This window comes from Streptomyces sp. BI87, assembly GCF_025957665.1.
GTDB classification, from domain to species: domain Bacteria; phylum Actinomycetota; class Actinomycetes; order Streptomycetales; family Streptomycetaceae; genus Streptomyces; species Streptomyces albidoflavus.
The window spans coordinates 5,592,501-5,818,874 of the sequence record NZ_CP110079.1 but is presented as its reverse complement, the minus strand read 5'-3'; the positions used below and the strand labels follow the sequence as shown (position 1 = coordinate 5,818,874).

Annotated in this window: 200 protein-coding genes, 1 tRNA gene, 2 rRNA genes and 3 pseudogenes (2 of these 206 running past the window's edge); 72 read left to right on the top strand and 134 right to left on the bottom strand. The window is 73.6% G+C overall.

Annotated features, from left to right (window positions below; genetic code table 11):
* From pheS to infC, 7 genes are all read right to left on the bottom strand, one after another.
* Positions 1–917 carry the 5' portion of a phenylalanine--tRNA ligase subunit alpha gene (gene pheS / locus OIM89_RS25960; protein WP_030696466.1) on the bottom strand. The gene continues 220 nt to the left of window position 1, outside the view, so 917 of the gene's 1,137 nt are visible here — the first part of the coding sequence; the start codon lies at positions 915–917; the stop codon falls past the left edge of the window.
* A 226-nt stretch (positions 918–1,143) separates the two neighbouring features.
* Entirely contained in the window at positions 1,144–2,259 is a 1,116-nt protein-coding gene (locus OIM89_RS25955) for an ATP-binding protein (RefSeq protein ID WP_030696467.1), read from the bottom strand.
* A gap of 196 nt (positions 2,260–2,455) precedes the next feature.
* On the bottom strand, positions 2,456–2,821 hold the full coding sequence (locus OIM89_RS25950) for a hypothetical protein (RefSeq protein WP_047471519.1): 366 nt from the start codon (positions 2,819–2,821) through the stop codon (positions 2,456–2,458).
* Positions 2,822–2,856: 35 nt separating this feature from the next.
* Entirely contained in the window at positions 2,857–3,684 is an 828-nt protein-coding gene (locus OIM89_RS25945) for a TrmH family RNA methyltransferase (protein ID WP_030696469.1), read from the bottom strand.
* Positions 3,685–3,800: 116 nt separating this feature from the next.
* Entirely contained in the window at positions 3,801–4,187 is a 387-nt protein-coding gene (gene rplT, locus OIM89_RS25940; RefSeq protein WP_003947155.1) for a 50S ribosomal protein L20, read from the bottom strand.
* 101 nt (positions 4,188–4,288) lie between these two features.
* The gene (gene rpmI, locus OIM89_RS25935) at positions 4,289–4,483 is read right to left on the bottom strand and encodes a 50S ribosomal protein L35 (RefSeq protein WP_003947156.1); all 195 of its coding nucleotides are present in this window, start codon (positions 4,481–4,483) and stop codon (positions 4,289–4,291) included.
* A 106-nt stretch (positions 4,484–4,589) separates the two neighbouring features.
* The gene (infC, locus tag OIM89_RS25930; protein ID WP_003947157.1) at positions 4,590–5,258 is read right to left on the bottom strand and encodes a translation initiation factor IF-3; all 669 of its coding nucleotides are present in this window, start codon (positions 5,256–5,258) and stop codon (positions 4,590–4,592) included.
* Positions 5,259–5,702: 444 nt separating this feature from the next.
* On the opposite strand from infC, the gene OIM89_RS25925 reads away from it, so the two are divergent.
* Entirely contained in the window at positions 5,703–6,065 is a 363-nt protein-coding gene (locus OIM89_RS25925) for a DUF1844 domain-containing protein (RefSeq protein ID WP_003947158.1), read from the top strand.
* Positions 6,066–6,142: 77 nt separating this feature from the next.
* Here the strand turns inward: OIM89_RS25925 and OIM89_RS25920 are convergent, their stop codons facing one another.
* From OIM89_RS25920 to OIM89_RS25905, 4 genes are all read right to left on the bottom strand, one after another.
* The gene (locus OIM89_RS25920; RefSeq protein WP_030696470.1) at positions 6,143–6,853 is read right to left on the bottom strand and encodes an MIP family channel protein; all 711 of its coding nucleotides are present in this window, start codon (positions 6,851–6,853) and stop codon (positions 6,143–6,145) included.
* A 117-nt stretch (positions 6,854–6,970) separates the two neighbouring features.
* Entirely contained in the window at positions 6,971–7,708 is a 738-nt protein-coding gene (locus OIM89_RS25915; RefSeq protein WP_030696471.1) for an SseB family protein, read from the bottom strand.
* 60 nt (positions 7,709–7,768) lie between these two features.
* Complete coding sequence (gene mycP, locus OIM89_RS25910; protein WP_030696472.1) at positions 7,769–8,938, bottom strand: type VII secretion-associated serine protease mycosin; 1,170 nt, start codon at positions 8,936–8,938, stop codon at positions 7,769–7,771.
* The gene (locus OIM89_RS25905) at positions 8,935–10,047 is read right to left on the bottom strand and encodes a hypothetical protein (RefSeq protein WP_030696473.1); all 1,113 of its coding nucleotides are present in this window, start codon (positions 10,045–10,047) and stop codon (positions 8,935–8,937) included. The genes mycP and OIM89_RS25905 overlap by 4 nt, the downstream gene beginning before the upstream one ends.
* Before the next feature lie 208 nt (positions 10,048–10,255).
* Between OIM89_RS25905 and OIM89_RS25900 the strand changes: the two genes are divergently transcribed.
* Positions 10,256–11,458, top strand: a complete 1,203-nt coding sequence (locus OIM89_RS25900; protein WP_226965048.1) for an alanine racemase — start codon at positions 10,256–10,258, stop codon at positions 11,456–11,458.
* Between the two features lie 15 nt (positions 11,459–11,473).
* Here OIM89_RS25900 and OIM89_RS25895 read toward each other — a convergent pair whose 3' ends face one another.
* Genes OIM89_RS25895 through OIM89_RS25880 form a run of 4 tightly spaced genes read right to left on the bottom strand, consistent with a single transcriptional unit; the run spans position 11,474 to position 16,160 of the window.
* Entirely contained in the window at positions 11,474–12,520 is a 1,047-nt protein-coding gene (locus tag OIM89_RS25895; RefSeq protein ID WP_226965049.1) for a DUF2510 domain-containing protein, read from the bottom strand.
* Positions 12,521–12,580: 60 nt separating this feature from the next.
* Complete coding sequence (locus tag OIM89_RS25890; RefSeq protein ID WP_030696476.1) at positions 12,581–13,393, bottom strand: 3-oxoacyl-ACP reductase; 813 nt, start codon at positions 13,391–13,393, stop codon at positions 12,581–12,583.
* Complete coding sequence (locus OIM89_RS25885; RefSeq protein ID WP_047471510.1) at positions 13,390–14,787, bottom strand: aldehyde dehydrogenase family protein; 1,398 nt, start codon at positions 14,785–14,787, stop codon at positions 13,390–13,392. The genes OIM89_RS25890 and OIM89_RS25885 overlap by 4 nt, the downstream gene beginning before the upstream one ends.
* An 8-nt stretch (positions 14,788–14,795) precedes the next feature.
* Entirely contained in the window at positions 14,796–16,160 is a 1,365-nt protein-coding gene (locus tag OIM89_RS25880) for a glutamine synthetase family protein (RefSeq protein WP_030696478.1), read from the bottom strand.
* Positions 16,161–16,234: 74 nt separating this feature from the next.
* Here OIM89_RS25880 and OIM89_RS25875 point away from each other — a divergent pair, with 74 nt between their 5' ends.
* From OIM89_RS25875 to OIM89_RS25865, 3 genes are all read left to right on the top strand, one after another.
* On the top strand, positions 16,235–16,996 hold the full coding sequence (locus OIM89_RS25875; RefSeq protein WP_264491658.1) for a FadR/GntR family transcriptional regulator: 762 nt from the start codon (positions 16,235–16,237) through the stop codon (positions 16,994–16,996).
* Positions 16,997–17,128: 132 nt separating this feature from the next.
* Positions 17,129–18,604 (top strand): ethanolamine permease, encoded by a 1,476-nt coding sequence (gene eat / locus OIM89_RS25870; protein WP_264491657.1) that lies wholly within the window; start codon positions 17,129–17,131, stop codon positions 18,602–18,604.
* Positions 18,605–18,651: 47 nt separating this feature from the next.
* Complete coding sequence (locus OIM89_RS25865) at positions 18,652–19,359, top strand: gamma-glutamyl-gamma-aminobutyrate hydrolase family protein (protein ID WP_195731224.1); 708 nt, start codon at positions 18,652–18,654, stop codon at positions 19,357–19,359.
* 8 nt (positions 19,360–19,367) lie between these two features.
* Here the strand turns inward: OIM89_RS25865 and OIM89_RS25860 are convergent, their stop codons facing one another.
* A complete protein-coding gene (locus tag OIM89_RS25860) occupies positions 19,368–20,321 on the bottom strand; it encodes a LysR family transcriptional regulator (protein ID WP_047471502.1) in 954 nt (317 codons plus the stop codon).
* A 71-nt stretch (positions 20,322–20,392) separates the two neighbouring features.
* Between OIM89_RS25860 and OIM89_RS25855 the strand changes: the two genes are divergently transcribed.
* Entirely contained in the window at positions 20,393–21,526 is a 1,134-nt protein-coding gene (locus OIM89_RS25855) for a TDT family transporter (RefSeq protein ID WP_264491656.1), read from the top strand.
* A gap of 21 nt (positions 21,527–21,547) precedes the next feature.
* Here OIM89_RS25855 and OIM89_RS25850 read toward each other — a convergent pair whose 3' ends face one another.
* The 3 genes from OIM89_RS25850 to OIM89_RS25840 all read right to left on the bottom strand — a co-directional run bounded on the left by OIM89_RS25850 (position 21,548) and on the right by OIM89_RS25840 (position 27,021).
* Positions 21,548–22,105 carry a helix-turn-helix domain-containing protein gene (locus tag OIM89_RS25850; RefSeq protein ID WP_030696484.1) on the bottom strand — a complete coding sequence of 186 codons (558 nt, stop codon included), beginning with the start codon at positions 22,103–22,105 and terminating at the stop codon, positions 21,548–21,550.
* 328 nt (positions 22,106–22,433) lie between these two features.
* Positions 22,434–25,880: an ABC transporter permease/substrate binding protein gene (locus OIM89_RS25845; RefSeq protein ID WP_264491655.1), complete on the bottom strand. Its 3,447-nt coding sequence runs from the start codon at positions 25,878–25,880 to the stop codon at positions 22,434–22,436.
* Positions 25,873–27,021, bottom strand: a complete 1,149-nt coding sequence (locus OIM89_RS25840) for a quaternary amine ABC transporter ATP-binding protein (protein WP_030696486.1) — start codon at positions 27,019–27,021, stop codon at positions 25,873–25,875. The genes OIM89_RS25845 and OIM89_RS25840 overlap by 8 nt, the downstream gene beginning before the upstream one ends.
* A 362-nt stretch (positions 27,022–27,383) precedes the next feature.
* On the opposite strand from OIM89_RS25840, the gene OIM89_RS25835 reads away from it, so the two are divergent.
* The 7 genes from OIM89_RS25835 to OIM89_RS25805 all read left to right on the top strand — a co-directional run bounded on the left by OIM89_RS25835 (position 27,384) and on the right by OIM89_RS25805 (position 34,465).
* Positions 27,384–28,289, top strand: a complete 906-nt coding sequence (locus OIM89_RS25835) for a 5'-3' exonuclease (protein ID WP_030696487.1) — start codon at positions 27,384–27,386, stop codon at positions 28,287–28,289.
* 95 nt (positions 28,290–28,384) lie between these two features.
* Entirely contained in the window at positions 28,385–29,242 is an 858-nt protein-coding gene (locus OIM89_RS25830; protein WP_030696488.1) for a siderophore-interacting protein, read from the top strand.
* Positions 29,243–29,509: 267 nt separating this feature from the next.
* Positions 29,510–30,094 carry a sigma-70 family RNA polymerase sigma factor gene (locus OIM89_RS25825; RefSeq protein ID WP_030696489.1) on the top strand — a complete coding sequence of 195 codons (585 nt, stop codon included), beginning with the start codon at positions 29,510–29,512 and terminating at the stop codon, positions 30,092–30,094.
* Positions 30,091–30,846: an anti-sigma factor gene (locus tag OIM89_RS25820; RefSeq protein WP_257380618.1), complete on the top strand. Its 756-nt coding sequence runs from the start codon at positions 30,091–30,093 to the stop codon at positions 30,844–30,846. Before OIM89_RS25825 ends, OIM89_RS25820 begins: the two co-directional genes overlap by 4 nt.
* Positions 30,847–31,043: 197 nt before the next feature.
* Positions 31,044–32,669, top strand: coding sequence for a molybdopterin-dependent oxidoreductase (locus OIM89_RS25815; protein WP_264491654.1), 1,626 nt, complete (start codon positions 31,044–31,046; stop codon positions 32,667–32,669).
* 94 nt (positions 32,670–32,763) lie between these two features.
* Positions 32,764–33,420 (top strand): fasciclin domain-containing protein, encoded by a 657-nt coding sequence (locus OIM89_RS25810; RefSeq protein ID WP_030696492.1) that lies wholly within the window; start codon positions 32,764–32,766, stop codon positions 33,418–33,420.
* 88 nt (positions 33,421–33,508) lie between these two features.
* Complete coding sequence (locus OIM89_RS25805) at positions 33,509–34,465, top strand: RluA family pseudouridine synthase (RefSeq protein ID WP_264491653.1); 957 nt, start codon at positions 33,509–33,511, stop codon at positions 34,463–34,465.
* A gap of 75 nt (positions 34,466–34,540) precedes the next feature.
* Here the strand turns inward: OIM89_RS25805 and OIM89_RS25800 are convergent, their stop codons facing one another.
* From OIM89_RS25800 to OIM89_RS25715, 18 genes are all read right to left on the bottom strand, one after another.
* On the bottom strand, positions 34,541–36,052 hold the full coding sequence (locus tag OIM89_RS25800; RefSeq protein WP_238469200.1) for a cytochrome P450: 1,512 nt from the start codon (positions 36,050–36,052) through the stop codon (positions 34,541–34,543).
* Positions 36,053–36,180: 128 nt separating this feature from the next.
* Positions 36,181–36,795 carry a GTP-binding protein gene (locus OIM89_RS25795; protein WP_030696495.1) on the bottom strand — a complete coding sequence of 205 codons (615 nt, stop codon included), beginning with the start codon at positions 36,793–36,795 and terminating at the stop codon, positions 36,181–36,183.
* Entirely contained in the window at positions 36,776–37,150 is a 375-nt protein-coding gene (locus tag OIM89_RS25790; protein WP_257380615.1) for a DUF742 domain-containing protein, read from the bottom strand. Before OIM89_RS25790 ends, OIM89_RS25795 begins: the two co-directional genes overlap by 20 nt.
* Positions 37,147–37,554, bottom strand: coding sequence for a roadblock/LC7 domain-containing protein (locus OIM89_RS25785; RefSeq protein ID WP_003947186.1), 408 nt, complete (start codon positions 37,552–37,554; stop codon positions 37,147–37,149). The genes OIM89_RS25790 and OIM89_RS25785 overlap by 4 nt, the downstream gene beginning before the upstream one ends.
* Complete coding sequence (locus OIM89_RS25780) at positions 37,551–39,137, bottom strand: sensor histidine kinase (protein WP_078858197.1); 1,587 nt, start codon at positions 39,135–39,137, stop codon at positions 37,551–37,553. The genes OIM89_RS25785 and OIM89_RS25780 overlap by 4 nt, the downstream gene beginning before the upstream one ends.
* A gap of 485 nt (positions 39,138–39,622) precedes the next feature.
* On the bottom strand, positions 39,623–41,002 hold the full coding sequence (locus OIM89_RS25775; protein WP_257203773.1) for a cytochrome P450: 1,380 nt from the start codon (positions 41,000–41,002) through the stop codon (positions 39,623–39,625).
* Between the two features lie 240 nt (positions 41,003–41,242).
* Positions 41,243–44,050: a DEAD/DEAH box helicase gene (locus tag OIM89_RS25770; protein ID WP_175457676.1), complete on the bottom strand. Its 2,808-nt coding sequence runs from the start codon at positions 44,048–44,050 to the stop codon at positions 41,243–41,245.
* A gap of 75 nt (positions 44,051–44,125) precedes the next feature.
* On the bottom strand, positions 44,126–45,016 hold the full coding sequence (locus OIM89_RS25765; RefSeq protein WP_264491652.1) for a diacylglycerol kinase: 891 nt from the start codon (positions 45,014–45,016) through the stop codon (positions 44,126–44,128).
* 16 nt (positions 45,017–45,032) lie between these two features.
* A complete protein-coding gene (gene tatC, locus OIM89_RS25760; RefSeq protein WP_030696501.1) occupies positions 45,033–46,007 on the bottom strand; it encodes a twin-arginine translocase subunit TatC in 975 nt (324 codons plus the stop codon).
* A 59-nt stretch (positions 46,008–46,066) separates the two neighbouring features.
* Complete coding sequence (gene tatA, locus OIM89_RS25755; protein ID WP_030696502.1) at positions 46,067–46,360, bottom strand: Sec-independent protein translocase subunit TatA; 294 nt, start codon at positions 46,358–46,360, stop codon at positions 46,067–46,069.
* A 226-nt stretch (positions 46,361–46,586) separates the two neighbouring features.
* Positions 46,587–46,772, bottom strand: a complete 186-nt coding sequence (locus tag OIM89_RS25750; protein WP_030696503.1) for a hypothetical protein — start codon at positions 46,770–46,772, stop codon at positions 46,587–46,589.
* Between the two features lie 16 nt (positions 46,773–46,788).
* Positions 46,789–47,040 carry a hypothetical protein gene (locus OIM89_RS25745; RefSeq protein ID WP_003947194.1) on the bottom strand — a complete coding sequence of 84 codons (252 nt, stop codon included), beginning with the start codon at positions 47,038–47,040 and terminating at the stop codon, positions 46,789–46,791.
* Entirely contained in the window at positions 47,037–47,999 is a 963-nt protein-coding gene (locus OIM89_RS25740; protein ID WP_008408824.1) for a helix-turn-helix transcriptional regulator, read from the bottom strand. The genes OIM89_RS25745 and OIM89_RS25740 overlap by 4 nt, the downstream gene beginning before the upstream one ends.
* A gap of 10 nt (positions 48,000–48,009) precedes the next feature.
* Positions 48,010–48,963 carry a helix-turn-helix transcriptional regulator gene (locus tag OIM89_RS25735; protein ID WP_030696504.1) on the bottom strand — a complete coding sequence of 318 codons (954 nt, stop codon included), beginning with the start codon at positions 48,961–48,963 and terminating at the stop codon, positions 48,010–48,012.
* A gap of 112 nt (positions 48,964–49,075) precedes the next feature.
* The gene (locus OIM89_RS25730; RefSeq protein ID WP_003947197.1) at positions 49,076–49,450 is read right to left on the bottom strand and encodes an FKBP-type peptidyl-prolyl cis-trans isomerase; all 375 of its coding nucleotides are present in this window, start codon (positions 49,448–49,450) and stop codon (positions 49,076–49,078) included.
* A gap of 90 nt (positions 49,451–49,540) precedes the next feature.
* Positions 49,541–50,521, bottom strand: a complete 981-nt coding sequence (locus OIM89_RS25725; protein WP_217685433.1) for an FKBP-type peptidyl-prolyl cis-trans isomerase — start codon at positions 50,519–50,521, stop codon at positions 49,541–49,543.
* A 193-nt stretch (positions 50,522–50,714) separates the two neighbouring features.
* Positions 50,715–52,076: a Pup--protein ligase gene (gene pafA, locus OIM89_RS25720; RefSeq protein ID WP_030696506.1), complete on the bottom strand. Its 1,362-nt coding sequence runs from the start codon at positions 52,074–52,076 to the stop codon at positions 50,715–50,717.
* A 9-nt stretch (positions 52,077–52,085) separates the two neighbouring features.
* Positions 52,086–53,345: an MFS transporter gene (locus OIM89_RS25715; RefSeq protein ID WP_175457677.1), complete on the bottom strand. Its 1,260-nt coding sequence runs from the start codon at positions 53,343–53,345 to the stop codon at positions 52,086–52,088.
* 191 nt (positions 53,346–53,536) lie between these two features.
* Between OIM89_RS25715 and OIM89_RS25710 the strand changes: the two genes are divergently transcribed.
* The gene (locus OIM89_RS25710) at positions 53,537–54,553 is read left to right on the top strand and encodes a LacI family DNA-binding transcriptional regulator (protein ID WP_264491651.1); all 1,017 of its coding nucleotides are present in this window, start codon (positions 53,537–53,539) and stop codon (positions 54,551–54,553) included.
* Between the two features lie 51 nt (positions 54,554–54,604).
* On the opposite strand, the gene prcA is transcribed toward OIM89_RS25710, so the two are convergent.
* From prcA to arc, 5 genes are all read right to left on the bottom strand, one after another.
* Positions 54,605–55,417 carry a proteasome subunit alpha gene (prcA, locus tag OIM89_RS25705; RefSeq protein ID WP_030696509.1) on the bottom strand — a complete coding sequence of 271 codons (813 nt, stop codon included), beginning with the start codon at positions 55,415–55,417 and terminating at the stop codon, positions 54,605–54,607.
* A gap of 58 nt (positions 55,418–55,475) precedes the next feature.
* Positions 55,476–56,321: a proteasome subunit beta gene (gene prcB / locus OIM89_RS25700; protein WP_003947203.1), complete on the bottom strand. Its 846-nt coding sequence runs from the start codon at positions 56,319–56,321 to the stop codon at positions 55,476–55,478.
* Between the two features lie 234 nt (positions 56,322–56,555).
* Entirely contained in the window at positions 56,556–56,774 is a 219-nt protein-coding gene (locus OIM89_RS25695) for a ubiquitin-like protein Pup (RefSeq protein ID WP_003947204.1), read from the bottom strand.
* 143 nt (positions 56,775–56,917) lie between these two features.
* Positions 56,918–58,429 (bottom strand): depupylase/deamidase Dop, encoded by a 1,512-nt coding sequence (gene dop / locus OIM89_RS25690; RefSeq protein ID WP_030696510.1) that lies wholly within the window; start codon positions 58,427–58,429, stop codon positions 56,918–56,920.
* 431 nt (positions 58,430–58,860) lie between these two features.
* Positions 58,861–60,627, bottom strand: a complete 1,767-nt coding sequence (gene arc, locus OIM89_RS25685) for a proteasome ATPase (protein ID WP_003947206.1) — start codon at positions 60,625–60,627, stop codon at positions 58,861–58,863.
* Between the two features lie 254 nt (positions 60,628–60,881).
* Here arc and OIM89_RS25680 point away from each other — a divergent pair, with 254 nt between their 5' ends.
* Positions 60,882–61,190 carry a ferredoxin gene (locus OIM89_RS25680; RefSeq protein ID WP_010636670.1) on the top strand — a complete coding sequence of 103 codons (309 nt, stop codon included), beginning with the start codon at positions 60,882–60,884 and terminating at the stop codon, positions 61,188–61,190.
* A 76-nt stretch (positions 61,191–61,266) separates the two neighbouring features.
* On the opposite strand, the gene OIM89_RS25675 is transcribed toward OIM89_RS25680, so the two are convergent.
* The 3 genes from OIM89_RS25675 to OIM89_RS25665 form a co-directional block, all read right to left on the bottom strand.
* Positions 61,267–61,872 carry a hypothetical protein gene (locus OIM89_RS25675; RefSeq protein WP_030696511.1) on the bottom strand — a complete coding sequence of 202 codons (606 nt, stop codon included), beginning with the start codon at positions 61,870–61,872 and terminating at the stop codon, positions 61,267–61,269.
* A gap of 235 nt (positions 61,873–62,107) precedes the next feature.
* The gene (locus OIM89_RS25670) at positions 62,108–63,010 is read right to left on the bottom strand and encodes a tRNA (adenine-N1)-methyltransferase (RefSeq protein WP_151169972.1); all 903 of its coding nucleotides are present in this window, start codon (positions 63,008–63,010) and stop codon (positions 62,108–62,110) included.
* Between the two features lie 64 nt (positions 63,011–63,074).
* Positions 63,075–64,319 (bottom strand): site-2 protease family protein, encoded by a 1,245-nt coding sequence (locus OIM89_RS25665; protein ID WP_047470025.1) that lies wholly within the window; start codon positions 64,317–64,319, stop codon positions 63,075–63,077.
* A gap of 200 nt (positions 64,320–64,519) precedes the next feature.
* Between OIM89_RS25665 and OIM89_RS25660 the strand changes: the two genes are divergently transcribed.
* Entirely contained in the window at positions 64,520–65,500 is a 981-nt protein-coding gene (locus tag OIM89_RS25660) for a RecB family exonuclease (RefSeq protein WP_107049078.1), read from the top strand.
* 16 nt (positions 65,501–65,516) lie between these two features.
* Complete coding sequence (locus OIM89_RS25655) at positions 65,517–66,194, top strand: response regulator (protein ID WP_030696514.1); 678 nt, start codon at positions 65,517–65,519, stop codon at positions 66,192–66,194.
* A gap of 80 nt (positions 66,195–66,274) precedes the next feature.
* Here the strand turns inward: OIM89_RS25655 and OIM89_RS25650 are convergent, their stop codons facing one another.
* The 3 genes from OIM89_RS25650 to metH all read right to left on the bottom strand — a co-directional run bounded on the left by OIM89_RS25650 (position 66,275) and on the right by metH (position 72,775).
* Positions 66,275–67,879, bottom strand: a complete 1,605-nt coding sequence (locus OIM89_RS25650; protein ID WP_030696515.1) for an ABC transporter substrate-binding protein — start codon at positions 67,877–67,879, stop codon at positions 66,275–66,277.
* A gap of 502 nt (positions 67,880–68,381) precedes the next feature.
* Positions 68,382–69,083, bottom strand: a complete 702-nt coding sequence (locus OIM89_RS25645) for an HAD family hydrolase (RefSeq protein ID WP_238469915.1) — start codon at positions 69,081–69,083, stop codon at positions 68,382–68,384.
* Between the two features lie 167 nt (positions 69,084–69,250).
* Positions 69,251–72,775, bottom strand: coding sequence for a methionine synthase (gene metH, locus OIM89_RS25640; protein WP_264491650.1), 3,525 nt, complete (start codon positions 72,773–72,775; stop codon positions 69,251–69,253).
* A gap of 321 nt (positions 72,776–73,096) precedes the next feature.
* On the opposite strand from metH, the gene OIM89_RS25635 reads away from it, so the two are divergent.
* The 6 genes and pseudogenes from OIM89_RS25635 to OIM89_RS25610 all read left to right on the top strand — a co-directional run bounded on the left by OIM89_RS25635 (position 73,097) and on the right by OIM89_RS25610 (position 80,120).
* On the top strand, positions 73,097–73,861 hold the full coding sequence (locus tag OIM89_RS25635; RefSeq protein WP_030696518.1) for an IclR family transcriptional regulator: 765 nt from the start codon (positions 73,097–73,099) through the stop codon (positions 73,859–73,861).
* Between the two features lie 356 nt (positions 73,862–74,217).
* Positions 74,218–74,988, top strand: coding sequence for an MIP/aquaporin family protein (locus OIM89_RS25630; RefSeq protein WP_047470019.1), 771 nt, complete (start codon positions 74,218–74,220; stop codon positions 74,986–74,988).
* Between the two features lie 80 nt (positions 74,989–75,068).
* On the top strand, positions 75,069–76,610 hold the full coding sequence (gene glpK, locus OIM89_RS25625) for a glycerol kinase GlpK (RefSeq protein WP_030696520.1): 1,542 nt from the start codon (positions 75,069–75,071) through the stop codon (positions 76,608–76,610).
* A 63-nt stretch (positions 76,611–76,673) separates the two neighbouring features.
* Positions 76,674–78,284, top strand: a complete 1,611-nt coding sequence (locus OIM89_RS25620; RefSeq protein WP_195731216.1) for a glycerol-3-phosphate dehydrogenase/oxidase — start codon at positions 76,674–76,676, stop codon at positions 78,282–78,284.
* A gap of 157 nt (positions 78,285–78,441) precedes the next feature.
* Positions 78,442–78,845: pseudogene (locus OIM89_RS25615) on the top strand (LLM class flavin-dependent oxidoreductase); the annotation flags it as partial.
* A gap of 156 nt (positions 78,846–79,001) precedes the next feature.
* The gene (locus tag OIM89_RS25610; protein ID WP_078858195.1) at positions 79,002–80,120 is read left to right on the top strand and encodes a PAC2 family protein; all 1,119 of its coding nucleotides are present in this window, start codon (positions 79,002–79,004) and stop codon (positions 80,118–80,120) included.
* Positions 80,121–80,188: 68 nt separating this feature from the next.
* Here the strand turns inward: OIM89_RS25610 and mshC are convergent, their stop codons facing one another.
* The 4 genes from mshC to OIM89_RS25590 form a co-directional block, all read right to left on the bottom strand.
* The gene (mshC, locus tag OIM89_RS25605; protein ID WP_030696523.1) at positions 80,189–81,418 is read right to left on the bottom strand and encodes a cysteine--1-D-myo-inosityl 2-amino-2-deoxy-alpha-D-glucopyranoside ligase; all 1,230 of its coding nucleotides are present in this window, start codon (positions 81,416–81,418) and stop codon (positions 80,189–80,191) included.
* A 108-nt stretch (positions 81,419–81,526) separates the two neighbouring features.
* Entirely contained in the window at positions 81,527–82,441 is a 915-nt protein-coding gene (locus OIM89_RS25600) for an SCO1664 family protein (protein WP_047470017.1), read from the bottom strand.
* Positions 82,405–82,995, bottom strand: coding sequence for a DUF3090 domain-containing protein (locus OIM89_RS25595; RefSeq protein ID WP_008409519.1), 591 nt, complete (start codon positions 82,993–82,995; stop codon positions 82,405–82,407). The genes OIM89_RS25600 and OIM89_RS25595 overlap by 37 nt, the downstream gene beginning before the upstream one ends.
* Before the next feature lie 85 nt (positions 82,996–83,080).
* Positions 83,081–83,773: a histidine phosphatase family protein gene (locus OIM89_RS25590; RefSeq protein WP_047470012.1), complete on the bottom strand. Its 693-nt coding sequence runs from the start codon at positions 83,771–83,773 to the stop codon at positions 83,081–83,083.
* Positions 83,774–83,861: 88 nt separating this feature from the next.
* On the opposite strand from OIM89_RS25590, the gene OIM89_RS25585 reads away from it, so the two are divergent.
* Entirely contained in the window at positions 83,862–84,860 is a 999-nt protein-coding gene (locus tag OIM89_RS25585) for a magnesium and cobalt transport protein CorA (protein ID WP_030696526.1), read from the top strand.
* A gap of 12 nt (positions 84,861–84,872) precedes the next feature.
* Here OIM89_RS25585 and OIM89_RS25580 read toward each other — a convergent pair whose 3' ends face one another.
* Both OIM89_RS25580 and OIM89_RS25575 read right to left on the bottom strand, forming a co-directional pair.
* Entirely contained in the window at positions 84,873–85,661 is a 789-nt protein-coding gene (locus OIM89_RS25580; RefSeq protein ID WP_151169962.1) for a ferritin-like domain-containing protein, read from the bottom strand.
* 276 nt (positions 85,662–85,937) lie between these two features.
* Complete coding sequence (locus OIM89_RS25575; protein ID WP_010636681.1) at positions 85,938–86,987, bottom strand: LLM class F420-dependent oxidoreductase; 1,050 nt, start codon at positions 86,985–86,987, stop codon at positions 85,938–85,940.
* Between the two features lie 178 nt (positions 86,988–87,165).
* On the opposite strand from OIM89_RS25575, the gene OIM89_RS25570 reads away from it, so the two are divergent.
* On the top strand, positions 87,166–88,158 hold the full coding sequence (locus tag OIM89_RS25570; protein ID WP_264491649.1) for an aldo/keto reductase: 993 nt from the start codon (positions 87,166–87,168) through the stop codon (positions 88,156–88,158).
* Positions 88,155–90,356, top strand: coding sequence for a helix-hairpin-helix domain-containing protein (locus tag OIM89_RS25565; RefSeq protein WP_264491648.1), 2,202 nt, complete (start codon positions 88,155–88,157; stop codon positions 90,354–90,356). The genes OIM89_RS25570 and OIM89_RS25565 overlap by 4 nt, the downstream gene beginning before the upstream one ends.
* Positions 90,357–90,564: 208 nt before the next feature.
* Here the strand turns inward: OIM89_RS25565 and OIM89_RS25560 are convergent, their stop codons facing one another.
* A complete protein-coding gene (locus OIM89_RS25560; RefSeq protein ID WP_030696530.1) occupies positions 90,565–91,302 on the bottom strand; it encodes a hypothetical protein in 738 nt (245 codons plus the stop codon).
* Between the two features lie 47 nt (positions 91,303–91,349).
* On the opposite strand from OIM89_RS25560, the gene OIM89_RS25555 reads away from it, so the two are divergent.
* Complete coding sequence (locus OIM89_RS25555) at positions 91,350–91,538, top strand: DUF5703 family protein (RefSeq protein WP_003947232.1); 189 nt, start codon at positions 91,350–91,352, stop codon at positions 91,536–91,538.
* 105 nt (positions 91,539–91,643) lie between these two features.
* Here the strand turns inward: OIM89_RS25555 and OIM89_RS29920 are convergent, their stop codons facing one another.
* The 3 genes from OIM89_RS29920 to OIM89_RS25535 all read right to left on the bottom strand — a co-directional run bounded on the left by OIM89_RS29920 (position 91,644) and on the right by OIM89_RS25535 (position 94,351).
* Complete coding sequence (locus tag OIM89_RS29920; RefSeq protein ID WP_047470006.1) at positions 91,644–92,402, bottom strand: chaplin; 759 nt, start codon at positions 92,400–92,402, stop codon at positions 91,644–91,646.
* 143 nt (positions 92,403–92,545) lie between these two features.
* A complete protein-coding gene (gene chpH, locus OIM89_RS25540; RefSeq protein WP_030696532.1) occupies positions 92,546–92,779 on the bottom strand; it encodes a chaplin ChpH in 234 nt (77 codons plus the stop codon).
* A gap of 237 nt (positions 92,780–93,016) precedes the next feature.
* On the bottom strand, positions 93,017–94,351 hold the full coding sequence (locus OIM89_RS25535; protein WP_047470000.1) for a M20/M25/M40 family metallo-hydrolase: 1,335 nt from the start codon (positions 94,349–94,351) through the stop codon (positions 93,017–93,019).
* Between the two features lie 207 nt (positions 94,352–94,558).
* Between OIM89_RS25535 and OIM89_RS25530 the strand changes: the two genes are divergently transcribed.
* Positions 94,559–94,646: transfer RNA gene (locus tag OIM89_RS25530), tRNA-Leu, on the top strand.
* Positions 94,647–94,660: 14 nt separating this feature from the next.
* Here OIM89_RS25530 and OIM89_RS25525 read toward each other — a convergent pair.
* Positions 94,661–95,059: a DUF488 domain-containing protein gene (locus tag OIM89_RS25525; protein ID WP_047469991.1), complete on the bottom strand. Its 399-nt coding sequence runs from the start codon at positions 95,057–95,059 to the stop codon at positions 94,661–94,663.
* 107 nt (positions 95,060–95,166) lie between these two features.
* Between OIM89_RS25525 and OIM89_RS25520 the strand changes: the two genes are divergently transcribed.
* The gene (locus OIM89_RS25520; RefSeq protein WP_047469988.1) at positions 95,167–95,619 is read left to right on the top strand and encodes a YchJ family protein; all 453 of its coding nucleotides are present in this window, start codon (positions 95,167–95,169) and stop codon (positions 95,617–95,619) included.
* A gap of 25 nt (positions 95,620–95,644) precedes the next feature.
* Here OIM89_RS25520 and OIM89_RS25515 read toward each other — a convergent pair whose 3' ends face one another.
* Positions 95,645–96,376 (bottom strand): FadR/GntR family transcriptional regulator, encoded by a 732-nt coding sequence (locus OIM89_RS25515; protein ID WP_047469986.1) that lies wholly within the window; start codon positions 96,374–96,376, stop codon positions 95,645–95,647.
* Positions 96,377–96,529: 153 nt separating this feature from the next.
* Here OIM89_RS25515 and OIM89_RS25510 point away from each other — a divergent pair, with 153 nt between their 5' ends.
* Complete coding sequence (locus OIM89_RS25510; protein ID WP_030696537.1) at positions 96,530–97,057, top strand: gluconokinase; 528 nt, start codon at positions 96,530–96,532, stop codon at positions 97,055–97,057.
* 106 nt (positions 97,058–97,163) lie between these two features.
* On the top strand, positions 97,164–98,561 hold the full coding sequence (locus tag OIM89_RS25505) for a gluconate:H+ symporter (protein ID WP_030696538.1): 1,398 nt from the start codon (positions 97,164–97,166) through the stop codon (positions 98,559–98,561).
* A gap of 99 nt (positions 98,562–98,660) precedes the next feature.
* Here OIM89_RS25505 and OIM89_RS25500 read toward each other — a convergent pair whose 3' ends face one another.
* The 4 genes from OIM89_RS25500 to OIM89_RS25485 all read right to left on the bottom strand — a co-directional run bounded on the left by OIM89_RS25500 (position 98,661) and on the right by OIM89_RS25485 (position 103,827).
* Positions 98,661–100,217 carry an APC family permease gene (locus OIM89_RS25500; protein WP_238469923.1) on the bottom strand — a complete coding sequence of 519 codons (1,557 nt, stop codon included), beginning with the start codon at positions 100,215–100,217 and terminating at the stop codon, positions 98,661–98,663.
* Between the two features lie 56 nt (positions 100,218–100,273).
* The gene (locus tag OIM89_RS25495) at positions 100,274–101,227 is read right to left on the bottom strand and encodes a hypothetical protein (RefSeq protein ID WP_175458320.1); all 954 of its coding nucleotides are present in this window, start codon (positions 101,225–101,227) and stop codon (positions 100,274–100,276) included.
* Between the two features lie 200 nt (positions 101,228–101,427).
* Positions 101,428–102,090 (bottom strand): type A chloramphenicol O-acetyltransferase, encoded by a 663-nt coding sequence (gene catA / locus OIM89_RS25490; RefSeq protein ID WP_195731211.1) that lies wholly within the window; start codon positions 102,088–102,090, stop codon positions 101,428–101,430.
* Between the two features lie 81 nt (positions 102,091–102,171).
* On the bottom strand, positions 102,172–103,827 hold the full coding sequence (locus OIM89_RS25485) for an FAD-binding dehydrogenase (protein ID WP_030696541.1): 1,656 nt from the start codon (positions 103,825–103,827) through the stop codon (positions 102,172–102,174).
* A 132-nt stretch (positions 103,828–103,959) separates the two neighbouring features.
* Between OIM89_RS25485 and OIM89_RS25480 the strand changes: the two genes are divergently transcribed.
* From OIM89_RS25480 to OIM89_RS25460, 5 genes are all read left to right on the top strand, one after another.
* Positions 103,960–104,634, top strand: a complete 675-nt coding sequence (locus OIM89_RS25480) for a TetR/AcrR family transcriptional regulator (RefSeq protein WP_030696542.1) — start codon at positions 103,960–103,962, stop codon at positions 104,632–104,634.
* Positions 104,631–105,395: an SDR family oxidoreductase gene (locus tag OIM89_RS25475; RefSeq protein ID WP_030696543.1), complete on the top strand. Its 765-nt coding sequence runs from the start codon at positions 104,631–104,633 to the stop codon at positions 105,393–105,395. Before OIM89_RS25480 ends, OIM89_RS25475 begins: the two co-directional genes overlap by 4 nt.
* A 70-nt stretch (positions 105,396–105,465) precedes the next feature.
* The gene (locus OIM89_RS25470; RefSeq protein ID WP_264491647.1) at positions 105,466–105,999 is read left to right on the top strand and encodes an NUDIX domain-containing protein; all 534 of its coding nucleotides are present in this window, start codon (positions 105,466–105,468) and stop codon (positions 105,997–105,999) included.
* Complete coding sequence (locus tag OIM89_RS25465; RefSeq protein WP_023420178.1) at positions 105,996–106,385, top strand: YidH family protein; 390 nt, start codon at positions 105,996–105,998, stop codon at positions 106,383–106,385. The genes OIM89_RS25470 and OIM89_RS25465 overlap by 4 nt, the downstream gene beginning before the upstream one ends.
* Complete coding sequence (locus tag OIM89_RS25460; protein WP_264491646.1) at positions 106,382–106,705, top strand: DUF202 domain-containing protein; 324 nt, start codon at positions 106,382–106,384, stop codon at positions 106,703–106,705. The genes OIM89_RS25465 and OIM89_RS25460 overlap by 4 nt, the downstream gene beginning before the upstream one ends.
* 12 nt (positions 106,706–106,717) lie before the next feature.
* On the opposite strand, the gene OIM89_RS25455 is transcribed toward OIM89_RS25460, so the two are convergent.
* A complete protein-coding gene (locus OIM89_RS25455; RefSeq protein WP_264491645.1) occupies positions 106,718–107,653 on the bottom strand; it encodes an NADP-dependent oxidoreductase in 936 nt (311 codons plus the stop codon).
* Positions 107,654–107,842: 189 nt separating this feature from the next.
* On the opposite strand from OIM89_RS25455, the gene OIM89_RS25450 reads away from it, so the two are divergent.
* Positions 107,843–108,910 (top strand): phosphotransferase family protein, encoded by a 1,068-nt coding sequence (locus OIM89_RS25450; protein WP_078858194.1) that lies wholly within the window; start codon positions 107,843–107,845, stop codon positions 108,908–108,910.
* Between the two features lie 2 nt (positions 108,911–108,912).
* Positions 108,913–110,127: an acyl-CoA dehydrogenase family protein gene (locus tag OIM89_RS25445; RefSeq protein WP_257203769.1), complete on the top strand. Its 1,215-nt coding sequence runs from the start codon at positions 108,913–108,915 to the stop codon at positions 110,125–110,127.
* 65 nt (positions 110,128–110,192) lie between these two features.
* On the opposite strand, the gene OIM89_RS25440 is transcribed toward OIM89_RS25445, so the two are convergent.
* From OIM89_RS25440 to abc-f, 5 genes are all read right to left on the bottom strand, one after another.
* A complete protein-coding gene (locus OIM89_RS25440; RefSeq protein WP_030696549.1) occupies positions 110,193–110,807 on the bottom strand; it encodes a TetR/AcrR family transcriptional regulator in 615 nt (204 codons plus the stop codon).
* Between the two features lie 30 nt (positions 110,808–110,837).
* Complete coding sequence (locus OIM89_RS25435) at positions 110,838–112,535, bottom strand: class I adenylate-forming enzyme family protein (protein ID WP_264491644.1); 1,698 nt, start codon at positions 112,533–112,535, stop codon at positions 110,838–110,840.
* The gene (locus OIM89_RS25430; protein WP_030696551.1) at positions 112,532–113,302 is read right to left on the bottom strand and encodes an SDR family oxidoreductase; all 771 of its coding nucleotides are present in this window, start codon (positions 113,300–113,302) and stop codon (positions 112,532–112,534) included. Before OIM89_RS25430 ends, OIM89_RS25435 begins: the two co-directional genes overlap by 4 nt.
* Positions 113,303–113,551: 249 nt before the next feature.
* A complete protein-coding gene (locus tag OIM89_RS25425) occupies positions 113,552–114,154 on the bottom strand; it encodes a CatB-related O-acetyltransferase (protein ID WP_217685829.1) in 603 nt (200 codons plus the stop codon).
* A gap of 92 nt (positions 114,155–114,246) precedes the next feature.
* Positions 114,247–115,866, bottom strand: coding sequence for a ribosomal protection-like ABC-F family protein (abc-f, locus tag OIM89_RS25420; protein ID WP_264491643.1), 1,620 nt, complete (start codon positions 115,864–115,866; stop codon positions 114,247–114,249).
* 167 nt (positions 115,867–116,033) lie between these two features.
* On the opposite strand from abc-f, the gene OIM89_RS25415 reads away from it, so the two are divergent.
* Positions 116,034–116,681: a TetR/AcrR family transcriptional regulator gene (locus tag OIM89_RS25415; protein ID WP_047469960.1), complete on the top strand. Its 648-nt coding sequence runs from the start codon at positions 116,034–116,036 to the stop codon at positions 116,679–116,681.
* Between the two features lie 114 nt (positions 116,682–116,795).
* The gene (locus tag OIM89_RS25410; RefSeq protein WP_047469957.1) at positions 116,796–118,055 is read left to right on the top strand and encodes an exo-beta-N-acetylmuramidase NamZ domain-containing protein; all 1,260 of its coding nucleotides are present in this window, start codon (positions 116,796–116,798) and stop codon (positions 118,053–118,055) included.
* Between the two features lie 40 nt (positions 118,056–118,095).
* On the opposite strand, the gene OIM89_RS25405 is transcribed toward OIM89_RS25410, so the two are convergent.
* A complete protein-coding gene (locus OIM89_RS25405; protein ID WP_264491642.1) occupies positions 118,096–120,930 on the bottom strand; it encodes a penicillin acylase family protein in 2,835 nt (944 codons plus the stop codon).
* A gap of 293 nt (positions 120,931–121,223) precedes the next feature.
* Between OIM89_RS25405 and OIM89_RS25400 the strand changes: the two genes are divergently transcribed.
* On the top strand, positions 121,224–121,802 hold the full coding sequence (locus OIM89_RS25400) for a hypothetical protein (protein WP_047469950.1): 579 nt from the start codon (positions 121,224–121,226) through the stop codon (positions 121,800–121,802).
* A gap of 59 nt (positions 121,803–121,861) precedes the next feature.
* Here the strand turns inward: OIM89_RS25400 and OIM89_RS25395 are convergent, their stop codons facing one another.
* The gene (locus tag OIM89_RS25395) at positions 121,862–122,365 is read right to left on the bottom strand and encodes a hypothetical protein (protein WP_030696557.1); all 504 of its coding nucleotides are present in this window, start codon (positions 122,363–122,365) and stop codon (positions 121,862–121,864) included.
* A gap of 249 nt (positions 122,366–122,614) precedes the next feature.
* On the opposite strand from OIM89_RS25395, the gene OIM89_RS25390 reads away from it, so the two are divergent.
* Together OIM89_RS25390 and OIM89_RS25385 are read left to right on the top strand one after the other, a co-directional pair.
* Positions 122,615–122,917, top strand: coding sequence for a hypothetical protein (locus OIM89_RS25390; protein ID WP_195731206.1), 303 nt, complete (start codon positions 122,615–122,617; stop codon positions 122,915–122,917).
* Positions 122,918–123,038: 121 nt separating this feature from the next.
* Positions 123,039–123,185 carry a hypothetical protein gene (locus OIM89_RS25385; RefSeq protein WP_157877568.1) on the top strand — a complete coding sequence of 49 codons (147 nt, stop codon included), beginning with the start codon at positions 123,039–123,041 and terminating at the stop codon, positions 123,183–123,185.
* Positions 123,186–123,190: 5 nt separating this feature from the next.
* On the opposite strand, the gene soxR is transcribed toward OIM89_RS25385, so the two are convergent.
* Positions 123,191–123,655 carry a redox-sensitive transcriptional activator SoxR gene (gene soxR, locus OIM89_RS25380; RefSeq protein WP_030696558.1) on the bottom strand — a complete coding sequence of 155 codons (465 nt, stop codon included), beginning with the start codon at positions 123,653–123,655 and terminating at the stop codon, positions 123,191–123,193.
* A gap of 160 nt (positions 123,656–123,815) precedes the next feature.
* Here soxR and OIM89_RS25375 point away from each other — a divergent pair, with 160 nt between their 5' ends.
* Complete coding sequence (locus tag OIM89_RS25375; protein WP_003947265.1) at positions 123,816–124,277, top strand: MaoC family dehydratase; 462 nt, start codon at positions 123,816–123,818, stop codon at positions 124,275–124,277.
* A 52-nt stretch (positions 124,278–124,329) separates the two neighbouring features.
* Here the strand turns inward: OIM89_RS25375 and OIM89_RS25370 are convergent, their stop codons facing one another.
* The 4 genes and pseudogenes from OIM89_RS25370 to OIM89_RS25355 all read right to left on the bottom strand — a co-directional run.
* Positions 124,330–125,007: a TetR/AcrR family transcriptional regulator gene (locus OIM89_RS25370; RefSeq protein WP_047469944.1), complete on the bottom strand. Its 678-nt coding sequence runs from the start codon at positions 125,005–125,007 to the stop codon at positions 124,330–124,332.
* A 116-nt stretch (positions 125,008–125,123) separates the two neighbouring features.
* Entirely contained in the window at positions 125,124–126,218 is a 1,095-nt protein-coding gene (locus tag OIM89_RS25365; RefSeq protein WP_030696560.1) for a zinc-binding dehydrogenase, read from the bottom strand.
* A gap of 82 nt (positions 126,219–126,300) precedes the next feature.
* Entirely contained in the window at positions 126,301–126,942 is a 642-nt protein-coding gene (locus tag OIM89_RS25360; RefSeq protein ID WP_030696561.1) for a TetR/AcrR family transcriptional regulator, read from the bottom strand.
* Positions 126,943–127,001: 59 nt separating this feature from the next.
* A pseudogene (locus tag OIM89_RS25355) lies at positions 127,002–127,529 on the bottom strand (hypothetical protein); the annotation flags it as partial.
* 86 nt (positions 127,530–127,615) lie between these two features.
* Here OIM89_RS25355 and hmgA point away from each other — a divergent pair.
* The 4 genes from hmgA to OIM89_RS25335 all read left to right on the top strand — a co-directional run bounded on the left by hmgA (position 127,616) and on the right by OIM89_RS25335 (position 133,365).
* On the top strand, positions 127,616–128,938 hold the full coding sequence (gene hmgA, locus OIM89_RS25350) for a homogentisate 1,2-dioxygenase (protein WP_030696565.1): 1,323 nt from the start codon (positions 127,616–127,618) through the stop codon (positions 128,936–128,938).
* A 73-nt stretch (positions 128,939–129,011) separates the two neighbouring features.
* Entirely contained in the window at positions 129,012–129,758 is a 747-nt protein-coding gene (locus OIM89_RS25345) for a GntR family transcriptional regulator (protein WP_030696566.1), read from the top strand.
* Between the two features lie 171 nt (positions 129,759–129,929).
* Positions 129,930–132,107 carry an RNA polymerase recycling motor ATPase HelR gene (gene helR / locus OIM89_RS25340; RefSeq protein ID WP_175458837.1) on the top strand — a complete coding sequence of 726 codons (2,178 nt, stop codon included), beginning with the start codon at positions 129,930–129,932 and terminating at the stop codon, positions 132,105–132,107.
* Positions 132,108–132,213: 106 nt separating this feature from the next.
* The gene (locus tag OIM89_RS25335; protein WP_195731523.1) at positions 132,214–133,365 is read left to right on the top strand and encodes a type ISP restriction/modification enzyme; all 1,152 of its coding nucleotides are present in this window, start codon (positions 132,214–132,216) and stop codon (positions 133,363–133,365) included.
* Positions 133,366–133,508: 143 nt separating this feature from the next.
* On the opposite strand, the gene OIM89_RS25330 is transcribed toward OIM89_RS25335, so the two are convergent.
* Positions 133,509–133,778: a hypothetical protein gene (locus tag OIM89_RS25330; protein WP_030696569.1), complete on the bottom strand. Its 270-nt coding sequence runs from the start codon at positions 133,776–133,778 to the stop codon at positions 133,509–133,511.
* Between the two features lie 311 nt (positions 133,779–134,089).
* Here OIM89_RS25330 and OIM89_RS25325 point away from each other — a divergent pair, with 311 nt between their 5' ends.
* Positions 134,090–135,205 carry a serine/threonine-protein kinase gene (locus OIM89_RS25325; RefSeq protein ID WP_078858193.1) on the top strand — a complete coding sequence of 372 codons (1,116 nt, stop codon included), beginning with the start codon at positions 134,090–134,092 and terminating at the stop codon, positions 135,203–135,205.
* A gap of 99 nt (positions 135,206–135,304) precedes the next feature.
* Here the strand turns inward: OIM89_RS25325 and OIM89_RS25320 are convergent, their stop codons facing one another.
* Positions 135,305–136,114: an SGNH/GDSL hydrolase family protein gene (locus tag OIM89_RS25320; RefSeq protein WP_030696571.1), complete on the bottom strand. Its 810-nt coding sequence runs from the start codon at positions 136,112–136,114 to the stop codon at positions 135,305–135,307.
* A 325-nt stretch (positions 136,115–136,439) separates the two neighbouring features.
* On the opposite strand from OIM89_RS25320, the gene OIM89_RS25315 reads away from it, so the two are divergent.
* The 7 genes from OIM89_RS25315 to OIM89_RS29910 all read left to right on the top strand — a co-directional run bounded on the left by OIM89_RS25315 (position 136,440) and on the right by OIM89_RS29910 (position 144,670).
* On the top strand, positions 136,440–136,856 hold the full coding sequence (locus tag OIM89_RS25315; protein WP_229360136.1) for a hypothetical protein: 417 nt from the start codon (positions 136,440–136,442) through the stop codon (positions 136,854–136,856).
* A 1-nt stretch (position 136,857) separates the two neighbouring features.
* Entirely contained in the window at positions 136,858–137,952 is a 1,095-nt protein-coding gene (locus OIM89_RS25310; RefSeq protein WP_030696573.1) for a GNAT family N-acetyltransferase, read from the top strand.
* A gap of 543 nt (positions 137,953–138,495) precedes the next feature.
* A complete protein-coding gene (locus OIM89_RS25305; RefSeq protein WP_051727125.1) occupies positions 138,496–139,263 on the top strand; it encodes a glycosyltransferase family 2 protein in 768 nt (255 codons plus the stop codon).
* The gene (locus OIM89_RS25300; protein WP_030696576.1) at positions 139,260–140,297 is read left to right on the top strand and encodes a glycosyltransferase family 2 protein; all 1,038 of its coding nucleotides are present in this window, start codon (positions 139,260–139,262) and stop codon (positions 140,295–140,297) included. Before OIM89_RS25305 ends, OIM89_RS25300 begins: the two co-directional genes overlap by 4 nt.
* The gene (locus OIM89_RS25295) at positions 140,294–141,196 is read left to right on the top strand and encodes a polysaccharide deacetylase family protein (protein WP_047469911.1); all 903 of its coding nucleotides are present in this window, start codon (positions 140,294–140,296) and stop codon (positions 141,194–141,196) included. Before OIM89_RS25300 ends, OIM89_RS25295 begins: the two co-directional genes overlap by 4 nt.
* The gene (locus OIM89_RS29915) at positions 141,189–142,526 is read left to right on the top strand and encodes a lipopolysaccharide biosynthesis protein (RefSeq protein WP_030696578.1); all 1,338 of its coding nucleotides are present in this window, start codon (positions 141,189–141,191) and stop codon (positions 142,524–142,526) included. The genes OIM89_RS25295 and OIM89_RS29915 overlap by 8 nt, the downstream gene beginning before the upstream one ends.
* Positions 142,523–144,670: a hypothetical protein gene (locus tag OIM89_RS29910; protein WP_316251040.1), complete on the top strand. Its 2,148-nt coding sequence runs from the start codon at positions 142,523–142,525 to the stop codon at positions 144,668–144,670. The genes OIM89_RS29915 and OIM89_RS29910 overlap by 4 nt, the downstream gene beginning before the upstream one ends.
* 15 nt (positions 144,671–144,685) lie before the next feature.
* Here the strand turns inward: OIM89_RS29910 and OIM89_RS25285 are convergent, their stop codons facing one another.
* From OIM89_RS25285 to OIM89_RS25265, 5 genes are all read right to left on the bottom strand, one after another.
* Entirely contained in the window at positions 144,686–145,132 is a 447-nt protein-coding gene (locus tag OIM89_RS25285; protein ID WP_030696580.1) for a cytidine deaminase, read from the bottom strand.
* Between the two features lie 83 nt (positions 145,133–145,215).
* Entirely contained in the window at positions 145,216–145,806 is a 591-nt protein-coding gene (locus OIM89_RS25280) for a hypothetical protein (RefSeq protein ID WP_175458184.1), read from the bottom strand.
* A gap of 26 nt (positions 145,807–145,832) precedes the next feature.
* Positions 145,833–147,047 carry a hypothetical protein gene (locus OIM89_RS25275; protein ID WP_030696582.1) on the bottom strand — a complete coding sequence of 405 codons (1,215 nt, stop codon included), beginning with the start codon at positions 147,045–147,047 and terminating at the stop codon, positions 145,833–145,835.
* Complete coding sequence (locus tag OIM89_RS25270) at positions 147,044–147,862, bottom strand: hypothetical protein (protein WP_047469898.1); 819 nt, start codon at positions 147,860–147,862, stop codon at positions 147,044–147,046. The genes OIM89_RS25275 and OIM89_RS25270 overlap by 4 nt, the downstream gene beginning before the upstream one ends.
* A gap of 271 nt (positions 147,863–148,133) precedes the next feature.
* Positions 148,134–149,477 carry a GH39 family glycosyl hydrolase gene (locus OIM89_RS25265; RefSeq protein ID WP_264491641.1) on the bottom strand — a complete coding sequence of 448 codons (1,344 nt, stop codon included), beginning with the start codon at positions 149,475–149,477 and terminating at the stop codon, positions 148,134–148,136.
* Between the two features lie 135 nt (positions 149,478–149,612).
* On the opposite strand from OIM89_RS25265, the gene OIM89_RS25260 reads away from it, so the two are divergent.
* Positions 149,613–150,782, top strand: coding sequence for a DUF5925 domain-containing protein (locus tag OIM89_RS25260; protein ID WP_030696585.1), 1,170 nt, complete (start codon positions 149,613–149,615; stop codon positions 150,780–150,782).
* A 63-nt stretch (positions 150,783–150,845) separates the two neighbouring features.
* Here the strand turns inward: OIM89_RS25260 and OIM89_RS25255 are convergent, their stop codons facing one another.
* On the bottom strand, positions 150,846–151,232 hold the full coding sequence (locus OIM89_RS25255) for a GntR family transcriptional regulator (protein WP_030696586.1): 387 nt from the start codon (positions 151,230–151,232) through the stop codon (positions 150,846–150,848).
* 175 nt (positions 151,233–151,407) lie between these two features.
* On the opposite strand from OIM89_RS25255, the gene OIM89_RS25250 reads away from it, so the two are divergent.
* The 3 genes from OIM89_RS25250 (at position 151,408) to OIM89_RS25240 (ending at position 153,993) form a co-directional block, all read left to right on the top strand.
* On the top strand, positions 151,408–152,325 hold the full coding sequence (locus OIM89_RS25250) for a GNAT family N-acetyltransferase (protein ID WP_030696587.1): 918 nt from the start codon (positions 151,408–151,410) through the stop codon (positions 152,323–152,325).
* Positions 152,306–152,815: a DUF402 domain-containing protein gene (locus tag OIM89_RS25245; protein WP_030696588.1), complete on the top strand. Its 510-nt coding sequence runs from the start codon at positions 152,306–152,308 to the stop codon at positions 152,813–152,815. The genes OIM89_RS25250 and OIM89_RS25245 overlap by 20 nt, the downstream gene beginning before the upstream one ends.
* A 179-nt stretch (positions 152,816–152,994) precedes the next feature.
* Complete coding sequence (locus tag OIM89_RS25240; protein WP_030696589.1) at positions 152,995–153,993, top strand: lytic polysaccharide monooxygenase; 999 nt, start codon at positions 152,995–152,997, stop codon at positions 153,991–153,993.
* A gap of 102 nt (positions 153,994–154,095) precedes the next feature.
* On the opposite strand, the gene OIM89_RS25235 is transcribed toward OIM89_RS25240, so the two are convergent.
* The 3 genes from OIM89_RS25235 to OIM89_RS25225 all read right to left on the bottom strand — a co-directional run bounded on the left by OIM89_RS25235 (position 154,096) and on the right by OIM89_RS25225 (position 160,352).
* Complete coding sequence (locus OIM89_RS25235) at positions 154,096–154,968, bottom strand: esterase/lipase family protein (protein ID WP_030696590.1); 873 nt, start codon at positions 154,966–154,968, stop codon at positions 154,096–154,098.
* 897 nt (positions 154,969–155,865) lie between these two features.
* Positions 155,866–156,837, bottom strand: a complete 972-nt coding sequence (locus OIM89_RS25230; protein ID WP_030696592.1) for a DNA polymerase thumb domain-containing protein — start codon at positions 156,835–156,837, stop codon at positions 155,866–155,868.
* Complete coding sequence (locus OIM89_RS25225) at positions 156,834–160,352, bottom strand: DNA polymerase III subunit alpha (RefSeq protein ID WP_264491640.1); 3,519 nt, start codon at positions 160,350–160,352, stop codon at positions 156,834–156,836. The genes OIM89_RS25230 and OIM89_RS25225 overlap by 4 nt, the downstream gene beginning before the upstream one ends.
* Before the next feature lie 189 nt (positions 160,353–160,541).
* Between OIM89_RS25225 and OIM89_RS25220 the strand changes: the two genes are divergently transcribed.
* Complete coding sequence (locus OIM89_RS25220; protein WP_264491639.1) at positions 160,542–161,600, top strand: DUF3533 domain-containing protein; 1,059 nt, start codon at positions 160,542–160,544, stop codon at positions 161,598–161,600.
* 69 nt (positions 161,601–161,669) lie between these two features.
* Here the strand turns inward: OIM89_RS25220 and OIM89_RS25215 are convergent, their stop codons facing one another.
* The 9 genes and pseudogenes from OIM89_RS25215 to OIM89_RS25175 all read right to left on the bottom strand — a co-directional run bounded on the left by OIM89_RS25215 (position 161,670) and on the right by OIM89_RS25175 (position 172,844).
* Positions 161,670–162,752: a S1 family peptidase gene (locus OIM89_RS25215; RefSeq protein WP_151169915.1), complete on the bottom strand. Its 1,083-nt coding sequence runs from the start codon at positions 162,750–162,752 to the stop codon at positions 161,670–161,672.
* 468 nt (positions 162,753–163,220) lie between these two features.
* Positions 163,221–164,336, bottom strand: a complete 1,116-nt coding sequence (locus OIM89_RS25210; protein ID WP_047469881.1) for a slipin family protein — start codon at positions 164,334–164,336, stop codon at positions 163,221–163,223.
* Between the two features lie 217 nt (positions 164,337–164,553).
* Positions 164,554–165,453, bottom strand: coding sequence for a S1 family peptidase (locus tag OIM89_RS25205; RefSeq protein ID WP_030696597.1), 900 nt, complete (start codon positions 165,451–165,453; stop codon positions 164,554–164,556).
* 232 nt (positions 165,454–165,685) lie between these two features.
* Positions 165,686–166,277, bottom strand: a pseudogene (locus tag OIM89_RS25200) (hypothetical protein).
* Positions 166,270–167,607, bottom strand: coding sequence for an NtaA/DmoA family FMN-dependent monooxygenase (locus OIM89_RS25195; protein WP_030696599.1), 1,338 nt, complete (start codon positions 167,605–167,607; stop codon positions 166,270–166,272). Before OIM89_RS25195 ends, OIM89_RS25200 begins: the two are co-directional and overlap by 8 nt.
* Complete coding sequence (locus OIM89_RS25190) at positions 167,604–168,728, bottom strand: LLM class flavin-dependent oxidoreductase (protein ID WP_047469878.1); 1,125 nt, start codon at positions 168,726–168,728, stop codon at positions 167,604–167,606. Before OIM89_RS25190 ends, OIM89_RS25195 begins: the two co-directional genes overlap by 4 nt.
* A 201-nt stretch (positions 168,729–168,929) precedes the next feature.
* The gene (locus OIM89_RS25185; RefSeq protein ID WP_030696601.1) at positions 168,930–169,682 is read right to left on the bottom strand and encodes an amino acid ABC transporter ATP-binding protein; all 753 of its coding nucleotides are present in this window, start codon (positions 169,680–169,682) and stop codon (positions 168,930–168,932) included.
* A gap of 349 nt (positions 169,683–170,031) precedes the next feature.
* Entirely contained in the window at positions 170,032–171,933 is a 1,902-nt protein-coding gene (locus OIM89_RS25180; protein WP_264491638.1) for an FAD/NAD(P)-binding protein, read from the bottom strand.
* Positions 171,930–172,844 carry an amino acid ABC transporter permease gene (locus OIM89_RS25175; RefSeq protein WP_226965074.1) on the bottom strand — a complete coding sequence of 305 codons (915 nt, stop codon included), beginning with the start codon at positions 172,842–172,844 and terminating at the stop codon, positions 171,930–171,932. Before OIM89_RS25175 ends, OIM89_RS25180 begins: the two co-directional genes overlap by 4 nt.
* A gap of 603 nt (positions 172,845–173,447) precedes the next feature.
* On the opposite strand from OIM89_RS25175, the gene OIM89_RS25170 reads away from it, so the two are divergent.
* The gene (locus tag OIM89_RS25170) at positions 173,448–174,434 is read left to right on the top strand and encodes an ABC transporter substrate-binding protein (protein WP_047469869.1); all 987 of its coding nucleotides are present in this window, start codon (positions 173,448–173,450) and stop codon (positions 174,432–174,434) included.
* Between the two features lie 14 nt (positions 174,435–174,448).
* On the opposite strand, the gene OIM89_RS25165 is transcribed toward OIM89_RS25170, so the two are convergent.
* On the bottom strand, positions 174,449–175,633 hold the full coding sequence (locus tag OIM89_RS25165) for a DUF5685 family protein (RefSeq protein WP_047469866.1): 1,185 nt from the start codon (positions 175,631–175,633) through the stop codon (positions 174,449–174,451).
* A gap of 292 nt (positions 175,634–175,925) precedes the next feature.
* Here OIM89_RS25165 and OIM89_RS25160 point away from each other — a divergent pair, with 292 nt between their 5' ends.
* Positions 175,926–176,369, top strand: coding sequence for a cell division protein SepF (locus OIM89_RS25160; RefSeq protein WP_008409578.1), 444 nt, complete (start codon positions 175,926–175,928; stop codon positions 176,367–176,369).
* 9 nt (positions 176,370–176,378) lie between these two features.
* Here OIM89_RS25160 and OIM89_RS25155 read toward each other — a convergent pair whose 3' ends face one another.
* Positions 176,379–178,100: an MFS transporter gene (locus OIM89_RS25155; protein WP_030696606.1), complete on the bottom strand. Its 1,722-nt coding sequence runs from the start codon at positions 178,098–178,100 to the stop codon at positions 176,379–176,381.
* A gap of 334 nt (positions 178,101–178,434) precedes the next feature.
* Between OIM89_RS25155 and OIM89_RS25150 the strand changes: the two genes are divergently transcribed.
* A complete protein-coding gene (locus tag OIM89_RS25150; protein ID WP_037665182.1) occupies positions 178,435–179,493 on the top strand; it encodes a glycosyltransferase family 39 protein in 1,059 nt (352 codons plus the stop codon).
* Between the two features lie 252 nt (positions 179,494–179,745).
* Positions 179,746–180,801, top strand: a complete 1,056-nt coding sequence (locus tag OIM89_RS25145; RefSeq protein WP_030696608.1) for a phosphatase PAP2 family protein — start codon at positions 179,746–179,748, stop codon at positions 180,799–180,801.
* 84 nt (positions 180,802–180,885) lie between these two features.
* On the opposite strand, the gene OIM89_RS25140 is transcribed toward OIM89_RS25145, so the two are convergent.
* The 5 genes from OIM89_RS25140 to OIM89_RS25120 form a co-directional block, all read right to left on the bottom strand.
* Positions 180,886–181,101, bottom strand: coding sequence for an I78 family peptidase inhibitor (locus tag OIM89_RS25140; protein ID WP_030696609.1), 216 nt, complete (start codon positions 181,099–181,101; stop codon positions 180,886–180,888).
* A 252-nt stretch (positions 181,102–181,353) separates the two neighbouring features.
* Positions 181,354–182,376, bottom strand: a complete 1,023-nt coding sequence (locus OIM89_RS25135; protein ID WP_030696610.1) for a helix-turn-helix transcriptional regulator — start codon at positions 182,374–182,376, stop codon at positions 181,354–181,356.
* 201 nt (positions 182,377–182,577) lie between these two features.
* Positions 182,578–183,489, bottom strand: coding sequence for a hypothetical protein (locus OIM89_RS25130; RefSeq protein WP_264491637.1), 912 nt, complete (start codon positions 183,487–183,489; stop codon positions 182,578–182,580).
* Positions 183,486–184,766 (bottom strand): glycosyltransferase, encoded by a 1,281-nt coding sequence (locus OIM89_RS25125; RefSeq protein ID WP_030699044.1) that lies wholly within the window; start codon positions 184,764–184,766, stop codon positions 183,486–183,488. Before OIM89_RS25125 ends, OIM89_RS25130 begins: the two co-directional genes overlap by 4 nt.
* 161 nt (positions 184,767–184,927) lie before the next feature.
* The gene (locus tag OIM89_RS25120; RefSeq protein WP_151169907.1) at positions 184,928–185,461 is read right to left on the bottom strand and encodes a transglycosylase family protein; all 534 of its coding nucleotides are present in this window, start codon (positions 185,459–185,461) and stop codon (positions 184,928–184,930) included.
* 209 nt (positions 185,462–185,670) lie between these two features.
* Here OIM89_RS25120 and OIM89_RS25115 point away from each other — a divergent pair, with 209 nt between their 5' ends.
* Positions 185,671–186,441 carry a hypothetical protein gene (locus OIM89_RS25115; protein ID WP_030699046.1) on the top strand — a complete coding sequence of 257 codons (771 nt, stop codon included), beginning with the start codon at positions 185,671–185,673 and terminating at the stop codon, positions 186,439–186,441.
* 110 nt (positions 186,442–186,551) lie between these two features.
* On the top strand, positions 186,552–186,893 hold the full coding sequence (locus OIM89_RS25110; RefSeq protein WP_047142617.1) for a hypothetical protein: 342 nt from the start codon (positions 186,552–186,554) through the stop codon (positions 186,891–186,893).
* Positions 186,894–186,998: 105 nt separating this feature from the next.
* On the opposite strand, the gene der is transcribed toward OIM89_RS25110, so the two are convergent.
* From der to OIM89_RS25090, 4 genes are all read right to left on the bottom strand, one after another.
* Positions 186,999–188,462: a ribosome biogenesis GTPase Der gene (der, locus tag OIM89_RS25105; protein WP_030699048.1), complete on the bottom strand. Its 1,464-nt coding sequence runs from the start codon at positions 188,460–188,462 to the stop codon at positions 186,999–187,001.
* Between the two features lie 244 nt (positions 188,463–188,706).
* Entirely contained in the window at positions 188,707–189,375 is a 669-nt protein-coding gene (locus tag OIM89_RS25100; RefSeq protein WP_030699049.1) for a lysophospholipid acyltransferase family protein, read from the bottom strand.
* Positions 189,372–190,073, bottom strand: coding sequence for a (d)CMP kinase (cmk, locus tag OIM89_RS25095; protein ID WP_030699050.1), 702 nt, complete (start codon positions 190,071–190,073; stop codon positions 189,372–189,374). The genes OIM89_RS25100 and cmk overlap by 4 nt, the downstream gene beginning before the upstream one ends.
* Positions 190,074–190,210: 137 nt before the next feature.
* On the bottom strand, positions 190,211–191,296 hold the full coding sequence (locus OIM89_RS25090) for a prephenate dehydrogenase (RefSeq protein WP_030699051.1): 1,086 nt from the start codon (positions 191,294–191,296) through the stop codon (positions 190,211–190,213).
* Between the two features lie 106 nt (positions 191,297–191,402).
* On the opposite strand from OIM89_RS25090, the gene OIM89_RS25085 reads away from it, so the two are divergent.
* A complete protein-coding gene (locus tag OIM89_RS25085) occupies positions 191,403–192,134 on the top strand; it encodes a nucleotidyltransferase domain-containing protein (protein WP_264491809.1) in 732 nt (243 codons plus the stop codon).
* 10 nt (positions 192,135–192,144) lie between these two features.
* Here OIM89_RS25085 and OIM89_RS25080 read toward each other — a convergent pair whose 3' ends face one another.
* The 12 genes from OIM89_RS25080 to OIM89_RS25025 form a co-directional block, all read right to left on the bottom strand.
* Entirely contained in the window at positions 192,145–192,927 is a 783-nt protein-coding gene (locus OIM89_RS25080; RefSeq protein WP_047469847.1) for a DNA polymerase beta superfamily protein, read from the bottom strand.
* Positions 192,924–193,934, bottom strand: a complete 1,011-nt coding sequence (locus OIM89_RS25075) for an ADP-ribosylglycohydrolase family protein (RefSeq protein ID WP_030699054.1) — start codon at positions 193,932–193,934, stop codon at positions 192,924–192,926. Before OIM89_RS25075 ends, OIM89_RS25080 begins: the two co-directional genes overlap by 4 nt.
* Complete coding sequence (locus OIM89_RS25070; RefSeq protein ID WP_151169901.1) at positions 193,931–194,635, bottom strand: NUDIX hydrolase; 705 nt, start codon at positions 194,633–194,635, stop codon at positions 193,931–193,933. The genes OIM89_RS25075 and OIM89_RS25070 overlap by 4 nt, the downstream gene beginning before the upstream one ends.
* Positions 194,636–194,803: 168 nt before the next feature.
* The gene (locus tag OIM89_RS25065) at positions 194,804–195,859 is read right to left on the bottom strand and encodes a pseudouridine synthase (RefSeq protein WP_030699056.1); all 1,056 of its coding nucleotides are present in this window, start codon (positions 195,857–195,859) and stop codon (positions 194,804–194,806) included.
* Complete coding sequence (gene scpB, locus OIM89_RS25060; RefSeq protein WP_030699057.1) at positions 195,859–196,518, bottom strand: SMC-Scp complex subunit ScpB; 660 nt, start codon at positions 196,516–196,518, stop codon at positions 195,859–195,861. The genes OIM89_RS25065 and scpB overlap by 1 nt, the downstream gene beginning before the upstream one ends.
* A complete protein-coding gene (locus tag OIM89_RS25055; RefSeq protein WP_047469844.1) occupies positions 196,515–197,564 on the bottom strand; it encodes a segregation and condensation protein A in 1,050 nt (349 codons plus the stop codon). The genes scpB and OIM89_RS25055 overlap by 4 nt, the downstream gene beginning before the upstream one ends.
* Positions 197,565–197,659: 95 nt before the next feature.
* Positions 197,660–198,226 (bottom strand): hypothetical protein, encoded by a 567-nt coding sequence (locus OIM89_RS25050; protein ID WP_015508091.1) that lies wholly within the window; start codon positions 198,224–198,226, stop codon positions 197,660–197,662.
* Positions 198,211–199,338, bottom strand: a complete 1,128-nt coding sequence (locus tag OIM89_RS25045) for a ParA family protein (protein WP_078858191.1) — start codon at positions 199,336–199,338, stop codon at positions 198,211–198,213. Before OIM89_RS25045 ends, OIM89_RS25050 begins: the two co-directional genes overlap by 16 nt.
* A gap of 403 nt (positions 199,339–199,741) precedes the next feature.
* Positions 199,742–200,857, bottom strand: a complete 1,116-nt coding sequence (ald, locus tag OIM89_RS25040; protein ID WP_087776730.1) for an alanine dehydrogenase — start codon at positions 200,855–200,857, stop codon at positions 199,742–199,744.
* A 168-nt stretch (positions 200,858–201,025) separates the two neighbouring features.
* Positions 201,026–203,296 (bottom strand): tetratricopeptide repeat protein, encoded by a 2,271-nt coding sequence (locus tag OIM89_RS25035; RefSeq protein ID WP_264491636.1) that lies wholly within the window; start codon positions 203,294–203,296, stop codon positions 201,026–201,028.
* A 184-nt stretch (positions 203,297–203,480) separates the two neighbouring features.
* Entirely contained in the window at positions 203,481–204,164 is a 684-nt protein-coding gene (locus OIM89_RS25030) for an NUDIX domain-containing protein (protein WP_030699062.1), read from the bottom strand.
* 117 nt (positions 204,165–204,281) lie between these two features.
* Positions 204,282–205,952 carry a CTP synthase gene (locus tag OIM89_RS25025; protein WP_030699063.1) on the bottom strand — a complete coding sequence of 557 codons (1,671 nt, stop codon included), beginning with the start codon at positions 205,950–205,952 and terminating at the stop codon, positions 204,282–204,284.
* A 573-nt stretch (positions 205,953–206,525) separates the two neighbouring features.
* Between OIM89_RS25025 and OIM89_RS25020 the strand changes: the two genes are divergently transcribed.
* Positions 206,526–208,355, top strand: coding sequence for a glycoside hydrolase family 15 protein (locus OIM89_RS25020; RefSeq protein ID WP_030699064.1), 1,830 nt, complete (start codon positions 206,526–206,528; stop codon positions 208,353–208,355).
* Positions 208,356–208,428: 73 nt separating this feature from the next.
* On the opposite strand, the gene OIM89_RS25015 is transcribed toward OIM89_RS25020, so the two are convergent.
* Positions 208,429–208,800: a hypothetical protein gene (locus tag OIM89_RS25015; RefSeq protein ID WP_217466619.1), complete on the bottom strand. Its 372-nt coding sequence runs from the start codon at positions 208,798–208,800 to the stop codon at positions 208,429–208,431.
* A 331-nt stretch (positions 208,801–209,131) separates the two neighbouring features.
* Here OIM89_RS25015 and OIM89_RS25010 point away from each other — a divergent pair, with 331 nt between their 5' ends.
* Positions 209,132–210,793, top strand: a complete 1,662-nt coding sequence (locus OIM89_RS25010) for a PucR family transcriptional regulator (RefSeq protein WP_264491635.1) — start codon at positions 209,132–209,134, stop codon at positions 210,791–210,793.
* Positions 210,794–210,954: 161 nt separating this feature from the next.
* On the opposite strand, the gene OIM89_RS25005 is transcribed toward OIM89_RS25010, so the two are convergent.
* The 8 genes from OIM89_RS25005 to OIM89_RS24970 form a co-directional block, all read right to left on the bottom strand.
* Positions 210,955–211,176 carry a hypothetical protein gene (locus OIM89_RS25005; RefSeq protein ID WP_264491808.1) on the bottom strand — a complete coding sequence of 74 codons (222 nt, stop codon included), beginning with the start codon at positions 211,174–211,176 and terminating at the stop codon, positions 210,955–210,957.
* Between the two features lie 83 nt (positions 211,177–211,259).
* Positions 211,260–212,309, bottom strand: a complete 1,050-nt coding sequence (locus OIM89_RS25000; RefSeq protein WP_372587989.1) for a glycosyltransferase family 4 protein — start codon at positions 212,307–212,309, stop codon at positions 211,260–211,262.
* 241 nt (positions 212,310–212,550) lie between these two features.
* Positions 212,551–213,102: a hypothetical protein gene (locus tag OIM89_RS24995; protein WP_264491634.1), complete on the bottom strand. Its 552-nt coding sequence runs from the start codon at positions 213,100–213,102 to the stop codon at positions 212,551–212,553.
* Positions 213,103–213,188: 86 nt separating this feature from the next.
* Positions 213,189–213,674 carry a GNAT family N-acetyltransferase gene (locus OIM89_RS24990; protein ID WP_030699068.1) on the bottom strand — a complete coding sequence of 162 codons (486 nt, stop codon included), beginning with the start codon at positions 213,672–213,674 and terminating at the stop codon, positions 213,189–213,191.
* Between the two features lie 117 nt (positions 213,675–213,791).
* Positions 213,792–215,549, bottom strand: a complete 1,758-nt coding sequence (gene recN / locus OIM89_RS24985) for a DNA repair protein RecN (protein ID WP_030699069.1) — start codon at positions 215,547–215,549, stop codon at positions 213,792–213,794.
* A 97-nt stretch (positions 215,550–215,646) separates the two neighbouring features.
* Positions 215,647–216,612 (bottom strand): NAD kinase, encoded by a 966-nt coding sequence (locus tag OIM89_RS24980; protein WP_030699070.1) that lies wholly within the window; start codon positions 216,610–216,612, stop codon positions 215,647–215,649.
* Complete coding sequence (locus OIM89_RS24975) at positions 216,609–217,424, bottom strand: TlyA family RNA methyltransferase (protein ID WP_030699071.1); 816 nt, start codon at positions 217,422–217,424, stop codon at positions 216,609–216,611. Before OIM89_RS24975 ends, OIM89_RS24980 begins: the two co-directional genes overlap by 4 nt.
* A gap of 30 nt (positions 217,425–217,454) precedes the next feature.
* On the bottom strand, positions 217,455–217,799 hold the full coding sequence (locus tag OIM89_RS24970) for a hypothetical protein (RefSeq protein ID WP_030699072.1): 345 nt from the start codon (positions 217,797–217,799) through the stop codon (positions 217,455–217,457).
* Between the two features lie 42 nt (positions 217,800–217,841).
* Here OIM89_RS24970 and OIM89_RS24965 point away from each other — a divergent pair, with 42 nt between their 5' ends.
* A complete protein-coding gene (locus OIM89_RS24965; RefSeq protein ID WP_175457770.1) occupies positions 217,842–218,216 on the top strand; it encodes a sterol-binding protein in 375 nt (124 codons plus the stop codon).
* A gap of 45 nt (positions 218,217–218,261) precedes the next feature.
* On the opposite strand, the gene OIM89_RS24960 is transcribed toward OIM89_RS24965, so the two are convergent.
* Entirely contained in the window at positions 218,262–219,290 is a 1,029-nt protein-coding gene (locus OIM89_RS24960) for an HAD hydrolase-like protein (protein ID WP_175457769.1), read from the bottom strand.
* 72 nt (positions 219,291–219,362) lie between these two features.
* Between OIM89_RS24960 and OIM89_RS24955 the strand changes: the two genes are divergently transcribed.
* Positions 219,363–220,634, top strand: a complete 1,272-nt coding sequence (locus tag OIM89_RS24955; RefSeq protein WP_151169889.1) for a DUF1015 family protein — start codon at positions 219,363–219,365, stop codon at positions 220,632–220,634.
* A 128-nt stretch (positions 220,635–220,762) separates the two neighbouring features.
* Here the strand turns inward: OIM89_RS24955 and OIM89_RS24950 are convergent, their stop codons facing one another.
* The 4 genes from OIM89_RS24950 to OIM89_RS24935 form a co-directional block, all read right to left on the bottom strand.
* Positions 220,763–221,605: a tetratricopeptide repeat protein gene (locus OIM89_RS24950; RefSeq protein WP_195731186.1), complete on the bottom strand. Its 843-nt coding sequence runs from the start codon at positions 221,603–221,605 to the stop codon at positions 220,763–220,765.
* Positions 221,587–222,783, bottom strand: coding sequence for a hypothetical protein (locus tag OIM89_RS24945; protein ID WP_264491633.1), 1,197 nt, complete (start codon positions 222,781–222,783; stop codon positions 221,587–221,589). The genes OIM89_RS24950 and OIM89_RS24945 overlap by 19 nt, the downstream gene beginning before the upstream one ends.
* Before the next feature lie 257 nt (positions 222,784–223,040).
* Positions 223,041–223,157: ribosomal RNA gene (gene rrf / locus OIM89_RS24940) — 5S ribosomal RNA — on the bottom strand.
* A gap of 135 nt (positions 223,158–223,292) precedes the next feature.
* Positions 223,293–226,374 (bottom strand): 23S ribosomal RNA (locus tag OIM89_RS24935); it runs 37 nt beyond the window's last position.

Sequence of the window (226,374 nt, the reverse complement as noted above, 5' to 3'; positions counted from 1 at the left end):
CAGGGCCGCTCCGGGTTGCCGACGGAGGCGCCACGGCAGACGTAGCAGACCATGTCCATCTCGGCGGACGGCTCGGTGAAGGGGAAGAAGTTGGGGCGCAGCCGGGTCTTCATGTCCGGGCCGAAGAGCGCCTGGACCATGTGGTCGAGGGTGCCCTTTAGGTCGGCCATGGTCAGGCCCTCGTCGACGGCGAGCAGCTCGATCTGGTGGAAGACCGGGGTGTGCGTGGCGTCCAGCTCGTCGGTCCGGTAGACCCGGCCGGGGCAGACGACGTACACGGGCGGCTCGCGGTCGAGCAGAGTGCGGGCCTGCACGGGCGAGGTGTGGGTGCGCAGCACGATGCCGGACTCGTCCTCGCGCGAGCCGGGCTGCTGCCCCTCGCCGCGCACGAAGAAGGTGTCCTGCATCTGCCGGGCCGGGTGGTCCGGGGTGAAGTTGAGCGCGTCGAAGTTGAACCACTCGGCCTCGGCCTCGGGCCCCTCGGCGATCTCGTACCCCATGCCGACGAAGACGTCGGAGACCCGCTCCATCATGGTGGTCAGCGGGTGGCGCGCGCCGGCCGGGACGCGGTCGTAGGGCAGGGTGACGTCCACCGCCTCCTCGACCAGGACCCGCTCGTCGCGCTCGGCCTCCAGGACGGCCTGCCGGGCGGCCAGGGCCTTGTTGACCTGGCCGCGCGCCATGCCGACGCGCTTGCCCGCCTCGGCCTTGGCCTGCGGGGGCAGGGCGCCGATCTCCCGGTTGGCCAGCGACAGCGGCGAGGTGCCGCCGGCGTGCGCGGTCTTGGCCTGCGCGAGGGCGTCGAGGTCCGCCGCGGCCTCGAAGGCGGCGAGCGCCTCGTCCCGCATGCGCTCGATGTTTTCCGGTTTCAGTGCCTCGACCTCTACTGGGTCGTACGACTTGTTCGGTGCCGACATCTCTTCCCGTGCTTCCGATTGCTCCGCCCCACGCCCGGTACGTGTCGCGGGCGCGGGGTACCGGATGGTGGGGCCTGGCTGTGGGTCCCCGCAGAGGCCAAGGGCGCAAAAATGTGCCGGAGACCGAGTCTAACGGGGGTGAGCTGGAGGTCCTTCCCCCGGACCCGGGGCGTCCGCGAGGGGCGCGGCCGGTGCGGGGGCGGACCGCGGGGCGCCCGGGGCGGGGTCAGGCCAGATAGGCCGGGGCCGCCTCGGGCAACGTAAATCGGAACCGGGCGCCGCCGCCGCGGGCGCGCTCCACGCTGATGGTTCCGCCGTGGGCCTCGACGATGCCCTTGACGATGTACAGGCCGAGCCCGGTGCCGCCGCGCTTGCTGCCGCGCCAGAAGCGGGTGAAGACACGGTTCACCGATTCCTCGGGGATGCCGGGTCCTTCGTCGCTCACGGTGACAGCAGTTCCTTCGGTGTCGTTCTTCAGGGGCGCGGGTGCCACGTCGATGGTGACAGTACCTTCCCCGTGGCGCACCGCGTTTTCCAGGAGGTTGCTGAGGATCTGGTCGATCTTGTCGGGGTCGGCCCACAGGGCGGGCAGCGGCCGGTGCAGCCGGACGAGGAAACGCTCCGGCGGCTGGCCTGCGGCGACCAGGGCGTGGACGTGGCGGCCGACGGCGGCGGCGAGGTCGACGGGCTGGCGGCGGACCTCCAGGCGCCCGGAGTCGATGCGGGAGATGTCGAGCAGCTCGGCGATGAGCCGGGTCACCCGGCCCGCGTCGGCGTCGACGGTCTCCAGCATGAGCCGCTTCTGGTCGTCGGTGAAACGGTCCCACTTGGCCAGCAGGGTGGCGGTGAACCCCTTGACGCTGGTCAGCGGCGAGCGCAGCTCGTGGGCGACGGTGGCGATCAGCTCGGCGTGGCTGCGCTCGGTACGCCGCCGGGCCTCGGTGTCGCGGAGGCTGACGACGACCTGGCGGACCGGGCCGAGCGGCTCCTCGCGCACGTAGCGGGCGCTGACCAGGACCTCGCGGCCGCCGGGGAGCAGGAGGTTCCGCTCGGGCTGTCCGGCGCGGATGGCCAGGCCCCCGAAGGGGTCGGTCAGCTCCCACCAGCGGCGGCCCTTGAGGTCCTCCAGCGGCAGGGCCTTCTCCAGCGGGAGGCCGAGGACGTCGCCGGTGCGGACGGCGCAGATCCGGGCGGCGGCACGGTTGAAGGTGACGACGCGGCCGCGGTGGTCGGCCACGACCAGGCCGTCGGGCAGGTCGTCGGGCACGAGCGCCGGTCCGCCGGTGCCGTGGTCGCGCGTCGTGCCGCGCGGCGCGGGCGGTTCACTCGAACCGGCTGCCATCCCCGTATCCCACCTCTCAGGCCTCTCGGGGCCTGCCGGACCGAACCGCTCGGGGTTGTCGAACCCGTGCTGTGGGCCCCCGAGTTGGCCACTCTACTGTTCCCGCTCGGGACATCCACTCCGCGCAGGGGCGCACCAGGGGCGCAGATCGGCGCACACCATGGGCGCGCGGCGGGCGCGGGTACGGGTGCCCGGGTCAGGGCCGGTGGTAGGCGTCGGTCACGCAGTCCCGGTCGCACCCGGCCCGCTCGTACCGCTCGCGGAGCGCGGCGGCGGCCTCCTGGTGGCTGACGGACCGGTGCCCGAAGTGGCCGGTGGCCAGCTCGCGCACGGCGGCGACCCGCACCACGGCGGGCTCACCGGGGCCACCGGCCCGGCGGGCGGCGGCGATGGCCATGTCGGCGGCGCGCCGCAGCTCCCGGGGGCGGCGGGCCCGGGCGGAACGTTCAGCGCGCGCCCGCCACCAGGGGCGGGTGGGCCGGCCGCGCAGCAGGAGGGCGAGCAGGACGACCAGGGCTCCGGCCGCCAGGGCGAAGCCGCCGTCCGCCAGTGCGTCGCGCACGGGCCACTCCCCCCTGGATGCCCGCCCGGTTCCGGTCAGCCGTGGCGCTGGGCGCGCGCCGATCCGTAGAGACAGACGGCGGCGGCGGTCGCGAGGTTGAGCGACTCGGCGCGGCCGTGGATGGGGACGCGGACGACGGCGTCGGCCAGCGCCCGGGTCTCCTCGGGCAGGCCCCACGCCTCGTTGCCGAAGATCCAGGCGGTGGGGCCGCCCATGGTGCCGCGGTCCAGTTCGGTGTCGAGGTCGTCCTCGCCCGCGCCGTCGGCGGCGAGGATGCGCACCCCCGCCTCGCGCAGGCCCGTGACGGCGGTCTCGACGGGGACGCCGACGGCGACCGGCAGGTGGAAGAGGGAGCCGACAGAGGCGCGGACGGCCTTCGGGTTGTAGACGTCCACCGAGGCGTCGGTGAGCACCACGGCGTCGGCGCCCGCGGCGTCGGCGCAGCGCAGCACCGTGCCGGCGTTGCCGGGGTCGCGGACGTTGGAGAGGACCGCGACGAGCCGGGGCCGGGCGGCGGTGATCCGGGGGAAGGGGGTGTCGAGGAAGCGGCAGACGCCGACCAGCCCCTGCGGGGTGACGGTGGTGGCGATCTCCGCGATGGTGGCCTCGTCGGCGAGGTGGACGCGGGCGCCCTCGTCGCGGGCGGCGCCGATGATCTCCGCGTACCGCTCGGCGGCCTCGACCGTGGTGAAGAGCTCCACCAGGGTCGGCTCGTCGCCGCTGCGGTGACCGAGTGCCTCCCGGACCGCCTGGGGCCCCTCGGCGAGGAATCGGCGCTCCTTGCCGCGGACGTTGCGGCGGACCAGCCGCTTGGCGGCCGTGACCCGCGTGGAGCGCGGGGAGATCAGCTCGGGGGTGCCCATGGATCGGGGTCCAGCTTCTGTGGGTGCGGTCAGGACGGGGAGACGCACCGGACCCGCAGGCGGCTGGCGCCTGCGGGTCCGGGTGAAGACGGGTGTGCCTGTTCCTGGGAAGGAGATCAGGCGGCGGTCTTCGGGGCGTTGACGTCGCTCGGCAGCGCCTTCTGGGCAGCCTCGACGAGCGCGGCGAAGGCCGGGGCGTCGTTGACGGCGAGGTCCGCGAGGATCTTGCGGTCGACCTCGATGTTGGCGGCCTTCAGACCCTGGATGAAGCGGTTGTAGGTGACGCCGTTGGCGCGGGCAGCGGCGTTGATCCGCTGGATCCACAGCTGACGGAAGTCGCCCTTGCGCTTCTTGCGGTCGTTGTAGTTGTAGACGAGGGAGTGGGTGACCTGCTCCTTCGCCTTGCGGTACAGGCGCGACCGCTGGCCGCGGTAGCCGCTGGCCTGCTCGAGGATCGCCCGGCGCTTCTTGTGGGCGTTGACTGCCCGCTTGACGCGTGCCACTTGTTGACTCCTTGTAGCGGGGCCGTGGTGGTGTTCACACGGCCCGGTTCGAATTGGTCCCGGTCCCGGCGTCCGGCCTCCGTGGTGGCGGAGGCCGGACGTCACTTGCCGAGAAGCTTCTTGATCTTCTTGGCGTCGCCCGGGGCCATCTCGGCGTTGCCGGTGAGGCGACGCGTCAGACGGGACGACTTGTGCTCGAGCAGGTGGCGCTTGCCGGCGCGCTCACGGAGCACCTTGCCGGAGCCGGTGATCTTGAAGCGCTTGCTGGCACCGCTGTGCGACTTGTTCTTCGGCATAGCGCCGTTCTCTCCTCGTCAGTGGCGTCCTGGGGCCCGTCCTCGCGAACGGGCGGCCCGGAACGTCATATGTGTCGGTTGACGATCGCGGAACTCGCGTTCCGGATCATGCCTCGGCAGGGGCCTGCTCGGCGCCGTCGGCGTCAGCTTCGGCGGCCTCGTCGTCCTGGGCCGTACGGCCCTGACGCTCGGCCTTGCGGGCGGCCTGCGCCTCGCGTGCCTCGGCCATTGCCTCGGTCTTCTTCTTGTGCGGACCGAGAACCATGATCATGTTGCGGCCGTCCTGCTTCGGGTTCGACTCGATGAACCCGAGGTCCTGGACGTCCTCCGCCAGCCGCTGGAGCAGCCGGAAGCCGAGCTCCGGCCGCGACTGCTCACGGCCGCGGAACATGATCGTGATCTTGACCTTGTCGCCCTGCTTGAGGAACCGGACGACATGACCCTTCTTGGTGTCATAGTCGTGCGGGTCGATCTTCGGCCGGAGCTTCATCTCCTTGATGACCGTGTGCGCCTGGTTCTTGCGCGCCTCACGGGCCTTCATGGCCGACTCGTACTTGAACTTTCCGTAGTCCATGAGCTTGCACACGGGCGGACGGGCGGTCGCCGCGACCTCGACGAGGTCGAGGTCGTACTCCTGCGCAAGCTCCAGGGCCTTGGCAAGCGGCACAATGCCGACCTGCTCGCCGCTGGGACCGACAAGTCGGACCTCGGGAACGCGAATCCGGTCGTTGATGCGGGGCTCGGCGCTGATGGATCCTCCTCGGTAGCACCACACGACAGCCTGGCGGGCTGCCGCGTTACGTCTGTGTCAATCAGACCAACCGAGCCGGAACGTGAAAAATGCCCCGGACGATCACACGCGGGGCTCCTGGACTACCGGAACACCGCCGCGTGAACGCGGGGCGTACATCGGGCCTGCCACACTCGGGGTGCGGCGGCCTGACCGGTGACCCGCCGTCCAGGGGACGGCCAGGTGGGAGATCGGAGCCTCCACTTGTGGCCGGACACAGGTGCCCGGCCGGTCGACTCCCAAGCATACCAGCGTCGGCACCGTCCGCCGCCCGGGCCGCCGCGGGGTCCGGGGCAGGCCCGGAGGGCCGGTTGCCACCCCATTAGGCTGGACGGCGCCGGGCGCATCCGAGGGCGCGCCGGAGAGGATTCCGCCCAGGCCACGGGCCGGGCGGGCACCCCCAGGAACAAGGGAAGAAGACTAGCTGCCATGAGCGACGCCACCCCCGCGGGCGAGGCCCCCGGCTTCGACGAGATGACCCGCGACATCGCCGACGTCCCCGCGGTCGAGGTGATCACCACGGTCGGCGTGCACCTGATGAGCGCCGCCGCCGTCAACCTGGGGCTGGCCGAGGGCGGCGAGGACCACAAGGACCTCGACGAGGCCCGCAAGCTCATCCACTCCCTGGCCGGGCTGCTGGACGCCGGTGCCACCGAGATCAGCTCCTTCCACGCGGCTCCGCTGCGGGACGGCCTGAAGTCCCTCCAGCTCGCCTTCCGCGAGGCGTCCGCCGTGCCGGACGAGCCGGGCAAGGGCCCGGGCGAGAAGTACACCGGGCCGGTCTTCGGCTGACCGGAGAGCCGCAGGGCGGCACAGGAGAGGGCGGGCACCGCGGGTGCCCGCCCTCTCCGTCGTCCGGGGCCGTACGGTCACTCGACCGCGTCGGCCTCCACCGGACGCCCGCCCGGCGGATGGGTGAAGCGGTGGGCCAGGGCGGCGAGGCCGCCGCCGATCAGGGGCGCCAGGATGAAGAGCCAGAGCTGGGTGATGGCCGCGCCGCCCGCGAAAAGGGCGGGGCCGAGGCTGCGCGCCGGGTTGACGGAGGTGCCGGTCAGCGGGATGCCGACGATGTGGATCGCGGCGAGCGCCAGCCCGATGGGCAGGCCGTCGAAGCCGATCACCGCGAGCCGGTTGGTGACCGCGAGGACGATGAAGACCAGCAGGAAGGTCAGCACCACCTCGGCGAGGAAGGCACCGCCCATCCCCAGTTCCACCGCCGAGCGGTCGGCGAAGCCGTTGGTGCCGAACTGGGCGTGGGTCTCCAGCCCCGGCACCTGCTTGGCCAGCAGGAAGAGCACGGCCGCGCCGACGATGCAGCCGAGCACCTGCGCCACCCAGTAGCCCACGGCCGAGCGCAGGTCGATGCGGCCTGCGGTGTACATGCCGAGGGTGACCGCCGGGTTGACGTGGCAGCCGGAGACGGGGCCGAGCGCGTAGCAGAGGGCGAGCAGGACGAAGCCGAAGGCCAGGGCGATACCGACGGTGCCGATGAAGTCCCCGGCGAGGACCGCCGCCCCGACGGCGAAGAACACCAGCAGCGCGGTGCCGGTGAACTCCGCTATGAGCGCGCGCGTAGACATGGACACACCTCGCGATTACTTCCGGTTCGGGATGGTTCGTTCCGGTTTCTTCGCCGATTGTCCCCTCGGTTCCCCCGCGCTGCCTGTCGGCGCGGAAGCGGTCCGCCGCGGGCCCCTTCAGCGCTGGTAGACGGGCTCCTCGGCCGGCCCGTCGGCGGTGGCGGGCAGTACCGCCAGGTCGAGTCCGCGGACCAGGCGGGCGCGGAGCGGCTCGGCGGCGGCCAGCGCTCTGGCGACCCGGTTCAGGGTGGCGGCCGGGTCGGCGCCGGGGGCCAGCACCACGGCGAGCACGCCGTCGGTGGCGCCGGTGGAGCGGGCCAGATGGGCGCGGACCACCTCGGGCTCGGCCGCCAGCACCTCGCGGACCGCCCCGGTGACGGCCGGGTCGGCGAGCGGGTCGGGGTCGGTGCGGCCCTCGGCGAGGGCGCGCAGCGCGGCGCCCGTCAGCTCGTACGGCACGGGTCCGGCCAGGTCGAGGACGAGGGTGTCCGCCCGTTCGTGCGCGGCGGCCTCCAGGGCCTGGTGGAGGGCGACGGCGACGGGGCGCGCACCGGGGTCCCAGCGGGCGAGGGACTCCGTGGAGGTGAAGGCGGGCAGGGCGGTGCGCTCGCCGGCCTTGAGGGTGGGGACCGCCATGTCGCTGGTCTTCTCGCGGCGCAGCCCGTTCTCGTCCACCTCGCTCTCACCGAGGACGGCGACGACCGGGACCAGCAGCCGGGCGGTGCGCAGCGCCTCCAGCACGGGCCGGTGCCGGGTGCGGTCCTCGGCCCACGCGGCCAGCGCGGCGCTCAGCGCGGGGTCGGCGGTGCCGTCGTCGTCGGAGAAGGGGGAGTCGGGAATGTTCTTGTTCGCCACGCCGTGAGCCTATCGAGGCGGCCTCGGCGGAGGGGCCCGGGGCGGCCGGGGCCGGGCGGCTCAGCGCAGCGGCGCGCGGCCGCGCCAGAGGAGGACGGCGGCGGCCAGCAGCAGCACCCCGAGGCCGCCCGCGGCGGGCCCGGCCCAGCCGGCACCGGAGCCGCTGTCGTGCGGGCCGGGCCCGGGGCCGAAGTGGGTGGAGGAGTGGGCGGCGGGCTTCAGCTTCTCGGGGCCGAGCCGTCCCCCGGCCTCGACGGCGGCGGCGGCGTCGACCAGGCCGCGCCCCCGGGAGTCGTCCCGGCCGCCGCCGGGGCTGTCCCGGGCGGTGTCCTCCAGGAGGCGCTTGACCTGGACGGGGCTGAGTTCCGGGTGGGCGGCGCGGACCAGGGCGACGGTGCCGGAGACGGCGGCCGCGGCGGCGCTGGTGCCCCACCCCTCGTAGTAGCGGCGGTCGGGGTCGGCGAGGACGATGTCGTCGCCGGGGGCGCTGACCGTGGCGTACCAGCGGCGGGTGGAGAAGGCGGCGCGTTCGCCGAAGCGGTCGACGGCGGTGACGGCGATGACGCCCGGGTAGGCCGCCGGGTAGGAGACGTGGTCGCCCTTCTCACCGCCGTTCCCTGCGGAGGCGACGACCACGGCGCCCTTCTTCAGGGCGTACTGGACGGCGGCGTCCTCGGCGGCCTCGGGGTGGGCGGACTCGCTGTCGTCGCCGAGGGAGAGGTTGATGACGTCGGCGCCCTGGTCGGCGGCCCAGCGGATGCCCTCGGCCAGCGCGCCGCCCCGGGTGGAGCGAGCCTTCTTGCGGGCGGGGTCGCCGTCCTCCAGGATCACGCGGACCGGGAGGATCTTGGCCTCCGGGGCCACGCCCATCACGCCGTCGCCGTCGTCGGGCCCGTGGCCGTGCCCGGCGATGACCGAGGCCATGGCGGTGCCGTGGCGGGCCCAGGGCCGGTCGCCGGGACCGGCGCCGAACCCTACGAGGTCCTTGCCGTCCAGGACGTTGCGCTCCAGGTCGGGGTGGTCGGCGTCGACGCCGGTGTCGAGGACGGCGACGGTGACGCCCTCGCCCTGGGTGGTCCGCCAGGCGTCCTCGGCGTGGAGCGCCTCCAGGCCCCACTGCTGGGCGCGGATGCCGTCGGCGTGCGCGACGGTGGGCAGCAGGGCGAGGCAGGTGGCGACGGCCGGTACGCAGAGGGCGCGGCGGGTGCGGCGGGCTCGGGGCACGGTCACCGTTCCTCGGTGTCGGGGCGGGCCAGGGAGCGCAGGCGGGCGGTGGCGCGCTCGGTGTGGGCGAGCGCGGTGTGGCCGAGGCCCGCCTGGGCCGGAGCGGTGGTGGCGCCGTCGGCGGTGGCGGAGGCGGCCGGCTGGGGTTCGGTGATCTCCCGCCCGTCGGCGAAGCCGCTGACCGCGTAGACGACGGCGGGCAGGTCGTCCAGGACCGTCAGGGACCAGGAGGCGCGCTGGTCGTCGCCGAAGCCTTCGGCGGGGGTGCCCTTGGCCGCGTAGGGGCGGGGCATGAGGTCGCGTCGCTGGTCGAGGTTCTCGGTGCGGAAGCGGGTCCGCAGGTCGGTCATGGTCTGCTCGCCGGCGCGGGTGAAGAGGAGGCCGACGGTGACGAGCTCGCTGCGGGTGGCGTCGGTGTAGGTGGCGCGGAGCAGGCGGGCGCAGCCGGCCGGTTCGAGGACGGTGGCGAGGAGCGGGTCGAGGCCCTTGGCGCAGCCGCTGTCGGGGGCGACCGCGATCCGGGTCCAGGTCCGGTCGGCACCGCCGGGTCCGGCCTTCTTCCCCTGGACCGTCGGCGGGAAGAGGCGGTCGACGGGGGCGTCGTGCCACAGGGCGGCGCCCGCCGTGAAGCGGTCGGCGGCGCCCGCGGAGTCCCCGCCGGTGAGCCAGGTGCCGGCGGCGCCGCCCGCGACCAGGCCGAGGCCGAGCACGAGGCAGACGGCGGCGGCCGCGGTACGGCGCGGGGAGCGGGGTACGGGGCGCAGCCGCGTGGTGGCCTCGTCGCGTGCGGGGCCCCGGGGGGTGGCGGCGAACGGGGCTCCGGCGCCGGGGCGGGGGTTGAGGTCGACGGCGCCGGTGTGCCGCCGGTCGCGGAGCCGGGGCGGCTCGGCCGGGCGAGGCGCGGGGAAGGCCGGGAAGGTGCGGCGGGGGCTCTTGGGCGGGGCGGCGCCGTCGGCCGGGGGCTGCGCGGGTGGCGTGACGGGTCTGGGCGGGGCCGCGGGCCGGGGCGGGGTGGTGGGACGCGGCGGGGTGGGGCCGGTGTCGGCCGGCGCGGGCTCCTCCGGGCGGCGGGCCGGGGGCGGTGGTACGTCCGGGCGGCGTGCCTGCGTACTCATGCGCCCCCCGTTTTCCCTCACGCGGCCCGGCAGGGGCATCTCGCGCGCCCTCCGTGCGCGTCACTCTACGGGTTGGCGCGGCCGGGGCGGGAACGGCCGGGGCGGTGGGGCCTGTTCTGCCCGGATGATCCCCGACGGGCTCGCGCCGGGCGGGGAGATCCCTGGTCACCCCCTACCCCCGGGTAGGGCTCTCTGGCAGGCTGCGGGCATGACGCCCCTCGCCAACGCCCGTGCCCGGTACGACCGGGCGACGGCGCATCTCGACGCCCCGCTGGCCCTGGTGGACCTGGACGCCTTCGACGCCAACGCCGACGATCTCGTACGCCGGGCCGCGGGCAAGCCGGTCCGGGTGGCGAGCAAGTCGGTGCGCTGCCGCGCGCTGCTGGAGCGGGTGCTCGCCCGCGAGGGGTTCGCCGGGGTGATGTCGTACACGCTGGCCGAGTCCTTGTGGCTGGCCCGCTCCGGGGTCGAGGACGTGCTGCTGGCCTATCCCTCGGCGGACCGGGACGGGTACGCGGAGCTGGCGGCCGATCCGAAGCTGGCGGCCTCGGTCACGGTCATGGTCGACGACCCGGCGCAGCTCCGGCTGATCGAGGAGGCGCGCGGTTCGGGCGCGGAGGAGATCCGGGTCTGCCTGGAGCTGGACACCTCGCTGCTCCTGCTGGGCGGCCGGGTGCGGGTGGGCGCGCGCCGCTCGCCCCTGCACTCCCCCGCCGACGTGGCCGACCTGGCCCGGCTGGTGGGCCGCCGGCCCGGGTTCCGGGTGGTGGGACTGATGGCGTACGAGGGTCACGTGGCCGGTGTCGGGGACGATGTGGCGGGCAGTCCGCTGCGGTCCCGGGCGATCCGGCTGATGCAGCGGGCGGCGCGGCGGGAGCTGGCGGCGCGCCGGGAGGCGGTGGTGCGGGCGGTACGCGCGGTGGTGCCGGAGCTGGAGTTCGTCAACGGCGGTGGCACCGGCAGCGTGCAGCACACCGTGGCCGAGCCGGCGGTGACGGAGGTGGCGGCGGGCTCGGGCCTCTTCGTGCCCCGGCTCTTCGACAACTACACGTCGTTCACCGGGCGTCCGGCGGCGCTCTTCGCCCAGCCTGTGGTGCGCCGGCCCGGGGTGGGCGTGGTGACGGTGCTCGGCGGCGGCTACCCGGCCTCCGGGGTCGCCGGGCCGGACCGCTCGCCGGTGCCGTACCTGCCCGAGGGGCTGCGGTACGACCCGCAGGAGGGGGCGGGCGAGGTGCAGACTCCGCTGCTCGGCCCGCCCGCCGACGATCTGCTGATCGGCGACAAGGTGTGGTTCCGGCACGCGAAGGCGGGCGAGTTGTGCGAGCGGTTCGCCGCGCTCCACCTGGTCTCCGGGGACGCCGTGGTGGACACGGTGCCGACGTACCGGGGTGAGGGGCGGACCTTCCTCTGACTCCCCGGGCACCGGTCAGCCGCCCGGCGCGGGGGTGAGCCCTTCGCCGACGCCGCCCGTGCCTCCGGAGCCGCCGATCGGTTCGATCCCCTTGACGACGGTGTCGATGAGGCTGAGCGGCGGCCCCTGGGAGCCGGCGTCGAAGGCGAAGCGGACGACGACCATCGCCTCGCTGCCGACCGAGGAGCGGAAGGCGAGCGACTGCACCCAGCCGCCCTCGCCCGCACCGGTGGTGACCCGCCAGCGGACGTAGTACCCGGCGCGGCCGGCCACCGCGACCTGCCCGGCGGCCACCTTCTTCTTGGCGGTGACGCCGTCGTAGGGGCGGCGGTCGAGGGTGTCGCGGTCGTAGAGGTCGTCCGCGGCCTCGGAGATGTCGGCCTCGGCGACGGCCTTGGGGTCGGTCTCGTCGCTGCCGGTGAGGGTGGCCGAGGTGATCCGGCCGCGGTAGCAGAAGCCGGAGTTGCCGCCGCCGGGGCAGTCGTAGGACGGGTCGGTCACCATGGCGACGTCGCCGACGCTCCTGGTGTTGGCGGTCGTCCAGCCGTTGGGCACCGGCAGGGTGATGCCGTTGAGGTCGTCGGTGAGGACCCGGGGGTCGGGGTCGCCGGTGGGGCCCTGGGTCGGGGTGGGCGTGGGGGTGACGACCGCCTCGGAGGCGGCGCTGGTCGGCGCGGCCGTGGGCCGGGCGTCGTCCGGGGTGTCGCCGCCGCCCAGCAGCACGACGCCGCCGACGACGCAGGCGGTCACCACGACCGCCCCGGCGATCAGCGCGGCGGCGGTGCCGCGCCGGCGGGCGGTGCCCGGCTCGGGCACGGGGGCGGGCGGTCCGAAGCCGGCGGGGCCGAAGGCACCCTGGGAGCCGTGGGCGGGCGGCGGGCCGAAACCGCCGTCGGGGGCCATGGGCGAGCCGGGCGGCGGGGCGGCAGGGCCGGGGGCTCCCCCGGCAGCGGGGGCGCGGGTGTGCGCGGTCCAGCCGGTCCCGTCCCACCAGCGTTCGACGGCGGGCGGGGGCGCGGCCGGGTCCACGTACCAACCGGGTGGGGGGAGCGGCGTGTTCATGCGGTCACCCTAGAGCGTTTCCGGCGGGCCCCGTCGGGGCCCGCCGGAAGGAGCCCCGCTCTAGAGCGGCGTCACGTACGCTCCCGCGATGCCGCCGTCGACGAGGAAGTCGGTGGCGTTGACGAAGGAGGCGTCGTCGCTGGCGAGGAAGGCGACGGCGGCGGCGATCTCGTCGGCGTCGGCGAACCGGCCGGCGGGGATGTGGACGAGGCGGCGGGCGGCGCGCTCCGGGTCCTTGGCGAACAGCTCCTGGAGGAGCGGGGTGTTGACCGGGCCGGGGCAGAGGGCGTTGACGCGAATGCCCTCGCGGGCGAACTGGACGCCGAGTTCGCGCGACATGGCGAGGACGCCCCCCTTGGAGGCGGTGTAGGAGATCTGCGAGGTGGCGGCGCCCATGACGGCGACGAAGGAGGCGGTGTTGATGATCGACCCACGGCCCTGGCGCCGCATGTACGGCAGGGCGGCCTTGCAGCAGAGGTAGACGGAGGTGAGGTTGACCTCCTGGACGCGCTTCCACGCCTCCAGGCCGGTCTCCAGGATGGAGTCGTCCTCGGGCGGGGAGATCCCGGCGTTGTTGAAGGCGATGTCGACCGAGCCGTACGTGTCGTGGGCGGCCCGGAAGAGGGCGTCGACCTGGTCGGGGTCGGTGACGTCGACCCGGACGAAGAGGCCGCCGGCGGCCTCGGCGGCGGCCTTGCCCGCGGTCTCGTCGATGTCGCCGCAGACCACGTGGGCCCCTTCGGCGGCGAGGCGGCGGGCGGTGGCGAGGCCGATGCCGCTGCCCGCGCCGGTGACGACGGCGGTACGGCCGACGAGGCGGCGGCAGACGGGCTGTTCGGCGGCGTCGGGGCGCGGGGTGCTGGGCTGCGTCACTGGGCGGGACCTTCCGTGCTGAGGAAGACGTTCTTGGTCTCGGTGAAGGCGGTGAGGGCGTCGGGGCCGAGTTCCCGGCCGAGCCCGGAGCGGCCGTAGCCGCCGAAGGGGGTGGCGTAGCGGACGGCGGAGTGCGAGTTGACGGAGAGGTTGCCGGCCCGCACGGCGCGGGAGACGCGCAGGGCGCGGCCGACGTCGCGGGTCCACAGGGAGGCGGCGAGGCCGTACTCGGTGTCGTTGGCGAGGCGGACGGCGTCCTCCTCGTCGCGGAAGGGCAGGACGACGGCGACCGGCCCGAAGACCTCCTCGACGGCGACCGGGTCGCGCTCGCCGGCCTGGGTCAGCACGGTCGGCGGGAACCAGAAGCCGGGCCCGTCGGGGGCGGTGCCGCGCAGACCGGGGGCGTCGTCGGGGACGTAGCCGCGGACCCGGTCCAGCTGGACGCGGGAGATCAGCGGGCCCATGTCGGTGGACTCGTCGGCCGGGTCGCCGACGGTGACGGCGGAGAGGGCGGGGGCGAGCAGGTCGAGGAAGCGGTCGAGGACGGAGTCCTGGACGAGGACGCGGGTGCGGGCGCAGCAGTCCTGGCCGGAGTTGTCGAGGAAGGACATGGGGGCGTCGGCGGCGGCCTGTTCGAGGTCGGCGTCGGCGAAGACGATGTTGGGGCTCTTGCCGCCGAGTTCGAGGGTGAGCCGTTTGACCTGGCCGGCGCAGCGGGCCATGAGGCGCTTGCCGGTGCGGGTGGAGCCGGTGAAGACGATCTTGGCGACGCCGGGGTGGTCGACCAGGGCCTCCCCGGCGACGGGCCCGGTACCGGGCAGGACCTGGAAGAGGTGCTCGGGCAGTCCGGCGTCGAGGGCGAGCTCGGCGAGCCGCAGCGCGGTCAGCGGGGTCGTCTCGGCCGGTTTGAGGATCACCGCGTTGCCCGCCGCGAGCGCCGGTGCGGTGCCCCAGGCGGCGACCGGCATGGGGAAGTTCCAGGGGGCGATGACGCCGACCACGCCGAGCGGTTCGAGGAAGGTGACGTCCACGCCGCCCGCGACGGGGATCTGGCGGCCGGTGAGGCGTTCGACGCCGCCGGCCGCGTAGTCGAGGAGGTCGCGGACGTTGGACGCCTCCCAGCGGGCGTTCCCGATCGGGTGGCCAGCCTCGCGCACCTCCAGAAGGGCGAGTTCCTCGGCGTGGCTGTCGACGGCGGCGGCGAACCGGCGCAGCAGCCGGGCCCGGTCGGCGGGGGCGAGGGCGGCCCAGCCGCGCTGGGCGGCGGTGGCGCGGCGGACGGCGGCGTCCACGTCGGCGGGGCCGGCGGCGGGGACGGTGGTGAGGAGTTCGCCGGTGGCCGGGTTGAGGACGGGGAGTTCGGCCGGGCCGTGTGCGGGTGCGGGGTCGGACATGCGGTGCCTCACATGCGTTCGAAGGAGCGGCGCAGCTCCCAGTCGGTGACGGCGGCGTCGAAGGCGTCGAGTTCGACGCGCGCCATGTTCAGGTAGTGCGCGACCACCTCGTCGCCGAAGGCGGCGCGGGCGATCGGGCTGTTCTCCCAGCGGTCGGCGGCCTCGCGCAGGGTGGTGGGGACGCTGTCGTGCCCGGCGGTGTAGGCGTTGCCGGTACAGGCGTCGGGGAGTTCGAGCCGGTGCTCGACCCCGTACAGGCCGGCGGCGACCATGCCGGCGACGGCGAGGTAGGGGTTGACGTCGCCGCCGGGCAGGCGGTTCTCGAAGCGGGTGGCGGGGCCGTGGCCGACGACGCGCAGCGCGCAGGTGCGGTTGTCGTGGCCCCAGGCGACGGCGGTGGGGGCGAAGGAGCCGGGCTGGAACCTCTTGTAGGAGTTGATGTTGGGGGCGTACAGGAGGGTGAAGTCGCTGAGGGCGGCGAGCTGTCCGGCGAGGAAGTGGCGCATCAGCTCCGACATGCCGTCGGGCCCGTCACCCGGCATGGCGGGGGTGCCGTCCTCCTCGGTGAGGGAGAGGTGGATGTGGCAGGAGTTGCCTTCGCGGGCGTCGTACTTGGCCATGAAGGTGAGGGAGACGCCCTCCTGGGAGGCGATCTCCTTGGCGCCGGTCTTGTAGACGGCGTGCTGGTCGCAGGTGGTGAGGGCGTCGTCGTAGCGGAAGACGATCTCGTGCTGGCCGGGATTGCACTCGCCCTTGGCCGACTCGACGGTGAGGCCGGCGGCGGCCATCTCGTTGCGGATGCGGCGCAGCAGCGGCTCGATGCGGCCGGTGCCGAGGACGGAGTAGTCGATGTTGTAGCGGTTGGCGGGGGTGAGGTCCTGGTAGCCCCGGTCCCAGGCGCGCTCGTAGCTGTCCTGGAAGACGATGAACTCCAGCTCGGTGCCGACCTGGGCGGTGAGTCCGCGGTCGGCGAGCCGGTCGAGCTGGCGGCGGAGGATCTGGCGGGGCGCGGCGACCACGGGTGAGCCGTCGGCCCAGGCGAGGTCGGCCATGAGCAGCGCGGTGCCGTCGTTCCAGGGGACGCGGCGCAGGGTGGCGGGGTCGGCGTGGAGGGCGAAGTCTCCGTAGCCGCGGTCCCAGGAGGCCATGGCGTAGCCGTCGACGGTGTTCATCTCGACGTCGACGGCGAGGAGGTAGTTGCACCCCTCGGTGCCGTGGTCGAGGACCTCGTCGAGGAAGAAGGGGGCGGCGAACCGCTTGCCCTGGAGGCGTCCCTGCATGTCGGGGAAGGCCAGGACCACCGTGTCGATCTCTCCGGCGCGGACCAGGCTGCGCAACTCCTCGACGGAGAGCGGGGGTGTGCGGTGTGCCACGGGAATTCCTCCTTCGTCACCGAGGGCCATAAGGTATGGGGAACGACCATTGCTTGGGAAGGGGGTACCGCCGGATGACGGACGCGAGCGCGTCGCCGCGGGGCGCGGACCAGGGCCGCGCGCCGGGGGCGCACGACGACCGCCTCGCCCCGGTGCTCCGGCCGGTGCGGGCGGGCAACGGCTTCGAGGAGGCGCTGGAACAGATCCTCCAGGTGATCCGCCTCGGCCTGGTCCCGGCCGGCGAGCGGCTGCCGGCGGAGCGGGAGCTGGCCGAGCGGCTCGGGGTGAGCCGGGTGACGCTGCGCGAGGTCCTGAAGGCCCTTCAGGACCAGGGGCTGGTGGAGCCGAGGCGCGGCAGGTACGGCGGTACCTTCGTCCGCGCGCCCGGCACCGGACAGCACCCGGCGCCGGGGCGGACCGACGCGGCCGCGCTGGAGGACACCCTGCGGTTCCGGGAGGTCCTGGAGGTGGGCGCGGCCGAACTGTGCGCGGCGCACGGCCTCGACGCCGCCGGGGCGAGGCGGCTGCGCGACGCGCTGGAGCGCACCGGCGACGCCCCCTTCGACGACTACCGCCGCCAGGACACCCTGCTCCACCTCACCCTCTCCGAACTCGCCGGCTCCCCCTCCCTGACCGCCCGGTACGCGGCGGTCCGCGCCGAGGTCAACGGCCTGCTCGACGGCATCCCGCTCCTGGTGCGGAACCTGGAGCACTCCCAGCGGCAGCACTCGGCCCTGGTGGAGGCGGTCCTGGAGGGCCAGGCGGACACGGCCCGGGAGATCATGCGCGAGCACTGCGCGGGCACGGCGGCCCTGCTGCGGGGTTTCCTCACCTGAGCGACGGGTACCTCTGGGCCCGCCGCCGGATTAACCACCGCGTAACGCACGGGTCTTGCGCGGCGCACCCGCGGAGCGCAAAGGTATGGCCTCATTCCATTGCACCTCCACCGCGTCCGTGGGAGTCGTGACATGACCGTGAACCCCGCCCGTCCCGCCCCCGGGGACTCCCCCGGCACCCCGCCGGAGGCCGGCGGGGCCCCCGACGACTACCTGGAACGCCGGGCGCTGCGCCGGGGCAGCGCGGGGTGGCTGCTGCTGACCGGGCTCGGCGTCGCCTACGTCGTCTCCGGGGACTTCTCCGGCTGGAACTTCGGCCTCGCCGAGGGCGGCTTCGGCGGGCTCGCCATCGCGATGGTGCTGATGGGGATCATGTACGGCTGCATGGTCTTCTCGCTGGCCGAGCTCTCCTCGGTGCTGCCGACGGCGGGCGGCGGTTACGGCTTCGCCCGGCGGGCGCTGGGCCCCTGGGGCGGCTTCCTCACCGGCACCGCCATCCTCACCGAGTACGTGCTGGCCCCCGCCGCCATCTCCATCTTCATCGGCGACTACGTGGAGTCCCTCGGCCTCTTCGGCCTCACCTCCGGCTGGCCGGTCTACCTGTTCTGCTTCGTCGTCTTCATCGGCATCCACCTCTGGGGCGTCGGCGAGGCGCTGCGGTTCAGCTTCGTCGTCACCGGCATCGCCGTGACCGCCCTGCTCATCTTCGCGGTCGGCGCCTTCACCCGCTTCGACGCCGCCAACCTCAACGACATCCCGGTCGACGCGAGCGCCTTCGGCTCCAACTCCTGGCTGCCGATGGGCCTGTTGGGCATCTGGGCGGCCTTCCCGTTCGGCATGTGGTTCTTCCTCGGCGTGGAGGGCGTCCCGCTGGCCGCCGAGGAGACCCGCGAACCGGCCCGCACCCTGCCGAAGGCGATCCGCTGGTCGATGGCGATCCTGGTGGTGCTGGCGCTGCTGACCTTCTTCGCCTCGGCCGGGTCGCGCGGCGCCGCCGCCCTCCAGGACGCGGGCAACCCGCTGGTGGAGGCGCTCCAGCCGGACGGCGAGCCGACCACCCTGAGCCGGATCATCAACTACGCGGGCCTGGCCGGCCTCGTCGCCTCCTTCTTCTCCCTGATCTACGCGGGCTCGCGCCAGCTCTTCGCCCTCTCCCGGGCCGGCTACCTGCCCCGCTTCCTCTCCCTGACCAGCCGCCGCAAGGCTCCCTACCTCGGGCTGCTGGTCCCGGGCGCCATCGGCTTCGGCCTCGCGGCCGCCACCGGCGACGGGGCGCGGATGCTCAACGTCGCCGTCTTCGGCGCCACCATCAGCTACGCCCTGATGTCGCTCTCCCACATCGTGCTGCGCCGCCGTGAACCGGAGCTGCACCGGCCGTACCGCACGCCCGGCGGGATCGCGACCTCCTCGGTGGCGCTGACGCTGGCCTGCGCGGCGCTGGTGGCGACCTTCCTGGTCGACGTGGTCGCCGCGGTGATCGCCCTGGTGGTCTACGGAGTGGCGGTCGCGTACTTCGGCTTCTACAGCCGCCACCATCTGGTGGCGAAGGCTCCCGAGGAGGAGTTCGCCGCCCTGGCCGCCGCCGAGGCGGAACTCGACCGGGGCTGAGGCCACCGCCGTCGCCGCACCGTCACGCACCACGAGGAGCACCGCTCATGGACGTCCCGCCGCTGATCGGCGTCAGCACCTACCTGGAGGACGAGGTCAGCTGGGGGGTGTGGACGATGCCGGCCGCGCTGCTGCCCGCCGGCTACCCCGGCCTGGTCCAGGCGGCCGGCGGCCTCGCCGTACTGCTGCCACCCGACGCGCCCGAGCGGGCCGCGACCGCGGTCGCCCGCCTGGACGGCCTGGTCATCGCGGGCGGCCCCGACGTGGAGCCGGTCCGCTACGGGGCCGAGCGCGACCCCCGTACCGGTCCCCCGGCCCGGGCGCGGGACGCCTGGGAGCTGGCGCTGATCGACGCGGCGCTGGCGCTCGGCACGCCACTGCTGGGGATCTGCCGGGGCATGCAGCTGCTCAACGTGGCGCTCGGCGGCACCCTCGTCCAGCACCTGGACGGCCACACGGGCGCCACCGGGGTCTTCGGCTCCCACCTGGTCAAGCCGGTGCCGGGCAGCCGGTACGCGGCGGTCGTCCCGGAGGAGTCGGCGGTTCCCGCCTACCACCACCAGTGCGTGGCCGACCTGGGCCGGGGCCTGGCCGTCTCGGCGCAGGCCGACGACGGCACGGTGGAGGCGATCGAGCCGGCCGGGGAGCAGTGGGTGCTGGGCGTCCAGTGGCATCCGGAGATGGGCGAGGACACCCGGGTGATGCGGGGGCTGGTGGAGGCGGCGGCCGCCTGGGGCGGGCGGCGCACCGGCTGACGCCCGGGTCAGCCCCGCCCGCCGCGGGTCAGCCCCAGCAGGTCCCGGGCCGGGCCGACGGGCGGGTGGCCGGCCGGCCAGACGGCCCGCAGTTCGCGGGTGAGCCGGACGCCCGCCACGGGGATCTTCACCAGCCGCCCGGCGGCCAGTTCGTCGCTCACCACGAGCTCGCTGAGGACGGCCGGGCCCGCGCCGCTGGCGACGGCGGCCTTGAGGGCGGTGGTCGAGGAGAGTTCCAGCAGGGGCGCGGCCAGCCCGCCGACCGCCTCGGCGAGCACCTGGCGCGTCCCGGAGCCCTCCTCGCGGAGGATCAGCGGGCGGCCGGAGAGTTCCGCGGCGTCCAGCGGGGCGGTGCGGCGCGTCCAGGGGTGGCCGGGCGCGGTGACGACCACCAGGCGGTCCCGGGCCACGGTCACCGCGTCGAGCCCGGCCGGCACGGCGGGCCCCTCGACGAACCCGAGGTCGGCCTCGCCGTCCAGCAGCAGCGCCGCGACCGCCTCGGAGTTGCCCGCGCGCAGGGAGACGGCGGTGGCCGGACGCAGGGGACGCAGCGCGATGAGCCAGCCGGGCAGCAGGTACTCGGCGATGGTGAGGCTGGCGGCGACCCGGAGCCGGGCGTCGCGCCGGTCGCGCAGCGCCTGCACCCCGGCGTCGAAGGCGGCCGACGCCTCGACGACGCGGCCCGCCCAGTCGGTGACCAGGGCCCCGGCCGGGGTGAGCCGCGAGCCGCGCGGTGAGCGGTCGACCAGCGCGAGGCCCAGCTCGCGTTCCATCGCCCGGACCCGGCCGCTGGCGGCGGGCTGGCTGATGCCCAGCTCCTCGGCGGCCCGGCCCAGGCTGCCGAGGCGGGCGACGGCCAGCAGCAGCTGGAGCGAGCCGAGCGCGGGCATCCGGTGGGCGAGGGCGGGGTCGGCGGGGCCGGGACCGGCCGGCTCCGGGGCGTACGGCTCGTCGGTGCTCATAGGGCCAGGTTATGAGCTCATGGCTCGCCGGCGGCTGGTGGGCCCGACCTGCGGAAAGGCAGAGTAGGGGGATGGTTGCCCTCACCACGCGTCCCCTCGCCCCGCTCGCCTCCCCGCCGGCCGGCGCGCCGGCGCGCCGCCTGCCCGCCCTGCGCCACCTGGGCCCCAACTGGTACGCCTCGGTGATGGGGACCGCCATCGTGGCGACCGCGGGGGCGGGGCTGCCGTGGCAGCCGCCCGGGACGCGGACGGCGCTCACCGTGGTGTGGGCGCTCTCCGCGCTCCTGCTGGTGGCGCTGCTCGCCGCCCGGGCGCTGCACTGGGCGCACCACCGCGACCAGGCGCGGGCCCATCTCCTGGACGCCTCCATGGCCCCGTTCTACGGCTGCCTGGCGATGGCGCTGCTGGCGGTCGGCGGGGCGACGCTGGTGGTCGGGTCCGACTGGATCGGGATGCGGGCGGCGGTCGCCGTCGACCTGGTGCTGTTCACGGCGGGCACGGTGACCGGCGTGCTGGCGGCCGTCGCCGTGCCGTACCTGATGGTGGCGCGGCACCGGCCGCCGCTCGCGGACGCCTCCCCGGTGTGGCTGCTGCCGGTGGTCGCCCCGATGGTCTCGGCGGCGCTCGGCCCTCTGCTGGTGCCGCACCTGCCCGCGGGCCAGCTCCGCCAGACCCTCCTGTACGGCTGTTACGGCCTCTTCGGGCTGAGCCTGCTCGGGGCGCTGCTGATGCTGCCGCTGGTCCTGGGACGGCTGCTGACCGGCGGCCCGCCCGCCCTGGCGCTGACGCCCACGCTCTTCCTGGTGCTGGGCCCGCTCGGCCAGTCCACCACCGCCGTCCACCAGCTCGCCGAGGCGGCGCCGGGCGTCGTCCCCGGACCGTACGCCGGGGGCTTCGCCACCCTCGCCGTGCTGTACGGGGTCCCGGTGATGGGGTTCGCCGCGCTCTGGCTGGGGCTGGCCGGGGCGCTGGTGGTGCGGGCGCTGCGGCGCGGCATGGGCTTCTCGCTGACCTGGTGGGGGTTCACCTTCCCGGTCGGCACCTGTGTGACGGGCCTGGCGGGGCTCGGCAGCCGGACCGGTCTGCGCCTCTTCGAACTGGCGGCGACGGGCCTGTACGCGCTGCTGGTGGCGGCCTGGCTGGTGGCGTGCACCGGGACCGTGCGGCGGCTGGTCACGGGCCGGCTGCCGGCGCCGCCCGCCTGAGCGGGACGGGCCGGTCGCCGGTCAGTCTCGGGTGTCCGCGTCGGTGGCGACGTGGTCGGCGACGGTGATGACGAGGATGCGGGTGTCGGGCCCGGTGGCGCGCCAGCGGTGGCGGACCCCGCCGGTGAGGTAGAGCGTGTCCCCCTTGCCCAGGCGGTGGGCCCTCCCCTCGGCCTCGACCTCGGCGGAGCCCTCGACGACGTAGAGCAGCTCGTCGTTGCGGTGGACCTGCTCGCGGCCCTCGTCGTGGTCGCCGGTGAACTCGAGCGCCTCCAGCTGGTGGTGCCCGGGGATGAGGGTGCGGACCTCCTTGGCGCCCGGGCTCTCGGGGCCGGCGCGGACCACTTCCACGGTGTGGGCGGGGTCGACGGAGTCCATCAGCTCGACGGCGGTGGTCTCCAGCGCGTCGGCGACGGCCTCCAGCGAACGCAGGCTGGGGCGGGCCCGCTGGTTCTCCACCTGGCTGAGGAAGGGCACGGAGAGCCCGCTGCGCTCCGCGACGGCGGCGAGCGTCAGCTCCAGGGCACGGCGGCGCCGCCGTACGGCTGGTCCGACCCGCAGGGTCACTTTCTCGTCCATCGCTGCGGCGCCCCCTCGTGTTCCTCGGCTCCCGTGGGTGTTCCGGCACCCTACGCAGGTCCGGCGGACGGCGGGTCTCCCGGACGGCGTCCGGAAGCACCCCCTCCTGGTAACCCTGCCCGAAGGACCCGCCCCCTGGCGAGTGGAAAGCCATGACCGGCGGGATCGCCGGGCGCACGGGGGCGCATGCCGAAGGGGCGGACCCCGCCTCGCGGTGGGGTCCGCCCCTTGGCCGGGCGTGCCGGGGGCGCGCCGTCAGGTGACGCTCCGGTCACGTGGAGTGGACCGGTGCCGGGGCACCGGAACCCTCACGCGGGGTGCTCCAGGCTCACATGGGTGCGAGCTTGTCGACCATCTCCGGGTTCTTCTTGAGCCAGGCGTCGACGGCCTGCTCCTCCTTGCCCGTGCCGAGCTTCTGGATCTCGTTCTCCAGCCCGGCGAGCTGGTCCTCGCTGAGCTCGAAGTCGCGGAACCAGTCGGAGGCCACCGGGTAGTTCTCGGTGAACGACTTGTGCGCCACGGTCCGCAGCTGGTCACCCTCGCCGAAGAGCTTCTTCGGGTCCTCGAGCTTGTTCAGCTTGTACTCGTTGTACGCCCAGTGGGGCGTCCAGAGCATGACCGCGATCGGCTCCTTCTTGGCGTACGCGCGCTTCAGCTCGGCGAGCATGCCCGGGGTGGAGCTGTCGACGACCTTGTACTCGCCGCTCAGGCCGTAGCCGGGGACGACCTTGTTCTTCAGGATGTCCATCGTCTCGGTACCGGCCTCGATACCGACGATGCGCCCGTCGAACTGCTCGCCCTTGCCCTTGAGGTCGGCGAGGGACTTGACGTCCTTCACGTAGTCGGGGACGGCCAGCTCCAGCGAGGTGGGGCCGTACCAGTCACCGAGGTCGACCAGTTCGTTCTGGTACTTGTCCCAGTACTTCTTCTGCGTGTTCGGCAGCCAGGCGTCGAACTGCACGTCGATCTGGCCGCGCGACATCGCCGCGTACATCGGGCCGACCTCGAACTGGTGCAGGTTCATCTTGTAGCCGCGGTCCTCGAGGACGTGCTTCCACAGGTACGTGGCGGCGATGTCCTCCTCCCACGGGAACCAGGCGACCTCCATGGGGCGCTTGGCCTCGGCAGCGACGTCCTTCTTCTTGTCGCTGTCGCCGCCGGAGACCGGGGCCCACGTGTCCAGAGCCTTGGGCTGGTCCTTCAGCCAGGCACGGACGGCGTCCTGCTCCTTGCCCTTGTCCGCACCCTGGATCTCCGCCTCCAGGCTGGTCAGCTGCTCCTCGGACATCTTGAAGTCCTTGAGCCACTTACCCACCTCGGGGAAGTCCTTCGAGAACCCCTTACGCGCCAGCGTGTGGATCTGGTCGCCCTCGCCCCAGGCACCCTTCGGGTCCTTCAGCTTGGTGAGGTCGAACTCGTTGTACGCCCAGTGCGGCGACCACAGAGTGACCGCGATCGGCTCCTCCTTGGCGTACGCGCGCTTCAGCTCGGCCAGCATCGCCGGCGTCGAACCGTCGACGACCTTGAACTCCTTGTCGAGCCCGTACTCCTTGAGCACCTTGCTCTTCAGCAGCTGCATCTCACCGGCACCCGGCTCGATACCGACGATCCGGCCCTTGAACTTGTCCGCCTGACCCTTCAGATCCTCCATCGACTCGATCCCCTTCACGTAGGAGGGAACCGCGATCTCCAGAGAAGTCGGGCCGTACCAGGAACCCATGTCCTCAAGCTTGTCGCCGTACTTCTTCCAGTACGACTCATGCGTGGTCGGAAGCCAGGAGTCGGTCTCGAAGTCGATCTCGCCGCTGGCCATACCCGTGTACAAGGCGCCCGCCTCGTACTGCTGGGTGTTCACCTTGAATCCGCGCTGCTCCAGCATCTCCTTCCACAGGAAGGTGGAGGCGATGCCCTCGTCCCACGGGATGTAGCCGACGTTGATCTCGCGGCCCTTGCCGATGTCGGTGTTGTCGCCGCCGGAGACCGGGGCCCACGTGTCCAGAGCCTTGGGCTGGTCCTTCAGCCAGGCACGGACGGCGTCCTGCTCCTTGCCCTTGTCCGCACCCTGGATCTCCGCCTCCAGGCTGGTCAGCTGCTCCTCGGACATCTTGAAGTCCTTGAGCCACTTACCCACCTCGGGGAAGTCCTTCGAGAACCCCTTACGCGCCAGCGTGTGGATCTGGTCGCCCTCGCCCCAGGCACCCTTCGGGTCCTTCAGCTTGGTGAGGTCGAACTCGTTGTACGCCCAGTGCGGCGACCACAGAGTGACCGCGATCGGCTCCTCCTTGGCGTACGCGCGCTTCAGCTCGGCCAGCATCGCCGGCGTCGAACCGTCGACGACCTTGAACTCCTTGTCGAGCCCGTACTCCTTGAGCACCTTGCTCTTCAGCAGCTGCATCTCACCGGCACCCGGCTCGATACCGACGATCCGGCCCTTGAACTTGTCCGCCTGACCCTTCAGATCCTCCATCGACTCGATCCCCTTCACGTAGGAGGGAACCGCGATCTCCAGAGAAGTCGGGCCGTACCAGGAACCCATGTCCTCAAGCTTGTCGCCGTACTTCTTCCAGTACGACTCATGCGTGGTCGGAAGCCAGGAGTCGGTCTCGAAGTCGATCTCGCCGTTGGCCATACCCGTGTACAAGGCGCCCGCCTCGTACTGCTGGGTGTTCACCTTGAATCCGCGCTGCTCCAGCATCTCCTTCCACAGGAAGGTGGAAGCGATGCCCTCGTCCCACGGGATGTAGCCGATGTTGATCTCGCGGCCCTGGCCCACGTTGCCGGAGTCGGCCTGGGCCTCGTTGTCCGAGGAGCCGAGGGCGCCCATGCCGCCCGCGATCAGGGCGAGGACGACGACGCCGACCATGGCGACGGCGGTCTGCGGCCGGTAGCTCCAGATCTTCTTGCCGCCGGCAGCGGAGGCGCGGGCCTTGGCGATGGCGCGGCGGCCGACCGGCGAGACCTGCTGGCCCAGGCCGCTGGTGAGGCGGTCCAGGTAGATCGCGAGGATCACGATGGAGACACCGGCTTCGAAACCGAGGCCGATGTTCAGCTGGCTGATGCCCTCGTAGACCGAGCTGCCGAGGCCGGCGGCGCCGACCATGCCCGCGATGACGACCATCGACAGGCCCAGCATGATGACCTGGTTGACACCGGCCATGATCGTGGAGAGCGCCAGCGGGAGCTGCACCCGCAGCAGGGTGTTGCGCGGCGTCGTGCCGAAGGCTTCGGCTGCCTCCACCAGCTCCTTGTCGACCTGGCGGATGCCCAGCTCGGTCATCCGGACGCCCGGGGGCATCGCGAAGATGATGGTGGCGACGATGCCGGGGGCGGCGCCGAGGCCGAAGAAGATGACGGCCGGCAGCAGGTAGACCATGCCGGGCATGGTCTGCATGAAGTCCAGGGCCGGTCGCAGCACGGCGCTCACCGTGCGGGAGCGGGCCGCCCATATGCCGAGCGGCACGGAGAGCACGATCGCGACCAGGGTGGCGACCAGCACCAGCGACAGCGTGGCCATCGCGTCGTCCCACAGCTCCATCGAGATGATGAGGCCGAATCCGACGAAGCTCAGGGCGCCGGCCAGCAGGCCGCGCAGCCACCAGGCGATGACGGCGAAGATACCGGCGAGCAGCAGCGGCTCGGGGGCGGTGAGGACCGCGTTGATGCCGGTGTCCAGGCCCTTGACGACGGCGCTGATCGCGTCGAAGAGCCAGGCGAGATTGTTCTGGAGCCAGTCGACACCGGAGTCGACCCACTCACCGAAGGGCAGCCTAGGCATGGGCGCTCACCTTGCCCTCGTCCTCGTCGGCGGCGTCACGCGGCGCCGAGGGGGACATCGGCTCGCCGAGCACGGCGAGGAGCCGCTCGCGCGGCACGACGCCGACCAGCTTGCCGGCGGCGTCGGTGACGGCGACCGGCTCGGTGCTGGTGGCGCAGGGGGTGAACAGCTCGATGATCGGCGCGTCCTCGCGAACCACCGCGGGTGCGGCGTCGAGGATCTCCCGCTCGGTGCGGGCGGCCTTGCCGAGGCTCTTCTCACCGGACTTCGTGGCGGCGGGGGCGGCCGTCACGGTGTCGGCGTCGGCCATGATCGCCCCGGCGGTCAGCACGCGGGAGCGGTCGACGTCCTGGGTGAAGGAGGCGACGTAGTCGTTGGCCGGAGTGACGAGGATGTCCTCGGAGGTCCCGATCTGCACGATGCGGCCGTCGCGCATGACGGCGATGCGGTCGCCGAGGCGCATCGCCTCGTTGAGGTCGTGGGTGATGAAGACGATGGTCTTCTTCAGCCGCTTCTGCAACTCCAGGAGCTGGTCCTGCATGTCGCGGCGGATCAGCGGGTCGAGGGCGCTGAACGACTCGTCCATCAGGAGCAGGTCGGCGTCGGTGGCCAGCGCGCGGGCCAGGCCCACACGCTGCTGCATGCCGCCGGAGAGCTCGTCGGGCCAGGACTTCTCCCAGCCGGCGAGCCCGGCCAGCTCCAGTGCCTCCAGGGCGCGGCGCTCACGCTCGGCGCGCGGCACACCCTGGACCTCCAGGCCGTACCCGGCGTTCTCCAGCACGCTGCGGTGCGGGAAGAGCGCGAAGTGCTGGAAGACCATGCTGATCTTCTGCGAGCGGACGGCGCGCAGCTCCGCGGGGGCCAGTTCGGTCAGGTCCTGGCCGTCGAAGCGGACGTGCCCGGCGGTGGGCTCGAGGAGCCCGTTCAGCATGCGCAGCAGCGTCGACTTGCCGGAGCCGGAGAGCCCCATGACGACGAAGATCTGGCCAGGCTCGACGGAGAAGGAGGCGTCGATCACCGCGGCCGTGGTGCCCTCGGCACGGAGCTCGTCGCGGTCGACTCCCTTCGCCAGTCGTTGCACCGCTTCATCGGGTCGTCTTCCGAACACTTTGTACAAGTGCTCGGCTTGCAGCCTGGACACATACACCTCTCGATTTGTCACGACGACGGCCCGCCTCCCCCGCCGGCGGGCCGTGGAGCAGCACGGTTCCGCCCGTGCCCCGGGAAGTTGGCGTGATGGCGCCGCGCCCGGGTCCGCTCCGCCTGCGCGCCTGCCCGGACTTAAAAAATCCAAACAAAGGAGTGAGCCAGTTCACGATCCGTGCACGAATCTCGCCCACCGACGCCCTTTGATTACTCTACGTGACGATCCCGGGTTCGTGAAGCCCTCCGTTTCAGCCACTCGCCTCGCGGGCCGACCCGCCCGCCGCATGCCGCCCGTCCGCCGCGCCCGGCCCACCGGTGCGCGATGATGCCGGGGTGACTCAGCCAACACCGCGCCTCATGCTCCTGGACACCGCCTCCCTGTACTTCCGGGCCTACTTCGGCGTCCCCGACACGGTCCGGGCGCCCGACGGCACCCCGGTCAACGCCGTCCGGGGCCTGCTCGACTTCATCGCCCGGCTGGTCCAGGACCACCGCCCGGACGCCCTGGTCGCCTGCATGGACGCCGACTGGCGCCCGGCCTGGCGGGTCGAGCTGATCCCGACGTACAAGGCCCACCGGGTGGCCGAGGAGACCCCCGAGGGACCGGACGTCGAGGAGACGCCGGACACCCTCTCGCCGCAGGTGCCGGTGATCGAGGCGGTGCTCGACGCGCTGGGCATCGCCCGCGCCGAGGCGGCCGGCTACGAGGCGGACGACGTGATCGGCACGCTGGCCACCGCCGCGCAGGGCCCGGTCGACATCGTCACCGGCGACCGCGACCTCTACCAGCTGGTCGACGACGCGCGGGGCGTGCGCGTCCTCTATCCCCTCAAGGGCGTCGGCACCCTCCAGCTCACCGACGAGGAGCTGCTCCGCGAGAAGTACGGCGTCGACGGCGCGGGCTACGCCGAGCTGGCCCTGCTGCGCGGCGACCCCAGCGACGGCCTCCCCGGCGTCCCGGGCGTCGGCGAGAAGACGGCCGCCAAGCTGCTCGCCACCTACGGCGACGTGGCCGGGATCGTCGCCGCCGCCGAGGACCCCCGCTCCAAGGTGACGCCCGCCCAGCGCAAGCGGCTCCTGGAGGCCCGCCCGTACCTGGCGGTGGCCCCGGAGGTGGTCCGGGTCGCCACCGACGTCGAGCTGGCCCCGTTCGACCCCGCCCTGCCGAGCACGCCGCGCGACCCCGAGGCGCTGGCGGCCCTGGCGGAACGCTGGAACCTGGGGGGCTCGCTGGAGCGGCTGCTGGCGGTGCTGCGCGCCTGAGCGCACCAGGCGCGCGGAACCCGCCCTCGCCACACCCCCCGGGCCGGGTGTTAACTTAGGCTCACCTAACCACACCCGATCTGGGAGGCCCCTCCATGGCGGACCGTCCGGCACGCAAGGCTCCGCAGACCCATCTCGCGCGGGTGGTGCGGACGGAACGGCTCACCCCCCACATGCAGCGGATCGTCCTCGGCGGCGAGGGCCTGGCCCACTTCTCGGCCGACGAGTTCACCGACCACTACGTGAAGGTGCTCTTCCCGCCGAAGGGCGTCACCTACCCGGAGCCCTTCGACATCGCGGCGATCCGCGCCGAGCTGCCGCGCGACCAGTGGCCGGTGACCCGTACGTACACGGTCCGCCGCTGGGACGCCGAGGCGCGGGAGATCACGGTGGACTTCGTCGTCCACGGCGACAGCGGGCTGGCCGGCCCGTGGGCCTCCGCCGCCGTCCCCGGCGACGAGATCCGCCTGCTCGGCCCGGGCGGCGCCTACGCCCCCGGCGACCAGGCCGACTGGCATCTGCTGGCCGGTGACGAGAGCGCCCTGCCGGCCATCGCCGCCGCCCTGGAGGCGATGCCGGCCGACGCCGAGGTGCGCGCCTTCGTCGAGATCTCCGGCCCCGAGGAGGAGCAGGAGATCGACGGGCCGCAGGGCAAGAACGTGGTCTGGCTGCACCGGGGCGACGCGCCGGTCGGCTCCCTGGTCACCGAGGCCGTCCGCGCCCTGGAGTTCCCCGAGGGCGAGGTGCTGGCCTTCGTCCACGGCGAGGCCGGCTTCGTCAAGGAGCTCCGCCGCCACCTGCGGATGGAGCGCGGCATCGCCCGCGGGCAGCTCTCCATCTCCGGCTACTGGCGCCTGGGCCACGACGAGGACGGCTGGCAGGCGTCCAAGCGCGACTGGAACGCCCAGGTCGAGGCAGAGCAGGAGCAGGCCGGGGCCGCCACCGCCGCCTGACCCCGACTCCCGGGGTACGGGCACCAGAGCCGTCCGTGTCCCGGGCCCGCCCTCCCCGCGTGCCTCCGGAGTCGGCCGGACGCAGGCGAGGGACGGGCCCGCGCGCCCCGGGCCGGGGCAGGCCAGAGCCCCCGGCCCGGGGCGCCGCCACGCCCGGAGGTCACGGAACGGCAAAACCTCCCGGCCCGGCCAATCCGCCCCGCACTCCGCACCGAACCCCCCTGAGCAGTGGTCACGCTGCACCCGGACCCCGGCGAAGGAGTACGCGTGAAGGAACCCGTCCGCATCGGCCCGCCCCCGTCGGCGGTGCCCGACCTGGAGGCGTTGATGGGCCAGGTCGCCGTCGGCGACCGGGATGCCTTCACCACCGTGTACGACACGGTGGCGGGACCCGTCCTCGGCCTGGTCCGCCGCGTGCTGCGCGACCCGGCACAGTCCGAGGAGGTCACCCAGGAGGTGCTGGTCGAGGTGTGGCGCACCGCCGCGCGCTACCGGCCCGCCGAGGGGACCGTCATGACCTGGGTGATGACGCTGGCGCACCGGCGCGCCGTCGACCGGGTCCGCTCCGTGCAGGCCGCCGCCGACCGCGAGGAGCGGGCCGCCCTGCTCGACCGCACCCGCGCCTTCGACGAGGTCGCCGAGCAGGTCGAGACCCGGCTGGAGCGCGAACAGGTCCGCCGCTGCCTGCGCACCCTCACCGAACTCCAGCGCGAGTCGGTCAGCCTCGCCTACTACCGCGGCCTCGCCTACCGCGAGGTCGCCGAACTGCTCACCGTGCCGCTCGGCACGGTGAAGACCCGCCTGCGCGACGGCCTCATCCGGCTGCGCGACTGCCTGGGGGTGAGCGCATGACCACCGCCGAACTCCACACGCTGACCGGCGCCTACGCACTGCACGCCCTCCCCGAGGAGGAGCGCGCCGCCTTCGACCGCCACCTCGCCGACTGCCCGGCGTGCACCACCGAGGTCGCCGAACTCACCGCCACGGCGGCCCGCCTCGGCCTGGCCGAGGCCGCGGTGCCGCCACCCGCGATGAAGGACCAGGTGCTGCGCCGCATCGGCGAGGTACGGCAGGAGCCGCCCCGCACGGCGGCCGCCACCGCCAGGCCCCGGGCCGGGCGGGCCCGCCGGTTCACCGGCTTCGCGCTCGCCGCCTGCCTCGCGGCAGTCGCCGGGCTCGGCGGGATCGCCGTCTGGCAGCACCAGGAGGCCGAGCAGGCGCGGCAGCGGGCCGAGGCGGCGGAGCGCCGGGCCGCCTCGGTGGCCCGGGTGCTGGCCGCGCCCGACGCCCGCTCGCAGTCGGCGCAGTGGGGCGAGGGGACCCGCGCCACGGTCATCGTCTCGGCCTCGCTCGACGAGGCGGTGTTCCTCTCGGCGGACATGCCCGCGCTGCCCGAGGGGAAGGTGTACCAGCTCTGGTTCGACGACGGCGGCACCATGCGCTCCGCCGGGCTGATGCCGCCCTCGCGCGGCGACGGCGTGGAGGCCGTCCGCCTGGAGGGCGCCGTCGGCGAGGCGTCCGGTGTCGGCATCACCGTCGAACCGCCGGGCGGCTCCGAGCAGCCGACCTCCGACCCGGTCGGTCTGCTGAATCTGCCGGCCTGACCCGCCGGCACCCCCCGCCACCGCCCTCGTCCACCCGCTGTCCCGGTGGACGGGGGCGGTTCTTCTCCTGCGGGCCGTCAACTTTCCATACGCCCGCTGCCTGACGAAAAGCCAGCTCGAAGCAGATGCCGGAAAGACGAACTCACTCCATCGGGTGACAGACCAATCCCCCTCCCCCGTGGCTCCGAATAGCTGGCGTGACCGAAGAGACGAGCACCGCACCCAGCAGGCGCACCCGGACGACCCGGGCCGCGCTCGCCGCCCTGTCCGGGGTGATCGCGGCCTTCGCGGCCCTCGCCGCGGCTGAGCTCCTCTCGGCGGCGGTACGCCCCGAGTCGAGCCCCGTCACCGCCGTGGGCGGCGCCGTGATCGACCGGACCCCCGTGGAGGTCAAGGACTGGGCGATCCGCGCCTTCGGCGAGGACGACAAGGTGGTCCTGCTGGGCGGCATCCTCGTCCTGCTGACCCTCTTCGCCGCCGCCGTCGGACTGGTGGCCCGCCGCAACCGCCGGGCGGGCGTCGCCGGGGTCCTGGTGTTCGGCGTGATCGGTGCCGCCGCCGCCCTCAGCCGCCCCGGCTCCGGCTGGCCGGACGCCCTGCCCTCGGCGGCCGGGGCGCCGGCCGGCGCCGGTGTGCTCTGGCTCCTCGTCGGCCGCCTGACCGGCGCCGGTCCGGGTACGGAGGTGTCCCGCGACCGGGCCGCCCTCGACCGGCGCGGCTTCGTCCTGGCGGCCGGCGCCTCGGTCGCCGTCTCCGCCGGGGCCGGATTCGCCGGACGCCGGCTGAGTGCCTCCGGTGCTGCCGACGCCGAGGCCTCCCGGGCCGCGGTGCGGCTGCCGAGGCCGTCCTCGCCCGCGCGGCCGATCCCGGCCCACGCCCGCCCCCGCGTCGAGGGGCTGAGCCCCTTCACCACCCCCGACCGCGACTTCTACCGCGTCGACACCGCCCTGGTCGTCCCCCGGGTCGACGCCGGGAGCTGGCGGCTGACGGTGCACGGCAAGGGCGTCCGGCGGCCGCTGGAACTGGACTTCGCCCAACTGCTGCGCCGCGACATGATCGAGCGGGACATCACCCTGACCTGCGTCTCCAACGAGGTCGGCGGCCCGTACGTGAGCAGCGCCCGCTGGCTCGGCGTACCGCTGGCCCCCCTTCTGGAGGAGGCCGGGGTCCGTCCGCCGTCCCGGGGCGGCCCCGCCGACCAGCTGGTCTCCCGCTCGGTCGACGGCATGGCCCTCGGCACCCCGGTCGACACCGTCATGGACGGCCGGGACGCGATCCTCGCGGTCGGCATGAACGGCGAACCGCTGCCCTTCCGGCACGGCTTCCCGGTCCGCATGGTGGTGCCCGGCCTCTACGGCTACGTCTCCGCCTGCAAGTGGCTCCAGGAGCTGGAGCTGACCACCTTCGACGCCTTCGACCCGTACTGGGTCCGGCGCGACTGGGCCCGCGAGGCGCCCATCAAGACGCAGTCGCGGATCGACACCCCGCGCCCCTTCGCCCGGCTGCGCGCCGGAACCGTGCGCGTCGCCGGGGTGGCCTGGGCGCAGCACCGCGGCATCCGCCGGGTCGAGATACGCGTCGACGACGGCCCGTGGCAGGACGCCCGGCTCGCCGCCGAGGCGGGCCTCGACACCTGGCGCCAGTGGGTCTGGGACTGGCCCGCCACCGAGGGCAGCCACACCCTCCACGTGCGGGCCACCGACGCCGCCGGCGCCGTACAGACCTCCCGCCGTCAGGGCACCGTGCCCGACGGCGCGACCGGCCTCCACTCGGTGGTGGTCAGCGTGGACCGACCACCACCGGCCACCTCCCGGGGCCTGTGAGGGCCTTTCCCGAGAACCCCCGGAACTCCTCCGACCAGGGTCCGTCTTCCGCAGTACCGACGAGCCGCCCAGCGGCTCACCGACAAGGAGCACCATGTTCACCACCCGTGTCCGCCGTACCGCCGTCGCCGTCGCCGCCGCCGCGATCCTCCCCGTCAGCCTCGCGGCCTGCTCCTCCGAGAGCGGTGACAAGGCCGCCGAGGCGCCGTCGTCGGCCGCCTCGCAGCAGAGCCCGGAGAAGTCCGGGGGGATGGGCAAGGACCAGACCCCGAACGAGCCGTTCGGTCCGGCCTGTTCCTCCGTGCCGAACGAGGGCGCGGGCAGCTTCGACGGCATGGCCAAGGACCCGGTCGCCACCGCCGCCTCCCACAACCCCGAGCTGTCCACGCTGGTCACCGCGGTGAAGAAGGCCGGTCTGGTCGACACCCTGAACAACGCCGAGAACATCACCGTCTTCGCGCCGGCCGACGACGCCTTCGCCAAGATCCCCAAGGCCGACCTCGACAAGCTCCTCGCCGACAAGGAGGAGCTGACCAAGGTCCTCACCTACCACGTGGTGGGCCAGAAGCTGACCCCGAAGCAACTGGAGGACGGCTCCTTCGAGACGCTGGAGAAGAGCAAGCTCACCACCATGGGCTCCGGCACGGACTTCACCGTCAACGACAACTCCAAGGTCGTCTGCGGCAACGTGCCGACCGCCAACGCCACCGTCTACATCGTCGACACCGTCCTGATGCCGAAGGCCGGCTGACCGCAGGCGGAGTGAGGGCGGAGGGTGCCCCGGGCGCCCTCCGCCCTTCCGCACGCCGCCGTCCGCCGGCCTCTCGTAGGCTGGCCGGATGAGCCGAAGATCCCGCCGTACGCCCGCTCCGCTGCCGCAGCGCGACGGCATCGGGCCCGTCCGGGTCCGGCTGCCGCTGGAGGGGCCGTGGGCGACGATCCGGGACCATCTGGTGGAGCGGCTGCCGGTGGCGGCGGCCGAGGTCGACGCGCTCTTCGCCGAGGGCGAGGTGGTCACCGGGGACGGGCGGCCGGTCGCGGCCGACGCGCCGTACGTGCCGGGCGGGCAGGTCTGGTTCCACCGCCGGCGCGCCGCGGAGGTCCCGGCGCCGTACCCGCCGGTGGTGCTCTTCCGCGACGAGCACCTCGTGGTGGTCGACAAGCCGCACTTCCTCGCCACCACCCCGCGTGGCCGCCACGTCACCCAGACCGCCCTGGCGCTGCTGCGCACCCGCCTGGAACTGCCGGAGCTGAGCCCCGCCCACCGCCTGGACCGCCTCACCGCCGGCCTGGTCCTGCTCACCGTCCGCCCCGCCGAACGCGCCGCCTACCAACGCCTCTTCAGCGACCGCCTGGTCCGCAAGGAGTACGAGGCGGTGGCCGGGTACGATCCCGGGCTGGCCCTCCCCCGCACCGTACGCAGCCGCATCGTCAAGGAGCGCGGGGTGATCGCCGCCCAGGAGGTCCCGGGTGAACCCAACGCCGAGACCCGCGTCGAACTCCTCGCCCACCGGGGCTCACTCGGCCGCTACCGCCTGCTGCCGCACACCGGCCGCACCCACCAGCTGCGCGTCCACCTGAACTCCCTGGGCCTGCCGATCCTCGGCGACCCCGTCTATCCGCAGGTCACCGACCCGGCCCCGGACGACTTCCGCCGGCCCCTGCAACTCCTCGCGCGCACCCTTGAGTTCGCCGACCCGGTGACCGGCACCGAACGCCGCTTCACCAGCACCCGCGAACTGACCGCGTGGACGGCGTACGACCGGTGGGCAGAGGGCGTGCCCGACCCCGCCTGACCTCGCACGGCACACGGAACGGCGGGTGAGGGACCGGAGACCCCGGACCCTCACCCGCCGTCGCACGGCATCGGGTCAGCCGCCGCGCACCCACTCCACGAGCCGGCGCCAGGCGCCCCGGCGCTGCGCGGGCACGGTGGCCACGGGTCCCTCGGCGGCGGGCGGGCCCGGGACGTGCGGGGCGACCTGCGGCGGGATCGGGCCGGCGGCCTGGGGGCGCGGGGCGGGCGAGGAGATCTCCCAGTCGGTGCGGGAGGCGCCGGTCTGGCCGGGACTGCTGCTGATCTCCAGCGGCTGGCGGGGGCTGAAGACCACCGGGAGTTCCGTCAGGTGGCTGCTGATCAGCGAGTTGGTCCAGTGCAGGTCGGTCTCGGGGACGGCGAGTTCCACATCGGGCAGCCGCATCAGCAGCGCGTCCACCCCGGTGTCGGCGATCGCCCGGCCGAGGTCGTCGCCGGGGCACTCGTAGACGCCGCCGCCGAAGGCGAGGTGGGCCCGGTTGCCCTGCATGTTCGCCTCCAGGTCGGGGCGGACCACCGGGTCGACGTTGGCCGCGGCGATGTTGAGCAGCAGCGCGTCGCCCTTCTTGATCTGCTGGCCGCCCAGTTCGGCGTCCTGGACCGCGAAGTAGCCGAGCATGTTGCTGAACGGCGGCTGGTCCCAGAGGGTCTGCTCCACCGCCTCGGGCACGGTCATCTGGCCGCCGTTGAGCTGGGCGCGGAAGCGCGGGTCGGTGAGGACCATCCGCAGCACGTTGGCGGTGAGGTTGGAGGTGGCCTCGTAGGCGGCGATGAGGACCAGGCGCAGGTGCTGGGCGACCTCGTCGTCGGTGAGGCGGGCCTCGTCCTCCAGGAGGCTGCTGGTGAAGTCGTCGTCCGGCTGGGCCCGGCGGCGGGCCACGTGGCGCTCCAGGATGCCCATGATGGCGGCGTTGGAGGCGTTGGCGGTCTCGGTGCCCTGGAGCATGTCGCGGGCGGCGTCGACCATCTGCTCGTTGTACTCCTCGGGCAGGCCGAGGACGTCGAGCATCACCAGCATCGGCAGGTGGTCGGTGAACTGGCTGACCAGGTCGGCGCGGCCGTCCTGGCCGAACTCGTTGACCAGGCGGTTGCTGTGCCGGTTGATGGCCCGGCGGACCCCCCGGTAGTCGATCTGCTTCATCGCGTTGTTGACGGCGCCGCGCAGCCGCTCGCGCTCGGCGCCCTCGGCGAAGGAGCAGATGGGCTGCCAGGCGAAGAGCGGGGTGAGCGGGTAGTCGGGGCCGAGCGTGCCGTCCTGGACCAGCCGCCAGCGGCGGGAGTTGCGGGTGTAGACCGAGTGGGTGCGGAGCATGTGGAGGTTCTCGCTGTGGCCGAGGACCACCCAGATCGGCACGTCGTCGTGGAGCAGGGCGGGGGCGACCGGGCCGTGCTCGGCGCGGAGCTTCTCGAAGAGCCCGGGGGCGTCGCGCTCGGCCTCGGGTCCGTAGAGCCGGCGCAGCCCGCCGGCTCCGAACGGTCCGACCGGGTCCGCGCCGTGGGCAGGGCAGCCGGGGGGCGGCCCGGCGGGGGTGCCGGGGAAGGAGTGAGGGGCCTGGGGGGTCGTCACGGTGGATGCTCCGATGAAGGGTCGGGCGGTGCGGGGCGTCGGGCTGGCACGGCGGTGCGGCGGCCTCGGCCGGGTGCGGGGGGCCCGCGCCGCCCCGCCCGGAGGTTCCGGGCCGGGCGGCGGGCGGATCAGGCGGTGGCCGGGGTCATCTCGTGCAGGTAGCGCATGAGGGTCATCAGCGCGTCCCGGCTGGACTCGCGGTAGCGGGCGTCGCAGTCGAAGATCGGTACGTACTCGGGCAGGTCGAGCGCGCGGCGCAGGTCGTCCAGGTTGTGGCGGGGTGCCTCGGGGAAGCTGTTGATCGCGACGACGAAGGGGACGCCGCGTTCCTCCAGCCGCCCGATGACGTCGAAGCTCACCTCCAGCCGCCGGGTGTCGACCAGGACGACAGCGCCGAGCGCGCCTTCGAAGAGGCCGTTCCACAGGAACCAGAACCGCTCCTGGCCGGGGGTGCCGAACAGGTAGAGGACGAGCTGGTCGGTGATGGAGATGCGGCCGAAGTCCATCGCGACGGTGGTCGCGGTCTTGGACTCGACGCCCCGGTTGTCGTCGACGCCGACACCGGCCTGCGTCATGGTCTCCTCGGTGGTCAGCGGACGGATCTCGCTGACCGAGCCGACCATGGTGGTCTTCCCGACGCCGAATCCCCCGACGATCACGACCTTGACGGCGGCGGTGGCCGTGTCGGGCAGGACGTCCTCGCTCCGGGGTCCTGTGATCGTGTCAGAGCTTTTGAAGTCCATGCATCACCGCTTCGAGGAGGGAACGGTCCGGGAGCGTCGCGCGGGTGATCGGCGCCCGGGACTCGATCAGCTCGGCGGAGAGCAGATCGGTGAGCAGGATCGTCACCACACTGAAGGGCAGGGCGAGGTAGGCCGAGAGTTCGGCCGCGGAGAGCGGCCGGCGGCAGAGCCGCAGGACCGCGGCCTGTTCGGGCTGGGCCGTCGGGGGCGGCGGCCCCGACCTGGCCACGATGAGCGTGACCAGGTCGATCGGGGCGCGCTCGGCGCCCTCGGTACCGCCGGTGAGGACGTACAGCCGCTCGGGGTTGGAGCCTTCCGGCTCCTGTTTCCTGCGCTCGCGCTGGGGAGGGGTCATCCGGCCGACCCGCCGTGGCGCGGTGGGCTGGTGAGGTGGGAACCGATACGGATGACCAGGTCGCGCATGCGGTTGCCGATGAGCCCCGCGTCGACGGTCTCGTCGGTGAGCACCGCCAGGTAGGCGCCGGCACCGGCGGCCATCAGGTAGAAGAAGCCGCCGTCGATCTCGATGACGACCATCCGCATCCGGCCGTCGGAGTCCGGGATCTCGCTGGCGACCGCCGCCGCCAGGCTCTGGAGCCCGGCGCAGGCGGCGGCGATGCGGTCGGCACCGTCCGGGTCGCCGCCGTACCGGGCGATGCGCAGGCCGTCGGCGGAGAGCACCACGATCTGCTGGACCCCGGGGACGCCCTCGTCCAGTTCCTTGAGCATCCAGTCAAAGTTGGCACGTTGCTGGATCACGTCCGGTCCCCTTCGTTGTCCTGGTGTCCGTGGGAGGGCTGGCCGCTTTCCCCGGCGGCGGTACCGGAGTCGACGTCCACACCGTTGGCTGCCTTCGTGAAGGCCTCCAGCCAGATGCCGGGCTGGGGCTCCTCCTTCTTCTTCTGGGGCGTGGGTGCCGCCTGCCGCCAGTCGTCGGCGGCGGGTGCGGGCGCCGGGACGGTGTGCGGGAAGCCGCCGCGCACGCGGCTGCGCCGCTGCGGCAGGCCCTCGGGGGTCCACTCGGTGACGACGGGCACGTCGTCCTCGGGCGGCGGGGACATCGAGCGGGAGGAGTGCAGCGGCGGGCCGGAGGTGGGCCGGCGCCTGCGGTAGGGCCGCTCGTCGGCGATGAGGTTGCCGTCGTCGTCGATGCGCTGCACGGCCGCGGCGCCGATGCCGTGGGCGACGGCGGGGGCGGGCTCGTCGGTGAGCATGTCGCGCGGGACGATGAGGACCGCGCGGACGCCGCCGTAGGCGGACTGGCGGAGCGCGATCTGCATGTCGTACATCCGCGCCAGGCGGCCGACGACGGCGAGGCCGAGGCGGGGCGTCTCACCGAGGTCGTCCACGTCGATGCCGGCCTTGGCCTCCTCCAGCTTGCGTTCGACGCGCTCACGGACGACGTCGTTGAGGCTGATGCCCGCGTCCTCGATCTCGATGGCGACGCCGGTCTGGACCTCGTGGGCGGTGACGTGGACGCGGGTGTGCGGCGGCGAGTAGCGGGTGGCGTTGTCGAACAGCTCGGCACAGGCGTGGATGAGCGGTTCGACGGAGATGCCGTCGACGTTGACCTTGGCGACCGAGTGCAGGTCGATGCGGGGGAAGTCCATGATCCGCGACATGGCGCCGCGCAGGACGCTGAAGAGCGGTACGGGCTTGGGCCACTTACGGCTCGGCCGGGCGCCGCCGAGGACGGCGATGCTGTCGGCGAGACGGCCGATGAGGGCCGTGCCGTGGTCGATCCGCAGCAGGTCGTCGAAGACCTCCGGCGTACGGCCGTGGTCCTCTTCCATGTCGCGCAGGTCGGCGGACTGCTTGTGCACGATGGTCTGCACGCGGCGTGCGACGTTGACGAAGGCGCGCTGCGCGGAGTCGCGCATGGCCTCCTCGCGGTCGACGATGCGCAGCACGTTGCGCAGGAGGACCCGCTGGGGGTGCGGCAGTCCGCGGTAGACCTCGCTGCCGTCGATCATGGCGCGCATGACCTCGGACGGGGTCTGGTTGTGCGCCTGGAGCCGCCGGACACAGGCCGGCATGAGCTCCTGGGCGAGGTGCAGGATGTCGTCGTCGTGCGCGGCGAGCCGCTGCTCGAGCTGGGCGATCTCGCGGGCGTGCTGGAGCCTCAGGGCCGCGGCGGCGCGGCCCCGGCGGACCGCCTCGGCCGCGACGGCGATCACCACGAGGGTGGCGGCGGCTCCGGTGACGGCGACCGGTATCCGGGCGGGCTCGGCGACCAGGGCCGCGGCGGCTCCGGTGGCGGCCGCCATCAGCACGGCGGGCAGCAGCAGCACCCGTGCGAATGACGTCTCTCGGCCACCGGGAGGCGATGGGACACTCACCATGTATTGCCCTCAGAACAATCGGCTCGGGAGTTGCGCGAACCATGGGGGAATAGGGGATGAACGCACACGAAGTTCTCAACTCGGTGCGCTGCGGGCGAGCTTAGTGCCGGGGGAAACCGCCGTGCGGCATATTCCCCAAGGCCGCACATCGGCCCTTTCCAGGCCCTACACTCGAACCCTTTTGCACAGTACGCCTCCACCCGCACACGCAGAGTGAGACTCTGGGGCGAGATCCGGCCGCCTCACGGGACACCGGAGGCGCCCCTTCCACCGCGCGCCGCCGTGACCTCGCACGACGCCCCGACCTCCCGGCCCCGAACCTCCCCCGGACCACCCCTCGAAGCCGCCGCGAAATACTTTCTTCCTTCAACTCCCGTATGACGCACAGCTTTTCGACTTCACCCGGACGGGTGGCGTCGTCCCGCCACGCAGCAGGGCCGCACCCCCTTCAGGAGTGCGGCCCCGGCGTCGGGAAACCAGGTGGCTCAGGCCCCGCCGCCCCGGGCCCGGACGGTGGCGAGCATGTCGCGGTCGGGCTGGAGGGTGAGCGTGGTCATGGGCCGGACCTCGCCGGGGTCGACGTCCAGGTCGTACCGCCGGCCCAGCACGGCGAGGATCAGGACCGCCTCCACGGTGGCGAAGCGCGCGCCGACGCAGACCCGGGGACCGCCGCCGAACGGGAACCAGGCGTACTCGGGGATCGACTCCTCCGCACCCTCCAGCCACCGCTCGGGGCGGAACACCTCGGCGTCCCCGTACCAGCGCGGGTCGCGGTGGACCGCCCACTGGCTGGTCCACACCCGGGTGCCCGGCGCGACGGGCAGCCCGCCGAGGGAGGCGCCCTCCTTGGCGATGCCGGTCAGCAGCCAGAGGATCGGGTAGAGGCGCAGCGTCTCCTGGACCACCGCCTGCGCGTACGGCAGCCGGGCGAAGTCCTCGAAGCCGGGCTCGCGGTCGCCGAGCACCCGGTCCAGCTCCTCGTCGAGCACGGCCCGCACCCGGGGGTTGCGGGCGAGGAGGTACCAGGCCCACACCAGGGTGCTGCTGGTGGTCTCGTGGCCGCCGATGTAGAGCGTGACCGTCTCGTCGCGGATCTCCTCCTCGGAGAGGCGGGCCCCGCTCTCGTCCTGCGCGGTGAGGAGCCGGCTGAGCAGGTCCGGCCGTTCGCCGTCCTCGCGGTGGGCGGCGACGACCCGGCCCACCTCCCGGTCGATGACGGCGGCGGCCTTCTTCACCCGCCGCCGCCCCGGGGTCGGCACCCAGTCGGGCAGGACGGCGCCGATGCCGCTGAACTCGGCCCCGATCTCGCGCTGGGCGATGTCCATGGCCCGCCCGATCGCCTCGACGTCGCCCTCGGCGTCGGTGCCGAAGATGGTGCGGACCGCGATCCGTTGGGTGAGGGCGGCCATCTCGCGCTTGATGTCGATCCGCTGCCCGTCCCGCCAGCCGTCGGCGGTGTCATTCGCGCAGGAGGCCATGGTCGCCGCGTACGACCTGACCTGCTTGGGACGGACCGAGGGCTGGACCAGGGAGCGCTTGCGGCGCCAGTCGCGGCCGCGCGCCACGGTGACCCCGTTGCCGAGGACAGCTCGGAAGGCGACGCCCAGGTCGGGCTGGTCGAAGGTGGACTCCACCTCGCGCAGCAGTTCGCCGACGAGGTCGGGGTCGGCGATGAAGAGGCTGGGCTTGCCGCCGAAGTTCCAGCTCACCACGTCACCGTGGCCGCGCAGCCGCTCGAAGAAGGCGAGCGGGTCCTTGCCGAACTCCGGAAGACTCCCCAGCAGCGGCACCCCCTTGGGCCCCGGCACGACGACCGGCACCTTCCCCTGCCGGTCCTGCTCCCTGGCTCCGGTGTCTGCGGACATCTCGCGCACTCCCCTCCCGGCGGCGCGCCGGCCGGACACCGGCGACTTCGCGCCGCATTCTGCCACGCCCGGCCACGGAGAGATCGACAACAGCCGCTCCGAGCAAGGGAGTTGACCGGAACCGAAAGCGACTGGTCCGGTTCGCCCCCGCTGCGGCCCTCCCCTGCGCCGGCGCCCCTCAGCACGGTGCCGCCGCCCCCCTTGCGGAGGCGGCGGCACACGAGGGGCGCGGAGCGGGGCTCAGCCCACCGAGGAGTACGCGACGACGCCCCGGCGGACCGCGTCGACGGCCTTGCGGGCGCTGCGCGCCACGGTCGAGCCCTCGGGGGCGGCGGCCGCGATCTGGCCGAGCACGTCGATGACCTGCTTGCACCAGCGGACGAAGTCGCCGGCCGGCATCTCCGCCTCGCGCAGCACCGCGTCCAGCCCCTTGCCGGAGGCCCACATGTACGCGGCCCAGGCGAAGCCGAGGTCCGGCTCGCGCTGGCCGACGCCCTCGGTCTGGCTGATGCCGTGCTGCTCCTCCAGGGCGTCGAGCCGGCCCCAGATGCGGACCATCTCGCCGAGCGCCGCCTTGGCCGCGCCGGAGGGCAGCTTCGGCACCACCGCGTCGTCGGCCTGCCGGGCCTCGAAGACCAGGGCGGAGACGCAGGCGGCCAGCTCGGCCGGGCCGAGCCCCTCCCAGACGCCCTCGCGCAGGCACTCGGAGGCGAGCAGGTCCAGCTCGCCGTAGAGCCGGCTCAGTCGCTGCCCGTCCTCGGTGACCTCGTTGCCCCGGAGGTAGCCGAGTTCGGTGAGGAGGTTGACGATGCGGTCGAAGGTGCGGGCGATGGTGTTGGTGCGGCCCTCGATCCGGCGCTCCAGCTGCCGGGTGTCCCGCTTCAGGCGGTGGTAGCGCTCGGCCCACCGTGCGTGGTCCTCGCGCTCGTCGCAGCCGTGGCAGGGGTGGGCGCGGATGGCGGTGCGCAGCCGGGCGATCTCGCGGTCGTCGGCGGCGGCCGAGCGGCCCTTGCGGTGCCGCTTGGGCTCCAGGTGCCCGGCGCGGGTGCGCAGCGCCGAGGCCAGGTCGCGGCGGGACTGCGGCGACCTGGCGTTGAACGACTTGGGGACGCGCATCCGGTCCAGCGCTTCCACGGGGACCGGGAAGTCCATCGCGGCCAGCCGCTTGACCTGCCGCTCGGCGGTGAGCACCAGCGGGCGCGGCCCGTCGTGGTGGTCGAAGCCGCGGTGGCCGTTGCTGCGGCCGGCGGGCAGCCCCGGGTCGAGGACCAGGGCGAGCCCCGCGTACTTGCCGGTGGGGACGTGGATGATGTCGCCGGGCCGGAGCTTCTCCAGCGCCCCGGCCGCCTCGGCGCGGCGCTGGCCTGCGCCCTGCCGGGCCAGCTCCGTCTCGCGGTCCTTCAGCTCCCGGCGCAGCCTGCCGTACTCCTCGAAGTCACCGAGGTGGCAGGTCATCGAGGCGGCGTACCCCTCCAGGCCCTCTTCGTTCCGCTGGACCTGGCGGGAGATGCCGACCACCGAGCGGTCGGCCTGGAACTGGGCGAAGGAGGTCTCCAGCAGCTCGCGCGAGCGGTGCCGCCCGAACTGGTGCACCAGGTTGACCGCCATGTTGTACGACGGCTTGAAGCTGGAGCGGAGCGGATAGGTGCGGGTCCCGGCGAGGCCGGCCAGGTGCTCCGGGTTCATGGCGCGCTGCCACAGGACCACGGCATGGCCCTCGACGTCGATGCCACGGCGCCCGGCACGGCCGGTGAGCTGGGTGTACTCGCCGGGGGTGATGTCGGCGTGCTGCTCGCCGTTCCACTTGACGAGCTTCTCCAGGACGACCGAGCGGGCCGGCATGTTGATGCCGAGGGCGAGGGTCTCGGTGGCGAAGACGGCCTTGACCAGTCCGCGCAGGAACAGCTCCTCGACCACCTCCTTGAAGGTGGGGAGCATCCCCGCGTGGTGGGCGGCGATGCCGCGCTCCAGCCCTTCCAGCCACTCGAAGTAGCCGAGGACGTGCAGGTCCTCGTCGGGGATGGCGGCGGTGCGCTTCTCGACGATCTCGCGGACCGCGGAGCGGGCCGCGTCGTCGTTGAGCCGCAGGCCGGCGTAGAGGCACTGCTGGACGGCGGCCTCGCAGCCGGCCCGGCTGAAGATGAAGGTGATGGCGGGCAGGAGGTTCTCCGCGTCGAGCCGCTCGATCACCTCGGGCCTGCTCGGCGTCCAGGTGCGCGAGCGCTGCCGGCGCTCGCGCTCCCGGTCGGCCTCGCGCATGTTCCGGCCCCGGCGGCGGTCCTTCGGGCCGGTGGGGCGGCTGGACTCCAGCCGGGCCATCCGCAGCAGGTCCGGGTTGACCGCCTTCTTGGCGCCCTCGCCCTCCTCGAAGAGGTCGTACATCCGGCGTCCGGCCAGGACGTGCTGGAAGAGCGGGACCGGGCGGTGCTCGGAGACGATGACGTCGGTGTCACCGCGGACGGTGTCGAGCCAGTCGCCGAACTCCTCGGCGTTGGAGACGGTGGCCGAGAGCGAGACGAGCGTCACCGACGGGGGCAGGTGGATGATCACCTCTTCCCAGACGGCGCCCCGGAACCGGTCGGAGAGGTAGTGCACCTCGTCCATGACCACGTACCCGAGGCCCGTGAGGGTCTGCGAGCCCGCGTACAGCATGTTCCGCAGGACCTCGGTGGTCATGACCACGACGGGGGCGTCCGGGTTGACGCTGTTGTCACCGGTGAGCAGGCCGACCTTGTCCGCGCCGTACCGCTTGGCGAGGTCGGCGTACTTCTGGTTGGAGAGCGCCTTGATCGGGGTGGTGTAGAAGCACTTCTTGGACTGGCCGAGTGCCAGGTGGACGGCGAACTCGCCGACGATCGTCTTGCCGGAACCGGTGGGCGCGGCCACCAGGACGCCCTTGCCCTCCTCCAGGGAGCGGCAGGCGTCGAGCTGGAAAGGGTCGAGGCCGAAGTCGTACATCTCGCGGAAGGAGGCGAGCGCGGTCGCCTCCTCGACGGCGCGCTGCCGCGCCGCCGCGTACCGCTCGGCCGGGGAGAGGTCCTCTGTCATCGTGATCCGAGCCTACCCGCCACCTCCGACAGCAGACGATCGATAATCACCACCCGTCCGGCCGCGGCCCCCGCCTCAGGGCGCGAGCATCCGGACGGCCTCCGGGACACAGCGGGCGGTGAGCGGCAGGGCGCCCAGCGGCTCCCCGTCGGCGTACCCCGTGATGTCCGGCGCCTCGACGGTGACCGAGCGGGCGCGGTGGACGGTGACGGCGGGGTGGCTCAGATGGGTGCCCTTGTAGACCTTGGGGAAGACCCGCACCAGCTCGGCGCGGCTCACCTCGCCCACCACCACCACGTCGAAGAGCCCGTCGTCGAGCCGTGCCCCGGCACACATCCGGAGGCCGCCGCCGTACGAGGTGCCGTTGCCGACGGCCACCAGGGTGGCGTCGAGGTCGAGGACGGGCCCGTCGTCCAGGGCCAGCTTGAACGGGACGGGCCGGAAGGCGGCCAGCTCGGTGAGGATCGCGAGGTCGTACTTGAAGCGGCCGGCCGGCAGCCGCATCCGGTTGCCGCGGTCGTTGACCCGGGAGTCGAAGCCGGCGGCGAGGACCGTGCCGAACCAGCGGTCGCCCACCTGGCCGAGGTCGAGGGGGCGCGGGCCCGGCCCCTCCAGGGTGCGCACCGCGAGCCGGGCGGCGGCCTCGGGGTCGCGGACCGGGAGGCCCAGGGTGCGGGCGAAGTCGTTGCCGGTGCCGACGGCGACCAGGCCGAGCGGGGTGCCGGTTTCGGCCAGTGCCTGGAGCGCGAGCCCGGCGAGCCCGTCGCCGCCGACCGCCAGTACCGCGGCGGGCCGGGAGGCGAGGGCCTCACGGAGCCGGCCGGCCGCGTCCTCGGCGTCAGTGCCGAGGACGGTCCTGACCCGGTAGCCGGCGTCCCGCAGCACCCGGGAGGCGGGCAGGGCCGCCCGGGCGCCACGTCCGCGTCCCGCCGTGGGGTTGACGAAGAGGATGATCTCGCTGGTCACGGCGGGACCCTACAGGTCAGGTCGCGTCGTCGTAACCGCCGAGTTCCTTGCGGCCGTCGCCTCGTCCCAGTTCGCCGCGGTTCGTCTGCTCGGGCAGGACCGGCGGGGCGCCGACCGGTTCGATGGCGTCGACCGGCTCGGGGGTGAGGTCGATCTCGGACGCCTCGTCGTCGTCGAGTTCCGCGTCGGGGTTGCCACGCGCGCGCCTGCGGTCGTTGAGGATGCAGATGCCGAGGGCGAGGAAGTACAGCAGGCAGATGGGCGCGGCCAGCATCAGCATGCTGGACGGGTCACCGGTGGGGGTGGCGACGGCGGCGAAGATGGTGATGCCGAGGACCATCCCGCGCCACCAGGAGCCGAGGCGCTTGGCGGAGAGCACGCCGGTGATGTTGAGGAGGACGAGGACCAGCGGCAGCTCGAAGGCGAGGCCGAAGACGATCACCATCCTCATCACCAGGTCGAGGTAGTCGTCGACCGGGAGGAGGTTGAGGACGTTGTCGGGGGTGAAGTCGAGGAGGATCGTCGCCGTCTGCGGCAGCACCGTGTAGGCGAGGAAGGCACCGCCGACGAAGAGCGGGACGCCGATGCCGACGAACGACAGGGCGTACTTCTTCTCGTTGCTGTGCAGGCCCGGGGCGAGGAAGGCCCAGAGCTGGAAGAGCCAGAAGGGGCTGGCGATGACCACGCCGGCGACCAGGGAGACCTTCAGGGCGATCGTGAAGGGCGCGACGAGACCGTTGAAGGTCATGTCGGCGCACGGATTGCCGTTGTCCTGCGTCGGCGATCCGTCGAGGCAGCCCACCGACTCCTGGACCGGCCTCAGCAGGAACTCGATCAGTTCGGTGTAGAAGAACGCGGCGGCGATCGTGATGACGACGATCGCCAGGACGGACTTCAGCAGACGGTTACGCAGCTCGCGCAGGTGTTCGGCGAGGGGCATCCGCCCCTCGGTGTCCTTCTCCTGCTTCGGCTTGCGGGCAGACCCGAGCAACCCACGTCCCTCGTCTCGTTACGAACAGGCGGACCCGGCGGCCCGCCGTGGTGATGGCGTCAGCTCTGCGGGGTGCGGTTCTGCTCGTTGACCGGGCGGGAGCTGGAGACGTCGCCCGGCGCGGCCTGGATGGTGCGGGCCGTCGTCGACTGCGGGGTCTGGGCGTCCGGGGCGGCTGCCTCGGCCTGGCCCTCCTGGGAGCCGTCCTTCTTCATCGCCTTGGCCTCGCTCTTGAGGATGCGGGCGGACTTGCCGAGGGAACGCGCCATGTCGGGAAGCTTCTTGGCTCCGAAGAGAAGCAGGATGACGACGACGATCAGGAGGATCTCTAGGGGCTTCAGGTTGCCGATCATTGCGATTCCTTCTCACCGAGGCGGCTGGGGGGTGGAGCTGCCGCACACGGCTGGACGGGGTCCGGCCGTCGCGCGCAGCGATCGTAACCCGCGTGGGTAAACGCGGGGCAATGCCCGTGCAGACACCAGGTCGCGGCCGGGTGCCTCGGGCCCGGCCGCCGCCGTCTCAGCGTACTCCTTGCCCGTTTGCGGGAGCAGGGGGCGTTGGGGTACGGGAAACGCCTGCTCAGCGGGGTGGGGGCAGGCGGGTGGCGGCCCGCTCCAGCTCCTCGGCGGCCGTGTTGATGCGCGAGGAGGTCTCCGCGACCTGCCGGGCGAGCCGTCGCACCTCCAGGAAGACGCGTACCGCGAGCACCCCGAGGACCGCGAGCCCGGCGAACCCGAGCACCACCGCCACCATCGGCCAGACCATGTCCGTCATCCCCGTGTCAGTTCCTCACCGGTGTCTGCGGCTGCGGCGCCCCGGCGGCCAGCCGCAGCGTCCGTACGCCGCCCCGGGTCAGCAGTTCCACGATCCGCTCCCCCGCCGGCTTACGGACGGCGCTGTCGCAGGCCGGGCAGGTGAAGGAGTAGAAGGTGGTGCGGCGGCTGCCGCCGATGGCCAGCCGCAGCGCGCCGGCGGCCAGCTCGAAGCGCGAGCGGCAGTCCGGGCAGGCGGCCTTGAAGAGGACCCCGCTCACGGCTGGGCCTCGTAGGCGGCCAGCGCGTCGCGGGCGGCCGCGCGGGCGCTGTCGGCGAGCCCGGCCGGGGCGGTGATCCGCCCGTCGCGGCCGAGCCGCAGGGCGAGGCGGCGCAGCGAGGCGGGGTCGGGGGTGCGCAGGGTGATGCGCAGGCCGCCGTCCGGTAGTTCCTCGGCGCTGTCGTGCGGGTAGTACTCGGCGACCCAGCGGCCGCCCGGGCCGACCTCGATGACCACCTCGGGGTCGTCGGCGGAGGGCTGGACCAGACCGGCGGAGAGGTCGCGGACCTCGATCTCGGGCGGGGCGGAGACCTCGTCGAGGACGCGGATCTCGGCGACCCGGTCGAGGCGGAAGGTGCGCCGGTCCTCGGAGAGGCGGCACCAGGCTTCCATGTAGGTGTGGCCGACGGTGAAGAGGCGGATCGGGTCGACCTCGCGCTCGGTCAGCTCGTCGCGGGCGGGCGAGTAGTACCGCAGCCACAGGCGGCGCCGTTCGGAGATGGCCCGGTCCACGTCGGCGAAGACGCCGCCCTCGGCCTCGAAGGTGACCGAGAGGCGGGAGCTGGAGGCGGCGGCCTCGCCGGCGGCGGCCTCCAGCTTGGCGGTCACCCGCAGCAGGGCCTGCCGGTCGCCCTCGCGCAGGCCCGGCAGGGTGGAGACGGCGCGCGCGGCCACCAGAAGGGCGGTGGCCTCGTCGGCGGCGAGCCGCAGGGGGGCCGCCACGTCGTCGGGGTTGTGCCACCAGATGCGGTCGCCGTCGGTGTCGATGTCCAGCAGGTCGCCGCCGCGGAAGCTGGTGCCGCACAGCGGCAGCACGTCGAGGTCGGAGATCAGCTCCGCCTCGCTGACGCCGAAGGCCCGCGCCACGTCGGCGACGTGGGCGCCGGGGCGCTCGCGCAGGTAGGTGACGAGCGACAGCATCCGCCGCGTCCGGTCGATGGCATTGGCCTGGGCCGCCATGGTTACTCCCTCAGTCCTTCGCCACGGCACGGAGCCGGTCGATCACGTCGGCCCGCAGTTCGGCCGGTTCCTGCACCACCACGTCGGGTCCGTACTCGACGAGCGAGGCGTCGAGCCCGTGGCCGTACGGGATCTCCAGCTCGTCCCAGCCCTCGCCGAGGGGCCGCACCGAGCGGGCCTTGGCGCGCAGCGGGTACCCGGCGCCGGAGCGCAGCCGGATGACGGCGGTGCCCTCGGCGCTCTCCCCGGCCCAGCTCGCCACGGTCTCGCGGACGGTGACGACGTCGGGCACGTCGGCGGTGAAGCCGCCGGAGCGGGTGCGGACCTTGCCGGTGATGCGGGAGAGGCGGAAGACGCGCTCGGCGCCGCGGTCCCGGTCGAAGCCGGCCAGGTACCAGTGGCCGCGCCAGCACTCCAGCGCCCAGGGCTCGACCTGGCGGGGGGCGGGCTGCACCGCGTTGGCCTTGCGGTAGTCGAAGACGACCGGGCGGCGGTCGCGGCAGGCCAGCATCAGCGGTTCGAAGGCGGACTCGTGGACCGGGATGTGCGGTTCGAGGGCGGAGTTCCCGGCGAAGGGGTCGGCGTCGTCGGGCAGCCCGGCCGCGCGCAGCTTGTGCAGCGCGCCGCTGGCGGCGCCCGCCAGCCGGGCCTGCTGCCAGACCCTGGCGGCGAGGCCGAGGGCTGCGGCCTCCTCGGCGTCGAGGGTGAGCGGCGGGAGGCGGTTGGAGTCGCGGCGGGCGTGGTAGCCGACCTCACCGTCGATGTTGTCGACGGTCTCGATGACAAGGCCCAGCTCGCGCAGGTCGTCCTTGTCCCGCTCGAACATGCGGTTGAAGGCGTCGTCGTTGCCCGCCTCGAGGTAAGCCTCGATGGAGCCCCGGAGCTCTCGTTTGGACAACGGGCGCCGGGTCCCGAGCAGACACAGTGCCAGGTTCATCAGCCGCTCGGCCTTGGCAATCGCCATCGACGCCCTTTCTGGTGGTCCTTCGACGGACGACCGTACCGCCCCGGGGTGTCGCGGCAAAAGCGGAGGGCCCATGCCTGACGGCATGGGCCCTGGAGTTGACCGCTTGGGATCAGACCGCGACCAGGTCGCAGACGAAGATCAGCGTCTCGCCGGGGGCGATCCGCCCGCCGCCCGCGCCACGGTCGCCGTAGGCGAGGTGCGCGGGGATGGTCAGCTGGCGGCGGCCGCCGACCTTCATGCCCTGGACTCCCTGGTCCCAGCCGGCGATGACCTGTCCGGCGCCGAGCTGGAAGCCGAGCGGCGTGCCGCGGTTCCAGCTCGCGTCGAACTCCTCACCGGTGGAGAAGGCCACGCCCACGTAGTGGACCTGGACGGTGTCGCCGGCCTTGGCGACCGGGCCGTCGCCCTCCCAGATGTCCTTGATCTCCAGGTCCGCCGGGGGCTCGCCACCGGGGAAGTCGACCTCGGGCTTGTCGATGCTCACGTAAGGCTCCTGCTTCTGTACTTTCGGGCAACCGGGACAGTCTGCCACCGTGGGGCGGGCGGCACGCACACCCCCCGCCCCGGGTCAGGCTCACATCGCGGCGAGCACGTCCACGACGAAGACCATGGTCGAGTTGGCGGGCAGGTCCTCGCCCTTGTCCTGGTCCTTGTAGCCCTGCTCCGGCGGGATCACCAGCATCACGCGGTCGCCGACGTGGGTGCCGACGAGGCCCTTGTCCCAGCCCTCGACGACCTGGCCGACGCCGATCTGGGTGGCGAAGGGCGAGCCGGTGTTCCAGGAGGAGTCGAAGAGCTTGGCCTTGGCCTTGCCCTCGTTCGGCTTCCAGGCCGCGCCGCTGTACTGCATGTACACCGTCTGGCCCTTCTTGATCTCCTCGCCGTCACCCTTGATCAGGGTCTTGCTGGTCAGCTTCTTCGGCGGGTCGTTCTTCGGCACCGAGATGGTGGCCGGCTCCGGCTTGTCGGCCTTGACCTGGGGCAGGTCGGAGGGGATCTCCGCCTGCTCGCCCTCGGCCATGTTCGGCACGACGTCCTTGATGTCCAGGGCGAAGACCAGGGTGTCCTTGCCCGTGACACCCAGCTGCTGCTGGCCGGCCTCGCCGAAGGCGGCGGCCGGCGGCGCGACGACCAGGACGCGGCTGCCGACCTTCTGGCCGAGCACCGACTGGCTGAACGCCGGGATGATCGTCTCCGCGCCCGCGGTGATCATCTGGGGCGCGCCACCCTTGTCGTAGCTGGAGCCGAGGTCCTTGCCGCCCTTCCAGACCTTGCCGGTGAAGTTGGCCATCACCAGGTCGTCCTTCTTGACCTCGGGCCCGTCACCGGCGGAGAGGGAGTGGACCACGAACTTGTCGCTCGGGTCGCCCTTGGGGAGCTTGATGGTGGCCTTCTTGCCCGGCTCGCCGGAGACCTCCGGCATGGGGTCGGCCGAGTCGACCGGCTTGGGGGCCTTGGGGGCCGCCGCGGGCTTCTCGGAGGCCGCCGCGTCGTCCTTCTTCTCGGCCTCCTCACCCCCGCAGGCGGTCAGCAGCAGAGCCGGAACGATGAACAAGGCGGCAAATCGGCGTCGCACAGAGGACCTCGGGGGGTTGGCGGATACGGGAAACGTCGGTCCCGCCACTCTACGGCCCAGTCGCCCCACTGCTCCCGTACGGCATGGAACGGGCCCCCCGTCACACGGACGAGGGGCCCTGGTCACCGCCGGTCCACGGCGGGGAGGAGCGGTGTGTCACATTCCGGCGCGATCACATGCCGGCGATGAGCTTCTCCACCCGGTCGTCCACCGACCGGAAGGGGTCCTTGCACAGCACGGTCCGCTGCGCCTGGTCGTTGAGCTTGAGGTGGACCCAGTCGACGGTGAAGTCACGGCGCTGCTCCTGCGCCCTGCGGATGAAGTCGCCGCGCAGCCGGGCCCGGGTGGTCTGCGGCGGGACGGACTTGCCTTCGAAGATCTTCAGGTCGTTGCAGATCCGGGCGGCCTGGCCGTTCTTCTCCAGGAGGTAGTAGAGCCCGCGCCTGCGGTGGATGTCGTGATAGGCGAGGTCTATCTGGGCGACCCGGGGGTGGGACATGGTCATGTTGTGCTTGGCCCGGTACCGCTCCAGGAGCTTGTACTTCATGACCCAGTCGATCTCGGTGGCGACCCGGTCGAGGTCCTCCTCCTCGATCGCGTCGAGGGTGCGGCCCCAGAGCTCCAGGACCTGCTCGACGGTGCCGGTGCGGATGCCCCGGCGGTCGACGAAGTCGACGGCCTTCTCGTAGTACTCCCGCTGGACCTCCAGGGCGGAGGCCTCGCGGCCGCTGGCCAGGCGGACCTTGCGGCGGCCGGTGATGTCGTGGCTGACCTCGCGGATGGCCCGGATCGGGTTCTCCAGGGTGAGGTCGCGCATCACCGTGCCGGCCTCGATCATGCGGAGCACCAGGTCGGTGGCGCCGACCTTGAGGAGCATGGTGGTCTCGGACATGTTCGAGTCGCCGACGATGACGTGCAGGCGGCGGTAGCGCTCGGCGTCGGCGTGCGGTTCGTCGCGGGTGTTGATGATCGGGCGGGAGCGGGTCGTCGCGGAGCTGACGCCCTCCCAGATGTGCTCGGCACGCTGGCTGACGCAGTACACCGCGCCCCGGGGGGTCTGGAGCACCTTGCCGGCCCCGCAGAGGAGCTGCCGGGTCACGAGGAAGGGGATGAGGATGTCCGCGAGGCGGGAGAACTCGCCGTGCCGGGCCACGAGGTAGTTCTCGTGGCAGCCGTAGGAGTTCCCCGCGGAGTCGGTGTTGTTCTTGAAGAGATAGACGTCGCCCGCGATTCCCTCCTCGTGCAGGCGGCGTTCGGCGTCGACGAGCAGCCCTTCGAGGATGCGTTCCCCGGACTTGTCGTGGGTCACCAGTTCGGTGACGTTGTCGCATTCCGGTGTGGCGTATTCCGGATGCGAACCCACATCGAGATACAGGCGGGCGCCGTTCCGCAGAAACACATTGCTGCTGCGGCCCCATGACACAACGCGGCGGAAGAGGTAGCGCGCCACCTCGTCAGGCGACAGACGGCGCTGTCCCCTGAACGTGCACGTGACGCCGTACTCGTTCTCCAGCCCGAAAATGCGGCGGTCCATGACTGAACATTACGCCTGATGCCCCGCACTGAAACCGGGTTCGACGGCCCCGTTTCGATCATTTTCCGAAGAGACCACCGGATCGCCGCCCCGGCCCCGCCCGTTCAGCACCCGCGTGGTGGCCAGCAGCACCAGCAGGGCGGCCACTCCCCCGGCCCCGGCGACCCAGAACCCGGGGGCGGTGCCGCCCCACTCGACGGCCGGCCCCGCGGCCCCCGTCCCCAGCGCCGCACCGACGCCGAAGACGGTGACGAGCCAGGAGAACGCCTCGGTCACCGTTCCCCGGGGCGCGTGCCGGTCCACCACCACGAAGGCGCAGGCGAGCGCGGGCGCCAGGAAGAGACCGGAGACCACGGCGAGGCCGGTCATCGCGGCGACCCCGGGGGTGAGCGCCAGCGGCAGGTAGCCGAGGGCCAGCAGCCCCACCAGGAGGCGCAGCCGCCGCTCGGGCTCCCCCGCCCACTGCCGGGCGCCGTAGACCGCGCCGCCGACCAGGGCGCCGAGGCCGAGCGCGGCCATCAGCCAGCCGTAGACCGACTCCCGGCCGTGGTCGTCGGCGTAGGCGACGGCGGCCACGGTGATCGAGCCGAGGGCGACGCCGACGAAGAGGAAGGAGCCGAGCAGCGCCAGCAGTCCGGGCGAGCGGAGCGCCCCGAGCCAGTGCGCCTCGCGCGGGGCGGAGCGCCAGCGCCGGGAGGGCGCGGAGACGACCACGGAGAGCGCGCCGAGCACCCCGAGGACGTTGATCACCAGGAGCGCCGCGCCCGGCGACCACCAGGCGACGAAGAGCGTCACCAGCAGCGGCCCGGCCGTGAACATGACCTCCTGCGCCACCGCGTCCAGCGCGTACGCCGCGTGCACCCGGTCCGCACGCCCGAGCACGCTCGGCCACAGGGCCCGCAGCCCGCCTTCCAGCGGCGGGGTGCAGATTCCGGCCATCACCACGGCCGCGTAGGCGGGCGGCAGCGGGTCGGTGCCGACGACGGCCAGCGCCACCATGCCGACGCCGGACAGCACGGCGGCCGGGAGCATGACGCGCGGCTGCCCGTACAGGTCGACGGCGCGGCCCAGCAGCGGCTGGCCCACGGCGGTGGCCAGCCCGTAGACCGCCGCGAGGGCGCCGGCCAGCGCGTAACCCCCGCCCTCCGAGCGGACGAAGAGCACGATCGCGATGTGCCCGGTCGCGCTGGGGAGGCGGCCGACCAGCGTGCCGCAGAGCAGCCGCGCCGCGTGCCGCGAGCGCAGCAGTTCCCCGTATCCCGCCGCCATCGGCAGCCCCTCACCTCAAGTGTTACGTATAACGTCGGCGTCATACGTACCATGTGCGGGCAGCCGGGGTCCAGGTGACGCAGGGACGAGGGGACGGTCCCGGCCGACGCCCGCCGGGGCGCGCGGGTCCGCCGCCGGCCGCCGCCCACCGGTCGCACCCCGTTCCGCCCTCCGGAGAGGACCCCGCCGCTTTGTCCGCCGCTTCCCGGCCCACCAGCAAGGACGTCGCCCGCGCCGCCGGGGTCTCGCAGGCCGCCGTCTCCCTGGTCCTCGGCGGCAAATGGCCGGGCCGGGTCTCGGCGGCCACCGCCGAGCGCGTCCGGGAGGCGGCCCGGTCCCTCGGCTACCGGCCGAATCTCGCCGCCCGCGACCTCCGGACCGGGCGGACCCGCACAGCCCTGCTGGTGGTGCCCGCGCTCACCAACGAGTTCTTCGCCCGGGTCCACGCGGGCGCCGCCTCCGTCGCCGCCGCGCACGGCTTCGGCGTCCTCCTCTACCCCTCGCCGGAGGGCACCGGACCGGCCACCGACCCGTTCGCCTCCGCGCCGGCCGCCCTCGACGGCGTCCTCGCCTCGTCGATGGCGGCCCAGGCGCTCAGCGGGATCGGGGCGGGCGCCCTGCCGCTGGTGATGCTCGACAGCGACCCGGCGACGGGGCCGGGCACCGCCACCGTCAACCTCGCCATCGCCGACGGTATGCGCCAGGCCGCCGGGCACCTGCTGGAGCTCGGCCACCGCGACCTCGTCCACCTCGCCGCCGACGTGGACTCCTGGACCTTCGAGATCCGCGCGGCCGCCCTCGCCGCCTCGGTGGCCGGGGTTCCCGGGGCCCGGCTCCGCACGCACCGGTGCGCGCTCGGCGTGACCGAGGCACAGGCCGCGGTGACCGCCCTGCTCACCGCCCCCGGGGAGCGCCCGACCGCCCTGGTCTGCGACGACGACCTGCTGGCCGCGGGGGCCTGCAAGGCGGCCCGGCGGCTGGGGGTGCGGGTCCCCGGGGAGCTGTCCGTCACCGGGTTCGACGACCTGACCCTGGCCACGGCCGTCGAGCCGGAACTGACCACGGTCACCCTGCCGGCCGAGGAGTTCGGCGCACGCGGGATGGCCGCACTGCTCACCGCGGTGGACGGCGGCACCCCGGCCGACGAGGAACTCCCCGTCACCCTCACCGTCCGCGGCTCCACCGGCCCGGCGCCCGCCCGGACATGACGGTGGCCCGCACCCGGCCCCGGTGAGGGCGGGTGCGGGCCACCGCTGGGTTCAGCTCTGCGAACCGGAGCCCGACGGGCCGTCGTCGCCCGGCAGGTCGGGGAGGTCCAGCTCCTCGTCCTCGTCCGCCGCCGAGGAGGCGGAGGCCGGGGAAGAGGTACCCGAGCCCTCCTCCAGGAGGCGGGCGAGGCGGGTGCCGACGATCCGCTTGAACTTGCGCCGCTGCGGCCTGGTGCGGTCGAGCACCGCGACCTCCAGCCGCTCGGCGGGGATCTCGCGCTCGCTGCCGTTGGTGTCGCGGGAGAGGGCGCTGACCGCCAGGCGCAGGGCCTGGGCGAGCGTCATCGTGTCCTCGTGGCGCTGGTCCAGGTAGGAGCTGATCTGCTCGGCGTTGCCGCCGACCGCGACCGAGCCGTGCTCGTCGACGATGGAGCCGTCGTGCGGCAGGCGGTAGATCTGGTCGCCCGAGGCGTCCTCGCCGACCTCGGCGACGACCAGCTCCACCTCGTACGGCTTCTCGCCGTTGCTGGAGAAGATGGTGCCGAGCGTCTGCGCGTACACATTGGCCAGGCCGCGCGCCGTCACGTCGTCGCGGTCGTAGGTGTATCCGCGCAGATCGGCGTAGCGCACGCCGCCGATCCGGAGATTCTCGTATTCGTTGTACTTACCGGCGGCGGCGAATCCGATCCGGTCGTAGATCTCGCTGAACTTGTGCAGTGCGCGGGACGGATTCTCACCGACGAACACAATGCCGTCGGTGTACTGGAGCACCACGAGGCTCCGTCCGCGGGCGATGCCCTTGCGGGCGTATTCCGCCCGGTCGGCCATGGCCTGCTGTGGTGAGACATAGAACGGCGTCGACACCGGCTATCCGTCCCTTTCTGTCGGTGACCCAAACAATCCAGGCGGCACGAGCCGCGCCCTACAGCAGTGCCGCACGCGGCCCGTCCGGCTCCTCCATGCGCCGCTCCAGCACTGCCCGCGCGACGTCGGAGATCTGCTCCTCCGTCAGCCGCCGGAAGCCGTCGTCGGTGATGACGGTGACGATCGGGTAGATCCGCCGGGCGACGTCGGGGCCGCCGGTCGCCGAGTCGTCGTCCGCGGCGTCGTAGAGCGCCTGGACGACCAGCGTGGTGGCCTGCTCCTCCGTCAGGTCGTCGCGGTAGAGCTTCTTCATGGACCCGCGGGCGAAGGTCGAGCCGGAGCCCGTCGCCGCGTACCCGTGCTCCTCGGAGCGGCCGCCGGTGACGTCGTAGGAGAAGATGCGGCCGCGCTCGCGGTCCACGTCGTACCCGACGAAGAGGGGGACCACGGCGAGGCCCTGCATGGCCATGCCGAGGTTGGAGCGGATCATCGTCGACAGGCGGTTGGCCTTGCCCTCCAGGGAGAGCGCGGCGCCTTCGACCTTCTCGAAGTGCTCCAGCTCCAGCTGGAAGAGCTTGACCATCTCCACCGCGAGACCGGCGGTCCCGGCGATGCCCACGGCCGAGTGCTCGTCGGCCGGGAAGACCTTCTCGATGTCGCGCTGGGCGATGACGTTCCCCATCGTGGCGCGCCGGTCGCCGGCGAGGACGACCCCGCCGGGGAAGGTGCTCGCGACGATGGTGGTGCCGTGCGGGGCCTGGACCACGCCCTGGACGGGCGGGAGCTGGCGGTTGCCCGGCAGCATCTCGGGCTGATGCTCCGACAGGAAGTCCACGAACGACGAGGACCCGGGCGTCAGGAAGGCAGCCGGCAGACGCCCGGTGCTACGAGTGATGGCTTCCACACGTTTCCTTCCGGATAGGCGGCGGCCTGACCCGAGCGCCGGGCGGTGCCCGACGTGCCGGTGGCCGAATAGCAGGTGAAGCACGTTACGCCAGGGACCCTACCCGCCCGGGGGCGGTGATCCACCTGGGATACGGGAGAAGACGGACAGCTCACGGGAGCCGCCGGTACGCAGCGGCGGGCGGCGTCCTGGACGCCGCCCGCGCGCCGGTGGAGGCCGAGGCCCCCGAGGGGGCTACTCGCCGCCCTTCTGGACGAATCCGCGGACGAAGTCCTCGGCGTTCTCCTCCAGGACGTCGTCGATCTCGTCGAGCACGGAGTCGACGTCGTCGCTCAGCGCCTCCTGGCGCTCCTTGAGCTCCTCCGAGACCGTTGCGTCCTCGGTCTGCTCCTCGGTCGTTTCCGCCGGACGATTCGCCTTCTGCTGTCCGCCGTCGCTGTCCTTGGCCGCCATCCGTACCTCACCCCGCTCGGTTCGATGTACTCGATGTACTTGATCAGACCCTACAAGTCGGGCCCTGATCCGGCGCGTCCTTAAAGTCCGGCCGGCCCGGGGCCCGCGGGCCCCGGATGGATCATTCCCGGTCGGCGGCGGTTTCAGCCGCCCGAGAGGGCCTGAACAAGTTCCTGTGCGGTACGGCACCGGTCCAGGAGCTGCCCGACGTGCTCCCGGGTGCCGCGCAGCGGCTCCAGGGTGGGCACCCGCTGGAGCGAGTCGCGTCCCGGCAGGTCGAAGATGACCGAGTCCCAGGAGGCCGCCGCCACGTCGTCCGCGTACTGCTCCAGGCAGCGGCCGCGGAAGTAGGCGCGGGTGTCCTCCGGAGGCTTGATCTGGGCCTCGGTGACGTCCCGCTCGTCCAGCAGCCGCTGCATCCGTCCGCGCGCGACGAGACGGTTGTACAGCCCCTTGTCCTGGCGCACGTCCGCGTACTGGAGGTCGACCAGGTGGAGCCGGGGCGCGTCCCACTCCAGCTGGTCGCGGCGCCGGTACCCCTCCATGAGCTGGCGCTTGGCCACCCAGTCGAGCTGGTCGGCGAGGCTCATCGGGTCGCTCTCCAGCTTGCCGAGGACGTCCTCCCAGCGGGCCAGCACGTCCCGGGTCTGCTCGTCGGCGTCGGCGCCGTACCGCTCCTCGACGTACTTGCGGGCCAGCTCGAAGTACTCCATCTGGAGCTGGACGGCGGTGAGGGTACGGCCGCTGCGCAGCGTGACGAGCTGCTGGAGGGAGGGGTCGTGGGAGACCTTGTGCAGGGTGCGGACCGGCTGGTCGACGGCGAGGTCCACGGCGATGAAGCCGTCCTCGATCATCGAGAGGACCAGCGCGGTGGTACCGAGCTTGAGGTAGGTGGAGATCTCCGAGAGGTTGGCGTCGCCGATGATCACATGGAGGCGGCGCCAGCGCTCGGCGTCGGCGTGCGGCTCGTCCCGGGTGTTGATGATGGGCCGCTTGAGTGTCGTCTCCAGGCCGACCTCGACCTCGAAGTAGTCGGCGCGCTGGCTGAGCTGGAAGCCGTGGTCCGAGCCGTCCTGGCCGAGCCCGACGCGGCCGGCGCCGGTGACGACCTGGCGCGAGACGAAGAAGGGTGTCAGGTGGCGCACGATGTCCGCGAAGGGGGTGTCCCGCTTCATCAGGTAGTTCTCGTGCGTGCCGTACGAGGCGCCCTTGTTGTCGGTGTTGTTCTTGTACAGGTGGATGGGCTGGGCGCCCGGCAGGCCGGCGGCCCGCTCGGCGGCCTCGGCCATGATGCGTTCGCCGGCCTTGTCCCACAGGACGGCGTCGCGCGGGTTGGTCAGCTCGGGCGAGCTGTACTCGGGGTGCGCGTGGTCGACGTAGAGCCGTGCGCCGTTGGTGAGGATGACGTTGGCCAGGCCGATGTCCTCGTCGGTGAGCTGGCTGGCGTCGGCGTTGTCCCGGGCGAGGTCGAAGCCTCGCGCGTCGCGCAGCGGGTTCTCCTCCTCGAAGTCCCAGCGGGCGCGGCGCGCCCGGTGCATCGCCGCCGCGTAGGCGTTGACGATCTGGGACGAGGTGAGCATGGCATTGGCGTTGGGATGGCCGGGGACGGAGATCCCGTACTCCGTCTCGATGCCCATTACTCGCCGTACGGTCATGCGGCCCTCCTTGCCCTGCGGCGCCCCCGGGCGGGGGCGGCGCTCAAGTTCCGCGGGTGCTCGCGGGTGCGCGTGCGGTGCCGTCCCCGCGCCGCGCGACCTCGGTGGTACCGACGAGCCTAGGGGGTGTCTTCGACGTCCCGTGCGGTGTCCGCGGTGTCCGGTGCGTGCTCTCGCCTCGCCGGGCGGAAGCTCTCGTACTGGGCGTACTCGGGCTTTCGCCCGGTGGGGCGAGAGTGCGTGCCGGGCGCCGTGGGCGCCGTGCGGGACTTCGAAGACATCCCCTGGAACGTCTTTGCGCTGGTGGGGAGTGATTGCGGGGTTTGCTCGGGGTGTGCCGCGGTGGCGGCGGGGAAAGCAGGCGGCTGCGGACGCCCGGATGGACGTCCGCAGCCGGCCCGTGGTGCTGAAGGAGCCTTGCAGGTACTGCCTTACAGGTACTGACCGGTGTTGGCCACCGTGTCGATGGAGCGCCCGGTGTCCGCGCCCTGCTTGCCGGTGACGAGCGTGCGGATGTAGACGATCCGCTCGCCCTTCTTGCCGGAGATGCGGGCCCAGTCGTCCGGGTTGGTGGTGTTCGGCAGGTCCTCGTTCTCCTTGAACTCGTCCACGCAAGCCTGGATGAGGTGGGAGACGCGCAGGCCCTTCTGCTGCTGTTCGAGGAAGGCCTTGATGGCCATCTTCTTGGCGCGGCCGACGATGTTCTCGATCATGGCGCCGGAGTTGAAGTCCTTGAAGTAGAGGACTTCCTTGTCGCCGTTGGCGTACGTGACTTCGAGGAAGCGGTTCTCCTCGGACTCGGCGTACATCTGCTCGACCACGGTCTGGATCATGCCGTGGACGGTGGCGTCCCGGTCGCTGCCGTGCTCGGCGAGGTCGTCGGTGTGCAGCGGCAGGCTGGACTTGAGGTACTTGGCGAAGATGTCCTTGGCGGCCTCGGCGTCCGGACGCTCGATCTTGATCTTCACATCGAGGCGGCCGGGGCGCAGGATCGCCGGGTCGATCATGTCCTCGCGGTTGGAGGCGCCGATGACGATGACGTTCTCCAGGCCCTCGACGCCGTCGATCTCGGCGAGGAGCTGGGGGACGATGGTGTTCTCGACATCGGAGCTGACGCCGGAGCCGCGGGTGCGGAAGAGCGATTCCATCTCGTCGAAGAAGACGATGACGGGAGTGCCTTCGCTGGCCTTCTCACGGGCCCGCTGGAAGACCAGGCGGATGTGCCGCTCGGTCTCACCGACGTACTTGTTGAGGAGTTCGGGGCCCTTGATGTTGAGGAAGAAGCTCTTCCCCGCGGGCTGCCCGGTCGCCTCCGCCACCTTCTTGGCGAGGGAGTTGGCCACGGCCTTGGCGATGAGCGTCTTGCCGCAGCCGGGCGGGCCGTAGAGCAGGACGCCCTTGGGCGGGCGCAGCTCGTGCTCCTTGAAGAGGTCCGGGTAGAGGTACGGCAGCTCGACCGCGTCCTGGATCGTCTCGATCTGGCTGCCGAGACCGCCGATCCGGGTGTAGTCGATGTCCGGGACCTCTTCGAGGACCAGCTCCTCGACCTCGCTCTTGGGGATGACCTCGTAGACGTATCCCGAGCGGGGTTCGAGCAGGAGGGCGTCGCCCGGGCGGATGGTGACGCCCAGGAGCGGTTCGGCGAGCCGGACCACGCGCTCCTCGTCGGTGTGGCCGAGAACCAGGGCGCGGTCGCCGTCCTCCAGGATCTCCTTGAGGGTGACGATCTCGCCGACGCTCTCGAAGGTCATGGCCTCGACCACGTTGAGCGCCTCGTTGAGCATCACTTCCTGGCCGCGGCGCAACTCTTCGAGTTCGACGCCGGGGCTGACGTTGACCCGGAGTTTGCGGCCGCCGGTGAAGATGTCTGCGGTGCCGTCCTCATTCGCCGTGAGGAAGACACCGAAGCCGGCCGGCGGCTGTGCGAGCCGGTCGACTTCTTCCTTGAGGGCCACGATCTGGTCGCGGGCCTCGCGGAGAGTGCTGGCGAGCCGCTCGTTCTGTGCGGACACGCCGGCGAGATTTGTCTGCAGCTCGACGATCCGCTCTTCGAGAATCCTCGTTTGGCGCGGAGAGTCGGCGAGCTTGCGGCGCAGGACGGCGATTTCCTGCTCAAGATAGGCGATCTGCCCGGCCGGGTCGTCGGACCCTCGTCCCGGGCGGATGCCGCGGTTGGTGTCGTCGTCGTGGGCTGCCACGGTCCTCACCTCCTCCAAGGGGAGCTGGACGCTTCCAGACCCTACCTGGGCGGGTGTCGGTTGAAACCCCTAGATCACAAAGACCTCGGGGTGTGTCCGATCTTCACCCTTGCGCTCTCCCTCACGTCAAGGCCATACCCACCCTCGGGCCGGGGAAAGCCGCCGGTTGTATCGTCGGGTTGTTCAACACCCGTCGGCGCCCCTTCGACCTGTCCCGGCCGGGACGGGTCCGGCGCCGGGAAACGGCAGGAGAGATGACGGTGCAGGAGGAGGCCGGGCCCGGCGCGGGCGAGGCGCTGGAGGTCTGGATCGACCAGGACCTTTGTACCGGTGACGGCATCTGTGTGCAGTACGCGCCCGAGGTGTTCGAGCTGGACATCGACGGCCTGGCGTACGTGAAGAGCGCCGACGACGAACTGCTCCAGCAGCCCGGGGCGACCACCCCGGTACCGCTGCCGCTGCTGCGCGACGTGGCCGACTCGGCCAAGGAGTGCCCGGGCGACTGCATCCACGTCCGCCGGGTCGCCGACCGGGTGGAGGTCTACGGACCCGAGGCGTCGTAGCCGGACGGTCCCGGTACGGGAACGGGCCCGCTTCCACCGGCTGGTGGGGGCGGGCCCTTCGCGTGGTGCGGCGGGGTCAGGCGCCGGCCGACCGCGCGGGGTCGGAGCGGAGGAACGCCTTGCCGCTCCACCGCCAGGTGACGTTCTCCTCGGTGTCGGGGCAGCACCGGGGTATGTCCACCGAGGAGTAGCCGAGCAGGGTCGCGCGGACCACGCCGTCGCGGACGGCGAAGTTGTCTATGCTCCGCTGTTCGAGCGGGTCGAGGAGGGTGGCGACGACGCGGGGCGGCGCCTTCGGGTCCTGGCCGGCGGTGAGGACGTAGACGGCGCGCGGCGGGGTTCCCGAGCCGGCGTCGCAGTGCACGACCGCGACGGTCTCGGGGGCGCGGTCGCCGTCGAGGTCGCCCTCGGCCTCGTCCTGGACGACCGCGTCGGCGGGACCGCAGTCGAGGGGGAAGTCGGCGCCCTCCGTGCCCGGGGCGGCCGGCGGGGGCGCGGGGCGGGACTCCTTCGCGGGGCCGGGGTCGGCGGGCGCGGCCTGGGCCGCGGGCTGCGCGGTGGCCGGTCCGGGCTGGAGGAGGCCGGTCAGTGCGACGACGGCGGAGACGGCGGCGGCCGTGGCGACCCAGTGGAGGGGCCGGGCGCGCGTGTGGGCCAGTTCCGGGACGGCGGGGTGCTGCACTAGGAGGATCTCCCGTGAGGGCTGTGCCGGTGGGGTTGTCGGCATGGTGCCACACGTCACACGGCCTGGGAACGGCGGGGTCAGGACGGGTGCGGCGGGGCCGTCCGGGTGACGCCCCGTCGGGAGGGCGGAGGGGGCCGTCCGGGTGAGGCGCCGGGACCACCCGTACGCGTGACGCCGCCGCCCGGTACGCGGGGTGCGTACCGGGCGGCGGCGTACGGGGTGGTGCGGCGGGTCAGCGCGGGGTGCCGCCGTCGGCGTTGGGACCGGAGTAGTCCTCGCCGTAGGCGCCCTTGGCGGGGCGGCGCCTGCGCATGGGGGGCTCGACCCCGTCGGCGAGGCGGCGGGCGGTGAGGAGGAAGCCGGTGTGGCCGATCATCCGGTGGTCCGGGCGGACGGCGAGGCCCTCGATGTGCCAGTTGCGGATCATCGACTCCCAGGCGGTCGGCTCGTTGAAGCAGCCGATCTCCCGGATGGACTCGACGGTGCGGGCCAGCTGGGTCGTGGTCGCCACGTAGCAGCAGAGGATGCCGCCGGGGACCAGGGCCTTGGAGACGACGTCCAGGCACTCCCAGGGGGCGAGCATGTCGAGGATGACCCGGTCGACCTCGGTGTCGGAGAGGTTGTCCTGGAGGTCGCCCACCGTGAGCTGCCACGCGGGGTGGGGTCCGCCGAAGTACCGCTCGACGTTCTGCCGGGCGATGTCGGCGAAGTCGGCGCGGCGCTCGTAGCTGTGGAGCATGCCCTGGTCGCCGACGGCGCGCAGCAGGAAGCTGCTGAGGGAGCCGGAGCCGACACCGGCCTCGACGACGCGGGCGCCGGCGAAGATGTCGGCGAAGGCGAGGATCTGGCCCGCGTCCTTCGGGTAGACCACGGCGGCGCCGCGGGGCATGGACAGGACGTAATCGGGGAGCAGGGGGCGCAGAGCGAGGTAGGCGACGTTTCCCGTGGTGCGGACAACGCTGCCCTCGGGAGCACCGATCAGCTCGTCGTGGGGGAAGGAACCCTTGTGGGTGTGGAAGTTCTTCCCTGCTTCGAGCGTGAAGGTGTAGTGGCGTCCCTTGGGGTCGGTGAGCTGGACCTGGTCCCCGACTTCGAAGGGCCCGCGACGGCGGGCGGCACCGGTCGGTTCGGACATGTGACCAGCCTACCGGGCGTGGGGCGGGGCCCCCGACCACGCCCCCGGGGGCCGGCCGGCGGGGTCAGCTGCCGGGCCGGGCCATCGCCTTGACGAAGGCGCGCTCGACGTCGGAGGCGGCCAGCACGCCGTAGACGGCGCCGTCCTCCTCGACCACCAGGTACTCGCTGGCGGGGTGGGCGCGGAGTCGTTCCAGCAGTTCCTCGCCGGCCAGCTCGGCCGCGACCCGGGTGCCCTCGGTGATCTCCTGGGCGAGGCCGCCGACCGCCACCCAGGGCCTGCGGTGCTCGGGGACACCGACGATGGCGGCCTCACGGACCAGGGAGACGGGGTCGCCGTGCGGGTCGACGACGACCAGGGCGCGGGCGCCGGCCTCGTTGGCCCGGCGCAGCGCCTCGGAGAGCGGGGTGGCCTCCTCGACGGGGACGGCGCGGCGGGTCAGTGCGCGGGCGCGCAGGTCGGGCAGGTGCTCGCGGAGGCGGGCGACGCGCAGGCTGTTGCCGGCGCCGGTCCAGATGATGGCGGCGAGGATGGCGGCGAGGAGCGCGTCCATCACCGTGTCCATGCCGTCGACCTCCTGGCCGGCGCCGCCGAGGGTGCCGGTGTGGGTGAGCAGCGGCAGGCCGATGAGGACGGCGACGGCGAGCACCCGGCCGACCCAGGCGGCGGCGACGGTGCCGCTCATCGGCTTGCCGGTGAGCTTCCAGACGACGGCGCGCAGCATCCGGCCGCCGTCGAGCGGCAGGCCGGGCAGCAGGTTGAAGACGGCGACCAGGAGGTTGGAGATGGTGAGGCCGGCGATCAGGACGCCGGGGACGGTGCCGGGCTCGACCAGGTCCAGGGCGAGGTAGAAGGCGCCGCCGAGGACGAGGGAGAGCAGCGGGCCGACGAAGGCGAGGAGGAACTCCCGGCCGGGGGTCTCGCTCTCCTTCTCGATCTCGGAGACGCCGCCGAAGAACTGGAGCTGGATGCGGCGCACCGGCAGCTTCTGGCGCAGGGCGACGACGGTGTGGGCCAGTTCGTGGACGAGGACCGAGGCGTAGAAGGCGACGGCGAAGAAGAGGGAGACCAGGTAGCGGGCGCCGCCCAGTTCGGGCAGGACCCGGTCGAGCTGGCCGCCGAAGACCCAGGTGATGAGGGCGGCGACCAGGAACCAGCTGGGGGCGACGTAGATCGGTACGCCGAAGAAGCGGCCCATGAGCAGGCCGCCGCCCGGTTCGCGGGGCCGTTCGGGCGCCTTGCCGGGTCCGGGGGCGCCGGGGCGGCCGTCGCCTTCGGGCCGGCGCTTCTGGCCGCCGCTTTCGTCCACGGTGATCCCTCAGTCCCCTTGTGCGTTCCGTCTCTCCCGGTGTCCCCTGGACGACGGCCGGATGGTGCCGATCATGCAGGGCGGGAGGGTCTGGCGTCGATGGTAAGCGGAGGGCAGGCGGCCGTGGGCTGCGGCTCTCCCCGCTCGCGGCGGTCCCCGGCGGGTCCGCGCCGTCGGCCCGGGGCCGTAGGGTCGGGGTCATGGAGACGAGGACGGACGCGGAACCGGTGGGCACGGCGGGCGGGACGGGTGCCGAGCCGCCGGTGACCGGCGCGGAGCAGGCCGAACCGGCGGCCGGGGCGGCGCCCGGCGAGCGGCGCAGGCCGCCGGTGTCGCTGTCGCCCTCGCGGGCGAGTGACTTCATGCAGTGCCCGCTGCTGTACCGCTTCCGGGTGATCGACCGGCTGCCGGAGAAGCCCAGTCCCGCGGCGACCCGGGGCACGCTGGTCCACGCGGTGCTGGAGCGGCTCTTCGACGCCCCGGCCGCCGAGCGGACGGCGCCGCGCGCCAGGGGGCTGCTGCCGGGCGAGTGGGAGCGGCTGCTGGCCGAGCGGCCCGAGCTGGCGGAGCTGTTCTCCGGCGAGGAGGGCGAGGGAACCCCCGGCGAGCGGCTGGAGCGGTGGCTCGGTGAGGCGGAGCGGCTGGTCGAGCGGTGGTTCACGCTGGAGGACCCGACGCGGCTGGAGCCGGCCGAGCGGGAGCTGTTCGTCGAGGCGGAGCTGGAGTCGGGGCTGCGGCTGCGCGGCATCATCGACCGGGTCGACGTGGCGCCCACCGGCGAGGTGCGCATCGTGGACTACAAGACGGGCAAGGCCCCGCGCCCGCAGTACGCCGAGGGCGCGCTCTTCCAGATGACCTTCTACGCGCTGGTGGTGTGGCGGCTGAAGGGCGTGCTGCCCCGCCGGCTGCAACTGGTCTACCTGGGCAGCGGCGAGGTGCGGACCTACGACCCGGTGATGGCGGACCTGGAGCGGGTGGAGCGCAAGCTGCTGGCGCTCTGGGAGGCGATCCAGGAGGCGACCAGGACGGGCGACTGGCGCCCGAGGCCGTCGAAGCTGTGCGGCTGGTGCGACCACCAGGCGGTCTGTCCGGAATTCGGCGGGACTCCCCCGCCGTATCCCTTGCAGGTGCACCTGCCCGGGTCGCGCGAGCCCGAGCAGGGCAGAATGAGCCCGTCCTAGCCGAAGGGGAGATCACGTGGCCATTCGCGTCCTGCTGGTGGACGACCAGCCACTGCTGCGCACCGGATTCCGGATGATTCTGGAGGCCGAGCAGGATGTCGCGGTCGTCGGGGAGGCCGGTGACGGGCTCCAGGCCCTCGACCAGGTACGGGCGCTCCAGCCCGACGTGGTGCTGATGGACATCCGGATGCCCCGGATGGACGGGGTGGAGGCGACCCGGCAGATCACCGGGCCGGAGCGGGACGGGCCGGCCAAGGTGCTGGTGCTGACCACCTTCGACCTCGACGAGTACGTGGTGGAGGCGCTGCGGGCGGGGGCCAGCGGCTTCCTGCTGAAGGACGCGCCCGCGCACGAACTGGTGCAGGCGATCCGCGTGGTGGCCTCGGGTGAGGCGATGCTGGCCCCGAGTGTGACGCGCCGTCTGCTCGACAAGTACGCCGAACACCTGCCCTCGGGCGAGGAGCCGGTGCCGGACACGCTGCACACCCTCACCGACCGGGAGGTGGAGGTGCTGAAGCTGGTGGCGCGGGGGCTGTCCAACGCGGAGATCGCGGCGGACCTGTTCGTCAGCGAGACGACGGTCAAGACCCATGTGGGGCACGTGCTGAACAAACTGGGGCTGCGCGACCGCGTCCAGGCGGCGGTCTACGCCTACGAGAGCGGTCTGGTGCGGCCGGGCGCGTCCGGGCAGTAGCCGCTTCCGCGCCCGGTACGACGGCGGCCGCCCGCCCCCTGAAGGGGTCGGGCGGCCGCCGTCGTGCGGGGGGGCGCCGGTCAGCTGCTGACGCCGCGGTCCAGCTCCCAGAGCTGGATGTTGGAGGAGGAGTCGAGGGCCCACTCGACGCCGGTGATGTCGTCGCGGGCGGCGACGTACTGCTTGCCCTGCCAGAGCGGGAGGACCGGGACGTCCTGGGCGACGATGTCCTGCATCTGCTTGATCGGGTCGGCGGCCGCGGAGCGGTCGGCCTCCCGGCGCGAGGCGGGGATCAGCTTGTTCTGGATGTTCTTGTTGTTGTACGGCGAGGACAGGAAGTTGTCCTTGTCGAGGAAGGGCGCGAGGAAGTTGTCGGCGTCCGGGAAGTCGGGGAACCAGCCCATCCCGAAGACCGGGTAGTCGCCCTTGACCTGCGCGGCACGGTACTTGTCCCAGCCGGTGCCCTTGACGTCGGTCTTGAAGAGGCCGCTCGCGTCGAGCTGGCGGCTGATCTCCTTGAACTCGGCCTCGGTGCCCTGGCCGTAGTGGTCCGTGGTGTAGTTCAGCGTCAGCTCGACGGGGGTGTCGATGCCCGCCTGCTGGAGCGCGGCCTTGGCCTTCGCCGGGTCGGGCTGCTCGCCGTACTGGTTGAAGAACGAGTTGGTGTGCCCGGTGATGGTGGTGGGCACCAGCGAGTACAGCGGCTCGGCCGCGGTGCCGTAGACCTTCGAGGTGAGGGTGCCGCGGTCGATGAGGTAGCCCATGGCCTGGCGTATCGCCTTGTCGGCCTTGGGGTCGTCGGTGTTGAAGCCCAGGTAGCGGATCTCCAGGCCGGGCATCTCGACGAGACGGATCTTCTCGACCTGGTCGCCGGTGTACTTCTTGATCTGCTGCGGCGAGATCGTGCGGGTCATCAGGTCGACCTCGCCGCTCTCCAGCGCCTTCCCCATGGTGTCGGGGTCGGCGAAGGAGCGCATCACGACCTTCTCGTTCTTCAGCTTCAGGCTGCCTTTGTACTCGGAGTTGGCACTGAAGTTGAGCTTGACGACCTGGTTGTCCTCGACCTCGGTCTGCACGCTGTACGGGCCCGAGCCGGAGACGTCGAAGCCCTTGCGGACCTTGTCGGCCGGGTAGTCGGCCTCGTTGACGATGCCGGCGGCGGGGGTGGCGAGCTTGTAGGGGAAGGTCGCGTCGGGGCTGTGGAGGTGGAAGACGACCTCGCGCTCGCCCCGGGTCTCGACGGTGTCGATGTTGGCCAGCAGGCCGACCGGGCCGTTGCTGTCCTTGATGCGCAGCGTGCGGTCGATCGAGTACTTGACGTCCTCGGCGTTCAGCTCGTCCCCGTTGGAGAAGGTCAGGCCCTCGCGGAGCTTGCAGCTGTACCGCTCGTTCCCGGCGTCGGTGAAGGAGCAGGTCTCGGCCGCCTCGGGCACCGGCTCGCCACCGCCGCGGGGCAGGGTCACCAGGGTCTGGATGGTCTGGCGGAGCACGTTCCAGGCACCGGCGTCGTAGGCGGAGGCCGGGTCGAGGGGGGCCGGGGCGTCCTGGGAGGCGGCGAACCGGTCGGTGGTGCCGACGACGATGGCGTCGCCGCCCTGGTCCGCGCCGTCCGATCCGCCGCAGGCGGCGAGTACGGGGGCGAGCAGGCCGACGACGGCCGGCAGCACCAATGTCTTGCGGTTCATGCGCGCAGTTCTCCACAGCAGTCGATCTCACGTCTGCCCGCGGCTGAGGGGTGGGGCCGGGGCGGCGCGAGGGGGTATGGCGATGTTCTCGCGACGACATTAGACCGCTTGTGCCAGTACCTCAGAATGCGGCCGGAGTTGGGGACAATCACGCTGCGGAACCGGGTGCGGACGCACCGAATTCCCGCCGCGGGGAAGCTTTTCCGCACGGGTCCACCAATCGGGACACATGGGCACCACGCGGCCGGGAAGAAAACGGACGTCCACACAGGTTCTCCACGGCGTCGAGAGCGACACGCGTGAGAAAGGTCACCTGAACCGGGTGAGATCGGGCACGCCCGGCGCCCGTGCGGGCGCCGGGCGGGTACCCGTCCTCACCGGTAGGGATACGGAGCGTGACCGCCTTGCGGACACCGGCGGGAATTCGCCTTTCCGGCCGGGGAATTCACGCCGGAGCCCCTTTCTCGGGCGGTCGGGCATTTCCGCGGACGGCGGTTTCCGGTCAGTGGATTCCCGTCATCATGCCGTGCAGAAAGGGCATGTCGATCTCTTCGAGGGTGGTGACGATCCGCCGGCCGGGCATGGCCCGCACGGGCGCGACCGAGGGCACGGCGATGACCTGACAGCCCGCCGCCTCCCCCGCCGTGACGCCGGTCTCGGTGTCCTCCACCACGGCGCAGCGGGCCGGGTCGACGCCCAGCCCGCGCGCGGCGAGCAGGTACGGGTCGGGGTGCGGCTTGGTCCGCTCGACCTCGTCCCCGGCGACGGTGAGCGCGAAGTGCTCGTGGCCCAGCGAGGTGAGGACCCGGTCGATGATGCGCCGGTGCGAGGCGGAGACCAGGGCGGCCGGGATGCCGTGGTGGGCCAGCGCCTTCAGCAGGCGGGCGGCTCCCGGCATGAGCGGCAGGGTGGAGCCGAGCCGGCGCTCGAAACGGTCGTTGAGCAGCAGGCTGACCTCCTCCAGGGTGATGTCGGCGCCGGTGGCGTCGATGAGGAAGCCGGCGCTGCGGCTCATCGGCCCGCCGACCACGACGTGGCGCCAGGACTCCTCCAGCCGGTGCCCGAGGGAGGCGAAGACCTCGACCTCGGCCTCCCACCAGAAGCCCTCGGTGTCGACGAGGGTGCCGTCCATGTCCAGGAGGACGGCCTGCAACGTGGAGCCTTCGGCCGAACGGGTACCGCTGCGGGGAACCGTACTGGTCACCTGCGTACCTCCTAGGGGACTCGAAGGCCGGGTGCGGGCCGTCCGCCGGGCGCCCGGAGGCGTCGCGGCGGGCGGCTCCCACCCGGCCTGGACAGGGCCGACCAGTGTACGGCTCCGAGCGCCCCGCCGCCTCAGGACGGGGCCGCACCGGTGCGCCGGAGAAGGGCTCAGCGCGCGTTGAAGTACTTGGCCTCGGGGTGGTGGATGACGATCGCGTCGGTGGACTGCTCGGGGTGGAGCTGGAACTCCTCCGAGAGGTGCACGCCGATCCGCTCGGGCCGGAGCAGGTCGGCGATCTTGGCGCGGTCCTCCAGGTTCGGGCAGGCACCGTAGCCGAGCGAGAAGCGGGCGCCGCGGTACTTCAGGGCGAACATGGACTCGACGTCCACCGGGTCCTCCCCGCCGAAGCCCAGCTCGGCGCGGACGCGGGCGTGCCAGTACTCGGCGAGGGCCTCGGCGAGCTGCACGGACAGGCCGTGGAGTTCGAGGTAGTCGCGGTAGGAGTTGGCGGCGAACAGCTCGGCGGTGGCCTCGCCGATGCGGGAGCCGACGGTGACGACCTGGAAGCCGACCACATCGGTCTCGCCGGACTCCTCCGGGCGGAAGAAGTCGGCGAGGCAGAGCCGCTTGCCCCGGCGCTGGCGGGGGAAGCTGAAGCGGGTCCGCTCGTTGCCCGCGTCGTCCAGCACGATGAGGTCGTCGCCCTTGCTGACGCAGGGGAAGTAGCCGTGGATGACGGCGGCTTCGAGCAGGTTCCTGGTGTGCAGCTCGTCCAGCCAGCCGCGCAGCCGGGGGCGGCCCTCGGTCTCGACCAGTTCCTCGTAGCTGGGGCCGTCGCCGGCGCGGTTCTGCTTCAGGCCCCACTGGCCCTTGAAGAGGGCGCCCTCGTCGAGCCAGGAGGCGTAGTCCTTGAGCGGGATGCCCTTGGCGACGCGGGTGCCCCAGAAGGGCGGGGTGGGGACGGGGTTGTCGGTGGCGGTCTCGGAGCGGACCGGGCCCTCCTCGCGCTCCTCGGTCACCGTGGCGGAGGCGGTGGCCCGCACCCTGCGCTGCTTCAGCTCGGGGAGGGTGGCGCCGGGGACGCCGCGCTTGACGGCGATGAGGGCGTCCATCAGGCGCAGGCCCTCGAAGGCGTCGCGGGCGTAGCGGACCTCTCCCTCGTAGATCTCGTGGAGGTCCTGCTCGACGTAGGCGCGGGTGAGGGCGGCGCCGCCGAGGATGACGGGGTAGCCGGAGGCCAGGCCGCGCTGGTTCAGCTCCTCCAGGTTCTCCTTCATGATCACCGTGGACTTGACGAGGAGTCCGGACATGCCGATGACGTCGGCGCGGTGCTCCTCGGCCGCCTCCAGGATGGCGGAGACGGGCTGCTTGATGCCGAGGTTGACGACGTTGTAACCGTTGTTGGAGAGGATGATGTCGACGAGGTTCTTGCCGATGTCGTGGACGTCGCCGCGGACGGTGGCGAGCACGATGGTGCCCTTGCCCTCCTCGTCGCCCTCGGTCTTCTCCATGTGCGGTTCCAGGTGGGCCACCGCGTCCTTCATGACCTCGGCGGACTGCAGGACGAAGGGCAGCTGCATCTGGCCGGAGCCGAAGAGCTCGCCGACCACCTTCATGCCGTCCAGCAGGGTGTCGTTGACGATGTCCAGGGCGGGCCGCTCGGTCAGCGCCTCGTCCAGGTCCTCGTGCAGGCCGTTCTTCTCACCGTCGATGATGCGGCGCTTGAGCCGCTCGTCCAGCGGGAGGGCGAGGAGTTCCTCGGCCTTGCCGGCCTTCATCGACCTGGTGTCGACGCCCTCGAAGAGCTCCAGGAACTTCTGGAGCGGGTCGTACCCCTCGGCGCGGCGGTCGTGGATGAGGTCGAGGGCGACCTTGACGTGCTCCTCCTCCAGCCGGGCGATCGGCAGGATCTTGGAGGCGTGCACGATCGCCGAGTCGAGCCCGGCCTTGACGCACTCGTCCAGGAAGACGGAGTTCAGGACGATGCGGGCGGCCGGGTTGAGGCCGAAGGAGATGTTGGAGAGGCCCAGCGTGGTCTGCACGTCGGGATGGCGGCGCTTCAGCTCGCGGATCGCCTCGATGGTGTGCACGCCGTCCTTGCGGGACTCCTCCTGACCGGTGCAGATGGTGAAGGTCAGGGTGTCGATGAGGATGTCCGACTCCTGGATGCCCCAGTTGCCGGTCAGGTCCTCGATCAGCCGCTCGGCCACGGCCACCTTGTGCTCGGTGGTGCGGGCCTGGCCCTCCTCGTCGATGGTCAGCGCCATCAGGGCCGCGCCGTGCTCCTGGGCCAGCGCGGTGACCTTGGCGAACCGGGAGTCGGGGCCGTCCCCGTCCTCGTAGTTGACGGAGTTGATGACGGCGCGTCCGCCCAGCTTCTCCAGCCCGGCGCGGAGCACGTCGACCTCGGTGGAGTCCAGGACCAGCGGCAGCGTGGAGGCGGTGGCGAACCGCCCGGCCAGCTCCGCCATGTCGGCGACGCCGTCGCGGCCCACGTAGTCGACGCAGAGGTCGAGCAGGTGGGCGCCCTCGCGGATCTGCTCGCGCGCCATCTCCACGCAGTCGTCCCAGCGGCCCTCCAGCATCGCGGTGCGGAACTTCTTGGAGCCGTTGGCGTTGGTCCGCTCGCCGATCGCCAGGTACGAGGTGTCCTGGCGGAACGGCACCGTCTGGTAGAGCGAGGCTGCGCCCGGCTCGGGGCGCGGGTCCCGCTCGCCGGGAACGGCTCCGCGCACGCGCTCCACGACCTGGCGCAGGTGCTCGGGGGTGGTGCCGCAGCAGCCGCCGACCAGGGACAGGCCGTACTCGCGGACGAAGCCCTCCTGGGCGTCGGCCAGCTCGGAGGCGGTCAGCGGGTAGTGCGCGCCGTCCTTGCCGAGGACCGGCAGACCGGCGTTGGGCATGCAGGAGATCGGGACGCGCGCGTGGCGGGCGAGGTGGCGCAGGTGCTCGCTCATCTCGGCGGGGCCGGTCGCGCAGTTCAGGCCGATCATGTCGATGCCCAGGGGCTCCAGGGCGGTGAGCGCCGCGCCGATCTCCGAACCGAGCAGCATGGTGCCGGTGGTCTCCACCGTGACCGAGACGATGACGGGCAGGTGGGTGCCGGTGGCCTCCAGGGCGCGGCGGGCACCGATGACCGAGGCCTTGGTCTGGAGCAGGTCCTGGGTGGTCTCGACCAGCAGCGCGTCGGCCCCGCCGGCGATCATTCCCTCGGCGTTCCGCTGGTAGGCGTCGCGCAGGGTGGCGTACGGGGCGTGGCCCAGGGTCGGCAGCTTGGTGCCGGGGCCCATCGAGCCGAGCACCCAGCGCTGCTGACCCGTCTCGGCGGTGAAGCGGTCGGCGCTCTCGCGGGCGACCCGGGCTCCGGCCTCGGAGAGCTCGAAGACCCGCTCGGGGATGTCGTACTCCCCCAGCGCCGCGTGGTTGGCGCCGAAGGTGTTGGTCTCGACGCAGTCGACCCCCACCGCGAAGTACGCGTCGTGGACGGAGGTCACGATGTCCGGCCGGGTGAGGTTGAGAATCTCGTTGCAGCCTTCGAGCTGCTGGAAATCGTCGAGGGTCGGGTCCTGCGCCTGGAGCATCGTGCCCATCGCCCCGTCCGCGACCACCACCCGGGTGGCCAGTGCTTCGCGGAGGGCGTCCGCGCGGGCGGCGGCGGAGAGTGCGGTCCGATGGGTCGGCGACGAGGCCATGAGAATGCTCCCTGAGTGCGACGGCTGTCGGCTTTGCGCCTCCGGTGCCGAAGGCGCACGCGGTCAGCGTAGCCGCCGGGATCGCCTCCCGGGGTGGACGTCCAGGGTCCGGACCTCGAGCCCTGGGGGAGCGGGGCGCGCACCGGGGTGAAGATGCCCGCGCGGACGGGCCGGGGACGGGCGTGTCGGGGCGTGGCGGAAAATCGCCGGGGGCAACCGTGGTGAAGGCGTCCACACGTTGGCTCACGGTCGGCCAAGGCCGCTAGTGTTCAGCATTGTCGAATGGCCGCATCGGCACACGGCCTCAGGAAGGGACCACGGATGGCACGGAACATCCAGTCGCTGGAGCGGGCCGCGGCGATGCTGCGGCTGCTGGCGGGGGGTGAGCGGCGGCTCGGGCTCTCCGACATCGCCTCGACGCTCGGCCTCGCCAAGGGCACGGCCCACGGCATCCTGCGCACCCTCCAGGCGGAGGGTTTCGTCGAGCAGGAACCGGCCTCGGGCCGCTACCAGCTCGGCGCCGAACTGCTGCGCCTGGGCAACAGCTACCTGGACGTGCACGAGCTGCGGGCCCGGGCGCTGGTCTGGACGGACGACCTCGCGCGCTCCAGCGGCGAGGCGGCCTACCTCGGAGTCCTGCACCAGCAGGGCGTCCTGATCGTGCATCACGTCTTCCGGCCGGACGACTCGCGGCAGGTCCTGGAGGTGGGCGCGATGCACCCGCTGCACTCCACGGCGCTCGGCAAGGTGATCTCCGCCTTCGACCCGGTGGCCCACAGCGAGGTGCTGGAGCGCGACCGGGAGTCCCTCACCGACCGCACCGTGACCGAGGCGGCGGCCTTCGAGGAGGTGCTGGACCTGACCCGGGCCCGGGGCTGGGCGCTGGACCTGGAGGAGACCTGGGAGGGCGTGGCCTCGCTGGCGGCCCCCGTCCACGACCGGCGCCGGATGCCCGTGGGCGCCGTCGGCGTGACGGGCCCGGTGGAGCGGCTCTGCCCGGACGGCGCCCCGCGCACCGAACTGGTGACGGCGGTCCGCGACTGCGCCCGGGCCGTCTCCCGGGATCTGGGCGCCGGGCGGTTCTGACCCCGGCCGGCCCGTCGCCCCCTCACCGCCCGGCCGATTCGTGGCGTTCTCGCCCCCGGCCGGGCTTTTGTCACGCGCCCGGCGAGGCGCACGTCACACCCGATGCCCGCGAACGCGGTTCCGGCCCTCGAATCGTGGGGAGCTTTGCGGGCACAGGACCTTGACTGAGTGCGCACGCGGGCGGAACACTGCCGTTCCACGGTCGGCATTGTCGAACACCTAACGACAAACACGCGTTACGGTGTGAGTAGGCCGATCAGAACACGCCCCCCGCACCGTGGACGTGTCCGGCCGGCCGGGACCCGGCGGAGCGGCACGCGCGGTGTCCATCTGGACGAAGGACGAAGGAGTCGCGGGTGTCCAGCTCCCACATCTTCATCGGCGAGACGATCGGTACCGCCGTACTCATCCTGCTCGGTGTCGGCGTCTGTGCCGCCGTCACCCTCAAGGGCTCCAAGGCGAAGGACGCCGGCTGGCTCGTGGTGTCCTTCGGCTGGGGCTTCGCCGTCCTCACCGGCGCCTACATCGCCTCGGGCGTCTCCGGCGCCCACCTCAACCCGGCCGTGACCATAGGCCTGGCGATAGAGGGCGGTACCTCCTGGTCGGACGTGCCCCTCTACCTCGGCTCGCAGCTGCTCGGCGCGATGATCGGCGCCGCCCTGGTCTGGGTGGCGTACTACGGCCACTTCCAGGCGCACCTCAAGGACGAGGCCGTGATCGCGGAGGCGGCCGCCGCCCCGAAGGACGCGCCCGGCCCGGTCCTCGGCGTCTTCTCCACCACCGCGCAGATCCGCAACACCGCGCAGAACCTCGGCACCGAGATCATCGCCACCATCGTGCTGGTGCTGGCGATCCTGACCCAGGGGCTCAACGACGAGGGCAACGGCCTCGGCGTCCTCGGGGCGCTCATCACCGCACTGGTCGTGGTCGGCATCGGCCTCTCCCTCGGTGGCCCCACGGGGTACGCGATCAACCCGGTCCGCGACCTCGGCCCCCGCCTGGTGCACGCGGCGCTGCCGCTGCCGAACAAGGGCGGCTCCGCCTGGGAGTATGCCTGGATTCCGGTGGCCGGGCCGCTGATCGGCGGCGCCCTCGCCGGCGGCATCTACCAGCTGGCGTTCGCCTGACCGGCGGGCCCGGGCGGCCCGCACACCGCCCGGGCCGCCCGCACCGACCCGCACCGCACTTCGCTGAGCAGGAGCACACCGTGACCGACGCACACACCGCAGGCCCGTTCATCGCCGCGATCGACCAGGGGACCACGTCGAGCCGCTGCATCATCTTCGACCGGGACGGCCGGATCGTCGCCGTGGACCAGAAGGAACACGAGCAGATCTTCCCCAAGCCGGGCTGGGTGGAGCACGACGCCGCCGAGATCTGGACCAACGTCCAGGAGGTGGTCGCCGGCGCCGTCACCAAGGCCGGGATCACCCGCGAGGACATCAAGGCCATCGGCATCACCAACCAGCGCGAGACGACGCTGCTGTGGGACCGGCACACCGGCGAGCCCGTGCACAACGCCATCGTCTGGCAGGACACCCGTACCGACGCCCTCTGCCGCGACCTCGGCCGCAACGTCGGCAAGGACCGCTTCCGGCGCGAGACCGGCCTGCCGCTGGCCTCGTACTTCGCCGGGCCGAAGGCCCGCTGGCTGCTCGACAACGTCGAGGGGCTGCGCGAGCGCGCCGAGGCCGGCGACATCCTCTTCGGCACCATGGACTCCTGGGTCATCTGGAACCTCACCGGCGGCACCGAGGGCGGCGTCCACGTCACCGACGTCACCAACGCCTCGCGCACCATGCTGATGAACCTGCACACCATGGAGTGGGACGAGCGGATCTGCTCGTCGATCGGCGTCCCCACCGAGGTACTGCCGGAGATCCGCTCCTCCGCCGAGGTCTACGGCGAGGTCACCGGCGGCCGCCTCGGCGAGCTGCTGGGCGGCATCCCGGTCGCCTCGGCCCTCGGCGACCAGCAGGCCGCCCTCTTCGGCCAGACCTGTTTCGCCGAGGGTGAGGCCAAGTCGACGTACGGCACCGGCACCTTCATGCTGATGAACACCGGCGAGAAGATCATCAACTCCTACTCGGGGCTGCTGACCACCGTCGGCTACCGGATCGGCGACCAGGACCCGGTCTACGCCCTGGAGGGGTCGATCGCCGTCACCGGCTCGCTCGTCCAGTGGATGCGCGACCAGATGGGGCTGATCAACTCCGCCGCCGAGATCGAGACGCTGGCCTCCTCGGTCGAGGACAACGGCGGCGCCTACTTCGTCCCCGCCTTCTCCGGGCTCTTCGCCCCGTACTGGCGCCCGGACGCCCGCGGTGTCATCGCGGGGCTGACCCGGTACGTCACCAAGGCGCACATCGCCCGGGCCGTGCTGGAGGCGACCGCCTGGCAGACCCGTGAGATCACCGACGCCATGACCAAGGACTCCGGCGTCGAGCTGACCTCGCTCAAGGTCGACGGCGGCATGACCTCCAACAACCTGCTGATGCAGACCATGGCCAACTTCGTCGACGCCCCGGTGGTCCGCCCCATGGTGGCCGAGACCACCTGCCTGGGCGCCGCCTACGCGGCCGGCCTCGCCGTCGGCTTCTGGCCCGACACCGACACCCTGCGCGCCAACTGGCGCCGGGCCGCCGAGTGGACCCCGGACATGGACCCCGAGGTCCGCGACCACGAGTACCGCAAGTGGCTCAAGGCCGTCGAGCGCACCTTCGACTGGCTCGACGACGAAGAGAACTGACGCACCACCCCGGGGGGCCGCCCCGCACGGCGGCCCCCCGGACCCACCGATGAGGAGCACGTCATGACCACCCCGCACAGCGTCCCGGCCCTCGGGACGCACCCGGCAGCCGGCCCCAACCCGGGCCGGGCCGAGACCCGGGACCAGCTGTCCCGGGCGACCTACGACCTCCTGGTGATCGGCGGCGGCATCCTGGGCATCTCCACCGCCTGGCACGCCGCGCAGTCCGGCCTCCGGGTCGCCCTGGTCGACGCGGGGGACTTCGCCGGAGCCACCTCGTCGGCCTCCTCCAAGCTGCTCCACGGCGGCCTGCGCTACCTCCAGACCGGCGCGGTCAAGCTGGTCGCGGAGAACCACTTCGAGCGGCGCGCCGTCTCCAAGCAGGTCGCCCCGCACCTGGCCCGGCCGCTCACCTTCTACCTGCCCGTCTACAAGGGCGGCCCCCACGGCGCCGCCAAGCTCGGCGCGGGCGTCTTCGCCTACTCCGCGCTCTCCGCCTTCGGCGACGGCGTCGGCCACGTGATCAGCCCCGAGCGGGCCCGCCGCGACGTGCCCGAGCTGCGCACCGACGGACTGCGCGCGGTCGCCGTCTACGGCGACGACCAGATGAACGACGCCCGGATGGCGCTGATGACGGTCCGCGCCGCCGTCGACGCGGGCACCGAGGTGCTCAACCACGCCGAGGTCACCGGGTTGCGCTTCACCCGCGGCCGGGTCACCGGCGCCGAACTGCGCGACCGCCTCGACGGCACCGAGTTCGGCATCGACGCCCGCCTCGTCCTCAACGCCACCGGCCCCTGGACCGACCACCTGCGCGCCATGGAGGACAAGGCCGCCGCTCCCTCGGTCCGCCTCTCCAAGGGCGCCCACCTGGTGCTGCGCCGCACCTCCCCGTGGAAGGCGGCGCTCGCCACCCCGATCGACAAGTACCGCATCACCTTCGCCCTGCCCTGGGAGGACATGCTCCTGCTCGGCACCACCGACGAGGAGTACGAGGGCGACCCGCGCGAGGTGTCGGTCACCGACGGCGACGTCACGCAGATCCTCGACGAGGCCGCCTTCTCCGTCCGCGACCAGCAGCTCTCCCGGGACCTCATCACCTACTCGTTCGCCGGTCTGCGGGTACTGCCCGGCGGCCCCGGCGACACCTCGAAGGCCAAGCGCGAGACGGTGGTCAGCGAGGGCCCCGGCGGCATGCTCTCGGTGGCCGGCGGCAAGTGGACCACCTTCCGGCACATCGGCCGCACCGTCATCGACAAGCTGTCCAAGCTCCCCGGCCGCCCGCTGACCGAGGACATGGCGCCGATGCGCAGCCTGCCCCGGATGCCGCTGCCGGGCATCGCCAACCCGGAGGCGGTCGCGCACCGGCTGCTGGTCGACGGGCCCGCGCCCGGGCCGCGGATGGCCCCGGACACCGCCCGCCACCTGGCGACCCACTACGGCTCGCTCGCCTTCGACATCGCCCGCCTCGCCAACGAGGACCCCTCGCTGGCCGAGCGCATCCACCCGGACGCCCCCGAGATCCGGGCGCAGATCGTCTACGCCCGTGACCGCGAGTGGGCCGAGACCGCCGAGGACGTGCTGCGCCGCCGCACCACGCTCACCGTGCGCGGGCTCGACACCCCCGAGGTCCGCGACGACGTGGCCAAGCTGCTGGCGGACCGCCGCGGCTGACCCGGCGTACGGCGGTGTGGCGGGCGCTTCGTACGCCCGCCACACCGCCGCAACACCCGAGGGTGGCGTAGTCCTCGGCGACCCCCGGACCGGGTCCAGCACGGAGAGGACCGTGACTCCGGTCGGCCGGCGGACGCGGGCGGCGAGCGCGCCGTAGGGCGCGGACGCCGCCCACTTCGCCCTCCTCGGCCTGGACGAGAAGCGGCAGTGGGACCTCCAGCGGGGAGAAGTACGAGCTGCCGCGGCGGCTGTGGCGCGAGGAGCACCTTGACTGGACTGGCGAGTTCCGCACCTCGCTGAAGGACGTGACGACGGTGCCGCGCCCCTCCGCCGGCCCGCCCCGGGTCTGGCACGGCTCGGCCACCAGCCCCCGCTCCCCCGAACGGATCATCGACAGGCTCCTCGGCTAACACGCCGTCTACGGCCACGACCTCCAGTCGGTGACAGTCGATCGACGGGTTCGGGCTGGAGCGCGCCGAGCAGCCGGCCCGGCTGGAGCGGTTCGCCGAGGAGATCGCGCCGGCGGTGCGCCGGGAGGCGCCGACGACGCTCCGGGGCTGAGGAGACAGGGCGTTCGGACCCGTACGGGGGGAGTGCGCGGCCCCGGTCCGGGGCAGTCTTCCGAGCGTCGCGGCCCCACAAGGGGGCTGCGGGAGGGCCCCGCGGACGCCGTAAGGTTGGGGCGGTACGCGAGGGCACGTCGGAAGGAGGCACTGGGTGATCGAGCTCGAGGGGGTACCCGAGCTGGTCGACCCGGTCATGGTGGCCGCGTTCGAAGGCTGGAACGACGCCGGCGACGCCGCCTCCACCGCGGTCGCCCACCTGGAGCAGGAGTGGAAGGGCGAGGTGTTCGCGGCGCTGGACGCCGAGGACTACTACGACTTCCAGGTCAACCGCCCCACGGTGTGGATGGACGGCGGGGTCCGCAAGGTGACCTGGCCGACGACCCGGCTGTCGGTGATCCGGATCGGCGGCGAGAAGCCGCGCGACCTGGTGCTGGTGCGCGGCATCGAGCCCAGCATGCGCTGGCGCTCGTTCTGCAACGAGATCCTGGGCTTCGCCCACGAGCTCGGCGTCGAGATGGTCGTCGTCCTCGGCGCCCTGCTCGGCGACACCCCGCACACCCGCCCGGTCCCGGTCAGCGGCGTCACCTCCGACCCGGACCTGGCCCGCACGATGAACCTGGAGGAGAGCCGCTACGAGGGCCCCACCGGCATCGTCGGCATCCTCCAGGAGGCGTGCACGCACGCCGGCATCCCGGCGGTGAGCCTGTGGGCGGCGGTCCCGCACTACGTGTCGCAGCCGCCCAACCCGAAGGCGACGCTCGCCCTGCTGAACCGCCTGGAGGACGTGCTGGACCTGCGCGTCCCGCTGGGCGACCTGGCGGAGGACGCGCGGGCCTGGCAGCTGGGGGTGGACCAGCTGGCCGCCGAGGACAGCGAGGTCGCCGAGTACGTCCAGTCGCTGGAGGAGGCGCGGGACACCGCGGAGCTGCCCGAGGCGTCCGGCGAGGCCATCGCCCGCGAGTTCGAGCGGTACCTGCGCCGCCGCGACGGCGGCGGCCCGCCCGGCCACGCCACCGACGGGGGCCGCGCGGCCGAGGGCGAAGGCCCCTTCCTCCGCGAGGGCACCGACCGCACCCGCCCCCCGCACCCCAAGCGCACCGGCCCCCTCCCGGGCACGGCCCCCGAGGGCCCGCTGGGCCGGGAGACGCCCCGCCCGGCGGACGAGGACCCGGGGACCGGCCGCAAGGACGGCAGGGCCGACGGCGAGGACGACGGGGGCGAGGACGAGGACGGCCCGGCTCCGGGCTCGTCCTCCGGCTCCGAGGACTGACCCGGAACACCCACGGAAGGGCCCCGCCACGATCACCGTGGCGGGGCCCTTCGTCCATCCGGGTGGGCTCAGAGCGCGACGCCCAGAAGCGCGTCGACGGTGCGGGAGACGACGCCCGGGGCGCCCTCGTCGGTGCCGCCCTCGGTCTCCTGGAGCTGGGCCCAGGCGTCGACGGCGCGCAGGGCGGCGGGGGCGTCGAGGTCGTCGGCGAGGGCCGCGCGGACCTGCTCGACGACGGCGGAGGCGTCCGGGCCGTCGGGGCGGGAGACGGCGGCGCGCCAGCGGGCGAGGCGTCCGACGGCCTCCTGGAGAGTGGCGTCGGTCCACTCCCAGTCGGCCCGGTAGTGGTGGGCGTGGAGGGCGAGGCGGATCGCGGCCGGGTCGACGCCGGCGTGTCGCAGCGCGGAGACGAAGACCAGGTTCCCCTTGGACTTGGACATCTTCTCGCCGTCCAGGGCGACCATTCCGGCGTGCACGTAGGAGTGCGCGAAGGGGTACTCGCCGGTGGCGGCGTGGGCGTGCGAGGCGCCCATCTCGTGGTGCGGGAAGACCAGGTCGGAGCCGCCGCCCTGGAGGTCGAAGCCCATGCCGAGGTGGTCCAGGGCGATGGCGACGCACTCGATGTGCCAGCCGGGCCGGCCCTGTCCGAGGCTGCCGCCGTCCCAGCTGGGCTCGCCCTCGCGGGCCGCCATCCACAGCATCGGGTCGAGGGGGTTCTTCTTGCCCGGGCGCTCGGGGTCGCCGCCGCGTTCGGCGGAGAGCAGGCGCATGGCGGCGGCGTCGAGGTGGGAGACCTCGCCGAAGTGCGGGTCGGCCTCGACGGAGAAGTAGAGGTCGCCTTCGAGCTCGTAGGCGGCGCCCGCGTCCCGCAGCCGCTCGACCAGCGGGATGATGCGGGGTATGGCCTCGACGGCGCCGATGTAGTCGCGGGGCGGGATCATCCGGAGCGCGGTCATGTCCTCACGGAAGAGGGCCGTCTCGCGCTCGGCGAGCCCGGTCCACTCCACCCCGTCGCGCACGGCGCGCTCCAGGAGGGGGTCGTCCACGTCCGTGACGTTCTGGACGTAGTGCACCTGACGCTTGGTGTCGAGCCACACGCGCTGAACGAGGTCGAACGCGTTGTAGGTCGCCGCGTGACCCATGTGGGTCGCGTCGTACGGCGTGATGCCGCAGACGTAGAGACGGGCGACGGGGCCGGGGGTGAGGGTCTTCGGCCCCCCGGTCACGGTGTCGTGAATCCTCAGGTCGCGACCCTTGCCGGGAAGGGCGGGGACCTCGGAAGCGGGCCAGGCATGCATGGGACTGAGCCTAACCGGACGTGGCATCCGGATACGAACCGGATCGGGGTTGATTGGCCGGGAGCGCCCTCTTGCGCCGCACGCCCCGCTGTGCGGGTCGCGGCGGCCTCAGACCGGCGGCCAGGGGATCGCGGGCCACTCCCCGCCGGGTACGGGGTGGGTGCCGGAGGCCAGCAGTGCGGTCACCCGGTCGCGCAGCGCCGTCACTTCGGCGGGGGTGATCAGGGCGGCCAGCCGGGTGGTGAGCGGCGCGTCCTCGCCGAGGGCGGCGGCGAGGCGGCCGAGGGCGGCCACCGACTCCTCGGGGAGCGGTTCGCCGGCCCAGCCCCAGAGCAGGGTGCGCAGCTTGTCCTCGGTGTGGAAGGTGACGCCGTGGTCGATGCCGTGGAGGCGGCCGTCGGCGGTGGTCAGCAGGTGGCCGCCCTTGCGGTCGCTGTTGTTGATGACGGCGTCCAGCACGGCGAGGCGGCGCAGCCGGGGGTCGTCGGCGTGGACGAGCAGCGCGGTGGAGCCGCCGGGCACCTCGGCCGGCCCGATCGCCCGCCAGCCCTCGGGGGCGGGCCGCTCCGCGTCGGCGAGGGCCAGCAGAGGGCCGACGGGGACCGGGCCGGGGGCGTCCTCGTCCGCTGCCGGTGCCGCGGGCTCCCCGGGCTCCTCCTCGGCCTGCTCGATCCAGAGCTGCACCATGCCGGGGCCGTACGGGCCCTCGCGCAGCACGGTGGGCGGGATCAGCTCCCAGCCGAGGGCGGCGCACACCTCGTACGCCGCGACCTCGCGCTGGGCCAGCGTGCCGTCGGGGAAGTCCCAGAGCGGCTGCTCCCCCGCGACCGGCTTGTAGACGCAGGCGGCGGTGCGGCCCTGGCCGGCGACGGTGCAGTGCAGCACCGCGTTGGACGCCTCGGGGATGCGGCCGCGCACGGTCAGCTCGCCCTCGGTCAGCAGGGCGGTGACGGAGCCGGCCGGGGCCGGCTCCGCGGGCGCGGTGGTCACAGGTCCCGGCGGTACCCGTTCTGGCGCGGGCATACGTGTCCTTCCGGGTCGAGCGGCAGGCTGCACAGCGGGCAGGGCGGCCGGCCGGCGTTGACGACGTCCAGGGCGCGCTTGGCGAAGGCCCGGGCCTGGGCTCCGGAGAGGCGGACCCGCAGCATCGGGGGGCCGTTCTCCTCGTCCTGGAGGAGGCGTTCCTCGGCGGCGGCGAGATCCTCGTCGGAGTCGCCCTCCAGCTCGACCAGGGCCTGGGCCTCGACGATCATCCGCTGGTCCTCGCCGTCCCAGGCCAGCGCCATGGTGCCGACCCGGAACTCCTCCTCGACCGGGTTGTCGAGGGGGGCGCTGTCGGCGACGTCGGCCGGGACCACGGCGGGCACCGCGGCGTTGCCGCCGCTGCGGCGGACGACTTCGTCGAGCAGTTCGTTCATACGCTCCGCGAGCGCGGCGACCTGGGTCTTCTCCAAGGCCACACTGGTGACCCGGCCTTGCGAGGAGGCCTGGAGGAAGAAGGTCCTGCGCCCGGGCAGACCGACCGTCCCGGCGACGAAGCGCTCGGGCGGGTCGAAGAGGAACACCTGACGGGACACGTCCTGCATCTCCAGAGGATCGGTGGCGGAGGGCGGTGGGACGAGGGGCGGCGCCCGCTCGGTTTCACCCTACTGCGGCGGGCGATCACGGTGCGCCCGTACCGCCCCCGACCGTGGCTTGTCCGGCGTCGTCGCCGGGGGCGGGGCGGGGGGCCAGGGAGTCCAGGTCGCCGGTGTCGCCGAGGCGGACGAGGAAGGGGCGCAGCCGGGTGAAGCGGATGGCGGTGACCGAGCAGGGCTGGACCGAGATCCGCTGGAAGAGGTCGAGGTGGAGGCCGAGGGCGTCGGCGACCAGGGACTTGATGATGTCGCCGTGGGTGCACAGGACGTACGCGGCGTCCTCGCCGTGCTCCTCGGCGATGCGGGCATTCCACTTCCGGACCGCCTCGGCGGCACGGTGGTGCATGTGGCGCATGGACTCGCCGCCCGGGAACGCGGCGGCCGAGGGGTGCTGCTGGACGACCTCCATGAGCGGTTCGCCGCTCAGTTCGGAGAGTTTGCGGCCCGACCAGTCCCCGTAGTCGCACTCGTTGACCCCCTCCTCCTCGTGGACCGCGAGGCCGGGGCGGGCGGCCAGCAGCGGGGCGAGGGTCTCCCGGCAGCGCTCCAGCGGGCTGCTGACGGCGGCGGCCAGCGGGATCGCGGCGAGCCGGGCGGGCAGCGCCTCGGCCTGGGCGCGGCCGTGGTCGTCGAGGCGGACGCCCGGGGTGCGCCCGGCGAGGATTCCCGCGGTGTTGGCGGTGGAGCGTCCGTGCCGGACGAGGATCAGGGTGGGCATGCGTGCCAGCGTAAGGGCTGCCGCCGGCTCGCCGGAGGGCGCGGCGGAGGGCAGGTGAGGACGGGCTCCGGCGGGGAAGACTGACCCGGTGATCGTGGACTGTGCCATCTACCGGGCCGGCCGCCGCACCGAGCGGGCCGGCGAGTTCACCGAGGCGCTGGCGAAGGCCCGCGCCTCGGACGACGCCTTCGTCTGGCTGGGCGTGCTCGACCCGAGCGAGGAGGAGTTCGGGCGCGTCAGCGAGGCGTTCGGGCTCCACCCGCTGGCGGTCGAGGACGCCCTCAAGGCGCACCAGCGGCCGAAGCTGGAGGTGTACGACGACTCGCTCTTCATGGTGGTCAAGCCGGTGGTGTACGAGCCGGAGAGCGACCGGGTCTCCCTCGGGGAGGTGATGGTCTTCGTCGGCGACGGCTTCGTGGTGACGGTCCGGCACGGGGACGGGGCGCCACTGGCCCAGGTGCGGCACCGCCTGGAGCACGAGCCCGAGATGCTGGCGCACGGCCCTACCGCGGTGCTGTACGCCGTCGCGGACGCGGTCGTGGACCACTACCTGGTCGTCGCGGCCGAACTCCAGAACGACCTGGAGGAGCTGGAGACGGAGGTCTTCTCCCCCGACTCCTCGGGCAGCCGGGACACCGCCGAGCGGATCTACACCTTCAAGCGGCAGATCGTGGAGTTCCGCCGGGCGACGGGCCCGCTGGCGGCGCCGGTGGGGCGGCTGGCCGGCGGCGGCCCGTTCGGCCACGGCGTGCCGTTCGTGCACGACTCCTCGCAGCCCTTCTTCCGGGACGTCGGCGACCACCTGCTGCGGGTCAACGAGTCGGTGGAGAGCCTGGACCGGCTGGTCTCGGACATCCTCTCGGCGCACCTGGCGCAGATGGGCGTCCGGCAGAACGACGACATGCGGAAGATCTCCGCGTGGGCGGCGATGGCGGCGGTCCCGACGATGATCGCCGGGATCTACGGCATGAACTTCGAGTCGATGCCGGAGCTGGCCTGGCCGGGCAGCTACCCGGTGGTGGTCCTGGTGATGATCGGCATCGCCGTCGCCCTGCACCGCCAGTTCAAGCGGCGCGGCTGGCTCTGACCGGGCCCGGTTTCAGGCGAACTCGGGCGCGGTGGTGGCCGGTCCGCCGAGCGGGTCGCGCCGCTCGGGCGGGGCGAGGGAGACCATCCGCCGCCAGCCGAGCACCCGCTCGTACCGGTACGCGGCGTGGATGCCGGCCGCGAGGAGCCGGCCGCGCGCCCTGGACCAGCCCAGCACCTCGCCCATCCGGGCCATCACGGCGAGGCTGACGTCGCGGTAGACGGCGAGTTCGGCGCGGACGCAGGTGTGCAGGGTGCGGTGGATGGCGCGGCCGTGGCCGGCGCGGGCCAGGCGCAGCAGTTCCTCGTGGCAGTAGGCGAGGTGGTTGTCCTCGTCGTCGGAGATCATCCGGACCGCCCGGCCGAGGTCGGGGTGGTCGCCGAAGTACCGCAGCAGCATCCGCATCTGCTCGGAGGCGCGCTGCTCGGTGACGCGGCTGTGTGCGAGATAGGTGATGACGTCCTGCTCGCTGAGCGGGGTGTCCGCCTGGAGGCGGGCGTGGGCGAGGCCGATGCCGTGGCGTTCCAGCAGCATCGTGTAGTCGGTGTCCTCGGGGACCTCGCAGGGTTCGAGGCCGCGCTTCTTCAGCAGGGCCTGGAAGATCCGGCCGTGCTTGTCCTCGTCGGCGCCGTGCCGGGCGATCTTGGGAGCGAGGGAGCGCTGCGACTCGGGCACCAGCGCGGCGATCCGGGCGTTCTCCCAGCCGCCTTGCGTCTCCCCGCTGGCGGCGATGGAGCAGAAGAGCCGGTAGGCGTCGTCGTTGTCGAGGATCTCCTGGAAGAGACTCCGGGCCGAGAGCATCCGCAAACCTCCGTGCGTCGCCGGACAGTCGTCCGCAGAAGGCCAGTCAACGGCCGCCCCCGGGCCCCGGCAACGCCGCCGGCGAGGGGGCTGGGCCGAACGGGTGACGGCGCGCGGGCGAGGTCGCGCGCCGGTGGGCGTAACCCCGAGGGCGCTGCGGCGTTGTCCTGGTGACGGCCGTGGCGGGGAAGACCCCCGAGCCCCCACCACGGCCGCAGACCTGGAAGGCCCCGCCGGTTGTGTACCGGCGGGGACTTCGTCGTGCTGCGGCAGGGGTCAGGCGAGGCCGGCCCGCTCCAGCGCCTCGGTGCCGGCGCGCAGCGCGGCGAGCCGCTCGTCGAGGGTGAAGCCGGCCGGGGAGAGCGTCAGGGTGGTGACGCCCGCGGCGGCGTACGCCTGCATGCGGTCGGCGATCCGGTCGACGCCGCCGAGCAGCGTGGTGGAGTCGATGAGCTGGTGCGGGACGGCCGCGGCGGCCCCGTCCTTGTCGCCGGCCAGGTACTTGTCCTGGATCTCGGCGGCCTCCTTCTCGTACCCCATGCGCCCGGCGAGCTGGTTGTAGAAGTTCTGCTTGCGGCTGCCCATGCCGCCGACGTACAGCGCGGTGTACGGGCGGAAGAGGTCGGCGAGGCCGTTGACGTCGTCGCCGACGGCGATCGGGACGGTCGGGACGACGTCGAAGCCCTCCATGGTGAGACCGGCCTTCTCGCGGCCCGCGCGCAGGTGGCGGACGGCCGTCTCCTCCAGGTGCTCGGCGGCGGGGAAGATCAGCAGGGCGCCGTCGGCGATCTCGCCGGTCTGCTCCAGGTTCTTCGGGCCGATCGCCGCGATGTAGAGCGGGATGCGCTCGCGTTCGGGGTGGACGGTGAGCTTGAGCGGCTTGCCGGGGCCGCCGGGGAGCGGCAGCGTCCAGTGGTCGCCCTCGAAGGAGACCCGCTCGCGGCTCATCGCCTTGCGGACGATCTCGACGTACTCGCGGGTCCGCGCCAGCGGCTTGTCGAACTTGACGCCGTACCAGCCCTCGGAGACCTGCGGGCCGGAGACGCCGAGGCCCAGGCGGAAGCGGCCGCCGGAGAGCGAGTCGAGGGTGGCCGCGGTCATCGCGGTCATGGTGGGCTGGCGCGCCGGGATCTGCATGATCGCGGAGCCGATGTCGATCCGCTCGGTCTGCGCGGCGACCCAGGCGAGGACGGTCGGCCCGTCCGAGCCGTACGCCTCCGCGGCCCAGCAGACCGAGTAACCCAGCCGGTCGGCCTCCTTGGCGACCGCCAGGTTGTCCGCGTCCATACCGGCGCCCCAGTAGCCGAGGTTGATGCCGAGCTGCATGCGCAAATCCCCTTACCCATCGGTAACGTCCCGTTCCGGGGACTCTAGCGCTCCCACCCGTCCGGACGGTATGCCTGGGCACGTCGCCCCCGTCACGTGGCGGCGTACGGCGCGCCGTGCGGCCGTGGTTGTCCACAGGCCACCACGAACAGGGGTGCGGCCAGTACTCTCGGCGACCATGGAGCAGAGGCATCTGGGCCGCACCGGCCTGCGCGTGTCCCGCATCGGCCTGGGCACCCTGACCTGGGGCTGGGGCACCGACGAGCACGACGCCGCCGAGCTGGTGAAGACCTTCTGGGAGGCGGGCGGTTCACTCGTCGACACCGCCGACGTGTACGCGGCCGGGGAGGCGGAGTACCTCCTCGGCCGGATCGTCGACCGGCTGGTCCCCCGCGAGGACCTGGTGATCGCCACCAAGGCGGGCAGCGTCCCCGACCCGGAGCGGCGGTTCGACGGCTCGCGCGGCCATCTCCTCGGCGCCCTCGACGCCTCCCTGCACCGGCTCGGCACCGACCACGTCGACCTGTGGCAGGTCCACGCCTTCGACCCGCTGACCCCGCTGGAGGAGACCCTCCAGGCGCTCGACATCGCCGTCACCACCGGCCGTGCCCGGTACGCGGGGGTCTCCAACTTCTCCGGCTGGCAGCTGGCCAAGGCGGCCACCTGGCAGCTGGCCCTGCCGGCCGGGCGCACCAGACTGGCCAGCACCCAGATGGAGTACTCGCTGCTCCAGCGCGGCGTGGAGCGGGAGGTGCTGCCCGCCGCCCTCGATCTGGGCGTGGGGCTGCTGCCCTCCTCGCCGCTCGGCAGGGGCGTCCTCACCGGCAAGTACCGGCACGCCGCTCCCCCGGGCCCGCCGGGCTCCCGGGGCGCCTCCGAGCAGCTGGCCGGGTTCGTCGCGCCCTACCTCGACGACGCGGGCGACCGGGTCGTCGACGCCCTCACCACCGCCGCCGACGGTTTGGCCGCCACCCCGCTCCAGGTGGCGCTGGCCTGGGTCCGCGACCGGCCCGGAGTCTGCGCTCCCCTCGTCGGGCCGCGCACCGCCGAGCAGCTCGCGGCGGCACTGTCGGCGGAAGCCCTTACGCTTCCCGACGAGATCTGCCAGGCGCTCGACGACGTGTCGGCGCCCGTGCACCGCTATCCCGACCAGGACTGGAGCACGCTGTGAGTACGGACCCCGCCGCCGCGCCCGCCGACGAGGACGCGCCCGCCCCCCAGGCGGCGGCCCCCGAGGACGCCCCGCCCCCGGAGCACGGCCCCGAGGAGACGCGGGGCGAGGCCGGCCACGGCGAAACTCCCGCCCCCTCCGGCGAGGACGAAGGCGCCGCGCCCGCGCCCTCCGGGGCGGAGGCCGAGCTGGCGGCCCAGCGCGAGCTGCGGCGGCGCATCGAGGAGCGCAAGGCCGGGCGCGAGGCGCCGGTGGAGGCGGGCGGCAAGCTCCAGGGCGTCGCCGCCGACCTGCTGGCCGCCGTCAAGGCGGTCGAGGGCGGCGCCGCGCCGACGGCGTTCATCCCCGAGACGGCACCGGCCGCGCCCCGCAGGCCCGCCCCGGAGCCGGTCCGTCCGGCACCCGCACCCGTCGCTCCCGCGGCGCCCACCGGTCCCTCCGACCGTGCCGTGGACGAGGTCGCGGCGGTGCTCGCCGGCGGCTCCGCCCCGGCCGTCCTCGCCCCCGCCGTCGCCGAGGCCCTCGGGGACGGCGCCGCCGAGGTGCTGCGCGAGGACCCGTGGCAGCTGCTGCACGCCCGAGGGGTACGCCCCGAACAGGCCGACGGTTTCGCCCGCGCCCTGCTCGGCGCCGAGGCGAGGCCCGACGACGCGCGGCGCGGCCGGGCGGTCACCGGCTGGCTCCTGGAGCAGGCCGCCCTCGCCGGGCACACCGCCCTGGAGGCCGACGCCCTGCGCGCGGCGCTCGGGCAGCGCGCCGTCCCGGACCCGGAGGGCACCCTGCGCGAAGCGGTCGCCGAGGGCGACGTGCTGGTCTTCCAGGACCCGCTGGACACCGGCTCCGCGACGGCTCAGGCCCCGGCGGCCGGGCCCGGTGCGGACGAGACGGAGGAACCGGCCGAGACCCCGGTGCGGGTGCTGATCGGCCTGGAGCGGTACGCCCTGGCCGAGGAGAGCCTCGCCGACGGCCTGGCCGGGCTGGTGAACACCCCTCCGGCGGCCGGTCCCGGCCCCGAGGAGTGGCAGGGCGCCGGCGGCGAGGGACGCGGCTCGGCGGCCGAGCTGATCCGGGCCGTAGCCGGGCACGGCCTCGTCCTCCACTCGGGCGGCGAGGCGGCCCGCGCCGAACCGGCCGCGCTGCTCACCGCCGCCGCCTCGCTCGGCCTGCGGGCCTGGGGCGCGGCACACGGCCCGGACAGCCGGGCACGGCTCGCGGCGGCGCTGACCGGCGCGGAGGGCGGGGCGGCCACCGTGGCGGGGCTCCTCTCCGGCGCCGAGGGCCCCGGCCGGGACGCGGAGGGCTCGCTCGCCCTCGACCTGCTGGTCGTCCTCGACGCCCCGCAGCTCGACGTGGAGAGCGCCGCGATGCTGGTCGAGGCGCTGCCCGACGGGGCGCGCCTCGTGCTCAGCGGTGACCCCGGGCTCCTGGGGTCGGCCGGTCCCGGCCGGGTCTTCGGCGACCTGCTGGCCGCACGCCCCTGCCCCGTCGTCGTCTCCCGCACCCCGGACCCGGGCCCGGTGGGCGAGCTGGTCTCGGGCCTGGGCGCCGGGGAGCTGACGGCGGTGGACGCCCCCGGACACGAGGTGGCGATCGTCCCGGTGCGCGACCCGGCCGAGGCCGTGCACCGTACGGTCCAGCTGGTCACGGAGTCAGTGCCGCGCGCCTTCCAGGTGCCCCCGGAGCAGACCCTGGTGGTGACGCCGGGCCACGGAGGCGCGGCGGGCACCCGCGTGCTGAACGCCGCCCTGAAGGAGAAGTGCAACCCCGGCCCCGGCCGCTTCGCCGGTTTCGACCCGGGCGACCGGGTGGCGTACAGCCCGGCGCCGGGCCGCACCGAGCTGGGCCAGGTCCTCGGCGCCGAGCAGGAGGGCCTGCGGCTGCGCTGCGCGGGCGGCGAGGTCCTGGTCGCCCGCGACCGGGTGGCCGCCACCCTCCGCCACGGCTGGGCGGTCACCGCCCACCAGGCGGTCACCCTGCGCGCCCCGGCCGCCGTCGTGGTCGTCCCCGGCGACGCCGGCCCGGCCCTGACCCGCGACTGGGTCTACACCGCCTTCGCCCGCGCGGAACGCCACCTCTCCGTCGTCCAGGGAGTAGGCCCGGCCCTCGCCGCAGCGGTCACGGACCGCCCGGCCAAGCCCCGCACCACCCGCCTCCCCGTGCTGCTCAGGCCCCAGCTCCCCACCCGGTCCACCACCTGACGCCCCAGCCAGGCCGCCCCCACTCAAGCCCGGCCGACAATCCAGACCCGGCCACTCCCAGCCCGGCCGGCGCTCGAGGCCATCCTTGAGCCCAGCCGGGCCACCGGAGCCAGCCCTGTCCAGCCCGGCCGGCGCTCGAGGCCACCGCCCCTGGGCAAGCCGGCGGGGCCGGACCCCGAAGGACCCGGCCCCGCCGCGGGCAAGCACGTCAGATGCGCCCCCGCCGCTCCTGATACCCGCCGAGCCCCTCGGCGGCCTCCTCGTCGATGTCCATCACATCGTCGAGCTCCCCGTCGTCGGAGTCGTCGTCCGGGTCCTCGTCGAACACGGCACTCATGTCGAAGCGGCAGACGACCAGCTCCGGATCAGCCTCCTCGAAGGGCGCGTCGAGCCACTCCCCGGGCTCGGCAGGCTCCTCGGCGGCCACCACCCACAGGGTGGAATCCCCCTCCTCCAGCCCGAACTCCTTGTGCCGGGAGGCGACCTCGTCCGCCTCGTACTCGCCGAACAGGATGCCGAGGGCGGCGTGCACGCTGTCCCCGACCACGCCCTGGGCCCCCGCCCCGGAGCCGGGCGGACCGGCGGCCCCGCCCCGGTCGTGGTCGGCGATGCGCTGCGCCTGGGAGAGCAGCCGCCGGGGTTCGGCGACCGCGTAGTCGCGGCGGATGAGGACGCTCAGGGCACTGGGTTCGTCGGGCCCGGCGTACGGCGGCAGGGCCTCCTCGGCATCGGGGATGTCGAAGGGGGTGACCTCGTCGTAGCGCTCGTAGAGCAGTTCGTCGTATTCCTCGGCGGCGGCGGCCAGGTCGTTGAAGGCGGCGTGGACGGCCGGATCGTCCTCGCCAATCCTGCGCTCCACCGCGGCCAGGTGGCGGTCGAGCGCGGTCTTGACCGCCTCGGCGGCGGCCCGTACCTCGGCAGCCGTGGGCTGCTCAGCATCAGACATGGTGCTGACGCTATCCGTACCGGGGCCGCTCCCGCACAATAGATGCGATGCCGGAATACGAATTCACTGACGTGTATGTCCCGCGAGGGATCACTCGCACCGATACGACCCGCCTGCTCACCGACCACGCCGAGTACGGCCACTGGGAGCTGGACCGGCTGGTGCTGCTCCCGGACGGCAGCCGCAGGGTGCGGCTGCGGCGGCGGATCATCCGCCAGCTGCGGGCCACCTGGTGAGCGGCGCATGAGCCCGGGCACGCCGAAGGGCGGCGACACGCGGTCGCCGCCCTCCGTCGTGTGCCGAGCCGTCCTGGCACCGGCCGGGTGGGTCCCCGGTCCGGGTCAGGCGGCCTGGCGTGCCTTGCGGTAGAGGATCGCTCCGCCGAGCAGCAGCCCGCCGGCCGCGGCACCGCCGAGGCCGAGCGGCACGGAGCTGCCCGTGACGGCCAGCTCCTCGGGGACCTCCGGGGTGACCGGGGGCTTCACGGGCTTCTCCGGGGTGACCGGGGGCTCCACGGGCTTCTCCGGGGTGACCGGCGGCTCCACGGGCTTCTCGGGCTTCTCCGGGGTGACCGGGGGCTTCTCCGGCTCCGGCGCCGTGTTGGCGCAGTTGTTGCCGAAGGCGGGGTTCAGCAGCCCGACCACGGAGACGGAGTTGCCGCAGACGTTGACCGGCACGTCGACCGGCGCCTGGACGACGTTGCCGGAGAGGAGCCCCGGCGAGCCGGCGGCGACGGCCTCGGCGCTCGCGCCCGAGGTGGAGTCGCCGCTGCCGGCGGTCCGGGTGGCCCCGCCCGCCCGGTCGGAGCTGTCCGCCGCCGGCCCGGCCGCGCGCTCGGCGGGCCCGGCCTGGCTTCCGCCGCTGTTGGCGCAGCTGTTGCCGAAGGCGGGGTTGAGGACACCCACCACGTCCACGCTGTTGCCGCAGGCGTTGACCGGCACGTGGATCGGGACGGAGACGGAGTTGCCGGAGAGCACGCCCGGCGAGTTGGTGGCGGCGCTGCCCGCGCCCGCATCGGCTTGTGCGTAACCGCCGGTGACGGCGATGACGCCGGTGGCCGCGGCCACCGTGATCAGGCCCTTGCGCATGACCTGTCGCATAGGTTGTTCCCTGCCTTTGACCTTCCGGAGTGTGCGCCACCCGACTGGGTGGCGCCCGTAGATGCCGCCAGCCCCGGAGCGCATGGCGCGCGCTCCGGGGCCGGCGGACTTCAGCCCCACATGAGGCGGGGCGGGGCGCAACGTCAGGCGTTGACGCAGGTGTTGCCGAAGGCGGGGTTCAGCAGACCGATCACGGAGACGGTGTTGCCACAGACGTTGACCGGGACGTGGACCGGAACCTGGACCACGTTGCCGGACAGAACGCCGGGGGAACCGACAGCGGCGCCCTGGGCACCGGCGTCGGCGACGGCCATGCCCGCACCGGCGAGAACGAGGCCACCCGTGGCTGCCGCAGCGGCGACGACCTTCTTGATCATGATTCCTCCTTGTTGGCAAATGCGATCCCAGCCGCGGACCGCACCACGTGTAACGAAGGAGCCAAGGAGGGGGTACGTGCGGATTCCGACGTTCACTCTTCCCAGTCGGATGCGTACGCCCGGCCGAATACGGCGTGAGGCCGGTGGGCCGGGGCGCGATACGGGGGAGACTGCCCGCGCCCCGGCTGCGGCAACCGGACCAACGGGCGGCCGCCGCCAAGCTCACCCGATAGGGCGTCAGGAGGCGTCGAGGAACCGGTCGAGCACCCGCACACCGAACTTCAGTCCGTCGACCGGGACCCGCTCGTCCACGCCGTGGAACATCCCGGCGAAGTCCAGCTCCGGCGGGAGCTGGAGGGGCGAGAAGCCGAAGCAGCGGATGCCGAGGTCGTCGAAGGACTTGGCGTCGGTGCCGGCGGAGAGCATGTAGGGCACGGCGCGGGCGATGGGGTCCTCGGCGGAGAGCGCCGTCTGCATGGCGTCGACCAGGGCGCCGTCGAAGGTGGTCTCCAGCGCCTTGTCCGCGTGCACGTCCTCACGACGCACCCGCGGGCCGAGGATGCGGTCGAGGTCGGCGAGGAACTCCTCCTCGTACCCGGGCAGGAAGCGGCCGTCGACGTGGGCGGTGGCCTGGCCGGGGATGACGTTGACCTTGTAACCGGCGCCGAGCTGGGTGGGGTTGGCGGTGTTCTTCAGGGAGGCGCCGATGAGCTTGGCGATGCCGCCGAGCTTGGCGAGCGTCTCGTCCATGTTCTCCGGGTCCAGCTCGGTGCCGAGAGCGTCGGAGAGCTCGTCGAGGAAGTGCCGCAGGGTCTTGGTCACGCGGATGGGGAACTCGTAGCGGCCCAGCCGGCCGACGGCCTCGGAGAGTTCAGTGATGGCGTTGTCGCGGTGGATCATCGATCCGTGTCCGGCGGTGCCGTCCACGGTCAGCTTCATCCAGTGCATGCCCTTCTGGGCGGTCTCCACCAGGTAGAGGCGGAGCTTCTCGTTGACGGTGAAGGAGAAGCCGCCGACCTCGCCGATCGCCTCGGTGACGCCTTCGAAGAGGCCGGGGTGGTTGTCGACGAGGTGCCGGGCGCCCCAGGTGCCGCCCGCCTCCTCGTCGGCGAGGAAGGCGAGGACGAGGTCGCGCGGGGGCTTGCGGCCGGTGCGCATCCGGTCGCGGACGACCGCGAGGGTCATCGCGTCCATGTCCTTCATGTCGACGGCGCCACGGCCCCAGACGCAGCCGTCGGCCACCTCCCCGGAGAACGGGTCGTGGGACCAGTCGGCCGCGTTGGCCGGGACCACGTCGGTGTGGCCGTGGATGAGCAGGCCGGGGCGGGAGCGGTCCTCGCCCTCGATCCGGACCACGGTGGAGGCGCGGCCCGGGTGGGACTCGAAGATCTCCGGTTCGAGGCCGACCTCGGCGAGCTTCTCGGCCACGTACTCGGCGGCCCGCCGCTCGCCGGGGCCGGAGTGGTCGCCGTAGTTGCTGGTGTCGATCCGGATGAGGTCGCGGCAGAGGTCGACCACCTCGTCCTCGCCGCGAAGGCTCCCGGTCCCCTGGACGGTCTTCGGCTCGCTCACGCTGCTCCTTGGCTTGTCGCCGTGTTGGGTCCTCTCATCCTCACCCCGGGCGGCCCTCGCGCCCAAGACCGGGTCCCGGCCGACATACGCCCGTCACACACGGCGGCCCTCCCCCGGGCGGGACCCGGGGGTGATCGGGGACCCCCAGATGTTTGCTATGGTTTTCCACGTCGCCGCAGGGAAGCCCCGGCGGACGACAGACACCTTGTCCGGGTGGCGGAATGGCAGACGCGCTAGCTTGAGGTGCTAGTGCCCTTTATCGGGCGTGGGGGTTCAAGTCCCCCCTCGGACACCAGAGAAAACCCCGGCTCAGCTGGGGTTTTCGTGTTCTCCGGGCCGGTGGCGCAGATGGCGCAGGTGCTCGACCAGGACCGGGATCTGGCTGCGGTCGGTCTCCTTGACGGCGGTGATCAGCGTCACGGTGCCCTGGTCCATCAGGTCGAGGAGTTCGCCGACCGCGGCCCGGTGGGCCGGGTCGCCCAGCTCGGTGCGGTACCGCTCGGTGAAGCCGTCGTACCGCTCGTCCGGGTTCTGGTGGTACCAGTCGCGCAGCTCGGTCGAGGGGGTGATCTCCTTCAGCCACACGTCGACGGCGGCGCGTTCCTTGGAGACGCCCCGGGGCCAGAGCCGGTCGACGAGGACGCGGGTGCCGTCGGCGGGGTCGGCGGGCTCGTACACCCGGCGTACCCGGGGGGCTTCGTCACTCACGGCGGCGTCCTTCGGCGAGGGGTCCCTACCGGCGATGAGACCACCGGAGGTGCGGTGGGGCCCGGTGGCCTGCGCCGGGCGGGGGACGGCCGTGGAGAATGGGGGCCATGTCACGTCGCGCCCGCAACCGCTCCGCCGCTCCCCGCCGTGCCGCCGCCGTGGCGGTGCGGCCCGCCGACCCGTGCCCGTGCGGCAGCGGGCGGACGTACGGCGAGTGCTGCGGACGGCTCCACGCGGGCAGCGCCGAGGCGGCGACGGCGGAGCAGCTGATGCGCTCGCGATACGCGGCCTTCGCCACCCGCGACGCCGCCTACCTGCTGCGCACCTGGCACCCGCGCACCCGCCCCGCCGTGCTGGACCTGGACGACGGGATGCGGTGGACGGGGCTGGAGATCACCGGCACCTCGCAGGGCAGCGCCTTCCACGCCACGGGGACGGTGACCTTCCGCGCCCACTGGAGCGCCGGGGGCGAGTCCGGGGTGATGGCGGAGCACAGCCGCTTCACCCGGGGCGAGGGGAACGGGGCGTGGCTGTACGTGGACGGGGACGTCCGGGACTGAGCGGGCCGCCGGAACGCCGGTTCCCTCAGCTCTCGGCCGGGGCCGGGGCCGGGGGCGGCGGGTCCAGGATGTCGAGTTCCTGGAGGGCGCCGATGGTGATCTCCCTCGTCAGGGCCTCCGCGCGGTCGGCGTCGCGTTCGCGGACGGCCTCGGCGAGGCGTACGTGGAGGGTGACGGCGGCCGGGTCCGGGTCGTGGAACATCACCTGGTGGTGGGTGCGGCCGGAGAGGACCTCGGCGACCACGTCGCCGAGGCGGGCGAACATCTCGTTGCCGGAGGCGCGCAGCACGACACGGTGGAAGGCGATGTCGTGGCGCAGGTACCCCTCCAGCCGGTGGCCCCGGGAGTGCGCGACCATGCCGAGGGCGTTCTCGGTCAGCTCGGCGCACTGGGCCGAGGTGGCGTGGCGGGCGGCGAGTCCGGCGGCGACCGGTTCGACCGCCGAGCGGAGCACGGTCAGTGAGCGGAGCTGGCGGGGGCGGTCGGCGCCGGCCAGCCGCCAGCGGATGACCTGCGGGTCGTAGACGTTCCACTCCTCGGCCGGGAGCACGGTGACGCCGACCCGGCGCCGGGAGGCGACCAGGTGCATCGACTCCAGGACGCGGACCGCCTCCCGCATGACCGAGCGGGAGACCTCGTAGCGCTGGGCCAGCTCGTCGGTGCGCAGCACGCTGCCCGCCGGGTACTGGCCCTCGGTGATCGCGGGGCCGAGCCGTTCGAGCACGCGCGCGTGGAGTCCCCCGCCCTGTGTCGTCATGTCGATCAGACTACGAGGCTGCCTGCGGGAACAAAAAGTCAGACTTTTATGTCACAGGCTCTTGAATTAGTCGTATCTAATGGGTTTCAGTGTCGTGACCCTCCGGGGCCCGACAGGCGAACGATGTCGAAGAAGACAGCGAGCGAGGCAGCAATGAACACCCCCCACGTCGTCGTGGTCATGGGCGTCGCAGGAACCGGCAAGACCACGATCGGCCCCCTGCTCGCCGAACGGCTCGGCGTCCCCTACGCCGAGGGCGACGACTTCCACCCCCCGGCGAACATCGCCAAGATGTCGGCCGGCACGCCGCTGGACGACGACGACCGCTGGCCGTGGCTGGACGCCATCGGCGCCTGGGCCCACAGCCGGACCGGGCTCGGCGGCGTCGTCAGCAGTTCCGCCCTCAAGCGCTCCTACCGGGACCGGCTGCGCGCCTCCGGGCCGGGCGTGGTCTTCGTCCACCTCACCGGGGACCGCGCGCTGATCGAGGAACGGATGGCCGAACGCAAGGGCCACTTCATGCCGACGGCGCTGCTCGACTCGCAGTTCGCGACGCTCCAGCCGCTCCAGGCGGACGAGGCCGGGGTCGCCGTCGACGTGTCGGGCACGCCCGAGGAGATCGCCGACCGCGCCTGCGAGGCGCTGGCCGCCTACGACCGGGAGCGGGCCGGGTCCTCCTGACCCTGCCTGACCCCGGACCGCCGGGGGCCTCGCGGGCCGACACCCCGCTCGTCCCCCTCCGCTCCACCCCCTCCCCCACCCACTCTTCACACGAGGGAAGAATCCCGTGACCCGTCTCAGCGTCGAGATGCTGGCAGCGGACGCGGCGGAACCGATCACCTCCGCGGGCAACGCCCAGTTGGGGATCGCCGTTCTCGCCGGCATCGCCGTCATCGTCCTGCTCATCACGAAGTTCAAGGTCCACGCCTTCCTGGCACTGACCATCGGTTCGCTCGCCCTCGGCGCTTTCGCCGGGGCGCCGCTGGACAAGGCCATCACCAGCTTCACCGCCGGACTCGGCTCGACCGTGGCGGGCGTGGGTGTGCTGATCGCGCTCGGCGCGATCCTCGGCAAGCTCCTCGCCGACTCGGGCGGCGCCGACCAGATCGTCGACACGATCCTCGCCAAGGCCAGTGGCCGGGCGATGCCGTGGGCGATGGTGCTCATCGCCTCGGTGATCGGCCTGCCGCTCTTCTTCGAGGTCGGCATCGTGCTGCTGATCCCGGTGGTCCTGATGGTCGCCAAGCGCGGCAACTACTCGCTGATGAAGATCGGCATCCCGGCCCTCGCCGGCCTGTCGGTCATGCACGGCCTGATCCCGCCGCACCCCGGCCCGCTCGTCGCCATCGACGCGATCGGCGCCAACCTCGGCATCACCCTGGCGCTCGGCGTCCTGGTCGCGATACCCACCGTGATCATCGCCGGTCCCGTCTTCGGCAAGTACGCCGCCCGCTGGGTGGACGTGCCGGCGCCCGAGAAGATGATCCCGCAGCGTGCCACCGAGGAGACCGACCGCCGGCCGAGCTTCGGCGCGACCCTGGCCACCGTGCTGCTGCCGGTCGTGCTGATGCTCGCCAAGGCCCTCGTCGACATCGTGGTGGACAACCCCGAGTCCGGCGTCCAGCGGGTCTTCGACGTCATCGGCTCGCCGATGATCGCCCTCCTCGCCGCCGTGATCGTGGGCATGTTCACCCTCGGCCGCGCCGCCGGGTTCACCAAGGGCCGCCTCTCCACCACGGTGGAGAAGTCGCTCGCCCCGATCGCGGGCGTGCTGCTCATCGTCGGCGCCGGCGGTGGTTTCAAGCAGACCCTGATCGACGTCGGCATCGGCCAGATGATCCTGGACTTCTCCGAGAGCTGGGCCATCCCGACCCTGCTGCTCGCCTGGCTGATCGCGGTGGCGATCCGGCTGGCGACCGGTTCGGCGACGGTGGCGACCATCTCGGCGGCCGGTCTGGTGGCCCCGCTGGCGGCGGACATGTCGTCCTCGCACATGGCGCTGCTGGTGCTGGCCATCGGCGCGGGCTCGCTCTTCTTCAGCCACGTCAACGACGCCGGCTTCTGGCTGGTGAAGGAGTACTTCGGGCTGAACGTCGGCCAGACCATCAAGACCTGGTCGGTGATGGAGACGATCATCTCCGTCGTCTCGCTCATCTTCGTCCTGCTGCTCTCGCTGGTGCTGTAGCCCGGCGGCGGCGACGCCCGGGTACGCGAAGGGGCGGGGCACACGGTACGTACCGTGTGCCCCGCCCCTTCGGCGTTCGCGCGGGCCGGGCCGGACCGGTCAGCCGGTGGTGGCCCGCTCACCGGCGGGGCGGCCGGCCGCGTCGGCCGCCTTCTCCAGCTGGAACGCCTCGTTGCCCTGGCCGATGCGGGCGTGGGTCTCGGGGCGGGTGCGCTTGAGGATCAGGCCGTAGCCGATCCCGGCGACGGCGGCGAGGCCGATCACACCGGGCAGCAGCCAGCTGAGCGCCGAACCGGACTCGGCGCCGACCAGCACGGAGAAGTCCTTGACGGTGTATCCGGCGATGGTCAGCAGGGCGAGGCCGGCGAGGCCGGAGGCGAGCAGCCGCCAGAGCTGGGCGCGGGCGGCGCCCCGGCGGGCGAAGAAGACGATGACGGCCAGCGAGGCGGCGGCCATCAGGACGATGATGCCGAGCGCGCCGACGTTGCCCATCCAGGTGAACATCCGCAGCACGGGCGCGGTCGGGTCACCGACCAGGTTGCCGTCGGTGAGGGCGAAGGCGGCGACCAGGACGACCGAGATGCCGGTCTGGAGGAGCGAGCCGGTGCCGGGGGCGCCGCTGCCGGGGTTGGTCCGGCCGAAGGCGGCGGGCAGCAGGCCCTCGCGGCCCATGGCGAACGCGTAGCGGGCGACGACGTTGTGGAAGCTGAGCATCGCCGCGAACATGCCGGTGACGAAGAGGATGTGCAGGACGTCGGTGAAGGTGGTGCCGAGCCGCGACTCGGTGAGGTGGAAGAGGAGCCCCGCGCTCTGCTCGCGGGCGTCGCCGACGATCCCGGAGGGGCCGGAGGCCACGGTGAGCGCCCAGGAGCTGATCATGAAGAAGAGGGCGACGAAGCCGATGGCGAGGAACATCACGCGGGCGACCACGATGTGCGGGCGCCGGGTCTCCTCGGCGTAGACGGGGGCCTGCTCGAAGCCGACGAAGGCGGCGATGCAGAAGCAGAGCGCGGTGCCGAGCCCGGCGCCGGTGAGGGTCTCCGGGTTGAAGGCGTGCAGCGACAGGCCCTCGGGGCCGGGTTCGGCGATGGCGGCGACGTCGAACACGACGACGAGGACGCACTCGATCAGCAGCAGCACGCCGAGGACCCGGGCGTTGAGGTCGATCTTCAGCCAGGCGAGGACGGCGACGGCGGCCACCGAGGCCAGCGCGAAGATCCACCAGGCGATGTCGAGCCCGAGGTAGGTCGAGCAGATCACCGACACCTCGAAGCCGAAGATCCCGTAGATGCCGACCTGCATCGCGCTGTACGCCACCAGCGCGACCAGCGCGGCCCCGGCGCCGGCGGTCCCGCCGAGGCCACGGGAGATGTACGCGTAGAAGGCGCCGGCGTTGTGGACGTGGCGGCTCATCTCGGCGTAGCCCAGGGAGAAGAGGGCGAGGACGATGCCGAGGATCACGAAGAGCAGGGGCTGCCCGGTGATCCCCATCACGCCGAATGTCGTGGGCATGACACCCGCGACGACCATGAGGGGGGCGCTGGCGGCGAGGACGGACAGCAGCAGCCCGGTGGTGCCCAGGCGGTCGGCCCGCAGGGCGCGCTCTTCGCCCTTGTAGGTGCGGATTCCCTCGGAGGAGGGCGTCTCGGCGGTCATCGGTTCGGGGTCCTCTCGGGGGGTGGCGGTGGTGCGGCGGCACAGGGGCCGACGGCTCAGGCGGCGCCCAGGGCGGCGCTGCGGGCGGCGTGGAAGGCGTCGTACGGGTCGCGGTCCGGGTAGGCCCAGGGCGCGCGGGTGGCGTGCGGGCCGATGCGGTGGAAGAGGGCGGCCGCCTCGGCGGGGCGGCCCTCGCAGAACTTGGCGTGGGCCAGGTAGTTGAGGTCGGTGCGGATGCGGCCCCGGTCCAGGCGCTCCTCCCACTCCAGCCACCAGTCGAAGGCGGTGCGCAGGACCTGGCGGGCGCGGCGGGAACGCCAGTGGCCGGAGGCGGCCGGGTCCGGGGGCTCGCTGCCGGCGGCGGCCAGCACCCGGTAGCGCTCGGCGTGGGCGACCACCGGGAGCACGGCCAGCGGGGATTCCGGGGAGGCGTGTTCGGCGGACCAGGCGGCGAAGTCGTAGACCTCGTGGAGCGGGTCGCGGCCGAGTTCGGGGTGGCGCTCGGCGAGGCGGGCGACCATCAGGTGGTGGGCCATGTGGTGGTCCTGGTGGCGGACGCGCACCGCGTCGAAGAGGCGGACCACCTCGTCCTCGGTGCCGCGTCTGCGGGCCAGCAGGAGCAGGGCCAGCCACGGGGTGGGGTCCTCGGGGGCGAGGGCGGCGGCCCGGTGGCAGGCGTCGGTGGCCTCGGGGCAGTACCGGCGGTCGCCCAGGGCGCGGGCGACGGTGGCGCAGCCGATGAGGGCGGCGGCGTCGGCGCTGTCGGGTTCGGCGATCCGCCACTCCTCGCCCCAGGCGGCCGCGCCCTGGGTGCCGGCCAGCACGGTGAGGCGGTGGCCGCGCAGGTCCCAGTCGGTGCCGGTGTGCGCCAGGAGTTCACGGACGGCCGTCCAGCGGCCCTGGGTGAGGGCTGCGCGGGCGGCGATCAGGTCGGCGTCGCCGAGTGCGGGGTCGAGGGCGTTGGTGGCCCGTTTGCGGGCACGGCCGAACGGGGGCGGGGGTGGGGGCACCGCGAGGGTCCTTCACGACACGACGTGCGAGCGACTGATCACGCGCAGTCAAGCGGGCGGGCGCCCGCCGAGTCAAGGCCCACCCGGACCCATTGGGGCCAACCCCGTTGTGCCGGGGCGGTGTTGAGGTGTCCTCAGGTGCCGGACGGGCTCTGATCCGGGATTGAGGACTGCCTGCGGCTCCTGCTGGCGCCGGGGTCTCACAGCCAGGTCGGGTCGGCGAGGAGGGTTTGGAGTTCGTCGGTGAGGCGGGCCGTGTGGAAGCCGTCGGCGGCGGCGTGGTGGATCTGTACGGAGAGGGGGAGCAGGAGGCGGCCGTCGCGTTCGGTGTAGCGGCCGAGGGTGAAGATGGGGGCGAGGTGGTCCCAGCCGTCGCGGATGTCGAGGGTGAAGCCGGTGAAGGAGGCCCACGGGAGGCTCGACACGTCGAAGGCGTTGGGGGGCGGATCTCCCTGCGGGAAGAAGTCGGTGGCGCGGCTGTGCTCGGCGAGGAGGGGCGCGGCCGCGTCGTGGAACGTGCCGAAGTCGGGATCGTAGGGCGCCCACACGCAGGCGAAGGTCTCGCGCTCCGGGTTGAAGACCGTGAAGGCGGGGTGCACGACCGGCCAGACGGCCGGGTCGCCCGAGGCGGTGAGGCACATCCTGAACGCGTCGTGCCGGTTGACGACCGCGGCGAGCGCCCAGACCTGCGCGAGGTACGACTTGCGCGGTGAGCGGCGCAGCGCGGCGGCGAAGGCGGTGACGTCCACCTCCACCGTCATCGCGTACGTGCACGGGACGCGCCGGCGGTAGTGGTCGAAGTGCTGCCGGCGCGGCCACGTGTCGAGGTCGATCGGGGTCGGGGTCGGGATCGAGGCGTCCATCGGCTCAGCATGTCAGCCGCCGGTGTGCGGGCCGTAGCCGTTTTCCGCCCGGCGCCCGCCCCTCCCCCGGCCCGCCCCGGGTCAGGCGGTCGCCTCGGCGGCGGCCCGGCCGGCGGTGCGGCCGGAGAAGAGGCAGCCGCCGAGGAAGGTGCCTTCGAGGGAGCGGTAGCCGTGGACCCCGCCGCCGCCGAAGCCGGCGGCCTCCCCGGCCGCGTAGACGCCGGGCAGGGGCTCCCCGGACTCGGTGAGGACGCGGGAGGAGAGGTCGGTCTGGAGGCCGCCGAGGGACTTGCGGGTGAGGATGTTGAGGCGGACGGCGATGAGCGGACCGGCCGCGGGGTCGAGGATGGCGTGCGGGGCGGCGGCGCGGATGAGGCGGTCGCCGAGGTAGGCGCGGGCGCCGCGGATCGCGGTGATCTGGGAGTCCTTGGTGAACGGGTTGGTGATCTCGCGGTCCCGGGCGGTCAGGGTGCGGCGCAGCGCGGCCTCGTCGACGAGGGGTTCGTCGGTGAGCGCGTTCATCCCGCGGACCAGGGCGGGCAGTTCGCGCTCGACCACGAAGTCGGCGCCCTGGTCCATGAAGGCCTTGACGGGCGCGGGCACGTCGGCGCGGGCCCGCTGGAGGACGCCGCGGACCGAGCGCCCGGTGAGGTCGGGGTTCTGCTCGGAGCCGGAGAGGGTGAACTCCTTGCCGATGATCCGCTGGTTGAGGACGAACCAGGTGTGCTCGTGGCCGGTCCGCATGATGTGTTCGAGGGTGCCGAGGGTGTCGAAGCCGGGGAAGAGCGGGACGGGGAGCCGGTTGCCGGTGGCGTCGAGCCAGACCGAGGAGGGGCCGGGCAGGATGCGGATGCCGTGCCGGGCCCAGATCGGGTTCCAGTTCTCGATGCCCTCGGTGTAGTGCCACATGCGGTCGCCGTTGATGAGGTTGCCGCCGGCCTCGGCGGCCACGTCCAGCATCAGGCCGTCGACGTGGGCGGGGACGCCGGAGAGCAGCTTCTTCGGCGGGGTGCCGAGCCGCTTCGGCCAGTTGCGGCGGACCAGGTCGTGGTTGCCGCCGATGCCGCCGGAGGTGACGATCACGGCCTGGGCGCGCAGTGCGAAGGCGCCCGCGACCTCGCGGCTGCTGGCCCGCCCCCGGTCGGCGGTGGAGGGTTCGAGGACCTCGCCGGTGACGGTGTCGACGCTGCCCTCGCTGCGGCCGAGCCCGGTCACCCGGTGCCGGAAGCGCAGTTCGACCAGGCCGCGCGCGACGCCCTCGCGGACCCGGCGCTCGAAGGGCGCGACCAGGCCGGGCCCGGTGCCCCAGGTGATGTGGAAGCGCGGGACGGAGTTGCCGTGGCCGTCCGCGTCGTAGCCGCCGCGCTCGGCCCAGCCGACGACGGGGAAGAACCGGACGCCCTGCCCGTGCAGCCAGGCCCGCTTCTCGCCGGCCGCGAAGTCGACGTACGCCTCGGCCCAGCGGCGCGGCCAGTGGTCCTCCTCGCGGTCGAAGCCGGCGGTGCCCAGCCAGTCCTGGAGGGCGAGGGCGTGGCTGTCCTTGATGCGCAGGCGGCGCTGTTCGGGCGAGTCGACGAAGAAGAGACCGCCGAAGGACCAGTGGGCCTGGCCGCCGACGGACTGCTCGGGCTCCTGGTCCAGCAGGATCACCTTGCGTCCCGCGTCGACGAGTTCGGCCGTGGCGGCGAGCCCGGCGAGCCCCGCGCCGATCACGATCACGTCTGCGTCGTACGCCATGTCCACGTCCTCGATCCCTGGGTTACCGGTGGGTTAGATCCTGTGCGGCACCGGTGCGGGCGTCAACACCCGGGGCGCCCTCCCCTGGCGGCAATGCTGGACATTAATAATGTGCAGCATTACTTTGGAACCATGGTCAGGAAAGCGAGCGGGACCCGGGAGAAGCTGGTGCGGGCGGCCGAGGAGGTGTTCGCCGCGCAGGGGGTGGACGGCGCGCAGCTCCGCGACATCACGCGGCTGGCCGGACAGGCCAACCCGTCGGCGGTCCAGTACCACTTCGGGTCGCGGGCCGGGCTGCTGGACGCGGTCATGGCCGAGCGGCAGGAGCGTACGGAAGCCGTGCTGGCGGCCGGGCCGGCCGCCCGCCACCTGGACGGCGGCGCGGGCACGGCCGGGGACGGTGAGTCCCCGGATCTCCTCCGCGAGCTGCTGGGTGCGCTGATCGCCGCCGAGGCGAGCGAGCTGGCCACCGAGCCGGGCCGGCGCTGTCTGTGCATCTCGGCGCAGCTCAGCCACGAGAGCGGGGTCCGCACCCGCGTCCCGCACCCGACGCTGGCCGGGACCCGCTACTGGGAGGTGATCGGCCGGATCGAGGAGTGCCTGGCCGCCCTCCCGGAGCCGCTGCGCCTGGAGCGCCTCGACCTGGCCCTGACCCTGGTGGGCGCCGCCCTGGCCGACCGGGCCCGGCAGTACCTGGCGGGCGCCACCCCTCTGACCGGCGAGCGGCTCTTCCTGGCCGACCTCGTCGAGACCACCGCATCACTGCTGCGGGCAACGGTGCCCGCGGCCGGAAGGACGGCATCATGAACGACCTCAGCGGCAAGACCGTCATCATCACCGGCGGGGCCCGCGGCCTCGGGGCGGAGACCGCCCGCCAGGCGGTCGCGGCCGGGGCCCGCGTCGTCCTCGCCGACGTACGGGACGAGGAGGGCGCCGCCACCGCCCGCGCGCTGGGCGACGCCGCCCGGTACCAGCACCTCGACGTGACCAGCGAGGAGGACTGGCAGCGCGTGGTGGCGTACGCCCGGGACGCGTTCGGCTCGGTCGACGGGCTGGTCAACAACGCGGGGATCTCCACCGGGATGTTCCTGGAGACCGAGAGCGTCGAGCGGTTCCGCAAGGTGGTCGACATCAACCTCACCGGGGTCTTCATCGGCATGAAGACCGTGATCCCGGCGATGAAGGAGGCGGGCGGCGGCTCGATCGTCAACATCTCCTCGGCCGCCGGCCTGATGGGGCTCGCGCTCACCTCCTCGTACGGCGCCTCCAAGTGGGGCGTGCGCGGGCTCAGCAAGCTCGCCGCCGTGGAGCTGGGCACCGACCGCATCCGCGTCAACTCCGTCCACCCCGGCATGACGTACACGCCGATGACCGCCGAGACCGGCATCCAGCAGGGTGAGGGCAACTACCCCAACACCCCGATGGGCCGGGTGGGCGAGCCCGGGGAGATCGCCGGGGCGGTCGTCTTCCTCCTCTCCGACACCTCCTCCTACGTCACCGGCGCCGAACTGGCCGTGGACGGCGGCTGGACCACCGGGCCGACGGTGAAGTACGTCATGGGCCAGTGAGCCCGCCGTGCGGCCGGCGCCCCGCCCCCTGACCTGCCCGGGCCGGGGGGCGGGGTGTTACATGGGACGCATGGAGAGCGAGCCGTACGAGGACCCCGCCGAGGAACTGCTGGACGTGGTGGACGCCGACGACCGGGTCGTGGGCACCGCCCGGCGCGGCGAGGTGTACGCCCAAGGGCTCCGGCACCGGTGCGTCTTCGTCCGCGCCCGCGACGCGCAGGGCCGCACCTTCGTCCACCGCCGCACCGCCACGAAGCTCCTCCACCCCTCCCGCTACGACCCCTTCGTCGGCGGCGTGGTCGGCGCCGGGGAGGGGTACGACGCCGCGGCGCTCCGGGAGGCCGAGGAGGAGCTGGGCGTCAGCGGCCTCCCGGCCCCCACCCCGCTCTTCTCCTTCCTCTACGAGGACCCGGACGGCCACGGCTCGTGGTGGTCGCGGGTCTACGAGGTGCGGTGCGACCTGCCCGTGGAGCCGCAGGTCTCCGAGGTGGCCTGGCACGCCTTCCTCACCGACGAGGAGCTTGCGGCCCGGCTGCCCGAGTGGCCGTGGGTGCCGGACGGGCTCGCCGCCTGGGAGCTGCTGGCCGAGCGGGAGGGCCGGTGAGCCTTCGGCAGGACCTCAGGCTGTGGTGGTCGCCCGCCCGGATCGCCGACGAGGGCGACACCCCCGACTACCGCTTCTCCCTGGCCAACGAACGGACCTTCCTCGCCTGGCTGCGGACGGCCCTCGCGCTGATCGCGGGCGGCTTCGCCGTCGACCAGTTCCTGCCCGGGCTCCCCGACGGCTGGCGGATCGCGCTGGCCCTCGGGCTGCTCGCCTCGGGGGTGCTGTGCGCGCTGCGCGCCGTCCACCACTGGGTGCGGTGCGAGCGGGCCATGCGGCGCGGTGAGGACCTGCCCGTCTCGCGCTTCCCGGCGGTGCTGAGCCTGCTGGTGGCGGTGGTGGCGGTCGCCATGGTGGTGGTCGTGGTCTTCGGGTGGGCCGGGTGAGCACGCAAGCCGTACGCGACCCCGGGCTCCAGCCGGAGCGGACCCGGCTCGCCTGGCGGCGCACCACCCTCTCCTGCACGGTCGTCGCGGTGCTCGCCGCCCGCGCCGCCCTGCACCGCTCCGGCGGCGCCGCCGGATTGCTGGCGCTCGCCGCCTGCTGCCTGCTGTGGATCGGCTTCCTGGCCCTGGCCCACCGCCGCCTGCACGCCCTGGCGCCGGCCCGGCCGGCGCCGTTGCCGGCGCGGTGGGCGCTGGGCGCGGTCTGCTGCGCGGCCGGGCTGGCGGTGGCCGCCGGGGTGCTGGTCGCCTCCCCGGCCTGACACCGCCCGCGCTCACTCCCAGTCGACGGTGATCACCGTCTTGCCCTGCGCACCCGGGTACTGGGCGGCGGCCCGGTGCGCGTCCTCGGCCCGGTCCAGGGGGAAGCTCCGGGCCACCGCGACGTCGACCGCCCCGGCCTCGGCGAGGCCCGCGAGGTCGGCGAGGTCGTGCGGGTCGGGGCGGACGAAGACGTAGACGCCGCCGAGCGAGAGCACCTCCCCGTCGGCCACCGAGGCCAGCCGGCCGTCCTGGGCGAGCAGCGGCGGGGTCCCGGCGAGCACCGGCCCGCCGACGGTGTCCAGGGCCGCGTCGACGCCCCCGGGCGCCAGTTCCCGTACGGCCGCGCCGAAGCCGTCCTCGTAGGCGACCGGTTCGGCGCCCAGCTCCCGGACCCGCTCGGCGGCGTCCGCCCGGGAGGCGCCGATGACGCGGGCGCCGAGGTCGACGCCGATGCGGACCGCCATGGAGCCGACCGCGCCCGCCGCGCCGTGCACCAGCAGGGTCTCGCCGCGCCGCACCTGAAGCCACCGGCGGAGCGCCTGGAGGGCGGTGAGGCCGGCGAGGGGCAGGCCGGAGGCGGCCAGGAAGCCGAGGTTGCGGGGTTTGCGGGCGAGGGTGCGGACCGGGCAGGCGACGTACTCGGCGCAGGTGCCCTGGCTGAGCCAGTCCTTGCGGACGTAGCCGATGACCTCGTCGCCGACCGCGTACTCGTCGACCGACCAGCCGCGCTGCACGACGACGCCGGAGACGTCCCAGCCGGGGATCACCGGGAAGGCGGTGTCCAGGAGCGGGGCGAGCAGGCCGGAGCGGCAGGCGAGGTCGGCCGGGTTGACGGCGGTGGCGACCACCTTGACGAGGACGGCGTCGGGCGCCAGTTTCGGATCGGGCAGATCGCCGTACTCCAGCACCTCCGGGCCGCCGAAGGTGCGGTAGCTGATCCCCTGCATGGGCTGCCTCCCGGGCGGGTCGGGCCGGTTCCCCCCTCCTTCGAGGCTCGGCGGGCGGGAGGCGGGGCGCAACCGGGCGGGTGCCGTGTGCGGGGAGGCGATCCGGATCACGTCGGGCTCCGCCTCTGGACGACATACCGACTGGTCGGCATCATAGGGGACGACCATGCACCGCAGCATCCAGGAGCCATGATGAGCCCAGAGCGACCGGACATCCCCGCACCGCAGGAGGACGGCGCCGCCGCCTCCCCGCGCGGCCTGGACCTGGTCCGGCTGCGCGCGTACCTGGACGCGGAGCGGCCCGGGCTGGTCGCCGGGCCGCTGACCGGCAGACTCATCGAGGGCGGCCGCTCCAACCTCACCTACGCGGTCACCGACGGCACCGCGCACTGGGTGGTACGCAGGCCGCCGCTGGGCCACGTGCTGGCCACCGCGCACGACATGGCGCGCGAGCACCGGGTGATCAGCGCGCTCAGGGACACCCCGGTCCCGGTCCCCGGCACCGTCCTGCTCTGCGAGGACAGCGAGGTGCTGGGCGCGCCGTTCTACGTGATGGAGTTCGTCGAGGGCGTCCCGTACCGCACCTCGCAGGAGCTGGCCGCACTCGGTGAGGAGCGGACCCGGGAAGCGGTGCTCGGCCTCGTCGACACCCTGGTCGACCTGCACGCCGTCGACCCGGCGGCGGTCGGCCTCGACGACTTCGGGCGGCCGGAGGGCTTCCTGGAGCGGCAGCTGCGCCGCTGGGGCAAGCAGCTCGACGCCTCCCGCAACCGCGAGCTGCCCGGCATCGACGAGCTGCACACCGCCCTCGGCAAGGCGCTGCCCGTCTCCGGCCCGGCCACCGTGGTGCACGGCGACTTCCGGCTCGACAACGCCCTGATCGGCCCGGACGACCGCATCCGGGCCGTCCTCGACTGGGAGATGTCCACGCTCGGCGACCCGCTGACCGACCTGGGCCTGCTGGTCATGTACAGCACGCCGCTCCAGCTGCCGGGCTCCCCCATCGGCACCACCGCCTCCGCCCCGGGCCACCCCTCCCCCGCCGAACTGGTCGCCCGGTACGCCGAGCGCTCCGGCCGGGACACCTCGGCGGTCTCCTGGTACACCGCCTTCGCCTGGTTCAAGCTCGCCGTGATCCTCGAAGGCATCCACTACCGCTGGACGCTCGGCCAGACCGTCGGCGCGGGCTTCGACCGCATCGGGGAACTCGTCCCCGTCTTCATCGAGCACGGTCTCACCACCCTCCAGGAAGGCTGACCATGGACTTCGCGTACGACGCGCGCACCGAGGAACTCCGCACGAAGCTGCTCGCCTTCATGGACGAGCACGTCCACCCGGCCGAGGCCGTCGCCGACGAGCAGCGGGCCCAGCTCACCTCCCCCTGGGACGAGCCGCCGGTGGTCGCGGAGCTGAAGGCGGAGGCGAAGCGGCAGGGCCTGTGGAACCTCTTCCTCCCCGACCGGCGGTACGGCGCCGGGCTCACCAACCTCCAGTACGCGCCGCTCGCCGAGATCACCGGCCGCTCCCCGCAGCTGGCGCCGACCGCGCTGAACTGCGCGGCGCCGGACACCGGCAACATGGAGCTGCTGGCCGAGTTCGCCGACGAGGCGCAGCGCAAGGAGTGGCTGGAGCCGCTGCTCGCCGGGGAGATCCGGTCGGCCTTCGCGATGACGGAGCCGGAGGTGGCCTCCTCGGACGCCACCAACATCACCACCCGGATCGAGCGGGACGGCGACGCGTACGTGGTCACCGGCCGCAAGTGGTACATCTCCGGGGCGATGAACCCCGACTGCAAGATCTTCATCGTCATGGGCAAGACCGACCCGGACGGCGCCGACATCCGCCGCCAGCAGTCGATGATCCTGGTCCCGCGCGACACCCCGGGCGTCACCGTCAAGCGGGCGATGCGGGTCTACGGCTACGAGGACCACTACCACGGCGGCCACGCCGAGGTGGTCTTCGACCAGGTCCGCGTCCCGGCCGCCAACCTGGTCGGCGAGGAGGGCGGGGGCTTCGCCATCGCCCAGGCCCGGCTCGGCCCCGGCCGCATCCACCACTGCATGCGGCTGATCGGCATGGCCGAGCGGGCGATCGAGCTGATGTGCCGTCGCGCGGTGGAGCGGGAGGCGTTCGGCAAGCCGCTGGCGGCGCAGGGCGTGGTCCACAACTGGATCGCGGACGCCCGGGTGACGGTTGAGCAACTGCGGCTGCTGGTGCTGAAGACGGCCTGGCTGATGGACACCGTCGGCAACCGGGGCGCGCACACCGAGATCCAGGCGATCAAGATCGCGACGCCGCGCGCCGTGGTGGACATCATCGACCGGGCGGTGCAGCTGCACGGCGCGGGCGGGGTGAGCCAGGACTTCCCGCTGGCCGAGCTGTGGGCGGCCGCCCGCACCCTGCGGCTGGCCGACGGCCCCGACGAGGTGCACCAGCGCTCGTTGGCCCGCCGGGAGCTGAAGCAGTACCGCTGATCCGGCAGCAGCACGAAGGCCCCGCCCTTTCCAGGGCGGGGCCTTCGTGCTGCTGCCTTGTGGGCTCAGGCGCCCGGGTGGGTGAGGGCGCGCAGGAGCAGGTCGGCGAGGTGGGTGGCGACCTGCTGCGGGGTGAGCGGGCCGTCGGGGCGGTACCAGGTGGAGAGGTGGTGGACGGAGCCGAAGTGGTAGTCGACGACCAGGTCGGCGGGGATGTCGCGGGTGAACACCCCGGCCTGCTGGCCCTCCTCGACCAGGGCGCGGAACCGCTCGTGGTAGCGCCGCCGCTCGGCCCGGACCTGCTTGTTCTTCTCCGGGCTCAGCTGGTGCATGGAGCGGAAGAAGATGGAGGCGTCGTCGAGGTTCTCGATGGTGGTGACGACGACGTCGGCGGCGGCCGCGCGCAGCCGCTCCTCTACGGGCTCCTGGGAGCCCGCGTACATGTCCAGGCGCTCCTGCTGGAGTCTCAGGAGGCGGGCGTAGACCTCCTGGAGGAGGTCCTCCTTGGAGCCGAAGTAGTGGTAGAGGGCGCCCTTGGTGACGCCGGCCGCCTCGACGATCTCCTGGACGGAGGTCCGGTCGTACCCCTGGTCGGCGAAGAGGCGGGTGGCGGCGGCCAGCAGCCGCCGGGGTACGGGCGTGCCGTCGCCCTCCGGGTTTCCGGGCGTGTTCTGGGGCACTGCGCGCCGCCACCTTCCTCGTCGCTGCCGCTAGACGCGGCCTTCGGTCTCGTTGCCGCCGGAACCGGCGCCACTGGGTGAACGCAGTTCCCGCCGGAGGATCTTCCCACTGGACGTCTTCGGCAGCTCGGGCAGGACCCGCACCTCGCGCGGATACTTGTACGCGGCGAGCCGCTCCTTGCAGTGGGCGACCAGGTCGGCGGGGTCCGCCTCGGCCCGCAGGCTGACGTAGGCACGGACGGTCTCGCCCCGGTAGGGGTCGGGGACGCCGACGACGGCGGCCTCGCGGACGGCCGGGTGGGTGTAGAGGACGTCCTCGACCTCGCGCGGCCAGACCTTGAAGCCCGAGGCGTTGATCATGTCCTTCTTGCGGTCGACGACGTAGAGCCAGCCCTCGCGGTCCATGAAGCCGATGTCCCCGGTGCGCAGCTCGCCGCCGGGGAAGGTCTCGGCGGTGGCCTCGGGGCGGCGCCAGTAGCCGGGGACGACCTGGGGGCCGCGTACCGCGATCTCGCCCTGTTCGCCGAAGGGCACCTCGTGGCCCTCGGGGTCGAGGATGCGCACCACCGAGTCGGGGCCGGGGACGCCGACGGCGAGGGTGCCGGAGACCGGGTCGACGGGGGCCTCGCGGCCGGTGGGGACGGAGGCGCAGGGGGCGGTGCACTCGGTGAGGCCGTAGCCGTTGTGCAGGTACGGGCCGAAGCCGGCGCGGAACTTCTCGACCAGGGCGGGCGGCAGCGGGGCGCCGCCGGAGGAGATGAGGACGAAGGAGGAGAAGTGGCCCGGGGTGGCGGCGGGGTGGGCCGCGAGCGCCATGAAGGCGGTGGCGGGGCCGACCGTGTACGCCGGGCGGTGCTCGGCGAGGGCGTCGAGGACGGTACCGGGCTCGAACCGGTACGCCAGCGCCAGGGTGCCGCCGTTGAGGACGCAGGCGGCGAACTGGGCGACCATCCCGGTGATGTGGAAGAGCGGGGCGAGGGCGAAGTAGGTGGAGCCCTCGGGGATGCGGGAGCCGGTGCGCTGGCGTTCGGCGTTGTAGGTGATGTTGCCGTGGGTGTTGGTGGCGCCCTTGGGGGTGCCGCTGGTGCCCGAGGTGTAGCTGATGAGGGCGATGTCCTCGGCGGTGCGCTCGCGTCCCTCGGGGGCGCGGTGCCCGGCGCGGGCGACGGTCAGCAGGTCCTCGGTGTCGGCGGGCGCCGGAACGGGCTGGAAGCTGAGCACCCGCTCGTCGTCGCGGCTCTGGAGCTGCCGCTCGTCGGCGGTGAGGACGAGGCGTACGGCGGTCCCGGCGGCGGTCTCGCGCAGGTACGCCTCCCAGGTGCGGTCGGCGCAGACCAGGCCGCTGACCTCGGCGTCGGCCAGGACGTGGGCGACCTCGGCGGACTTGTACATCGGGTTGACCGGGACGACGACGCCGCCGGCCTTCCAGACACCGAGGACGGCGAGGACGTAGTGCGGGCTGTTCTGGAGCATCACGGCGACGCGGTCGCCGGGGCCGAGGCCGTGGGCGGCGAGGTGTCCGGCGACGGAGTCGCTGAGCAGGTCGGCCTCGCGGAAGTCGATCCGGCCGTCGAAGTAGGCGAGGGCGATGCGCTCCGGGTGGCGGGCGGCGCCCGCGCGGAAGGCGTGGCCGACGGTGGGAGGGGGTGCGACGGGCGCCTTCTGGACGTCGTCGAGGAGTGCGAGCCACGGCTTGGTGTCGTAGCCGTGGCGGGGAGCGGTCGTCATCGGCCTGCTCCTTCCCAGGTCTGCTGAAGGTGGTTCATGGAGCCGAGCCAGCGCTCGGGGTCCTTGGCGCGGGCCGCGTAGTACCCGGCGACCTCGGGGTGCGGAAGGATGAGGAAGCGGTCCTCGGTGATGCCCGCGAGGAGGGCGTCGGCGACGTCCTCGGGGTCGATGGCCGTGGGGGCGAGGACCAGGTCGCCGGCGGAACCGGCGGCGGTGAGCATGTCGGTGCGCACGCCCTGCGGGCAGATGGCGTGGACCTTCAGGCCGCGGTGGCGGTAGGTCAGCGAGAGCCATTCGGCGAAGGCGTACGCGCCGTGCTTGGAGACGCTGTACGGGGCGGCGCCGATCATGGTGAGCAGGCCGGCGGCCGAGACGGTGGAGACGAAGCGGCCGTGGCCGCGCTCCAGCCAGCCGGGGAGCAGGGCGCGGGCGGCGCGGACGTGGGCCATGACGTTGACGTCCCAGGCCGCCGCCCAGATCTCCTCCTCGGCCTCCTCGGTGCCCGGGGAGGTCAGGCCGGCGTTGGCGCACCAGGTGTCGACGGTGCCGCCGAGGGCGTCGCGGGCGGCGTCCACCACGGTGGAGGCGTCGCCCCAGACCGGGAGGGCGCCGGTGCGCTCGGCCGCCTCCTTCGTGCGGGTCTCGTCCAGGTCGTTGACGACGACGCGGGCGCCCTCGCGGACGAAGCGCTCGGCGAGGGCGGCGCCGATGCCGCCCGCGGCTCCGGTGACGACGATTCCTGTTCCGTGCACGGAGGAGGTGTCCACGTGGCTCCCAATCAGCGATCTGCCTGCGGCTGGCCTTGGCAGACTAACCAGTCGGTATGTGATTGGGAAGAGCTGGGGATGCGGGCTGGGTCTGCCACCGCGCCCGGCCGCTGCTGGTGGCCTCAGACGTCGGCCGGGCTCGAAAAGACGGCCTCAAGCACCGGCCGGGCTGTAAGTGATCGGCCCTGGCTTCGGGGTGTCGGCACGGGCTTGGGGTGGTCGGCCCGGGGCGTCAGTGGGGAGCCGCCGTCAGCGGGGTGCTGCTGCCTCCAGGGCGTCGATGGTGCCGGACATGAGGGTGGGGAGGTGGGTGGTGAGGTGGTCCAGGGGCCAGTTCCACCAGGCGAGGGCGAGAAGGCGGGCGGTGTCCTCCTCGTCGTAGCGGTGGCGGATGACGCGGGCGGGGTTGCCGCCGGCGACGGTGTAGTCGGGGATGTCGCGGGTGACGACGGAGCCGGCGGCGACGATCGCTCCGTGGCCGATGCGGACGCCGGGCATGACGGTGGTGCCGTGGCCGATCCAGACGTCGTTGCCGATCACGGTGTCGCCGCGGACGGGCAGGTCGGCGAGGACGCCGCGGTGGTCGGTCCAGGAGCCGCCCATCATCGGGAAGGGGAAGGTGGACGGGCCGTCCATGCGGTGGTTGGCGCCGTTCATGAGGAACCGCACGCCCGTCGCCAGCGCGCAGAACTTGCCGATGACCAGCTTCTCCGGGCCGTAGTGGTAGAGGACGTTGCGGGTCTCGAAGGCGGTCGGGTCGTCGGGGTCGTCGTAGTAGGAGAACTCACCCACCTCGATGAGCGGGGAGGTGACGAGGGGCTTGAGGAGCACGACGCGCGGCTGGCCCTCCATCGGGTGCAGCACGGTGGGGTCGGCGGGGGCGGGGAACGGGGGCACGGGTGAGCGTCCTTCCGGTGGTGCGGGAGTCAGGGGTGTGACGGGATTCAGCGGGCGGCGGCCGCCGGGGCGGGGGCTTCGAGGGTGAGGCGGTCGCCGCGCCAGCGGCGGCGGAGGCGGCGGTCGTGGCTGACGACGACGAGGGCGCCCGCGTAGCCGTCGAGCGCGGCCTCGACCTCCTCGGCCAGGGCGGGCGAGAGGTGGTTGGTCGGCTCGTCCAGCAGCAGGACGTCGGCCGGGCGGCTGAGGAGCCGCGCGAGGGCGAGGCGGCGGCGCTGCCCGGTGGAGAGGCGGCCCACCGGCACGGCGAGCTGCTCCCCGGTGAACAGGCCGAGGGAGAGCAGGTGCTCGGTGTGGTCGGCGGGCAGACCCGGCAGGCCGCGGGCGAAGGCGGCCAGAACGGTCCGGTCCGGGTCGCCCGCCGGCGGCTCCTGGGCGAGGTGGCCGACGCGGCCGCGCCGGGTGACCGTCCCGGAGCCGGGGGCCAGTTCCCCGGCGAGGACCTGGAGGAGGGTGGACTTGCCCGCGCCGTTCTCCCCCGTGACCAGCAGGCGGTCACCGGCCGCGAGGGTGAGGCCGGTGCGCTCCAGCCGGCCCGGGACCGCGACGCCGGACGCCTCCAGCAGGGCGCCCTCCAGGCGGCCCGTCCGCAGGACCGGGGTGAAGCGCAGGGGCTCCGGGGGCTGCGGGACCGGGTCGGCCAGCAGGCGGCGCAGCCGTTCCTCGGCGTTGCGGACCCGGGCGGCCACGGAGTGCTGCACGCGGCCGCCCGCCCGGTCGTAGGCCATCTTGTTGCTGTCCCTCATGGAGCGGCCGTGGGCGACCCGGCGGGCGGTGGTCGCCGCCGCCTCGCGGAGCCCGGCGGCCTCGGCGCGCCACTGCTCGTACTCCTGGACCCAGCGCCGCCGGGCGGCGGCCTTCTCGGCGAGGTGGCCCGCGTAGCCGCCGCCGTGGCGGACGACGGTGCGGCGGTCGGCGTCCACCTCCAGCAGGCTGGTGGCCACGCGTTCGAGGAAGTCCCGGTCGTGGGAGACGGCGACGGTGGTGCCGCGCCGGGTGCGCAGGTGCTCCTCCAGCCAGTGCAGGGCGGCGGCGTCGAGGTGGTTGGTGGGCTCGTCGAGGAGCAGGATCTCCGGCGCGCCCGCCAGCAGCGCGGCCAGCCGCAGCCGGACCTGCTCGCCGCCGGAGAGCGTGCCTACGGCGCGGTCGCGGTCGACCAGGCGCAGGCCGAGGCCGCGCAGGGCACGCTCCGCCCGGGCGTCGGCCTCGTAGCCGCCGCGCAGTTCGAAGGCGGTCAGCAGGTCGCCGTACTCGGCCAGGGCCGACGCGTCGCCCGCGGCCATCGCGGCCTCCAGGTGGCGCAGACGGCGCTCGGCGGCCCGTAGTCCGGCGAGACCCCGGTCGAGGACCTGCTGAACGGTCATCGCCTCGGGCAGCTGCTCCTCCTGGGCGAGGTGACCCACGCCGCCGGACGCCTGGACGACGATCTCGCCCTCGTCGGGGCGGTCCACCCCGGCGAGGAGGCGCAACAGGGTGCTCTTGCCGGAGCCGTTCTCGCCGATGATGCCGGTGCGCTCACCCGCGCCGAGGGAGCAGGCGACCGAGGAGAGGACGGGGCGGCCGTCGAAGGACTTGCTGACGTCGCGCGCGGTGATCTGTACGGGCATGCGGGTTCTCCGAAACGTTCGAGGACGGGGCGGCCTGGGGCCGGACGGCCGGGGGAACGCTTCGCAGGAACATCGATCACTCCACTAGTGCGACAACTGATGCATTAGGATGCTGACACAGCGGCGGCGCCCGCGCAACGGATATCGGCGAGGAGTGGCGGACCACGATGACTTCCGAGACAGCCGGCCCGCAGCCGGCCCCGCCTCCGGGCCCCCGTCCCCGCCCCGGGGGCCGCACGGCCCGCACGCGGCGGCAGGTGCTCGACGCGGTCCTCGCGGAGCTGGGCGCGCACGGGTACGACGGGCTCACCGTGGAGGCGGTCGCGGCCCGGGCGGGCGTGCACCGCACCACGGTGTACCGGCGCTGGCGGGATGTGGGCGGACTCCTCGCCGACGTGCTGGACGCGGCCGGCACGGACGACTGGGGTCCCCCGGACACCGGCTCGCTGGAGGACGACCTGACCGGGCTGAACGAGGAGATCCACGACGCCCTGACGGCGCGGCCGCCCGTCGTCCCGGCGCTGATCGCCGCCTCGTTCCGCTCCCCGCAGGCGGCCGAGGCGCAGCGGCGCCTGTGGGACGACCGGTACGCGCGCTGCGAGGTGGTGGTGGAACGGGCCCTCGCGCGCGGCGACCTCCCGGCGGGGACCGAGGCCCGGCCCCTGCTCGTCGCGGCCACCGCACCCCTCTACCACCAGCTGCTCCTCCTCGGCACCGCCCCCGACCCGCAGCTGGCGCGCCGCGCGGCGCGGGCCACGGCGCTCGCGGCGGCGGCGGGCGCCTTCACCGGGCGGCAGCCGGCCGCGGACACCTGAGGCCCCTGGGCCGCTTGAGCGGAATGCGATCGTCCGGCGCGGGTTCGTTCCCTGGGGGCGCTCGGCGCGTTAGCGTGCGTGCACATGACAGCCCCGCACCCCGGAGGTCCGCGCATGACCCTGTCCCGACGCAGTCTCCTCGCCGCCACCACGGCAGCCGGGGCCCTGACGGCCACCGCCGCGGCCCCCGCCCTGGCGCAGGGCGGTCCGCCGGGACGGGGCGGGCGCGGGCTGCGCACCGGCTTCGAGCAGCTGGCCGACGGCGGCTACCGGGTGCTGGCCGGACAGAAGGTCGGCGTGGTCACCAACCCGACCGGCGTCACCCGCGAGGTGCGGCACGTCGTCGACGTGATGCACGCCGACCGCCGCGTCGATCTGCGCGCCGTCTTCGGTCCCGAACACGGCTTCCGGGGTACCGCGCAGGCCGGGGGTTCCGAGGGCCGCTACGACGACCCGGCGACCGGGCTGCCGGTCTACGACACGTACCTGGCCTCGGGCCAGAAGCTCGCCGACATCTTCACCGAGTCGGGCGTGGACACCGTCGTCTTCGACATCCAGGACGCGGGCGCCCGCTTCTACACGTACATCTGGACGCTGTACGACTGCATGGAGGCGGCGGCGCTCGCCGGCAAGCGGTTCGTGGTGCTGGACCGGCCCAATCCGCTGACCGGCCGGGAGGCGCTGGGCCCGGTGCTGCACAAGGAGTTCGCGACCTTCGTGGGGCGCGAGCCCATCTCGCAGGCGCACGGGATGACCGTGGCGGAGCTGGCGGGGCTCTTCAACGGGGAGTTCCTGGCCCGGCCCGTCGAGCTGGAGACGGTCCGCATGACCGGCTGGCGGCGGGACGACTTCTACGACGCCTCGGGGCTGCCCTGGGTGCCGCCGAGCCCCAACATGCCGACCCCCGAGACCGCCGTGGTCTACGCGGGCACCTGCCTCTTCGAGGGCACCAACCTCTCCGAGGGACGCGGCACCACCCGCCCGTTCGAGCTGATCGGCGCCGAGGGCATCGACCACGCCTGGGCGGCCGCCGCCAACAAGCTGCGCCTGAAGGGTGTGCACTTCCGCGAGGCGTACTTCGCGCCGGTCTTCTCCAAGTTCCAGGGGGTGACGGTCGGCGGGGTCCAGGTGCACGTCCACGACCGGGAGGTCTTCGACCCGGTACGGACCGGGATCGGGCTGCTGGTGACGGCGCGCCAGGTCTGGCCGGGCTTCGCCTGGCGCGAGGACAACTGGATCGACAAGCTCACCGGTTCCCCCCAGGTCCGCACCGCGATCGACGCGGGCGCGACCACCGACGAGGTGGTGGCGGGCTGGCGCGCCGAGCTGGCGGAGTTCCGGCGGACGCGGCGGAAGTACCTGCTCTACCGCTGAGCCGCGCCGCCGTGTTCAGGGAGTGCGGTGCGGGTGTGGGTCAGCGGTGGCTCGGGAACTCCACCACCTGCTGGTAGGTCGGACGGTTCTGCCACTGGATGTTCTTGTGGGTGAGGCCGCCCACGGCACGCTGGACGATGCTGTCGGCGCACCACTGGTCGCCCGCCTCGCAGGTGTCGTCACCGGGGTAGACCTCCTCGGCCGGGGTCGCGGCGGCCTCGGCGAGGGTGGTCAGCAGGACCTTGCGGCAGGCCTCGCGGTCGCCGTCGCCGCAGTAGGCGACGCCGGGGCCGCCCTCGACGGGCTCGCCGAGGACCCGGCGCAGATCCTTGTCGACATAGCCCCACCAGCCGTTCTGGAAGGCCGACCCGGCGTGCGAGCCGGTCGGTCCGTGCCCGGCGGACGGTGTCTCGTCGACGGTCAGTTCACCGGTGAGGGCGGTGTACAGCTCCTCGCCGAGGCCCGGTTCGAAGGAGGCCCGCACCAGCTTCGGCCACCAGGCGTCCATGATCCGCACCGCGTCGGAATGGGCGTACGTCTTGGAGCCGGCCGCGCTCTGGTTGCGCGGGGACCCGGCCGCCTGCCAGGCCCGTAGCTGCTGGACGGCCTTGGTGGTCTCGGGGCTGTCGCCGCCGCCGAGGAGCTTCAGCAGTTCGGGCAGCACCTGCTCGCCGCGGAGATCGGTGACGCCGGCCTCGGCCATCGCCCGGGTGAGCGAGGCGCGGGTGACCGAGCCGGTCTCGACCAGCTTCTTCACCCGGCCGTCGAGCAGGTCGCCCCGGTGCACCGCGCCGTGGCTGAAGTTGGCGGCGGAGTATCCCTTGGCCTGCTTGTTGTTCCAGGAGATGTAGTAGTCCTGGTTGACCGACTGGGGGTGTTCGGCGGGCGGGGTCTGGTCGGAGGTGTGGGTGGCCGGGTCGTACCCCTGCCACTCGTACTCCGGCTCGCCGCGCACCGGAAGGGCCGCGTCGACGCCCTCGGCCCGGACGGGGTTGCCGCCGCTGTTGTAGTAGGCGGTGTCCCGCGAGTCGGCGTAGAACCAGTTGAAGGCGTAGTTGATGTGCTGGGCGGCCTCCTGGAAGGAGGCCACGTCGGTCACCTGGCCGGGGTCGTTGAGCATCTGGAAGCCGATGATGGAGTCGGCCTCGTGCCCGTAGGTGGAGCGGAGCTGGGTGTAGGCGACGGGGGTGCCGTCGACGGTGGCGCGGTGGGTGACGATGCCGAGCTTGGTCCGGTACACCTGGAGGCGGTAGGAGCCCTTGGCGGTGGAGTCGGCGAGGCTGGGCTTCCAGGCGTTGGTCTTCTCCAGCTTCTCCATGGGCAGGCACTCGCCCCGGAAGCGGTAGTGGACGGCGTCCTTGCCGGGGGCCGAGCCGTCCGGGGAGCAGAGTTCGACGGCGTAGGTGTCGGTGATGTCCTGGCCGGCGGAGGTCGCGCTCCAGGAGTAGTCCTGGCCGCGCCCGAGCTGGACGTACATGCCGACACCGGCGAAGGAGACGCCGCGGGCGCTGATGCCCGGGCCCTGGAGCTCCTGCATCATCAGCAGCTGGGGCGCGAAGTAGCCGGTCTGCGGGCCGAAGACGGCGACCGGGTGGCCGGAGGCGGTGTGCTCGCCGGAGACCACCAGGGCGTTGGACATGCCCCGGTCGCTGGAGAACAGGTCGGCCGGGAGCACGCCGTCGTCGTACATGCCCTGGAGGGGTTTCAGCTCGGCGGGGGCCTTCACCGGGTCCTTGGCGGGGTTCTTCTGCGCGGCCGAGCCGGTGCGGTCGTACACGACCTGCTCGCGGGTGACCGAGCCCTTGTCGGGCAGCGCCTGGCCGCGCGCCCGCTCCGGTTTGCCGGCGTACGGGAAGGAGGTGCCGTCGGTGACGGTCAGCACCGTCTCGGGGTCCTCGCGGCCGCGGAACCCCTCCCATATCTCGGTGCCCTTCGCCACGCCGTACTTCTGCTGCGCGGCGAGGAGGGAGAGGGCGGCCTCGACCTCGCCGCCGCCGCCGTTGCCGAAGAGACCGCCGACCACCGAGGCCAGCGCGATCAGGTCGGTCAGCTTGAACGGCTCGATCTCGCCGATGTTGGTGACCGCGCCGATCTTGCCGGTGAGCACGTACTCGCCGGGGAAGGTACGGCTCTTCTTCGCCTTGGCGCGGTAGGCGTTGAGCCCGTCGATGTACGCCTGGGCGTCGGCCATCGCCTGCCTGCCGCGCTCGCCGCCGTGGTCGCGGATGTAGGCGACCTGCGCCTCCAGGTCCTCCTCGGTGTACGGCGCCTCGGGCCAGAACTGCTGCTCCAGGCCCTGGTTGGCCTCGGCGCCGCCCGCGAAGGGCGTCAGCTCGCCACGGCCGACGTGCCGGAAGAGGTCGATGAGCCAGAGCCGGTCCTGCCCGGCCGCGTACCCGGCGCCGAACTCGGTGCCGTAGCGGGTGGTGCCCTTGATGTGCGGCACCCCGGTCTTCTTGTCGCGGGTGATCGTCACGTCCTCGCGGGGCCTGATGACGGAAGCGACCTGGTCCTCGGGGACGCCGAAGGAGGCGTCCTGGAAGAAGTCGGAGAGCTTGTCGTCGGTGAGCGAGCCGTAACCGGAGGCGAGCGCGTCGTACGGCGCGAGCTGGTCGTCGGCGTGCTTGGGCTGGGTGCCGAGCGCCCGGTTGGCGAGGATCTCGACGAGGGTGGCGCTGCCGTTGTTGCCCGGCGGCAGGATGTCCAGGCAGTTGTCGCCGCAGTGGTCGGCGACCGGCGGCGGGTCGTCGGCGGCGGCCGGTGGGAGCGGGGAGAGCAGCCCCGCGGTGAGGGCGAGCACAGCGGTGGCCGTGACGGCCACCGCCCGGCCGGCCAGTGAGGTGCGTGGGGCGTGTCTGGGCGTGCGCCGTCGCATACCTGATCCTCCCGACGATGGTGAGCCGGAGGTTACCGCCGGTAGGGCCAGGGCTGAAGGTGAACATGCGTCACTTTTTCCGAATCCCCACACACCGTGGATGGCCGGGACACGCCCCTGTCGGGCACGAAAGCGGAATGCAGGGCGTCGGGACGAATGGAGCCGTTTCGACGGCGCATACGTCCCTGTAACGACCTCGCTCCGACCGCACTCCGCCCGGGCCCCCCTCCGCGGCTCCCGGACGGCGGCGGTCCGGGGCGGAGCCGGCGTTCCGATCACGGAGGTGCACCACCATGGCTGGTTTCCGGAGTCTGGCGAGACAGGTCCGCGACCCCCGATGCGACCTGGCCCTGCGCCGCTACTCCCTGCGCAAGTGCCTCGAACGATTCGCCCCCTACGGCCACCGGGCCACCTGGGACCACCTGTGCTCCCGGCACGGCTTCGGCCCCGAGGACCGGTCACCCGATCCCGCCCGGCTGGAGGCGGCCCTGACCGAGGTGGAGGAGGCGCGGGACCTCTGGCTCGCCCACGAGGCACGCTTCGCCGCCCGCCGGCGCCGCGAGAAGCACGACGGGCTGCGCCGCCCGGCCGGCGTCGACACCTGGCAGCGCCGCACCGGCAGCGGCTACGCCCTCGCCTGGTGCGACAACCCCCGCCTGCACCCCTCCCTCCCCCTCGCCGAGGTGCTGCGCCGCCTCCTGGACGCCCTCGACCGGGAACCCGGCACCGGCTGCCCCGTCTGCGCCACCCCCCACCTGGCCTGGGGCGAGGGTCCCGAACCGCACTGCGTCCACTGCGGCATCAGCGTCCCGCGCGAACTGCTCACCCCCCGGGCGCTCACCCAGGTCGCCACTCCCCTGCTCGCGGCCTGAGCGACCCGGCCCCGGCCGCGCCCCGAGGGCGGCGGGGGCCGCGCCCGGCACGGCGCCGGTCACTCCGGCACGTGCACGTCCGTCTGTACGGCCAGCTTGAACTCGGCGAGGGTCAGCGCCGCGGGCACCGGCACGTCACCCGCTGCCCTGGCGGTGACCTTCAGGCCGAGCGGGGTGTCCTTCCGGACGAACATCTGCCACACGTACGTCCGGAACTGGTTGCCCCCGGTCGGCGCCGAGTCGGTGGTCGCCGTGGAGTCGTACCCGGTCGAGCTCCCCAGCGGGTCCCGCACGAACCGGGCCCGGTACTCCACGGGCCGGCTGTCCGGCGCCCAGAACACCAGCGCCGAGACGGTCCCCCACCCGTCGTGGCTCGGCACGATCAGCCCCGACTCCGGGTCGGGGTACGCCTTCCCCGGGTCGTGCATCCCCCACGGGTCGTACGACTCCTCGCTCTCCTCGTACGGAAATCGCACCAGGTGGTAGCCGTCGCTGTCGTAGACGATGCGCTGGCTTCCGGTCCGGGCGGCTTCCCACTTCAACGAGCAGACGGCCACTCCCATACGGCTCTCCCTCCCTCAGAATCGGCGTCTTCGCCCCTTACGTACCCGCGCCGCCCCGCGCTCCACCGGACGATGGGGGTACGCCTCGGGGCGCGCGCCCCGGTGAACACGCCGTCCCGGCGGGCGACATGAGGCCCGCGCCCCACCCTTCCCCGGCGGCGCAACGCCCTCCCGGCCTGGGCCACCCGCCCCCGGGCGGACGCGTCCTGTCCGTTCGAGGGAGACGGAACCGTCGTGACAGCGCCCGCCATGGCGGACCGAAGTCTCCCGCCCTCCTTCCGGAGGTTCTGGGCCTCCGCGGCCGCGGCCAACGCCGCCGACGCCATCCGTGCCGGGGCTCTGCCGCTGATCGCCGTCGCCGTCTCCGAGGACGCCTTCCCGGTCGCGCTGATCGCCGCGTGCCAGCAAGGTGCCTGGCTGGTGTTCGGGCTCGGCGCGGGGCTGGCCGCCGACCGGCTGCCGCCCGCCCGCGAGGAGCGGCCCCGCTGCTGCCGGCCGTCGCGGTCGCGGCGAGCGGGACCACCGCCGTCACCGCCGCGATGCTGGCGCTGAGCAGCGGCGGCTTCGCCCTGTGGAACGTGGTGGCGCTCTCCACCCGCCAGCGCGAGGCGCCCCGGGAGCTGCGGGGCCGGGTACGGGTGCGCACCGGGTCGCCCTCTTCGGCAGCGGCACGGTGGGCGCCCTCACCGGCGGCCTGCTCGCCGACTCCTTCGGCCTGACCGCCCCGTTCCCCCTGGCGGGGGCCCTGGTGATGGTCGCCGCGGCCGGAGTGGCGGTGGCCTCCCACCGGACCCGGCGGCCCCGGCCACCCCGGCCCTGAGCCTCCTACGACTTCCGCCGCGCCCCCATCAGCCGCGACCCCGTCAGCGACGCGCCCACCGTGTCGTCCGGGTTGGACAGGACGCAGGTCTCCAGGGAGAGGCAGCCGCAGCCGATGCAGTCGGTGAGGTGGTCTCGCAGGCGGTGCAACTGGTTGATGCGCTCGTCGAGTTCGGCGCGCCAGACATGCGAGAGGCGGGCCCAGTCCTCATGGGTCGGGGTGCGTTCCTCGGGGAGTTCGGCGAGGGCGTCGCGGATGGTGGCCAGCGGGATGCCGACGCGCTGGGCCGCGCGGACGAAGGCGACCCGGCGCAGGGTGTCGCGGTGGTAGCGACGCTGGTTGCCCGAGGTGCGGCGGCTGGAGATGAGCCCCTTGGCCTCGTAGAAGTGCAGGGCGGAGACGGCGGCCCCGCTGCGCGCGGAGAGCTGCCCGACGGTGAGCTCGTGGATCTTCTGCGGAATCTGCGGCACCCGCCCGACCCTACGCGGCGCGGGTGAACGCCGGGCCCACGGGCGGGCCCAGTGACGGGCGGGGGGAACCGGCGGGCCGGTGGGGCGTTTCATTGACAGCCGGAGACGGCCGGTCCATGCTGAGCAAGCGCTTAGACATGTGGATGAGAGAGGTCGGGACATGGCAGAACCGAGGATCTTCGCATCGGTCGACGAGCTGCGCGCGGCCGTCGGTGAACAGCTGGGGCACACCGACTGGCTGGAGATCGAGCAGAAGCGGATCGACCAGTTCGCCGAGGCGACCGGCGACCACCAGTGGATTCACGTCGATCCCGAGCAGGCGAAGGAGGGCCCGTTCGGCACCACCATCGCGCACGGATACCTGACGCTCTCGCTGCTGCCCGTCTTCGGCCCGCAGCTCATCTCCGTCGAGGGCGTCCGGATGGGCGTCAACTACGGCGTGAACAAGGTCCGCTTCCCCGCCCCCGTCCCGGTCGGCTCGCGGCTGCGCGCCACCGCGCAGGTCACCGAGGTGGGCGAGGTCACCGGCGGCATCCAGGTCACCACCGTCTTCACCGTGGAGCGCGAGGGCGGCGACAAGCCGGTCTGCGTCGCCGAGGCGGTCGTCCGCTACTACCTCTGAGCGATGTGTCTGCGGCCCGGGGGCGCCTCACGCTCCCGGGCCGTACGCCTGCTCACTTCTCGCCGGCGCCGACCATCCGCAGGACCAGGCCGGCGTAGAGCGCGCCGATCTCCTCGGGGGTGCGGGTGCCGCCGACCTTGAACCAGCGGGCCACGTCGATGCAGAGGGAGATCACCGCGAGGGTGGTGCCGGGGATGTCGGGGACCTCGAACTCGCCGTCCCGGACGCCGTCGGAGATCATCTCGCGGACCGCCGCGTCGGTGCCCCGGCGCAGCTCGACGATCTCGGCGCGGTGCTCGGGCCCGAGCGCGTCCAGTTCGTACTGGACGACACGGGCCGTGGTGTGGCGCAGGGCGTGCCAGCCCACGAAGGAACGGACGGCGCGGTCCAGCCGTTCGGCCGCCGTGCCCCCGCTGTCGGCCGCGTCCCGCATGATCTTCAGCGCCCGGTCGTGGCCGATGCGGCTGATGCGGTGCAGCAGCTCCTCCTTGGTCTTGTAGTGGATGTAGAGGGCGGCGGGGCTCATCCCCGCCCGTCCGGCGATGTCGCGGGTGGTCGTGGCGTGGTAGCCGCGTTCGGCGAAGGCGTCGACGGCGGCGACCAGCAGCCTGCGGGCCGCGTCCGGGGTCACCTCGGCCCAGGCCGCGTCGTCCGGCTCACCGGCCGTCTCCCCGGCGCTCTCGACCACAACCTCGTCGGACCCCTCGGGGTCCCGCTCCACCGCACTCATGCCCAGCCCTTCCCTCCGTACCGGTGCCACACCCTACCCCCGACGCTGAGCAAGCGCTTAGCGTGCGCGGCCGGGAGAGGGGCGCCCGGCACCCGCCGGGCGCCGGGCGCCCGGCCTCATCGGCCCGCCTGCCCGAACTCCACCAGGGCCCGGCCGCCCTTGCCCGCGGCCATCCGCTCGAAGGCGCTGGGGATGTCGTCCAGCCCGATCCGGTCGGTCACCATCGAGGCGAGGTCGAGCCGCCCGGCCCGGATGTGCTCGGCGAGGACCGGCAGGTCGCGGACGGGGTCGGAGTTGCCGTAGACGCAGCCGGAGAGGGTGCGGCCCCAGTGGAAGAGTTCCAGGGCGTTGAAGGTGACCTGCTGGTCGGTGCCGCCGATGCCGACGACGGTGGTGCGGCCGCCGCGCCGGGTCGACTCCCAGGCGGTCCTGATGGTGGTGGCCCGCCCCACGCACTCGATCGCCACGTCGGCCCCCTCGCCGCCGGTCAGGGCGCGGATCTCCTTGGCCGTGGTGTCGGAGGCGAGGACGAACTCGGTGGCGCCGGCCTGGTGGGCCAGGTCGCGCTTGGCCTCGGAGACGTCCACGGCGATCACCGCGCCGGCCCCGGCGATACGGGCGGACTGGAGGACGGCGAGGCCGACTCCCCCGACGCCGAAGACCACGACGGACTCGCCCTGCCGTACGCGGGCGTTGTGGTGGACGGCGCCGTAGCCGGTGAGGACGGCGCAGCCGAGCAGGGCGGCGTCGGTGAGCGGCACCCCGTCGGGGACGGGCAGCACGCAGTTCTCCTCGACGACGGTCTCCTCGGCGAAGGCCGCGACGTTCAGGCCGGGGTGCAGGACGGTGCCGTCGGGCCGGTGGGCGTGGACCCGGGCGGCACCGGCGAGGGCGTTGCGGCAGAGCCACACCTCGCCCCGGCCGCAGGCCCCGCAGTCGCCGCAGGAGGGCGCCCAGTTGAGGACGACGCCGTCGCCGGGGGCGACCGAGGTGACGCCCTCGCCGACGGAGACGACGGTTCCGGCGCCCTCGTGGCCGAGGACGGCCGGGACGGGGACGGCCATGGTGCCGTTGGTCAGGGACAGGTCGGAGTGGCAGACCCCGGCGGCGGCGAGCCTGATCCGCACCTGGCCGGGGCCGGGGTCGGGCAGGTCGATCTCACCGGTGGTGAGGGCGGAGCCGGTGGCGGGCAGGAAGGCGGCACGGACCACGTCGAGTTCTCCCGGCTACTGGGCGAGGGTGGGCGGCGGCCAACCTAACGCCCCGCCCTCGGCCCGCACCAGGGGTCACCGGTCAGCCGTCCTGCCGCCCGGGCGGCCGGTCGAAGGTGTGCGCGAAGTAGGCGTGCAGCAGGGTGCGGGTCTCCTTGACGAGGGCCTCGTCGCCCGCCGGGTCGGTGCGGAAGGCCAGGTGGAGCAGGGAGTCGGTGGCCTCGACGCCGACCAGGACGGCGCGGCGCAGGGCGTCGTCGAGCGGGCGGCCGAGGTGCGCCGCGAGGAGCGCCGCGACCCGGTCGGCCACCTGGTGGTTGGCGTGCGGTTCGCCGTCGGTGGGCGGGGCGGGCACACCGAAGTCGATGAGGGTGAAGCCGGGAACGGTCCGCTTCATCGTCAGGTACTCGTCCAGGCAGGCGTCGACGGCGCCGCGCCAGTCGGACCCGTCGACCTCGCCGACGCGGCGGGCGATGCGGTCGGCGTACCGGTCGAGGTTGCGGTGGGCCAGGGCGTCGGCCAGGGCGCGCTTGTTGTCGAAGAACCGGTAGACGGAGCCGATCGGGACCTGGGCGCGGTCGGCGACGGCGCGGGTGGTGAGCTGTTCGTAGCCGACCTCGTCGAGGAGGTCGGCGCAGGCGTCGAGGATGCGGACGAGCCGTTCGGCGCTGCGCTGCTGGACGGGAGCGCGGCGCAGGGAGGTGAGGTGCTGCACGGGGTCCATGGTGCCCTCCCGGCTGCCGCCCGCGCGAGCGTCGGGCGGGGGCGGGCTGCGCGGGAACCTCAGGCGACGAGCAGGCCGAGGCCGCCCAGGGTGTACGTGATCATGAGGACGAGGAGCGGGATCTGACCGCTGACGGCGCGCTCGGGCGGCTGGAGCCGGACGGCCCGGTCGTGCGCGGCGACGACGCCGAGCACATGACCGGTGACGACGGCGCAGACCTGAAGGGCCGCCAGGGCGCCAGGTTCCAGGGGCGGTTCGGGTACGGGCCCCGGGCCGGCCCCCACGGCGAGGGCGAGGGCGCGGGGCGCCTCGGTGGTGAAGAGCGTGAAGTAGTGGGCGACGAGGTAGCCGAGCGCCACCGGCACCAGGCTGTGGGCGAAGGCGGCCCCGGCGCCCCGGACCCGGGTGGCGGCGGTGCACAGCGCGTAGACGGCCCCGGTCACGCCGATCACCGCGAGGAGCCCGAGGGTGGCGGTCGGGGTGCGGCCCAGCGGCGAGGTCTGGAGGGCGCCGGTCGGGGTGCGGCCCAGCGGCGAGGTCTGGAGGGCGCCGGTCCAGCCGGCGGTGCCGGAGAAACCGTCGTACGCACGGACCCGTCCGCTCGGAGGCTTGTCACCGACCCTCCGCAATCCTATGGTGATACAGAGGAATCGGCGGACGAGGGAGTCACCAGATGAGCGCTGACGGACACGCACCGGCCACCCCGGCCTACCTGACCGGTTTCGGCAACGAGCACAGCTCCGAGGCGGTCCCCGGCGCCCTCCCCGAGGGTCGCAACTCCCCGCAGCGCGCCCCGCTCGGCCTCTACGCCGAGCAGCTGAGCGGCACCGCCTTCACCGAGCCCCGCGCCCACAACCGCCGCTCCTGGCTCTACCGCATCCGCCCCTCGGCCGCCCACCCCGCCTTCGTCCGGGTGGAGAACGGCACGCTGCACGGCGGCCCGTTCACCGACGCCGCCCCCGACCCCAACCGGATGCGCTGGGACCCGCTGCCCGACCCGGCCCCCGGCACCGACTTCCTGGCCGGCCTGTGGACCCTCGGCGGCAACGGCGACCCGGCCCGCCGCGAGGGCATGGCCGTCCACCTCTACGCCGCCGACACCTCGATGGAGCGGGTCTTCTCCGACGCCGACGGCGAACTGCTGATCGTCCCTCAGGAGGGCACGCTGCGGCTGCGCACCGAGTTCGGCGTGCTGGTCGCCGGGCCCGGCGAGATCGCGCTGATCCCGCGCGGCGTCCGCTTCCGCGCGGAACTGGCCGGCGCCCCGGCCCGCGGCTACGTCTGCGAGAACTTCGGCCGCCCCTTCCAGCTCCCCGACCTCGGCCCGATCGGCGCCAACGGGCTGGCCAACCCGAGGGACTTCCGCGCCCCGGTCGCCGCCTACGAGGAGGTGGAGGAGCCCGTCGAGGTCGTCACCAAGTACTGCGGCAACCTCTGGCAGGCCACCTACGGCCACTCCCCCCTGGACGTCGTCGCCTGGCACGGCAACCACGTCCCGTACGTCTACGACCTGCGCCGGTTCAACGTCATCGGCTCGATCAGCTACGACCACCCCGACCCCTCGATCTTCACCGTGCTCACCTCGCCCTCGGACACCCCGGGCCTGGCCGGCGTCGACTTCGTCGCCTTCGCCCCGCGCTGGCTGGTCGGCGAGGACACCTTCCGCCCGCCGTACTTCCACCGGAACGTGATGAGCGAGTACATGGGGCTGATCGACGGCGCCTACGACGCCAAGCGCGGCGGCGCCGGCGGCTTCGTCCCCGGCGGCGGCTCGCTGCACCCGATGATGTCGGCGCACGGCCCCGACCGGGACACCTTCGAGAAGGCGTCGGCGGCCGAGCTGCGGCCGCAGAAGGTCGACGACGGGCTGGCCTTCATGTTCGAGACGCGCTGGCCGATCCTGCCGACCGCGCAGGCGGCCGGCGCCGCCCACCGCCAGCAGGGGTACGACGGGGTGTGGCAGGGCCTGGAGCGACACTGGGGAACTGCGGGATGATCCCCTGACCCACTTGTGGCCCGGCCGCCCGCACCGGCGGCCGGCCCGCCCGCCCCGTCCTCCCGGAGAAGCCGTGACCGCATTCGCACCGGACTCCATCGTCCTGAACCGGAAACTGCCCCTCTGGTACCAGGTCTCGCAGTCCCTGCGGGCCTCCATACTCGGCCGCTCCCCCGGCGACCCGCTGCGGCTGCCCACCGAGGAGCAGCTCGCCGCCCACTACGGCGTCAGCGTGCTGACCATGCGGCAGGCGCTCAAGGAGCTGGAGGACGAGGGGCTCATCACCCGCCACCGCAGACGCGGCACCTTCATCGAGCCCAGCGCCCGCCAGGGCGCCCCGGTCCGCCTGCTCGGCTCGGTGGACGCCATCGTCGCCCAGCAGTCCGGCATGCGCGCCCGCCTGCTCGACCACGGCCCGGCGCCCGTTCCCGCCGACCTGGCCGAACACTTTCCCGGGCGCGGCGAGGTGACGGCGTACCACCGGCTGCGCCACGACGAGGAGACGGGCGAGCCGACCAACCACGCCCGCAACTACCTCCCTCCGGAGATCGCGGCCCGGGTCGACCCCGCCGAGCTGGAGATGCGGCCGATGACCAAGGTGCTGCGGGACACCGTCGGCCTCACCATCGCCCGCATCACCGACACGGTCGAGGCCCGCCTCGCCGACCCGGAGACGGCCCGCCTGCTCGACGTGCCGCTGCTCAGTCCGATCCTGCACTACACGGGGGTCACCGTGGACGAGGAGGGCCGCACGCTCGACGTGACCCGTATCCACTACCGGGGGGACCGGTTCTCGTTCACGGTCACGCTGGACGCCTAGGCGGGCCGGGGCGCCGGGAGAAAAGCCGGGGCAAGAAGAAAGGCAACGAGCGCGTCGGCGCTCCTTGCCACTCTCAACGTATAGCTCATGGGGGGCCTTGCGGCAAGGCCCCCTCCACCAGGCAGAATCACGGGCCGTCGCCCGATCCTGCCGAAATGAGTGATTCCCGTAGTGCCTACCCCTTCGCCCGTCCCCGGGGCGGACTCCCCGGCCGCCTTCACCGCCTTCGCCCTCCCCGCCCGCCTGGCGGCCAAGGCCGACCCGGCGCTGACCGGCGGCGACGACCGCCACTTCGCCGCCGTCACGGCCGCCCTGGAGCAGTCGGTCGCCGAGCTGACCGCGAGCCTGGACGCCGCGCTCCGCTCCCCCGGCGGCGCCGGGCGGGCCGCGATGGACCGGGACACCGAGGTGCACCGCCTCGGGGCGCGGCTGCGGACCCTGCGCCGTTTCGGCCTCGACCTCTGCCTCGGCCACTTCGTCCGGGAGGACGACCCCGAGCCGGTGTACATCGGCCGCCTCGGCCTCACCGACGGCGACGGCCGCCGCCTGCTGACCGACTGGCGCTCCCCCGCCGCCGAGCCGTTCTTCGCGGCGACCCACGCCCGCCCGATGGGCCTGGCCAGCCGCCGCAGGTACCGCTGGAGCGGCGGGCTGATCAGCGACTACTGGGACGAGGTGTTCACCGCCGACGCCTTGGAGGGGCACGCCGCCCTGGACGACCAGTCGGCCTTCCTCGCTTCCCTGGGCGGCCACCGCTCGGACCGGATGCGCGACGTGCTCGCCACCATCCAGGCCGACCAGGACGCGATCATCCGCGCGGGCTCCCGGGGCACCCTGGTGGTGGACGGCGGCCCGGGCACCGGCAAGACGGTCGTCGCCCTGCACCGCGCCGCCCACCTCCTCTACGCCGACCCGCGCCTGGGCCACCGGCGCGGCGGCGTCCTCGTCGTCGGCCCGCACCAGCCGTACCTGAACTACGTGGACGACGTGCTGCCCAGCCTCGGCGAGGAGGGCGTGCGCACCTGCACCCTGCGCGACCTGGTCCCCGAGGGTGCCGCCGCCGGGCCCGAGGCCGACCCGGAGGTGGCCCGGCTGAAGTCCTCGGCCGCGATGGTGCGGGCGATCGAACCGGCCGTCGCCCTGTACGAGGAGCCGCCCACCGAGGGCATGGAGGTCGTCACGCACTGGTCCACGCTCTGGCTGAGCGCCGCCGACTGGGCCGCCGCCTTCGACGCGGTGGAGCCCGGCACCCCGCACAACGAGGCCCGCGGCCAGATCCGCGACGAACTCCTCGCCATCCTGGCGGACCAGGACGAGAGCGACGCCCCGCCCGCGCTGCTCCGCCGCTCGCTCCTCGGCAACCGGAAGCTGATCGGCGCCCTCAACCGGGCGTGGCCGATCATCGAGGCGACCGACCTGGTGGGTGACCTTTGGACCGTCCCCGCCTATCTGCGCCGCTGCGCCCCGCACCTGGCCATCGAGGAGATCCGTGCGCTGCAACGCCCCGTGCCGGACGCCTGGACCCTCTCGGACCTGCCGCTCCTGGACGCCGCCCGGCAGCGCCTCGGCGACCCCGGATCCTCCGTACGCAAGCTGCGCCAGGACGCCGCCGTCGCCGCCGAGCGGGAGCGGAGGGCCGTCGTGGTCGACACCCTGGTGCGGGCCGACGACGACGGGGAGGGCGCGGTGACGATGCTCCTCCACGACGACCTCCAGTCCACCCTTGTCGACGAGGGGGCGCTGCCGGGGGCCGAGCGGGAGCCGTTGCAGGGCCCGTTCGCGCACATCGTCGTGGACGAGGCGCAGGAGCTGACGGACGCCGAATGGCAGATGCTGCGTTCACGCTGTCCCTCGCGGAGCTTCACCGTCGTCGGCGACCGCGCCCAGGCCCGGCACGGCTTCGCCGCCACCTGGCCCGAGCGGCTGGAGCGGGCCGGGCTCGACCGGATCACGGTGGCCTCGCTCGGCGTCAACTACCGGACCCCCAGCGAGGTGATGGCCGAGGCCGAGCAGGTCATCCGCGCCGCGCTCCCCGACGCCAACGTCCCGTCCTCCGTGCGCAGCACCGGCGTCCCCGTCCACCACGGCCCGGTCTCCGACCGCGACGCCCTCCTCGACGCCTGGCTGGCCGAGCACGCCGAGGGCGTCGCCTGCGTCATCGGCGACCCGGCCTTCACGGCCACCTCCCGCGTCCGCTCGCTCACCCCGGAGCTGGCGAAGGGGCTGGAGTTCGACCTGGTCGTCCTGGTCGGCCCGGAGCGGTTCGGCGAGGGCGTCGAGGGCGCCGTCGACCGCTACGTGGCGATGACCCGCGCGACCCAGCGCCTGGCCGTCCTCACGGGCCCCTGACGCCCCCGACGGTCGGCGGGGCCGGGAGGGCGGTTTGTACGATGCGGGCATGAGCGAGCGAGGGGGCGGCGGAGACGGCCGGCGGGGTGTGCGGCTGGCGGAGTTGATGCCCTGGTCGGTGGCGCCCTGGCGGCCGGGCCGCGACTGGCCGCTGGCGGCCGAGCCCGGGACGCTGCGGCTCCGCTGGCGGGCGCTGGCCGAGGCGGAGGGCGAGCGGCGTGAGGCGCTCTTCGGCCCGACCCGGGCCCGCACCACCCGCTCCTCCGTCGCGCCGCTGCCCGGCCGCACCACCGCCACCGTCCGCCTCGCCCGCGACCCGGGCCCGTGCCCCGAACCGGTCCGCGTCCTCGACGGCCCCTTCGACGCCCGGTGGCTCCTGCCCGACCACCGGATCCTCGACACCGCCCGGCCCGAACTGTGGCGAGCCCATGGCCCCCACTCCCGCTACCTGCTGGAGACCGGCCCCGGCGGCCCCCCGCTCCTCGCCACCGCCCTGCTGCCGACCGGCCGCAACCCGTACGGCCGGGCCCGCCCGGTCCGCCCCCTGCACCGCGGCCCCGACCCTGCCGACCCCAACCTCGCCCCTGGCCTTCTCCCGTACTTGGCCGAGGAGTTGGGCCTGCCGGTGAGTGCCGAGGACGTCTTCGCCTGGATCGTGTGCGCCGCCGTGCCCGGGGCGGGCGGCTGCGAGGTCCCGCTGCCCCGGCGGGCGGGGGAGTGGGAGGCCGGCGTGGCCTGGGGCACCGCCGCCCTCGCCCTGCTCGCCCCGCTCGACGGTGCCCGCCCCCGCCTGCCCGGCGGCCGGCGGCCCTACGTCCGGGCGCCGCTCGTCCCCGTCGCGGCGGGCGAGGAGGGGCCGTACCCGGTGGCGTACGACGCGGAGAGCGAGAGCCTGCTGGTCGGGGGCGGGCGGATCGCGCCGGTGCCGCCGGGGGCCTGGGAGGTCACCTGTGGCGGGGTGCGGGTGGTGGAGGCATGGGTGGCGCGGCGGGCGGCGGTGGGGGCGCCGGGCACGCTGGAGGGGCTGGCGCCCGGCGAGTGGCCGCAGGAGCGGACCCGGGAGCTGCTGGAGCTGATCACGGTGCTGGCGCTGCTGGCCGAGGCGGAGGCGAGCCGCCCGGAGGTGGCGGGGCCGGTGCTCGGCGAGGCGGAACTGCGGGCGGCGGGGGTGCTGCCGGTCCCGGCGGCGGCGCGGCGGCCCGGCCCGGTCCTGGCGGTGCGCGAGGAGGGACCCGAGGGGCAGTCCGCCCTGTGGTGAGCGGGCCCGGGCAAGAAGAAACCGCCGGGCGGGGCGCGACCAAGTGCCGGGGAGTGGTGGCACAGCTGCTGCGCCCCGAACCGGACGGTGTCTGGAACAGGGGGAGGGGGAGGCCGGCCGGAGTGTTGACGGCCGGCCCGGGGTCAGTGGCCGCCGAACAGCGACCTGCGCAGCCGCCTGAGCGGTGCGAACAGTGATACCCGACTGACCCGCGCACCCCTGCCGGTGCGATCGTGCGCGGCATTCCGTGAGGTGAGCTCACGCATCAGCGTCGTCGCCTCGGCCGTCTCGCGCTGCGGGACGGCGGGACCGCCCAGCACCGAGAGATGGCGGTCGAGGCGCGAACTGGTCGCGCTGCTCCCGCACGTGATCGCAGGCACTCGCGGCCTGCTGCGCACAGTTATCTGTTCCATGTCACTCCCCACCCGTACGAGGGCACCCGGCCCCGGGCAGGGCAACCCTATCGCCCTTGGGGTCCGCGCCGGTATCCCGGGCACGGGATCGGCCCTGCCCGCAAGGTTGTTGACGGCTACCCACCCGTGACCGGGACATGTCGCGCCGGACCGCTGTGACGCTGCGTGAAGCGGCGTGCGAGCGCCGGGAGCGGACCCCGGCGCATCCGCGCGGGGGCGGGCGCGCGCGGGAATCACCAGCGCGGCGGCGCTGCGGATACGCCCTCACGGGGTACTTGTGTGAGAAATGGCGCTCCCCCCACGGAGGGTTCATGAACACATCGGGTACGTCGGGCAGGCAGGGCAGGGCGGGCGGCGAAGGACACGGAGCGCCGCCGGCGGCGCGCGGGCGGCTGCTGGCCGGGCGGTACCGGCTCGTCGGGGAGCTGGGCCGGGGCGGCATGGGGACGGTCTGGCGGGCGCGGGACGAGACGCTGCGCCGCGAGGTGGCCCTCAAGGAGGTGAGCGTGCCGTTCGGCCTCCCCGAGGAGGACGTGGCCCGGCTCCACGCGCGTCTGGAGCGGGAGGCCCGGGCGGCGGGACGGATCGAGCACCCGGGCGTGGCCGAGGTGTTCGACGTCGTACGCCAGGACGGGCGGCCGTGGATCGTGATGGAGCTGGTGCGCGGGATCACCCTCCAGGACGTGCTGGAGGCGGACGGGCCGCTGGAGCCGGAGCGGGCCGCCTCGGTCGGCGCCCAGGTGCTCTCGGCACTGCGGGCGGCGCACGGCGCGGGGGTGCTGCACCGGGACGTGAAACCGGCCAATGTCCTGCTCGCCCTCGACGGGCGGGTGGTGCTCACCGATTTCGGCAGTTCGCTGGTGGAGGGCGGGGAGGAACTGACGGACGCGGGTGAGGTGGTGGGGTCGCCCGAGTACCTGGCCCCGGAGCGGGCGCTGGAGGCGGAGCCGGGCCCGGCCTCGGACCTGTGGGCGCTCGGGGTGCTGCTCTTCGCCTCGGTGGAGGGGCGGACCCCGTTCCGCCGTGAGACGGCCCTCGCGACGCTGGGCGCGGCGGTGGACGACGCGCTTCCGGCGCCGGGCCGGGCGGGTCCGCTGCGGCCGGTGATCGAGGGGCTGCTGCGCAAGCACCCGGACGACCGGCTGAGCGCGGCGGAGGCCGAGCGGCTGCTGCGCCGGGTGGCGGGCGGGTCGCGGTCGCGGGGCGGCGGTGCGGCCGCGGTCCCGGGGGCGCGGGAGGGGCGGCGCGGCGGCGGTGGGCGCGACGGGAGTGGCGGTCCTGCGGAACGTCGCTCCGGGCGGGGGCGTGAGGCGTCCGGGGCGGGACGCGGGCCCCGGTCGGGTGGCCGGAAGGCGCCGGTCCTGGTGGCGGTGGCGGCCCTGCTGGTGCTGCTGGCGGCCGGAGCGGGGTACCTGCTGGGCGGGTGAGCACCGGGGGGGGGAACGCCGGGAGGAGGCCCCGCGTGGTGGCGGGACCTCCTCGGCCGCGGTCTCGTGGTGCGAGGCGCGGGGCGGTTCGGTGCTCGGTCAGGCCTTGGAGCTCAGCACCGGCAGGTAGCCGCCCGACTGGCCGGCGGCCGTCGGGTGGTAGGAGTCGTTGATGCCGGTCCACTTGACGCTGTGCAGCCAGGAGTCGCCGGAGCAGATCTCGTGGCCGGTGAAGGCGGCGGCGATGTCCCCGTAGGCGTAGCCGTGGTCGGCGGCACGCTTGGAGATGACGGAGTTGAGGAGGTCGGCGGCGCCGTTGATGGCGGTGCGCTCCCCCTCGGTCAGGCCGGCGATGCAGGAGCCGTTGAGCTTGTAGAACCGCGGGTAGCCGAGGACGACGACGTTGGCCGAGGGGGCCTTGGCGCGGACCTGCGAGTAGACCGAGTCGAGCTTGGCGGGCAGCGAGTTCTGGACGAACGTCTTGGCCGTGTTGACCCGGGCGACGCAGTTGGCCTCGGACTGGAGGACGCAGGTGGTCATGACGTCCGCGAACCCGGCGTCGTTGCCGCCGATGGTGAGCGAGACGAGGCCGGTGGAGGAGTTCAGCGGGCCCATCTGGTTGGCGAGGACGTCGCCGGTCTTGGCACCGGAGCAGGCCACGAAGGAGAAGCTGGCGGGCGAGTTCGCGGCGGCCCACAGGGCGGGGTACGCCTTGGGGGTGCGCCGGCAGTCGCCGCTGCCGCTGTCGTAGGAGCCGGCGCCGACCCCGGAGGAGTAGGAGTCACCCAGGGCGACGTAGCCGCCCGCGGCCTGGGCGTCGGCGGCCGCCGCGGCACTGGCCCCGGTGAGGGCGAGGGTGACGGCGGCGAGGAGCGAGGTCACATATGTCGCGGTTCTGCGCAGTTTCATGAAGCCTCCATCTGCGGGGGGTCGGCGTGCACTTGGTAGCACGCGGCGATGGAGCCTCGGAAGTGTTCATGCCAAATCATCTACGCGCGGAGAGAGGGGCTTGCCCTGCACTCTTTGCGAAAGCAATAGGTGTGACGATGATGTGACGCCTGGTCATTCCAATAACACGGATCACTCGTTCGTGAACGCGTGGCCTCAGACGGGCAGATCGGCCACCGGCATCTGCACACTCTCTCCGCATCTTGACGGCCCGGCGGCACTGCGCCACATTGAAGTCCGGCATCCGGCGCGCTGGGGGGCAAAGTCGCCAATGCAGACCATCGGCATGAAGCCATCGTCTTCTCTCACGGAACGACATCGCGGCTCACCGGGGGGTGAGGCGCCGACGCCGTTACTGGCGGCCGCGTGGTGCGCGGTCGTCGCGGCCGGCGCCCTGCTCACCCTGACCGGGCCCGGAGCGCCCTGGCACTCCGCGCTCACCTTCCTCTTCCTGGCCGCCGCACCCGGCGGCGCCGTCGCCCTGGCCCTGGCCGGGCTCGACCCGTGGACCCGGGCCGTGGCCGCTCTCGGCACGGCGCTGGCGGTCAACACCCTTGTCGCACAAGCCCTGTTGATGCTCGGCGCCTGGTCGGCGCGGACCGGGGTGGTGGCGGTCGGCGCGGCCGGCTGGCTGGTCCTCACCGGGGTGCTCGCCGGGCGGTTCGCCGGGCGCCGCCGCGTCGCGCGAGGGCGGGTCGGCTGACGTGGACATCACCGTGCACCGCCCGGGCGAGCTGACCGCCGCCGACCGGGCCGCCTGGTCCGCGCTCCAGCGCGCGAGGCCGCCCGCCGAGGCGCCGCAGCTCCACAACCCTTTCCTGGCACCGGAGTTCACCCTCGCCATGGGCGCCTGCCGACGGGATGTCCGGATCGCCGTGGTCCGCGAGGACGGGGTCCCGGCCGCCTTCTTCCCGCACCAGCGCACCCCGGCCGGCGTCGGCCGCGCCGTCGGCCTCGGCGTCTCGGACTGCCAGGGGCTGGTCCACGGGCCGGGTTTCACGGGCGACGCGGGCGAGCTGCTGCGCGGCGCGGGCCTCGCCGTCTGGGAGTTCGACCACCTCGCGGCGGACCAGCCGCTCTTCGCGGGCGGGGCCGGGACACGCTTCGGCTCGCCGGTGATGGACGTGGCGGACGGCTGGGAGAGCTATCTCGCCGGACTGCGGGAGCGCTCACCGAAGTTCACCCGCACCACGCTGGCCAAGGAGCGCCGGCTCGACCGCGACCTGGGCCCGCTGCGGTACGTCCACGACGAGCGCGACCCCGAGATGCTGCGCCTCCTGATGGCCTGGAAGTCGGCCCAGTACCGCCGCACCGGACGCGGCGACCGCTTCGCCAAGCCGTGGATCACCCGCCTGGTGGAGCACCTGTTCCACACCGGTCCCGGCGAGGTCCGGGGCCTGCTCTCGGTGCTGTACGCCGGTGAGCGGCCGGTCGCCGCCCACTTCGGGCTCCGCTCGGCGGCGGTGCTGGCCTGCTGGTTCCCGGCGTACGACCCGGTGTACGCGAAGTACTCCCCCGGGCTCGTGCTGCACCTGGCGATGGCGCGCGGGGCGGCGGAGGACGGGATGGAGCTGCTCGACCTCGGGCGGGGGCGCAAGGAGTACAAGGACTCCCTGAAGACGCGGGAACTGGCCGTGACGGAGGGGTGGGTGACCCGGCGCCACCCGGTGGCGTTCGGGCACCGGATGCGGCGGGCACCGGTCCGCGCGCTGCGCAACACCGTGCAGGGACGGCCGGAGCTGTTCCGGCCCGCCGACGCCCTGCTGAAACGGATGGGCCGATTCCGGACCGGCGGCTGAGGAATTCATTCCCCCGCCACACCGGGAGGGAGTTCACGAAGAGAATGCGTCATTCTGCGGAACTCCTCCGGCTGAATACCGAAAAGCAGAATCTGATCCTGGTATCTGCCATAAAGTAGCGCGAGCACACATGCGTCGGCGCACGCGTCGGCACACAGGTCAGCACACAGGTCGACACCGATGAAAAGCACCACCGCGCCGGTCCGTGGCCGCCGGGCTCCTGGGGAGGGCCCGGCGACCGTGAAGGACCGGGGCGGAGCGCGGCAGGGGGGTGCCGCGGCGGGTCCCGCCATGCGGGGCGCGCCACGGGCCGCGCGGCGGAATCACCAGCTCACACACCATGTCCGTGGTCCGCCACGGGCACGGCCGGGGTGGGCCCACGCCCCCTTTCGCACCGGACACAGTGCCGGGCCGCCCGACCGGGCGGCCCGCCGGACGAGAGGGAACGGACCCGTGACTTTTCTTCAGCCGGCAGTACCTGGCCGGAACCCGCTGCCCGCGCCTTCGGCCAACGGCAGCTCGGAGCACAGCGCCACCGCCCGTATTCCGGACGCCTATCGCCGTATCTCCTCGCACCTCGCGATCACACCGCCGGTGAGCGTGGTTATTCCGGCCATGAACGAGGCGGAGAACCTGCCGTACGTGTTCAAGACGCTGCCCGCCTGGATACATGAGGTGGTCCTGGTCGACGGGAATTCCACCGACCGCACGGTGGAGGTCGCCCGGGAACTGTGGCCGGAGGTGAAGGTGGTCCGCCAGCGGGGCAGAGGCAAGGGCGACGCCCTCATCGCGGGGTTCGCCGCCTGCACCGGCGAGATCATCGTCATGGTCGACGCGGACGGCTCCGCCGACGGCTCGGAGATCGTCAGCTACGTCTCCGCGCTGGTCTCCGGCGCCGACTTCGCCAAGGGCTCGCGCTTCGCCAACGGCGGCGGCACCGACGACATGACGCCGGTCCGCAAGCTGGGCAACCGCGTCCTGTGCGCGGTGGTCAACGCCAAGTTCGGCGCCCGCTACACCGATCTCTGCTACGGCTACAACGCCTTCTGGCGGCACTGCCTGGACCGCATCGACCTGGACTGCACCGGGTTCGAGGTGGAGACCCTGATGAACATCCGGGTGGTCAAGGCCGGGCTGCGGGTCCAGGAGATACCGAGCCACGAGTACCTGCGCATCCACGGCGCCAGCAATCTGCGGGCCGTCCGCGACGGGCTGCGGGTGCTGCGGGTCATCCTGCGCGAGCGCTCCGGCCGTACCCGCGCGCGCGGCGTGCGCCGCCCGTCGGTCACCCCGCTCGGGGGTGCGTCGTGACCGCCGCGCCGAAGGGGTTCTCGGTGGTGGTCTGCGTGCACACCGAGGAGCGCTGGCAGGACATCCTGGACGCGGTCGGCTCGCTGGGCGCCCAGACGCTGCCGCCGCTGGAGATCCTGCTCGTGGTCGACCATCACCCGGTGCTGCTGGAGCGCCTGGAGCGGCACTTCGCCGACGGTCCGCACGGGGTCCGGGTGCTGCCCAACGCCGGGCCGCGCGGCCTCTCCGCCGGGCGCAACACCGGCGTCGGCGCGGCCCGGGGCGACCTGGTCGCCTTCCTCGACGACGACGCCGTGGCCGACCCCGACTGGCTGCGCCACCTCGCCGCCGGATACGCCGACCCCCGCGTCCTCGCGGTCGGCGGGCGGACCCTGCCGCGGTGGGCCTCGGGGCGGCGGCCGGTCTGGTTCCCCGAGGAGTTCGACTGGGTGGTGGGGTGCACCTACCGGGGGCACCCGCCCGGGCGGGTGCGGGTGCGCAACGTGCTCGGCGGGAACGCCTCGTTCCGCCGCTCGGCGTTCGCCCTCGCCGGCGGTTTCGCGCTCGGGATCGGGCGCGACGGCGGGCGGCGGCCGCTGGGCGGGGAGGAGACGGAGTTCTGCGTACGGCTGGCGCGGGCCCGGCCCGGCGCGGTGCTGCTCGTCGACGACCGGGCCGTCATCCACCACCGTGTGGTGCCGGTGCGGGAGCGGTTCGCCTACTTCCGCTCCCGCACCTGGGCCGAGGGGCTCTCCAAGGCCCTGGTGGCGCGCAGCGTCGGCACGGGTGACGGGCTGGCCTCCGAGCGCCGGCACGCCACCCGGGCGCTGCCCGCCGCCGTGGCCCGGGGCTTGGCCGACGCCCTGCGCGGCAGGCGGGGCGGGGCCGCGCGGGCCGGCGCGGTCCTGGTGGGGACCGCCTCGGCGGCCGGCGGCTACCTGGCCGGCTCCTGGCGGGCCCGCCGCGCGGACGCGCCCGCCTTCACCGTGCCGCGCGTCCCGGGGATCTCCCCGGCGACGGACGCGCCCGGCCCCACTCCCCGGGCACGGTCATGAGCGGCGACCTGCTCAGCCGCTACCCGCCCGGCGGCGGGGCCCCGCGGGGGAGGGCGGCGCGCGCGACGGCCGGGGAGACCGGCGGCCGTGCGAGAAGACCGGACGACCAGCCGGTGCCGATCCTGATGTACCACGCCGTCGCCCGCTCCCCCGCCGCCGCGACGCGGGCGCTCTCGGTGACCCCGGACGCCTTCGCCGGGCAGATGGCGATGGTGACGGCGTACGGCTGCACCCCGCTCACCACCGCCCAGCTCGCGGCCCGGTGGCGCACCGGCCGCCCGCTGCCGCCCCGGCCGGTCCTCATCACCTTCGACGACGGCTACGAGGGGGTGTACCGGCACGCCCTGCCCGTCCTCGCCGAACTGGCGCTGCCCGCCACGGTGTTCGTCACCACCGGCTGGCTGCGGGGGCGGCACGAGGCCGGGGGCGCGCCCGACCGGATGCTCGACTGGGGGCAGGTGCGCGAACTGGCCGCCGCCGGGGTGGAGATCGGCGGCCACAGCCACACCCACCCGCAGCTCGACCAGCTCGCCCCCGGCCGCCTCGCCACCGAGTTGGCGTACTGCAGGGAGCTGGTCGGCGCCGAACTCGGCACAGCGCCCACCTCGTTCGCCTACCCGTTCGGCTACTCCGACCGGCGGGTGCGGCAGGCGGTGCGGGCAGCCGGGTACGCCCAGTCGCTGGCGGTCGGCAACGTCCCGGCGCGCCGCGCCCAGGGCCCGTACGCGCTGCGGCGGGTGACGGTGCGCCGCTCGACGGGGCCGGAGCTGTTCGGGCGGCTGCTGGAGTGCCGCGCGCTGACCCGGGCGTACGCCCCGGACCGCGCCCTGACCCGGGGGTACGCCGTGGTGCGGCGGACCCGTCAGGCCCGGCGGAAGGTGCTCAGGACCCGTGGCTGACACCGGCACCGCCCGTCCCGGCGCACCGGCGGGGTCCGCCCCGGCCGGGGCCCCGGGGCGGGCTCCGCTGCTGCGCAACGCGTACGCCCTGATGGTCAACACCGGGGTCTCGGCCGTGCTCGGGCTGGGCTTCTGGGTGGCGGCGGCCCGCTACTACTCCGAGGAGGCGGTCGGCCACGGCTCGGCCGCCATCGCGGCGATGAAACTGCTGGCGGGGCTGACCGCGGTCACCCTGATGGGGGCGCTGGCGCGGTTCGTCCCGGTCTCCGGGGCGGCCACCGGCACCCTGGTCCGGCGCACCTACGCGGGCAGCGCGCTGCTGGTCGCCGCGGCGGCCGGGGTCTTCCTGCTCACCCTCGGCCTGTGGGGCCCGGCCTACTCCTTCCTGCACGGTCCGCTGCCGGCCGCCGGATTCCTGCTGGCGGTGGTGGCCTGGGCGCTGCTGACCCTCCAGGACGGGGTGCTGACCGGGCTGCGCAGCGCCGTGTGGGTGCCGGTCGGCAACACCGCCTTCTCGCTGGTGAAACTGGTACTGCTGGTGGTGCTGGCCGGGGCGGTGCCGGTGGCGGGGGTCTTCGTCTCCTGGGCGGCGGCCATCGCGGTCTCCGTGGTGCCGCTGGGGTGGCTGGTGCTGCGCCGCCTGGTACCGCGCCACGAACGCGAGACCCGGGGCACGGCCCGGCCGCCGACCCTGCGCGAACTGGGCCGCTTCCTGGCCGGCGACTGCACGGGCGCGCTCTTCTCGCTGGCCGTGGTCTACCTGGTGCCGGTCATCGTCGCCGCCCAGGTCTCCCCGGCCGACAACGCCTACTTCTACGTGACGATCACCATCGGCGGCACCGTCAACCTGCTCGCCGTCAACATGGGCGCCTCGCTGACCGTGGAGGGCGCCCACGACCCGGCGCGGCTGGGCCGCAACACGCGGGCGGCGCTCATGCGGATGGCCCGCATCATGGTGCCGGTCTGCGCCGTGCTCTTCCTCGGCGCGCCGTACATCCTGGGCGTCTTCGGCGCGGAGTACGCCGGCGCGGCGACCGGGCTGCTGCGCTGGTACGCGGTGGGGGCGCTGCTGCGGGTGGTGACCGAGGTGTACTTCAGCGTGGAGCGGGCGCGCAGCCGCACCTCGGGACTGGCCTGGACACAGGGCGTGTTCTGCGTCCTGATGCTGGGGCTGACCCTGCTTCTGCTGCCCCGTATGGGGCTGGTGGGGGCCGGGGTGGCGGAGGTGGCGGGGCTGGCCGTGGTCGCGCTGGTGGCGGCGGTGCGGCTGGTCCCGGTGGTGCGGGCGGCGCCGGAGGGCGCGGCCCCGACGGGCGGAGGCGGACGGTGAGCGGCGGGACGACGGCGCGGGAGAAACCGGCGGCGGGGCACCGCCCGGCCTGGGCGAAGGACCCGGCCCCCGAGGCACCGCCCCCGGCCGGGCGCGAGACATCCGCCGCCCGCGCCCGGCGCCGCCCGCACCTGCGCACGGTGGTGCCGGCGCTGCTGCTGGCCGCCGGACTGGCGCTGTACTGGCTGCCGGTCCCGGGGCTGGACGGGGCGGCGCTGGACGCGATGGGCGGTCTCGGCCTGGTAGGTGTCCTGCCCTGGCCCGTCTTCGCGGGGGCCGCGCTGCTGGTGGTGGCCTTCGCCGTCCTGCTCTGGCCCTCCCGGCCGCAGCGCCTCCTGCTCGGTCTGGTCCTGGTGGCGACGGTGGTCTCGCTGCACGCGCTGCCGGCCGTGGTCGAGGAGCAGCCCCGCTTCGCCACCGCCTGGCAGCACCTCGGCTTCCTGGAGTACCTGGACCGGACCGGCGGTTCGGCCCCGGCGCTGGACGCGCGGTGGAGCTGGCCCGGGTTCTTCGCGGCCGCCGCCTTCGTGCTGCGGGCGTGCGGCGTCACCGATCCCGCCCAGCTGGCGGAGGTGGTGCGCTGGTGGCCCCTGGCGGTGAACCTGCTGGCGCTCGTCCCGCTGGCGCTGCTGGCGCGGTCGGTGCGGGCGGGGTGGCGGGCGCGCTGGTGCGGAGTCTGGTTCTTCGCGCTGAGCAGCTGGGTGGGGCAGGACTACTTCTCCCCGCAGAGCTTCACGTACCTGCTGTACCTGGCCTTCGCGGCGCTGCTGCTGCGGTGGTTCCCGGCGCCGGCGGCGCCCTCCGGCGGGGTGCTGCCGGGCGCGGAGACGCCGCCGGAGGCGACGCCCGGACGGCGCGCGGTCCTGCTCTGCGTGGTGCTGGCGCTCTTCGCCGCCGCCGTCCCCGCCCACCAGCTGACTCCCTTCGTGATGCTGGGGGTGGTGACGGTCCTGGTGGTGCTCGGCCGGTGCGCCCTGCGGGGGCTGCCACTGCTCCTCGGCGTGGTGGCGGTGGGCTGGGTCTGCTTCCTCGCCGAGCCCTACTGGTCCGGCCACTTCGACGAACTCTTCGGCTCCGTCGGCGGGCTGGGGGCCAACGTCACCTCCTCGGTCTCCGGCCGCATCGAGGGCGGCTCCGCCACCCACCAGCTCGTGCTGTACGCGCGGGTCGGCCTGGCCGGGCTCGTCATGGCCCTGGCCTGCTGGGGCTGGTGGCGCAGGCGGGACGCCGGGTACCGCGAACGGGCCCTGCCGGTCCTGGCGTTCGTCCCGGCCGCCGGGTTCGCCCTCCAGGCGTACGGCGGGGAGATGGCGCTGCGGGTCTTCCTCTTCGCCCTGCCCGGCGCGGCCCTGCTGGCGGCCCTCGCCTTCTTCCCCCGCGCCGGGACCAGCGAGGCGGAACGCGCCTGGGACCGGGTCTCCCTGGCACCGCTGGCGGCCCTGCTGGCCGGGCTGGTCCTGGTCGGCGGCTTCCTGGTGGCCCGCTGGGGCAACGAGGCGTTCGAACGGGTGCGGCCCGGTGAGGTGGCGGCGATGGAGTGGGTCTACGCCCACGCCGACCCGACCGTGCGCCTCCTCTGGCTCAGCGACGACCCCGAGGAGAGCGTCACCCCGGCCCTGCCCTGGGGCTCCCGGGCGATGGAACGCGTCCGCTACGTCCCCACCCAGGCCCCCCGCGACCCGGTCCTGGCCGAGCCCCTCGCCGAGGCCCTGCGCGAGGCGGGCCCGGACTCGTACCTGATCGTGGGCCGTGGCCAGTCGGCCTACCTGGAGCTGGACGCCGGCTACTCGGCCGGCTGGGAGCGGCGGCTCCTCGCCACCCTGGACGCCCGCGACGACCTGGTCCCGGTGGTGCGCAACGCCGACGCCGCCGTGTACGGGCTGCGCGAGGCGCCCCGGGGCTCGCCGGAGGCGGCCGCGCCCGGGCCGCCGGGGCCGACGGTCACCTGGACACCGTGGTCGGTCCTGGGCGCGCTGTCGGCCGTTCTGCTCGTCCTCCTGCTGGGCGCACGGGAGTTCCTGCGCCTCCGCGCGGCGCCCGGCGCCCCGTCCTCCCCGGCGGTCCGCGCCCTGTTCTGGTTCGCGGTACCGCTGCTGCTGGTGGCGGCGAGCGCACTGGTGCACCGCTTCTGGACGCTGGCCTGAGGCGGCCGGGCGGTGTCAGGAGCTGTGGGCGGCCTGCGTGGGCCAGGTGCCGTCGGCGGTGAAGGCCGTGCCCCAGTAGTGGGGGTTCAGCTCGGCGAGGGTGACGGCGCGCCAGCCCCCGGGAGCGGTGTCGTCGGGGACGGCCGCCTCCACCTCGGGTCCCCACAGCGCGAGCCGCTCCTGACAGATGCCGCAGGGCGGCAGGACCAGCAGGCGGCCCCTCTCCCGGTCACGGCAGAGGCAGACGGTCGCGGTGACGGCCACGTCCAGGGTGTACGCCTGGATCAGGGCGCCCGTCTCGTGGCAGAGCGTCACGCTCATGTTGAGGTTGTCCAGGCCGACACTGGTCAGCACCCGCCCGTCGGCGAGCCGCACGGCCGCCGCGCCGCCGTCCTCGTCGGCGGGCCACCGCCGGTCGAGCTGGTCACGTGCGGCGTCCACGAGTGCCTGGTCGAGTGCCATGGCCGGAGCCTACGAGGAGGACGGGGCGGCCGCCACGGGCTTTCCGTCCCGTGGCGGCCACCCCCCGGTACGCCGGCCCGGCGTCAGCCCCCGAGCCGGTCGAGGAGGCGTCCCGGTGCGGAGATGAACGCGCCCCGCAGGGAGAGGTTCCGGGTGTAGACGCCTTCGAGGAGGATCGCGAGGCTGAGGTCGACCGAGTCCACCGCTCCGCCCGCCGTCCCCCGCAGGGCCTCGGAGGCGACGGACGCGCTCGACCGCGTCATCTCCACCCGCGCGCCCGCCCGTTCCAGCACGTGGTGCCGGCGGTTGCCGCGCTCCTGGTAGCGGTACTCCCGCCCCACCACGCGGATGCGCAGGGCGCGGCCCTCACGGCTGGTCCGCCAGGAGCTGCGCGACAGCGCGGCTTCCTGGCCGGCCACCTGGAGACGGCCCCGCGCCAGGCGGGGGCGTCCGCCGTAGGTGAGTCCGGTGAACGAGGACGGGGGCACGCTCTCCCCCGTCACCGCCGCGCCGCTGGTGTCCCGGTCCCGCACCGGAACGACCTCCAGTGCGGGCACCACCAGTTCGACCGCGCCCAGTTGGCCCACGGTTCCGCCCCAGAAGGCGACGTGGCGTTGCTCCCGCGAGGTCACCGTGTTGGTCGACCGCCGCAGTTCGAAGGAGAGTGCTGACATCGTCCTGCCTTGCTCGGTTGTCGCGATCAGTCGAAGGGGTTGAGGGCGCTGGTCAGTTTGCGTGCGCCCTCCCCCAGTTTCTTGCCCGCCCACTCCCCCGCGTCGGCGACCTTTCCGGGGAACTTCTTGACCGTGTCCCAGTTGTCGACGATGGAGGAGACGCCGTACACCACGCCGGTCACCGCCGCGGCGCCGATCGTCACCGGGTTCGGAGCGACCATGGCAGCCGTCAGGGAGGCGTTGAACGCGACCCCCGACACCTTGGAGACGTAACCGGCCTTGTCCCGCTTGAAGGCCTCGACCGGGTTGCCCTCCTGGATGACGTCGACCGCGCCGATCACGGTGGAGGCCGCGCTTCCGGCGATCCCGGCACCGCGCCACCAGCCGGCCGTACGCAGCGCCGTACCGGCGCCGGAGGCGAAGCCGGCCAGGCGTCCCGCACCGGTGGCCCGGCTCAGCGCGTTGGCGTTCTTGCCGACCTTGAGGAGGTTGGCCTCCCACGCCCAGGTCTTGCCGGAGAGGGCGGCGAGGCTGTCCTTCCCGGTGAGGGCGTTGAGCACCGGGGCGGGGGTCCGGCTGCCGATGCTCGCCCCGAGCCGGGCGATGCGGCCGGGGATGTAGCTGGGTGCCTTGCCCTTCAGGATCTGGGCGAGGGTCGTCCCGGGGGCCTTGAGGAAATCGCCCTTGCGGAAGTACTTGATGAGGCCCATGGTTCCGGCGGCCGCCATCTTGAAGGCGCCGGGCACCGTCGAGGCCAGCGCGGTCAGGTTGATGTAGTCCCCGACCACCTCGCCCAGGTTCTCGTTGCCGCTGATCTTCGCGGTCGCGTCCCCGGGGATGCGCTGGAGCCAGTCCTGGAGCGTCTCCCCCGGCTTCCGCTTCAGCCAGCCCGGGTCGAAGGCGTCGCTGTTGGCGACCGAGGCGTTGGCGATCAGCATGGCGTCCGGCGGGAGGGAGGCGCCCTTCAGTTCGGCGGGGGTGAATCCCGCGTACAGGGCGGCCGCCTTGGGGTCGCCGTCCTCGGCCCGCAGGATGGCGGCCCGCCGCCGCAGGTCCACGGCGGTGTCGTCGGTCCACTTCGACATCGGCCGCAGCGGGGCCAGCCGGTCCCGGACGCCGAGGTGCGAGGCCCGGGTGAACGCCTCGTCGAGCTTGTCCCGCAGGCTGCCCCGGCCGTCGAGCAGCTTGGCGAGGTGTTCGAGGTCCTGCGGGTTCCCCATCCGGGGGGTCTTCTCGCTCATGAGCCCTCCGCCGGGGCCGGGGCGCGCAGCTCGTCCGCCTCGGGCAGCAGGCCGGTGATCAGGCTCCAGATCTCCCGGGCGGAGCTGCGCCGCGCCTTCAGGGTGGTGGCGGGGCCCGCCTCGCCCTCGGCCACCGGTTCGGCGGGGAGTTCCCGCACCCAGTACCCCTCCACTCCGCAGTCCCACACGGCGAGGGCGCGGGCGGCGGGTCCGCCGGAGCCGGCCGCGTCCTGCCAGACGACGGTGAGCCGCCACATGGTGTTGAGCTGGGCCAGTACCTCCGCCAGGCGCACCGGGGCGGAGGAGGCCGCGGCGGCCGCTTCCGGCTCCTGCGCGTTCCCCTCCTCCATGAGCACCAGCAGGGCGTCCAGGGTGCCCATGGTCGAGGTGATCTCCTCGGCCGGGACCTGCTCCTGTTCGTCGACGACGGTCTCCCGGTGCAGGTCGACCATGCGGGCGAGGGCCCAGACCAGGGTCTCCGGCTCGACCGGGACGTACTCGGACTCGGCCTCGCCGGGCCACCGTTCGTGGGTGAAGAGGAAGTCGTCGCCGACGACGGCGCCGTTGAGCGTGGTGCCGAGCGGGCCGGTGACCTCGGCCTGGGCGATGACCCTGGGGGCCATCAGGGTGGAGACCAGCGGGTAGAGGTCGGCGACGATCTTGTCGTCCGGGTCGAGCAGCGCCGCCTCGCGCAGTTCCCGGTGGGCCTGGGCGTGGTCCTCGGGGATCTGCCCCTCGTCCACGAGGATTCCCAGGACGGATATGTGGGCGTCGGAAAGGCGCAGGCGTCGCCGCGCCAGGTCGATCGAAGGCATGTCTCTCCGTCTTGCCTGCCCGAGCAGGACCGGGCCGCGGCCCGACGCGTCGCCCGGCCGCACAGCCCTGAGCCGGGGCGGGCACCAGCCCCGCCCCGGCACTCCCCCTCAGGTTCCGGGTGGCGGGCGTGCTCCCTTGACGGTGGAGCGCGCATCACCACGTGTTGACTGACAGTCACCCTAAGGCCAGTGCGGGTGGCCCCGCCCCGGCACCTGCCCCTCTTTCACACAACGGCCACCGCCGGAACGCCGGACGTACGGGCACCGGCGCTCACCCGCGCTCCACCCACCTGACCTCGTACGCCTCCAGCCGCAGCCGGGCCCCGTCGACGCGTACCGTCCGCGCGGTGGCGCGGTGGTTGACGACCAGGGCGGCGCGGTCGTCGGCGAGGACCGTGAGGCCGGACGTGTCGCCGGGGACGGCGGTGAAGCGGGTGCCCGGGCCGAACTCGCGCTGGAAGCGGGCCAGGAGGTCGAGCATGGGCAGCGGGGTGCCGCCGTCGGGGAGGTGGGTGGGGCGCCAGAGGCAGCCGGGGCAGGGGGTGGTGGTGCGTTCGGGGTTCCAGTAGAAGGCGGTGGTGGCGCCGCCCCGGGCGAGGGCGGCGAGGCCGGCGGCGTGGACGGCGCGGCGGCGGGGTTCGGGCCAGCCGGCGCGCTGGTCGTCGCCGTCGCCGGGCTCGACGTAGTACTCGGCCCACCAGAGCGGGAGTCCGCCGGTCTCCTGGCGGACCCAGCGGCCGACGTCGGTGAACTTGGTGGTGGCGGCGAAGGCGTCGGGGACCAGCTCGCCGTCGGTGGTGTAGCTGGAGCCGTCGACCACCACGAAGTCGGCGCCGTCCTTGTGCCGGTTCCAGTACCGGAAGGCGTCCACGGTCCGCCGGTCGAGCGCGCCCCAGTCGCCGCGCACCTCGCGGGAGGCGCCCTCGGTGCGGCCGGGCGGGAAGCTGTCCATGACGAGGTACGGGCCGCCGACGCGGAGGTTTGGGTCGACCTCCTTGAGGGCGCGGCGGACCTGGTTGTACAGCTCGGTGTAGCCCTCGTGGTCCCAGCGGCCCTCGGCCTCGTTCCAGAAGCCCTTGAACTCGTTCCAGACGAGGTAGTGGCGGACCTGGGGGTAGCGGCGGGCGGTGGTCGCGGCGAGCCGGGCGAAGTCGGCGAAGTGCTCGGGGTCGGGGGCGCGTTCCAGGGACTTCGCACTCCAGTCGGTGCGCCCCGCCCTCCCGCCCTTCATCCAGTCGGGCGCGCAGCACAGGGTGATCACGGGGGTGGCCCCGGTCTCCTCGGCCAGCGCGATCCGGCGGTCCATCGCGGCGAAGTCGTACGTCCCGGGCCGGGGTTCGGGGTTGGCGGAGCCCCAGCCCATCAGGTGCTGGACCTGCGGCAGGCCGGTGTTCTCCAGGGTGGTACGGGCCCGGCGCACCGCCCGGTCCTCGCCCGCGTCGGCGCTGTGCTGGGTGTGGGTGAAGCCCCAGCCCAGTTCGGCGGGCGGGGCCGGGTCGTCGGGCGGGCCGCTCGAACAGGCGGCGAGGAGCAGGAGGGCGAGGGCGAGAGCGGCGGCCAGGAGGGCCGGGCGCCTCCGGCCGGCCGCGGCGCGCCGCCCCCCGTGGTCTCGCATCGCTACCAGGGTAGGCAGCGCGCCGGGCGGTGGCACAGGTTCCGCCGCGAAAAGGGGCCGCGACACGCCGCTGCCGCTCAGGTGGGGCGGGGTGCGGGGAAAACCGCGTGCGTTCCGGGCCCGGGCTCGCCGACCATGGCGGACATGGCCGAGCACCAGGAGACCCCGATCGAGACGACGACGCCCGCCCCCGCCCGTACCCCGGACACCCTCCCCGCCCCGCTGGCCGGGCTGCTGGAGACCCGGCTCAACCTCGACGGGGACTGCTCCCCGATCGACGTGGTGGACGCCCTGTTCCTCTCCCGGTTCGCCACCGGCGAGCAGGCGTACGCCCACAGCGGGACGGTGGAGAAGCTGAAGCCCGGCGCCCCCGAGCTGCCGGACGGCGCCACCGTGGTCCGTACGGTGAAGGACGGCGACCGGGGCCGGGTGCTGGCCGAGGGCGAGGGCTGGACCATGCTCGTCTCCCGGTGGACCCGGGGCTGCGAGCTGACCGTGACCGCGACCAGCCCCGAACTCGCCGCCGACCTGGTCAGGAGGACGCTGGACGGCGCGGAGGACGAGCCGGACCCGCAGCCCGAGGACGTGGCGATGGGGTTCTGGTACCTCTCGCCCCGGCGCGGCCCGTACCGCACCACCCGGCAGATCAGCGCCGGGACCTGGGAGGAGGTGCGGGGCAACTACACGGCGCCGGTCGCCGAGGCGATGGACGGGCTGATGAAGACCACGCCGGACGAGGTGGCGGGGCGGCTGCTGCTGCTGCACGGTCCGCCCGGCACGGGCAAGACCTCGGCGCTGCGCACGCTGGCGCGGTCGTGGCGGGACTGGTGCCAGGTGGACTGCGTCCTCGACCCGGAGCGGCTCTTCTCCGACGTCGGCTACCTGATGGACATCGCCATCGGCGAGGACGGCGGCGAGGGCGAGGCCCGCTGGCGGCTGCTGCTCCTGGAGGACTGCGACGAGCTGATCCGGGGCGAGGCGAAGAGCTCGACGGGCCAGGCCCTGTCCCGGCTGCTCAACCTCACGGACGGCCTGCTCGGGCAGGGCCGCAACGTGCTGGTCGGGGTCACCACCAACGAGCCGCTGGAGCGGCTGCACCCCGCGGTGGTGCGGCCCGGCCGCTGCCTGGCCCGGATCGAGGTGGGAGGGCTCACCCGCGACGAGGCGGTCTCCTGGCTCGGCACCTCCGAGGGCGTCGGCCGGGAGGGCGCCACGCTGGCCGAGCTGTACGCGCTGCGGCGCGGGAACGGGCCGACCGACCTGCCCGACCAGCGCGCGGCGGCCGACGCGGGGCTCTACCTGTGAGGGCGGTGCCTGTCGAGGCGGGGCGCCGGTCCTGACTTGGCGTCAGGCGGGCGCCCCGGCCCGTCAGCGGGTGCGGTAGGCGGCCCGCAGCGCCTCCTCGACGGCGGCGCGGGCCGTCCCGGCGTCGAGGCCGAGCCGCCGCGCCCGCTGCGCGTAGGCGGCGGCCGCCGCCGCGGCCTCCTTGTCGGCGGCCTCCCCGGCGGCGGCCACGAAGGTGCCGTTGCGGCCGCGGGTCTCGATCACCCCGTCGGCCTCCAGCGCCCGGTACGCCTTGGCGGCGGTGTTGGCGGCGATGCCGAGGCGTTCGGCGAGGCCGCGCACGGTCGGCAGCCGGTGCCCGACGGGCAGGGCGCCGGAGCGGGCCAGTTCGGAGAGGCGGGCCCGCACCTGCTCGTAGGGGGCGGTGGGGTCGCGGGGGTCGATCTCGATGTGGATGTCGTCGGCTGTCACGCGGCGATTGTCCCGTACCGGTGACGCTCCGTCGGTACGGCGTGGGGGGCCACGGACGGGCCGGTGCTGCGGGCTCCGGCCAGGGCGGCCGCGTACGGGGGCGGCCGCGCGAGGGACGCCGGGCGTACGGAAATTGACGCGACGCGGGAGACCCCGAGAACCTAGCGTCACGCGCATGACGATCACAGTGCGAGATTTCCGGCCCGACGACGCCGAGGCGGTCGTACGGGTGCTGCGGGAGGCGATCCCGCCCCTGCTGACCACGGCCGAGGCCCAGGTGTGGGAGCGGGAGCACACCGCCGCTGCGGCGCGGCAGCGCCTGCTGGTGGCCGAGATGGACGGCGAGGTGGTCGGCCGCTGCCAGACGGGGCTGGCCCACGAGAGCCCGACCCCCGGCAACGCCTACGTCAACACCTACGTCCGCCCCGACCGGCGGGGCCGGGGCGCGGGCACCGCGTTGGTGGCGGCGGCCGAGGCGTATCTGCGCGAGGTGGGCGCGGAGCGTGCCTACAGCTGGGTGCTGGGCGACGAGGACAGCCTCGCCTACGCCGGGCGCCACGGCTACGCCGCGCGCCGCCCGGCCCACTTCCTGCGGCTGGACCTGACGGCCTCGCTGCCGCCGCTGCCCGAGGTGCCGGCCGGGGTGGAGCTGGTGGACTGCACGGCGTTCGCCGACGATCCGCGTCCGGTCTTCGAGCTGGACGCGGCGGTGACCGCCGACGAGCCGAGCGACGTCGGCGCCGAACTGGACGACTACGCCGAGTGGCTGGTGTCGACCTGGGGCCACCCCTGCCAGTCCCGGGAACTGGCCACGCTGGCGCTCGTGGACGGGCGGCCGGTGGCGTTCAGCGCGGTGGTGACCGACGGGGTGAGCCGGATGTCCTCGGCGATGACCGGGACGCTGCGGGAGTACCGGGGGCGGGGTCTGGCGAGCCTGGCGAAGACCGCCACGCTCCACAAGGCGCGGGCGGCCGGCCTGCGCGAGGCGTTCACCGGGAACGACGCGGAGAACGCCCCGATGCTCGCCGTCAACCGCAAGTTCGGCTACGAGATCTGCGCCACGGAGGTGCGCCATGTCCGCGAGCTGGGCTGACGTCCCGTCCGCCGGCACGGTGGACGTACGGCTGGTGAAGCACGGCCGCACCAAGATCACGTACCCGGCGCGGCTGCTGGCCGACGACGGGGAGCGGGTGACCGTGCGCGCGCCGTGGGCGGGCGAGGGGGCGCGGGACTTCGGCTTCGTGCGGTTCGAGCCGGGGGACGTGTTCACCGAGCACTTCTGGCGGAGCCGCTGGTACGCGGTGAAGGAGGTGCGGGACGCCGCGGGCGCCCTGAAGGGCTGGTACTGCGACGTGACCCGCCCGGCCGGGCTCGCGGACGGCGTGCTGGTGGTGGAGGACCTCGACCTGGACCTGTGGGTCTCGGCCGACGGGCGCGAGGTGCTGCGGCTGGACGAGGACGAGTTCGCGGCGAGCGGTCTGGAGCGGAGCGACCCGGTGGCGGCCGCGGCGGCTTCGGCGGCGCTGGACGCGCTGGAGGAGCGGGCGCGGGCGGGGCGGCTGACGGAGCTGACGGCCTGTTGAGGGTGGCGTGGGGCTCCCGTCCGATGGGCCGCTTAGCGCGATCTTAAGGGGACCATAAAGATCGGCCCCCGGGCGGATTTCCGGGTGGGACGGGCTGGTCGGGAGGCTAGTTTTCGGTGGCGGCCGAGGTCCGGGGGACCGGGCCGCACCCGATCGACGACCCTGCGAGGAGCCCGCCCATGACCGTTCGCCGCACCGCCGCCAGGACCGCCGCCCTGCTCGCCGTCCCGCTGGCGCTGACCGTGCTCGGCGCCTCCCCGGCCGGGGCGCACGGCACGATGACGGACCCGGTCAGCCGGGTCTCGGCCTGCTACGCGGAGGGGCCGGAGAGCCCGTCGTCCGACGCCTGCAAGGCCGCCGTCGCCGCCAGCGGCGCGCAGGCGTTCTACGACTGGAACGAGGTCAACCTCCCGGACGTGGCGGGCCGCCACCGCGAGGTCGTCCCGGACGGCAAGCTGTGCAGCGCGGGCCGCGACAAGTACCAGGGCCTGGACCTGCCGCGCGCCGACTGGCCCTCCTCGCCGCTGAGCGCGGGCAAGCACACCTTCCACTACCGGGCGACGGCCCCGCACGCGGGCACCATCGAGCTGTACCTGACGAAGGAGGGGTACGACCCGACGAAGCCGCTGAAGTGGTCGGACCTGGAGGAGAAGCCCTTCGCCACCGCCGAGCAGCCGCAGGCGACCGGCGGCGAGTACGTCTTCGAGGGCACCGTCCCCGAGCGGACCGGGCGCCACCTCGTCTACAGCGTGTGGCAGCGCTCGGACAGCCCCGAGGCGTTCTACACCTGCTCGGACGTGGTCTTCGACGGCGGTGCGGCGGGCGGCCAGGGTGGCGCCCCGGCGGCCGAGGCGCCGACCGAGGAGCAGATCGCCTCGGGCACGGAGAAGTCCACCGTCTCCCACGAGGGCCACGGCGGGGACACCGCCGAGGAGAAGGCGGCCAACGCCGCGCACGGCGAGGGCCACGAGGCCGCCGGCGAGGGCAACGCCCCCGAGGCGAAGGGCCCGGCCGGCACCGCCGTCGAGGAGAAGCCGGCGGCCGCCGAGAACCTCGCCGAGACCGGCGGCGACAGTGCCACCCCGTACGTGGCGATCGGAGGTGCGGGCGCGCTCGCCCTCGGCGCCGCCTTCCTCTTCGCCTCGGCCCGCCGCCGCGCGGTCGGCTCCCGTCACTGACCTCCGCCGCGTTCCACCCCCACCTGCCCTGACGGGCCGAAGGGCCGTCGCCGTCTCCCTGGCCGGGGAGCGGTGGCGGCCCTTCGGGGTGTGCGGGGGACGTCAGTTGACGACGGAGCCGCAGGTGGTCGGGGTGGCGTTGGCCGGGTCGAGGGCGTTGGCCACCTCGTGGAAGGCGATCCGGTCGATGGTGCCGATGACGACGTGCTCGGAGATGTTGACCGGGCAGAGGTCCTGGACCAGCACGTTACGGACGTTCGGCCCGTCCAGGTACTGGCTCCGGTAGGGCGTGACGACCTGGTCGTAACGAGTGGCGATGACGGTGTACTGAACCCCGGGCACCGTGTCGCCGCCCTCGTTGAGCCGGGTGAGGAAGGGCGAGCCGGCGATCTGGTCGGCGAGGGCGGGGGTCTTGTCGTTCAGGAACTTCTCGGCGCCGGGGAAGTGCGGCAGGAGTCTGGTGAGGCCGAGCAGGGTGGTGCCGTGGTTGTCGGGGGCGATGCCGACCAGGGCGTTCACCTTGTCGGCGCCGCCGAGGAACTTGAGGTAGTGGCGGGGCATCATGCCGCCCTGGGAGTGGCCGACCAGGTCGGCCTCGGGGGCGCCGGTGGCGGCGAGCACCTTGTCGACGAAGTCCCGCAACTGCTCAGCCGACTTGTCGATCGGGCCGAGGCCGTGGATGAAGGGGACGCCGGGCAGCTGTCCGTAGTCGAGCGAGAAGACGCAGTAGCCCCGGTTGACCAGGTACGGCGCGAGGACCAGCCAGTTGTCGACGGAGTTGGCGAAGGTGCCGTGGACCAGGACGACCGGGCGGGGGTGCGCGGCGGACGGCTTGCAGCTGTAGTCGTTCCAGCCGCTGCTCGCCGCTGCCTGTGCGGTGGGGGCGGCGGAGGCGGTGGCGGCGGGGGTGAGCACCGCGGCGGCGGTGAGGGCGAGGGCGGCGAACGGGCGCAGCCATCTCTTCCAGGGCAGCATCGGGCGGACTCCTTGCGACTCGGTGGGGTTCGGGTCGGGAAAGCCCTGTGATCCGGATCACGAGGTGTCGTGCTCCCGTCAAGTTACGCAGGGGTAGCCAGCGGAGGGAAGTTACGTGCCGGTAAAAACTGGTGGCAGCTCCGCCGTCGACCCGGCGGGCATCCCCTGACGGGAACTCACCCCCCTCGGCCAGGGGCCCCTCACCCAGCGCCGGGTGCCGCCGCCCCCTGCACCATCTGCGCGCAGGTCCGCGCGCCCCGCCGGGCATCGACAGGGGCGTTCCGGTCTTCGGTGGCGGCGACGGCTCGCGGGCGGCAGGGAGTCCGGGTGATGGGCTGTCGCGTGTGACGCTGTGACAGGTCGGTCGCGGGGCAGCCCCTGGGCCGGCCCCGGCTCCCGGCTCCGGCCCCGATACGCCTCCCAGGCCATCCAGTGCAGTAGCTGGTCCCTGACCTTCGACCTGGCCACGGGAAGTGACCTGAGGTCGGCTCCCGCCACGTCGAGCCTGGCGAAGGCCGGCTCCGGCCTCACTCCAGGCTCCAGGTTCATGGAGTGCGGGGAGGCGACGACGAGGCACATCCAGCTGGGTTCGGGGGAAGGTTCCGGGAGGTACGGGATGACGAGGAAGGTCCGTCCGGTCTCGAGGTCCGGGCTCTCCCCTTTGCGGCTGAAGCCTCGTGCGCGAGCCGCCTGCGTCAGCGTGGCGAGCCTTGCGCGGGAGGCGATCCTGACCCGCCGGGGGACGGGCCAGCCCAGCCAGGACTGCGCGTGCCTCAAGCTGCCCGCCCCGTTCCGTAAGTGTGGCAACGCCCTTGTCAGGGATGGGCGTTGAGAGATCAGCTCAGCGCGACATGGTACGTGCATGACCCACGGGGCGACCCAAGGCCCGGCCCCGTCTCACGCCGCCAGTGTCCCCGGCAGGACCGCCCCCGGGCCGAACCGGGCGCGGGCCCGGTCGGCGGCGGCTTCCAGGCGGTGGAGTTTGTCGTCGGTGGGGTCGAAGGTGAGCTGGTGGGCGGCGTGTTCGGCGGGGGTGAGGCCCTCGGCGCGCAGGGCTAGGGCGCGGACCCGGGCGCGCTGGAGGGCGAGGGCGTCGTGGAGGGCGTAGGCGGTGGCGGTGAGGGCGGTGGTGTGGGCGGTCGGTTCGGGGAGGGTGCGGGTGCGGGTGGTGGTGGAGCGGTCGGCGTAGCGGACGGTCAGGGCCAGTGCCCGGGTCACCTGGTCCGTGCCGCGCATCCGGAGTCCCAGTTCGGTGGTGAGGGAGAGCAGGGCGCGGCGCTGGGAGTCGCGGTCCAGCTCGTCGCGGCCGAAGGCCCGTTCGGCGGCGAGTGACTGGGCGGCGGCGTTGCGGACGACCGGGGTCCGGTCGATGCCGTGGGCCTTCTCGTGCAGTTCGCGCCCGGTCCGGGCGGTGGTGAGCCGCTGGAGGGTGCCGAGCGGGGCGGCGGCGAGCCGGCCGACGGTGTCCAGGCCGTAGGAGCAGAGGGTACGGGCGGTGCCGGGCCCCACGCCGGGCAGGGCGACGACGGGGCGCGGGTGGAGGAAGCCGGCGACGGCCTCGGGGGTGTCGGGGATCAGCAGGGTGGTGCCGGGCTCGGCCTGCCGGGCGGCCATCCGGGCCAGCAGCGGGTTGCCGGCGACGCCGATGGTGCAGGCGGTGCCGGTGTGGGCGAGGGCGCGGACCCGCAGGACGGAGGCGAGGCGCTCGGCGTCCTGCCCGAAGTAGCGCAGCGCGCCGCGCACGTCGACGAGGAGGGTGTCGGGCGGTACGGCCTGGACGACGGGGCTGACGTCCTCCGCGAGCCGGGCCAGCTCCGGCAGGAGGGCTTCGCGCTCCGCGCCCAGGCGGAACCTGATGCAGAGGATCATCCGGCGCTCCCCTGGCTGCGGTGCCACAGCCGCCCGTTCCCGGCGGTCTCGGGGCGGGTGATCCCGGCGGGGGCGGGCGGGGTCCCGGTGGCGTCGGGTCCTGGCCCGGCCGGGCGGAGGTCGGCCCAGGCGTTCATCTCGTAGCCGGTGCTCATCCGGATGCGGCGGCCGGGCGCGGCCTCGGGGCTCTGGTCCGGGTCGGCGGCGAGGTGGGCGGCGACCGCCTCCAGCCCCTGGTCGCGGCGGAGTTCGATGAGGTCGGCGAGGTTCCAGGCGGCGGTGCCGACCACGCTGAGGCTGCGCGCGCCCCGGCGCTGCACGGTGCCGCGGACCAGCAGCAGCCAGGAGTGGAAGACGGTGTGGGCGCACGCCTCGTGGCTGTCGTCGAAGAAGGCGAGGTCGACCAGGCCGGTGGAGTCGTCGAGGGTGGTGAAGACGACCCGGCGGCCGGAGCGGACCGGCGGGGTCTGGGTGGCGACCTTGGCGCCGGCCACCAGCACGGTGCTGCCGTGCGAGGCGCCGCGCAGCGACCGGGCGGAGGTGACCCGCAGCTCTTCGAGGAAGTCGCGGTGGTCGTCCATGAGGTTGCGGGAGGCGTCCATGCCGAGGACGCCCAGTTCGGCGCTGAGCCGTTCGGTCTCGTCCAGGTCGGGCAGTCCGGCGGAGGGGACGCGGCGGGCGCCGGGCGCGGAGTCGGCGCCGAGCAGGGTGGGCTGGGCGGCGGCGCCGCGCGGGCGGCCCCGGTGGAGTTCGGTGAGGTGGAGCAGGAGGTCGCGGCGGTTGGCGCCGAACGCGTCGAGCGCCCCGACCTGGGCGAGCCGTTCGGCGACGGGGCGGCCGGGCCGGGCGCGCTGCCAGAAGTCGAGGAGCGAGGTGTAGGGGGCGTGCTCCTCGATCCGGGCGGCCTCGGCCTCGCTGATGCCGTGCACGTCGCTGAGGGCGAGGCGGACACCCCACCGGCCGGGCCGCTCCCCGTCACCGGACACCAGTTCGACCCGGTGGGTGGTGCCGGACCGGTTCACGTCGAGCGGCAGCACCGGCACCCCGCGCCGGCGGGCGTCGGCGAGCAGCAGCCGCTTGGGGTACATGCCGGGGTCGTGGGTGAGCAGCCCGGCGTAGAAGGCGGCCGGGTGGTGGGCCTTGAGCCAGGCCGACTGGTAGGTGGGGACGGCGAAGGCGACGGCGTGCGCCTTGCAGAAGCCGTAGCTGCCGAACGCCTCGACGATCTCCCAGGTACGGGCGATCACCTCGGCGGTGTAGCCGCGGGCGGCGGCGTGCTGGGCGAACCAGACGCGGAGCCGGCCCTGGGCGTCGGGGGCGGAGAGGGCGCGGCGGACCTGGTCGGCGCGGTCGCGGCCGCAGCCGGTGAGGACCGAGACGATCTCGATGATCTGCTCGTGGAAGACGACGACGCCGTAGGTGTCGCGCAGGGCGTCCTCCAGGTCGGGGTGGGGGTAGCGGACGGGGGCGCGGCCGTGCCGGGCCTCGATGAAGGGGCGGACCATGTCGGCGGCGACCGGGCCGGGGCGGAACAGCGAGATGTCCACGACCAGGTCGTGGAAGCTGTCCGGCTGGAGCCGTCCGACCAGGTCGCGCTGGCCGGGCGACTCGATCTGGAAGCAGCCGAGGGTCTCGGCGGAGCGGACCAGCGCGTAGGTGGCCTCGTCGGCGAGGGCCGGGTCGGCCTGGCGGTCGAGGTCGAGGGGTTCGCCGGTGGCGCGTTCGACCTCGGCGGTGGCGTGGGCCATCGCGGACTGCATGCGGACGCCGAGCACGTCGAGTTTGAGCAGGCCGAGGTCCTCCACGTCCTCCTTGTCGAACTGGGACATCGGCAGCTGTTCGCCGCTGGTGGGGACGACGGGGGTGCGGGCGGTGAGGGAGGCGTCGGAGAGGAGGACGCCGCACGGGTGCATGGCGACGCCGCGCGGCAGCGCGTCCAGTTCCTCGACCAGTTGCCAGAGTCGGTCGCGGCCGCCGAACTCCTCGTTGATCTGCTTCAGTTCGGGCAGTTCGGCGAGGGCCGCGCGGGCGTCGCGGGCCCGGATGTGCGGGAACGCCTTGGCGATCCGGTCGATGTCGGCGGGGTCCATGGACAGGGCGGCGCCCACGTCGCGGACGGCGTGCCGGACCCGGTAGGTCTCGGGCATGGCGACGGTGGCGACCCGTTCGGCGCCGAAGCGGCCGAGGATCGCCCGGTAGACCTCCAGCCGGCGGGCGGACTCCACGTCGATGTCGATGTCGGGCAGGACGGCCCGGCGTTTGGAGAGGAACCGTTCCATGAGCAGCCCGTGCTCGACGGGGTCGGCATGGGCGATGCCGAGCAGGTGGTTGACGAGGGAGCCGGCGCCGGAGCCCCGGGCGGCGACCCGTACCCCGAGGTCGCGGACGTCGTCGACGACCTGGGCGACGGTGAGGAAGTACGTGGCGAAGCCGTGGTGGGCGATGATGTCCAGCTCGTGGTGGAGCCGGTCCCAGTACGCGGCCTTCCGGTCGTGGCCCAGGCGGACCATGCCGGCGGCGGCCCGGGAGGCGAGCACCCGCTGCGCGGTGCGGCGCCCGGCGCCGACCAGGGCGGCCTCGGGGAAGCGGACCGCGCCGATGCCGAGGTCGTCCTCGGGGTCGACGAGGCAGGCGTCGGCGGTGCGGCGGGTCTCGGCGAGGAGCCGGGCGGCGCCCTCGGGCCCGAGCCCGGCGGCCTCGGCGACCCGCTCGGCGGTACGGGCCATGGCGGCGGCGTCCTTGAGCCACCGCTCGCCGCTGTCCAGGCCCCGGCGCGGGTCGACCGGGACCAGCCGGCGGGCGGCGTCCAGGACGTCGGCGGCCGGGCCGGAGCCGGGGTCGGCGTAGCGGACGGCGTTGGTGAGGACGGCGGGGACGCCCTGGTCGGCGGCGAAGCCGACGGTGCGGGCGGCGAGGCGGAGCGAGCCGGGGCCGGTGCCGCTCAGCCCGTGGTGGACGGCCTCCAGGCGGAGCGCGTCGCCGTACACCTCGCGCCAGGGGGCGAGGAGCCGCGCGGCCCGGTCGGGGCGGCCGGCGGCGAGGGCGCGGCCGACGTCGGAGGCGGGGCCGAGCAGGACGGTGACGCCCTCGCCGTGGTTCTCCCGCCAGGGCAGCAGGGGCTGATCGGCGCCGGCCGCGTGGGCGGCGGTGACCAGGCGGCAGAGGGTGGCCCAGCCGGTGGCGCCGTCCCGGGCGAGGTAGGTGACGCGGGCGGCGGACTCGTCGATGAAGGCGCCGCCGCGCACCGGGACCCGGCCCTGCGGGCGGGGGCGTTCGCCGACGGCGAGTTCGACGCCGAAGAGGGGCCGGACCCCGGCGGTGGCGGCGGCCTTGGCGAAGCGGACGGCTCCGGCGAGGGTGTCCCGGTCGGTGAGGGCGACGGCGTCCATGCCGCGTTCGGCGGCGCGCTCGGCGAGCTGCCCCGGGTGCGAGGCGCCGTACCGCAGGGAGTACCCCGAGACGGTATGCAGATGCGTGAACCCCACCGCGCACACCTCCGGAATCTTGTCTTCCACTCACCCCCGCCCTCCACCATAGACCAGGTTTCGAACATCCGTACGATAACCGTACGCGGCCTGCCCCGCCCCGCTCGCGGCCCGCCGTGACCTGCGCTTCTTCTCACACCCCGGACAGGGGCCCCGCCCGGTCAGCCATTCGGCCCGGCCCCGACTGCGGGGCCGGACGGGCGGCGACAGCGTGGGGGAATGTCGCACTCCGCCGGACCCGCCACGCCCCGGGGCCTCGGTGCCGAGCTGCGGGACGCGGTCACCCCGCGCACCACGCTGCTCGTCATCGGCGCTCTCGCTCTCCAGATCCTGTTCATCGCCAGCTACGTGGGCGCGCTGCACGACCCGAAGCCGCACCACGCCCCCTTCGGGGTGGCCGTGACGGGCGCGGCGGGTCAGAGCGAGGAGCTGGCCGCCCGGCTCGGCGGGCTCGACGGGGAACCACTGGACGCGCGGACGGTCGCCGACGAGGCCGAGGCCCGCCACCAGATCATGGAGCGGAAGATCGACGGGGCCCTGGTGGTGGACCCCCGGGGCACCACCGACCGGCTGCTGGTCGCCTCCGGCGGCGGCACCGTGCTGGCCACGTCACTGGAACAGATCATCACCAGGGCGGAGGCCGCCGAGGACCGGCAGGTGCGAACGGTGGACGTCGCCCCCGCCTCCCGCGAGGACTTCAACGGCCTCTCCTCCTTCTATCTGGTCGTCGGCTGGTGCGTGGGCGGCTACCTGACCGCCTCGCTGCTCGCGATCAGCGCGGGCAGCCGGCCGGCCAACGGGCGGCGCGCGGTGATCCGGCTCGGTGCCATGGCGCTCTACGCGATCGCGGGCGGCCTGGGCGGAGCGGTGGTGGTCGGGCCGGTCCTCGGGGCGCTGCCCGGCAGCCTGTGGGGACTGTGGGGGCTGGGCGCCCTGGTGGTCTTCTCCGTCGGGGCCCTGACCTTGGCCCTGGAGGCGGTGACCGGCATCGTCGGCATCGGCCTGGCCGTGCTGATCGTGGTGGTCGGCGGCAACCCGAGCGCGGGCGGCGCCTTCCCGCTGCCGATGCTGCCGCCGTTCTGGGAGGCGATCGGCCCGGCCCTCCAGCCCGGCGCCGGGACCTGGGTTGCGCGTTCGATCGCGTACTTCGACGGGCGGGCGCTCACCGGTTCGCTGCTGGTGCTGGCGGCCTGGGCGGCCGGCGGCGTCCTGGTGACCCTGGCGGCCTCGATGTACCGCGGGGACCGGGAGCGGTCACGGGGCCTGCCGCCGCGGTGAGGACGCGGTGAGGACAGGCGAAACCCCGGCCGGGCTGGGACTCCGGCCGGGGTTCGGTGCAGCGGGGTGTCAGCCGATCTCGACGCCGTACGCGGAGAGCGCCTCCGGCACCGGCTGGAAGAAGGTCTCGCCGCCCGAGGAGCAGTCACCGCTGCCGCCGGAGGTGAGGCCCAGCGCCGTGGAACCGGCGAAGAGCGAACCGCCGCTGTCACCGGGCTCGGCGCAGACGGTGGTCTGGATCAGGCCCTCGACCACGTCGCCGCCGCCGTAGTTCACGGTGGCGTCGAGCGCCGTCACCTCGCCGGTGGAGACCTGCGTGGTGGAGCCGGAGCGGGTCACCGACTGGCCGACGGTGGCGTCGCCGGCACCGGTGATGGCCTGGGTGCTGCCGTCGTACAGGTTCACCTCGCTGGGGTGCTCGGTGGAGCCGGTGTACTGGACCAGCCCGTAGTCGTCGCCGGGGAAGTTCGACTCGACCGTGGTGCCGATCTCGGGGCCGCCCGAGGTCTCGGACCAGCTGGAGATCCCCTCGGTGCAGTGCCCGGCGGTGAGGAAGTACGGCTCGCCGCCCTTCACCACGTTGAAGCCGAGGGAGCAGCGGCCGCCGTTGCCGTGGATGGCGTCGCCACCCGCGATGAACCGCTTGAACTCACCCTTGGTGTGCTTGAGTTCGGCCTTGGAGCCGAGCGCGTCCACCACCTTGGTGAGCTTCGCCAGCTCCTTGCCCTCGACCGTGCGGTCGGCGGTGACGACGACCTTGTTGCTGGTCGGGTCGATCGCCCACGAGGTGCCCGCGATGGCGGCCCGGTCCTTGAGGGTGGCCCGGGCGTCGTTCAGCGCGGCGAGGGAGTGCTCGACGATTCTGGCCTTGGCCCCGGACGCCTCGACCTCGGTGGCGGCGGCCTCGTCGAGGACGTTCACCACCAGGTTCTTCGCCTTGGCGTCGTAGTACGTCCCGGCGGCCGCCTTGCCGAGGTCACCGGCGAGGGTGTCGGCGAGCTTGCCCGCGGAGGCGACCGAGAGGGTGCGCGGCTCGGCGCTCGGCGCCTCGCTGGCGTTGGCCGTCTGGAAGGTCAGCCCGGCGGCGACCAGCGCGGCGATGCCGGCACCGGTCACGGCGACCCGGCGCCTGGGTATGCGTCGGTGGTTCACGTCACGTCCTCCTGTGGGGGGTTCGGCCGCCGGACCGCGTGTGGGGGTCGGCCGGGCAGCCGGAAGGAACGGACCCGGAGGAAAGGGGGCCGGCGGTGACCGGCCCGAACGCTCCGGGCCCTGCGTGGCAGCAACTATTGCGAGGCCGTGAGCCGGCACACAAGGTCGACTTCCGGCCTCCCGTACGACTCCTCCACGCCTCGCCGCACACCCGCCCACCCGCCGTCACCCCAGCTCGCACCTGCGGAATTGCACCCTCCGCAGTCACTCCACCGCCCGAGGTGAGGACTAGTCCTGTCTCATAACCGCCCCACCGGAATCAAGCGTTCCCACCCTGCCCGCACCCCGGTCACACCCCCGGCGCGCCCTGGTCACCGAACCTCCCCAACTCGCCCGGCGCGCACCGCGCCCGCCCCCGGACACACGGAAGGGCCGGCCGGGAGATCCCGGCCGGCCCTTCGAACGATTTCAGCCCCGTGGCGCTCCGCCCTCGCCCGGGGGCTCCCCGGTCGCGGCGCCGCCGGCCTCACCGGTGTCCGCGGACTCCTCACCCTCCGCCTCGGCGAGGGTCCCGGGCGCCTCGGGCTCGGCCTCGGAGACCGCCCGCTCCCCCACCAGGCCCGGGACGCCCTTCTCGCCGAGCCCTTCCAGCAGCTGGCGCACCACGTCCCCCGACGCCCCCGGCGGGAACTCGCCGGCCAGCTCGCGCGCCTGCGCGGCGAGGGCCTCGGGGTCGGTCTCCTCCCCGGCACTCGCGGCGGTGGCGGCCGTCGCCCCCTGCCCGGACGAGGCCGGGGAGGCCCCGGCCACCTGGGCGCCCGGGAGCGGCGCGGCCCGTTCCAGGAACCGCAGCAGCTCGACCGGGAACGGCAGGACGAGGGTGGAGTTCTTCTCGGCGGCGACCGCGACCACGGTCTGGAGCAGCCGGAGCTGGAGCGCGGCCGGCTGCTCGGACATCACCTGGGCGGCGCCGGCCAGCTTCTTCGACGCCTGGAGTTCGGCGTCGGCGTTGATGACCCGGGCCCGGCGCTCACGGTCGGCCTCGGCCTGCCGGGCCATGGAGCGCTTCATCGTCTCCGGCAGGGAGACGTCCTTGATCTCGACCCGGTCGATGGTGACACCCCACTCGACGGCGGGGTTGTCGATCATCAGCTCCAGGCCCTGGTTGAGCTTCTCGCGGTTGGAGAGGAGGTCGTCCAGTTCGCTCTTGCCGATGATGGAGCGCAGGGAGGTCTGCGCCATCTGCGAGACCGCGAAGCGGTAGTCCTCGACGCGGACCAGCGCGTCGGAGGGGTTGACCACCTTGAAGTAGACGACGGCGTCGACGCGGACGGTGACGTTGTCGCGGGTGATGCCCTCCTGCGCCGGGATGGGCAGGGTGATGATCTGGAGGCTCACCTTGTGCAGCCGGTCGACGAACGGCACCACCAGGGTGAACCCCGGCCTGCGCACTTCGGGCAGCAGCCGCCCGAGACGGAAGACCACCCCGCGCTCGTACTGCTTGACCACTCGCGCGGCAGCCAGCACGTACAGCGCCGCGGCGAACACCACGACCGCGGCCGCGGTCACCAGCACCTCGATCATGACGGCCCCCAGGGTCCCGTAGGGAAGTGATGCACGTCACTTCCGACGGTAACGCGTCCGGCGGCCCGGCGGGGAGGGGAGGTCGTGAACGGGGGCCGCCCCCGGGGAACCGTTCGCGACCGGTTCGCCCGGGGGCCGTCCCGTACGGAACGCGCGTCCGCGCTCCGTACGGGCCCGAGGTGCGGGGGACCCTGGCGGGTCCGGGGTGGGGCGGGGGCTAGAAGACGCTGACGCCGTAGGCGTTCAGGGCCTCGACGACCGGCTGGAAGAAGGTCGTGCCGCCCGAGGAGCAGTTGCCGCTGCCGCCGGAGGTCAGACCGAGGGCGGTCGACCCGGAGTAGAGCGGGCCGCCGGAGTCGCCGGGCTCGGCGCAGACGTTGGTCTGGATCATGCCGTAGACGACCTGGCCGCTGCCGTAGTTCACGGTGGCGTTGAGGCCGGTGACCCGGCCGCTGTGGGTGCCGGTGGTGGAGCCGCGGCGGGTCACGGTCTGGCCGACGGTCGGGTTGGCGGCCCGGGTGATGTCGACGCTGCCCACGGTGCCCGAGGCCGGCACGGAGGAGTTGGTGTAGCGGATCAGGCCGTAGTCGTTGTTGGGGAAGCTCGACCCGGCGACCGTGCCGAAGGCGGTGGTCCGCGCGGAGTTGGTGTACCAGGTGCTGGTGCCGCTGGTGCAGTGCCCGGCGGTCAGCGCGTAGTAGGTGCTGCCGCTGCGCACGTTGAAACCGAGGGAGCAGCGCGAGCTGCTGCTGTAGATGGCGTCGCCACCGGAGAGCAGCGGGCTGAAAGTGCCCTCGGTGCGGTTGATCTCCAGGGCGCCGGCCTCGCCGCCCGCCGCCTTCTGGATCTTGGCGATCTCCGCCTTGGAGACGGTGGAGTCCGCGGTGACGACGACCTTGCCTGCCGCCTTGTCGACGTACCAGGCGGTGCCGGCGACGTCGGTGTCGAGAACCGCCTCGGCCGCGCTCGTGAGCTCCGCCGAGCTGAACGTCGCGCTCTCGCCGGCGTGCGCCGACGGAGTCGCGAGGGCGCCGACGGCGGCGAGGCCGGCGGCGAGAGCGACCAGGCGGGTACGTCTCGCGACGCTGCTGCGGGGGGTGGTGCGCTTGATCCTCACTGGCTGTTTCCTCCCGAAAGGAACCGAGGGCCGCGCGGGGGCGGGGCCCTTGTGAGGCGCAGTCGGGGGAGCGTCCGCATTCCGGATGCGTCGTGCCCCTGACAAGCGCTGGACGGGAGTATTGGGCGCCCGCCAGAGGCGCACAAGGGCTGCTTTCGGCCGCCTGGCAGGTGGAGCGCGCATGGCCCCGGGAGTCAGCTCTCCCGGGGCTCGCGCTACGGGGTGGGACGCCTCACCCCTCCGCGAGGTTCCCCTCCCCCGCCCGCACGGGCACCGCGAGGGTGTTGCCGGGCGGCGGGAAGGGGCACGCCCGACCACCCGGGGTGAAGGCCGGCTCTCCGCCGGGCCCGCGCCCCCGGTGGTGTCCGTCGGCGTCGGCCCCGCGCACCACGCGGGTGTCCGGGTACGGGGTGAACGTCCCGGTGGTTCGGGCGGCCGGGCCCTCGGGTCTGCGGACGGTCCGGGGTGCCGCGCGGAACCGCCCGGACTCCGGGCCGTGCGCCCGGAGGGCCCGCAAGCCCTCGCGCCGCGGCACCGCGAACCGGCGCCCGCCCTGCCCGGCGCGGGCCCGCTCGGGCGGCCCCTGGCCGGCGTCGAGACGGGCGGTGCCCACCGGCGGGCGGCCGTCGAGGAGGAGCCCGTCGGCGGCGGTGGCGGTCACCGGGAGGCCGGTCCCCGTCGGGGTGCCACCGCCCCGGGATGGCCGGAAGTCGTCCTTCCGGAAAATCGTCCAGCCCGTGGACACCGGTGGCGGAGAGCGGGCCGTACGGAGCGGCCGGCGAGGCGGCGCGGCGGCGGTGGCACTCCTCGGCGGTCTCAGCCACGGCCGGCCTCCGTACGCGGGCGCGGCGCGGGCAGGCCGAGGTGGTCGCGGAGGGTGGTGCCGGTGTACTCGGCGCGGAAGGCGCCGCGCTCCTGGAGGATCGGCACCACCCGGTCGACGAAGGGGTCGAGCCCGTCGGGCGTCAGGTGCGGGACGAGGATGAAGCCGTCGGCGGCCCGCTGGTCGACGAAGGAGATCATCTGCTCGGCGACGGCGGCGGGGGTGCCGACGAAGGACTGCCGGCCGGTGGCCTCGATGACCGTCTCCCGGCTGCTGAGCCCCTTCTCGGCGGAGAGCGCCCGCCACTTCTCCGCGATCTGGCGCGGGTCTCCGTGCTTGACCCGGCCCTGGACGAAGGTCGAGTCGACGTCGGGGTCGGCCTCGGGCAGCGGTCCGTCCGGGTCGTGCCCGGAGAGGTCGATGCCCCAGATCTGCTCCAGGGCGTACAGGGCGTTCTGCGGGGAGATCTGGCGGCGCCGGATCTCCATCGCGTTCTCCTGCGCCTCGGCGCCGGTGTCGCCGAGGACGAAGGTGACCCCGGGCATGATCTTGAGGTCCTCGGGGCGGCGGCCGTGGGCGGGGAGCCGGTCCTTCACGTCGGCGTAGAAGGCGCGGCCCGCCTCCAGCGTGCCGTGGCGGGTGAAGACGACGTCGGCCGCGGCGGCGGCGAACTGCCGGCCCTCGGGCGAGTCGCCGGCCTGGATGACGACGGGGTGGCCCTGCGGGGAGCGGGGCAGCCCGAACCGTCCTTCGACGCGGAAGTGCTGCCCGCTGTGGGCGACGGGCTGCCCGGCGCCGTCCGGGGCGGCGGCGTCCCACAGTTCACGGGCGGTGGCGACGAACTCGGCGGCGCGGGTGTAGCGGTCGGCCCGGTCGAGGAAGCCGCCGCGCCGGAAGTTCTCCCCGGTGAACGCGTCGAAGGAGGTGACGACGTTCCAGGCGGCGCGGCCGGCGCTGAGGTGGTCCAGGGTGGCGAGGCGGCGGGCCAGTTCGTAGGGCTCGTTGAAGGTGGCGTTGACGGTGGCGGCGAGGCCGAGCCGTTCGGTGGTGGCGGCGAGCGCGGCCAGGACGGTCAGCGACTCGGGGCGGCCGACCACGTCGAGGTCGTGGATGCGCCCCTGGTGCTCGCGCAGCCGCAGCCCCTCGGCGAGGAAGAAGAAGTCGAAGAGGCCGCGTTCGGCGGTCCTGGCCAGGTGGGTGAAGGAGGAGAAGGCGATCTGCCGCCCGCCGGGTCCGGCCGGCGGGGGCGAGGTCTGGGCGTCCTCGGCCCAGACGGTGGTGTTGTTGACGCCCGGGAAGTGGGCGGCGAGGTGCATCGGCCGGCTGGTCATGCGGGCTCCCCCTGGGTGGTCGCGGATCGGTCGGCTCCCCGGGCCGCGGCGTACCGGCTGGCGGGCCGGGCCAGGCCCAGGTGGTCGCGGAGGGTGGCGCCGGGATAGAAGGTGCGGAACCGGCCCCGGTGCTGGAGCAGGGCGACGGTGCCGTTGATGAGCCGCTCCAGGTCGCGGTCGGGGTCGGCGGGCACGAAGTGGAAACCGTCGACGGCGCCGGTGTCGTGCCAGGCGGTGACGAGTTCGGCGAGGTCGACGGGGCCGCCCCGGTAGACGGCCGGGGAGCCGGCGCCGCCCGCCCGGGGTCCACCGCCGCCGTGCGAGGGAACGGCCGCGTACTCCCCGCCGCCGAGGTCGACGGTGAGCGCGGCCAGGACCCGCAGGGTGCCGGGGTCGCGGCCCGCGGCGCCGGCGCGGTCGAGCAGCTCCTCGCGGGCGGCCCGGGCGGCGGCCGGGCCCTGGGCGTGGATCAGGGCGACGTCGGCGTGGCGGGCGGCGAGGTCGCGGGCGTGCGGGCTCGCGGTGTCGGCCACGACGACCGGGCGGCCCTGCGGCGGGCGCGGCACGATCGAGGGGCCCCGGACGCTGAAGGTGCGGCCGGTGAAATCGGCGTAGTGGAGCTTGTCGCGGTCGACGAAGCGGCCGGTTGCCAGGTCGCGGATCTCGGCGTCGTCCTCCCAGCTGTCCCAGAGCCGCCCGGCCGCCTCGGCGACCTCGGCCGCCTCGTGCCACAGGGCGGCGGCGGGGGCGACGGGGCGGCGGCCGAAGAGGCGGGCCTCGGCCTCGGTGGTGGAGACGGCGGGCAGCCAGCCGGCCCGGCCGCCGCTGACCCAGTCGAGGGTGGCGACGGCGGCCTGGAGGTGGAAGGGCTCGGTGTGGGTGGTGGTGACGGCGGGGACGAGACCGACCCGGGCGGTGGCGGGCGCGGTGACGGTGAGTGCCTGGAGGGCGTCGGGGCCGCGTTCGCCGAAGGCGTCGGTGAGGGTGACGAAGTCCAGGGCGCCGTCCTCGGCGAGCCGGACCCGGCGGGTCCAGTCGGCGGCGGTGTACGGCCTCGGGGCGCCGGGCGCGCTGAGCGCGGCGGCCAGGTGCAGGGTGGTCGGCTTGTGGGGTTCCGGCATGGGTGGCGGTGCCTTCCGTACGACGGGGAGTCCGGGGGGTGTCAGGGCTTGGGCAGGCCGGGCGGGTTGATCTCGGACTTCTCGACCGCTTCGCCGCTGAGGTTCCACCGCTTCAGCACCTCGGCGTAGGTGCCGCCTGGTGCCGGGCTGACGGAGTGTCGGGGCGGCCGGGGAGGCGAAGGAGGTGCGGACGGGCACGGTTCAGAGCACCTTGGAGAGGAAGGCGCGGGTGCGCTCCTGACGCGGGCGGTCCAGCACCTCGGCGGGCGGGCCCTGTTCGACGACGACGCCCTCGTCCATGAAGACGACGGTGTCGGCGGCCTCGCGGGCGAAGCCGATCTCATGGGTGACGACGATCATGGTGGTGCCCTGCCGGGCCAGGTCCTTGATGACGTCGAGGACCTCGCCGACCAGTTCCGGGTCGAGGGCGGAGGTGGGCTCGTCGAAGAGGAGCAGCTTGGGTTCGAGGGCGAGCGCGCGGGCGATGGCGACGCGCTGCTGCTGCCCGCCGGAGAGGTGGCCGGGGTAGGCACCGGCCTTCTCGGCGAGGCCGACGCGTTCCAGCAGGGTGTGGGCGGCGGCGACGGCCTCGGCGCGGGGGCGCTTCAGCGCGGAGACGGGCGCCTCGGTGATGTTCTCCAGGACCGTCAGGTGCGGGAAGAGGTGGAAGTTCTGGAAGACGAAGCCGATCTGCGTGCGCTGCCGCAGCACCTCCCGCTCGCGCAGTTCGTACAGCTTGTCGCCGGAGCGGCGGTAGCCGACGAGCTTGCCGTCGACGGTGATCCGGCCGCTGTCGACCTTCTCCAGGTGGTTGACGGTCCGCAGCAGGGTGGACTTGCCGGAGCCGGAGGGACCGAGGACGACGGTGACCTCGCCGGTCCTGACCTCCAGGTCGATGCCGCGCAGCACCTCGTGGGAGCCGAAGCTCTTGCGGACGGAACGGATCTCGACCATCGCGCTCATGGCGTGGCCCCTTTCGCGAAGCGCTTCTCGACGTGGTGCTGGACGACGGAGAGCACGGTGGTGAGCAGGACGTACCGCGGATCTGCCGCAGCCGGCGGATGCCGAGCGAGGCGGCGGCATGAAGGGGAGGACCACGCCGAGGCCGAAGCCGAGCGCGGTGCCGTAGCAGGTGAGCTGGAGGGTGACCCGGACCGCGCACAGGATCACCTCGGCGGTGAGGAACTCGGCGAACTCCTCCCATTCCCAGCCGGTGTCGGTGGCGAGGCCGTGGGCGAACTGGAGCAGCAGCACGGCGGTGGCGGGCGCCGCCGGGGGGACGGCCGGGCCGCCGCGCGGCGGGTCACCGGTCAGGGACATGGGTTCCTCGGGAAGGGGACGGTACGGGGACGGGGACCCGCTCCCCCGTCCCGCGCAGGAGCGCGAGCAGGGCGCGGGCGGTGGCGTCGTTCTGGCGGAAGGAGGAGCTGTTGGTACGGGGCCGGGTGAAGGCCCCGGCGCCCCGGGCGTCGGTGTGCGGGCCGAGCGCGAAGCGGCGCGGATGGGGCAGGCCGCCGGGCCCGAGGAGCCGGCCGTCGGCGGGGTCCACGCGGAGCAGGCCGCCCGGTCCGGTGGCGGCCCCGTCGTCGAGCAGTCCCCGGGGCAGCGGGTCGGCGGAGCGGACGGCGGCCGCGTCGGGCAGCCGCGCCTCGACCAGGACCCGGGCCTCGACGTGGTACCCGGGCACGGCGGGTGAGGCGGCGCGGAAGAGCCCGGACTCCTCGTCGGCCGTGAACACGGTCCCGGGGCCGAGGAAGTGGACGATCCCCGCCTCGGAGAGGGCCGCGAGCCGGCGCAGCCGGGGTCCTGGCGGCCCGGAGGCGAGGTAGCTGAAGAAGCCGTGCCAGTCCTGTCCGCTGTCGCCGAGCCGCAGCAACTGCCCGTAAACGGAGAGCAGTCCGAGGAAGACCGCCAGGTCGGGGCTGTGCGCGGGGTCGTGGCGGCGGTCGAGGTCGGCGGCGATGTGGGCGCGCAGCGCCGCCTGGAGCGCGGCGGGGTCCGGGTGGACGGCGCCGGCCAGCGGGCGGTCGAGGGCGGCGAGGTCGAGGCGGTCGGCGGGGTCGGGGACGGCGGTGGCGACCAGGGTGCGCAGCTCCTCGCTGAGCGGCGCGGCGGCGGCGTACTTCTCGGCGAAGTCGTCCCAGGCGATCCGGGCGGCACCGGGCCGGGTGGTGAAGAGGCGGTGGTAGTGGGCCCAGCCGAGTTCCTTGTCGATCAGCGGCCACAGGTCGCGGGCGAAGTCGGGCCCGCCGGGTCCGGCCGCCGCGTGCAGGGCGTCGACCACCTCCGCGGTGAGGAAGCGGGGCAGCGGCGGCGGGTCGCCCTGCCAGCCGTAGCCGATCTTGGAGCGGTAGGGGACGCCGCGGCGGGAGCCCGCGTACAGCACCGGTTCGGCGCCGGAGGGGTGGTAGACGAGGCGGCCGTCGGCACCGGTGGTGTACCGGCCGCCGCGCCCCTCGGTGACCAGCACCATCAGGTCGACGAAGGCGAGCCCGAGGCCGCGTACGAGGACGGGTGCGCCGGGTGCCAGGGCGCCCAGGTCACTGTCGGCGGTGTAGGCGGGCGGCAGGTGGGTCAGGCCGTGGCGGGCGGCGAAGGCGGTGAGCGCCCGCTGTCCGGCGTCGGGTTCGGTGTCGAGGTGGCCGAGGGTGAGCAGGACGGCGTCGGCGGTCAGCGGGGTGTCCGAGCCCGCCGGCCACACCCGCTGGAGCCCGTCCGGGGCGCCCTCGACGCGGACGGCGGCGCGCCGGTGCTCGTGGACGGTGACCTGCGGCGGCAGGGTGGCGCGGACCCGGGCGTGCACCCAGCCGAGGTAGGCGCTCTGGAGCCGCCGGGAGGCGAAGCCGTCCGGGGCCAGGCCCCGTATCTCCGCGTCGAGTTCGGGGCCGGCGGCGACGGCGGGCGGCGGCAGGGTGGACGCGCGGTACGCGGCGGCCCAGGCGGCGAGGTCGGGGCCCGGGGTGACGGGGCCGGCCATCTCGACGGTGTCGTCGGTGAAGAGGGTGACGTCCTCGGCGTGCGAGTTCATCCAGAGCAGCGGCGACTGGTCGTGGCGCCATATCCGTCCGCCGCCGGGCGGGTGCGGATCGACCAGGTGCACGTCGAGGGGGTGGTCGCCGTACACCTCGGCGAGGTTGGCGGCGATCCGCTCCAGGACGCCGGTGCCGCGCGGCCCTGCGCCGACGACGACCAGGGCGGGGGTCACCGGTCGCGCTCCGAGCGGCCGTAGTACCGCTCCACGTAGTGCTGGCCGGCCGTCAGGACGGTGGTGACCAGGGCGTACCAGAGGGTGGCGACCAGCAGCAGCGGGATGACCTGGTAGGTGCGGTGGTAGACGAGCTGCACGGAGTGGAGCAGGTCCTGGACGGCGATGACGCTGACGATGGAGGTGCCCTTGAGGGTGCCGATCAGCATGTTCCCGGCGGGCGGCACGATGGCCCGCATGGCCTGCGGCAGCACGATCCGCCGCAGCCGCCGCCACCGGCCGAGCCCGAGCGACTGGGCCGCCTCGGTCTGGCCCCGGTCGACGGAGAGCAGGCCGCCGCGGACCACCTCGGCGGCGTAGGCGGCCTCGTGGAGGGTGAGGCCGATGAGGGCGACGGTGAGCGGGCCGAGGAGGTTGACGGTCTTGACGGTGAGGAACTCGGGCCCGAAGGGGATGCCGAGGCCGAGCTGCGGGTAAAGGGCGCCGATGTTGAACCAGAACAGCAGCTGGACCAGGACCGGCGTGGAGCGGAAGAACCAGATGTAGCCCCAGCTGACGCTCTTGAGCACCGGGTTGGCCGACATCCGGGCGACGGCGAGCAGCGTGCCGAGGACGAAGCCGAGCGCCATCACCAGCGCGGTCAGCCAGAGGGTGAGGCCGAGGCCGCGCAGGACCGCCGGGGTCGTGAAGTACTCGGCGACGACGCCCCACTGGAACGCCTCGTTGCGGACCACCGAGTTGACGGCCATCGCCAGCAGCAGCAGGACCACGGCGGCGGCCGCCCACTGGCCGGTGCGGCGTACGGGGACGACGCGCGGCGGCGCGGGCTCGGCCTCCTTGGTGAGGACCGGGGCGGCCGGGGCCTCACCCGTGGGGGAAGGGGCCGGCGCGGCAGGAGGTGTCGGGGGCATGGCGGACTCCGTGACTCCAAAGTCGGAGCACGGTTCGCGTCGCTCGGCACTGCACCCGGGCCGCGCCCCTCAGCACGGTCCGCCGTCGAGATTACGGCGGCTCCGCGGCCCGCTGTCAAGACTGTCCGCATCATGGGCACCCTGTCTCAGGGCAGTTGACGCCGCACGGGATGCCTGGTCCACTGAGCCCATGCATCCGACCCGGCGACTGGTGACGCGCTCCCACATCGACTTCGGTCGCGTGTGGTCCTCCTCCTGTTGAGCCGCCCCGGCCACTGAGCCGTTCCGCGCCGCGTCCTCCCTGGTCAGAGCCGCTTCGGCGGACCTTTCCGTTTCCTTCCCCAGCACTGTCGTGCCGTCGGCCCCCCGGCGTCGCCGCCTCCGCGGCGCACCGGGCCGCCGCGCGCGCCCTTTCCCGCATCCCGTCCCCGCACGGGTTCGCGCCCTCACTCACGCTCCGCACCCGCCCGTCTCCCCGGGCACCCCCTCCCCTCACGCCATCTCCGACTGCCTTTCCATGCAGGCCAGTTGAGTTACCCCCTCCGTGTCCCGTATCGCGGACCCCTGTCCCGTTCCCTGAGACCCGCCAGGAGTAATCCCGTCATGAGCAGCCCCTTGCGTCCCGGTACCACCCGGCGGACCGCCCGCCGTCAGAAGGGGTTGTTCGCCCTGGTGACCGCCGCCGCCCTCGCCCTCACCGCCTGCGGCGGCCAGGGCGGGCAGGCCGAGGCGGGCGGGGCGGACAAGCCCGGCACCGGGGCCGGGGCCGTCTCCCTGCCCACCGAGGACGTGGTCTCCGGGGTGAGGAAGGACCCGGCCGCCGCGAAACTGCTCCCGGCCGCCCTGCGCGACGGCGGCGAGATCTCCCTGGCCGCCGGCGTGGGCTCGCCCCCGTCCTCCACCTACCTGGACGACGGGAAGACCGTCGCGGGCCTCGACCGTGACGTCTCCGACGCCGCCGCCAAGGTCCTCGGCCTCACCGTCCGGCGCGAGGTGGCCGGCTTCGAGGCGATCCTCCCGGCGCTGGGCAGCGGCAAGTACCAGGTGGCCACCGGCAACTTCGGCGTCACCGACGACCGCCGCGCCACCCTCGACTTCGTCACCTACATCAACGACGGGCAGGGCTTCGCCGTCCGCGAGGACAGCACCCTGAAGAAGGTCACCGACCTCACCCGGCTCTGCGGCCTGAACATCGCCACCGGCGCCGGCACCACCTTCGAGGTCACCCTGGAGGAGAACCGCCCCCGCTGCGCCGAGCAGGGCGAGAAGCCGTACGAGGTACGCACCTACGCCGAGCAGGGCGCCCTGTGGGGCTCGCTCCAGCAGGGCCGCAGCGACGTCGTGATGAGCACCATCAACGGCCTGCGCCACGCCGTGGACCAGCAGCCGGGGCTGAAGTTCCTGAACGAGTACCAGCGCCTGGACGTCGGCCTCGCCTTCAAGAAGGGGACCCCGCTGGCCCCGGCCTTCCAGGCCGCCGTCGACCACCTCATCGAGGACGGCACGTACGCCCGCATCCTCGAGAAGTGGGGCGTGACCGGCTCAGCCCTGAAGGAGTCCCGCATCTCCCCGCCGGAGCTGAAGAGCTGAGCCGGTCCAGACCTTCAGCCGTCGCAGCAGCAGCCGTCGCAGCAACTGCATTTCTCGCAGCAACTGCACCCGTCACCACAGCAGTTGCAGCATTCGCAGCATTCTTCACACTTCTTGCAGACCCCGTCCCGGCGCCGACGGCTCCACGGCCCCTCGTACGTCCCGCAGCACAGCTGGCAGGTGCAGGCCATGCCGATGAAGACCAGGCAGCCGGGTATCAGCCCGCGCGGCTCGCGGGGCGGCGGGGGCGGCAGGTCGCCGGGGCCTCCGGGGTGCGGCGGCGCCCCGGGCGCGTAGGGGTTCCCCGGAGGCGGACCGTACGCCTCGGCGCCGTGCCGGTGCCGCTCCTCGCCGAAGGCCCGTTCCACCGAGCGGCCCAGTTCGTGGACGAGCAGGACGTGGGCGAGCCGTCCGTCGGCGAACTCGGCCTCGTCCAGGGCGAGGCGGATGCCGTGCAGCGCGTCGGCGGCGAGCCTGCGCGCCTCGGTGCGCGGGGTGCCGGTGGCGGTCAGCGGGTTCCACGCGCCGCTCGCCGCGTCCTTCTCCTGGTCCTCGACAGCGTCCAGCAGGTGGGCGAGGCGGCCGAAGAGGCGGCCGGCCTCGGCCAGCGGCGCGGCGTTGCCGGGGATTTTGGCGAGGTGCGCGGTGTGCGCGAAGGCCGCCGCGGTCGCCGTCTCGGTCGGCTCGGTGACGGCCAGCAGCGGCGTACCGGGTCCGGCGAGCGCCTCCACCTCGGGCTGCCGGTCGACCGCGCCGACGAGGAGCGCGGTGTCGAAACCGACCCCCGCCCCGGCTCGCGCACCCTCCTTGTCCCATACGCCCGCAATGCGCCGGGCGGCCGCCGCGACCGGACGGTGTGCCAGAAGGCCGTCCAGATCTGTGACATGGTCACGGGTTTTCGCCGAGGCGAGGATGAGCGAGACGGCGGCCGCGAGCCGCGCACCGTCACCCTCCGCCACCGAGGCCCTGCGCATGCCGCGCAGCGCGCAGGGTCCCGCGCGGCGCCTTCCGGCCCGTTCCGCCCCGGCCTGAGCCTCCGTCAGGACCGAGATGACGAGACCGTCGTAGTTGGTGGCCACCCGGGCGAACTGCCCCGCCTGCCCGCGCAGGGCGAGGCAGAGTCCGCACAGGTGAGCCATCCATTGAGCGGTCAGCCGCTCCCCCAGCCGGTGCGTGCACGGCCGGACCATTCCGAACATCCGCTGCCTTCCCCCCGGACGCCGGCGCGGGGTGAAACGGAGCTGGTGGCCCCGCTCGCGTCACCCGGTCGCCCCCGTCCGTCACCCGGACGGCACGACGCGCGCCGATCGTCGTATTTTCACTCGGTGTCAGCACAGTGATACCGCACGGCCCTTGGGGAATGCGGTCATAGCGTGCACCAGTACCGTCACGAAAGCTCCGCGCGCCGCCTATCCCCTTGGCGCGTTGTCAGCATGATGGACGACGATAGGGGTGCGGAAAACAGGGAAACCGCTGCGAGAGGAGGCGTCCATGGGATCGGTGCGCAAGGCGAGTGCCTGGCTTGGCCTCGTCGACGACAACGACGAGCGCTACTACGACGGCTATGCCGACGAGGCTGCCGAGGGCCCGGAACCCGGCGACGCCTGGGTGACGGACCCGCGGGTCCAGGTCGCCTCGGAGTCCGCCCACGAGCAGGGCCGCCGGATCGGCACGGTCACGCCGGAGAGCTTCCGGGACGCCCGGCGGATCGGCGAGCTGTTCCGGGACGGGGTGCCCGTCATCATCAACCTGACCGCCATGGACCCGGGTGACGCCAAGCGCGTCGTCGACTTCGCCGCCGGGCTCATCTTCGGACTGCGCGGGTCCATCGAGCGGATCGCCACCCGGGTCTTCCTGCTCTCGCCGCCGGACACCGAGATCGTCGACGGCGGTGCCGCCCACCGTACGGACAACGGCTTCTTCAACCAGAGCTGACCGCTCCGCTCAGCCGCGCAGCGCCGAGTCGCGCGTACGGTGCCCGTCGGCCGGGGCGGCCCGGCCGGGGTCCTTCTCCGTGCGGGGGCGCGGCGGCTCGGCCCGGGGAATCCCCCCGGGGTCCTCGGTCCCGCGAGGACCGGGGACAGGCTTCCCGGTGCCGTCGGTGGAGCCGGGGCCCGGTCCGCCGGGTTCCGCCGGGGTGGGGTCCATCGACCGGGGCAGCCGCAGCGCGGCCAGCGCGCCGAGCAGCAGCAGGCCGGCGCTGACGACCAGGGTGACGTGCAGGCCGTGGACGAAGGAGTCCTTGGCGGCGGTGCGCAGCGCCGCCCCCGCCGGCCCGCCCAGCTCCCGCGCCACGTCGTACGCCTCGCCGAGCGAATGGCGGGCGTCGGCCGCGGCGGCCGCGGGAACGCCCTCCACCTGCCGCAGCCCCGGCCCGTAGGCCGCGTTCATGACGCTGCCGAGCAGGGCTATGCCGATCCCCGCGCCGAGCTGGTACGAGGTCTCGCCGATCGCGGCGGCCCCGCCCGCCTCCTCCTTCGGGGCCTCGCTGAGCATCGACTCGTACGAGCTGAAGAGGGTCGTCTGGAGGCCGAGGCCCAGCAGGACGAAGCCGCCGATCAGCAGGGGCGGGTTGTCGTGGTCGCCCATGCCGGTGAGGACGAGGACGGCGACGGCGGTGAGGGTGAAGCCCGCGCCGACCATGGCGCGCGGCCCGAGCCGGGGCAGCAGCCGCGAGCCGGCCAGCCCGGCGGCCATCGCCGCGAAGGTCAGCGGCAGCAGGCGCAGACCGGTCTCCAGCGGGGAGAGGCCGAGGACGAGCTGAAGGTACTGGGCGGCGATCAGTTCCAGGCCGACCAGGGCCAGCATGGCCAGGACGATGCACCCCACCGAGGTGCCGAAGGCGGGCCGGGAGAAGAGCGCTAGGTCGACCAGCGGGTGTTCGCGGCCCCGCTGCCGCCGGACGAAGACGACCAGCAGGACGGCGCCGAGGACCAGCGGGACGAGGGTGCCCAGCAGCGAGACCTCGCCGCTGCCGGCCTGTTTGACGCCGAGGACGACGCCGAAGAGTCCCCCTGCGGCCAGCAACGCGCCGACCGCGTCCCAGGGACCCTGGCCGTCGCCGGTCGACTCGGGCAGCAGCCAGCGGCCGACGGGCAGCGAGACGAGCATGATCGGGATGTTGATGAGGAAGACCGCGCCCCACCAGAAGTGCTCCAGCAGGAAGCCGCCGAGGAGCGGCCCGCCGGCCGCGCCGATACCGGCGACCGCGCTCCACACACCGATGGCCACGGCCCGCTCGCGCCGGTCGGGGAAGACCTGGCGGAGGATGGACAGGGTGGCGGGCATGATCATGGCGCCGCCGACACCGAGCAGCGCCCGGGCGGCGATGAGGAGCGGGGCCGACTCTGCGGCGGCCGCGAGCGCCGAGGCGATGCCGAAGAGGGCGTACCCCAGCAGCAGGACGCGGCGGCGGCCGACGCGGTCGCCGAGGGTGCCGAAGAGGATCAGCAGGGAGGCGCAGACCAGCGGGTAGCTGTCGACGATCCAGAGCAGCTGGACCTGGCCGGGGCGCAGGTCCTCGCTGACGGCGGGGATGGCGACGTGGAGCACCGTGGCGTCGACGGCGACCAGCAGCAGGCTGGCGCAGAGCACGACGAGGATCATCCAGCGGCGGGCCGGTGCCTCGGCGCCCTCGGGCTGGGCAGTGCGGGGCGTCCCGGTCATACACGTACCTCCCAGTGAGCCTCGTGCGTCTCACTTCGGCGGGGTACGGACTCCCGGTCCGGGCCACGACGACGAACGAGTGAGCCGACAGCGTACGTGAGTACACCTTGATGCAGGGTGGTGCGCCTCCCACCGTTGCGACCTCGGAATGTGGTGTGTGCCACGTACGGTCCGCACTCGCTCACAGGCCCCTCCCCAGTGGCTCGGTCTCCGCACGGATAATCGCCCGGTGACCGCTTCTGATCAAATCCGCCCGCTCTCCGCACCTCGGGCACCCGAGCCGGGCCCGCCGGGGCTGCGCCGCGCCGGCCCCGCCCTCGCGGTGTACGCGGCGGTGCGGCTGACCGGGCTCGCCGTCCTCGCGGCCTGGAGCGCCCTCGCGGGCAACGACGCCCACCGGCTGCTCTCCCGCCGCTGGGACTCGCTCTGGTACGCGCGGGTCGCCGAGCAGGGGTACGGCTGGGAGGTGGTGCTGCCCGACGGCGCCGTCCACTCGAACCTGGCCTTCTTCCCGCTGCTGCCGTGGCTGGAGCGGCTGGGCTCCTGGCTGACGCCGCTGGCGGCGCCGGACGTGGGGCTGGTGGTGAGCGCCCTCGCCTCGCTCGCGGCGGCCTGGGGCATCTTCGCCGTCGCCGAGCGGCTGTACGGGGCCGCGGCCGGGGTGACGGCGGTGGCTCTCTGGGCGGTGCTGCCGGTCGGCATCGTGCAGTCGATGGCGTACAGCGAGTCGCTCTTCACCGCGCTGGCGGCGTGGGCGCTGTACGCGCTGCTGCGGGAGCGGTGGGTCGCGGCGGGGCTGCTCGCCTCGCTGGCGGGGCTGACCCGGCCGGTGGGGATGGCGGTGACGGCGGCGGTCCTGGTGGGCGTGGCCCTCGCGGCACGCCGCGAGCGGCGGCTCACCCCGGCGATGGCGGCGGGCGCGCTGCTGTCGCCGCTCGGCGCCGGCGCGTACGTGGTCTGGGTGGGGGCGCGCACCGGCGACCCTCTCTTCGGCTACCTCTCCGTGCAGGAGGGATGGGGCAACGGCTTCGACGGCGGGCTGGCCTTCGCCCGCTTCATCGGCTCCCTGCTGGCCGGGCCCGGCTTCTGGGGCGGCCTCGGACTGGTGGCGGGGCTGGCGCTGCTGGCCTGGCTCTGCGTGCGATGCGTGCGCCAGGGACAGCCGGCGGTGCTGCTGGTCTACGCGGGGATCGTGGTGGTGCTGGCGGTCTGCGCCTCGGGGTACTTCGGCTCGAAGCCGCGGCTGCTGCTGCCGGCCTTCCCGCTGCTGCTGCCGCTCGCCGTGGCACTGGCCCGCTGGAGCGCCGCCCGGCGGGGGCTGCTGCTGGCGGGTGTCGGTCTGCTGTCGGCCGGGTACGCGGGCTTCTGGCTGAACGGTTCAGGGCCACCCTGACCTGCGACGCCGCTCCCCCGGCCCGGATCGCGAGCGGTCCCGGAAGGTATCCGGATTCCGCTCGGCGAAAGAATGGAAAAGTGGAAGAATTACCGGTCGGATCATTTCCGCCGGGCCGTCCGTAATACTTCCCGCCGCCGCCTGTGTAATGCCGGGATAAAGGAGGCGCTGAGAGCTATGCCACATCACATGGTCATCACAAAGCCGAAGATTCGAGCGAGTCGACCACTCACTCCCTGTAACGTCGATTGAGTGGGTACCGAACCGAACCTCACCCGTCTGGACCGGCTGTTCGCCCGGCTGGACCGTGAGCAGCAGCGGCCGGAGCAGCTCCATGTGCCGCGCATGAGCCGGCACAGGATCGCGCTGTTCGGCGCGACGCTGGCGTTCTACGCCACCATCGTCGTGGCCGTGATCACCACGAGCTGGCTGGTCCGGCTGGACTGGCAGCTCATGTTCTTCCGCCCCTACCAGCAGTGGCCCGAGATCCACCCGTACCTCGACTACTACGTGGTCCTCGGACAGCGCGGCCCGACGGCGGTGATGGTCGCGGCCTGGCTGGGCTGGCGCTCCTGGCGCCAGCACACGCTGCGGCCGCTGCTGGCGCTCGGCGCCTCGCTGCTGCTGCTGAACGTCACGGTGGGCGCCGCCAAGATCGGCATGGGCCGCCTCGGCCCGCACTACGCCACCGAGATCGGGGCCAACGAGATGTGGCAGGGCGGCGACATATTTCCGTCCGGCCACACCGCCAACGCCGTCGTGACCTGGGGCATCCTCGCCTACCTGGCCGCCACGCCACGCGCCCGCCGCCACCTGTCGACCCTGTCGGCGGTGGTCTCCCTCGGGGTCGGCCTGACCACGGTCTACCTCGGTACGCACTGGCTGAGCGACGTGCTGCTGGGCTGGGCGGCCGGCGTGCTGATCCTGCTGGCCCTGCCCTGGTTCGAGCCGATGATCAACTGGGCGGAGGCCCGCATCCTGGCCGCCCGCGACCTGCTCTGGGCCCGCTGGGGCGACCGGCTGCCGATGCCCCGCCCCGGCGCGGCCGCACCGGCGGGCAGCGCCACCACCCAGGCGGCCCCGCCCGCCACCGCGTCCACTCCGTCCGCCCCCGCCGAGCGGCTGGTGGTGGAGCCGTCGGCGCAGCAGCTACGGCCGGCCGGCAACCGCCCGCACCTGGCACAGCGCCCGCACGCGGGCCGGGCGGAGCGGCCGCCGCAGCCCCCCTCGGCCGCGCGCAGGCCGCCGCACTCCGGCGACCGCGGCCAGCGGGGCGGGCCCTCGCCCCGGCCGGTCGCCGGCGGCTGAGCGGCGCCCCGCAGACCACGACGGGCCCGGCCCCCGCACAGGATGCGGGGGCCGGGCCCGTTCTCGTACCGGTCGCGGTGGGTGTCAGCCCTTCCAGCCGCGGGTGACGCGGCCGTCGGTGACCTCGAAGTTGATCCGGCCGGCGAGGAACTCCATGGTGATCATGGCGCCGGGCTGGAGGGTCCGGACGGTGGTCCAGCCGCGTTCCCCGGCCTGCCGTTCGGCCTCCTCGGCGGTCAGACCGACGTAGGCGGCGGGGTCGTCCTGCGGGTCGGGGGGCGGGGTCGGGAGAGAAGCCATGGCGCCACGGTAGCCCCTTCGGTTCCCCACGGGTCACGCTTCTGTCACAGGACCGCGACACCCGTGTGCCGGGAAGCCGTTCACACGTACGGCGGTTCCCCGCCCAAGTTTTTTCTTCCGCCGGTTTACGGAGGGTTATTCGCGCGCCACTTGGAATTCGTCATTCCGCTGCCGGGCCCGCTCTGCATTCGCCCGGCCCGGCCCGCCCGCCGCACGGCTGCGCCGGAACGCGGGAGAAGAATGCCCGCCCCCCTATTCCGATTCCGCAAAAGCGTCGGCGTTCCGCTCTCCCTTCCGCTCTCCGTTCCGCTCACCGCGCTCCAGCGCGCGCCCGAGCAGACCGTGGGCGGCCCGCAGCCCCTCCTGGACCCCGTCCCCCTCGACCACCTCGAACTCCAGCCCCAGCAGCAGGATGTGGATCACCAGGACGTCGAGGCTGGTGGCCCCCGCCGTCAGCAGGCAGCTGTCCGCGCTCTCGGCCGCCAGAGTGCCGTCCGACGGGGAGATCCGCCCGGCCGCCTCCTCCAGCGGCACCAGCAGCCGCAGCACCACCCGGTCCGGGTAGACCCGGGTGGACAGCCCCTCGGAGACGTATGCCGCGAGATCCTCCGCCGGGCCCTCGCGCGGGGTGAAGCGCGGCCCGTGCGGCGGCCTGGGGGTGATCCGGTCGGCCCGGAAGGTCCGCCAGCCGGCCCGGTCCAGGTCCCAGGCAACCAGGTACCAGCGGCGCTCGGTGCAGACCAGGCGGTGCGGCTCGACCGTGCGCCGGGACTCCTTCCCGGCATGGTCCCGGTAGGCGAACCGCAGCCGCTCCGCGTCCCGGCAGACCGCCGCCAGCTCCGTCAGCACCCCCGGCTCGACCCCCGGCCCGCCGGGAGCCCGCAGCAACGGCACGGTGTACGCGTGCAGAGCCCCGACCCGGCGCCGCAGCCGGCTCGGCAGCACCTGCTCCAGCTTGGCCAGAGCGCGCACCGAGGACTCCCCGACCCCCTCGACACCCCCTCCCGCGGCCGTCCGCAGCCCCACCGCGACGGCGACCGCCTCGTCGTCGTCGAGCAGCAGCGGAGGGAGTTCGGCGCCCGCGCCGAGCTGGTAGCCCCCGGTGGTGCCGGGGGCCGCGTTGACGGGATAGCCCAGCTCCCGCAGGCGTTCCACGTCGCGCCGGACGGTGCGCGAGGTGACCCCCAGGCGGTCGGCCAGCTGGGGCCCGGTCCAGGAGCGGTGCGCCTGGAGCAGCGAGAGGAGACGGAGGAGACGTGCGGAGGTGTCCAGCATGGGGGGAGTCTGGCAGGGGTCGCGGACAGGGGGTGTCCGCGAACTTCCCGGGGTGGCTTGTCGGCTGGGCCGCCGGGTGAGAGGGGGCCGGCTGTCCCGGGCGCCGGTCGCTGATGGCCTCAAACGCCGGCCGGGGTGAGAGTGGTCGCGCGCCGCCGGCAAAACCTAGCCCGGCCGGCGCTCGAGGCCACCGTCCCCTCGTCACCCCCGTCGAGGAAGCGGCACCGCCGGGCTCAGGCGGAAGGTGAGGTCGTGGCTCGGGGTGTAGACGGGGGCCGCGTGCAGGGGACCTCGGGGGCCGGGGAGGGCGAGGGGTGGGTGGGGGGTCGGGGCGGTGGTGACGCCTCCGGGGCCCAGGAGGCGGGCCAGGCGGGTCTCCGGGCCGGTTTCGCCGGCCGGACGGAGCCAGAGGGACCAGGTGCGGGGGCGGCCGTCGGCGGCCAGGTCGGGGTGGGGCAGGGTGAGGGTGAAGGGGGTGCCCTCGACGGGCGGACGGGCCGGTTCGAGGGTGGGCGTCACGGGGACGCGGCAGGCCGGGCCGGGGGCGTCCACGGCGCGTATCTCGCCGTAGGCGTGGGCGGTGACGGCGGCGCCGTAGAGCCGCCCGGTGACGGTGACCCGCTCGGAACCGGCAACGACTCCGAGGGCTTCGGCGTGCGGGGCGCGCAGCCAGCTGCGGAGACTGAGGCGCCCGCCCCGGGTGGCGTACGGCAGCCGGGCGACGACCCGGCCCGCCGCCGCGTCGGCCGCACGGGCGGCGGTGAGCGGGCCCAGATGGTGGGCGCCGGGCGCCAGCCGCCGGTCGGGGCTGCCGGGCAGCCGCAGCCAGGCGTCCCAGTGCCCTTCGGGCAGCGGCACGGTCCGGGGCAGCGCGGCCCGCAGCCGTCCGCCGCCGACCGGGGTGAGCGGCAGCGGGACGGCGTCCGTCCCCCGCTCGCGCGGGCGCAGCAGCAGAGCGGCTCCGTCGACGGCCCGCCCGGAGAGGCCGTCCGGCCCGGCCAGGTCGAAGGTGAGCCCGCCCGCGGTGTCGGCCACGCAGTCGGCGCGCGGCGGCCCGGCGGCCGGAACCGGACCGGTGGAGCCCGGCGGGAGGCCGGGCAGCAGCGCGGTCATGCGGCACCGCCCGGGGCCAGGGCGGCTCTGAGGTTGCGGCTGGTGTCGCGGAGGGCGAAGGCGGTGCTGAGCGCGGCGCCCCGCGCGCGGTGGGCGGAGCCGCGCAGGCGGGCGGCGGCGCCCGACCGTCCCCGCCGGGCGACGAGGGAGGTGAAGAGGTCGGAGCAGCGTTCGGCGACGGCGGCCGGGGAGTAGCGGGTGGCGTTGGCCAGGGCCGCCCTGCCCATGGAGCGCCGCAGGTCCTCGTCGCCGACGAGGGAGAGCAGCGCGTCGGCGAGGGCGTCCGGGGCGGCGGACCGGACGAGGAGCCCGTCGACGCCGTCGGTGATGATCTCGCGCGGGCCGTGCGGGCAGTCGACGGCGACCACCGGCACGCCGCAGCGCATCGCCTCGACCACCGTCATGCCGAAGGATTCCCAGCTGGAACTGACGGCCGCGACGGAGCCGCTGGTCCAGGCGTCCTCCATGGGGTTCACGGCACCGCGCAGCCGCACGTGGCCGGTGAGCCCCAGTTCCTCGACGAGTTCCGCGAGCGCCGCCCGCCGCTCCCCGCCCCCGCAGATGTCCAGGCTCCACTCCGGGTGGAGCGCGTGGACCCGGGCGAAGGCGCGGATCAGCAGCTCGTACCGCTTGACCGGGACGAGGCGGCCCGCCGCGACGATGCGGCGGGCGGCCGGGTCGGCCGGCGGACCGGCCGGGTCGGGGACGGCGTTGGGCAGCACGGCCACCTGGACGCCGGGCAGCCGGAGCTTGTCGCGGTGGGCCCGCGCGTCGGCCTCGGTGGCCGTGGTGAGCGCGTCCAGGCGGGGATAGACGGCCCTCAACCGGCGCCGCAGGGCGGGGGTGTGGGCGGCCAGGCCGAGGTGTTCCTGCCCGACGCGCACCGCGCCCGCCGCCCCCTGCCGGGCCAGGTGGTGGGTCAGCCCGGGCCGGGTGGTGACGACCACGTCGGCGCCGGCCGCGCCGAGATGGGCGCGGATGCGGCGGTCGGTGAGCATGCTGTACGCGTGGTACTGGTGGTCCTCGCGCGGGAAGTCCTCGGCGGCGATGGCGTGTTCGGGGTGATCACCCTCGTAGCCGGGGGTGCCCGTGCGGGTGTCCACGAGGTGGCGCAGCGTCACGTGGGGGTGGTGGCCGAGGAACGGCTTCTCCCGGTGGCGGAAGACGGAGACGATCTCGACCTCGTGCTGTTCGGCGAGCCCGGCGGCGAGGTTGTGGGTGGCGCGGATGGTGCCGCCGATGCCGTAGGCGTTGTGGATGAGGAAAGAGATGCGCATGGGCGGTGCCGTCCCGTCCTTCCCCGCACACGGCGTCGTGTCGGCCTGTCCAGGGAGGAGGACCGGGCGGGTGCGGCATGGGTTGGCCTCATCATCATCTTGTGCCACAAAGGATGCGGTATTGAGGCCTGATGTCGGGAACCTTTCGCCCGGAGAGTCCATCAGCCCCCGGCGCGGCCGGAGCCGGAACCCGGCGGCAGGGCCAGCAGCACCCCGACGGCGAGCCGGTCCGGGTCGGGCCCGACGGTCTCCTCGTTCAGCCGGTACAGGGCGTCCACCCCGCCGGGCACCCGGAACCGGGCCGCCACCGAGGTGAGCGTGTCCCCCGGCTCGACCGTGTGCGCCCGCCCGGCCAGCCCGTACCGCTTCGCGCAGGACGGCCACGCCTCCCAGCCCTGGACCCGCAGGACGTCCCGGCCCACCGCGATCTGCTCCTCGGCGGTGGCCAGGTGCGCGCTGGGCGCGTACCGCTCGCCGCCGAACTCCCGCCAGGTGGCCGGGGCGAACTGGAGGCCGCCGTGGTGGCCGTTGCCGGTGTCGGCGTCCCAGCGGCCGTCCGACTCGCAGTCGGCGACGCATCCCCACGGCCAGGGCGCCGAGCGGCAGTCGGGGGTCCCGGCCGGGTCCGCGCGGTGGGCGTGCCCGGGGGCGAGGAGGGCGAGGGCCGCGACGGCGGCGGCGAGCAGGTGCGGCATCGCGTCACGGTAGGGCGGCTGCCGAAGGGCGCGCGGTCAGCCACGCCGTGCGCCCGCGCGCCGTGCCGCCGCCCCGGCGCGAACGGGTGTTCCGTGGAAGCGTTTTCCGTACGAACCGGCGCGTGACTTGCACCCCGGGTCACCCGTTGTCCTCGTTGAGCCGGTGACCCGCCGGACTCGCTCACGCACCGAATTCCGAGGAGCCACCCGTGCCGCGCATGCTCGACGTCAGCGATGACGTACGCGCCGAGATCGGCGACGCAGAAGCCGAACGGCTGCTCGCCGGAGAGAACACCCCGGGCCACTACGACTGCACGTCGTGCCGCACCCCGGGCGACTCGGAACAGGAACGCACCAGCACCGTCCTGTTCGTCGGCGACGAAACAGCCGTCCTGGCCTTCGCCCACGCCACCTGCCTGCCCTCGCAGATCGTCAAGGTCGCCGAGGAGCAGCTCCAGGGGGCGGTCCGCTCCATCAACGCCGACGGCTCCGGCGACCCCGCTCCCGAGCAGGCCGTCCTCGGTGTGACCAGCGGGCTCGTCCTGATCGACGGTGAGCTGCACCCCGCCCTGGTGGTGGAGCCGACCGGGCCGATCGTCCGCCCGGGCTCGGGCGGCACCGAGGACGCCTTCCTGGACCTCCTCGCCGAGCAGGGTTTCGTGCCGTGCCCGACGGTGGAGCAGGTCCCGCCGGTGCTGCACGGCTGGTCGGTGCTGCTGGCCGTGGGCCAGCTGCACGCGGTCCTCCAGCCGGGGCCGGAGTCCGGGGCACCGGTCGCCTGGTGGCAGGCCCACCAGCCGCTCCAGGTGGCCGACAGCTGGCGCGCGGCGGCCAACAAGAGCCAGACCGTCCTGGTCTACGCGGCCCCCGCCGGCTCCATCGGCCAGCAGCCCCGGGAGGACCTGCTGCGGGACGCGCTGGACCGCGCGGCGGCGCAGGGCCGCCTGGTCGCCGCCGCGATGCCGCTCGCCGGTACCTGAGGATTCCCCGGGCCCGCCGGTCCCCGCCCGGCGGCGCGGTCCGCCCCGTGCCCACGGTGAAGCGCGGCCCGCGCCCGCATCTCCTGGGCCGCGGGGTCGTTTGGACGTGTGTGCACGCTTACGACCCCTCCCGTTCCCGGCCGCTGCCGCCGTCGTCCATCCCGTCCATGCGCCCCGCGCAGGACCTGACCGACGGCCGCTCGCCCACGCCGATCTTCGACGCCCTGTGCGCGGAGTACCGCCGGTCCTTCCGCGCGCTGCCAGGGGACCGCAGTGGCGAGGAGGATCTGCGGTTCCACGCGTTCGGGGGGCCGCAGAGCTTCCGCCGCCCGCCCCAGGACCCGTATCCGCGCCCTCAGGAGGAGCGGGCCACCGGGAGCTGGACGCCGCCCTCGCGCCGGCACGCGGCTCCGGCGCTGCCGCCGGCGCCGCCGCGCTGGGAGCGCCAGTAGCGCCCCTGGCAGCCCCTTCGGGCGGCACAGCGTGAGAGGGGCCCGCCAGATCCGGCGGGCCCCTCTCACGTCCTGCGTACGGCCGCTTCCGGCGTACGCCCGCTGCTACTTCTTGCGGCCGCGCTTCTCGCGGACCCGGACCGAGATCTTGATCGGGGTGCCCTCGAAGCCGAACTCCTCGCGCAGGCGGCGTTCGACGAACCGGCGGTAGCCGTGCTCGATGAAGCCGGAGGCGAAGAGGACGAACCGGGGCGGCTTGGTGCCGGCCTGGGTGCCGAAGAGGATGCGGGGCTGCTTGCCGCCGCGGACCGGGTGCGGGTGGGAGGAGACCAGTTCGCCGAGGAAGGCGTTGAGCCGCCCGGTGGGCACCCGGGTCTCCCAGCCCGCGAGGGCCGTCTCGATGGCGGGGACCAGGCGCTCCATGTGGCGGCCGGTGGCGGCGGAGACGTTGACCCGGGGGGCCCAGGCGATCTGCGCCAGCTCCGTCTCGATCTCCCGCTCCAGGTAGTAGCGGCGCTCCTCGTCGAGGGTGTCCCACTTGTTGTAGGCGACGACGATGGCGCGGCCCGAGTCGACCGCCATGGTGACGATCCGCTGGTCCTGGACGCTGATGGACTCGCCGGCATCGATCAGGATGACGGCGACCTCGGCCTTCTCGACGGCGGCGGCCGTGCGCAGCGAGGCGTAGTAGTCGGCGCCCTGCTGGAGGTGGACCCGCTTGCGGATACCGGCGGTGTCGACGAACTTCCAGGTGACGCCGCCGAGTTCGATCAGCTCGTCGACCGGGTCGCGGGTGGTGCCCGCCAGTTCGTTGACGACCACGCGGTCCTCGCGGGCGACCTTGTTGAGCAGCGAGGACTTGCCGACGTTGGGCCGGCCGATCAGGGCGATCCGGCGGGGGCCGCCGGGGGTGGCGCCGCCGAAGGTCTGGGCGGGGGCGTCGGGCAGCGCCTCGATGACGGCGTCCAGCATGTCGCCGGTGCCGCGGCCGTGCAGCGCGGAGACCGGGTGCGGCTCGCCGAGCCCCAGCGACCAGAGCATGGCCGCGTCGGCCTCGGCGGAGGGGCCGTCGACCTTGTTGGCGCAGAGCACGACGGGCTTGCCGGCCTTGCGCAGCAGCCGCACCACGGCGGCGTCGGTGTCGGTGGCGCCGACGGTGGCGTCGACCACGAAGACGACCGCGTCGGCCGCGTCGATGGCGTACTCGGCCTGGGCGGCGACGGAGGCGTCGATGCCGAGGACGTCCTGCTCCCAGCCGCCGGTGTCGACCAGCTTGAAGCGGCGCCCGGCCCACTCGGCCTCGTAGGTGACGCGGTCGCGGGTGACGCCGGGCTTGTCCTCGACGACGGCCTCGCGGCGCCCGATGATCCGGTTGACCAGGGTCGACTTGCCGACGTTCGGGCGGCCGACGACGGCGAGGACCGGGAGGGGGCCGTGACCGGCCTCCTCGATGGCGTCCTCGACGTCGTCGATGTCGAAGCCCTCTTCCGCGGCCAGCTCCATGAACTGCGCGTACTCGGCTTCGCCAAGCTCTCCGTGCTCGTCGTCGGAGATGTGGTGGTCGTTCATGAAGTCCGTTCCTCTGTACTGCGCCGGCCGCTTCGTCGCGCCGACCGCGTCGTCGATGGGCCGCCCCGGGGGCGGACCACTGCTTCAAGTCTTACCTGGGGGTGTCTGAAAAATCCTGTGCAGTGTCCGTGGTGTTCGGTGCGTGCTCTCGGTGCGCCGGGTGGAGGCTCTCGTAGCGGAGCTCCTCGGGCCTTCGCCCGGTGCGGCGAGAGTACGTGCCGGGCGCCGAGGGCGCTGTGCGGGATTATTCAGGCACCCCCTGGCGTCCGGTCAGACGCCTTGCGTATTGCAGGTGCGTCCGCAGTTCGCCCTGGATGCGGACGGTCGCCTCGTCGAGCGCCTTGCGGGTGCGGCGGCCGGAGCCGTCGCCCGCCTCGAACGGGTCGCCGAAGACGACGTCGACCCGGGAGCGCAGCGGCGGCAGGGCCTTGACCAGGCGGCCCGGCCGGTCGGCGCCGCCGAGGACGGCCACCGGGACGACCTGGGCGCCGCTGCGGACGGCGAAGTAGGCGAGGCCGGCGCGGAGCGAGGCGAAGTCGCCCTCGCCGCGGGTGCCCTCGGGGAAGATCCCGAGGACGCCGCCGGCCTTGAGGACACCGAGCGCGTCGGTGACGGCGGCCCGGTCGGTGGTGTCCCGGTCGACCTTGAGCTGGCCGATCCCCTTGAGGAAGGGGTCGAGCGGGCCGACGAAGGCTTCCTTCTTGATCAGGAAGTGCACTGGCCGCGGTGCCGTCCCCATCAGCATGGGGCCGTCGATCATGTGGCTGTGGTTGACCGCGAGGATCACCGGCCCGGCCGACGGCACCCGCCAGGCGCCGAGGACGCGGGGCCGCCACAGCCCGTACATCAGGCCGATGCCGATGCCCCGGCCGACGGCGGCGCCGCGCTCCGAGGGGAGGGTGTCGGCCGTCACCGGAGCGCTCGCTTCTCCTCGACGAGGGTGACGACGCACTCGATGACCTGCTGGAGGGTGAGGTCGCTGGTGTCGACCTCGACCGCGTCGTCCGCCTTGGCGAGCGGCGAGGTCTTGCGGCCGGAGTCGGCCGCGTCGCGCCGCAGCAGCGCCTCGCGGGTGGCCGCCAGATCGGTGGCCTCCTTGCCCTTCAGCTCGCCGCTGCGGCGGGCCGCGCGGGCCTCGGGGGAGGCGGTGAGGAAGACCTTGAGGTCGGCGTCGGGGAGGACGGTCGTGCCGATGTCGCGCCCCTCGACGAGGATGCCGCCCTCGGCCCCGGCGGCGATGGACCGCTGGAGCTCGGTGATCAGGGTGCGCACCCGGGGCACCGCGGAGACGGCGGAGACCTTGGAGGTGACCTCCTGGGTGCGGATCGGGCCGGAGACGTCGATGCCGTCGACGGTGATGGTCGGCGCCAGCGGGTCGGTGCCGGAGACGATCTCCGGCTTGGCCGCCGCGTCCGCGACCGCCTCGGCGTCGGCGGTGTCGATGCCGTTCTCCACCATCCACCAGGTGATCGCCCGGTACTGGGCCCCGGTGTCGAGGTAGCGGAGCCCCAGTGCCGTCGCGACGGCCTTGGAGGTGCTCGACTTGCCCGTACCGGAGGGACCGTCGATGGCGACGATGATGGCCGGAACGGTCCGGGGGGCGGTTTCCACGCTGTCTCCTGATACGGATGGCTGCACGATGCTCCCAGGTTACTGGGTCCCGGGCCCCCTCCCGTCCGGCGGGGCGGCGGGGGCCCGGTCACCCGGACGGGTGCGCGGCGCGCCCGTCCGGCGGGGCGAGGGCGCGGTCAGGCGCGCAGGGACCAGCCGCGCTCGGCGAGGCCGACCCGCAGGGGGCCGACCGCGGCCGGCTCCACCATGAGCTGGACCAGTCCGGCCTGCTGCCCGGTGGCGTGCTCGATGCGGACGTCCTCGATGTTGGCGCCGACCCGTCCGGCGTCGGCGAAGATCCGCGCCAGCTCGCCCGGCTGGTCGGAGATGAGGACGGCGACGGTCTCGTAGGCGCGGGGGGCCGTGCCGTGCTTGCCGGGGACCCTGATCTGCCCGGCGTTGCCGCGGCGCAGTATCCGCTCGACGCCCTCGGCGCCCGCACGGCGCTTCTCGCTGTCGCCGGACTCCAGGGCGCGCAGGGCGGCGACGGTGGCCTCCAGGTCCTCGGCGAGCGCGCCGAGCAGGTCGGCGACGGGCCCGGGGTTGGCGGAGAGGATGTCGATCCACATCCGGGGGTCGGAGGCGGCGATGCGGGTGACGTCGCGGATGCCCTGCCCGCAGAGGCGTACGGCGCTGTCCTCGGCGTGCTCCAGCCGGGCGGCGACCAGGGCGGAGACCAGGTGCGGCATGTGCGAGACGAGGGCGACGGCGCGGTCGTGGGCGTCGGCGTCCATGACGACGGGGACGCCGCGGCAGAGCGAGACCAGTTCGAGAGCGAGGTTGAGCACCTCGGTGTCGGTCTCCGGGGTGGGGGTGAGCACCCAGGGCCGCCCCTCGAAGAGGTCGGCGGTGGCGGCGAGCGGGCCCGACTGCTCGCGGCCGGACATGGGGTGGCTGCCGAGGTAGCCGGAGAGGTCCAGGCCGAGGGCGGCCAGCTCACGGCGGGGGCCGCCCTTGACGCTGGCCACGTCGAGGCAGGCGCGGGCCCGGCCGTTCCGCATGGCGTCGGCGAGGGTGGCGGCGACGTGGGCGGGCGGTACGGCGACCACCGCGAGGTCGACCGGACCGGGCGGCTCCTCGGCGCTCCCGGCACCGAGCCCGGCCGCGGTCCTGGCCTGTCCCGGGTCCGCGTCCGCGAGATACACGGCGACGCCCCGCTCGGCGAGGGTCAGCGCGATGGAGGTGCCGATCAGGCCGGTACCGATGACGAGGGCGGTTCTCACGGGGTGTCCTTGCGGGAGGGAGCGCGTGCGGAGGTCGCCGCTCAGCGTAGCCGCGCGCGGGGGCTCGCCCGCGTACCCTCCCGGCATGCGGACCGAGGAAGGCGGGGTGCCGGTGGACGGCGGCGGGCGTACGCCCTGGGAGGCGGCGGGCGGGGAACTGGTGCTGGTACGGGAGCACACGATCGTGTCGTGGGTGACGGGCTCGCGCGCCTTCGGCCTGGCCACCGAGGAGTCCGACACCGACCGGCGGGGCGTCTACGTGGCCCCCACCCCGTGGTTCTGGGGCTTCTCCCGGCCGCCGACCCATCTGGACGGGCCGGAGGAAGAACGCTTCTCCTGGGAGCTGGAGCGGTTCTGCTCCCTCGCCCTCGCCGCCAACCCGAACATCCTGGAGTGCCTCCACTCCCCCCTGGTGGAATTCGCCGACCCGCGCGGCGAGGAGCTGCTCTCCCTGCGGGACGCCTTCCTCTCCCGGGAGGTACTGCGGACCTTCTCCCGGTACGTGGCGGGCCAGCGCAGGAAGCTCGAGGCGGACGTGCGCACCCATGGCGCCCCGCGCTGGAAGCACGCCATGCACCTGCTCCGTCTCCAGCGCAGCTGCCGGGACCTGCTGCGCACCGGCCGGCTGGTGGTCGAGGTCGGCGAGGCCCGCGAGGAACTGCTGGCGGTGAGGCGCGGCGCGTGGTCCTGGGGCCGGGTCGCGGCGGTCATGGCGGAGCTGGACGGGGCCTGCGAGGAGGCCGCCCTGACCACCCCGCTGCCCGCCGCCCCCGACCGGGCCCGGGTGGAGGACTTCCTGTACCGGGTACGCCGGGACTCGGCGGCGGCGCGGGGGTGACCGGCCCCGCTCAGCCGGCCAGGCGGGCGCGGACCACCAGGTCGTGCAGGGCGGCCCGGCCCGAGGGGGCGTCGGGCAGGGCGGAGACCGCCTCTGCCTCGTCGAGCACGGTGTGCAGCCGGTCCGTCTCCGCCTCGGCCGTGGGCCGCAGGGCGGGGTCGGCGGCTCCGTGTTCGGCCGCCGCCTTGGCCGCGATCAGGCCGGGAAGCCGAGCCGGGGCCTCGGGCAGAGCACAGAGGGTGGGCAGGTGGGCCTGGATCTCTCCGGTGCGCATCAGGTGGATGCCGGTGAGCAGCGCCCGGTAGGTGTACAGCAGCGGCTTCAGCTCGCCGGTGCGTTCGTACAGCCGCCACTGGGTTCGGGCGAAGCCCCGGTAGTGGTGGGCGTGGTGGTGGGTGAGGACGCCGGGGGCCAGGGCGGTGAGCTCGGCGTGGACGGGGCCGGTGTGCACGACCAGCGGCGAGGTGAGCTGTTCCAGGACGTAGCCGTTGCGCCGCAGCAGCAGCCGGGCGAACTTGCGGAGGTCGTGGGTGACGAGGTCGCGCTCGACGCCGTCGCTGTCGTCGGCGGTGGTGCGGGTCTCCTCCGGCTCGTCGAGGCCCAGCAGGGCGGCCGCCGGGAGCAGGTGGGCGCCGCGCAGGTCGATGTCGGAATCGCGGGAGGGGAAGCCGTACAGGTGGGCGCCGGAGACCGTGGCGAAGACCAGCGGGTCCGGCTGGTCGGCGAGGAGCGGGGCGAGGTCGGTGAGCGGCAGGCCCGCCGTACGGAGCGCTTCGGGCGGGGTCACCGTCACCGGGCACCGTCCCAGAGGGCGCCCAGCGCCAGCAGTTCGTCGCGGTGTTCGACGTGGCCGGTCCAGTCGGCGGGCCAGGCGGCCGCGCCGAGGCGGGCCCCGGCGAAGGCGCCGGCGAGGCAGGCGATCGAGTCGGAGTCGCCGGTGGTGCAGGCGCCCCGGCGCAGGGCGGTCAGGGGCTCGTCGGGGAAGAGCAGGTAGCACTGGAGGGCGGTGGCGAGGGCCTCCTCGGCGATCCACCCCTCGCCGGTGGTCAGGCAGGGGTCGGTCTCGGGCGAGGGGGTGTCCAGCGCGGCCCGGAGCCGGTCGAGGGCGGCGAGGCAGTCGTCCCAGCCGCGCGCGATGAAGTGGACGGGGTCGGGGTCCTGCGCCCGCTGCCAGAGGTCACCGAGCCACTGGTGGTGGTAGCGGGTGCGCTGGTCGAGGGCGTACGAGCGGAGCAGGCCGACCAGGGCGGCGGGGTCGGCGCCGTCGGCGAGGAGGCGGACGGTGTGCGCGGTGAGGTCACTGGCGGCCAGAGCCGTGGGGTGGCCGTGGGTCAGCGCGGACTGGAACTGGGCGGCGCCGGCGCGGGTGTCGGCGGTGAGCCCGGGGACGAGGGCGACCGGGGCGACCCGCATGTTGGCCCCGCATCCCTTGGACCCGGTCTGGCTCGCCTCGGTCCAGGGCAGGCCGGGCCGCTCCAGCAGGGCGCAGGCGGTGAGGCAGGTGCGGCCGGGGGCGCGGTTGTTCTCTGGCGAGCGGTACCAGGCGGTGAACTCGGCGCGCAGCGGTCCTTCGAGGCGGGCGGCGTCGAGCGGCCCGCCGTCGAGGGTGTGGCGCAGGGCCCGGGCGACGGCCAGCGTCATCTGGGTGTCGTCGGTGATGTACGCGGGCCGGGGCAGGGCCATCTCGCGCCAGGGCCCGCACTTGGCGAGGATCGCGGGGACGTCGTTGAACTCGGTGGGGAAGCCCAGGGCGTCGCCGAGGGCGAGGCCGAGCAGGGCGCCGGTGGCCGGTCGGTTCATGAGCGGGGTCCTTCGGGGTGGGTCAGGGGCGGGTGGAGCCGGGTGGCGGGCCCGGCGCGGTAGAGGGCGGCGGGTTTGCCGCGCCCGCCGGTGAGCCGGGCCGGGCCGGGCGCGGGGACGGTGAAGCCCGGGGTGCCGAGGACCTTGCGGCGGAAGTTGGCGGGGTCGAGGGCGGTGCCCCAGACGGCCTCGTAGACCCGGCGCAGCTCGCCGAGGGTGAAGGCGGGCGGGCAGAAGGCGGTCGCGGCCGGGGTGGTCTCCAGCAGGGCGCCGACGTGGCGGCGGGCGTCGGCGAGGATGCGGTCGTGGTCGAAGGCGAGCGGCCCGGCCTCGGCGTACGGCAGCCGCAGGGCGCGGGCGGCGTCGGTGCCCGCGCGGGGTTCGGGGAGGTGGGGGACGAGGGCGGTGTGGGCGAGGGAGACGACCCGCATGCGGGGGTCGCGGTCCGGCTCGCTGTAGGCGCCGACCTCTTCGAGGCGGAAGCCGCCGGCCACCCCCGTCTCCTCGGCCAGTTCGCGCCGGGCGGCCTCGGCGGCGGACTCGCGGGGCCGCAGGAAGCCGCCGGGGAGGGCAAGGCGGCCGCGGAAGGGCTCCTCGCCGCGCTCGACGAGGACGACTTCCAGGACACCCTCGCGCACGGTGAAGACGGCGAGATCGACGGCGACCGCGAACGGCTCGTACCGGTGTTTGTCGTACGTCACGCGCCCCGCCCTTCTTTATGGTCAGAGCGACCATAAAAGACGCGGGCTCCGGAGGGAAGGCTTCCGGTTCGACCGGGCTCTCGTTCCCGGAAACGGCCGACGGCCGGCTCCCCCAGGGGGAACCGGCCGTCGAGCACCGGGCCGGCCGTGCCGGACCAGGGGCGAGCCCTAGAGCTCGACCTCCTTCATCAGCATGCCGACCTCGGTGTTGCTCAGCCGGCGCAGCCAGCCGGACTTCTGGTCGCCGAGGGTGATCGGGCCGAAGGCGACCCGCACCAGCTTGTCGACCGGGAAGCCGGCCTCGGCCAGCATCCGGCGGACGATGTGCTTGCGGCCCTCGTGCAGGGTCACCTCGACCAGGTAGTTCTTGCCGGTCTGCTCGACCACCCGGAAGTGGTCGGCGCGGGCGTACCCGTCCTCCAGCTGGATGCCGTCCTTGAGCCGCTTGCCCAGGTCGCGCGGGATGGGCCCGACGATGTGCGCCAGGTAGGTCTTCTTCACGCCGTACCGGGGGTGGGTCAGGCGGTGCGCCAGCTCGCCGTGGTTGGTGAGGAGGATGACGCCCTCGGTCTCGGTGTCGAGCCGCCCCACGTGGAAGAGGCGGGTCTCCCGGTTGGTGACGTAGTCGCCGAGGCACTGCCGGCCGTCGGGGTCCTCCATGGTGGAGACGACACCGGCGGGCTTGTTGAGCGAGAAGAACTGGTACGACTGCGTGGCGACGGTGAGGCCGTCGACCTTGATCTCGTCGTTCTCCGGGTCGACCCGGAGCCCCTGCTCCAGCACGATCTCGCCGTTGACCTCGACGCGGGCGTCCTCGATCAGCTCCTCGCAGGCACGGCGCGAGCCGTAACCGGCGCGGGCCAGCACCTTCTGCAGGCGCTCGCCCTCGTTGCCCGGGGCGGCCTGGCGGGGCGGGGTCTTCTTCTCGTTGTACCGGTCGCGGTTGCGCTCCTCGGCCCGGGCGTCGTACTCGCGGGAGCGCGCCGGAGCGGTGCGGTTCCGCCCGCGCTGCTGCTGCCCCTGCTTCGGACCGCCCTTGGCGCCGCCGCGCGCCGTGTCGCCGCGGCCCTTGCGGGCGCCGCCGCCCTCGCCGCCGGAACCGCCGACGTCGTAGCGGCGCTCCTCGGGGCGGGGGCGGCCCGGACGCTTCTGCTGGTTGCCGCCGCGCCCGCTGCCCGCTCCCTTCTGGTTGCCTCGTCCGCTGTTCCTGCCGCTGCTTGTCATCAGAGTTCCGTCAGTCGTTCCGTCGTCGTCATGGCGCCTTCGCCCGGTTCCGGAGCGTCCGGATCGAACGAGGGCAGTGCTTCCTGCGTCTCGGCCTCGATGGCGTCCGCCTCGGGGAGGAAGGGCGCCAGCTCGGGGAGCTCGTCCAGACCGCGCAGGCCCATCCGCTCCAGGAAGTAGGTGGTCGTGGTGTACAGGATCGCACCTGTTTCGGGTTCCGCGCCCGCCTCCTCGACCAGACCGCGCTGGAGGAGGGTGCGCATGACCCCGTCGCAGTTCACGCCGCGGACCGCGGAGACCCGTGAACGGCTCACCGGCTGACGGTAGGCGACGACCGCCAGTGTCTCCAAGGCGGCCTGGGTCAGCCGGGCCTGCTGCCCGTCGAGCGCGTACGCCTCGACCGCCGCCGCGTACCGGGGCCGCGTGTAGAACCGCCAGCCGCCCGCCACCATCCGCAGCTCGAAACCGCGCCCCTGGCGGGTGTACTCCTCGGCCAGCTCCTCCAGTGCCGCGGCGACCGCCCGCCGGTTGCGGCCGGTGACCTTGGCCAGGTGGTCGACGGTGGCCGGCTCGTCCACCACCATCAGCACCGCCTCCAGGGCGGGCTTCAGCTCCAGTGCGGCGGCGTCGCCCGGCCGCGCCGGGTGCTCCTCGCTCACGCGTCCTCCTCGTTCGGTGCGGCGGGCGGCTCGGGCGGGCGGTCGAACTCGTCGGTGACGCGCGGCGCCGCCTCGCCGCCCCCGCTCCAGGAGACCAGCAGCTCGCCCAGCGGCTCCTCCTGGTCGAGCGTGACGGCCTTCTCCCGGTACAGCTCCAGCAGGGCCAGGAAGCGGGCCACCACGGTCAGCGTCCCGTCGGCGTCGGCGACCAGCTCGGCGAAGCTGGCCCGGCCCGCCGCCCGCAGCCGGTCCACCACCACCTCGGCCTGCTCCTGCACGGAGACGAGCGGGGCGTGGATGTGCTCGACGTAGACCTGCGGTTCGGGGCGCGGCTGCATCGCCTTGACCGCCAGCTCCGCGAAGCCCCCGGGGCCGATCCTGATGACCACCTCCGGCAGCAGCGCGGCGTGGTGCGGCTCAAGACCGACGGTACGCGGGTACCGGTGCGCCTCCTCGGCCAGCCGCTCCTCGAAGATCTCGGCGATCCGCTTGTACGCGCGGTACTGGAGCAGCCGGGCGAAGAGCAGGTCGCGGGCCTCCAGGAGGGCGAGGTCCTGCTCGTCCTCGACCTCGGCGGCGGGCAGCAGCCGGGCCGCCTTGAGGTCGAGCAGGGTGGCCGCGACCACCAGGAACTCGGTGGTCTGGTCGAGGTCCCAGTCGGCGCCCATCGCCCGGATGTGGGCCATGAAGTCGTCGGTGACCCGGGACAGGGCGACCTCGGTGACGTCCAGCTTGTGCTTGGAGATGAGCTGGAGCAGCAGGTCGAAGGGGCCCTCGAAGTTGGCCAGCCGCACGGTGAACCGCCCGCCGGACGGCTCGGCCTCGGCCGGCGCCGGGGGCTCCGGTACGGCCATCGGTTCCGGCTCCGCGACGGGCGCCGCCACCGCTACGGGCGCCGCCTCGGCCGGGGCGCCCCCGCGCCCCGCCTCCGGCCCGGCCCCGCGCGGCCCGAGGGGGCGGCGGGAGCGGGGCGGTGGGGGCGCGGCGTCAGGGGTGGGCGGCATGGTGGTCCAGGAGGGCGGCAGGGTGCGGGCGGGGTCCCGCACGCGCGGGCAGGCTACCCGCAGGGGCCGCCGGGACAGCTCCGGCCGCGCCGGGCGGCGGCGGGGGCAGGTGGTGCGGGCGGCCGGTCGCGGTCCGGTCAGCGGCCGCGCAGGCGGCGGACGAGGATGCTGGCCTCGCCGCGGGCCTCCAGGTCGGCGAGGACCACGGCGACGGCCTCGCGGACGATCCGCCCGCGGTCGACGGCGAGTCCGTGCTCGCCGCGCAGCACCAGCCGGGCGTGCTCCAGGTCCATCAGTTCCTCGGCGGAGACGTAGACGGTGATCTTCTCGTCGTGCCGTTCGCGGCCGCTGGGCCTGCGGGCGGCGTTCCGTCCGCCGCGCCGCCGCTGGGGCGCGGGCTGCGCGGCCGGCTGGCCCTCCTGGGGCGGGGTGCGGCGGCCGGGGACCGGGGCGTCGTCCTCGGGGCTGCGGGCCCGGTGCTCGCGCTCCCGGGGCGTTCCGGCCGGGGGCGCGGAGGCGCTGTGCTCGGCCGGCTCGTCACCGCGGCCGGTGGTTCCGGTCTCCTCGCCGGCCGGGTCGCTCTCCCCCGCCGGAGAGGGCACCCGGGGCTCGCCCTGGCGGCGGGGAGTGGACGCCTGGAGTGCCGTGCCCCCCGTGGTGCGGAACAGTTCGTCGGCCCCCGGCAGACTCACTCGGCGTGACACCGGGCGAGCACCTCCCTGGCGAGCTGGCGGTAGGCGGCGGCACCGACCGAGTTGGAGGCGTAGGTGGTGATGGGCTCACCGGCGACCGTGGTCTCCGGGAAGCGGACGGTCCGGCCGATCACCGTGTGGTACACGTTGTCGTCGAACGCCTCCACGACGCGGGCGAGGACCTCGCGGCTGTGGACGGTGCGCGAGTCGTACATCGTGGCGAGGATGCCGTCGAGCTCCAGCTCCGGGTTGAGCCGCTCCTGGACCTTCTCGATGGTCTCGGTGAGCAGGGCCACACCGCGCAGCGCGAAGAACTCGCACTCCAGCGGCACGATCACCTTGTGCGCGGCGGTCAGCGCGTTCACCGTGAGCAGGCCGAGCGAGGGCTGGCAGTCGATGACGATGTAGTCGTAGTCGGCGAGCAGCGGCTTCAGCGCCCGCTGCAGCGTCGACTCGCGCGCGACCTCGGAGACCAGCTGGACCTCGGCGGCCGACAGGTCGATGTTGCTGGGCAGCAGGTCCATGTTGGGGACCGCGGTCTTCAGCAGCACCTCGTCGGCGGCCATCCCCCGCTCCATGAGCAGGTTGTAGACGGTGAGGTCCAGCTCCATCGGGTTGACCCCGAGGCCGACCGAGAGGGCGCCCTGCGGGTCGAAGTCGACCAGCAGGACCCGGCGTCCGTACTCCGCGAGCGCGGCGCCGAGGTTGATGGTCGACGTGGTCTTGCCGACGCCGCCCTTCTGGTTGCACATCGCGATGATCTTCGCGGGGCCGTGGTCGTTCAGCGGCCCGGGGATGGGGAAGTACGGCAGCGGGCGCCCGGTCGGGCCGATGCGCTCACGGCGCTGGCGGGCGGCGTCCGGGGCGAGCGTGGCCGCGTACTCGGGATCGGGCTCGTATTCGGCGTCCGGGTCGTAGAAGTGGCCCTCGGGCAGTTCTGCGTCCGCGGCGAAGCGGGACGCTTCGCCGCCGCTCCGGTCGCCGGCCATGGCGTTCACGTGATGGCCATCCATGCTCTGGTGTGCTGTCTGCGTCGTCTGGGGGGCCTGCCGGGCCGCGAAGGTGCGGACAGCTATGGAGCCGACAGCCTCCGGCCCCGTGGGGTCCGAGCCCCTCGTAGGCATTCCTGGCCGGGCACCCCTGGGAGTAAATGTCGACTCATTCACAAGTCGTCTTACCTCCTTGGTGACCAGGAAACTTCTAGATAGGTCAGCGTGGCACCATGCCGACGGTTGGCGACTCTATGGCGTGTCACCGCTTCGCAGCAACACAATCCACCGGACCCGGCCGGATGTGTCGGCAACCGAACACCTCGCTGTCAAGGGCGCGCACGCGTCGCACAGGGGGCGAGCGGGACATTTCCCCGGGTGGGCGAATCGGGTAAAGGGTTACGTTCGCCGCGAGTTGACCCGGCATCCGGCGCACCCGGAGTGGTGTCGCACCACGCCCGCGGCCGGACCCTGTCCACAAGGTCCGGCCGCGGGCGTGAGATTGACGACGCGTATTGACGGGCGCGCGCCGGTGCGATCAGCCGAGGAGCGCCGAGAGTTCGGTGTGCTCCAGGCCGTGCGCCTCGGCCACCTCGCGGTAGACGACCTTGCCGTCATGGGTGTTGAGCCCCTTGGCCAGGGCGGCGTCGCGGCGCAGCGCCTCGACCCAGCCGCGGTCGGCCAGCTCCAGGATGTACGGGAGCGTGGCGTTGGTCAGCGCGTGGGTGGAGGTGTTCGGGACGGCGCCGGGCATGTTGGCGACGCAGTAGAAGACCGAGTTGTGGACCTGGAAGGTCGGCTCGGCGTGGGTGGTCGGGTGCGAGTCCTCGAAGCAGCCGCCCTGGTCGATGGCGATGTCGACAAGGACACTTCCGGGCTTCATCCGGGAGACCAGCTCGTTGGTGACGAGCTTGGGGGCCTTGGCGCCGGGGATGAGGACGGCGCCGATGACGAGATCGGCCTCCAGGCAGGCGCGCTCCAGCTCGAAGGAGTTGGAGACGACGGTCTGCACCTTGGTGCCGAAGACCTTGTCGGCCTCCTTGAGCTTGTTGATGTCCCGGTCCAGGAGCGTCACGTGGAAGCCCATGCCGACCGCGATCTGGGTGGCGTTCCAGCCGGAGACACCGCCGCCGATGACGACGGCCTTGCCCGCGGCGACACCCGGGACACCGCCCGGCAGGACACCGCGGCCGCCCGCGGCGCGCATCAGGTGGTAGGCGCCGACCTGGGGGGCGAGCCGGCCCGCGACCTCGGACATCGGGGCGAGCAGCGGCAGCCGGCGGTCGGCGGTCTCGACCGTCTCGTAGGCGATGGCCGTGGTGCCCGAGGCGATCAGGGCGTCGGTGCAGGGGCGCGAGGCGGCCAGGTGGAGGTAGGTGAAGAGGGTCTGGTCCTTGCGGAGCCGGTGGTACTCCTCCTCGATCGGCTCCTTGACCTTGAGCAGCAGGTCGGCGATGGCCCAGACCTCGTCGGCGGTGGGCAGGATCGCGCCGCCCGCCGCCACGTACTCGGCGTCGGTGATCGACGAGCCGAGGCCGGCGCCCTGCTGGACGTAGACCTCGTGGCCGTGGCGGACCAGCTCGTGCACTCCGGCCGGCGTGATGGCCACCCGGAACTCGTTGTTCTTGACTTCGCTGGGGATGCCGACCTTCATCGTCGATCACGGTCCTTGACTGTGGCGGGGACAGGAGGGTGGATTCCCGGCCGCACCAGGGCGTACCTGGGCGCACCGGAGCTCACCGCGGATCAACGCGGCCCAGCCAGTCTAATTAAGGATTTCTCGCTGTCCAGCCTTGGAAGCCACCTACTTTTTCGCGAAGCGCTACGGATTTCGCAGGTGAACGGCTCCGGCGCCCTGGGCCGCCCGCTCTCCGGGGGCCTCCCGGGCCTCCTCCGTCGCCGGCGGCTCCCGGGTGGCGTCGGCCACACCGGGCTCCCCCGGGACGACCGGCTCCCCGGGCGCCAGGGACCCGGCGGGCGCTGTGGCCTGCCCGTCCTCCGGCTCCGCCCCGTCCTCGTCAGGACCGGCCGGGGCCAGCAGCTGTTCGGCGGCGGTGCGGTGCAGCCTGGCCGCCGCCGGGTCGCCGAGCCGCTCCAGGGTGTCGGCCAGGCGCAGCCGCAGCGCCGCCAGCAGGCGGTCGTCGCCCGCCTCGCGCGCCCACTGGACCGCCTCCTGGCAGGTGCGCAGCGACTCCTGGGGGCGCCCGGCGTACTCCTGGACCCGGGCCTGCTCGCTCAACGCCCGTGCGCGGCCCGCCACATCGCCGCACCGGCGGTACGCGGCGACCGCCGCCCGCCACTGCCGCAGCGCCTCGCCGTACCGCCCGGCGTAGGTGTGGACGGTGCCGAGCCGGCCGTAGACGCGGGCGGCGTCGGCGTGCTCGCCGCGGGCCAGCCGCTCGGTGAGGGCGCGGCCGTACCAGTCGGCGGCGCGCGGCCAGTCCTCCAGGGACTGGTAGGACCCGGCCACGGACTCCATGGCGCGCCCGGCGGCCACCGCGTCGTGGGCGGCGCGGGCGGCGTCCAGCGCCGCCCGGTAGCGGGCCAGCGCCTGGCGGGTGCGGCCGGTGGAGGCGTCGAGGTCGGCGAGGTTGAGCAGGGCCGCCGCCTTCTCGCGGGGCAGCCGGCGGCGCTCGGCCACGTCCAGCACCAGGCCGTGCACCGGGTACAGGTCGGGGGCCGCCCCGGCCGCGCCCCGGTGGGCGATCATCGCCCGGACGATCGCGGCGAGCAGCCGGCGTGCCAGGGTGTCCAGCTCCCCGTCGGCGACGGCCAGACGCGCCGAGGCGAGCAGCGCGCCGCGCGAGCGCTCCAGCCAGGCCGCGGCCGCCTCGGCGGTGTCGAAACGGAGAGCGCGCGGCAGGGCGGCGAGCGCCACCCGGGCGGGGCTGCCCTCGGGGTCGGTGACGGCGCGGCAGGAGTGCAGCAGCCGCACGGTGCGCTCCAGCATCCGGGCGCGGGCGAGCTGGAGTTCGGCCGGCCGCTCGTGGTCGTCGGCGAGGTCGCGCAGGACCGGCTGGAGGCAGGAGGGCACGGTCCAGCGCGGCTCCTCGCCCGGCTCCAGGCCCGGTTCGGGGCGCAGGAAGCCGAGGCCGGCCAGTTCGCCCAGGGTGGTGCGGACCACCGGGAGCGAGGCGCCGGCCAGCGCGGAGGCGGTGTGCGCGTCGACCTGGCCGGCCGGGGCGAAGGAGAGCAGGCGCAGGGTGCGGGCGGCGGCCGCGGGCAGCGCGTCGTGGCTCAGCCGGGCCATCCGGGGCAGTTCGCCGGGGCCGCCCGGGCCGTCGGCGGGCGCCTGCTCCAGCCGGTGGGCGAGGTCGGCCACCGAGGTCTTGGGGTGGGCCGCGAGGTACCCCCCGGCCAGCACCAGGGCGGCGGGCTGCGCCCCGCACCGCTCGATCAGGCAGTCGGCGGCGCGCGGGTCGACGGTGAGCCGGACCTCGCCCGCCCGGCTCTCCAGCAGGGCGTGGGCGTCGGGGACGTCGAGGCCGCCGAGGGCACAGGGGCGGACCCCGGTGAGGCCGGTGAGCGGGCCCCGGGAGACGGCGACGAAGAGCAGGTGGGCGGCGCCCTCGCCCTCGGGCATCAGGGGATCGACCTGTTCCGCGGAGGCGGCGTCGTCGAGCAGGACGAGCAGGCGGCGGCCGGCGAGTTCCTGGCGCAGGGCGTGGGTGAGGTCGTCGTCGCTCGCGCCGGGGACGGTACGGGCGCCGAGGCCGTCCAGCAGCAGCCGGGCGGCCTCGCCCTCGGTCAGGGCGGTGCCGTCGACGGCGGTGAGGCGGGCCCGCAGGACGCCGTCCGGGTAGCGGTCGGCGAGGGACGCGGCGAGGTGCCCGGCCAGCGCGGTGCGGCCGGAGCCGGGGGCGCCCGCGATGAGCAGGAACCGGGGGCGCGGGGCGCCGCGTCCGGCGATGGTGTCGAGGCCGGCCCGGTCGATCTCGGCGCGCAGCTCCCTCAGCTCTCTGCCGCGGCCGAAGAAGGCTGGGCGGGGCGCGCCGGACGCGGGGCTCGCGCCCGGCCCCCGGGCGCCGGACGCGGGGCTCGCGCCCGGCGCCCGGGGGCCGCTGGTGCTGGTGCCGACGACCTGATCCGTCACGGGCCACACTCCCGTTCGCTGCGCACACGTGCCCTGCCGGGGACCTGACGGGGCGTCGTCGAGCCTAGTTCACGCTCCGCAGTCACCCGGTGCGAGCGTGGCGGGATTGTCGCCCGATCGGATCAGCGGATCGTCGGACCGGTCCGGGACCGGCTCCGCCACGCCGGGTGGCGGAGCCGGGAGCTCAGACCGTGAAGGGCCGGGCGGGCCACTCGGCCTCGGCGGGGCGCAGGGCGTCCAGGCCGCCCTCGGTGGCCCGGGCGGCGGTCAGCGCGAAGGCGCCCAGCACCAGGCAGCTGTTGTGCAGCTCGCCCGCGAGGGCGCCCCGGACCAGGTCGGACAGGGCGACGGTGGCCAGCTCCATGTCGGCCTCCTCGTCCGAGGCCGCGTACTTCTCGCCGCCCGCCGGGGAGAGCTGGCGGGCGAGGAAGATCCGTACCGCCTCGTCGCAGCCGCCGGGCGTCGGGTAGAAGTCGGTGAGCACCCGCCAGTCCCCGGCCTTCAGGTACGCCTCCTCGTACAGCTCGCGCTGGGCGGCGTGGAGGGGGTTCTCGCCGGGGACGTCGAGGAGTCCCGCGGGGATCTCCCAGAGCTTCTGCCGTACCGCGTGGCGGTACTGGCGCAGGACCACGACCCGGTCCTCCTCGTCCAGGGCGAGGATGGCGACCGAGCCGGGGTGGACCTGGTAGTCGCGGCCGACGACCGTGCCGTCCGGCATCCGTACGGTGTCGGTGCGCATGGAGGTCTTGGCGCCGCGGAACGGGGTGACGCTCTCGACGACCGGCCAGTGCTCGGCGGTGTCGGTGAGGCGCCCGTCGCGGGGCGGCGCGGTGCTGTCGGTGCCGGTGGGGAGGGAGGAGGTGCCCATGTGCCGTGTTCCGTTCGCGCGTCGTCCGGTCGGTCGGCGCGGTGGTGCGGCAGCGCGCCGGGGCACGGACCGCGTCGGTCCGTGCCCCGGCAACGTTAGCGCTCCCCCGCGGCGCGCCTACGCCTGCTCCGCAGCGCCCACCTTTCGGGCGACGGCGGCCTTGACCAGCCCGGCGAAGAGCGGGTGCGGCCGGGTCGGGCGGGAGCGCAGCTCCGGGTGGGCCTGGGTGGCGACCAGGTAGGGGTGGACCTCGCGCGGGTACTCGACGTACTCGACGAGCTTGCCGTCCGGGGAGAGGCCGGAGAACTGGAGCTGGGCCTTCTTCTCCAGCTCCGCGCGGTAGGCGTTGTTCACCTCGTAGCGGTGGCGGTGGCGCTCCTCGACGTACTCCTTGCCGTCGTACGCCTCGCGGACCAGGGAGCCCTCGGCGAGCTTCGCCGGGTACATGCCGAGCCGCATGGTGCCGCCCATGTCGCCCTCGCCGGCGACGATGTCGAGCTGCTCGGCCATGGTGGAGACGACCGGGTGGGCGGTGGCGGGGTCGAACTCGGTGGAGTTGGCGTCGGTGATGCCGGCCAGGTTCCGGGCGGCCTCGATGACGATGCACTGGAGGCCCAGGCAGAGGCCGAGCAGCGGGATGCCCTGCTCGCGGGCGTAGGCGATGGCGCCGACCTTGCCGTTGACGCCGCGGTCGCCGAAACCGCCGGGGATGCAGATGGCGTCGGCGTCACCGAGGTGCTCGCGGGCGCCGGCCTCGGTGCGGCAGTCGTCGGAGGTGACCCACTTGACCTTGACGCGGGCCCGGTTGGCGAAGCCGCCGGCGCGCAGCGCCTCGGTCACCGAGAGGTAGGCGTCGGGAAGGTCGATGTACTTGCCGACCAGGGCGACGGTGACCTCGTGGTCGGGGTTGTGGACGCGGTCCAGCAGGTCGTCCCAGGTGGACCAGTCCACGTCGCGGAAGGGCAGGTCGAGCTTGCGGACGACGTAGGCGTCCAGGCCCTCGGTGTGCAGCACCTTCGGGATGTCGTAGATCGACTTGGCGTCGACGCACGCCACCACGGCGTTGTCGTCGACGTCGCACATGAGGGAGACCTTGCGCTTGATCGAGGCCGGGACCTCGCGGTCGGCGCGGAGCACGATCGCGTCGGGCTGGATGCCGATGTTGCGCAGGGCGGCGACCGAGTGCTGGGTCGGCTTGGTCTTCAGCTCGCCGGAGGGGCCGATGTAGGGCAGCAGCGAGATGTGCACGACGAAGACGTTGTCGCGGCCGACCTCGTGGCGGACCTGGCGGACGGTCTCCAGGAAGGGCAGCGACTCGATGTCGCCGACGGTGCCGCCGACCTCGGTGATGACCACGTCGACGTCGTCGGTGGCCATCCGCCGGATGCGGTGCTTGATCTCGTTGGTGATGTGCGGGATGACCTGCACGGTGTCGCCCAGGTACTCGCCGCGCCGCTCCTTGGCGATGACGGTGGAGTAGACCTGGCCGGTGGTGACGTTGGCCGAGCCGTCGAGGTCGACGTCGAGGAACCGCTCGTAGTGGCCGATGTCCAGGTCGGTCTCGGCGCCGTCGTTGGTGACGAAGACCTCGCCGTGCTGGAACGGGTTCATCGTTCCGGGGTCGACGTTCAGGTAGGGGTCGAGCTTCTGCATCGTGACCCGCAGACCCCGCGCCTTGAGCAGCGCACCCAGGCTGGAGGCGGTCAGGCCCTTGCCAAGCGAGGAGGCGACACCCCCGGTGACGAAGATGTGCTTGGTCGTCGAGGATGTCGAGGATCGAGTTGGCATGGCCAAGAGGGGGCTCCCGTGGTCGCGAGTCGAACGTGCTTCAGGCGTCGGGTCCGCGGGGGTTACCCGGGTGCCGTCGCTGCGGTTGCGGGGGTCTCGGATCGTCCGGAGATGCCCACCGTCTCCACGGGCTACCAGCGTAACAGCGACCGGGGGAGACTTCTTCCGGCCACCCTTGGTCACCTTCCGCGACCGTGGGTGAGGCGTTCCGGAGGGCTCGACTCCACCTACGGACGGTGACGGGCAGCCGTCCGGGAACGACTTCCTACCGGTCCTGACGATGGGGGCGCGCACACGGGGCAAGCCGGGTTACCGTCGTCGGAACGGCTCATTCCTCGATCACTCGTACGGAGTTCCCGGGTTGTCCCGTCCGGCGGGCGGATCTTGGGTGTGCGTCGTATCCTGCTCGGACATTCGCCGCCGAGCAGAGTCGGGCGCGTGGCGCCCCACAAGGGTGGTGGCGGGCCGACAGGGTGGGACGGCACACGGTATGACCAGGTCCGTCGCCCGCTGAAGACAGCTCGGCACCAGCCCTTTTGACCGCAGATCAAGCGTCCCCGCCGAGGGGGCGACATGGCCGTTCGACTGGAGATGCACGTGGCCGGGCGCATCGAGGACTACGCACTCATCGGAGACATGCAGACCGCCGCCCTGGTCTGCCGGGACGGCACAGTCGACTGGCTGTGCCTGCCCCGCTTCGACTCCCCGGCGATCTTCGCCGGGCTGCTCGGCACCGAGGAGCACGGCTTCTGGAGACTGGGCCCCGCCCACTCCGACGAGGAGGAGCCCCCCACCGCCGTACGGCGCCGCTATCGCGGAGACTCCCTGGTCCTGGAGTCGGAGTGGGAGACAACGCGCGGTTCCGTCCGCGTGACCGATTTCATGCCCCCGCGCGACGGCGCCCCGCAGTTGGTGCGCATCGTGGAGGGGCTCAGCGGCCGCGTCGAGATGCGGTCGGCCCTGCGCATGCGCTTCTCGTACGGCCGGGTCGTGCCGTGGGTGCACCGGGTCGGTGAGCGCCTGGTGGCGGTCGCGGGGCCGGACTCCGTGTGGTTCGACTCCACCGCCGAGACGCACGGCGAGGACCTGACGACCTACTCCGACTTCACCGTCTCCCCCGGTGAGCGGGTCGCCTTCACCATCTCCTGGGAGCCCTCGCACCACAGCCCGCCGGCCGTCCCGGAGCCCGAGGTGGCGCTGGCCAACACCGAGGAGTTCTGGCGCGACTGGGTCGCCCAGTGCACCTACCACGGGCCGTACCGCGAGGCGGTGATCCGCTCCCTGATCACCCTGAAGGCGCTCACGTACGCCCCGACCGGCGGCATCGTCGCCGCGCCGACCACCTCGCTCCCCGAGGACATCGGCGGCGTCCGCAACTGGGACTACCGCTTCACCTGGCTGCGCGACGCGGCCATCACCCTCTCCTCGCTGCTGCGCACCGGTTACCGCGACGAGGCCCGCGCCTGGCGCGAGTGGCTGCTGCGCGCGGTCGCCGGCGACCCGGAGAACCTCCAGATCATGTACGGCATCGCGGGCGAGCGGGAGCTCGGCGAGTCGGAACTGGACTGGCTGCCCGGCTACGAGGACTCGCGCCCGGTCCGGGTCGGCAACGGCGCCGCCGACCAGCTCCAGCTGGACGTCTACGGCGAGGTCACCGAGGCCCTGCACCTGGCCCACATGACGGGGCTGGCCCGCAACGACTACGCCTCGCTGCTCCAGCTCAAGCTGATCCGCTATCTGGAGACGCACTGGCAGGAGCCGGACGAGGGCATCTGGGAGGTGCGCGGCCCGCGCCGCCACTTCGTCCACTCCAAGGTGATGGCCTGGGTCGCCGTCGACCGCACCATCCGCCTCATCGAGGCGGGCGACGCCGACGGCCCGCTGGAGCAGTGGCGCGAGCTGCGCGACGACATCCACCGGGACGTCTGCGAGAAGGGGTACGACCCCGAGCGGAACACCTTCACCCAGTCCTACGGCTCCCAGGAGCTGGACGCCTCCCTGCTGCTGATCCCGCAGGTCGGCTTCCTTCCGCCGGACGACAAGCGGGTCATCGGCACCATCGAGGCCATCCAGCGCGAGCTGTCCACCCCGGACGGCTTCGTGCTGCGCTACCCGACCAGCGCGGGCGAGGACCCGAGCCTGGACGGGCTGGCCGGCGAGGAGGGCGCCTTCCTGGCCTGCTCCTTCTGGCTCGCCGACGACCTGGCGATGATCGGCCGGGTGGACGAGGCCCGCAAGCTCTTCGAGAAGCTCCTCGGCCTCCGCAACGACCTCGGCCTCCTCGCCGAGGAGTGGGACCCGATCCGCCAGCGCCAGGTGGGCAACTTCCCGCAGGCCTTCTCCCACGTCCCCCTCATCGACACCGCCCTGCGCCTGACGGCCTCGGGCGCGTACGGGGGCTGACCCGGACCCTGCTCCGGCCCGCCGCCCCGGCCGTACCTCTCGTGGTGCGACCGGGGCGGTGGCAGGTCCGGGGCTACCGCGCGGCCGGGTCGCGCAGCCAGCGCCCCAGCACGGCGAAGTCGGCGGCGATGAGGCCGGTGACCGGGTCGACACGGTGCAGCGGAGCCGGGCCCCGGTGGTGGCGGGCGACCCAGGCCCGGTCCAGGCCGGTGATCACCTCGTTGGCGTCGGCCGTCCAGGCCGTGGCCCCGTACGGGGAGCAGGGCAGCGCCAGCAGCCGGGGGCCGTGCGCCCGGTCGGCCTCGGCCGGCGGCGGGTTGCCGGCGTGCTGCCAGGCGGCCCACTCCTCCAGGTCTGCGGGAGGGCGGGTCCGGCCGTAGGGGAGAAGGGTGCCGTCGACATCCAGGAACAGGAGCGCCAGCGGGAGCGCTGCGGAGGCGGACACGGGCGGAGCGTACGGGGGCGGCGGGAGCCGGAGGAGGGGTTTCGGGGGGGTGAGCGGCCCCCGGACGCCTCACGGGCCGTTCCCCAGGTACACCTGCGGGTGAATCCGGCATGGGCGTGAGCCCGTCGATGTGCCCGGCGTGCACCCGGCGCCCTCGATCTGACGGGTCCGCAGGCCCGCCCCGCGTGTGGCGCACGTCACTCCGCCGTGCGACGGAAGCCGTCCGGCGCGCTGACTCCCCTCCCCGGAGCCGGAGTCGCGGGCCGCCGGAGTGCCGTCCGGGGAGGGGCGGGGCCGCGTTCCGGCCCGGCGGGCAGTAGCGTCCGCGTTCATGGAGAACCAGGGCGGAATCACCGTGCGCCGAGCGCTGGAACTGCCGGGGCTGCGCGGCGGCCTCCCCGAGGTGCTGACCGGCGAGGACCAGCTCGACCGGCCGGTGCGGTGGGTGCACGCCGGTGAGGCGCCGAACCTGCCCGCGCTCCTCAAGGGCGGCGAACTGCTGCTCACCACCGGCCTCGGCATCGGGGCCCGCCCCGCCGACCAGCGGGCCTTCGTCCGCAGACTGGCCGAGCGGGGCATCGCCGCCCTCGTGGTCGAACTGGGGCCCCGGTTCCCGCAGCTGCCCGCCGCCCTGGTCGACACCGCCCGGGCGGCCGGGCTGCCGCTGATCCAGCTCCACCGCGAGGTGCCCTTCGTGACCGTGACCGAGCAGGTGCACACGGAGCTGGTCAACAGCCACTACGCCCTGCTCCGGCAGGTCGAGGAGGTCGACCGGCGCTGCACCCGCGCCCTCCTGGACGGCGGCGGCGTCCCGCGGGTGCTGCGCACCCTCGCCGAGTTCGCCGCCGAGCCGGTCTTCCTGGAGACCGCCGACGGCCGCCTCCTCTACACGGCGGCCCCGCCCGGCGACGACCGACCGGACCCGCTCCAGGTCTGGGAAGGGCTGCGGTCCGGCCGGACCGCCGACCGGGACCGGACCCCGTCGGGCGCGGTCGTGGTGGACGTACCGGGAGGGTCGACGGCGCCGGGGACCACCGGCTCGGTCCGTGCCCGGCTCGTCCTCCTGCCGGTGTCCGGCCGGCTGCTGCCGGTCCACCGGCTCGCCGCCGAGCGGGCCTCCGGCATCCTCGCGGTCGTCCTCATGCAGGCCCGGCAGGAGGAGGAACTGGCCGCCCGGGGGCGCGGGGACTTCCTCCACGACCTGGCCGAGGGCCGGATCGCGCCCGAGGACGCGCCCGCCCAGGCCCGGGTCCTGGGGTTCCGGCCGGGCGAGGGGCCGATGCTGCCGGTCGTGATGCGGCTCGCCGACCCCCCGGAGGGGCTCACTCCGGGCGGCGGCTGGGCGGCCCTGGTCCGGGCCGTCGCCGAGGAACTCGCCGCCGTGGGCGTGCCCGCGCTGCTCGGCGTACGTCCCGTCGAGGGGCGGGTTCCGGTCCTGGCAGGGCTGCGCACCGAGGCCGAACGCACCGCCGTGGCGGGCCGCGTCGCCGCCGCGCTGCGGGCCGGGCTGGAGCGGACGGGCCTCGCCGCCTCCCCGGCCGAGGGCGCGGCGGGGCGCCTGGGCCCGGTCGTGGTGGTGGGCGGGGCGGGTGGCTGGGCCGCCGCGGCGGCCGGGCTGCGGCACGCGGCGCAGACGGCGACGGCGGCGCAGGGGCTGCCGGACCAGCCCTGGTACGACGCGCGGCGGCTCGACATCGACCTGCTGCTGTGGCGGCTGCGCGACCACCCCGACCTCGGGGCCTTCGTGGACCGCGCCCTCGGCCCGCTCCTCGACCACGACCGCCGGGCGAAGCCGCCGCTCCTGCCGACCCTCACCGCCTACCTGGCGCACGCGGGCCGCAAGGCGGAGACCGCCCGCGAACTCCACCTCAACCGCCAGACCCTCTACAACCGCCTGGCCCGCATCGCCGAACTCCTCGGCACCGACCTCGACGACCCGCACACCGTCCTCGCCCTCAGCCTCGCCCTGCGCGCCCGCCGCCACGTGGGGTGAGGCGGCGCGAGGCGAAGGTTCACGGACCCTGCTCCCACGTCCCGGCCGCCTTCATCCGCGCGAAAGCGGTCGGGCCTGCGGAAGGCCGGCGGAGGAACGCCGCGATCTCCCGAGCGCGCCCCTGCGGGCTCCGGTCACCGCTGTCGACCACGACGTCGTCGTCACCGTGGGCGTGGACACGTGAGGGTGCGGGGCGATCGCCCGGCCGGCTCGGCAGAGGAGGACCGTCCGCCGCCATCCCGGCGACCGCCCGCTGAAACCCCCTCCACGGACGCCTGGGTACGCCCTCCAACCGGTCCGGCCCCATCGCGGGCGGCCGACCTCATGGCGTAAAACACGTCGGCCGACATGACGAACCACGGGGCGTCGAGGAGGCGGACCAGCTCCCCGGCGATGCTCGACTTCCCGGCACTCGACGTGCCGTTTCAGGAAGACGATGCGCCCCCGGGCCTCCCCCGGACCGGGCTCAGAGGCCGGCACCCGGGGAGGTCAGTTCGTCGTAGACGCTCAGCACCTGGGCGACCATGGCGTCCTCGGTCGGCCAGCTCGCCGCCTGCCGCAGGCCGCGCCGGGCCAGCGCGCGCCGCGCGGGGGCGTCGTCGAGCAGCCGGAGCACGGTCGCGGCGAGGGCGACGGGGTCGCCGTACGGCACCAGCGCCGCCCCGTCGCCGACCAGTTCGGGGATGCCGCCGACCCGGCTGGCGACCAGCGGCACCCCGGCCGCCAGGGCCTGCTGCGCCAGGACCGAGCGCGCCTCCCAGCGGCTCGGCAGCACCGCGAGGTCGGCGGCGGCGATCAACTCGGCGGCGTCCTCCCGCCTGCCGAGGAGGCGTACGGGCAACTCCTCCGCCCAGATCCGCGCCTGGAGGCCGCTCCGCTCGGGCCCCTCCCCCGCGACCACCAGGAGCGGCGGCGTCTCGGCCCGGGCCCACTCCCGCGCGGCGTCGAGGAGGGTGCCGTACCCCCGGTGCCGCTCCAGGGAGCCGACGGCCACGAGCAGGGGCCGGCCCACGGCGCCCAGTTCGGCCCGCGTCTTGTTCCGCCGCGCCTCCGCGTCGGCCGGGGCCGCGCCCGGGCCGGCCGGTGGTGCGGGGAACGCGGTGGGCGCGTAACGGGCGTCGCGCGCCCCTCGCCGGCGCGCCCTCAGCACCAGGTCCGAAGAGGGCGCCAGCACCACGGAGGCGGCCCTGGCCACGCGTTTCTCCAGCAACCGAAGAAGCGGGGCCCGGGCCCCCTCGGCGTACGCCCGCGTGTGCCAGGTGACGACCAGCGGGGTCCGCAGCCCGCCGAGGGCGAGAGCGGCGCGCATACCGGCGTGCAGCCCGTGCGCGTGCACCAGGTCCGCGTCGGCGCACGCCCCGCGCAACGAGGCCAGCGCCGCGGGGTCGCTGCTGCGCGCGACGGGGATGTGGTGGGCGCCGGCGGCCCCGAAGTCCTGGAGCCGGTCGACGGCGGGCGGCGCGCACACCGCCACCCGCACGCCGCGCGCCGTCAGCCCCGCCGCGAGCGAACGCACCTGCGCGCTACTGCCCGCACTGCCCCCGCCGAGCACCTGAACGGTGCGCAGCGGCTGCTGTCCGAGGGCTGACGACTGGCTGCTCACGTGGCCGGTACTCCCGCTTCGGCGGATGGGGGACGCGTGCGGTCCTGGCGTCCCACACCCCGTCAAGAATGCCAGCCCGTACGGGTGTTCCGGCACCGGAAACCGGACGGCGCCCGTCCGGACAGCGCGGTGACGCGAGCATGCCGTACCGAGATCACCCGCACGGGGGAACGCCCAGCGCATCCACCGAGGTCCCGGCCAGGGTCCCGGGGAGAGCCCCGACGAGGCTCAGCAGCTCTCGCCGGCCTTGACCGCGGAGAACGTCACCTTCGTGTCCACCGGACACGTACCGGGACCGGGCTCCTGCGAGCACACCGTCCACCGTCCAGTTCCGGTCCATCACCTGGAGCCGCCCGAGTCCCGACGCGTCCTGGTCGTCCAGCAGGAAGAAGCCCGCCGCCTGCGCATGGTCCTGGGCGAACTGCAAGTTCTCCCCCACCATGCCCGGCAGCTCCCCGTCCTCCTTCTCCTCCTGCGGCTGTCCCTCGACCTCCTCGACGGCCTTCTCCGCCCCCTTGTCCTCCTGAGCCTCGCCGGGGGCGTCCTCGGCAGGCTCCTCCTCCTCCGCCGAGGGCGACGCCACCGCCTCCGGCCCGGCGACCGGCGCCTTCTCCTCCTCGCCGACGACCGCCCCGAGCACACCGAGGCCCACGAGCACCGCCAGCGCGATCCCCGCTCCCTTGCCGAACGTGATCTTCTTCTTCACGATCCCCCCTGGGACACCTGCTGCGGCTCATCGCGTACCGCATGGCACGAACAACCGCGCATTCGCAGGAAAACCCCGAACCCCTGTCACCCCCACCGCTTGACCATCACCCGCTCCCTGCTCACCCCGTCCCCCAACAGCTCCCCCAGCTCCCCCGAGGCGACGAACCCGTGCCGCAGGTACAAGGCGACCGCCGCCTCGTTCCCCGGCACGACAGCCAGCTTCAGCGCCCGCGCTCCCGCCCGCCGGGCCCACGCCTCGACCGCCCCCGTCAGCAGATCCCCCACGCCCTGCCCCCGCACCCGAGGGCTGACCCACACCGACCTCAGCTCGTACCTGCCGTCCGCTCCGGGCATCCCGGCGGCCATGCCGACGGAGGAGCCGTCCCGCACGGCGACGAGGTTGTGGGCGCCCGGCATCGTCAGACGGGCCCGCCACCGGTCCTCCCCGCCGTGGTACCAGTCCGCCAGGCGCGCCTTGAAGGCCTGCGGGGCCTCGCTCAGCGCGGCCAGCCGGGTCTGCCGCCACACCGGCCAGTCGTCCTCCGACGCGAGAACCCGCAGCTCCACCATGGACCGAGTCTGGCCCGGCGCCCCGCCTGCGGTCCAGCACGGCGAAGGGCCCGGACCTCCCCGTGGGAGGTCCGGGCCCTCACGAACCGGTACGACGCGAACGACGCGGCCCAGGGCCTACAGCCGGTCCTCGCCGTGCGCCGCCGCCAGCAGTTCCTCCGCGTGCGCCCGCGCCGACTCCGAGTCCTCCTGACCGGCCAGCATCCGGGAGAGTTCCCGGACCCGCTCCTCGCCCTCCAGCACCTTGACGCCGCTGCGGGTGACCGAGCCGTCGTTGGTCTTCTCCACCAGCAGCTGCCGGTCGGCGAAGGCCGCGACCTGCGGCAGGTGGGTGACGACCACGACCTGCGCCGACCGGGCGAGCCGGGCGAGCCTGCGCCCCACCTCGACCGCCGCCTTGCCGCCGACCCCGGCGTCGACCTCGTCGAAGAGGTAGGTGGGCACCGGGTCCGACCCGGCGAAGACCACCTCGACCGCGAGCATCACCCGGGACAGCTCACCGCCGGAGGCGCCCTTGGCGATGGGCCTCGGCGGGGCGCCCGGGTGCGGGGCGAGCAGCAGCTCGACCTCGTCCACGCCGGTCGGGCCGTAGGCCAGGAAGCGGCCGTCCACCTCGATGCCGTCGCCGTCCGGGGCCACCTCGGTGTCCCGGATGTCGAAGCTGACCCGGGCGTGCGGCATGGCGAGGGAGGCCAGTTCGGTGGTGACGTCCTCGGCGAACCGCTGGGCGGAGTCGCGGCGGGCCTGGGTCAGCCGCTGGGCCAGCGCGCCCAGTTCGGCCCGGACCGCGTCGCGCTCGGCGGTCAGCTCGGTGATCCGGTCGTCGTCGTTGTCCAGCTCGGCGAGGCGGGCGGCGCTCTGCTCGGCCCAGGCCAGTACGGCGTCGATGTCCTCGCCGTACTTCCTGGTCAGCTGGGTGAGCGCGGCCCGGCGCTCCTCGACGGCGGCGAGGCGGAGCGGGTCGGCGTCCAGGTCGTCGGCGTACCCGGCCAGTTCCCCGGCGACATCACCGAGGAGGATCGCCACCTCGCCGAGCCGGTCGGCCAGGGCCGCGAGCCGCGGATCGTGGGCCCGTACCGCCTCCAGAGCCCGCTGCGCCCCCGAGACGAGGGTGGTCGCGTCGGCACTCTCCAGGTCCTCAGGGTTGCCGGCCAGGGCGGTGTGCCCGGTGGCCGCGGCGGCGGCCAGGGCTTCGGCGTGGCCCAGCCGCTCGGCCTCGGCGGCCAGTTCGGCGTCCTCGCCGGGGAGCGGCTCCACCGCGGAGATCTCCTCCAGGCCGAACCGCAGCAGGTCCGCCTCCTGGGCCCGTTCCCGGGCCCGCGTGGTGATCTCGTCCAGCTCGGCGACGACCGTCCGCAGCCGCCGGTACGCCTCGCCGTAGGCGGCCAGCGACACGGAGACCGCCTCGCCCGCGTACCGGTCCAGCGCCTGGCGCTGACGCCCCGGCTTCAGCAGGCCCTGCTGGTCGGTCTGGCCGTGCACCGCCACCAGCTCGTCGGCGAGTTCGGCGAGCAGCCCGACCGGCACCGACCGCCCGCCGAGGTGGGCGCGCGAACGCCCCTCGGCGGAGACGGTTCGGCTGATCAGCAACGCGCCGTCGTCCAGCTCGGCACCCGCCTCCTCGGCGCGCGTGAGCACCGGAGCGTCCGGGGGCAGCGCGAGCCGCCCCTCGACCACCGCGGACTTGGCGCCGATGCGGACGAGGGCCGCGTCGGCGCGTCCTCCCAGCAGCAGCCCCAGACTCGTGACGACCATGGTCTTGCCCGCGCCGGTCTCGCCGGTCACGGCGGTGAACCCGGGCGACAACTCGACGACGGCGTCGTCGATGACCCCGAGCGACCGTATCCGCATCTCCTCCAACACGCTCACGACCATACGAGGTTTCCGCGGCCCCGTGCGACGCCGCCCCCGCCCGCGCGCCTCCCGGGCCGCCCCCGAAGGCTCCGCGAGCGACCCCCGAGGAGGCACGGACTCAGCGCGGCGCGCCCCGCCAGCCGGACACCGGAAGAGCGAACTTCGCCACCAACCGGTCGGTGAACGAGGCGTGGTGCAGCCTGGCCAGCCGCACCGGGACCGCCCCGCGCCGGACCTCGACCCGGGCGCCGGGCGGCAGCTCCACCGTGCGGCGGCCGTCGCACCACAGCACGCCGTGCGGGGTGTTGTGCTGCACCTCGACGGCGAGCACCGATTCGGGTGACGTCACGAGCGGCTTGGCGAACAGGGCGTGGGCGCTGATCGGCACCATCAGCAGCGCCTCCACCTCCGGCCACACCACGGGCCCGCCGGCCGAGAAGGCGTACGCCGTCGAACCGGTGGGGGTGGCGCAGACGATGCCGTCGCAGCCGAAGCCGGTGACGGGACGGCCGTCGATCTCCAGGACCACTTCGAGGATGCGCTCGGGCGACACCTTCTGGACGGCGGCCTCGTTCAGCGCCCAGTCGGTGTGGACGACGCTGCCGTTGTTGTGCACGGCCACATCGATCGTCATCCGCTCCTCCACCTCGTAGGAACGGCTCACCACCCGGTCGACCACGCGGTCGAGGTCGTCCCGCTCGGCCTCGGCGAGGAAGCCGACCCGGCCGAGGTTGACGCCGAGCATGGGCACCCCGGAGGCGCGGGCGAACTCGGCGCCGCGCAGCAGGGTCCCGTCCCCGCCGAGCACGATCAGCAGCTCGCAGCCGTCCAGCGCCGCGGGCGTCGCCTCGTCGATGAGCTTCACCTCGGGCGGCAGCGGCAGGTCGGCCGCCTCCGCGCGCAGCACACGCACGCCCAGACCGGACCGGAGCAGGCCCTGGACCACCAGCTCGGCGCTGCGGATGGCCGCCGGGCGGCCGGTGTGCGCGAGGAGGAAGACCGTGCGTTCCTCCCCGGCCCCCGGCCCGCCCGGCCCGGCCGGCTCTTCGGCGCCCCCTCTTCCCGCCGTGTCCTCCTCGGTCACCTCGGCCCCTCCCTCACTGCGCGGTCGACATCTGCCGGATCGAGCGCGGGCGCCCCGGCCCGCAGCCACAGAAAGTACTCGACGTTCCCGGACGGACCGGGCAACGGGCTGGCGGTCACGCCGAGCACCCCGAGCCCGAGCTCGGCGGCGTGCCCGGCGACGGTACGCACCGCCTCCGCCCGCAACTGGGTGCTGCGCACGACGCCACCACTGCCCAGCCGCTCCCTACCCACCTCGAACTGCGGCTTCACCATCAGCACGAGATCGGCGTCGGGACGGGTGCAGGCGACGAGGGCCGGCAGGACGAGGCCGAGCGGGATGAACGACAGATCCCCGACGACCAGGTCGACCGGCTCCCCGTCGATGGCGTCCAGGGTCAGCTCGCGCACGTTGGTGCGGTCCTTGACCACCACCCGGTCGTCGCTCTGCAAGGACCAGGCCAGCTGCCCGTACCCCACGTCCACGGCCACCACCTGCGCGGCGCCCGCCCGCAGCAGCACATCGGTGAACCCACCGGTGGACGCCCCCGCGTCCAGCGCCCGGCGCCCCCGCACGGCGAGGCCACGGGGCACGAACGCCTCCAGGGCGCCGGCCAGCTTGTGCCCGCCCCGGGACACGTAGTCGGGGTCCTGCTCGTCGGCGGCGACCACGACCGCCGCCGAGGTCGCGACCTGGGTGGCGGGCTTCGTCGCGGTGGCACCCCCGACGGTCACCCGCCCGGCAGCGATCAGCTGGCTGGCGTGCTCACGGGAACGCGCGAGTTTACGGCGCACCAGCTCGGCGTCGAGGCGGCGACGGGCCACTCCTGCCACGGTCGGTTCAGCTCCTGAGGTCGTACGGAATCAGTGGGCGCGGCCCGCGGGGCCGTCAGGCCGGGCGGGCGGGGGCGCCGAGGGCCCCGGGGGTGCGTCGAGCGCGTCCAGCGCCGCCCGCAGTCCCTGGTGTACATCCTCGTACACGGTGAGGTGACCGTCGGTCGCGAGGTGGTCCACGTCGCCCAGCCGCCCCAGCGCCGCGTCCACCTGCGGCTCCCCGGTCTCCTCCCGCACCAGCCCCAGCGGCGCGGGCCCGCCCGGCGCTGGCACCGCGTCCGCGGGCGCGCCGGGGGTCTCGCCGGGCGGGCCGGCTTCCTGTCCGGCGAGGCCGCCGGCGTGCGGTGGCCCGTACTCGTCCGTGCCGTCGTCCATGCCCCGACGCTACCGCGTCACCCTGCGGTAACGTCAGCGCCGATGGCAACGACGCAAGAGTGCCGTGCGGCACTGGACAGGCTCTCCGAGCAGCTGGCGGCCGCCCCTCGCGAGGTCCGCTCCGCCGCGGCCCTCGACCGCTCGGTGAGCTGCCACCTCAAGGACCTCGACGTCACGTTCGCGGGCCGGCTCCGCTCCGGCGGCATCGAGGTGACCGACACCCTGGCCGGACCCCACCCGGGCCCCGGCCGCTCCGACACCCATCGGCAGAAGGCGGCCATCCGGCTGACCATGACCAGCGACGACCTGGTCGCCCTGGTCGCCGGCGAACTGAACTTCGCCCACGCCTGGGCCACCCGCCGCCTCACCCTCGACGCCAGCTTCCGCGACCTTCTGACCCTCCGCAAACTCCTCTGACCTCCCGGACGAGGCGGCACGGCTCCCGCCCCGGCCCGCGGGCCCTCACCACCCGAGCCGCGCCAGCGCCTTTCCCGTGTCCCGCTCGAAGCGCCCGGCCCCCGCCGCACTCCAGGCAGCCCCGCAGAGCGCCCTCAGCCCGTCCAGAGGTTCCCCGTCCCCCTCGACGAGGAGTTCGCCACCTGCGACCCGCGCGTGCACGCCGCCGCACCGGAATCCCGCGCCGTCCGCCTCCACGACCGGCTGCCCGGTCAGCAGTCCCCGCAGATCCGCGTCGACGTACGTCGGCCGGTGCTCCGGCGGGGCCGCGAGCAACTCGGCCGGGCCGGTGACCCCGGTCAGCACCAGCAGCGAGTCCACGCCTCCGTTGAAGGCGCCCTCGATGTCCGTGTCCAGCCGGTCACCCACGACCAGCGGCCGGTCCGCGCCCGTCCGCAGCACCGTCTCGCGGTGCATGGGCGGCAACGGCTTGCCCGCCACCTGCGGGGTGGCACCGGTCGCGATCCTCACCACCTCGACGGCGGCCCCGTTACCCGGGGCGATGCCCCGCCCGCTGGGGATGGTCAGGTCGGTGTTCGAGGCGAACCACGGCACACCCCGCGCCACGGCGTACGCGGCCTCCGCCAACCGCCCCCACGGCATTCCCGGGCCCCCGTACCCCTGCGCGACCGCCGCCGGCTCGTCGTCCGCCGACTCGACCGGCACCAGCCCGCGCTCGCGCAGGGCGACCCGCAGCCCCTCCCCGCCGACGACCAGGACCCGGGCGCCCCGCGGTACCTGCTCGGCGATGAGGCGCGCCACCGCCTGCGCGGAGTTGATGACCTCCCCGGCCTCGGTCGGGATGCCGAGGTCGCTGAGGTGCTGGGCGACCGTCTCCGGAGTGCGGAGGGCGTTGTTGGTCACGTAGGCGAGCTTCATCCCGGTCTCCCTGGCCGCCGCCAGGGAGACGACAGCGTGGGCGATGGCGTCGCCGCCCGCGTACACCACCCCGTCGAGGTCCAGGAGGGCCGTGTCGTACTGCTCGCTCAGGGGCCGTGCGGCACCCAGTGGTGCTGTACGGGGGGTGTCGCTCATCGCGCGTGTGCTCCTTCGTCCTCGGTTCCCCCCGATCATCGCGCATGCCGACGAGGCGCATAACATGCACCAATGACCACTGCCGGGCCCACCCCCCACGGACTGCACCTGGAACCGTTCCAGGGCACCCGCTACCGCCTGGACCGGGTGGACAGCCTCGCAGCGGTGACCTCACCCCCGTACGACGTCGTGGTCCGCCCGGACGGTCTCCTCCACCTCGAGTCGGCCGACCCCCACAACATCGTCCGGCTGATCCTTCCGCAGGGCGACACCCGCGAGGGCGCCGACCGTCGCGCCGCCGACACGCTCGCGGCATGGCTGGCCTCGGGCATCCTCACCCAGGACGACAAGCCCGCCCTGTACGTCTACGAGCAGCGCAAGGGCGAACTCCTCCAGCGGGGTGTCATCGGCAGCCTCCTCCTGTCGCCTCCGGCGGAGGGAGTCGTCCTTCCGCACGAGGACGTCATGCCGCACATCGTCGAGGAACGCGCGGCACTCCTCCGGGCTACCGCCGCCAACCTGGAGCCCTTGCTGCTGAGTTACCGGAGCGAGCCCGGCTCCAGCGGTACCGGAGACGTCATCGACCGGACCGTCCAGCTTCCCCCTCTCCTCACGACGACCACGGAGGACGGCTTCTGCCATCGCCTGTGGTCGGTCACGGACCCCATGGAGATCGCCGCCGTCCAGGTGGACCTGGGTGGGCACCAGGCACTGATCGCCGACGGCCACCACCGCTGGGCGACCTCACTGCGTATTCGTGCGGAGCACCCGTCCCCCAGCCCGTGGGACTACGGACTGGTCCTGCTGGTCGACACCGCACGCCACCCTCTTCAGGTGCGCGCCATCCACCGCCTTCTGCATCACCTCTCTCCTGCGTCCGCGCTCTCGGCGCTCGCCGGCTCCTTCCGCGTCCGCCGTGTCGAGGGCTCCTTGGCGGCGGCCATGGAGGCCCTCTCGACGGCGTCGGCCGAGGGCACCGCGTTCGTCGTCGCCGGGGACGGCTTCCATCTGATCGACCGGCCGGACCCTGACCTCCTCGACCGGACCGTGCCCGGCGACCGACCGGAGCTCTGGCGCACCCTCGACGCGACCGTGCTGCATTCCACGCTCATCGACCACCTGTGGCAGATCCCGGACTCGTCCCAGCACATCGCCTACATCCACGACACCGAAGCCGCCGTCGAGCAGGCGGAACGCAACGGGGGGACAGCGGTGCTGATGCATCCGGTGCAGGAGGAAGTGGTCCGCGACCTGGCCAGGCAGGGCGTGATGATGCCTCGCAAGTCCACTTCCTTCGGCCCGAAACCCGCCACAGGTCTCGTCTTCCGCACCCTCCTTCCTTAGCCGTAGACCCGACCTCTCACCGACGGTGCGCATCCTTCCCGTCACAGACTGTGTATATGCCGAACGGGCGGGACTCCTTCCGGAGTTCCCGCCCGTCCGACTTTTCCTTCGATCTTTCCCGTCCGGGATCAGCCCTGGTCAGAGCCGTTCTCGCGCGATTCGCCGGCCTCGGCCGGGCCGGAGGACTCGCCCGTCTCCACGTCCGTGCTCTCGGCTTCGGCACGGGGCGCCTTGTCACCGTCGGTGTCCGTGTCGGAGTCGGAGTCGGAGTCAGCGGTGCCGAGCTCGGCGGCGGCGATGCTCTCCGTCCCCTCGGCCTCGTCGGCCTCCTCGGAGTCGTCGAGCGCGTCCACGAACTCCACGCCGTCCAGTTCCGCGAGGCGGTCGGAGGCATCCGTGGCGCCGTCCTTGTCGGACTCGGCGGCCTTGGCGAACCACTCGCGCGCCTCTTCCTCACGGCCGGCGGCGAGCAGAGCGTCCGCGTACGCGTACCGCAGTCGGGCCGTCCACGGCTGCACCGAGTTGGAGGCCAGCTCAGGACTCTGGAGCGTCACGATCGCGGCGTCCAGCTGGTCCATGTCCCGCCGGGCGCCGGCGGCGACCAGGCGCATCTCGACCTGGCCCGCCTTGTCGAGGCGGCGCACCTCGGGCTCGCCGGCCATCGCCAGCGCCCGCTCGGGGCGGCCCATGCCGCGCTCGCAGTCGGCCATGACCGGCCACAGGTCGGCGCTGCCCGTCATACGGCGGGCCGCACGGAACTCGGCAAGTGCCTCGGAGTACTTCTGGTTGGCGTACGCGGCGAACCCAGCGGCCTCCCGCACGGCAGCGACACGCGACGCGAGCCGCAGGGCGATCCGGGAGTAGGCGTACGCCTCCTCGGGCTCCTCGTCGATGAGGCGCGCGACCATCACGAGGTTGCGGGCGACATCGTCGGCGAGGGTCTTCGGCAGGCTCAGCAGTTCCTGCCGCACGTCCTTGTCGATCTCTTCGCCCGTGACGTCCTCGGGAATCGGCAGCCGCTTGATCGGCTCACGCTCACGGTCGTCGTCGCGGCCACGGTAGCCACCGCTGCGGTCGTCGCGACCCCGGTATCCGCCACGGTTGTCCCGGTCGTCGCGCCGGAAGCCGGGGCGCCCACCGTCACGGTCGCCGCGTCCCTGGTACCCGCCGCCACGCCGGTCGCCGCCGCGGTCGTCGCGCCGGAAGCCCCCACGGTCGCCGTCCCGGCGGTCGTCCCGACGGAACCCGCCACGGTCGTCGCCACGTCGGTCGCCGCCGCGGTCGTCACGGCGGAAACCACCGCGCTCGCCACGGTCACGGTCGTCCCTGCGGAAGCCGGGGCGGTCACCGCCACGGTCATCGCGGCGGAACCCACCGCGCTCGCCGTCGCGTCGGTCGTCGCGGCGGAAGGCCGGGCGGTCACCGCCTCGGTCGTCACGGCGGAATCCACCGCGCTCGCCACGGTCACGGTCGTCCCGGCGCGGGCCGTCGTTACGGTCATCCCGCCGGAACGGAGGACGCCCACCACGGTCATCCCGGTCATCACGGCGGAACCCACCACGGTCCTGGCCCCGGTCGTCGCGACGGAAGCCACCGCGATCGTCACGACGGTCGTCCCTGCGGAACCCGCCACGATCGCCACCGCGGTCATCACGGCGGTCGTTGTCACGCCGGAAACCGCCCCGGTCGCCGCCACGGTCATCACGACGGAAGCCACCGCGATCGTCGCCATGTCGGTCGTCGCGACGGAACCCGCCTCGGTCACCGTCCCGGCGGTCGTCACGTCGGTCATCGCGGCGGAACCCACCACGGTCGTCACGCCGGTCGTCGCGGCGGAAGGCCGGGCGGTCACCGCCTCGGTCGTCACGGCGGAAACCACCGCGCTCGCCACGGTCACGGTCGTCCCGGCGCGGGGCGTCGTTACGGTCATCCCGCCGGAACGGAGGACGCCCACCACGGTCGTCGCGTCGGTCGTCGCGACGGAACCCACCACGGTCGCCACCGCGGTCATCGCGGCGGTCATTGTCACGCCGGAATCCCCCGCGGTCGTCGCCACGTCGGTCGTCACGGCGGAATCCGCCACGGTCGCCGTCTCGGCGGTCGTCGCGGCGGTCGTTGTCGCGCCGGAAACCGCCTCGGTCCCCGCCACGGTCGTCACGCCTGCCCGAGCCGGCGCGGTCGTTGTCGCGACGCGGCCCGCCGCGGTAACCGCCCCGGTCGCCGCCTCCTTGCCGACGCTGGTCGCGCTCCGGCCGGTCGTCGGAAGAGTTGGTGGACATCCGTGACTCCTGTCTTCGGTACCGCAAGTCATTCTCGCGCAACCAGTGTTCTGGCGCGCTTCGGGAAAACAAAAAAGGACCTGTGGTCCCCAGCATGAACGCTGGGGACCACAGGTCCTCAAAGATTGTTCGGCGGCGTCCTACTCTCCCACAGGGTCCCCCCTGCAGTACCATCGGCGCTGTAAGGCTTAGCTTCCGGGTTCGGAATGTAACCGGGCGTTTCCCTCACGCTATGACCACCGAAACCCTTTCAGATTCCTCGCCGAGGCGAGGAACGAACAGGGCAGCGAACAAGCACACTATTCAATTGAGTAGTGCAGCTGTTCAGCCGGCACAACTGTTCGTTACCTGAGAACAAACACAGTGGACGCGAGCAACTGAGGACAAGCCCTCGGCCTATTAGTACCGGTCAACTCCACCCCTTACAGGGCTTCCATATCCGGCCTATCAACCCAGTCGTCTACTGGGAGCCTTACCCTCTCAAGGAGGTGGGAATACTCATCTCGAAGCAGGCTTCCCGCTTAGATGCTTTCAGCGGTTATCCCTCCCGAACGTAGCCAACCAGCCATGCCCTTGGCAGAACAACTGGCACACCAGAGGTTCGTCCGTCCCGGTCCTCTCGTACTAGGGACAGCCCTTCTCAATATTCCTACGCGCACAGCGGATAGGGACCGAACTGTCTCACGACGTTCTAAACCCAGCTCGCGTACCGCTTTAATGGGCGAACAGCCCAACCCTTGGGACCGACTCCAGCCCCAGGATGCGACGAGCCGACATCGAGGTGCCAAACCATCCCGTCGATATGGACTCTTGGGGAAGATCAGCCTGTTATCCCCGGGGTACCTTTTATCCGTTGAGCGACGGCGCTTCCACAAGCCACCGCCGGATCACTAGTCCCGACTTTCGTCCCTGCTCGACCCGTCGGTCTCACAGTCAAGCTCCCTTGTGCACTTACACTCAACACCTGATTACCAACCAGGCTGAGGGAACCTTTGGGCGCCTCCGTTACTCTTTAGGAGGCAACCGCCCCAGTTAAACTACCCATCAGACACTGTCCCTGATCCGGATCACGGACCCAGGTTAGACATCCAGCACGACCAGAGTGGTATTTCAACGACGACTCCACACACACTGGCGTGCATGCTTCACAGTCTCCCACCTATCCTACACAAGCCGAACCGAACACCAATATCAAACTGTAGTAAAGGTCCCGGGGTCTTTCCGTCCTGCTGCGCGAAACGAGCATCTTTACTCGTAATGCAATTTCACCGGGCCTATGGTTGAGACAGTCGAGAAGTCGTTACGCCATTCGTGCAGGTCGGAACTTACCCGACAAGGAATTTCGCTACCTTAGGATGGTTATAGTTACCACCGCCGTTTACTGGCGCTTAAGTTCTCAGCTTCGCCACACCGAAATGTGACTAACCGGTCCCCTTAACGTTCCAGCACCGGGCAGGCGTCAGTCCGTATACATCGCCTTACGGCTTCGCACGGACCTGTGTTTTTAGTAAACAGTCGCTTCTCGCTGGTCTCTGCGGCCACACCCAGCTCACCGAGTAGATCGGATCACCAGACATGGCCCCCCTTCTCCCGAAGTTACGGGGGCATTTTGCCGAGTTCCTTAACCATAGTTCACCCGAACGCCTCGGTATTCTCTACCTGACCACCTGAGTCGGTTTAGGGTACGGGCCGCCATGAAACTCGCTAGAGGCTTTTCTCGACAGCATAGGATCATCCACTTCACCACAATCGGCTCGGCATCAGGTCTCAGACTATTGCCAGGCGGATTTACCTACCTGACGTCCTACACCCTTACCCCGGGACAACCACCGCCCGGGATGGACTACCTTCCTGCGTCACCCCATCACTCACCTACTACCAGCTCGGGCCACCGGCTCCACCACTTTCCATTCCCCGAAGGGTCCGGAACGGCTTCACGGGCTTAGCATCACTGGATTCAATGTTTGACGCTTCACAGCGGGTACCGGAATATCAACCGGTTATCCATCGACTACGCCTGTCGGCCTCGCCTTAGGTCCCGACTTACCCTGGGCAGATCAGCTTGACCCAGGAACCCTTAGTCAATCGGCGCACACGTTTCTCACGTGTGAATCGCTACTCATGCCTGCATTCTCACTCGTGAACCGTCCACAACTCGCTTCCACGGCTGCTTCACCCGGCACACGACGCTCCCCTACCCATCACAGCCTCTGTTGGGAGTATTGCTGCAATGACACGACTTCGGCGGTACGCTTGAGCCCCGCTACATTGTCGGCGCGGAATCACTAGACCAGTGAGCTATTACGCACTCTTTCAAGGGTGGCTGCTTCTAAGCCAACCTCCTGGTTGTCTCTGCGACTCCACATCCTTTCCCACTTAGCGTACGCTTAGGGGCCTTAGTCGATGCTCTGGGCTGTTTCCCTCTCGACCATGGAGCTTATCCCCCACAGTCTCACTGCCGCGCTCTCACTTACCGGCATTCGGAGTTTGGCTAAGGTCAGTAACCCGGTAGGGCCCATCGCCTATCCAGTGCTCTACCTCCGGCAAGAAACACACGACGCTGCACCTAAATGCATTTCGGGGAGAACCAGCTATCACGGAGTTTGATTGGCCTTTCACCCCTAACCACAGGTCATCCCCCAGGTTTTCAACCCTGGTGGGTTCGGTCCTCCACGACCTCTTACAGCCGCTTCAACCTGCCCATGGCTAGATCACTCCGCTTCGGGTCTAGAGCGTGCAACTCAAACGCCCTCTTCGGACTCGCTTTCGCTACGGCTTCCCCACACGGGTTAACCTCGCTACACACCGCTAACTCGCAGGCTCATTCTTCAAAAGGCACGCAGTCACGACGCACCGAGCAAGCTCGATGCGCGACGCTCCCACGGCTTGTAGGCACACGGTTTCAGGTACTATTTCACTCCGCTCCCGCGGTACTTTTCACCATTCCCTCACGGTACTATCCGCTATCGGTCACCAGGGAATATTTAGGCTTAGCGGGTGGTCCCGCCAGATTCACACGGGATTTCTCGGGCCCCGTGCTACTTGGGTGTCTCTCAAACGAGCCGCTGATGTTTCGACTACGGGGGTCTTACCCTCTACGCCGGACCTTTCGCATGTCCTTCGCCTACATCAACGGTTTCTGACTCGTCCCACGGACAGACCGTAGAAGAGAGATCCCACAACCCCGCATGCGCAACCCCTGCCGGGTATCACACACATACGGTTTGGCCTCATCCAGTTTCGCTCGCCACTACTCCCGGAATCACGGTTGTTTTCTCTTCCTGCGGGTACTGAGATGTTTCACTTCCCCGCGTTCCCTCCACACTGCCTATGAGTTCAGCAGCGGGTGACAGCCCATGACGACTGCCGGGTTTCCCCATTCGGAAACCCCCGGATCAAAGCCTGGTTGACGACTCCCCGGGGACTATCGTGGCCTCCCACGTCCTTCATCGGTTCCTGGT

Bases quoted from the DNA above. Each gene is read 5' to 3' on its own strand.
- OIM89_RS25010 (WP_264491635.1), top strand. From the start codon at position 209,132: ATGGAGAACCAGGGCGGAATCACCGTGCGCCGAGCGCTGGAACTGCCG.
- OIM89_RS25485 (WP_030696541.1), bottom strand. From the start codon at position 103,827: ATGGCGTACGACGCAGACGTGATCGTGATCGGCGCGGGGCTCGCCGGG.
- OIM89_RS25670 (WP_151169972.1), bottom strand. From the start codon at position 63,010: ATGTCCGAACCGACCGGTGCCGCCCGCCGTCGCGGGCCCTTCGAAGTC.
- OIM89_RS25775 (WP_257203773.1), bottom strand. From the start codon at position 41,002: ATGTCCGCAGACACCGGAGCCAGGGAGCAGGACCGGCAGGGGAAGGTG.
- OIM89_RS25160 (WP_008409578.1), top strand. From the start codon at position 175,926: ATGGGATCGGTGCGCAAGGCGAGTGCCTGGCTTGGCCTCGTCGACGAC.
- OIM89_RS25375 (WP_003947265.1), top strand. From the start codon at position 123,816: ATGGCAGAACCGAGGATCTTCGCATCGGTCGACGAGCTGCGCGCGGCC.
- dop (WP_030696510.1), bottom strand. From the start codon at position 58,429: ATGACCGTACGGCGAGTAATGGGCATCGAGACGGAGTACGGGATCTCC.
- OIM89_RS25480 (WP_030696542.1), top strand. From the start codon at position 103,960: ATGGTCAGGAAAGCGAGCGGGACCCGGGAGAAGCTGGTGCGGGCGGCC.
- OIM89_RS25360 (WP_030696561.1), bottom strand. From the start codon at position 126,942: ATGGACCCCGTGCAGCACCTCACCTCCCTGCGCCGCGCTCCCGTCCAG.
- OIM89_RS25065 (WP_030699056.1), bottom strand. From the start codon at position 195,859: ATGACAAGCAGCGGCAGGAACAGCGGACGAGGCAACCAGAAGGGAGCG.
- OIM89_RS24970 (WP_030699072.1), bottom strand. From the start codon at position 217,799: ATGGACGACGGCACGGACGAGTACGGGCCACCGCACGCCGGCGGCCTC.
- OIM89_RS25190 (WP_047469878.1), bottom strand. From the start codon at position 168,728: ATGCCGGAACCCCACAAGCCGACCACCCTGCACCTGGCCGCCGCGCTC.
- OIM89_RS25130 (WP_264491637.1), bottom strand. From the start codon at position 183,489: ATGACCGCGCTGCTGCCCGGCCTCCCGCCGGGCTCCACCGGTCCGGTT.
- abc-f (WP_264491643.1), bottom strand. From the start codon at position 115,866: ATGCCCGTACAGATCACCGCGCGCGACGTCAGCAAGTCCTTCGACGGC.
- OIM89_RS25400 (WP_047469950.1), top strand. From the start codon at position 121,224: ATGGCTGGTTTCCGGAGTCTGGCGAGACAGGTCCGCGACCCCCGATGC.
- OIM89_RS25770 (WP_175457676.1), bottom strand. From the start codon at position 44,050: ATGACAGAGGACCTCTCCCCGGCCGAGCGGTACGCGGCGGCGCGGCAG.
- OIM89_RS25500 (WP_238469923.1), bottom strand. From the start codon at position 100,217: ATGACCGCCGAGACGCCCTCCTCCGAGGGAATCCGCACCTACAAGGGC.
- OIM89_RS25260 (WP_030696585.1), top strand. From the start codon at position 149,613: ATGGCGGACATGGCCGAGCACCAGGAGACCCCGATCGAGACGACGACG.
- OIM89_RS25395 (WP_030696557.1), bottom strand. From the start codon at position 122,365: ATGGGAGTGGCCGTCTGCTCGTTGAAGTGGGAAGCCGCCCGGACCGGA.
- OIM89_RS25600 (WP_047470017.1), bottom strand. From the start codon at position 82,441: ATGCCCGCGCCAGAACGGGTACCGCCGGGACCTGTGACCACCGCGCCC.
- metH (WP_264491650.1), bottom strand. From the start codon at position 72,775: ATGGCCTCGTCGCCGACCCATCGGACCGCACTCTCCGCCGCCGCCCGC.
- OIM89_RS25895 (WP_226965049.1), bottom strand. From the start codon at position 12,520: ATGAACACGCCGCTCCCCCCACCCGGTTGGTACGTGGACCCGGCCGCG.
- OIM89_RS25170 (WP_047469869.1), top strand. From the start codon at position 173,448: ATGAGCAGCCCCTTGCGTCCCGGTACCACCCGGCGGACCGCCCGCCGT.
- OIM89_RS25235 (WP_030696590.1), bottom strand. From the start codon at position 154,968: ATGCTGCCCTGGAAGAGATGGCTGCGCCCGTTCGCCGCCCTCGCCCTC.
- OIM89_RS25315 (WP_229360136.1), top strand. From the start codon at position 136,440: ATGAAGCCATCGTCTTCTCTCACGGAACGACATCGCGGCTCACCGGGG.
- OIM89_RS25445 (WP_257203769.1), top strand. From the start codon at position 108,913: ATGGACTTCGCGTACGACGCGCGCACCGAGGAACTCCGCACGAAGCTG.
- OIM89_RS25515 (WP_047469986.1), bottom strand. From the start codon at position 96,376: ATGACGACACAGGGCGGGGGACTCCACGCGCGCGTGCTCGAACGGCTC.
- ald (WP_087776730.1), bottom strand. From the start codon at position 200,857: ATGAAGGTCGGCATCCCCAGCGAAGTCAAGAACAACGAGTTCCGGGTG.
- OIM89_RS25575 (WP_010636681.1), bottom strand. From the start codon at position 86,987: ATGCAGCTCGGCATCAACCTCGGCTACTGGGGCGCCGGTATGGACGCG.
- OIM89_RS25020 (WP_030699064.1), top strand. From the start codon at position 206,526: ATGGCCGTTCGACTGGAGATGCACGTGGCCGGGCGCATCGAGGACTAC.
- OIM89_RS25250 (WP_030696587.1), top strand. From the start codon at position 151,408: ATGACGATCACAGTGCGAGATTTCCGGCCCGACGACGCCGAGGCGGTC.
- OIM89_RS25125 (WP_030699044.1), bottom strand. From the start codon at position 184,766: ATGCGCATCTCTTTCCTCATCCACAACGCCTACGGCATCGGCGGCACC.
- OIM89_RS25520 (WP_047469988.1), top strand. From the start codon at position 95,167: ATGTCACGTCGCGCCCGCAACCGCTCCGCCGCTCCCCGCCGTGCCGCC.
- OIM89_RS25850 (WP_030696484.1), bottom strand. From the start codon at position 22,105: ATGGACGAGAAAGTGACCCTGCGGGTCGGACCAGCCGTACGGCGGCGC.
- OIM89_RS25845 (WP_264491655.1), bottom strand. From the start codon at position 25,880: ATGCCTAGGCTGCCCTTCGGTGAGTGGGTCGACTCCGGTGTCGACTGG.
- OIM89_RS24955 (WP_151169889.1), top strand. From the start codon at position 219,363: ATGACCACTGCCGGGCCCACCCCCCACGGACTGCACCTGGAACCGTTC.
- pafA (WP_030696506.1), bottom strand. From the start codon at position 52,076: ATGGACCGCCGCATTTTCGGGCTGGAGAACGAGTACGGCGTCACGTGC.
- OIM89_RS25795 (WP_030696495.1), bottom strand. From the start codon at position 36,795: ATGGACTTCAAAAGCTCTGACACGATCACAGGACCCCGGAGCGAGGAC.
- OIM89_RS25750 (WP_030696503.1), bottom strand. From the start codon at position 46,772: ATGGTCTGGCCGATGGTGGCGGTGGTGCTCGGGTTCGCCGGGCTCGCG.
- OIM89_RS25715 (WP_175457677.1), bottom strand. From the start codon at position 53,345: ATGGCGGCGGGATACGGGGAACTGCTGCGCTCGCGGCACGCGGCGCGG.
- OIM89_RS25570 (WP_264491649.1), top strand. From the start codon at position 87,166: ATGGAGCAGAGGCATCTGGGCCGCACCGGCCTGCGCGTGTCCCGCATC.
- OIM89_RS25885 (WP_047471510.1), bottom strand. From the start codon at position 14,787: ATGTCCGACCCCGCACCCGCACACGGCCCGGCCGAACTCCCCGTCCTC.
- OIM89_RS25560 (WP_030696530.1), bottom strand. From the start codon at position 91,302: ATGTCTGATGCTGAGCAGCCCACGGCTGCCGAGGTACGGGCCGCCGCC.
- mshC (WP_030696523.1), bottom strand. From the start codon at position 81,418: ATGCATGCCTGGCCCGCTTCCGAGGTCCCCGCCCTTCCCGGCAAGGGT.
- OIM89_RS25265 (WP_264491641.1), bottom strand. From the start codon at position 149,477: ATGCGAGACCACGGGGGGCGGCGCGCCGCGGCCGGCCGGAGGCGCCCG.
- OIM89_RS25905 (WP_030696473.1), bottom strand. From the start codon at position 10,047: ATGAGTACGCAGGCACGCCGCCCGGACGTACCACCGCCCCCGGCCCGC.
- OIM89_RS25925 (WP_003947158.1), top strand. From the start codon at position 5,703: ATGAGCGACGCCACCCCCGCGGGCGAGGCCCCCGGCTTCGACGAGATG.
- OIM89_RS25320 (WP_030696571.1), bottom strand. From the start codon at position 136,114: ATGAAACTGCGCAGAACCGCGACATATGTGACCTCGCTCCTCGCCGCC.
- OIM89_RS25025 (WP_030699063.1), bottom strand. From the start codon at position 205,952: ATGCCAACTCGATCCTCGACATCCTCGACGACCAAGCACATCTTCGTC.
- OIM89_RS25590 (WP_047470012.1), bottom strand. From the start codon at position 83,773: ATGCCCACCCTGATCCTCGTCCGGCACGGACGCTCCACCGCCAACACC.
- OIM89_RS25650 (WP_030696515.1), bottom strand. From the start codon at position 67,879: ATGAACCGCAAGACATTGGTGCTGCCGGCCGTCGTCGGCCTGCTCGCC.
- OIM89_RS25285 (WP_030696580.1), bottom strand. From the start codon at position 145,132: ATGGCACTCGACCAGGCACTCGTGGACGCCGCACGTGACCAGCTCGAC.
- OIM89_RS25230 (WP_030696592.1), bottom strand. From the start codon at position 156,837: ATGATCCTCTGCATCAGGTTCCGCCTGGGCGCGGAGCGCGAAGCCCTC.
- OIM89_RS24990 (WP_030699068.1), bottom strand. From the start codon at position 213,674: ATGGTGGAGCTGCGGGTTCTCGCGTCGGAGGACGACTGGCCGGTGTGG.
- eat (WP_264491657.1), top strand. From the start codon at position 17,129: ATGACCGTGAACCCCGCCCGTCCCGCCCCCGGGGACTCCCCCGGCACC.
- OIM89_RS25220 (WP_264491639.1), top strand. From the start codon at position 160,542: ATGTCGCACTCCGCCGGACCCGCCACGCCCCGGGGCCTCGGTGCCGAG.
- OIM89_RS25455 (WP_264491645.1), bottom strand. From the start codon at position 107,653: ATGCAGGGGATCAGCTACCGCACCTTCGGCGGCCCGGAGGTGCTGGAG.
- OIM89_RS25335 (WP_195731523.1), top strand. From the start codon at position 132,214: ATGCCCTGGTCGGTGGCGCCCTGGCGGCCGGGCCGCGACTGGCCGCTG.
- OIM89_RS24960 (WP_175457769.1), bottom strand. From the start codon at position 219,290: ATGAGCGACACCCCCCGTACAGCACCACTGGGTGCCGCACGGCCCCTG.
- OIM89_RS25855 (WP_264491656.1), top strand. From the start codon at position 20,393: ATGGTTGCCCTCACCACGCGTCCCCTCGCCCCGCTCGCCTCCCCGCCG.
- OIM89_RS25805 (WP_264491653.1), top strand. From the start codon at position 33,509: ATGAGCCGAAGATCCCGCCGTACGCCCGCTCCGCTGCCGCAGCGCGAC.
- OIM89_RS25155 (WP_030696606.1), bottom strand. From the start codon at position 178,100: ATGACCGGGACGCCCCGCACTGCCCAGCCCGAGGGCGCCGAGGCACCG.
- OIM89_RS25410 (WP_047469957.1), top strand. From the start codon at position 116,796: ATGACCCTGTCCCGACGCAGTCTCCTCGCCGCCACCACGGCAGCCGGG.
- OIM89_RS25580 (WP_151169962.1), bottom strand. From the start codon at position 85,661: ATGCTCTCGGCCCGGAGTCTCTTCCAGGAGATCCTCGACAACGACGAC.
- OIM89_RS25920 (WP_030696470.1), bottom strand. From the start codon at position 6,853: ATGTCTACGCGCGCGCTCATAGCGGAGTTCACCGGCACCGCGCTGCTG.
- OIM89_RS25875 (WP_264491658.1), top strand. From the start codon at position 16,235: ATGACGGACGCGAGCGCGTCGCCGCGGGGCGCGGACCAGGGCCGCGCG.
- OIM89_RS25185 (WP_030696601.1), bottom strand. From the start codon at position 169,682: ATGGTCGAGATCCGTTCCGTCCGCAAGAGCTTCGGCTCCCACGAGGTG.
- OIM89_RS25390 (WP_195731206.1), top strand. From the start codon at position 122,615: ATGGCGGACCGAAGTCTCCCGCCCTCCTTCCGGAGGTTCTGGGCCTCC.
- OIM89_RS25510 (WP_030696537.1), top strand. From the start codon at position 96,530: ATGAACACCCCCCACGTCGTCGTGGTCATGGGCGTCGCAGGAACCGGC.
- der (WP_030699048.1), bottom strand. From the start codon at position 188,462: ATGAACGACCACCACATCTCCGACGACGAGCACGGAGAGCTTGGCGAA.
- OIM89_RS25330 (WP_030696569.1), bottom strand. From the start codon at position 133,778: ATGGAACAGATAACTGTGCGCAGCAGGCCGCGAGTGCCTGCGATCACG.
- tatA (WP_030696502.1), bottom strand. From the start codon at position 46,360: ATGATCGGCAACCTGAAGCCCCTAGAGATCCTCCTGATCGTCGTCGTC.
- OIM89_RS25695 (WP_003947204.1), bottom strand. From the start codon at position 56,774: ATGGCGGCCAAGGACAGCGACGGCGGACAGCAGAAGGCGAATCGTCCG.
- OIM89_RS25405 (WP_264491642.1), bottom strand. From the start codon at position 120,930: ATGCGACGGCGCACGCCCAGACACGCCCCACGCACCTCACTGGCCGGC.
- OIM89_RS25370 (WP_047469944.1), bottom strand. From the start codon at position 125,007: ATGAGTGCGGTGGAGCGGGACCCCGAGGGGTCCGACGAGGTTGTGGTC.
- OIM89_RS25210 (WP_047469881.1), bottom strand. From the start codon at position 164,336: ATGATCGAGGTGCTGGTGACCGCGGCCGCGGTCGTGGTGTTCGCCGCG.
- OIM89_RS25635 (WP_030696518.1), top strand. From the start codon at position 73,097: ATGGCACGGAACATCCAGTCGCTGGAGCGGGCCGCGGCGATGCTGCGG.
- OIM89_RS25830 (WP_030696488.1), top strand. From the start codon at position 28,385: ATGGCGGACCGTCCGGCACGCAAGGCTCCGCAGACCCATCTCGCGCGG.
- OIM89_RS25860 (WP_047471502.1), bottom strand. From the start codon at position 20,321: ATGAGCACCGACGAGCCGTACGCCCCGGAGCCGGCCGGTCCCGGCCCC.
- OIM89_RS25030 (WP_030699062.1), bottom strand. From the start codon at position 204,164: ATGGGCACCTCCTCCCTCCCCACCGGCACCGACAGCACCGCGCCGCCC.
- OIM89_RS25270 (WP_047469898.1), bottom strand. From the start codon at position 147,862: ATGCCTTCGATCGACCTGGCGCGGCGACGCCTGCGCCTTTCCGACGCC.
- OIM89_RS25325 (WP_078858193.1), top strand. From the start codon at position 134,090: ATGAACACATCGGGTACGTCGGGCAGGCAGGGCAGGGCGGGCGGCGAA.
- OIM89_RS25245 (WP_030696588.1), top strand. From the start codon at position 152,306: ATGTCCGCGAGCTGGGCTGACGTCCCGTCCGCCGGCACGGTGGACGTA.
- OIM89_RS25810 (WP_030696492.1), top strand. From the start codon at position 32,764: ATGTTCACCACCCGTGTCCGCCGTACCGCCGTCGCCGTCGCCGCCGCC.
- OIM89_RS25955 (WP_030696467.1), bottom strand. From the start codon at position 2,259: ATGGCAGCCGGTTCGAGTGAACCGCCCGCGCCGCGCGGCACGACGCGC.
- hmgA (WP_030696565.1), top strand. From the start codon at position 127,616: ATGAGCGCTGACGGACACGCACCGGCCACCCCGGCCTACCTGACCGGT.
- OIM89_RS25900 (WP_226965048.1), top strand. From the start codon at position 10,256: ATGACGCCCCTCGCCAACGCCCGTGCCCGGTACGACCGGGCGACGGCG.
- OIM89_RS25135 (WP_030696610.1), bottom strand. From the start codon at position 182,376: ATGCTGGACACCTCCGCACGTCTCCTCCGTCTCCTCTCGCTGCTCCAG.
- OIM89_RS25195 (WP_030696599.1), bottom strand. From the start codon at position 167,607: ATGACCAGCCGGCCGATGCACCTCGCCGCCCACTTCCCGGGCGTCAAC.
- OIM89_RS25835 (WP_030696487.1), top strand. From the start codon at position 27,384: ATGCTCCTGGACACCGCCTCCCTGTACTTCCGGGCCTACTTCGGCGTC.
- OIM89_RS25075 (WP_030699054.1), bottom strand. From the start codon at position 193,934: ATGAACCGACCGGCCACCGGCGCCCTGCTCGGCCTCGCCCTCGGCGAC.
- OIM89_RS25780 (WP_078858197.1), bottom strand. From the start codon at position 39,137: ATGGTGAGTGTCCCATCGCCTCCCGGTGGCCGAGAGACGTCATTCGCA.
- recN (WP_030699069.1), bottom strand. From the start codon at position 215,549: ATGGTCGTGAGCGTGTTGGAGGAGATGCGGATACGGTCGCTCGGGGTC.
- OIM89_RS29920 (WP_047470006.1), bottom strand. From the start codon at position 92,402: ATGCGACAGGTCATGCGCAAGGGCCTGATCACGGTGGCCGCGGCCACC.
- OIM89_RS25470 (WP_264491647.1), top strand. From the start codon at position 105,466: ATGGAGAGCGAGCCGTACGAGGACCCCGCCGAGGAACTGCTGGACGTG.
- OIM89_RS25240 (WP_030696589.1), top strand. From the start codon at position 152,995: ATGACCGTTCGCCGCACCGCCGCCAGGACCGCCGCCCTGCTCGCCGTC.
- OIM89_RS25045 (WP_078858191.1), bottom strand. From the start codon at position 199,338: ATGCCTACGAGGGGCTCGGACCCCACGGGGCCGGAGGCTGTCGGCTCC.
- OIM89_RS25865 (WP_195731224.1), top strand. From the start codon at position 18,652: ATGGACGTCCCGCCGCTGATCGGCGTCAGCACCTACCTGGAGGACGAG.
- rpmI (WP_003947156.1), bottom strand. From the start codon at position 4,483: ATGCCGAAGAACAAGTCGCACAGCGGTGCCAGCAAGCGCTTCAAGATC.
- OIM89_RS25945 (WP_030696469.1), bottom strand. From the start codon at position 3,684: ATGGGCACCCCCGAGCTGATCTCCCCGCGCTCCACGCGGGTCACGGCC.
- OIM89_RS25680 (WP_010636670.1), top strand. From the start codon at position 60,882: ATGACGGTGCAGGAGGAGGCCGGGCCCGGCGCGGGCGAGGCGCTGGAG.
- OIM89_RS25295 (WP_047469911.1), top strand. From the start codon at position 140,294: ATGAGCGGCGACCTGCTCAGCCGCTACCCGCCCGGCGGCGGGGCCCCG.
- OIM89_RS25620 (WP_195731216.1), top strand. From the start codon at position 76,674: ATGACCACCCCGCACAGCGTCCCGGCCCTCGGGACGCACCCGGCAGCC.
- chpH (WP_030696532.1), bottom strand. From the start codon at position 92,779: ATGATCAAGAAGGTCGTCGCCGCTGCGGCAGCCACGGGTGGCCTCGTT.
- OIM89_RS25165 (WP_047469866.1), bottom strand. From the start codon at position 175,633: ATGTTCGGAATGGTCCGGCCGTGCACGCACCGGCTGGGGGAGCGGCTG.
- OIM89_RS25415 (WP_047469960.1), top strand. From the start codon at position 116,034: ATGACTTCCGAGACAGCCGGCCCGCAGCCGGCCCCGCCTCCGGGCCCC.
- OIM89_RS25175 (WP_226965074.1), bottom strand. From the start codon at position 172,844: ATGCCCCCGACACCTCCTGCCGCGCCGGCCCCTTCCCCCACGGGTGAG.
- OIM89_RS25735 (WP_030696504.1), bottom strand. From the start codon at position 48,963: ATGGCGATTGCCAAGGCCGAGCGGCTGATGAACCTGGCACTGTGTCTG.
- OIM89_RS25275 (WP_030696582.1), bottom strand. From the start codon at position 147,047: ATGAGCGAGAAGACCCCCCGGATGGGGAACCCGCAGGACCTCGAACAC.
- OIM89_RS25660 (WP_107049078.1), top strand. From the start codon at position 64,520: ATGGAGACGAGGACGGACGCGGAACCGGTGGGCACGGCGGGCGGGACG.
- OIM89_RS25740 (WP_008408824.1), bottom strand. From the start codon at position 47,999: ATGGCGGCCCAGGCCAATGCCATCGACCGGACGCGGCGGATGCTGTCG.
- OIM89_RS25555 (WP_003947232.1), top strand. From the start codon at position 91,350: ATGCCGGAATACGAATTCACTGACGTGTATGTCCCGCGAGGGATCACT.
- OIM89_RS25425 (WP_217685829.1), bottom strand. From the start codon at position 114,154: ATGGAGGGCCAGCCGCGCGTCGTGCTCCTCAAGCCCCTCGTCACCTCC.
- OIM89_RS24965 (WP_175457770.1), top strand. From the start codon at position 217,842: ATGGCAACGACGCAAGAGTGCCGTGCGGCACTGGACAGGCTCTCCGAG.
- OIM89_RS25435 (WP_264491644.1), bottom strand. From the start codon at position 112,535: ATGACGACCGCTCCCCGCCACGGCTACGACACCAAGCCGTGGCTCGCA.
- OIM89_RS25820 (WP_257380618.1), top strand. From the start codon at position 30,091: ATGACCACCGCCGAACTCCACACGCTGACCGGCGCCTACGCACTGCAC.
- catA (WP_195731211.1), bottom strand. From the start codon at position 102,090: ATGGACGCCTCGATCCCGACCCCGACCCCGATCGACCTCGACACGTGG.
- OIM89_RS25475 (WP_030696543.1), top strand. From the start codon at position 104,631: ATGAACGACCTCAGCGGCAAGACCGTCATCATCACCGGCGGGGCCCGC.
- OIM89_RS25790 (WP_257380615.1), bottom strand. From the start codon at position 37,150: ATGACCCCTCCCCAGCGCGAGCGCAGGAAACAGGAGCCGGAAGGCTCC.
- OIM89_RS25120 (WP_151169907.1), bottom strand. From the start codon at position 185,461: ATGCCGCACCTGCTCGCCGCCGCCGTCGCGGCCCTCGCCCTCCTCGCC.
- OIM89_RS25140 (WP_030696609.1), bottom strand. From the start codon at position 181,101: ATGGCTTCTCTCCCGACCCCGCCCCCCGACCCGCAGGACGACCCCGCC.
- OIM89_RS25280 (WP_175458184.1), bottom strand. From the start codon at position 145,806: ATGTCAGCACTCTCCTTCGAACTGCGGCGGTCGACCAACACGGTGACC.
- OIM89_RS25450 (WP_078858194.1), top strand. From the start codon at position 107,843: ATGATGAGCCCAGAGCGACCGGACATCCCCGCACCGCAGGAGGACGGC.